The 227,887-nt window shown below is 65.8% G+C and carries 209 protein-coding genes, 1 tRNA gene and 1 pseudogene (2 of these 211 only partly in view); 88 read left to right on the top strand and 123 right to left on the bottom strand.

Going from position 1 to position 227,887, the window contains the following annotated elements:
- Positions 1-152: the 3' end of a nitrate- and nitrite sensing domain-containing protein gene (locus tag KVT32_RS01565; protein ID WP_152384718.1), read on the top strand. It extends 1,111 nt beyond the left edge of the window; the window shows 152 of its 1,263 coding nt (coding positions 1,112-1,263); the start codon falls outside the window, past its left edge; the stop codon is at positions 150-152.
- A gap of 55 nt (positions 153-207) precedes the next feature.
- Here the strand turns inward: KVT32_RS01565 and KVT32_RS01560 are convergent, their stop codons facing one another.
- From KVT32_RS01560 to KVT32_RS01540, 5 genes are all read right to left on the bottom strand, one after another.
- Positions 208-1,734, bottom strand: a complete 1,527-nt coding sequence (locus KVT32_RS01560; protein WP_217617558.1) for an MFS transporter — start codon at positions 1,732-1,734, stop codon at positions 208-210.
- Positions 1,735-1,745: 11 nt separating this feature from the next.
- Positions 1,746-2,915 carry an efflux RND transporter periplasmic adaptor subunit gene (locus tag KVT32_RS01555; protein WP_217617557.1) on the bottom strand — a complete coding sequence of 390 codons (1,170 nt, stop codon included), beginning with the start codon at positions 2,913-2,915 and terminating at the stop codon, positions 1,746-1,748.
- 44 nt (positions 2,916-2,959) lie between these two features.
- The gene (locus tag KVT32_RS01550) at positions 2,960-4,468 is read right to left on the bottom strand and encodes an efflux transporter outer membrane subunit (RefSeq protein ID WP_217617556.1); all 1,509 of its coding nucleotides are present in this window, start codon (positions 4,466-4,468) and stop codon (positions 2,960-2,962) included.
- Positions 4,469-4,547: 79 nt separating this feature from the next.
- A complete protein-coding gene (locus KVT32_RS01545; protein ID WP_217617555.1) occupies positions 4,548-5,003 on the bottom strand; it encodes a MarR family winged helix-turn-helix transcriptional regulator in 456 nt (151 codons plus the stop codon).
- Positions 5,004-5,116: 113 nt separating this feature from the next.
- Positions 5,117-7,273 carry a transcriptional regulator gene (locus tag KVT32_RS01540; protein WP_217617554.1) on the bottom strand — a complete coding sequence of 719 codons (2,157 nt, stop codon included), beginning with the start codon at positions 7,271-7,273 and terminating at the stop codon, positions 5,117-5,119.
- A 125-nt stretch (positions 7,274-7,398) separates the two neighbouring features.
- Between KVT32_RS01540 and KVT32_RS01535 the strand changes: the two genes are divergently transcribed.
- The gene (locus KVT32_RS01535; protein ID WP_152384724.1) at positions 7,399-8,247 is read left to right on the top strand and encodes a class I SAM-dependent methyltransferase; all 849 of its coding nucleotides are present in this window, start codon (positions 7,399-7,401) and stop codon (positions 8,245-8,247) included.
- Positions 8,248-8,508: 261 nt separating this feature from the next.
- Here KVT32_RS01535 and KVT32_RS01530 read toward each other — a convergent pair whose 3' ends face one another.
- On the bottom strand, positions 8,509-9,570 hold the full coding sequence (locus KVT32_RS01530; protein WP_175155737.1) for a LacI family DNA-binding transcriptional regulator: 1,062 nt from the start codon (positions 9,568-9,570) through the stop codon (positions 8,509-8,511).
- Positions 9,571-9,682: 112 nt separating this feature from the next.
- Between KVT32_RS01530 and KVT32_RS01525 the strand changes: the two genes are divergently transcribed.
- From KVT32_RS01525 to KVT32_RS01505, 5 genes are all read left to right on the top strand, one after another.
- Positions 9,683-10,705, top strand: coding sequence for a TRAP transporter substrate-binding protein (locus tag KVT32_RS01525; RefSeq protein WP_062840772.1), 1,023 nt, complete (start codon positions 9,683-9,685; stop codon positions 10,703-10,705).
- An 11-nt stretch (positions 10,706-10,716) separates the two neighbouring features.
- On the top strand, positions 10,717-12,597 hold the full coding sequence (locus tag KVT32_RS01520) for a TRAP transporter large permease subunit (RefSeq protein WP_217617553.1): 1,881 nt from the start codon (positions 10,717-10,719) through the stop codon (positions 12,595-12,597).
- 67 nt (positions 12,598-12,664) lie between these two features.
- Positions 12,665-13,204, top strand: coding sequence for a VOC family protein (locus tag KVT32_RS01515; protein WP_056318999.1), 540 nt, complete (start codon positions 12,665-12,667; stop codon positions 13,202-13,204).
- A 25-nt stretch (positions 13,205-13,229) separates the two neighbouring features.
- Entirely contained in the window at positions 13,230-14,507 is a 1,278-nt protein-coding gene (locus KVT32_RS01510) for a ribulose-bisphosphate carboxylase large subunit family protein (protein WP_217617552.1), read from the top strand.
- Positions 14,504-15,877, top strand: a complete 1,374-nt coding sequence (locus KVT32_RS01505) for a four-carbon acid sugar kinase family protein (protein WP_217617551.1) — start codon at positions 14,504-14,506, stop codon at positions 15,875-15,877. The genes KVT32_RS01510 and KVT32_RS01505 overlap by 4 nt, the downstream gene beginning before the upstream one ends.
- Positions 15,878-15,907: 30 nt before the next feature.
- On the opposite strand, the gene KVT32_RS01500 is transcribed toward KVT32_RS01505, so the two are convergent.
- Together KVT32_RS01500 and KVT32_RS01495 are read right to left on the bottom strand one after the other, a co-directional pair.
- Positions 15,908-18,289, bottom strand: a complete 2,382-nt coding sequence (locus KVT32_RS01500) for a DNA internalization-related competence protein ComEC/Rec2 (RefSeq protein WP_217617550.1) — start codon at positions 18,287-18,289, stop codon at positions 15,908-15,910.
- Positions 18,290-18,506: 217 nt separating this feature from the next.
- Positions 18,507-19,292 carry an SDR family oxidoreductase gene (locus tag KVT32_RS01495; protein ID WP_152384732.1) on the bottom strand — a complete coding sequence of 262 codons (786 nt, stop codon included), beginning with the start codon at positions 19,290-19,292 and terminating at the stop codon, positions 18,507-18,509.
- A 227-nt stretch (positions 19,293-19,519) separates the two neighbouring features.
- On the opposite strand from KVT32_RS01495, the gene KVT32_RS01490 reads away from it, so the two are divergent.
- A complete protein-coding gene (locus tag KVT32_RS01490) occupies positions 19,520-20,479 on the top strand; it encodes a GlxA family transcriptional regulator (protein ID WP_254636712.1) in 960 nt (319 codons plus the stop codon).
- 49 nt (positions 20,480-20,528) lie between these two features.
- On the opposite strand, the gene KVT32_RS01485 is transcribed toward KVT32_RS01490, so the two are convergent.
- A complete protein-coding gene (locus KVT32_RS01485; RefSeq protein ID WP_217617549.1) occupies positions 20,529-21,059 on the bottom strand; it encodes a carboxymuconolactone decarboxylase family protein in 531 nt (176 codons plus the stop codon).
- A gap of 23 nt (positions 21,060-21,082) precedes the next feature.
- Between KVT32_RS01485 and KVT32_RS01480 the strand changes: the two genes are divergently transcribed.
- The 5 genes from KVT32_RS01480 to KVT32_RS01460 all read left to right on the top strand — a co-directional run bounded on the left by KVT32_RS01480 (position 21,083) and on the right by KVT32_RS01460 (position 26,174).
- On the top strand, positions 21,083-22,132 hold the full coding sequence (locus KVT32_RS01480; protein WP_371825559.1) for a cupin domain-containing protein: 1,050 nt from the start codon (positions 21,083-21,085) through the stop codon (positions 22,130-22,132).
- Between the two features lie 97 nt (positions 22,133-22,229).
- Complete coding sequence (locus tag KVT32_RS01475; RefSeq protein ID WP_056318978.1) at positions 22,230-23,153, top strand: LysR substrate-binding domain-containing protein; 924 nt, start codon at positions 22,230-22,232, stop codon at positions 23,151-23,153.
- Positions 23,154-23,291: 138 nt separating this feature from the next.
- Entirely contained in the window at positions 23,292-24,269 is a 978-nt protein-coding gene (locus KVT32_RS01470; RefSeq protein WP_217617548.1) for a tripartite tricarboxylate transporter substrate binding protein, read from the top strand.
- Positions 24,270-24,315: 46 nt separating this feature from the next.
- Entirely contained in the window at positions 24,316-25,605 is a 1,290-nt protein-coding gene (locus tag KVT32_RS01465) for a M28 family peptidase (RefSeq protein WP_217617547.1), read from the top strand.
- Between the two features lie 119 nt (positions 25,606-25,724).
- Complete coding sequence (locus KVT32_RS01460; RefSeq protein WP_142054773.1) at positions 25,725-26,174, top strand: PA2169 family four-helix-bundle protein; 450 nt, start codon at positions 25,725-25,727, stop codon at positions 26,172-26,174.
- An 84-nt stretch (positions 26,175-26,258) separates the two neighbouring features.
- Here KVT32_RS01460 and KVT32_RS01455 read toward each other — a convergent pair whose 3' ends face one another.
- A complete protein-coding gene (locus KVT32_RS01455) occupies positions 26,259-26,894 on the bottom strand; it encodes a glycoside hydrolase family 19 protein (RefSeq protein WP_062840761.1) in 636 nt (211 codons plus the stop codon).
- A gap of 239 nt (positions 26,895-27,133) precedes the next feature.
- On the opposite strand from KVT32_RS01455, the gene thiM reads away from it, so the two are divergent.
- Positions 27,134-27,949, top strand: coding sequence for a hydroxyethylthiazole kinase (thiM, locus tag KVT32_RS01450; protein ID WP_056318960.1), 816 nt, complete (start codon positions 27,134-27,136; stop codon positions 27,947-27,949).
- A gap of 74 nt (positions 27,950-28,023) precedes the next feature.
- A complete protein-coding gene (locus tag KVT32_RS01445; RefSeq protein ID WP_152384738.1) occupies positions 28,024-30,144 on the top strand; it encodes a 5'-nucleotidase C-terminal domain-containing protein in 2,121 nt (706 codons plus the stop codon).
- Positions 30,145-30,157: 13 nt separating this feature from the next.
- Here the strand turns inward: KVT32_RS01445 and KVT32_RS01440 are convergent, their stop codons facing one another.
- The 5 genes from KVT32_RS01440 to KVT32_RS01420 form a co-directional block, all read right to left on the bottom strand.
- Complete coding sequence (locus tag KVT32_RS01440) at positions 30,158-30,916, bottom strand: ABC transporter ATP-binding protein (protein ID WP_056318953.1); 759 nt, start codon at positions 30,914-30,916, stop codon at positions 30,158-30,160.
- On the bottom strand, positions 30,913-31,797 hold the full coding sequence (locus tag KVT32_RS01435) for an iron chelate uptake ABC transporter family permease subunit (protein ID WP_128828812.1): 885 nt from the start codon (positions 31,795-31,797) through the stop codon (positions 30,913-30,915). Before KVT32_RS01435 ends, KVT32_RS01440 begins: the two co-directional genes overlap by 4 nt.
- A 91-nt stretch (positions 31,798-31,888) precedes the next feature.
- The gene (locus tag KVT32_RS01430; RefSeq protein ID WP_217617667.1) at positions 31,889-32,833 is read right to left on the bottom strand and encodes an ABC transporter permease; all 945 of its coding nucleotides are present in this window, start codon (positions 32,831-32,833) and stop codon (positions 31,889-31,891) included.
- 76 nt (positions 32,834-32,909) lie between these two features.
- Complete coding sequence (locus KVT32_RS01425; RefSeq protein ID WP_217617545.1) at positions 32,910-33,860, bottom strand: siderophore ABC transporter substrate-binding protein; 951 nt, start codon at positions 33,858-33,860, stop codon at positions 32,910-32,912.
- A 42-nt stretch (positions 33,861-33,902) separates the two neighbouring features.
- Positions 33,903-35,924: a ligand-gated channel protein gene (locus tag KVT32_RS01420; RefSeq protein ID WP_217617544.1), complete on the bottom strand. Its 2,022-nt coding sequence runs from the start codon at positions 35,922-35,924 to the stop codon at positions 33,903-33,905.
- A 211-nt stretch (positions 35,925-36,135) separates the two neighbouring features.
- Between KVT32_RS01420 and KVT32_RS01415 the strand changes: the two genes are divergently transcribed.
- Complete coding sequence (locus KVT32_RS01415; protein WP_152384742.1) at positions 36,136-36,849, top strand: response regulator transcription factor; 714 nt, start codon at positions 36,136-36,138, stop codon at positions 36,847-36,849.
- On the top strand, positions 36,849-38,252 hold the full coding sequence (locus KVT32_RS01410) for an ATP-binding protein (protein ID WP_217617543.1): 1,404 nt from the start codon (positions 36,849-36,851) through the stop codon (positions 38,250-38,252). The genes KVT32_RS01415 and KVT32_RS01410 overlap by 1 nt, the downstream gene beginning before the upstream one ends.
- Positions 38,253-38,289: 37 nt before the next feature.
- Here the strand turns inward: KVT32_RS01410 and KVT32_RS01405 are convergent, their stop codons facing one another.
- The 3 genes from KVT32_RS01405 to KVT32_RS01395 all read right to left on the bottom strand — a co-directional run bounded on the left by KVT32_RS01405 (position 38,290) and on the right by KVT32_RS01395 (position 41,175).
- Positions 38,290-39,108, bottom strand: coding sequence for a TatD family hydrolase (locus KVT32_RS01405; RefSeq protein ID WP_217617542.1), 819 nt, complete (start codon positions 39,106-39,108; stop codon positions 38,290-38,292).
- An 80-nt stretch (positions 39,109-39,188) separates the two neighbouring features.
- Positions 39,189-39,902, bottom strand: coding sequence for an ABC transporter ATP-binding protein (locus KVT32_RS01400; RefSeq protein ID WP_056318936.1), 714 nt, complete (start codon positions 39,900-39,902; stop codon positions 39,189-39,191).
- Positions 39,895-41,175: a lipoprotein-releasing ABC transporter permease subunit gene (locus tag KVT32_RS01395; protein WP_056318935.1), complete on the bottom strand. Its 1,281-nt coding sequence runs from the start codon at positions 41,173-41,175 to the stop codon at positions 39,895-39,897. Before KVT32_RS01395 ends, KVT32_RS01400 begins: the two co-directional genes overlap by 8 nt.
- A 130-nt stretch (positions 41,176-41,305) precedes the next feature.
- Here KVT32_RS01395 and KVT32_RS01390 point away from each other — a divergent pair, with 130 nt between their 5' ends.
- Entirely contained in the window at positions 41,306-42,256 is a 951-nt protein-coding gene (locus KVT32_RS01390) for a hypothetical protein (RefSeq protein ID WP_217617541.1), read from the top strand.
- Positions 42,238-43,938, top strand: a complete 1,701-nt coding sequence (gene recJ, locus KVT32_RS01385; RefSeq protein ID WP_217617540.1) for a single-stranded-DNA-specific exonuclease RecJ — start codon at positions 42,238-42,240, stop codon at positions 43,936-43,938. The genes KVT32_RS01390 and recJ overlap by 19 nt, the downstream gene beginning before the upstream one ends.
- Positions 43,939-44,072: 134 nt before the next feature.
- Here the strand turns inward: recJ and KVT32_RS01380 are convergent, their stop codons facing one another.
- Positions 44,073-45,383 carry an MFS transporter gene (locus tag KVT32_RS01380; protein ID WP_371825558.1) on the bottom strand — a complete coding sequence of 437 codons (1,311 nt, stop codon included), beginning with the start codon at positions 45,381-45,383 and terminating at the stop codon, positions 44,073-44,075.
- A gap of 254 nt (positions 45,384-45,637) precedes the next feature.
- On the opposite strand from KVT32_RS01380, the gene prfB reads away from it, so the two are divergent.
- From prfB to KVT32_RS01360, 4 genes are all read left to right on the top strand, one after another.
- A protein-coding gene (gene prfB, locus KVT32_RS01375; RefSeq protein WP_108696343.1) for a peptide chain release factor 2 occupies positions 45,638-46,742 on the top strand; the annotation gives its coding sequence in 2 pieces (ribosomal slippage) (positions 45,638-45,718 and positions 45,720-46,742; 1,104 coding nt in all).
- 43 nt (positions 46,743-46,785) lie between these two features.
- Positions 46,786-47,541, top strand: coding sequence for an SDR family oxidoreductase (locus KVT32_RS01370; protein ID WP_175155758.1), 756 nt, complete (start codon positions 46,786-46,788; stop codon positions 47,539-47,541).
- Positions 47,542-47,551: 10 nt separating this feature from the next.
- Complete coding sequence (gene lysS / locus KVT32_RS01365; protein ID WP_056318923.1) at positions 47,552-49,075, top strand: lysine--tRNA ligase; 1,524 nt, start codon at positions 47,552-47,554, stop codon at positions 49,073-49,075.
- Positions 49,076-49,090: 15 nt separating this feature from the next.
- Positions 49,091-49,411, top strand: a complete 321-nt coding sequence (locus KVT32_RS01360; RefSeq protein WP_217617538.1) for a preprotein translocase subunit TatB — start codon at positions 49,091-49,093, stop codon at positions 49,409-49,411.
- Here the strand turns inward: KVT32_RS01360 and KVT32_RS01355 are convergent.
- From KVT32_RS01355 to KVT32_RS01320, 8 genes are read right to left on the bottom strand one after another with little or no spacing between them, the layout of a single operon-like run.
- On the bottom strand, positions 49,395-50,045 hold the full coding sequence (locus KVT32_RS01355) for a TetR/AcrR family transcriptional regulator (RefSeq protein WP_152384749.1): 651 nt from the start codon (positions 50,043-50,045) through the stop codon (positions 49,395-49,397). The two genes, KVT32_RS01360 and KVT32_RS01355, sit on opposite strands and share 17 nt — an antisense overlap.
- 5 nt (positions 50,046-50,050) lie before the next feature.
- Positions 50,051-51,205 carry a thiolase family protein gene (locus KVT32_RS01350; protein WP_217617537.1) on the bottom strand — a complete coding sequence of 385 codons (1,155 nt, stop codon included), beginning with the start codon at positions 51,203-51,205 and terminating at the stop codon, positions 50,051-50,053.
- Positions 51,202-53,046 carry a long-chain fatty acid--CoA ligase gene (locus tag KVT32_RS01345; RefSeq protein WP_217617536.1) on the bottom strand — a complete coding sequence of 615 codons (1,845 nt, stop codon included), beginning with the start codon at positions 53,044-53,046 and terminating at the stop codon, positions 51,202-51,204. Before KVT32_RS01345 ends, KVT32_RS01350 begins: the two co-directional genes overlap by 4 nt.
- Positions 53,043-53,864 (bottom strand): ABC transporter ATP-binding protein, encoded by an 822-nt coding sequence (locus KVT32_RS01340; RefSeq protein WP_056318911.1) that lies wholly within the window; start codon positions 53,862-53,864, stop codon positions 53,043-53,045. Before KVT32_RS01340 ends, KVT32_RS01345 begins: the two co-directional genes overlap by 4 nt.
- Before the next feature lie 52 nt (positions 53,865-53,916).
- Complete coding sequence (locus KVT32_RS01335; RefSeq protein WP_056318909.1) at positions 53,917-55,098, bottom strand: ABC transporter substrate-binding protein; 1,182 nt, start codon at positions 55,096-55,098, stop codon at positions 53,917-53,919.
- A 52-nt stretch (positions 55,099-55,150) separates the two neighbouring features.
- Complete coding sequence (locus tag KVT32_RS01330) at positions 55,151-56,188, bottom strand: branched-chain amino acid ABC transporter permease (RefSeq protein WP_142054751.1); 1,038 nt, start codon at positions 56,186-56,188, stop codon at positions 55,151-55,153.
- A gap of 3 nt (positions 56,189-56,191) precedes the next feature.
- Positions 56,192-57,070 (bottom strand): branched-chain amino acid ABC transporter permease, encoded by an 879-nt coding sequence (locus KVT32_RS01325; protein WP_217617535.1) that lies wholly within the window; start codon positions 57,068-57,070, stop codon positions 56,192-56,194.
- The gene (locus tag KVT32_RS01320) at positions 57,070-57,894 is read right to left on the bottom strand and encodes an ABC transporter ATP-binding protein (RefSeq protein WP_056318900.1); all 825 of its coding nucleotides are present in this window, start codon (positions 57,892-57,894) and stop codon (positions 57,070-57,072) included. Before KVT32_RS01320 ends, KVT32_RS01325 begins: the two co-directional genes overlap by 1 nt.
- 253 nt (positions 57,895-58,147) lie before the next feature.
- Between KVT32_RS01320 and KVT32_RS01315 the strand changes: the two genes are divergently transcribed.
- Entirely contained in the window at positions 58,148-58,951 is an 804-nt protein-coding gene (locus KVT32_RS01315) for an enoyl-CoA hydratase/isomerase family protein (RefSeq protein WP_152384753.1), read from the top strand.
- A gap of 2 nt (positions 58,952-58,953) precedes the next feature.
- Here KVT32_RS01315 and KVT32_RS01310 read toward each other — a convergent pair whose 3' ends face one another.
- Genes KVT32_RS01310 through KVT32_RS01300 form a run of 3 tightly spaced genes read right to left on the bottom strand, consistent with a single transcriptional unit; the run spans position 58,954 to position 61,942 of the window.
- Positions 58,954-59,739: an enoyl-CoA hydratase/isomerase family protein gene (locus KVT32_RS01310; protein ID WP_217617534.1), complete on the bottom strand. Its 786-nt coding sequence runs from the start codon at positions 59,737-59,739 to the stop codon at positions 58,954-58,956.
- Positions 59,736-60,947 (bottom strand): CaiB/BaiF CoA-transferase family protein, encoded by a 1,212-nt coding sequence (locus KVT32_RS01305; RefSeq protein WP_217617666.1) that lies wholly within the window; start codon positions 60,945-60,947, stop codon positions 59,736-59,738. Before KVT32_RS01305 ends, KVT32_RS01310 begins: the two co-directional genes overlap by 4 nt.
- Before the next feature lie 20 nt (positions 60,948-60,967).
- Positions 60,968-61,942, bottom strand: coding sequence for a tripartite tricarboxylate transporter substrate binding protein (locus KVT32_RS01300; protein WP_217617533.1), 975 nt, complete (start codon positions 61,940-61,942; stop codon positions 60,968-60,970).
- Between the two features lie 126 nt (positions 61,943-62,068).
- Here KVT32_RS01300 and KVT32_RS01295 point away from each other — a divergent pair, with 126 nt between their 5' ends.
- Positions 62,069-63,010 (top strand): LysR family transcriptional regulator, encoded by a 942-nt coding sequence (locus KVT32_RS01295; RefSeq protein ID WP_227741251.1) that lies wholly within the window; start codon positions 62,069-62,071, stop codon positions 63,008-63,010.
- A gap of 3 nt (positions 63,011-63,013) precedes the next feature.
- Here the strand turns inward: KVT32_RS01295 and KVT32_RS01290 are convergent, their stop codons facing one another.
- The 11 genes from KVT32_RS01290 to uvrB form a co-directional block, all read right to left on the bottom strand.
- The gene (locus KVT32_RS01290) at positions 63,014-63,898 is read right to left on the bottom strand and encodes a methylglyoxal synthase (protein WP_217617532.1); all 885 of its coding nucleotides are present in this window, start codon (positions 63,896-63,898) and stop codon (positions 63,014-63,016) included.
- A gap of 166 nt (positions 63,899-64,064) precedes the next feature.
- Positions 64,065-64,259, bottom strand: a complete 195-nt coding sequence (iscX, locus tag KVT32_RS01285; RefSeq protein WP_056318884.1) for a Fe-S cluster assembly protein IscX — start codon at positions 64,257-64,259, stop codon at positions 64,065-64,067.
- Positions 64,259-64,600 carry an ISC system 2Fe-2S type ferredoxin gene (gene fdx, locus KVT32_RS01280; RefSeq protein ID WP_056318881.1) on the bottom strand — a complete coding sequence of 114 codons (342 nt, stop codon included), beginning with the start codon at positions 64,598-64,600 and terminating at the stop codon, positions 64,259-64,261. Before fdx ends, iscX begins: the two co-directional genes overlap by 1 nt.
- 9 nt (positions 64,601-64,609) lie before the next feature.
- Positions 64,610-66,472, bottom strand: coding sequence for a Fe-S protein assembly chaperone HscA (gene hscA, locus KVT32_RS01275; RefSeq protein ID WP_217617531.1), 1,863 nt, complete (start codon positions 66,470-66,472; stop codon positions 64,610-64,612).
- A 71-nt stretch (positions 66,473-66,543) separates the two neighbouring features.
- Complete coding sequence (gene hscB / locus KVT32_RS01270; RefSeq protein WP_217617530.1) at positions 66,544-67,056, bottom strand: Fe-S protein assembly co-chaperone HscB; 513 nt, start codon at positions 67,054-67,056, stop codon at positions 66,544-66,546.
- Positions 67,057-67,059: 3 nt separating this feature from the next.
- Positions 67,060-67,383, bottom strand: a complete 324-nt coding sequence (gene iscA, locus KVT32_RS01265; protein ID WP_056318874.1) for an iron-sulfur cluster assembly protein IscA — start codon at positions 67,381-67,383, stop codon at positions 67,060-67,062.
- Between the two features lie 2 nt (positions 67,384-67,385).
- Positions 67,386-67,790, bottom strand: a complete 405-nt coding sequence (gene iscU, locus KVT32_RS01260) for a Fe-S cluster assembly scaffold IscU (RefSeq protein ID WP_152384760.1) — start codon at positions 67,788-67,790, stop codon at positions 67,386-67,388.
- A gap of 33 nt (positions 67,791-67,823) precedes the next feature.
- Complete coding sequence (locus KVT32_RS01255) at positions 67,824-69,035, bottom strand: IscS subfamily cysteine desulfurase (protein WP_175155765.1); 1,212 nt, start codon at positions 69,033-69,035, stop codon at positions 67,824-67,826.
- Positions 69,036-69,056: 21 nt separating this feature from the next.
- Positions 69,057-69,596, bottom strand: a complete 540-nt coding sequence (iscR, locus tag KVT32_RS01250) for a Fe-S cluster assembly transcriptional regulator IscR (RefSeq protein ID WP_056318865.1) — start codon at positions 69,594-69,596, stop codon at positions 69,057-69,059.
- 192 nt (positions 69,597-69,788) lie between these two features.
- Entirely contained in the window at positions 69,789-70,280 is a 492-nt protein-coding gene (locus KVT32_RS01245; RefSeq protein ID WP_006386176.1) for a low molecular weight protein-tyrosine-phosphatase, read from the bottom strand.
- Between the two features lie 251 nt (positions 70,281-70,531).
- The gene (gene uvrB / locus KVT32_RS01240) at positions 70,532-72,598 is read right to left on the bottom strand and encodes an excinuclease ABC subunit UvrB (RefSeq protein WP_152384763.1); all 2,067 of its coding nucleotides are present in this window, start codon (positions 72,596-72,598) and stop codon (positions 70,532-70,534) included.
- A 75-nt stretch (positions 72,599-72,673) separates the two neighbouring features.
- On the opposite strand from uvrB, the gene KVT32_RS01235 reads away from it, so the two are divergent.
- Both KVT32_RS01235 and lexA read left to right on the top strand, forming a co-directional pair.
- Positions 72,674-73,873, top strand: coding sequence for an amino acid aminotransferase (locus tag KVT32_RS01235; RefSeq protein ID WP_056318860.1), 1,200 nt, complete (start codon positions 72,674-72,676; stop codon positions 73,871-73,873).
- Positions 73,874-74,019: 146 nt separating this feature from the next.
- A complete protein-coding gene (gene lexA, locus KVT32_RS01230; protein WP_062840730.1) occupies positions 74,020-74,670 on the top strand; it encodes a transcriptional repressor LexA in 651 nt (216 codons plus the stop codon).
- Positions 74,671-74,848: 178 nt separating this feature from the next.
- On the opposite strand, the gene lon is transcribed toward lexA, so the two are convergent.
- The 5 genes from lon to KVT32_RS01205 all read right to left on the bottom strand — a co-directional run bounded on the left by lon (position 74,849) and on the right by KVT32_RS01205 (position 81,847).
- On the bottom strand, positions 74,849-77,299 hold the full coding sequence (gene lon, locus KVT32_RS01225) for an endopeptidase La (RefSeq protein ID WP_056318855.1): 2,451 nt from the start codon (positions 77,297-77,299) through the stop codon (positions 74,849-74,851).
- 258 nt (positions 77,300-77,557) lie between these two features.
- Positions 77,558-78,856 carry an ATP-dependent Clp protease ATP-binding subunit ClpX gene (clpX, locus tag KVT32_RS01220; RefSeq protein WP_056318854.1) on the bottom strand — a complete coding sequence of 433 codons (1,299 nt, stop codon included), beginning with the start codon at positions 78,854-78,856 and terminating at the stop codon, positions 77,558-77,560.
- 102 nt (positions 78,857-78,958) lie between these two features.
- Entirely contained in the window at positions 78,959-79,612 is a 654-nt protein-coding gene (gene clpP / locus KVT32_RS01215; protein WP_056318852.1) for an ATP-dependent Clp endopeptidase proteolytic subunit ClpP, read from the bottom strand.
- A 4-nt stretch (positions 79,613-79,616) separates the two neighbouring features.
- On the bottom strand, positions 79,617-80,927 hold the full coding sequence (tig, locus tag KVT32_RS01210) for a trigger factor (protein ID WP_056318847.1): 1,311 nt from the start codon (positions 80,925-80,927) through the stop codon (positions 79,617-79,619).
- A 164-nt stretch (positions 80,928-81,091) separates the two neighbouring features.
- Complete coding sequence (locus tag KVT32_RS01205) at positions 81,092-81,847, bottom strand: M48 family metallopeptidase (RefSeq protein ID WP_056318844.1); 756 nt, start codon at positions 81,845-81,847, stop codon at positions 81,092-81,094.
- A 259-nt stretch (positions 81,848-82,106) separates the two neighbouring features.
- On the opposite strand from KVT32_RS01205, the gene KVT32_RS01200 reads away from it, so the two are divergent.
- Positions 82,107-82,652, top strand: a complete 546-nt coding sequence (locus tag KVT32_RS01200) for a TIGR00645 family protein (RefSeq protein ID WP_062840725.1) — start codon at positions 82,107-82,109, stop codon at positions 82,650-82,652.
- A 94-nt stretch (positions 82,653-82,746) separates the two neighbouring features.
- Here KVT32_RS01200 and KVT32_RS01195 read toward each other — a convergent pair whose 3' ends face one another.
- From KVT32_RS01195 to KVT32_RS01175, 5 genes are all read right to left on the bottom strand, one after another.
- Positions 82,747-82,953, bottom strand: coding sequence for a cold-shock protein (locus KVT32_RS01195; protein ID WP_042794090.1), 207 nt, complete (start codon positions 82,951-82,953; stop codon positions 82,747-82,749).
- Positions 82,954-83,274: 321 nt separating this feature from the next.
- Complete coding sequence (locus KVT32_RS01190) at positions 83,275-83,838, bottom strand: DUF924 family protein (RefSeq protein ID WP_152384765.1); 564 nt, start codon at positions 83,836-83,838, stop codon at positions 83,275-83,277.
- A gap of 137 nt (positions 83,839-83,975) precedes the next feature.
- A complete protein-coding gene (locus KVT32_RS01185) occupies positions 83,976-84,179 on the bottom strand; it encodes a cold-shock protein (RefSeq protein ID WP_006220190.1) in 204 nt (67 codons plus the stop codon).
- A gap of 371 nt (positions 84,180-84,550) precedes the next feature.
- Positions 84,551-84,871, bottom strand: coding sequence for a hypothetical protein (locus tag KVT32_RS01180; RefSeq protein WP_056324478.1), 321 nt, complete (start codon positions 84,869-84,871; stop codon positions 84,551-84,553).
- A 92-nt stretch (positions 84,872-84,963) separates the two neighbouring features.
- Positions 84,964-85,362 carry a hypothetical protein gene (locus tag KVT32_RS01175; RefSeq protein ID WP_128828502.1) on the bottom strand — a complete coding sequence of 133 codons (399 nt, stop codon included), beginning with the start codon at positions 85,360-85,362 and terminating at the stop codon, positions 84,964-84,966.
- A 123-nt stretch (positions 85,363-85,485) separates the two neighbouring features.
- On the opposite strand from KVT32_RS01175, the gene KVT32_RS01170 reads away from it, so the two are divergent.
- Positions 85,486-85,791 (top strand): DUF2513 domain-containing protein, encoded by a 306-nt coding sequence (locus tag KVT32_RS01170; protein WP_128828503.1) that lies wholly within the window; start codon positions 85,486-85,488, stop codon positions 85,789-85,791.
- A 40-nt stretch (positions 85,792-85,831) separates the two neighbouring features.
- Here the strand turns inward: KVT32_RS01170 and KVT32_RS01165 are convergent, their stop codons facing one another.
- From KVT32_RS01165 to KVT32_RS01155, 3 genes are all read right to left on the bottom strand, one after another.
- Positions 85,832-86,125 (bottom strand): hypothetical protein, encoded by a 294-nt coding sequence (locus tag KVT32_RS01165; protein WP_152384766.1) that lies wholly within the window; start codon positions 86,123-86,125, stop codon positions 85,832-85,834.
- A gap of 93 nt (positions 86,126-86,218) precedes the next feature.
- Positions 86,219-86,617, bottom strand: a complete 399-nt coding sequence (locus tag KVT32_RS01160; RefSeq protein ID WP_305863442.1) for a RidA family protein — start codon at positions 86,615-86,617, stop codon at positions 86,219-86,221.
- Between the two features lie 25 nt (positions 86,618-86,642).
- On the bottom strand, positions 86,643-87,800 hold the full coding sequence (locus KVT32_RS01155; RefSeq protein ID WP_152384767.1) for a DSD1 family PLP-dependent enzyme: 1,158 nt from the start codon (positions 87,798-87,800) through the stop codon (positions 86,643-86,645).
- A 123-nt stretch (positions 87,801-87,923) separates the two neighbouring features.
- On the opposite strand from KVT32_RS01155, the gene KVT32_RS01150 reads away from it, so the two are divergent.
- Complete coding sequence (locus KVT32_RS01150) at positions 87,924-88,838, top strand: LysR family transcriptional regulator (protein WP_217617529.1); 915 nt, start codon at positions 87,924-87,926, stop codon at positions 88,836-88,838.
- A 13-nt stretch (positions 88,839-88,851) separates the two neighbouring features.
- Here the strand turns inward: KVT32_RS01150 and KVT32_RS01145 are convergent, their stop codons facing one another.
- Positions 88,852-89,250 (bottom strand): RidA family protein, encoded by a 399-nt coding sequence (locus tag KVT32_RS01145; protein ID WP_056324461.1) that lies wholly within the window; start codon positions 89,248-89,250, stop codon positions 88,852-88,854.
- Between the two features lie 166 nt (positions 89,251-89,416).
- Here KVT32_RS01145 and KVT32_RS01140 point away from each other — a divergent pair, with 166 nt between their 5' ends.
- Positions 89,417-89,725 carry a hypothetical protein gene (locus KVT32_RS01140; RefSeq protein WP_152384769.1) on the top strand — a complete coding sequence of 103 codons (309 nt, stop codon included), beginning with the start codon at positions 89,417-89,419 and terminating at the stop codon, positions 89,723-89,725.
- A 25-nt stretch (positions 89,726-89,750) separates the two neighbouring features.
- On the opposite strand, the gene KVT32_RS01135 is transcribed toward KVT32_RS01140, so the two are convergent.
- Together KVT32_RS01135 and KVT32_RS01130 are read right to left on the bottom strand one after the other, a co-directional pair.
- Positions 89,751-90,008 (bottom strand): hypothetical protein, encoded by a 258-nt coding sequence (locus KVT32_RS01135; protein ID WP_128828507.1) that lies wholly within the window; start codon positions 90,006-90,008, stop codon positions 89,751-89,753.
- 100 nt (positions 90,009-90,108) lie between these two features.
- Positions 90,109-91,758: an intermembrane transport protein PqiB gene (locus KVT32_RS01130; RefSeq protein WP_193725301.1), complete on the bottom strand. Its 1,650-nt coding sequence runs from the start codon at positions 91,756-91,758 to the stop codon at positions 90,109-90,111.
- A 161-nt stretch (positions 91,759-91,919) separates the two neighbouring features.
- Between KVT32_RS01130 and KVT32_RS01125 the strand changes: the two genes are divergently transcribed.
- The gene (locus KVT32_RS01125) at positions 91,920-92,405 is read left to right on the top strand and encodes a GNAT family N-acetyltransferase (RefSeq protein ID WP_056324451.1); all 486 of its coding nucleotides are present in this window, start codon (positions 91,920-91,922) and stop codon (positions 92,403-92,405) included.
- 50 nt (positions 92,406-92,455) lie between these two features.
- On the opposite strand, the gene KVT32_RS01120 is transcribed toward KVT32_RS01125, so the two are convergent.
- The 3 genes from KVT32_RS01120 to aqpZ form a co-directional block, all read right to left on the bottom strand.
- Positions 92,456-92,764, bottom strand: a complete 309-nt coding sequence (locus KVT32_RS01120; RefSeq protein WP_056324448.1) for a hypothetical protein — start codon at positions 92,762-92,764, stop codon at positions 92,456-92,458.
- A gap of 68 nt (positions 92,765-92,832) precedes the next feature.
- Entirely contained in the window at positions 92,833-93,690 is an 858-nt protein-coding gene (gene kdsA, locus KVT32_RS01115) for a 3-deoxy-8-phosphooctulonate synthase (protein ID WP_128828510.1), read from the bottom strand.
- Positions 93,691-93,824: 134 nt separating this feature from the next.
- Complete coding sequence (aqpZ, locus tag KVT32_RS01110; protein WP_056324443.1) at positions 93,825-94,538, bottom strand: aquaporin Z; 714 nt, start codon at positions 94,536-94,538, stop codon at positions 93,825-93,827.
- A 119-nt stretch (positions 94,539-94,657) separates the two neighbouring features.
- Here aqpZ and KVT32_RS01105 point away from each other — a divergent pair, with 119 nt between their 5' ends.
- The gene (locus KVT32_RS01105) at positions 94,658-94,837 is read left to right on the top strand and encodes a hypothetical protein (protein ID WP_152384770.1); all 180 of its coding nucleotides are present in this window, start codon (positions 94,658-94,660) and stop codon (positions 94,835-94,837) included.
- A 37-nt stretch (positions 94,838-94,874) separates the two neighbouring features.
- Here the strand turns inward: KVT32_RS01105 and KVT32_RS01100 are convergent, their stop codons facing one another.
- Positions 94,875-96,233 (bottom strand): diguanylate phosphodiesterase, encoded by a 1,359-nt coding sequence (locus KVT32_RS01100; protein WP_227741252.1) that lies wholly within the window; start codon positions 96,231-96,233, stop codon positions 94,875-94,877.
- A gap of 147 nt (positions 96,234-96,380) precedes the next feature.
- Positions 96,381-96,467: transfer RNA gene (locus tag KVT32_RS01095), tRNA-Leu, on the bottom strand.
- 47 nt (positions 96,468-96,514) lie between these two features.
- Here KVT32_RS01095 and dapC point away from each other — a divergent pair.
- The 5 genes from dapC to KVT32_RS01070 all read left to right on the top strand — a co-directional run bounded on the left by dapC (position 96,515) and on the right by KVT32_RS01070 (position 102,628).
- Positions 96,515-97,711 (top strand): succinyldiaminopimelate transaminase, encoded by a 1,197-nt coding sequence (gene dapC, locus KVT32_RS01090; protein ID WP_193725302.1) that lies wholly within the window; start codon positions 96,515-96,517, stop codon positions 97,709-97,711.
- A 24-nt stretch (positions 97,712-97,735) separates the two neighbouring features.
- Positions 97,736-98,557, top strand: a complete 822-nt coding sequence (gene dapD, locus KVT32_RS01085) for a 2,3,4,5-tetrahydropyridine-2,6-dicarboxylate N-succinyltransferase (RefSeq protein ID WP_056324432.1) — start codon at positions 97,736-97,738, stop codon at positions 98,555-98,557.
- A complete protein-coding gene (gene dapE, locus KVT32_RS01080) occupies positions 98,557-99,696 on the top strand; it encodes a succinyl-diaminopimelate desuccinylase (RefSeq protein ID WP_217617528.1) in 1,140 nt (379 codons plus the stop codon). The genes dapD and dapE overlap by 1 nt, the downstream gene beginning before the upstream one ends.
- 95 nt (positions 99,697-99,791) lie before the next feature.
- Complete coding sequence (gene prmB, locus KVT32_RS01075; protein WP_152384774.1) at positions 99,792-100,697, top strand: 50S ribosomal protein L3 N(5)-glutamine methyltransferase; 906 nt, start codon at positions 99,792-99,794, stop codon at positions 100,695-100,697.
- Positions 100,694-102,628 (top strand): ATP-binding cassette domain-containing protein, encoded by a 1,935-nt coding sequence (locus tag KVT32_RS01070; protein WP_217617527.1) that lies wholly within the window; start codon positions 100,694-100,696, stop codon positions 102,626-102,628. The genes prmB and KVT32_RS01070 overlap by 4 nt, the downstream gene beginning before the upstream one ends.
- Positions 102,629-102,768: 140 nt before the next feature.
- Here KVT32_RS01070 and KVT32_RS01065 read toward each other — a convergent pair whose 3' ends face one another.
- From KVT32_RS01065 to KVT32_RS01055, 3 genes are read right to left on the bottom strand one after another with little or no spacing between them, the layout of a single operon-like run.
- Positions 102,769-103,074 (bottom strand): chorismate mutase, encoded by a 306-nt coding sequence (locus tag KVT32_RS01065; protein ID WP_056324424.1) that lies wholly within the window; start codon positions 103,072-103,074, stop codon positions 102,769-102,771.
- A 5-nt stretch (positions 103,075-103,079) separates the two neighbouring features.
- On the bottom strand, positions 103,080-105,374 hold the full coding sequence (locus KVT32_RS01060; RefSeq protein WP_056324422.1) for a UvrD-helicase domain-containing protein: 2,295 nt from the start codon (positions 105,372-105,374) through the stop codon (positions 103,080-103,082).
- Positions 105,371-106,507, bottom strand: a complete 1,137-nt coding sequence (locus KVT32_RS01055; RefSeq protein WP_369818561.1) for a fatty acid desaturase — start codon at positions 106,505-106,507, stop codon at positions 105,371-105,373. The genes KVT32_RS01060 and KVT32_RS01055 overlap by 4 nt, the downstream gene beginning before the upstream one ends.
- On the opposite strand from KVT32_RS01055, the gene KVT32_RS32585 reads away from it, so the two are divergent.
- Both KVT32_RS32585 and KVT32_RS01050 read left to right on the top strand, forming a co-directional pair.
- The gene (locus KVT32_RS32585; RefSeq protein ID WP_370458371.1) at positions 106,427-106,603 is read left to right on the top strand and encodes a hypothetical protein; all 177 of its coding nucleotides are present in this window, start codon (positions 106,427-106,429) and stop codon (positions 106,601-106,603) included. The two genes, KVT32_RS01055 and KVT32_RS32585, sit on opposite strands and share 81 nt — an antisense overlap.
- Before the next feature lie 342 nt (positions 106,604-106,945).
- Positions 106,946-107,326, top strand: a complete 381-nt coding sequence (locus tag KVT32_RS01050) for a hypothetical protein (protein ID WP_227741253.1) — start codon at positions 106,946-106,948, stop codon at positions 107,324-107,326.
- On the opposite strand, the gene KVT32_RS01045 is transcribed toward KVT32_RS01050, so the two are convergent.
- Both KVT32_RS01045 and purN read right to left on the bottom strand, forming a co-directional pair.
- A complete protein-coding gene (locus KVT32_RS01045; RefSeq protein WP_152385531.1) occupies positions 107,310-108,671 on the bottom strand; it encodes an RsmB/NOP family class I SAM-dependent RNA methyltransferase in 1,362 nt (453 codons plus the stop codon). The genes KVT32_RS01050 and KVT32_RS01045 overlap by 17 nt on opposite strands.
- Positions 108,672-109,605: 934 nt before the next feature.
- A complete protein-coding gene (purN, locus tag KVT32_RS01040; protein ID WP_172802195.1) occupies positions 109,606-110,262 on the bottom strand; it encodes a phosphoribosylglycinamide formyltransferase in 657 nt (218 codons plus the stop codon).
- A 158-nt stretch (positions 110,263-110,420) separates the two neighbouring features.
- Between purN and KVT32_RS01035 the strand changes: the two genes are divergently transcribed.
- From KVT32_RS01035 to coaBC, 4 genes are all read left to right on the top strand, one after another.
- Positions 110,421-111,386: a bifunctional riboflavin kinase/FAD synthetase gene (locus KVT32_RS01035; protein ID WP_063955488.1), complete on the top strand. Its 966-nt coding sequence runs from the start codon at positions 110,421-110,423 to the stop codon at positions 111,384-111,386.
- Entirely contained in the window at positions 111,376-114,243 is a 2,868-nt protein-coding gene (ileS, locus tag KVT32_RS01030; RefSeq protein ID WP_063955486.1) for an isoleucine--tRNA ligase, read from the top strand. Before KVT32_RS01035 ends, ileS begins: the two co-directional genes overlap by 11 nt.
- A 2-nt stretch (positions 114,244-114,245) precedes the next feature.
- Complete coding sequence (gene lspA / locus KVT32_RS01025) at positions 114,246-114,776, top strand: signal peptidase II (RefSeq protein ID WP_152384776.1); 531 nt, start codon at positions 114,246-114,248, stop codon at positions 114,774-114,776.
- Between the two features lie 156 nt (positions 114,777-114,932).
- Positions 114,933-116,129 (top strand): bifunctional phosphopantothenoylcysteine decarboxylase/phosphopantothenate--cysteine ligase CoaBC, encoded by a 1,197-nt coding sequence (gene coaBC, locus KVT32_RS01020; RefSeq protein WP_056324402.1) that lies wholly within the window; start codon positions 114,933-114,935, stop codon positions 116,127-116,129.
- A gap of 156 nt (positions 116,130-116,285) precedes the next feature.
- Here coaBC and KVT32_RS01015 read toward each other — a convergent pair whose 3' ends face one another.
- The 6 genes from KVT32_RS01015 to KVT32_RS00990 form a co-directional block, all read right to left on the bottom strand.
- Positions 116,286-117,275, bottom strand: coding sequence for a tripartite tricarboxylate transporter substrate binding protein (locus tag KVT32_RS01015; protein WP_062840704.1), 990 nt, complete (start codon positions 117,273-117,275; stop codon positions 116,286-116,288).
- Positions 117,276-117,388: 113 nt separating this feature from the next.
- Complete coding sequence (locus tag KVT32_RS01010) at positions 117,389-118,078, bottom strand: AroM family protein (RefSeq protein WP_217617526.1); 690 nt, start codon at positions 118,076-118,078, stop codon at positions 117,389-117,391.
- Positions 118,075-119,004 carry a DUF1177 domain-containing protein gene (locus KVT32_RS01005; protein ID WP_217617525.1) on the bottom strand — a complete coding sequence of 310 codons (930 nt, stop codon included), beginning with the start codon at positions 119,002-119,004 and terminating at the stop codon, positions 118,075-118,077. Before KVT32_RS01005 ends, KVT32_RS01010 begins: the two co-directional genes overlap by 4 nt.
- Positions 119,001-119,705 carry a dipeptidase PepE gene (pepE, locus tag KVT32_RS01000; protein ID WP_062840701.1) on the bottom strand — a complete coding sequence of 235 codons (705 nt, stop codon included), beginning with the start codon at positions 119,703-119,705 and terminating at the stop codon, positions 119,001-119,003. The genes KVT32_RS01005 and pepE overlap by 4 nt, the downstream gene beginning before the upstream one ends.
- Before the next feature lie 71 nt (positions 119,706-119,776).
- Positions 119,777-120,544, bottom strand: coding sequence for an IclR family transcriptional regulator (locus tag KVT32_RS00995; protein ID WP_217617524.1), 768 nt, complete (start codon positions 120,542-120,544; stop codon positions 119,777-119,779).
- 145 nt (positions 120,545-120,689) lie between these two features.
- Positions 120,690-121,730 carry a metal-dependent hydrolase gene (locus KVT32_RS00990; RefSeq protein WP_217617523.1) on the bottom strand — a complete coding sequence of 347 codons (1,041 nt, stop codon included), beginning with the start codon at positions 121,728-121,730 and terminating at the stop codon, positions 120,690-120,692.
- Positions 121,731-121,837: 107 nt separating this feature from the next.
- Between KVT32_RS00990 and KVT32_RS00985 the strand changes: the two genes are divergently transcribed.
- The 9 genes from KVT32_RS00985 (at position 121,838) to KVT32_RS00945 (ending at position 132,486) form a co-directional block, all read left to right on the top strand.
- A complete protein-coding gene (locus tag KVT32_RS00985) occupies positions 121,838-122,476 on the top strand; it encodes a DedA family protein (RefSeq protein ID WP_217617522.1) in 639 nt (212 codons plus the stop codon).
- Between the two features lie 13 nt (positions 122,477-122,489).
- Complete coding sequence (locus KVT32_RS00980; protein WP_217617521.1) at positions 122,490-123,041, top strand: hypothetical protein; 552 nt, start codon at positions 122,490-122,492, stop codon at positions 123,039-123,041.
- 93 nt (positions 123,042-123,134) lie between these two features.
- Complete coding sequence (locus tag KVT32_RS00975) at positions 123,135-123,785, top strand: dUTPase (protein WP_217617665.1); 651 nt, start codon at positions 123,135-123,137, stop codon at positions 123,783-123,785.
- Positions 123,786-124,133: 348 nt separating this feature from the next.
- Positions 124,134-126,188: a type VI secretion system Vgr family protein gene (locus KVT32_RS00970; protein WP_217617520.1), complete on the top strand. Its 2,055-nt coding sequence runs from the start codon at positions 124,134-124,136 to the stop codon at positions 126,186-126,188.
- Positions 126,151-127,053 carry a DUF4123 domain-containing protein gene (locus KVT32_RS00965; protein ID WP_217617519.1) on the top strand — a complete coding sequence of 301 codons (903 nt, stop codon included), beginning with the start codon at positions 126,151-126,153 and terminating at the stop codon, positions 127,051-127,053. Before KVT32_RS00970 ends, KVT32_RS00965 begins: the two co-directional genes overlap by 38 nt.
- Before the next feature lie 86 nt (positions 127,054-127,139).
- Positions 127,140-129,383, top strand: a complete 2,244-nt coding sequence (locus KVT32_RS00960; RefSeq protein WP_217617518.1) for a hypothetical protein — start codon at positions 127,140-127,142, stop codon at positions 129,381-129,383.
- 18 nt (positions 129,384-129,401) lie between these two features.
- A complete protein-coding gene (locus tag KVT32_RS00955; protein ID WP_152384787.1) occupies positions 129,402-130,424 on the top strand; it encodes an SUMF1/EgtB/PvdO family nonheme iron enzyme in 1,023 nt (340 codons plus the stop codon).
- Positions 130,421-131,455 (top strand): SUMF1/EgtB/PvdO family nonheme iron enzyme, encoded by a 1,035-nt coding sequence (locus KVT32_RS00950; protein ID WP_152384788.1) that lies wholly within the window; start codon positions 130,421-130,423, stop codon positions 131,453-131,455. Before KVT32_RS00955 ends, KVT32_RS00950 begins: the two co-directional genes overlap by 4 nt.
- Positions 131,452-132,486, top strand: a complete 1,035-nt coding sequence (locus KVT32_RS00945; protein WP_217617517.1) for an SUMF1/EgtB/PvdO family nonheme iron enzyme — start codon at positions 131,452-131,454, stop codon at positions 132,484-132,486. Before KVT32_RS00950 ends, KVT32_RS00945 begins: the two co-directional genes overlap by 4 nt.
- Before the next feature lie 22 nt (positions 132,487-132,508).
- Here the strand turns inward: KVT32_RS00945 and KVT32_RS00940 are convergent, their stop codons facing one another.
- The 6 genes from KVT32_RS00940 to KVT32_RS00915 form a co-directional block, all read right to left on the bottom strand.
- A complete protein-coding gene (locus KVT32_RS00940; protein ID WP_152384790.1) occupies positions 132,509-133,621 on the bottom strand; it encodes an NADH:flavin oxidoreductase/NADH oxidase in 1,113 nt (370 codons plus the stop codon).
- Between the two features lie 95 nt (positions 133,622-133,716).
- Positions 133,717-134,487, bottom strand: a complete 771-nt coding sequence (gene ehuA, locus KVT32_RS00935; protein ID WP_152384791.1) for an ectoine/hydroxyectoine ABC transporter ATP-binding protein EhuA — start codon at positions 134,485-134,487, stop codon at positions 133,717-133,719.
- Entirely contained in the window at positions 134,484-135,155 is a 672-nt protein-coding gene (ehuD, locus tag KVT32_RS00930; RefSeq protein WP_063955466.1) for an ectoine/hydroxyectoine ABC transporter permease subunit EhuD, read from the bottom strand. The genes ehuA and ehuD overlap by 4 nt, the downstream gene beginning before the upstream one ends.
- Positions 135,152-135,805 carry an ectoine/hydroxyectoine ABC transporter permease subunit EhuC gene (gene ehuC / locus KVT32_RS00925; protein WP_062840689.1) on the bottom strand — a complete coding sequence of 218 codons (654 nt, stop codon included), beginning with the start codon at positions 135,803-135,805 and terminating at the stop codon, positions 135,152-135,154. The genes ehuD and ehuC overlap by 4 nt, the downstream gene beginning before the upstream one ends.
- 9 nt (positions 135,806-135,814) lie before the next feature.
- Complete coding sequence (gene ehuB / locus KVT32_RS00920) at positions 135,815-136,726, bottom strand: ectoine/hydroxyectoine ABC transporter substrate-binding protein EhuB (RefSeq protein ID WP_152384792.1); 912 nt, start codon at positions 136,724-136,726, stop codon at positions 135,815-135,817.
- A 177-nt stretch (positions 136,727-136,903) separates the two neighbouring features.
- Positions 136,904-138,058, bottom strand: a complete 1,155-nt coding sequence (locus tag KVT32_RS00915; RefSeq protein WP_063955464.1) for an ABC transporter substrate-binding protein — start codon at positions 138,056-138,058, stop codon at positions 136,904-136,906.
- A gap of 278 nt (positions 138,059-138,336) precedes the next feature.
- Between KVT32_RS00915 and KVT32_RS00910 the strand changes: the two genes are divergently transcribed.
- Both KVT32_RS00910 and KVT32_RS00905 read left to right on the top strand, forming a co-directional pair.
- A complete protein-coding gene (locus KVT32_RS00910) occupies positions 138,337-138,762 on the top strand; it encodes an OsmC family protein (RefSeq protein WP_062840687.1) in 426 nt (141 codons plus the stop codon).
- 129 nt (positions 138,763-138,891) lie between these two features.
- Positions 138,892-140,181: an Nramp family divalent metal transporter gene (locus tag KVT32_RS00905; protein WP_175155785.1), complete on the top strand. Its 1,290-nt coding sequence runs from the start codon at positions 138,892-138,894 to the stop codon at positions 140,179-140,181.
- 78 nt (positions 140,182-140,259) lie between these two features.
- Here the strand turns inward: KVT32_RS00905 and KVT32_RS00900 are convergent, their stop codons facing one another.
- Both KVT32_RS00900 and KVT32_RS00895 read right to left on the bottom strand, forming a co-directional pair.
- Positions 140,260-140,481 carry a hypothetical protein gene (locus tag KVT32_RS00900; protein WP_056324328.1) on the bottom strand — a complete coding sequence of 74 codons (222 nt, stop codon included), beginning with the start codon at positions 140,479-140,481 and terminating at the stop codon, positions 140,260-140,262.
- 172 nt (positions 140,482-140,653) lie between these two features.
- A complete protein-coding gene (locus tag KVT32_RS00895) occupies positions 140,654-141,280 on the bottom strand; it encodes a TetR/AcrR family transcriptional regulator (protein WP_217617516.1) in 627 nt (208 codons plus the stop codon).
- Between the two features lie 127 nt (positions 141,281-141,407).
- On the opposite strand from KVT32_RS00895, the gene KVT32_RS00890 reads away from it, so the two are divergent.
- Positions 141,408-142,691 carry an MFS transporter gene (locus tag KVT32_RS00890; RefSeq protein WP_217617515.1) on the top strand — a complete coding sequence of 428 codons (1,284 nt, stop codon included), beginning with the start codon at positions 141,408-141,410 and terminating at the stop codon, positions 142,689-142,691.
- 64 nt (positions 142,692-142,755) lie between these two features.
- Here the strand turns inward: KVT32_RS00890 and KVT32_RS00885 are convergent, their stop codons facing one another.
- The gene (locus tag KVT32_RS00885; RefSeq protein WP_056324320.1) at positions 142,756-143,457 is read right to left on the bottom strand and encodes a GntR family transcriptional regulator; all 702 of its coding nucleotides are present in this window, start codon (positions 143,455-143,457) and stop codon (positions 142,756-142,758) included.
- Between the two features lie 127 nt (positions 143,458-143,584).
- Between KVT32_RS00885 and KVT32_RS00880 the strand changes: the two genes are divergently transcribed.
- The 3 genes from KVT32_RS00880 to KVT32_RS00870 all read left to right on the top strand — a co-directional run bounded on the left by KVT32_RS00880 (position 143,585) and on the right by KVT32_RS00870 (position 146,767).
- The gene (locus KVT32_RS00880; protein ID WP_152384797.1) at positions 143,585-144,580 is read left to right on the top strand and encodes a tripartite tricarboxylate transporter substrate binding protein; all 996 of its coding nucleotides are present in this window, start codon (positions 143,585-143,587) and stop codon (positions 144,578-144,580) included.
- Between the two features lie 90 nt (positions 144,581-144,670).
- Positions 144,671-145,471, top strand: a complete 801-nt coding sequence (locus KVT32_RS00875; protein ID WP_175155788.1) for an enoyl-CoA hydratase/isomerase family protein — start codon at positions 144,671-144,673, stop codon at positions 145,469-145,471.
- A gap of 21 nt (positions 145,472-145,492) precedes the next feature.
- Positions 145,493-146,767, top strand: a complete 1,275-nt coding sequence (locus KVT32_RS00870; protein ID WP_226846217.1) for a CaiB/BaiF CoA-transferase family protein — start codon at positions 145,493-145,495, stop codon at positions 146,765-146,767.
- Positions 146,768-146,813: 46 nt separating this feature from the next.
- Here KVT32_RS00870 and KVT32_RS00865 read toward each other — a convergent pair whose 3' ends face one another.
- The 13 genes from KVT32_RS00865 to clpS form a co-directional block, all read right to left on the bottom strand.
- Positions 146,814-147,542: an ABC transporter ATP-binding protein gene (locus KVT32_RS00865; protein WP_056324308.1), complete on the bottom strand. Its 729-nt coding sequence runs from the start codon at positions 147,540-147,542 to the stop codon at positions 146,814-146,816.
- The gene (locus KVT32_RS00860) at positions 147,539-148,342 is read right to left on the bottom strand and encodes an ABC transporter ATP-binding protein (RefSeq protein ID WP_056324304.1); all 804 of its coding nucleotides are present in this window, start codon (positions 148,340-148,342) and stop codon (positions 147,539-147,541) included. Before KVT32_RS00860 ends, KVT32_RS00865 begins: the two co-directional genes overlap by 4 nt.
- Complete coding sequence (locus KVT32_RS00855; RefSeq protein WP_152384799.1) at positions 148,339-149,427, bottom strand: ABC transporter ATP-binding protein; 1,089 nt, start codon at positions 149,425-149,427, stop codon at positions 148,339-148,341. Before KVT32_RS00855 ends, KVT32_RS00860 begins: the two co-directional genes overlap by 4 nt.
- The gene (locus KVT32_RS00850) at positions 149,424-150,275 is read right to left on the bottom strand and encodes a branched-chain amino acid ABC transporter permease (protein ID WP_369818557.1); all 852 of its coding nucleotides are present in this window, start codon (positions 150,273-150,275) and stop codon (positions 149,424-149,426) included. The genes KVT32_RS00855 and KVT32_RS00850 overlap by 4 nt, the downstream gene beginning before the upstream one ends.
- Positions 150,276-150,506: 231 nt before the next feature.
- On the bottom strand, positions 150,507-151,652 hold the full coding sequence (locus KVT32_RS00845) for a branched-chain amino acid ABC transporter substrate-binding protein (protein ID WP_056324296.1): 1,146 nt from the start codon (positions 151,650-151,652) through the stop codon (positions 150,507-150,509).
- Positions 151,653-151,891: 239 nt separating this feature from the next.
- Complete coding sequence (putA, locus tag KVT32_RS00840; RefSeq protein ID WP_152384800.1) at positions 151,892-155,713, bottom strand: trifunctional transcriptional regulator/proline dehydrogenase/L-glutamate gamma-semialdehyde dehydrogenase; 3,822 nt, start codon at positions 155,711-155,713, stop codon at positions 151,892-151,894.
- Positions 155,714-155,886: 173 nt separating this feature from the next.
- Positions 155,887-156,570, bottom strand: a complete 684-nt coding sequence (locus tag KVT32_RS00835) for a membrane integrity-associated transporter subunit PqiC (RefSeq protein ID WP_062840680.1) — start codon at positions 156,568-156,570, stop codon at positions 155,887-155,889.
- 6 nt (positions 156,571-156,576) lie between these two features.
- Positions 156,577-158,241, bottom strand: coding sequence for an intermembrane transport protein PqiB (locus KVT32_RS00830; protein WP_152384801.1), 1,665 nt, complete (start codon positions 158,239-158,241; stop codon positions 156,577-156,579).
- A gap of 47 nt (positions 158,242-158,288) precedes the next feature.
- Entirely contained in the window at positions 158,289-159,605 is a 1,317-nt protein-coding gene (locus KVT32_RS00825; RefSeq protein WP_062840678.1) for a paraquat-inducible protein A, read from the bottom strand.
- Complete coding sequence (gene clpA, locus KVT32_RS00820) at positions 159,605-161,917, bottom strand: ATP-dependent Clp protease ATP-binding subunit ClpA (protein WP_056324674.1); 2,313 nt, start codon at positions 161,915-161,917, stop codon at positions 159,605-159,607. The genes KVT32_RS00825 and clpA overlap by 1 nt, the downstream gene beginning before the upstream one ends.
- 55 nt (positions 161,918-161,972) lie before the next feature.
- A complete protein-coding gene (gene pbpC / locus KVT32_RS00815) occupies positions 161,973-164,183 on the bottom strand; it encodes a penicillin-binding protein 1C (RefSeq protein ID WP_152384803.1) in 2,211 nt (736 codons plus the stop codon).
- Entirely contained in the window at positions 164,180-169,402 is a 5,223-nt protein-coding gene (locus tag KVT32_RS00810) for an alpha-2-macroglobulin (RefSeq protein ID WP_217617514.1), read from the bottom strand. The genes pbpC and KVT32_RS00810 overlap by 4 nt, the downstream gene beginning before the upstream one ends.
- Positions 169,403-169,570: 168 nt before the next feature.
- A complete protein-coding gene (clpS, locus tag KVT32_RS00805; RefSeq protein WP_056324280.1) occupies positions 169,571-169,885 on the bottom strand; it encodes an ATP-dependent Clp protease adapter ClpS in 315 nt (104 codons plus the stop codon).
- A gap of 226 nt (positions 169,886-170,111) precedes the next feature.
- On the opposite strand from clpS, the gene KVT32_RS00800 reads away from it, so the two are divergent.
- Both KVT32_RS00800 and KVT32_RS00795 read left to right on the top strand, forming a co-directional pair.
- On the top strand, positions 170,112-170,357 hold the full coding sequence (locus tag KVT32_RS00800; protein WP_006220277.1) for a cold-shock protein: 246 nt from the start codon (positions 170,112-170,114) through the stop codon (positions 170,355-170,357).
- 195 nt (positions 170,358-170,552) lie between these two features.
- A complete protein-coding gene (locus tag KVT32_RS00795; RefSeq protein WP_371825557.1) occupies positions 170,553-170,996 on the top strand; it encodes a DUF192 domain-containing protein in 444 nt (147 codons plus the stop codon).
- A gap of 98 nt (positions 170,997-171,094) precedes the next feature.
- Here the strand turns inward: KVT32_RS00795 and pcaF are convergent, their stop codons facing one another.
- The 6 genes from pcaF to xseA all read right to left on the bottom strand — a co-directional run bounded on the left by pcaF (position 171,095) and on the right by xseA (position 181,306).
- Positions 171,095-172,300: a 3-oxoadipyl-CoA thiolase gene (gene pcaF, locus KVT32_RS00790; RefSeq protein WP_217617513.1), complete on the bottom strand. Its 1,206-nt coding sequence runs from the start codon at positions 172,298-172,300 to the stop codon at positions 171,095-171,097.
- A 166-nt stretch (positions 172,301-172,466) separates the two neighbouring features.
- Positions 172,467-173,861: a chloride channel protein gene (locus KVT32_RS00785; protein WP_217617664.1), complete on the bottom strand. Its 1,395-nt coding sequence runs from the start codon at positions 173,859-173,861 to the stop codon at positions 172,467-172,469.
- 94 nt (positions 173,862-173,955) lie between these two features.
- Positions 173,956-175,671, bottom strand: coding sequence for a methyl-accepting chemotaxis protein (locus KVT32_RS00780; protein ID WP_217617512.1), 1,716 nt, complete (start codon positions 175,669-175,671; stop codon positions 173,956-173,958).
- Positions 175,672-175,950: 279 nt separating this feature from the next.
- The gene (sodB, locus tag KVT32_RS00775; protein WP_056324270.1) at positions 175,951-176,529 is read right to left on the bottom strand and encodes a superoxide dismutase [Fe]; all 579 of its coding nucleotides are present in this window, start codon (positions 176,527-176,529) and stop codon (positions 175,951-175,953) included.
- A gap of 154 nt (positions 176,530-176,683) precedes the next feature.
- A complete protein-coding gene (locus KVT32_RS00770) occupies positions 176,684-179,893 on the bottom strand; it encodes an ankyrin repeat domain-containing protein (RefSeq protein WP_254636711.1) in 3,210 nt (1,069 codons plus the stop codon).
- 45 nt (positions 179,894-179,938) lie between these two features.
- Entirely contained in the window at positions 179,939-181,306 is a 1,368-nt protein-coding gene (xseA, locus tag KVT32_RS00765; RefSeq protein ID WP_175155798.1) for an exodeoxyribonuclease VII large subunit, read from the bottom strand.
- A 350-nt stretch (positions 181,307-181,656) separates the two neighbouring features.
- Between xseA and KVT32_RS00760 the strand changes: the two genes are divergently transcribed.
- The 10 genes from KVT32_RS00760 (at position 181,657) to rpsT (ending at position 189,882) form a co-directional block, all read left to right on the top strand.
- Positions 181,657-182,280, top strand: a complete 624-nt coding sequence (locus KVT32_RS00760) for a MotA/TolQ/ExbB proton channel family protein (RefSeq protein ID WP_217617511.1) — start codon at positions 181,657-181,659, stop codon at positions 182,278-182,280.
- Entirely contained in the window at positions 182,277-182,690 is a 414-nt protein-coding gene (locus KVT32_RS00755; RefSeq protein ID WP_056562648.1) for a biopolymer transporter ExbD, read from the top strand. The genes KVT32_RS00760 and KVT32_RS00755 overlap by 4 nt, the downstream gene beginning before the upstream one ends.
- Positions 182,687-183,856: a tetraacyldisaccharide 4'-kinase gene (gene lpxK, locus KVT32_RS00750; RefSeq protein WP_217617510.1), complete on the top strand. Its 1,170-nt coding sequence runs from the start codon at positions 182,687-182,689 to the stop codon at positions 183,854-183,856. Before KVT32_RS00755 ends, lpxK begins: the two co-directional genes overlap by 4 nt.
- A 69-nt stretch (positions 183,857-183,925) precedes the next feature.
- Positions 183,926-184,108 (top strand): Trm112 family protein, encoded by a 183-nt coding sequence (locus KVT32_RS00745; RefSeq protein ID WP_056324258.1) that lies wholly within the window; start codon positions 183,926-183,928, stop codon positions 184,106-184,108.
- A gap of 10 nt (positions 184,109-184,118) precedes the next feature.
- Complete coding sequence (kdsB, locus tag KVT32_RS00740; RefSeq protein WP_142054661.1) at positions 184,119-184,883, top strand: 3-deoxy-manno-octulosonate cytidylyltransferase; 765 nt, start codon at positions 184,119-184,121, stop codon at positions 184,881-184,883.
- A gap of 91 nt (positions 184,884-184,974) precedes the next feature.
- Positions 184,975-185,631: an adenylate kinase gene (gene adk / locus KVT32_RS00735; protein ID WP_056324253.1), complete on the top strand. Its 657-nt coding sequence runs from the start codon at positions 184,975-184,977 to the stop codon at positions 185,629-185,631.
- A 134-nt stretch (positions 185,632-185,765) separates the two neighbouring features.
- Positions 185,766-186,524 (top strand): 3-hydroxyacyl-CoA dehydrogenase, encoded by a 759-nt coding sequence (locus tag KVT32_RS00730; RefSeq protein WP_056324250.1) that lies wholly within the window; start codon positions 185,766-185,768, stop codon positions 186,522-186,524.
- Positions 186,525-186,627: 103 nt separating this feature from the next.
- Positions 186,628-188,187 (top strand): murein biosynthesis integral membrane protein MurJ, encoded by a 1,560-nt coding sequence (gene murJ / locus KVT32_RS00725; protein WP_152384809.1) that lies wholly within the window; start codon positions 186,628-186,630, stop codon positions 188,185-188,187.
- A 195-nt stretch (positions 188,188-188,382) separates the two neighbouring features.
- Positions 188,383-189,354, top strand: a complete 972-nt coding sequence (locus KVT32_RS00720; RefSeq protein WP_062840668.1) for a FecR domain-containing protein — start codon at positions 188,383-188,385, stop codon at positions 189,352-189,354.
- A gap of 264 nt (positions 189,355-189,618) precedes the next feature.
- On the top strand, positions 189,619-189,882 hold the full coding sequence (gene rpsT / locus KVT32_RS00715) for a 30S ribosomal protein S20 (RefSeq protein WP_043542310.1): 264 nt from the start codon (positions 189,619-189,621) through the stop codon (positions 189,880-189,882).
- A 127-nt stretch (positions 189,883-190,009) separates the two neighbouring features.
- Here rpsT and KVT32_RS00710 read toward each other — a convergent pair whose 3' ends face one another.
- On the bottom strand, positions 190,010-190,927 hold the full coding sequence (locus tag KVT32_RS00710) for a LysR family transcriptional regulator (RefSeq protein WP_217617509.1): 918 nt from the start codon (positions 190,925-190,927) through the stop codon (positions 190,010-190,012).
- 114 nt (positions 190,928-191,041) lie between these two features.
- Here KVT32_RS00710 and lysA point away from each other — a divergent pair, with 114 nt between their 5' ends.
- Positions 191,042-192,274, top strand: coding sequence for a diaminopimelate decarboxylase (gene lysA / locus KVT32_RS00705; RefSeq protein ID WP_152385536.1), 1,233 nt, complete (start codon positions 191,042-191,044; stop codon positions 192,272-192,274).
- A 13-nt stretch (positions 192,275-192,287) separates the two neighbouring features.
- On the opposite strand, the gene garL is transcribed toward lysA, so the two are convergent.
- The 5 genes from garL to KVT32_RS00680 form a co-directional block, all read right to left on the bottom strand.
- A complete protein-coding gene (garL, locus tag KVT32_RS00700; protein WP_152384811.1) occupies positions 192,288-193,055 on the bottom strand; it encodes a 2-dehydro-3-deoxyglucarate aldolase in 768 nt (255 codons plus the stop codon).
- A 49-nt stretch (positions 193,056-193,104) separates the two neighbouring features.
- Positions 193,105-194,850: an L-arabinonate dehydratase gene (gene araD, locus KVT32_RS00695; protein WP_152384812.1), complete on the bottom strand. Its 1,746-nt coding sequence runs from the start codon at positions 194,848-194,850 to the stop codon at positions 193,105-193,107.
- Between the two features lie 84 nt (positions 194,851-194,934).
- Positions 194,935-196,047 carry an Ldh family oxidoreductase gene (locus KVT32_RS00690; RefSeq protein ID WP_062840665.1) on the bottom strand — a complete coding sequence of 371 codons (1,113 nt, stop codon included), beginning with the start codon at positions 196,045-196,047 and terminating at the stop codon, positions 194,935-194,937.
- A 47-nt stretch (positions 196,048-196,094) separates the two neighbouring features.
- On the bottom strand, positions 196,095-196,868 hold the full coding sequence (locus KVT32_RS00685) for a FadR/GntR family transcriptional regulator (protein ID WP_142054650.1): 774 nt from the start codon (positions 196,866-196,868) through the stop codon (positions 196,095-196,097).
- Between the two features lie 115 nt (positions 196,869-196,983).
- Complete coding sequence (locus tag KVT32_RS00680; protein WP_056324227.1) at positions 196,984-197,913, bottom strand: dihydrodipicolinate synthase family protein; 930 nt, start codon at positions 197,911-197,913, stop codon at positions 196,984-196,986.
- Positions 197,914-198,136: 223 nt separating this feature from the next.
- Between KVT32_RS00680 and KVT32_RS00675 the strand changes: the two genes are divergently transcribed.
- From KVT32_RS00675 to KVT32_RS00665, 3 genes are all read left to right on the top strand, one after another.
- Positions 198,137-199,138 (top strand): tripartite tricarboxylate transporter substrate binding protein, encoded by a 1,002-nt coding sequence (locus tag KVT32_RS00675; protein WP_062840791.1) that lies wholly within the window; start codon positions 198,137-198,139, stop codon positions 199,136-199,138.
- 75 nt (positions 199,139-199,213) lie between these two features.
- On the top strand, positions 199,214-200,185 hold the full coding sequence (locus KVT32_RS00670) for a tripartite tricarboxylate transporter substrate binding protein (RefSeq protein ID WP_152384813.1): 972 nt from the start codon (positions 199,214-199,216) through the stop codon (positions 200,183-200,185).
- 130 nt (positions 200,186-200,315) lie between these two features.
- Positions 200,316-201,272, top strand: coding sequence for a 2-hydroxyacid dehydrogenase (locus tag KVT32_RS00665; protein WP_217617508.1), 957 nt, complete (start codon positions 200,316-200,318; stop codon positions 201,270-201,272).
- 137 nt (positions 201,273-201,409) lie between these two features.
- On the opposite strand, the gene KVT32_RS00660 is transcribed toward KVT32_RS00665, so the two are convergent.
- From KVT32_RS00660 to radA, 3 genes are all read right to left on the bottom strand, one after another.
- Positions 201,410-201,628: a hypothetical protein gene (locus KVT32_RS00660; RefSeq protein WP_056324221.1), complete on the bottom strand. Its 219-nt coding sequence runs from the start codon at positions 201,626-201,628 to the stop codon at positions 201,410-201,412.
- 146 nt (positions 201,629-201,774) lie between these two features.
- Complete coding sequence (locus tag KVT32_RS00655) at positions 201,775-202,554, bottom strand: sulfite exporter TauE/SafE family protein (RefSeq protein WP_056324218.1); 780 nt, start codon at positions 202,552-202,554, stop codon at positions 201,775-201,777.
- 28 nt (positions 202,555-202,582) lie between these two features.
- Entirely contained in the window at positions 202,583-203,944 is a 1,362-nt protein-coding gene (gene radA, locus KVT32_RS00650) for a DNA repair protein RadA (protein WP_056324216.1), read from the bottom strand.
- Positions 203,945-204,363: 419 nt separating this feature from the next.
- Between radA and KVT32_RS00645 the strand changes: the two genes are divergently transcribed.
- The 3 genes from KVT32_RS00645 (at position 204,364) to hpaI (ending at position 206,456) form a co-directional block, all read left to right on the top strand.
- Entirely contained in the window at positions 204,364-205,041 is a 678-nt protein-coding gene (locus tag KVT32_RS00645; RefSeq protein ID WP_217617507.1) for a hypothetical protein, read from the top strand.
- Between the two features lie 107 nt (positions 205,042-205,148).
- Positions 205,149-205,610 (top strand): homoprotocatechuate degradation operon regulator HpaR, encoded by a 462-nt coding sequence (hpaR, locus tag KVT32_RS00640; protein WP_056324211.1) that lies wholly within the window; start codon positions 205,149-205,151, stop codon positions 205,608-205,610.
- A 45-nt stretch (positions 205,611-205,655) separates the two neighbouring features.
- Entirely contained in the window at positions 205,656-206,456 is an 801-nt protein-coding gene (gene hpaI / locus KVT32_RS00635; protein ID WP_152384817.1) for a 4-hydroxy-2-oxoheptanedioate aldolase, read from the top strand.
- A gap of 23 nt (positions 206,457-206,479) precedes the next feature.
- Here the strand turns inward: hpaI and KVT32_RS32040 are convergent.
- The 6 genes and pseudogenes from KVT32_RS32040 to alr form a co-directional block, all read right to left on the bottom strand.
- Positions 206,480-207,631: pseudogene (locus tag KVT32_RS32040) on the bottom strand (PepSY-associated TM helix domain-containing protein); the annotation flags it as partial.
- Between the two features lie 2 nt (positions 207,632-207,633).
- Positions 207,634-210,060, bottom strand: a complete 2,427-nt coding sequence (locus KVT32_RS00630; RefSeq protein WP_217617506.1) for a TonB-dependent siderophore receptor — start codon at positions 210,058-210,060, stop codon at positions 207,634-207,636.
- Between the two features lie 87 nt (positions 210,061-210,147).
- A complete protein-coding gene (locus tag KVT32_RS00625) occupies positions 210,148-211,131 on the bottom strand; it encodes a FecR domain-containing protein (protein ID WP_217617505.1) in 984 nt (327 codons plus the stop codon).
- The gene (locus KVT32_RS00620; RefSeq protein WP_255452443.1) at positions 211,128-211,679 is read right to left on the bottom strand and encodes a sigma-70 family RNA polymerase sigma factor; all 552 of its coding nucleotides are present in this window, start codon (positions 211,677-211,679) and stop codon (positions 211,128-211,130) included. The genes KVT32_RS00625 and KVT32_RS00620 overlap by 4 nt, the downstream gene beginning before the upstream one ends.
- A gap of 167 nt (positions 211,680-211,846) precedes the next feature.
- Complete coding sequence (locus tag KVT32_RS00615; RefSeq protein WP_056324199.1) at positions 211,847-212,566, bottom strand: SDR family oxidoreductase; 720 nt, start codon at positions 212,564-212,566, stop codon at positions 211,847-211,849.
- 127 nt (positions 212,567-212,693) lie between these two features.
- On the bottom strand, positions 212,694-213,821 hold the full coding sequence (alr, locus tag KVT32_RS00610; protein ID WP_056324196.1) for an alanine racemase: 1,128 nt from the start codon (positions 213,819-213,821) through the stop codon (positions 212,694-212,696).
- Positions 213,822-213,970: 149 nt separating this feature from the next.
- Here alr and hpnC point away from each other — a divergent pair, with 149 nt between their 5' ends.
- The 3 genes from hpnC to hpnE are packed head-to-tail and all read left to right on the top strand — an operon-like array spanning position 213,971 to position 216,997.
- A complete protein-coding gene (gene hpnC, locus KVT32_RS00605; protein ID WP_142054634.1) occupies positions 213,971-214,801 on the top strand; it encodes a squalene synthase HpnC in 831 nt (276 codons plus the stop codon).
- 13 nt (positions 214,802-214,814) lie between these two features.
- A complete protein-coding gene (gene hpnD / locus KVT32_RS00600) occupies positions 214,815-215,678 on the top strand; it encodes a presqualene diphosphate synthase HpnD (protein ID WP_056324191.1) in 864 nt (287 codons plus the stop codon).
- Complete coding sequence (gene hpnE, locus KVT32_RS00595) at positions 215,675-216,997, top strand: hydroxysqualene dehydroxylase HpnE (protein ID WP_217617504.1); 1,323 nt, start codon at positions 215,675-215,677, stop codon at positions 216,995-216,997. Before hpnD ends, hpnE begins: the two co-directional genes overlap by 4 nt.
- 57 nt (positions 216,998-217,054) lie before the next feature.
- On the opposite strand, the gene KVT32_RS00590 is transcribed toward hpnE, so the two are convergent.
- From KVT32_RS00590 to KVT32_RS00570, 5 genes are all read right to left on the bottom strand, one after another.
- Positions 217,055-217,501 carry a carboxymuconolactone decarboxylase family protein gene (locus KVT32_RS00590; protein ID WP_152384824.1) on the bottom strand — a complete coding sequence of 149 codons (447 nt, stop codon included), beginning with the start codon at positions 217,499-217,501 and terminating at the stop codon, positions 217,055-217,057.
- Between the two features lie 66 nt (positions 217,502-217,567).
- Positions 217,568-218,566, bottom strand: a complete 999-nt coding sequence (locus KVT32_RS00585) for a tripartite tricarboxylate transporter substrate binding protein (RefSeq protein ID WP_152384825.1) — start codon at positions 218,564-218,566, stop codon at positions 217,568-217,570.
- A 65-nt stretch (positions 218,567-218,631) separates the two neighbouring features.
- Complete coding sequence (locus tag KVT32_RS00580; RefSeq protein WP_217617503.1) at positions 218,632-219,636, bottom strand: cyclase family protein; 1,005 nt, start codon at positions 219,634-219,636, stop codon at positions 218,632-218,634.
- A 55-nt stretch (positions 219,637-219,691) separates the two neighbouring features.
- On the bottom strand, positions 219,692-220,921 hold the full coding sequence (locus KVT32_RS00575) for a CaiB/BaiF CoA-transferase family protein (RefSeq protein ID WP_217617662.1): 1,230 nt from the start codon (positions 220,919-220,921) through the stop codon (positions 219,692-219,694).
- 49 nt (positions 220,922-220,970) lie between these two features.
- Positions 220,971-221,816, bottom strand: coding sequence for a CoA ester lyase (locus KVT32_RS00570; RefSeq protein ID WP_217617502.1), 846 nt, complete (start codon positions 221,814-221,816; stop codon positions 220,971-220,973).
- 85 nt (positions 221,817-221,901) lie between these two features.
- Here KVT32_RS00570 and KVT32_RS00565 point away from each other — a divergent pair, with 85 nt between their 5' ends.
- The 3 genes from KVT32_RS00565 to KVT32_RS00555 all read left to right on the top strand — a co-directional run bounded on the left by KVT32_RS00565 (position 221,902) and on the right by KVT32_RS00555 (position 224,668).
- On the top strand, positions 221,902-222,804 hold the full coding sequence (locus KVT32_RS00565) for a LysR family transcriptional regulator (protein ID WP_217617501.1): 903 nt from the start codon (positions 221,902-221,904) through the stop codon (positions 222,802-222,804).
- Positions 222,805-222,891: 87 nt separating this feature from the next.
- Positions 222,892-223,857 carry a tripartite tricarboxylate transporter substrate binding protein gene (locus KVT32_RS00560; protein ID WP_152384827.1) on the top strand — a complete coding sequence of 322 codons (966 nt, stop codon included), beginning with the start codon at positions 222,892-222,894 and terminating at the stop codon, positions 223,855-223,857.
- 22 nt (positions 223,858-223,879) lie between these two features.
- Positions 223,880-224,668, top strand: a complete 789-nt coding sequence (locus KVT32_RS00555; protein WP_152384828.1) for a GntR family transcriptional regulator — start codon at positions 223,880-223,882, stop codon at positions 224,666-224,668.
- Positions 224,669-224,687: 19 nt separating this feature from the next.
- Here the strand turns inward: KVT32_RS00555 and crcB are convergent, their stop codons facing one another.
- On the bottom strand, positions 224,688-225,080 hold the full coding sequence (gene crcB, locus KVT32_RS00550) for a fluoride efflux transporter CrcB (RefSeq protein WP_063953813.1): 393 nt from the start codon (positions 225,078-225,080) through the stop codon (positions 224,688-224,690).
- A gap of 5 nt (positions 225,081-225,085) precedes the next feature.
- Positions 225,086-225,640: an HdeD family acid-resistance protein gene (locus tag KVT32_RS00545; RefSeq protein ID WP_152384829.1), complete on the bottom strand. Its 555-nt coding sequence runs from the start codon at positions 225,638-225,640 to the stop codon at positions 225,086-225,088.
- A gap of 213 nt (positions 225,641-225,853) precedes the next feature.
- Here KVT32_RS00545 and KVT32_RS00540 point away from each other — a divergent pair, with 213 nt between their 5' ends.
- The 4 genes in view from KVT32_RS00540 to KVT32_RS00525 are tightly spaced (at most 27 nt apart) and all read left to right on the top strand, a layout consistent with a single transcriptional unit that may run on beyond the window.
- Complete coding sequence (locus tag KVT32_RS00540) at positions 225,854-226,480, top strand: PepSY-associated TM helix domain-containing protein (RefSeq protein ID WP_217617500.1); 627 nt, start codon at positions 225,854-225,856, stop codon at positions 226,478-226,480.
- 27 nt (positions 226,481-226,507) lie between these two features.
- Positions 226,508-227,023: a DUF2271 domain-containing protein gene (locus tag KVT32_RS00535; RefSeq protein WP_056324163.1), complete on the top strand. Its 516-nt coding sequence runs from the start codon at positions 226,508-226,510 to the stop codon at positions 227,021-227,023.
- 23 nt (positions 227,024-227,046) lie between these two features.
- Positions 227,047-227,847: a DUF4198 domain-containing protein gene (locus tag KVT32_RS00530; RefSeq protein ID WP_142054614.1), complete on the top strand. Its 801-nt coding sequence runs from the start codon at positions 227,047-227,049 to the stop codon at positions 227,845-227,847.
- 13 nt (positions 227,848-227,860) lie between these two features.
- Positions 227,861-227,887: the start of an FAD:protein FMN transferase gene (locus tag KVT32_RS00525; protein ID WP_152384831.1), read on the top strand. It continues 990 nt past the right edge of the window; 27 of the gene's 1,017 nt are visible here — the first part of the coding sequence; it begins with the start codon at positions 227,861-227,863; its stop codon lies beyond the right edge, outside the window.

Below are 227,887 nucleotides of genomic sequence, written 5' to 3'. Positions count from 1 at the left end.
AGCGCATCGACCGCGCCAAGCTGCTTCTGATCAGCCGCTACAGCCTGACCGAGCAGGCCGCGCACGAACGCCTGCAACGCGCGGCAATGGACGGCGGCCTGTCGCTGGCGGACGTGGCGCGGCAGATCATCGCCCAGCTCGGCGGCAACTGAATCGCAGCGGTTTGCTGCAGCCGGCCGTGCTGAATACGGCCCAGCGGAACACACGCTAGCGGAACACCCGCTGCACCAGGCTGACGGCCGCTGCCGCCAGCGCCACGCCCGCCACCACCCGGAAATGGTCCAGGCTGGCCAGCAGCGCCGCCTGCTCGTTCAGCAACTGCGCGATCCGCGCCGTGGCAAGCTGCTGGGCCTGCCCTGGCCCCACCACCGCCGCAAAGTGGGCGGATAGCTGCGCCATCACGGCTTCGAAATGCGCGTTGCCGGCCGCGATGCCCGTCTGAAGCACTGTGTAGTGCCGCGACGTGAACCACTGCTGGCCGACGGTGGCCAACATGATGCCCAGCGCCTGGCCAACCTGCGCCAGCATGTTCTTGACCTGCTGGGCATGGGCGAACACCGCGGGCTCGCCCGTCAAGCCGGTAAAGGTCTGCATCGCGGTCGTGGGCATGAGCATCATGATGAAGACGCCATAGCAGGCCAGCGCCGGCAGCACATCGGTCCACAGGTTGGCAGTGGGAGTCAGGCGCGACATCAACACGCCGAACGCTGCCAGCGCCAGAAAGCCGGTCACGAAGAACTTGCGCGGCGACGGCCAGCGCGGCAGCAATTGCGACATCACGACCCAGGTCATGACCCCCGCCCCCAGTCCCATCGCAAAGAACTCGCCCGCCGTCATCCAGGTCTGACCCAGCCCGCGTTGCAGCATCATCGGCACCAGATAGCCATTGGCGCCAAGCATCACATAGCAGGCCATGAACAGGCCCAGCCCGCAAAGGAAACGCACTTCCTTCATGCCGCCCAGCCGCAGCAGCGGCGCGCCGTTGCGCGTTTCGGACCACACAAAGTAGCCCAGCGCGGCCACGCCCGCCGCCGCGGACAGCGCCAACCACGCGAACTCGCTGAAGAAGTCGTAGTAGGCGCGCTGCAAGGCATGCAGCACCAGGAAGCTGCCCACGCCCAGCGCGGCGATCGGCGCGAGGCGCACGTTGCCGGACAGCACCGACCCCGCCTCGCGGCCCGGCATGACCAGCATCACCGGCGCCATCGCCAGCAACGACAGCGCCGCGATCAGCCAGAACATCAACGGCCAGCCGTCGTGCTCGACCGCCATCGCGGCCAGCCAGGGCGCCAGCGCCGTGCCCACGCACAGCCCGGTCGCCAGGGCCTTGATGCCCAGGAATCGAGCCGGACCGGGCGGAATCAGGTTGACTGTCAGCCGCGACGACGTGAGCATCGCCGCGCAGCCCGTTGCCATCAGGACGCGGCCCAGCAGAAATTGCCCCGGATCCTGCGACAGCGCGCAGACCGCCGCCCCGGCGCCCGCGGCGGCCAATGACGTCAGCAGGTAGGCGCGCAGGCCCAGCCGATGTGTCAGCCACCCCTGCAAGGCGATCATCATCACCGCCACGCAGGCGTAGATGAGCGCGATATGCGTGTATTCCTCGGGACTGGCGCCGATTTCGCCCATGATGGGCGCCGCGCCAAACGTCGCCATGCCGTTCTGCAGGAAATCGATGAACGTCAGGGCGCCGATGACCAGCAGCAGCGCGACCGGGGGTTTCGGTGGCGACATGATGCGCGGGCTCAGCGGTTGGCGTCGATGATGGCGCGCACCTGCGCGTCGGCCTGGGCCAGCTCGTCGGCATACACGGCCGTCGTGTAGACCTGCGGCTGTCCTTGCGCCGCGACCAGCCGTTTGCCTTCGCGCGTCTCGGTGTCCACCTCGACCCGCATCGACAGACCCAGTTGCAGCGGTTGCGCCGCCACCTCCGCCGGGTCCAGCGCGATCCGCACCGGCACGCGCTGCACCACCTTGATCCAGTTGCCGGTGGCATTTTGCGCGGGCAGCAGCGAGAAGGCGCTGCCGGTGCCGGCGTCCTGGCCGAGCACGCGGCCGTGATAGACCACGCCATCGCCATACAGGTCGGTCGTCAGCCGGACAGGCTGGCCAATACGCACATTGCGCAGTTGCGATTCCTTCAGGTTCGCCGTGACCCACAGCTGGTCCAGCGGCACCACCGACATCAGCGGCGCGCCAGCGGCCACGCGCTGCCCGACCTGCACGCCGCGCTTGGTCACCACTCCGCCCACCGGCGCGACGACTTTCGTGCGCGCAAGGGCCACGCTGGCGTTGCGCAACTGCACGGCCGCGGCCTGCACGTCCGGATGCGTTTCGACCGTGGTGCCGTCGATCAGCGCATGGTTGCGCTTGAGCTGTTCACTGGCGACCGCCAGCGCGGCGCGCGCGGTGCGCACGGCCTGCTGCGCGTGCACCAGTTCCTCTCCCGGAATGGCGCCGATCCTGGCCAGCGCCGACCGGCGCGCCACGTCTTCCTCGGCGCGGGCCAGGTCCACCTTGCGCAGCGCCACAGTGGCGCCGTCCTGCCCGGCCATCGCGAACTGGCCGCGCACCTGCCGCACGCTGCGCGCCAGATTGGCGCGCGCCGCGTCCAGCGCCAGTTGCGCGTCCACCCCGTTCAGCTCGATCAGCACCGCCCCCGGTTCGACCCTGTCGGTGTTGTCCGCGCGGATCGCGGTCACCACCCCGCCCACCTGCGGCGTCACCTGCACGACATTGCCTTCGACATAAGCGTCTTCCGTCGACACCCATCGGCCGTCAGCCTGCGCGGCATACGCGCCGGCCAGCAGCGCGACCGCCAGGATTGCCGCGCCGCCGGCGGCCACCTTGCGGGCGAAGGCGTTGCGCGGCCGGGATGAGGGGGATGGAGAATTCGGGGCGGCTTCGGTGTTCATGGCTTGCAAGTGCTGAGAGAAGGATGATCGGGCGGGATGGCGGCTTATGACCGGGTTTGCGTCGCAGCGCCGGAATCGGCCGTCGCGGGCGTCCCGGATGCGCCGGGCAGATAGCCGCCGCCCAACGCGCGGATGAGGTCCAGATGCAGCGTGCGGTTGCGCGTGTCCAGTTCGATCAGCAACTGCTTTTGCTGCAGCACCTGACCTTCGGCGGACAGCACCTGCAGGTAGCTGCCCACGCCGCTCCGGTAGCGCGCGGACGCCATGTCGTAGGCCTGCTGCGTCAGCCGCAGCGCCTCGCGCTGCTGGGCCGAGCGTTCAGCCTGCCACCGCAGGGACACCAGCTGGTCCACCACGTCATGCAGCGCCGTGACCAGCGTGCCGTTGTACTGTTCGACCGCCGCGTCGTATTCCGCCTGGCGCGCGCCCAGGTTGCCGCGCAGCCGGCCACCGTCAAAGACCGGCAGCGACACCGCCGGGCCAATGCCCAACACGCGGCTGCCGGCGTTTAGCAGGTCCGATAGCCCCAGGCTCTGCAAGCCGGCAAACGCGGTCAGGCTGACGTTGGGATAGAACTGCGCGCGAGCGGCTTTGATCTCGGCGCCGGCTGCTTCGGCGCGCCAGCGGTGCGCCACCACGTCGGGCCGACGGCCGATCAATTCCGCCGGCACCGTCGTCGGGATCGCCTCGGCAAAACGCCCGCGCAGCGCCGGCCGTCCCAGCTGGATGCCCGCGTCGGGGCCCCGGCCCACCAGGGCGGCGACCTGATTGCGCGTCAGCGCGATCTGTTCGTTCAACGCGGCGATGCGTTCGCGCGTGGCGGGGAGCGCGGCTTCGGCCTGCGTCATGTCCAGACGTGAATCCAGCTGGGCGTCGACGCGGCGCTGCGTCAACGCCAGCGTGGTCTCGCGTTGACGCAGCGTCTCTTCGGCCAGATCGCACAGCTGGTAGGCGGCGTCCAGTTTCAGATACGCGCGGACCAGCGAGGTCGTGAGCATCAGCTCGGCGGCATGCAGGTCCACCTCGGCGGCCTGCGCGCGTTGCAGCGCCGCGTCCAGCGCCGCCCGGTTCTTGCCCCAGAAATCGATCTCGTAGCCCACGCCCGCCTGCAGGTCCGCCGTCCAATCCCACGCGCCGGCCAGCGGCTGCGGCGTGGTGCTGTGCTCGCTGAACCGCTGGCGCGTCGCGCGGCCGCTCAAGTTTCCTTGCGGCGACAGCGGCGCCCCCGCGACGCTGGCCAGCGCATCGGCCTGCCGCACCCGCGCCGCCGCCGCCCGCAGGCTGGGCTGTCCGGCCAGAGCAGCCTGCACAAGCTGGTTCAACTGCGCGTCGCCGAAGGTCTCCCACCACGCCTGCGTCGGCCACGCAGCCGGCGAGACGGGCGATCCTTGCAAAGATGCGCTGACTGCCAGCCCGTTCGCGCTGCCGATCGACGATTGGGTGTGCAGACCGCCCGTGCTTGCACATCCGGCCAAAACAGACGCAGCCAGGACGAGGCCCGCACTGCGCCACAGGCGCGGGAGGCAATGGATAGACGAGATGGGCGACTGCATGGTCGAGAGAGCTTTTAATATGCCCAGGCTGTTTATGCCTAGGCAGATAAATGGATAAAAAAAATCGCCGGCGGAAGACCTACTCCGCCCGCGCGTTGATCAGGATGCGAGACAGCAGCTTGTGCAGCACCTGCGCTTCGGCTTCCGAAAAACCATCCAGCAACTGGCGAAACGCGATTTCGGTGGCCTGGCGCGCCTGCGGAAACGCCGCCTTGCCCTGCTCGGTCAGCTCGATCAGCGAGCTGCGGCGGTCGGCCTCGTTTTCCACGCGGCGGATAAAGCCTTTGGCCACGATCCGGTCCAGCAGCCGGGTCATCGCGCCCGAGTCATACGACAGCACGCGGCAGAAGTCGCTAAGCGTGCGGCCCCACTCCTTGACGATGCAATTGAGCACGACGTATTGCTGAACCGTGATCTGCAGCGGCGCCAGTTCGCGGTCCAATGCGTCCAGAATGCCATTGCGCACCGAGGTCACCAGGAAACCCAGTTCACCGGTGCACAGTTCGTCCAGCACGGAAGGTGTTGCGTTGCTCATGATGGGTCTGGCGCGTCGCGCTTGAAATCAATGAACGGGATATTAGCTGCCTAGGCAGTTAAATAGCAAGGGAATCTTTTGAGGCGTGGTGAATTCGGAACGCGGGATCCGCGTTACCCGATGCCGATCCGCCGCGCGCCCTCGCGGAAAAGAGCCTGCGTGTCGGGCTCCAGCCGGAACGAGGCCAGAAAGTCTTCTACGCGGTAGGACGGCTGCGCCTTGCGGATCGCCGGCAGAAATCCCATCGCCTCGTCCGTCCTGCCAGCCAGCGCCAGGCAGCACGCCGCTATTGCCAGGATGTGCACGTGCGCGTTGGGCCGGGCGGCCGCCTTGACCGCCCACCCCGCCGCCTCGTCGATCCGGCCCAGCCGCACCAACGCCAGCGCACGCACGGCCAGCATGCCGAAGAGCAGCGGATCGAAGGGGCTGAGGTGACGCGAATGGTCTGAGGCGCCGATGGCCGCTTCGGCGTCGCCCATCTGGCAATCGACAAAACCCAGCGTGTAATGCGCCAGCGCGAAATTCGGACTCAGGTCGACGGCGATCCGCAACTCGCTCACCGACTGGTCCTGGCTGCCGCGCAGCCACAGCGCACGCCCCATCGCCCAATGCGCCGCCGGATCCCGGTCATCGGCGATCAGGCTTTGCCCGGCGGACTCGAATGCCTGATCGATGGCCGCCTCCTGCTCGCCCCAGCGCTGGAACGCCGTCTGCCAATGCGTGAAGGACAAGCCCGCGTAGGCGCGCGAGAACGTCGGGTCCAGCCGCACCGCCATCTCGAAGAAGTGCTGCGCCTGTTCGTTGTCAGTGCGATTGAACCGGTACATATGCCACAGGCCGCGATGATGCGCCTGCCAGGCGTCCAGCGAATTGGGCGGCGTGAGGATGGCGCGGTTGCGCTCGGCGGCCTCGATCTCGATGTCGACCGACGCCACGATCCGATTGCCGATCTCGTCCAGCGCCAGCAAGGCGTCGTCGAACGGATGGTCAAGCACATCCGCCCAAACGATACGCGCGGTGCGGGATTCGACGAGCTGCACGTCGACCGCCAGGCGCTGCCCATGGCGCCGCAGCGAGCCGCTGACCACGTAGTCCACGTTGAGCGTGCGCCCGGCCTCCTCCGGTCCCACGCTGCGTTGGTCCAGGGCAAACACGGTGCCCTGCGCGATGACGAACAGGCTGCGCAGCTTTGCCAGCCGCGCGATGACGTCAAAGGCCAGCCCGTCCGCCAGCCCGCCCCGGACGCCCGCTTGCGCCGACCTATCCACGAACGGCATGACGGCAATCGATGCCCGACCGCGCCGGTACGGCAGCGCGTCGGCCGGACGCGTGGGCAAATCCGTGTCGGCCACGTCCTGCGGCGCTATCCGGGCCGCAAACACTTCCGGCAATGGGGCAGGTTTCATCGGCGCTGCGGCGCCTGCCGGGGCCGGACTCAACGCTGGAACCGATGACGGGCCGCCGCCTGCCCGCCGGGCGCGCACATCGCGCCACGCTTCGCGCAGCGGCCGCCCATCCAGCCCCTCGGCCTCGAAGGCGCGCACGGCCGCGGCCAGATGCTCCTCGCCTTCACGCCATTGCCCGCGCAGTCCCAAGGCGTCCAGCTTCAGTTCATGGGCTTGCGGATCGAACGGCAAGAGCGCAAGCCACTTGTCCAGGCAGGCAAACCGTTCCTCCGACCCCTCGGGCAGGAGAACGGCCTGATGCGCCAACACGGCCGTGTGACAGGCCCGCAGCCGCCGCCGCTGCGCGGTCAGCCAGCTGTGAAAGAACGGGCTGCGGCCAATCTCCAACCCTTCCAGAAAGTCCCCCGCGAACATGGCCGCAAGCGCGCGCAGACGCTCCGGGCTGGCCTTGCGTATACCCGCCTGCATGGCCGCCCCGATGTCGATGACGTCCACACGGCAGTCGGACAGGTCCAGGCGCACGGCGTCCTGCATCGTCTCGACCCGGCGGCGGCCGGGCTCGTCCAGCAGGCCCCGCGCCTTGCTCAGGCACCAGCGTAGTTCGCCGCGCGGATCGTTCGGAATGTCCCACAGCAGTTCGCACAGGTGCGAGCGCATCACGGCGTTCGGGGCCAGCGCCAGGTACGCGATCAGCGCCCGCAGCTTGCGCGACGGCGGCAGCGCAAGCGGGACGCCGCCCCGGCTGATGCGCATCGGCCCCAGCATGTGCACGTGGATGCCCGCGCCGGACGAATCCACGCCGGACGAATCCACGCCGGACGAATCCACGCCGGATTCCACGCCCGCTACCACGCCCGCCTCCACGTCCCGTTCCTATCGTTGTTTCCGGGGCGCACGGCACGCGAACATCGTCGCGGCGCTGGTTGCATCACCCCGGCGCGCTGGCCACGGAGGCCGTCGCGCACCCCACGCACTAACGGAGACTCACCATGTCCATTTCCTCCCTTGCCACCAGTGACGTGCGCGAAACCGCACAGCCCGACCTGGCTGCCTTGAAGACCCGCCAGCAAGGCACCTGGTCCTCCGGGGACTACGCCGTCGTCGGCACCACGCTGCAGATCGTAGGAGAACAGCTTTGCGAAGCCCTCGATGTCCGCGCCGGCCAGAAAGTGCTGGACGTCGCCGCCGGCAACGGCAATGCGACACTGGCCGCCGCACGCCGCTGGTGCGACGTGACCTCGACCGACTATGTGCCCGCGCTGCTGAGCCGCGGCCGCGAACGCGCCGCCGCGGAGCGCCTGAAGGTCGAATTCCAGGAGGCCGACGCCGAGGCGCTGCCGTTTCCGGACGCGTCGTTCGATGTCGTGATGTCGACCTTCGGCGTCATGTTCACGCCCGACCAGGACAAGGCCGCCGCCGAGCTGATGCGCGTGTGCAAGCACGGCGGCAAGATCGGCCTCGCAAACTGGACGCCCGACGGCTTCATCGGCCAGATCTTCAAGACCATCGGCAAGCACCTGCCCCCGCCCGCCGGCGTCAAATCCCCCGCGTTGTGGGGCACCAAGGCGCGCATCGAAGAAATGTTCGGGCCGCAGGCCGCATCGATCACGTGCGAACCACGTCACTTCGTGTTCCGCTACCGCTCGCCCGAGCACTGGATGCAGGTCTTCAAGACCTACTACGGCCCGTTGCTCAAGGCGTTCGGCGCGCTGGACCCCGCGGCGCAGACGGCGCTGACGGCCGACATCACCGCCCAGATCGACCGCTTCAACCGGTCCGGCGATTCGGCGGTGGTGGTGCCCAGCGAATACATGGAAATCGTGATCACCCGCCGGTAAGCGCATGGCAAACCCCGCCTCGCAAGAGGCGGGAGCTTCCTGGCGGCTGGCTGTGTGGTCCATGGCGCAGCGCCCTCCCGGCTGTCGTCCGGCGGGCGCCGGGCAACCGTTGTAGAGGAACCTTCCGTTGAAGTAGGCAGCGGCATGCCCCGCCGCTGCCGCACTGGGTGCGAGCCCATAGCCGAAATCATACGCCCGCGACTCGATGATCGGCGCAAATGCAGGGGCGCGTGAGACACCCGCCGACCCGCGCAGCAGCCCCTACGGCAAGTTTTCCCGGAATATCACCTGGCTGCGCGCCAATTCAACCCCGTTCATCGCGCTGCGCTTATCCCGCAAATTGCTGAAAATGCGCACGCAGCTCATCAGCGCTTCCATGGGGCTTTGCGTGATGACGGCGTCCATCGTGCCGTCGATCAGGAGCGCACGCGTGTCGGGCGTCAACCCGTGCCCGATGAAAACCACGCGGTGCTGCTGCCCTGCCTCTTTCAACGCCCGGGCCACGCCGTCCGACGCGCCGCCGATGTTGTAGATGCCGGCAAGCTGCGGATACTGCTCCAGCAACTGGCGCGTCTGCTCGTAGTTGCGCTGCGCATCGTCGTAGCCTTCGCGCAGGTCCACCACCTGCATCGCCTGGAATTGCTCGGCATACAGCTGCAGAAATCCGCTTTCGCGCTCTTCATGGGCGCGGTAGTGCCGCGATCCCGCGATCAGCGCGACGTGCGCCGCGCGCAGGCCAATGAAGCGCGCGATCAGGTAGCCGGCCGTGCGCCCCGCCGCGCGGTTGTCCAACCCCACGTACGCCGTGCGGGCGCTGTTGGCGATGTCGGAAATCAGCGTCACCGTGGGCACGCCCTGCTGCGCCAGCGCGTTGACGGCCTCGCGCACCACCGGATGTTCCAGCGCCATGAATGCGATTCCGTCGGCGCGCTTGCCGTGCTTGGCCAGCGCCTGCGCCAGCGCATCCGGATTGAAGCTTTCCACGTATTCGACGTGGCACTTGGCGTTCAGCGGCGCAAAGTGCTCGTGCGCAAAGTTGACGGTGTCGCCCAGCATGCGCAAGTAACGGTTGCTGCCGCGCGGCAGCAGGAACACCAGCCGCATGGGCTCGGGCGCGGCCGCCGCATACGCGGCTTCGTCCGGCAGATAGTCCAGATCGATGGCCGCCTTGAAGACCTTTTGCGCGGTGGCCGGGCGCACGCCGGGACGGCGATTGAGCACGCGGTCGGCGGTGGCGGTGGACACGCCGGCGCGGGCGGCGACATCGGCCAGGCGGGCAAGTCCACGGGTGGAGGCGGATTTACTCACATCAAAAACCATCATGAATAGGATTTGACGATGATACCGCCTATTCACTATTGTCCATTCTGCCGCACGGCTTAGGCGGTTTTGTGGCACATCAAAAAACATCATAAGCACGACAACGGAGACAACCATGAAGCTGCTTACACGCCGCAGTGCCCTGCGCCGCCTTTGCGCGGTCCCCGCCCTTGCCGTCGCCGGCACCGGCTTTCCGCTGATCGCCCGCGCCGCCGATTACTCGCTCAAGTACGGCAACAACCTGCCGGTGACGCATCCGCTGAACATCCGCGCGCAGGAAGCGGCCGAACGCATCCTCAAGGAAAGCAACGGCCGCGTCGACATCAAGATCTTCCCGAACAACCAGCTTGGCGGCGACACCGACATGCTGGCCCAGGTGCGTTCCGGCGGCATCGACTTCTTCACGCCGTCCGCCCTGGTGATCGCCACGCTGGTGCCGGTGGCCGCCATCAACGCGGTCGGCTTCGCGTTCAAGGACTACGACCAGGTCTGGAATGCCATGGACGGCGCGCTGGGCGCCCACGTGCGCGCGGCCATCGCGCAGCGCAAGCTCTATGCCTTTGAAAAGATGTGGGACAACGGCTTTCGCCAGACCACCAGCAGCAAGGGCCCTGTCAATACCGCCGCCGACATGGACGGCCTGAAGATCCGCGTGCCCGTGAGCTCGCTGCCGATCTCCATGTTCAAGGGCCTGGGCGCCGCGCCTGCCAGCCTGCAATTCAGCGAGGTCTATTCGTCGCTGCAGACCAAGGTGGTGGACGCGCAGGAAAACCCGCTGCCGATCATCCAGGTCGCCAAGCTGTACGAAGTGCAGAAATACTGCTCCCTGACCAAGCACATCTGGGACGGCTACTGGTTCATCGCCAACGGCCGCATGTGGGAAGGCCTGCCCGCCGACCTGAAGACGGTCGTCGCGCGCGGCATCAATGAAGCGGGCCTGGCACAGCGCGAAGACATCAAGAAGCTCAACGCCTCGGTGCAGTCCGACCTGGAATCCAAGGGCCTGGTGTTCAACCAGCCCTCGGCCGACAGCTTCCGCGAGCAACTGCGCACCGCGGGCTTCTACAAGGAATGGCAGGGCCGCTTCGGCAATGAGGCCTGGGGCCTCCTGGAGCAGTCCGTCGGCAAGCTGGCCTGAGGTCGCGCGTCATGGCCTCCCTGTCCGCTCCCCACGCCGCGGCGCCCGCGCTGCCGGCCAATCCCCTACGCCGGGCGGCCGGCGCGCTCGACACCGTGCTGGGCACCGTGGTCGAACACGTTGCCGCAGCCATCGTGCTGGTCGAGATCATCGTCCTGTTTGCCGGCGTGGTGGCGCGCTACGTGTTCCATAGCCCGCTGGTCTGGTCCGATGAACTTGCCTCCATCCTGTTCCTCTGGCTGTCCATGCTGGGCGCCGTCGTGGCCCTGCGGCGCGGCGAACACATGCGCATGACGGCGCTGGTGAACAACGTCAGCCCGGCACGCCGGGCGCAGCTGGAAACGGCGGCGCTGGCGGCATCGCTGGCGTTTCTGGTGCTGATCCTGGCGCCCGCCATCGAATATGCGCACGAAGAGCATTTCATCATCACCCCCGCGCTGGAGCTGAGCAACGCCTGGCGCGCCGCCGCCATCCCCGTCGGCATGGGCCTGATGGGCATCATCGCGCTGCTGCGCCTATTGCGCACGCAGCCGCTGCCGCAGGTCGCGATGGCGCTGGCCGGCGTGGCCGCCGTCGTCGGCATATTCTGGATGGCGCAGCCGCTCTTTTCAGGGCTGGGCAAGCTGAACCTGGTGATCTTCTTCGTGGGCATCGTCGCCGCCACCGTGTTCTCGGGCGTGCCGATCGCGTTCTCCTTCGCGCTTGCCACGTTCTCGTACCTGGCGCTGACCACCAACACGCCGATGGTCGTCATGGTGGGCCGGCTGGACGAAGGGATGTCGCACCTGATGCTGCTGGCGGTGCCGCTCTTCATCTTCCTGGGTTCGCTCATCGAAATGACGGGCATGGCGCGCGCCATGATCCAGTTCCTGGCCAGCCTGCTCGGCCACGTGCGCGGCGGACTGTCCTACGTGCTGATCGGCGCCATGTACCTGGTGTCCGGCATCTCGGGTTCCAAGATCGCCGACATGGCGGCCATCGCGCCCGTGCTGTTCCCCGAAATGAAAAAGCGCGGCGCCAAGCCGGGTGACCTGGTCGCCCTGCTGTCGGCCACCGGCGCGCAGACCGAAACGATTCCGCCGTCCATCGTGCTCATCACCATCGGTTCGGTGACGGGCGTGTCGATTGCCGCGCTGTTCACGGGCGGCCTGCTGCCCGCCGTGGTGCTCGGCCTGGCGCTGTGCACCGTGGTCTGGTGGCGCTACCGCAAGGAAGACCTGAGCCTTGTGCAGCGCTTCACCTTCAAGGAGATCGGCCGCTTCTTCATGATCGCGCTGCCCGCCGTGGCCCTGCCCTTCGTGATCCGCGCCGCCGTCGTCGAAGGCGTGGCGACCGCCACCGAGGTCTCCACCATCGGCATCGTGTACTCCGCCGTCGTGGGCCTGTTGATCTACCGCTGCTTCGACTGGGCGCGTGTCAAGCCCATGCTGATCGAGACCGCGTCGCTGTCCGGCGCCATCATGCTGATCGTGGGCTGCGCGACCGCCATGGCGTGGGCGCTGACGCAGTCGGGCTTCTCGGGCGACCTGGCCAAGCTGATGGCGGGCATGCCCGGCGGCAGCTACGGCTTCCTGGCGGTGTCCATCGTGGCCTTCATCATCCTGGGCAGCGTGCTGGAAGGCATCCCCGCCATCGTGCTGTTCGGTCCCCTGCTGTTCCCGATCGCGGTGCAAGCTGGCGTGCACGAGGTCCACTACGCGATGGTCGTGATCTTTGCGATGGGCATTGGCCTGTTCGCCCCGCCCTTCGGTGTCGGCTACTACGGCGCCTGCGCCATCAGCCGCGTCGATCCCAACGAAGGCATCCGCCCGATCTGGGGCTACATCGGCGCGCTGCTGATCGGCCTGATCGTCGTGGCCGCCTTCCCCTGGTTCTCCATCGGTTTCCTGTGACGCGACGCGGCCCCTCGCGGGCCGCGCCCTTCCCGTCCCTCAGCCACCCCTTTTAAAAAGATCCATCATGAGTCGTTTCCTGGGCGAGATCCGCCAACTCGGTTATGTCGTGCACGACATCGAAGCCGCCATGGACTACTGGAGCACCAAGCTCGGCGTGGGCCCCTGGTACTACAACCCCCGCGTGCCGATCGTGAACTATGAATACGACGGCCAACGCCACGAGCCCCACAATTCCGTCGCGCTGGCCAACTCCGGCTACGTGCAGGTCGAACTGATCCAGACCCGCAACGACGTGCCGTCCATGTACCGCGACTTCCTGCAGGCCGGCCGCACCGGTCTGCAACACGTCGCCTACTGGACCGAAAGCTACGACGCCGATCTGGAGCGCCTCTTGGCGCAGGGCTTCAAGCCCAAGATGAGCGGCGAAGTCGGCGAAAAGGGCCGCTTCATCTATTTCGACACCGAATACCACCCCGGCACCGTCATCGAGCTCTCCGAAGTCGCGGGCCCCAAGGGCCGCCTCTTCGACCTGATCCGCGAAAGCTCGGTGAACTGGGACGGCAAGGACCCCGTCCGCGCCTTCCCCGACCTGAGCCGCCTCTGATACGCCCCTGCCGCACACCGCCACCATGAATTCCCAATCGTTTACCGCCACCTACCTGATTGAAACCCCCGTCGACCCCGCCAAGGTCGCGGAAGTCATGGCCGGCGAGCAGTCCTGCGGCACCTTCACGCGCGTTCAGGGCGAAACCGACGAGCTGCGCGCCCGCGCGCGCGCGCGCATCGAATCCATCGAAACGCTGGAAACGGTCGACGCGCCCAGCCTGCCCAACGCCTACCTGGCGCGCCAGCCGGGCGGCATGCCTAGCAAATTCCAGCGCGCGCGGATTCGCATCGCGTTTCCCGTCGCCAACGTGGGCGCCAACCTGCCCACGCTGGCGGCCACCGTCGGCGGCAATCTGTACGACCTGGGCGAGGTCACCGGCTTGCGGCTCGAAAGCATGGAACTGCCCGCCAACTACCGCGCACAATTCGACCTGCCGCAGGTGGGCATCGCTGGCACGCGCGCGCTGACCGGCGTGGACAAGGGCCCGCTGGTCGGCACCATCATCAAGCCCAACGTCGGCCTTTCGCCCGAGCAGACCGCGCATCTGGTGGCCCAGCTTTGCGCGGCTGGCGTGGACTTCATCAAGGACGACGAGGTGTGCGCCAACCCGGCCCACGCCCCGCTCGCCCAACGCGTCGCCGCAGTCATGGCCGTGGTGCGCGCGCACCGCGAACGCACCGGCCGCAACGTGATGGTGGCTTTCAACATCACCGACGAAACCGACGCCATGCGCCGCCACGCCGACCTGATCGAACGCGAAGGCGGCACCTGCGTCATGGCCAGTCTGAACTGGTGCGGCTATTCGGCCATCCAGACCCTGCGCCGCAGCACGCCGCTGGCGCTGCACGGCCACCGCAACGGTTTCGGCGCGCTGTCGCGCCATCCGCTGCTGGGCATAGGGTTTCAGGCCTACCAGACGCTGTGGCGGCTGGCGGGCGTGGACCACATGCACGTGCACGGCCTGCAAGGCAAGTTCTCGCAGGAAGACAGCGAGGTCGTCGAGTCGGCCCGCGACTGCCTGGCGTCGCTGACGCCGGGCATCGACGACGCCGTCATGCCCGCGTTCTCGTCCGGTCAATGGGCCGGCACCGTGCCCGCCACCTGGGCCGCCGTGCGCAGCGACGACCTGCTCTTCATGTCGGGCGGCGGCATCCTGGCCCACCCCGACGGCCCCGCCGCCGGCGTGCAAAGCATCCGCCAGGCCTGGCACGCCGTGCGCGACAACCAGACCCTGCAAGACTACGCCCGCAACGCGCCGGAACTGCAGCGCGCGCTGGAATTTTTTGGAAGCCGCGCATGATTGGCGGCGCCGCGCCACAGGTGTGCTGGTATGGCGACGACTTCACCGGCGCCACCGACACGTTGGCCGAGGTTGCTCGCGCCGGGCTGCGCAGCCTGCTTTTTCTGAGCGTGCCTTCTTCCGGACAACTGGAACGTGCCGGGCCATTGGATGCCATCGGCATCGCGGGCGCCGCCCGCGGCATGGCGCCTGCGGAGATGACGGACGAGCTGCGGGCGGTCGGTGCATTCATGGCAAGCATCGGGGCGCGCGTGCTGCACTACAAGTGCTGTTCCACCTTTGACAGCGCGCCGCACGTCGGCAGCATTGGGGTGGCGGTGCGCGAATTGCGTCGGCATTTTGCGAATCCCATCGTGCCGATCGTGGGTGGGCAGCCCAGCATCGGCCGGTATTGCAGCTTTGGAAACCTCTTTGCGCGCGCAGGTTCCGCGCCGGAGGTTCACCGCATTGATCGCCATCCCGTGATGAGCGTGCATCCCGTGACACCCATGCACGAGGCGGATTTGCGATTGCACCTGGAGGCGCAGGGTTTGGCGGGCATCCGCTCGGTGCCGCACACGGCCTACCCTTCGGCCTTGGAACCAGGTGCGAGGACGGGTGCAGCCCAGGCCGCCGCCGCGCACTCAGCCGCGCTCGCTGCGTGGATCGATCAGATCATCGGAAGCACCGACGGTCCGCTGCTGCTGGATCTGATAGACGAATCGCAGCTCCCCGTCATCGGCCGTTTGATTCAACGTGCCGCTTCCCGCGCCCCCCTCTTGGCCGTCGGCCCCAGCAGCGTGCAACAGGCGCTGGCCCGCGCTCGACCCGCGGGAAACGCCAGCGTCGCACCGGCGACGCCACTCGGCCCGGCCAATGGCCCGGTGCTGGTCGTGGCGGGCAGCCTGTCGCCCGTCACCGCCCGGCAAATCGCCGCGTGCGAAACCTACACGCGCCAAGCGCTGCAAGTCGAACGGCTGCTGGCGGATGACGACTACGCCGCGCAACAGGTCGCATTGGCCGCCGCCACGCTGGCCCAGGGCCGCAACGTGCTGGTGCATACCGACAAGCCTGCCGGCGCCGTCAACGCAGACCAGACCACCGCCACCGCCCGCGCCACCGCCAGGCTGGTTGCCGACATCGTGCGCGCCAGCGCCCAGGCCGGTCACCGGCTGAACCGCATTGGGATTGCCGGTGGCGACACGTCCAGCCAGGCAACTCTTGCGTTGGGACTGTGGGGATTGGCGTTTCGCTGCGTGCTGGCGCCCGGCGTGACCGTCAGCGTTGCACGCAGCGACGATCCGGTGACGGATGGCGTTGAGCTGATGCTCAAGGGCGGGCAGATGGGTGGGGATCGGCTGTTTGACGAGTTGGCGGCCGGCAAGGTCTAACCCCCGGCCCACGCGTTCTGACGTGGGGGGCTAACGACCATGCCAATACCGTCTCGCACGCTCGCGCTGTCCCCACACTTCCAACGCATCCGGCAGCGACGCCGCCATCACGGCGCCGTCCCGGTCGCTACGCCAGAAGCTGCTGCCCGCCCGGCTCCAACGCAGCTCCACCGCCCGTGCCGGGTGGCGGAACCGGTTCAGGTGCCCAGCCTGCGCAACGGCATGGACGGCCTGCGTCGCATTCACCAGGTCATGCCCCGACGACGACCCTGACCCGTGATGCGGCGCCAGCACCACATCGGCACTGGCAAGCCCCTGCGCCACCATGTCTCGCTCCTGCGCCACGCCGACATCCCCTGTCAGCAACAGGGTATGGCTTGCCCCCTCCACGCGCAGCACGCAACTGTCGGCATTGCGGTCATCTGCCTTCGCGCTGCGTTCTGACGGCCCCGGATGCAGGAAGGCGAACACCACCCCGTCCGCTTCCCATCCCAGCCCTCGTTCGCACCGCGCCATCGTATCGGGCAACACCGGTTCGGCATTGCCAACGTCGGGCCACAACCTTGCGTCGCGCCGTAGATAAGCGGGCAGATCGAACGAGGTATAACTTCGCCCCACCGGCACCGCCCCCAGCACCGCGCGCGTGCCGCCGACATGATCCATATCGGCATGCGACAGCACCAGCACATCCAGCCGCCCGATTCCCCGCGCTTGCAGAAAAGGCGCGACGACCCGTTCCCCCGCATCGCTGCCGCCGTAGCTGCGCGGGCCCGCGTCAAACAGCAACGACCGAGTCGCCGTTTCCACCAGGATGGCGCTGCCCTGCCCCACGTCCATCGCGCTCATGCGCCAATGGCCCGGCTCAGGCCTGTCGGGCCGCCAGAACAGCACCGGCAGCATGCAGAACCACCCAAGGTGCCGCCCCGGCCAACCCTTCGCCTGCAGGGCCCAGATCATGCCCGCCACCGCCAGCAGCAGCCAGGGCCAGCCGGCCGCGGCAACCGGCACGCTCGACCAGCTTGCATTGCCGACCCACGCAACCGGCGTCATGGTGAGGTCGAACGCGGCCAGCCCGGCTTGCCCGACCAACGCCGCCAGCGCCTCGGCGCCGGGCACGGACGACAGCGCCGCGCACAGCAGCGCCAGCGGCGTCACGATGAACGTCACCGACGGAATGGCGACGGCATTGGCAAACGGCGACCCCAGCGACACCTGATGCACCAGAAAGGCCAAGAGCGGCATCAGTCCTACCGTGACCATCAGCTGCACGTGCGCGGCCTGCCGCAGCCGGGCTGCGCATCGCGCGCGCCAGCTGGCATCCACATCGATCGGGGCGGCCGCGATGCGCAACAGCACCGCCACCGCGCCGAACGACAACCAGAAGCCCGCAGACATCGGGGCCCACGGGTCCAGCGCCACCACGGCGGCCGCCGCGCAGGCCAGGACCCGATCGCCCGACAAGGGCAGCCGCGACAACGCCGCACCCAGCACCACCAGCAGCATGAAAAACGTGCGGCGTGCGGGAACGCCCCAGCCCGCCAGCAGGCAATACAGCAACGCGACCACCGCCGCCACCGCCCCGCCGGCAACGCGCGCAGGCATCCGCTCGGCAAGGCCCACGCCCCGCCACCGCACGCGCCGCCAAAGCGACGACGCCAGCAAGCCAGCGATACCGGCAATCGATGTCACGTGCATGCCGCTGATCGACACCAGATGCGTGATGCCGCTGCGATTGAAGATCCGCCAGTCGTCGCGCGCCACGCCGGCCTGATCCCCAATCGCCAACGCAATCAGCACCGGCGCGTAGCGATGCTCGCCCAACGCCGCGCGCATGCCCTCGCGCACGAGATGCCGGGCACGTTCGATGGCAATGCCGGGCGTGGCCCACGGCCGGTCGTCCAGCAGGACGGGCTGCCCGCGCACGGTTCCCGTGGCGCGAATGCCGTTGGCAAACATGCGCCCCTCCACGTCCGGCCCCGCGGGGTTGAGCAACCCATGCGGCCGCCGCAGCACCAGCGCCATCCGCCACACTTGCCCGGGCAGCACCAGCGGCACGGCCTGGTTGGACCCCGCGCCAGCCTGCCAGGTGACCTGGACGTGCGAGGGAATGCCGGGACGAGCGGGCGGCATCACCTCGGCCAGGAAGCGCTGACGCTTCGCGTCGCCATCGGGCAATGCGGCCACGCGCAGCACCAGCCGCGACACCTGATCCTGATGCGCATCGGCAAGCCCATCGTCCAACCGTTGCTGCGCTTGCAGCGCCGCATTGATCAGTCCGGCCGAAAGCCCTAGCCCGAGGGACGCAAGTACACGGCAGGAACGGTTGCCCGCGCGCGCCCATACGAAACATGAAGCGGCGCCCCCCGCGGCCACGAGCCATAGCACGAAAGTATCGGGCAGGGACGGCAGCATCTGCACCAGCCCCGAGCCCGCGACAAACGCAATACAGAACGAGCGACCCGTGATGGTGTTCTCCCAGAAACCGAAGAGAGTAGGTCACGGCAAGACTGGAATTAGCGGCAAGTGAACGAATCGATCCCCCTCGGCCAGCCGCCACCATCTGGCGGTCAGTCCGTACGCCAGACGAAGAAATGGGAGCGCGCGCACCGGGTTCTGCAGCGAGGCGGGATCACTTGACCAAGTAACGTGCGCCCGGCGACGAGTGACCAAAGCGGCTGGAAAGTTGCTTGCGAGCGGCTTCGAAGTTGTCCCAATCCGCGCCGTCTTGCAGTGGGGGAATGGTCACGACCTCCCCGATATCAAGGCCGGTCAGAGCGGCATCGACCATGTCCTCCGTGCGCATGACGATCTCGCCCGGAAGGTTGCTGTGCGGCAGTCCTGCCACGTCCCAGAATTCAGTCGCGGTGGCGCCTGGCAATACGGCCTGAATGCGCAAGCCCTTGGCTGCCAATTCATGATGCAGGGATTGCGTAAGCGCCAGGACATACGCCTTGGTGCCGCCGTACACGCCGTTCAGGATTTCCGGGCCGATGGCTGCGATGGAAGCGATGTTGATGATGGTGCCGCCACCTTGCTTGATGAAGACGGGCGCGGCGGCATAGGTCAGGCGAGTCAGGGCTGTGACGTTGAGGTCGATCATCTTGACCATCTCGCCAATATCGCTCTGCGCAAGCGGCGTCACCGCGCCGAAGCCGGCGTTGTTGAGCAGCAGGTCGATGCCGCCATTGGCCAGAATGGTTTCGACTCGCGCCACTCCCTCGTTGCTGCCCAGATCAGCGTTGACGGTTTGCACGTTGCGCCCGGTGGCGGTCGAGATCCTTTCTGCGACCGCGCTCAGTCGATCCTGGTTGCGGGCCACCAGGATCAGGTCGAAGCCCCGACGAGCCAGTCGATCGGCATAGACGGCGCCGATTCCGGAAGACGCGCCAGTGATAAGTGCGGTTTTGTCAGTCATGGTCAAGCTCCTTAGTTGATGTGCTGCGTTGCGTTGTTGATGCGATGAAGTCATTGTGCTACCAGCGGATATGGCATTTCAGACAACAAACACGCAATTTCTGCCATCACTTACGCCGAAACACACACACCCCGCCATTAAGTGACTGTTTAATAAGCAACAATTGACATTGCAGAGTTTCGATGGCAATGTCTTCAACAATCAGAAAAACGCATTTAAGGACTTCCATGATTAAGCGCATCGGACTGGTCGTCTATCCGGGCTTCCAAGCTTTGGATTTGGCTGCCCTCACCGTTTTCGAATTTGCAAACGGCTTGCAGAAAGACGTGGTGTACGAATTCGCTGCCTTATCGGTCTCGGGCGGACTCATTGAAAGTTCGACCGGCGTCGTTGTCGGCACCGAGGCGATAGGTTGGGGAAGCTATGACACGCTGCTCATCGCAGGTGCTACAAGCATTCCCAATGCGACACCTGACATGATCGATAAAATTCGACACGCAGCCGGAGCAACCCGGCGCGTGGCAAGCATCTGTACAGGTGCCTTCATCCTGGCCAAGACTGGCCTGCTGAACGGTAAACGGGCCACTACGCACTGGTACTTCGGAAGACTTCTGCAGGAGCAAAATCCCGAAATTCAGGTTGACGAGGACAAGATCTTCATCAAGGATGGCGACATGTGGTCATCGGCCGGTGTGACAGCGTGCATCGACTTGTCGTTGGCGCTGGTCGAGGTTGACCTAGGCGTGGAAATCGCCAAGACCATATCGCGCCTCATGGTCGTCTACCACCGCCGCACGGGTGGGCAGTCGCAGTTCTCGGCGATGGCGGAAATGGAGCCTAGCTCTGATCGCGTCAAGGAAGCCCTGAGATTTGCAAAGGAGAACCTGAGCAAGGATCTGAGCGTCGAGGATCTGGCGGAACACGTGCATTGGAGTCCCCGTCATTTCAGCCGGATTTTTCAAATGCAAACAGGCATGGCGCCCGCAAAGGCGATTGAAAAGCTAAGAATCGAGGCTGCCGAGACGCTCATTGATCAGGGCCATGCATCAGTAAGCCGTATTGCCTCGCTGACGGGATTTGGCGATGAAGAGCGCATGCGTCGCGCATTCATGCGGTCGCATGGCGTTACGCCGAAGGCCTTGGTCTTGCAGGCCCGCAGCAAGCGCGACAACGTTTATATCAACTGATTCCAACACGCCGGAAAAATGTTCCCGGCGTGTTTTCCGCGCGCCGCGATTACGGAATTTGTGGAAAATCGATTGCCGTATCGTTCACGCGATTGAAGATATTGGTGAATGTGATCACAGAGACGACCAAGCCAATTTCAATGATTTCGGCATCGCTGAATCCAGCGGACTTGATATCGGTAAAGGCCTCGTCGGCAAGCGTGCCAGGGTTGCTTGCAAGCTTGCGAACAAAGCGGGTAAGCGCATCGAAACGCACGTTTCCGGTAGATTGATCTGCAATGACCTGCTTCAACGTCTCTTGCGGAACGCCTGCCAGCTTGCCAACCAGGAAGTGCGCGGCTTGGCAGTAATCGCAACCCGATGCCGAACTGACGGCCAGCTTGATGACTTCCTTTTCCTGTCTGCTCAAGGTGCCGGGCACACTGTCCGCCTGCAAGATGGCTTTCAGGGCGGCAGGGTTGTGTGCGCCGATGGCCGCGTAGGCATTCGGGACGCGACCAGCCGCCTTGCTGATCTGGGAAAAGAGTTCTGCAGTGGCTCCAGAGGCAGACTCAACCGGAGGGGTAACGATTCGGGACATGACTAACTCCTTTGAGAGCAAAGATGGGAGTAGTCACTGTATTTCTCTCAACGACGTTGCTGAAGACGAGCAAGGCTCAACAATATGCTCATTCGTCTCACACACCTGAAAGCGCTGAATTCGCGAACATGACCAATACTGACTGGCTAAGCAACCTGCTGGATATCGTGACCGTGAGAGGACGCCTGGAGGTGCGCTGCTTGTTTGGTGCCCCGTGGCGCGAGACGTTTGAACAGGCGCCTGCCGACGAGATTCCCTATCACGTGATACTGAGCGGCAGTGCCGTGCTTGAACTTCCAGATCAGCCGCCGCAGCTTCTTGAGGCAGGGACGATCTTCATGGCGGTTGACGGTGGCCCGCATGTCCTGCATGACGGAAGTGGCAAGGCGCCCCTGCCGATCAAAAAGCGCAGTCTCGCCAACATCACGGTCGGCGAAAATCAAGGGCCGGGTGCCAAGATGGACATGTTGTGTGGACGATTCATGCTGAAGGAACCCTATGACAGGCTCATGCGCAAGCATCTGCCTCCTGCTCTGATCGTCAACACCAATCCGGATAATCAGGCCGACCGGAGCACCGAGCTCAATAACCTGATCGGTTTAATCCGCAATGAGTCAATGAATGAGCAGCTAGGCGGCCTCGCCATCCTTAACGCCTTGTCCACTGCGCTGATGGCAGTCGCATTGAGACATGCGGCAAAAGCCGAACAAGCCGCATCTGGATTGCTTGCATTAACCAACAACCCGCGCTTGGCGCCGGCCTTGAATCAGATGTTTCAAGCGCCGGGACAAGCCTGGACACTCCCTGACCTGGCTGCCCTTTGCAATATGTCCCGCGCCACTTTTGTCAGGCATTTCCAGGAAGCGCTGGATTGTTCAGCAACGGAGTATTTGACGGACATACGCATGTCAAAGGCTGCACAACTCTTGCGCGAAAGTGGCGAATCCATCGGCGGCATCGCCGAGCGCGTGGGTTATCAGTCGGACGCGGCGTTTCAACGCGTGTTCAAGCAGCATCTTGGCGTGACTCCCGCGCAATGGAGAAAATCACCTCGAGCCGGTCTGGCGAATTGATTACCCCTGACTATGGTGCGACGTGCGCCCGCATGCGATTTACCGTCCGGGCGCACGCAGTACAGTAGCGCCACCCTACTCTCACGCCCCGCTTCCCATGAAAGGCTCCCGCAACTCCCTGTCTTCGCTGCGCATCTTCCTCACCGCCGCCGAAACGCTGAACTTCAGCCGCGCGGCCGAAGCGCTTAGCCTGACGCAAAGCGCGGTCAGCAAACACGTGGCGGCGTTGGAGGGCCGATTGGGCACCGCGCTCTTCAAGCGCATGCCTGCGGGGCTGCGGCTGACGTACGCGGGCGCCCTCTACCTGGAGCGCATCAGCGCGGCGGTGCGGCTCATCGACGAGGCTGACGCGCTGGTCGCCAACCCCGCGTCGCGCGTCGCCCTGAACGTGGCGGTCTCGCCGTCGTTTGCGCAGTTTTTCCTGCTGCCCAGGCTGGCCGAGTTCTTTGAATTGCACCCTGAGATCCGCGTCAACATCCGCCCTCGCCTGCTGCATGGCCGCGACCGCTCCGAACGGTTCGACGCGGAAATCCAGCTTCACACGGGATATGTGTCGGGCATGAGCGCGCAGTATCTGTGCGGCCGCGAAATGGCGCTGGTGGCAGCGCCCTCGGTGATCAAGCGCCATCCGGTCAAGTGCGTGGACGACATCGCCCGATTGCCCTTGCTCAAGCGCGCCCAGCGCGGCTATGGCTGGGACGAGTGGCGCGCCGACGTCGCCCCGTTGTGGTCCGGTCCCGCCGCCACCGCGGCGGAATACGAAGGCTTTTCGATCCTGTTGCCGGCGGTGCTCAATGGCTTGGGCGCGGGCATCATGCCGCTGTGCATGGTGTTGGAGCATCTGGAGTCGGGACGCCTGGTGCGGCCCTTCGGCGAGGCCATCGAAGGCCGCTACGGCTATCACCTGATGCAGCCCCGTCCCAACGTCGGCGGCCCCTACTGCGAAGCGTTCTGCGAGTGGGTCATCGCCCAGGGCCAGGCGCTGAACAGGCAAACGCGGCAATACGCGGGCATTGCCTAGAACCTGACTGCTTTCAGGCCGCCGGCCCCGCAAAAGCACCTATTCCAGTTTGGAATATCCTATGCGCATACTTCCTTTGCGGGGGGCCAGCGCGCGCACCACAATGACGTGAATAATTCATGGATCACCATAAAAATCATGTTCAAGTGGAAAAAACTGCTGGCCGCCATGGCCATTCCCGCGTGCTTCGCAAGCGTGCAATCCGCCTCGGCCGCCTATCCCGATAAACCCGTCAAGATCGTCGTGCCGTATTCGGCGGGCGGCAGCTCGGACGTAGTGGCCCGGGCGCTCAGCGATCAATTGAGCGCCGAACTTGGGCAATCCGTCGTGGTGGAAAACCGCGCCGGTGCGGGATCGATGCTGGGCACCGCCTACGTGGCGACCGAAGCGCCCGATGGCTACACGCTGTTGCTGGCCGACGTGCCGTTCACCATCGTACCGGCGCTGTACAAGGACCGGGTGAAATACGACGCGAAAAAGGATTTCGCGCCGATCACGCTGTTGGGCTTGTCGCCCATGTACCTGTTCGTGAATCCCGGGTTCGAGGCGCAGGACGTGCCGTCGCTGGTCAAGATCGCTTCGGCCAAGCCGGACACCGTCTCCATCGGTTCGGGCGGCAACGGCTCGCTGACCCATCTGATGGCCGAACTGTTCATGCAAAACACCGGCACCAAGCTCGCGCATATCCCCTACAAGGGCGCGTCGGCATCGGTCAATGACTTGGCCGGCCGCCAGATCGACGCCAGCTTTACGACGATGGCCTCGGCCGTTGCCCTGTTCCAGAGCGGCAAGATCAAGCCGATTGGCGTGTCCTCGCCCGCCCGTCAGATCGGCACGCCGGACGTGCCGACTTTCCAGGAACTGGGCTACCCGGGCCTGACCGTGCAAAGCTGGTGGGGACTGGTCGCGCCGGCCGGCACGCCTGAGCCCGTCCAGAAAAAACTGTCGGAAGCGATGGCCAAGGTCATGCAGTCCGAGCCCGTCAAGCAGCGGCTCGCCAGCGTGGGCATGAACCTGCCGCCCGACACCAGCGCCGCAGCCCTCAAGGCGTTGCTGACGCAGGACTTCGCCCGCTGGGCCGATCTGGTGCAGCGCGCCAATATCACCTTCGAATAACACGCAAGCAGCGCCGCGCGGCATGCGCGCGGCGCCGGAGACATTGATGACGACAAGCTGGCAACAGCAGGCCGCCGACGACGCGGCCTTGATGCACGATTTCCAGACTCTTTGCAGTTTTGGCGGTCGCCTGTCCGGCACCGGGCAGGACGATGCAGCCATGGACTGGGCGCTGGACCGGCTCCGGGAAATCGGACCCGACGTGCGGCGCGTGCCGGTGTCCTACGAGGGCTGGCGCTGCCTATCCAGCCGCCTGACTCTGCTAGGCGACGCGCCCGAGGATCTGGAGTGCGTGCCCCTGCTGCGCTCGGCCTCCACGTCCGCGCAAGGCCTGGAAGGCGAAGTGCTGGATGTCGGCGCGGGCCGCCCAGAGGACTTCGAGCGTGCTGGCGATGCCGTGCGCGGCCGGATCGTGCTGGTGCGACATGAATATCCGTTCTCGCAAACGCACGTGCACCGCCGCCGCAAATACGACATGGCGGTCGCTCAGGGCGCTGCCGCCTTCCTCATTGCCAACACGCTGCCCGGCGCGGGCCCCTTGTCCGGCTCTTCCGGCCGCCCCCGCGACGGCGCGGGCATTCCCGCGGCCTATATTGGCCACGAAGCCGCTTCCGCATTGACCGCCCGGTCCGGCGCCCGTGTCCGCTTGCAGATCCAGGGCGAAGAGTTGCGCGATTCGATGGCCTGCGCCGGCGTTCTGGACCTGGCCGGCGGCCGGGACAGCCGGATCGTGATCAGCGCCCACATGGACGGCCATGACCTCGGCCAGAGCGCACTGGACAATGCCACGGGCGTTGCCGTCGCGCTGGCTGCCGCGCGGTTGCTGGCTAAACGGCTGGGGCCCGGCACGCCCGGACTGCGCATCTGCTTCTTCACCGCTGAAGAATGGGCGCTGGCCGGGTCGGCCCGCTACCTGGCCGACATGCCGGCCGCCGAGCGTCAGCGGCTGAAGTTCGACATCAATCTGGACACCGTTGCGGGCGACGACACGCTCTGCGCGCTGATCAGCGACTATCCGGCGCTGGCGGACGTGGTCCAGGACACCGCCGCGCGCGCCGGGGCGCCAGTGTCGCACTGGCTGCCTTTCATGCCGAACTCCGACCACGCCAATTTCGCCAAGCAAGGCATTCCTGCCCTGCGTCTGGTTGCGGGCTTCGAGAAACCCGAATCGCGCGTGCGCCACATCCTGTCGCGCGGCGATTTGCCGGACATCATCCGGGAAGACGAACTGCGCAACGCCTTGGCGGTCACCTGCGCGATGGCGTCGCTGGCGCTGGAGATGACCGATCCGGAACTGGATGCGCTGAAAGCCGGTTCCACTTGCCCGCGCGTCTAGCGCAACCTCGGCGACCTCGATTGCCCGGCCGCGATGCGGGCCGGGCACGCCGCTTGCTGAATATCCGGTTCCACAGGCAGCACCCCGCTGCCTGATCCTTCCAAACCAAGGAGACCGATATGGCCGATCATGTGATCAAGGTGCTGAACAACCTCATCGAAACGTCGAAGAACGGCGAGAAGGGCTTCGCTTCGGCGGCCGAGGACGCGAAGGCTCCCGAGTTGCAGGAACTCTTTCGCAACCGCTCCCGCGATTGCGCCGCTGGCGCCGCAGAACTGCAAGCGCTCGTGGCGCAGATGGGCGGCGAGCCCGAAGACAGCGGCACGGTGGCCGGCGCCATGCACCGTGGCTGGACCAACATCAAGGCAGCGGTTTCCAGCCGCACCGACCTGACGCTGCTCGAGGAATGCGAGAAAGGCGAGGACGTGGCCAAGGCCGACTACGACAAGGCGCTGAAGGAAACGCTGCCGGAAAATGTGCGTGCCATCGTCGAACGTCAATACCAGGGCGTGCTGCACAACCACGACCAGATCCGCGACCTGCGTAACCGCTACCGCGCCACGACGTAAGCGTCGCGCTGCGAACCAAGCAGTACATGAAACGCCGCCTGCCCGATGCAACATGCGCCGGGCAGGCGGCGCGTTGCCGCCGGGCTATCGCATCAGTTCGGCATAAACGCGCTTGAACAAGGCAAAGCGCTCCTTCAGCCCCGCCAGTCCCCCGTTGATGCGCCGCGTAATCCGGGCAAAGTCTTCCAGATCGTCGTCATGGGTCCGGTCATCGGCCAACTCATTCAACCCACGCGACTGCCAATACCAACCCGCGCTCAGCGCCGCCCATTTCGGGTCGGCCAGCAACTCGGGCATGTTGACCAGGTCAACGCCCATCGCATCGCCTGCCGAATCGTAATTGCTGCGTCCCGTCAGCTGGATGATGCCTCGTCCGCGATATCGGTAACCATCGTTGCTTAACTCATCGCCATTGCCCATCCGGTTTGCGTAAACCAGATTTGCGAGTCCCTGCGGGTTATTCACGTAGGGCATCGCGGACGCTTCATCCGGAAATCGTTTGGGCCACACCTTGGTCAACCGCGCGGCGGTTGAGTAATTAAGGTTTTCCTCGATCCGGTTGTATTGGCTGGATTCATAGCCCGTCTGCGCCAGAAAACTCGCCATGCGGTCAGGGGTTTCAATTTCGTACTTCTGAAACGCGGGCGCCAACGCTTGCGCCCACTCGGCGGGGGCTCTGCAGTTGGGAAACACGCGTTGAAGTTGTTCGGAACTCAGCATGGCGGTTCCTCTGCTTGGCTTCAGGGGTCATGACGCCCGGACGATATCGTCGTGCGCCCAATCATCACGACGATCCGGGGCCGGTCAATGATTGTGAACCGGGCGTGAAAGCTGCCCGTACCTCAAATTGGGTATGGCCGGCGTGCTGTTGCGCAACGCGAGCTTGACACCTCCCGGGTTCCCCCGGGAACATACGCCATCAACCCGGGGAGCGCGTCCCCGCGCAACATCCGCCCGGCATGCCCCATTCCCTTCTGACTCCCCTCGCTCATCACGCCCAGGACCTGCTGTCCGCCGTCCGCCGTGACGCGCCGCTGGTGCAGTGCCTGACCAACTTCGTGTCCATGAACTACGCGGCCAACGCCGTGCTGGCGATCGGGGCGTCGCCCGCCATGGTCCACGCCGAAGAAGAGGCCCCCGAGTTCGCCGGATTCGCCGGCGCGGTTGTCATCAATATCGGCACGCTTTCCTCGCCCTGGCTGCAAAGCATGCTGCTGACGGCCAAGGCCGCCGCGCACGCGGGTACTCCCTGGGTGCTTGATCCGGTCGCACACCACGCCACCGCCTTTCGCCGTGACGCCATCCAGCGGCTGCTGGACCTCAAGCCCGCCATCATCCGCGGCAACGCATCCGAGATCATTGCGCTGGCCGGCGGCCTCAGCTCGGGCAAAGGCGTGGATGCGCGCGACGCCGTGGCGCATGCCGAGCAGTCTGCCCGGGACATCGCCACGCAGCGCCAGACGGTGGTGGCAGTGACGGGCGAAACCGATTACGTGACGGACGGCGCACGCGCCGTACACATCACGGGCGGCTCGCCGCTGATGCCGCGCGTGACCGCCACCGGGTGCGCGCTTAGCGCGGTGGTCGGGGCGTTTGCCGCGGTATCGCGCAACGATGCGTTTGCCGCGGCCGTGGCCGCGCTGTCGTGCTTCGGCATTGCGGGCCAGCGCGCCGCGTTACATGCCGACGGACCGGGATCGTTCGCATGGCGGTTCCTGGATGCGCTGGCCGCGCTGGAAGCGGATTGCCTGACGCGCGAGTCTCCCCTGCGTTGATTTGGCCCCGCGCATGTCACGGGTAGGTCACACACCGTCCCCAAAATTCTTTCCTTCAACACGGAGGAAAGACGGTGAAGCCACACCTACGCAAGATCTATGCAGTCACCGCCAGCTTTGCGCTGGTAGCCGGTCTGTCCGCCTGCGGCGGCGATGACGATGACGACGACACTGCCGCGCCCGAGACGCCGCCGCAGGCCAGCGTGCCGCAAGGCGCCACGCTGGACGTCGCGATTCTGGGCACCACGGACCTGCATGCGAACGTGCTCGGTTATGACTATTACAAGCTTGCCGAAGACAAGAGCTACGGCATGGACCGCACGGCCACGCTGATCGCCAATGCGCGCAAGCAGCACCCGAACACGCTGCTGTTCGACAACGGCGACACGGTGCAGGGCACGGCGCTGTCGGACTATCAGGCGCTGGTGTCGCCGGTGCAGTGTTCCGACATGATCGCGATCTACAAGCAGATGAAGCTGCTGTCGTACGACGCGGCCACGATGGGCAACCACGAGTTCAACTACGGCCTGCCCTATCTGTCGCAGATTACCAATGTGGACTTCGGGCTGGCCGGCATCGGCAAGGGCACGGCGCAGACGAACCCGGCGGGCGCCAAGGATTGCGCCGCCCCGGCATTTCCGTTCGTGTCGGCCAACGTTGTCTCGGCCGCCTCCAAGCAGCCGATCTTCAAGCCGTACGTGCTGCTGGAAAAGACCTTCAAGGCGACCGACACCACTGGCAAGTCCATCGACGTGCCCCTCAAGGTGGGCGTGATCGGCTTTGCGCCGCCGCCCATCATGCAATGGGACAAGGCCAATCTGGAAGGCCACGTGGAAGTCACGGGCTGGAAGGAGACCGCGGCGCGCTACGTGCCGGAGATGAAGGCCGCGGGCGCGGACCTGGTGGTGGCGCTGGCGCATGGCGGCATCGACCTGGCCACGGCCTACAGCCCCGACATGGAAAACGGCGCGGGCTATCTCAGTCAGGTTGCGGGCATCGATGCGCTCATCACGGGCCACCAGCATCTGCTCTTTCCCGACACGAACGCCAAGTCGCAGTTTGCCGGGCAGCCGGGCGTCGAACTGGAAAAGGGCTTGATCAACGGCGTGCCCACCGTACAAGCCGGCCAATGGGGCAACAACCTGGGCCAGATCACGCTCAAGCTGGCGTACGACCAGGGCTGGAAGGTGCAGAAGGACGCCACGCAGGTGCAACGCATCTCGACAAGGCTGACCGCGCAAAGCGGATCCACGCCCGCGACCTACGTCGCGCCTGACTCGGCCGCGCAGCAGCTGGTGCAGGCCGAGCACGCCGCGACCATCGGCTATGTGAAGACGCCGATCGGCCAAAGCCAGTTCGACATGGCCACGTACTACGCGCTGGCAGGCGACGTGTCCGCGCTGCAGATCGTGAACATGGCGCAGATCGACTACCTGTCCGACTACATCGCCAAAAACAGCCCGTCGTACGCGGGCCTGCCGATCCTGTCGGCTGCAGCGCCGTTCAAGGGCGGCCGCAACGGTCCCGGCGACTTCACGTATGTGAAGCAAGGCAACGTCGCCATCAACAACGCGGCCGACCTGTACCTGTACCCGAACACGCTGCAAGTGGTGCGAGTCAGCGGCGACATCGTGCGCCAGTGGCTGGAGAAGACGGCCGAGCAGTTCAAGCAGATCGACCCCGCACAGGTCGCGCCGCAGGACCTGATCGACACCGGCTTTCCCACGTTCAATTTCGACGTGCTGTATGCGGCGGGCAACGCGCTGCGGTATGAAATCGACGTGACGCAGCCGAAGGGCTCGCGCATCAAGGCGCTGACGTACAACGGCGCGCCGCTGGACCTGACCGCGCAGTTCCTGGTGGTGACCAACAATTACCGCGCCAGCGGTGGCGGCGATTTCCCCGGCTTGGCCGGCGGCAAGGGCGACATCGTGCTGCAAGCGCCGGATGCCAGCCGCGACGTGTTGATCGCCTACATCAAGAAGAACCCCACGCTCGACCTGGCCACTTTCGGGCTGGATCGCAGCTGGCGCTTCACGCAGGTGAGCGGGCTTGCCGGACCGGTGGTGTTTTCGTCGGTGCCGGGCACGCTGGCGATGGCCACGGCGCACGGCGTGACCAACGTCTCGGTGTACGACGCGACGCCGGACCCGGTGACGCAGCTGTCGCGTTATGCGCTTGATCTGACCCAGTAAGCGGCCCGCCGCCTTACCGGTAGTAGACGCAGATGCGCTTGCCGCCGATTTCGTGCACGTCAATCGGCAGCTCGTACAGATCGCTCAGCACGTCCGGCCGGATCAGTTCGGCCGGCGTGCCGTGCCGGGCGATCCGCCCCTGACGCATCGCCACGATGCGGTCCGCGTAGCTGGATGCGAAATTGATGTCGTGCAGCACCAGCACCACCGTCTTGCCCAGTTCATCGGCTGCCCGGCGCAGCGTGCCCATCATGGCGACGGCGTGCTTCATGTCCAGGCTGTTCAGCGGCTCGTCCAGCAACACGTAGCGCGTGTCCTGGCACAGCACCATGGCCACGAACGCGCGCTGGCGCTGGCCGCCGGACATCTCGTCCAGGTAGCGGCCTGCCAGCGGCTCCAGATTCAGATACGCGATGGCCTGGTCGATATGGACCTTGTCATCCATCGTCAGCCGCCCGCCCGTGTGCGGGTACCGGCCAAACGCCACCAGATCCCTGACCGTCAACCGCAGCGGCAGATGGTTGTCCTGACGCAGGATGGCCAGGCGCCGGGCCAGCTCGCGGCTGTCCGCGCGCGTCACGTCCAGGCCTTCGACCAGCACCCGCCCCGCGCTCATCGGCAACAGCCGGCTTACCATGGACAGCAAGGTGGACTTGCCCGCGCCGTTCGGCCCGATGATGGCGGTGACGCCGCCTGCCGGCAGATCCAGGCTGACATCGTCGATGACGACGGTGTCGCCGTATTGCTTGCTGACCTTCTGGATTTCTATCATCGGCGCCCCCTGCGCAGGATCAGGACGAGGAACATCACGCCGCCCACGAATTCAATCACCACGCTGACCGTGGTGTTCAGCCCCAGCACGCGCTCCAGAAGCGTCTGGCCGCCGACCAGGAATATGACGCTCAGCAGCATCGCGGCCGGCACGGTGTGGCGGTGCCGGTCCGACCCCATGGCGTGATACGCAAGGTTGCTGACCAGCAGGCCGAAAAACGTCACGGGCCCGACCAGAGCCGTCGACACGGACACCAGCACCGCAATGGCCGCCAATGTCAGCATGAGCGTGCGCCGGTAGTCGACGCCCAGGTTCAAGGCGATATCGCGCCCCAGCGCCAGCACGTCGTAGCGCCGGCGCATGCGCCAGATAAGGAGCGAAGCCGCGCAGACGGCCGCCAGCGCGATCGGCAGCAACTCGATGCGCACCGAATTGAAGCTGGCGAACATGCGGTCCTGCAGCACCAGGAATTCATTCGGATCGATCAGCCGGACGACGAAACTGGACAGGCTGCGAAACAGCAGTCCGAAGACGATGCCAACCAGCATCATCAGATGCAGGCTGCGCACGGCATCGGAGAACAGCCAGCGGAACAGCAGGCACGCGAACGCCGTCATCGCGCACACTTCCAGGAGAAAGGCCGCGACCGGATGACTGGCGGTGGCCGCCGCCTGCCCAAAGCCGAACACTACAACCGCCTGGATCAGCAGGTACATCGCATCGAAGCCCATGATGGCGGGCGTCAGGATGCGGTTGTGGGTGATCGTCTGGAACAGCACCGAAGACACGGCCACCGCATAGGCCACCAGCAACATCGCCAGCAGCTTGCCGCCGCGAAAAGGAATGACGAATGACCACTGGCCATTGGCGCCCAGCGTCATGAAGGCCACGATGCAGAACAGCGCGAATGCGCCCAGCGCTGCAAGACGCCACGTCTGCGGCGCGCGCGCGGCAAAAGGCGGTATCGAGATATCAGCCAACGCGGTTCCTCCGCGTGCGCAGCAGCCACAAGAACAAAATGCTGCCCAGCACGCCCACCACCGTCCCGATCGGGATTTCGTAGGGATGGATGACCAGGCGGCCAATGATGTCGCAGGCCAGCACGAACACGCCGCCCAGCAGCGCCACCCACGGAATGGCGCGGCGCATGTTGTCGCCCAGCACCAGACTGACGGCATTGGGCACGATGAGGCCCAGGAACGGGATGCTGCCGGCCGTCACGACCACCACCGCTGAAATGGCGGAAACGATCAACAGGCCCACCAGCGTCAGCCGTGCATGATTCAGTCCCAGGTTGGACGCGAACTCGCGGCCCATTCCCGCAACCGTGTAGCGGTCGGCGGCGGCATAGGCCGCGCAGGCCAGCGCAAAGCCGATCCACAACAGTTCGTAGCGGCCGCGCAGCACGCCGGAGAAGTCGCCGGTCGTCCACGCATGCAGGGATTGCAGCAGATCGAAGCGGTACGCCACGAAGGTTGTGACCGCCTGGATCACGCCGCCCAGGATCAGCCCGATCAGCGGCACGATGAACGGCGTGCGTAGCGGCACGCGTCGCAAGAGGGCCAAGAACAACAAGGTGCCCGCCAGCGCGAAGCCCGTGGCCGTCAGCATCTTGCCGATGACGGGCGTATCGGGCGCCAGCAGCGTGATGGCCAGAATGCCGAGGGTGGCGGACTCGACGGTGCCGGCCGTCGAGGGCTCGACGAAGCGGTTGCGCACGAGCATTTGCATGATAAGGCCGGCCACGGCCAGCGCCACGCCCGCCAGCAGCAGCGCAAGCGTGCGCGGTATGCGGCTGACCATCAGCAGGCGCCACGCGCGCTCGCCCGCCTCGCCGCCGCCCCACAGCGCGGTCCATGGCATCTGGCCCGCGCCCACGCTGACGCTGGCCACGCACAACAGCAGCAATACCACCATTACGGCGGCCAGGCCGCCCCACCCGCCGATTGCGCGCCGCCAGTTCACCAGCCGCCCTTCCCGTCTTGCATGCTGTTTACTTTCCCTGCGCCAACGCCGCCGCGATCTGGTCCACGTTCTGCTGCATCGCGGTCAGGCCCGCGCTGCCCAGCAGGTACCAGTTAAAGCCGTTCAGGTACACCACGCGCTGGTTCTTCCAGGCTTTGGTCGGACGCACCAGTTCGTTGTCCAGCATGCGCTCGGCCGACACGCCCTCGCGGCCGATGGCGGCGTCGCGGTCGATGACGAACAGCCAGTCCGGATCGGTCTGGGCGATGAACTCGAACGAGATCGCCTGGCCGTGGTTCGACACGTTCAGGCCCGACGCGGCGGGCTTGACGCCGAACGCGTCGTGGATCACGCCAAACCGCGAGCCCGGGCCGTAGGCGCTCATCTTGCCGCCGGTGGTCAGCACGATGAGCGCCGTGCCGGCGTTGGCCGCCTTGCCCTTCAGCGATGCAATGGACGCGTCCAGCGCCGCCAGCTTTGTCTTCGCCTCGTCTTGTTTGCCGTACAGCGCGGCCAGCGTTTCGGTATTGCGCTTGACGCTGCCGACCAGATCCTTGGCGTCAACCGTCAGGTCGACCGTGGGCGCAATCCTGGAGAGCTCGTCGTACTTGGGCGCCGAGCGGCCCGCCACGAAGATGACCTGCGGCGCGGCGGCGTGGATGACCTCGTAGTTGGGCTCGAACATCGTGCCCGCCTTGAGGTAACGCTTGTCCGCAAACTGGCTCAGGTGCGGCGGCAGCTTGGCGGCGCTGGGCACGCCCACGGGGTCCACGCCCAGCGTGTGCAGGGTATCGAGCACGGCCAGATCCAGCACGATGGCCTTGGTTGGGTTCGACGGCACCGCCGTCTCGCCACGCGCGTGCTTGACCGGCGTGGTGGACTGCGCGGCGCAAACCGCTGCCGCCGCGCTCAGCGCCAAGGCCATGCCGGTACGCGTTGCCCAGCGGCGGGCGGCGCCCGCCTGTTTTCCATTGTTCATGCAAACCTCTCTGTAATGGGGCGCTCTCGCGCCCCGTCAAACTCAGAACTTCACGCCCACGCCCAGCCAGTAGCGGCGGCCGTCTTCGACATAGCCGAAGTCGTCGTAGGCGACCTGTTTGTCGAACAGGTTGTAGATGCCGGCGTACACCGACACGGTCTTGTTGACGGCGTACGAACCGCCCAGGTCCACGAAGGTGTAGGACGGGGCCACCAGCGCGTCCGAGGACGGGCCTGTGGTCGGCTGGCTTTCGCGGCCGCGGAAGTTCACGCGGGCCCACGCCTGCAGCGCGTCGGACGGCTGCCAATTGACCGTGGTCGTGAACAGATGCTTGGGCAACTGGTTCAGCGGCTCGCCCTTGTATTGGCCGGATTTCTGCTCCGACTTCGTGAAGGTGTAGCTGCTGGTCATCGACCAGTCGGCCGCCAGCGGCAGTTTCAGGCTGGCTTCCACGCCGCGCGACACGGCCTTGTCCACGTTCATGTACGTGGTGGGATCCGAGCCGAATTGGTTGGGCCCGTCCGTGCACTGCGTCAAGGGGCAAGCCACGCGGGTGATCTTGTCCTTGAAGTCGTTGTTGAACAGCGTGACGCCGGCGCTCGCGCCTTGGCCGTCGTCATACAGCAGGCCGATTTCCTGCGTCACCGACTTTTCGGGCGTCAGGTCCGGGTTGCCGTACATATTGCCGCCGCGGCTGGTCTGGCCCCAGCCGGCCACGGTCTGGCGCAGGTCGGGCGCGCGAAAGCCCGTGGACACGCCGCCCTTCAGGGTCCAGCGTTCGGCCATGTGCCACACGCCGTACAGGCGCGGGCTGAAGTGGTTGCCGAAATTCTCGTCCTCGTCCATGCGCAGGCCGGTCGTGACGGCAAAGCTTTCGGTCAGGCGCCATTCGTCTTCGGCGAACAATGCCCATTGATACCGTTCGACCTTGCTCGGGCCGCCAGCAAGCTGGTTGCCCGTCTGATCGTTCAGGCGCTGGTTCAGGTAACTGCCGCCCAGCGTCAGCATGTGCGAACCCAGCGGCAGCGACCAACTGGTCTGCAGATCCAGGTTCTTGATCTTCATCTGGCGCGAACGGTTGTCGAACGCTTCCTGCTGCACGTAGCTGTCGGACACGCCCCAGCCCCAGCGGCCGGTATGCGACAACGCCCACTTGCTGCTGCGGTAATCGGTCTCCGAGGACGCCGGGCAGCCCGTGCGCGGGCACGCCGTGCCGGGCGGCAGCGGCTCGACCGTCTTGCCCAGGGTGTCCTGGAACTTCTGGCGCATCGTGGTCGCTTCCAGCACGATGTCGTGATCGCGGTTGGGCGTGAGCGCCAGCTTGGCGGTCACGCTTTCGGCATTGCGCTTGCGAAAGCCGTTGTAGATGTCGTCTTCGTCGCGCTGCGTGGCCTGGCCGTAGATCTGCAGGCCCAGCAGGTCGTTCTTGATCGGGCCGGCCAGGTAGAAATTGCCCTGGTAAATGTCGCCCGAATTGCTGCTTTCCTGGATGGTTGTATCCATGCGGATTTCGCCATGCCATTCTTCAGGCACCTTGCGCGTGATGATGTTGATCACCCCGCCCATCGCGTCCGAGCCGTACAGCGACGACATCGGCCCGCGCACGACTTCAATGCGCTCGATGGCCGACAGCGGCGGCGTCCAGCCGCCTTCGACGCCCGTCGAATCCGAGTTGGTGCGGGTTTCGCGCGAGTTCTGACGCTTGCCGTCGATCAGGATCAGCGTGTACTTCGGTCCCATGCCGCGCAGGCTGATGTCCTGGCGGTCGCCGCCGCCCGTGACGATGACGCCGGGCACTTCGACCAGCGCGTCGTTCAGGTCGCGGTAGAACTTCTTGTCCAGGTCTTCGCGCGTGATCACGCTGATCGAGGCGGGCGCATCCTGGATGCGCTGCTCAAAACCGCTGGCCGTCACGACCACCGTGTCCATCGTCGTCGTGGCGTCCGCGGCCTGGGCCCAGACCGCTTGCGGCGCAATGCCGAAACCCGCGGCGCACAAGGCGGCGGCCAGTTGCGTGCGCGACGCGGCGATGCGCTGGCCCGTGGCCACTTCTTTCCTGCTCATGATTCCAACTTCTCCCGTCCCCGGTTTGCACCGCGCCCCACGCGCGGCGTTACGCCGGCTCCCACTTATTAATGAAAACCATTCTCATATTAGAATTGGGGCTTGCAGCACGCGGCAACACGCTTTCCGCAACTTTTATCTTCTTTGCACTTCTTGACACTGCGCCGTGCCCCCTTCGGCCAAACTGCCGGATGCACGACGCCCAACACGCATGCTCTTGAATCATTCAGCGGTGGCGCGCCGCATCCTGCTCATCGACGACGACGTCGAGCTGGCGCAGATGCTGCGCGAATACCTGGAACCGAATCAGTGCCAGCTCACGCTGGCGCACACCCGCTCGCAAGGCCAGACCCTGCTGGCGCAGGACGACTTTGACCTCGTGCTGCTGGACCTCATGCTGCCCGACGGCAACGGTCTGGACCTGCTCAAGCACTACCGCCAGCGCTCACGCCGCCCCGTCATCATGTTCACGGCGCACGGCGGCGAGACCGACCGCGTATTGGGGCTGGAATTCGGCGCCGACGATTACCTGGCCAAGCCGTTCAGCCCACGCGAACTGAAGGCCCGCATCACGGCCGTGCTGCGCCGCTTCGAGCACGCCCCCGCCCCCGTCAGCCCGTCCCTCAGCCTGGGCGCGCTCTCGCTGGATCCGGCGACGGGCCGCGCGCGCCTGGGCGAGGACGAGGTCATGCTGACCGGCGCCGAACAGCGCATTCTGGAAATCCTCATGCGCGCGCCCGGCCAGGTGATCGCGCGCGACCAGATCGGCCTGTATGCGCTGGGCCGCGCCCCAGACCGGTACGACCGCAGCATCGACACGCACATCAGCAGCCTGCGCAAGAAGCTGCGCCTGGATCAACACGCAGACATGCTGTCCATCCGGAATCTGCGCGGGCTGGGCTACGTGCTGGCGGGCGCCGCGTGATGACGCTGCTGCCCGCCCGCTCGCTCTTCTGGCGCGCATTCCTGACGTTCTGGGGCGCCATGGCGGTCATCCTGGTCTGCGGCATGGTGCTGACCGCCAGCGTGGCCTGGTACCGCTTCAATTCGCTGGATGGCCTGAACCCGGGCAACCTCACGCGTGACGCCGCCCAGGTGGCGCGCACGCAGGGCGAAGGAGGCCTGGCGCGCTGGGTCCGCGCCATGGACGACAACTACTCGGCGCTGAAGATCTACATCATGGATGCAGAGGACCGGGACATCCTGGGCAGGCGCCTGCCCACGCGCCTGCATGATTGGCTGGTCGCGTACCGCGCGGGACCCGAGCGGGCCACGCAGTCCGACTACGCGCCGGCCGATCCCGCAGGCGAGCGCGTCTCCTGGTGGGATCCCCAGACGCTGCTGCTGCCGGACGGCTCGGAAATGCTGATGCTGTTCCTGCCCTTTGACTCGTCGCGCTGGGAGGTGCTGGCGTTGTCGCCCGTCGCGCTCGCGCTGCTGCTGTTCGCGCTGGCGGTCACTGCGCCCTTTTGCTGGGCGCTGACCCGCCACATCACCGCACCGCTCGCGCAACTGCGCCAGGCCACGCATGCCCTGGCCGCGGGACGCCTGGACACGCACACCCCGGCCAAGCTCGCCACGCGCAAGGACGAACTCGGCCTCTTGGCGCGCGACTTCGACGCGATGGCCGTGCGCCTGAAGGCGCTGGTCGATACGCGCGAGCAGCTCCTGCACAACGTCGCGCACGAACTCCGTTCGCCGCTTGCGCGCCTGCGCCTGGCCTCGGAACTGGCGCGGCGCAACGACGAGCGGCGCGATCTGCAGCTGGACCGCATCGAACGCGAATGCGAACGCCTGGACGCGCTGGTGGGCAACACGTTGCGGCTTGCCCGCGTGGGCGCGCTGCCCGTGCCCACCGAACCGCTGGATCTGTCGGAAGTCGTATCGGGCGTGGTGGACGACGCGCGCTACGAGGCGGCGGGCCGGCGCCTGCGCATCGATTGGGAAACACCGGCGCCCATCCTGATCGCCGGCGACCGCGCCAGCCTGGCCAGCGCGATCGAGAACGTGCTGCGCAACGCCCTGCGCTTCGCGCCCGCCGAAAGCGTCATCCGCGTATGCTTGCTGACCAGCGCCACCGAGGCCAGCCTTGAAATCGAAGACCGCGGTCCGGGCGTCGCCACGCAGGAACTCGCGTCGTTGTTCGAGCCTTTCTATCGCGCGGGATCGGCCGCCGCCGCCCACACGCCAGGCGGCGGCGCGGGGCTGGGTCTATCGATTGCGCAAGCCGCGATCGCCGCGCACAAGGGAACGATATCGGCCCGTAACGTGGCGCCGCAGGGCCTGAGCGTGCGCATGGACCTGCCGCTGCTGACAACGCCAGCGTAAGACGACGGGCACGGCGCCCGGGTCGAGGACGTGGCGGTCAGTCCGCGTCGGCCAGGATGGCTGCGGGCAGCCTGGGCAACACCCGCATGGCATTTGCGGTCGTCACGTGCGCCACCTGCCCCGGCGTGATGCCGCGCAGGTCCGCCAGCACCTCGGCAATACGTGCCAGTTCGCCGGGACGATTGCGGCGGTTTGGCTCGTGCAGCCAGGCGGGCGGAATGTCGGGCGCGTCGGTCTCAAGCACCAGATGCTCCAGCCCGACGTCCACCGCGTGCCGGCGAATCTGCAGCGCGCGCTCGAACGTCATCGCGCCGCCCATTCCCAGGGCAAATCCATGATCGATGAAGGCCTGCGCCTGCTGGGCGCTGCCATTGAACGCGTGCGCAATGCCGCCGATGCGCGGATGGCGGCGCAGGTATTTCAGCAGGATGTCCTGGGATTTGCGCACGTGCAGCAGCACCGGCAGGCCAAATTCGACGGCCATGCCCAGCTGCGCGGCGTAGAAGCGCTCCTGGCGCTCGCGCGGCTCGCCGGACGAAATTTCCGGCACGAAGAAATCCAGTCCGATTTCGCCAATGGCGACAAAGCGCGGATCGCCAAGCGATGCCTTGATCGCTTCGCGCAACGCGTCCAGATCGGCATCGTCAGCGCGTTGGACGTACAAGGGATGAATGCCCAGCGCATAGGCGCCGCCGGCGATGCTGGCGGCCAGGTCACGCACGATGGCGAAGTTGGCCCGTTCGATGGCCGGAATCACGATGGCCTGGACGTCGGCGCGGGCGGCGTGGTCCGCGACCTCGGTGCGGTCGGCATCGAATTCAGCGGCGTCCAGGTGGCAATGGGTGTCGATGAGCATGGGCGTGTCCTCCGAATGCGGATTATCCGCCCGCGGCCGCCGTGCGGACCAGCGACCGGCGGCTTTCGCTGCGGACCGGGCTAGCCGGACACCAGGCGGCCGTTTTCCATCAGCAACTGACGGTCGGCGCGGGCGGCAAGTTCGGGATCGTGCGTCACGATCGCAAATGCCGTGCCCGACTCCTGGTTCACCCGGGTCAGCAATTCGAACATGTTGTGGGCGGTGTGGCGGTCCAGGTTGCCCGTGGGCTCGTCGGCCAGGACGCACACCGGTCGCGTCACCAGGGCACGCGCCAGCGCCACGCGCTGGCGTTCGCCGCCCGACAACTGCCCCGGAAAGTGGCCTTCACGGGCCGACAGCCCCACCAGGCCCAGGACTTCGCGCGCGGCCTCGCGCGCCTTGTCGCGGTTCTCGCGGCGCACGATCAGCGGCATCGCCACGTTGTCCAGCGCGGAAAACTCCGCCAGCAGATGGTGGAATTGGTAGACAAAGCCCAGGCTGCGGTTGCGCACCGCGCTTTTCCGCGATTCGGACAGCCCGATGCCCAACTGGCCATCAACGGTGATCGAACCGCTGGTGGGCACGTCGAGCAGTCCAAGGATATGCAGCAAGGTGCTCTTGCCGGATCCCGAGGCACCCACGATGGCGACCATCTCGCCGCGCGCGACGGACAGGCTGACGTTGCTGAGCACTTCGATGCGGGCGGGGCCTTCGTCGTAGACCTTGACGATATTCTCGGCCTGCAGTGCCGGGGTGGCGCCGGCCTGGGGCGTGTGCGTCGGGGAATCAATCATGGCGCAGCACCTGTGCGGGTTGCAGGCGCGAGGCGCGCCAGCTCGGATACAAGGTCGCCAGCAGGGACAGCACCAGCGAGGTCACGCCGATGGTGACGATGTCACCCACCTGGGGATCGGACGGCAGCGCGCTGATGAAATAGATCTCGCGCGGCAGGAAATGCACGCCCAGCATGCGCTCGATGAACGGCACGATCACATCGACGTTGTAGGCGATGGCAATGCCGCCGGCCACGCCCAGCAAGGTGCCGATCACGCCGATCAGCGCGCCTTGCACCAGGAAGATGCGGGCCACTTCGCCCGGCCCCGCGCCCAGCGTGCGCAGGATGGCGATGTCCGATTGCTTGTCCTTGACGGCCATGACCAGCGAGGACAGCAGGTTGAACGCGGCCACGGCCACGATCAGCGCCAGGATCAGGAACATCATCCGCTTTTCGGTCTGGACCGCGGCAAACCAGGTGCGGTTGTTGCGCGACCAGTCGCTGGCCATGACATAGGGCGGCAGGACGTTGCGCAGCTCGGCCGCCACCTCGGGCGCCTTCTGCATGTCGGCGATGCGCAGGCGCACGCCGGCGGTGCCGCTTTCGCGGAAAACGCGGGCGGCGTCTTCGTTGTCGACGAATGCCAGCGAGGAATCGTATTCATAGTGGCCGGACGAGAACACGCCCACCACGGTGAACTGACGCATGCGCGGCGCGAAACCGGCCGGGCTGATCGAGCCCTGGGGCGCCATCATCAGCAGCGTGTCGCCCACCTTGACGCCCATGCCGTCGGCCAGTTCATTGCCCAGCACCACGCCGAAGCCGCCGGGTTTCAGGTCGGTCAGCTTGCCCGACACCATTTGCCGGGGCAGGTCCGACACATTGCCCTCGGTGGCCGGATCGATGCCGCGCACCTGAACGCCGCGCAGCGCCTGGCCCCTGACCAGCATGCCCTGCGCCGCGACGAAGGGCGCGCCCGCCTTGACCTCGGGGTTGCGCTCGGCGGCGGTGGCAAACTGTTGCCACTGCTCCAGCACCCGTTCGGGCGACGCGCCGGGAAGGTAGAGTTCGATGTGCGGCAGCACCGACAGCATGCGATCGCGCACTTCTTTCTGAAAGCCGTTCATCACGGACAGCACCACGATCAGGGCGGCGACGCCCAGCGCGATGCCCGCCATGGAGCTGGCGGCGATGAAGGAGATGAAGCGATCGCGGCGGCCGCGTCGCTGGCGGATACGGGCAAGACCCGCATAGCGGGCGCCGATCCAGAGTTCGTAGGGTATTTTCAGCACGTGCGCATTATTGCATTAACCGTCCGCAAATCGCCGCGCGGATGTGCGGATCCTAGACCAGCCGTGACAACGTATGGCAGTTCCGGAAGGCGCTAAGTTCCCCATGCCGCCGCGGACTACAATCGCGCCCATGCTGATCGTCATTCCGGGCGCGTTGCCCTCCCTTCCCGTCGCCGCCGAACTGGCCAAGCTCCTGCCCGAGCGCGCGCCCACCCTGCACGGCTGGCTGCAGGCCGCGGCCGCCCGTCTGCAGGCTTACGACCTGCGCGCCCACGGCTGCACGGCCTTCGAATCCTGGCAACTTGCACGCTCGGGGTACGCCGCCGAGCCCGGCCTGCTGCAAAGCGCGGGCCTCGGCCCGCTGCTGGCCGCAGAACAGTCCAGTGCCTCGCCGCAAGAGCCCGTCTGGCTCTGCGAGCTGGTTCATCTTGCCCTGGGCGCGGACCAGGCCTCGTTGCTGGATCCCGCCTTGATGGACCTGACGGAATCCGAAACGGCCGCCCTGCTGGAGACCGCCCGCCCCCTCTTTGACGGCACCGGCTTCTCGGTCGAGCCGCTTTCGCCCCAGCGGTGGCGGCTGCGCCTGCCGGCGGACCTGCGCCCCCAGACGGCCAGCCCGGCAGCAGTGGCGGGAAAGCGCCTGAATGACTGGTGGCGCCAGGATGCAGAAGCGCGTCCGTGGCGGCGCCTGCTCAATGAGATCCAGATGGCGTGGCACGAACACCCCGTCAACGATGACCGGGCCGCGCGCGGCCTGCCGCCCGTGAACGCCCTGTGGCTGTATGGCGGCGGCACGCCCTGGACGGCGGCGCCCGCCAGCCCGGCCCAGGTGCTGACGGAACTGGACGCGCCGCAACGCGCCGGCGACTGGGCCGCCTGGCTCGACGCGCTGGCTGACCTGGACGCGCGCCATCTGCGCCCGCTGGCGGCCGCCAAAGGCCTGCCCGCCACGCCTATCGAACTGCTGCTACTGGGCGATGACCGCCAGGCCGCCCTTGACCTGAAACCGCGCGGGGGCCTGCTCGGCTTGCTGCCCGCGCCCAAGAAGAACTGGAGCGCCTGGTGGTCTCACCCCGCTTAACGATCCGTCCGGCCGACCTGGCCGCCTGCCACATCCTCGAATCCTCCGGCATCCATCCGCTGCTGGCCCGCCTGTGGGCCGCGCGCGGCGTGACCCATCCCGACCAGACCCGCCTCGCCTGGCCGTCCCTGCTGCCGCCGGCCGGCCTGACACACTCGGCGCACGCCGCCGCCGTCCTGGCCGACGCCATCCAGGCGGGCAAGAAGCTGCTGATCGTGGCCGACTACGATTGCGACGGCGCCACCGCCTGCGCGGTCGGCCTGCGCGCGCTGTCGGCCATGGGCGCGGATGTCGACTTCCTGGTGCCCAACCGGTTCGAAACCGGCTACGGCTTGTCGCCTGCCGTGGTCGAGCTGGCCTGCCGCCACCGCGCCGGCAAGCCCGACATCATCATCACCGTGGACAACGGTATCGCCAGCGTCGACGGCGTGGCCGCCGCCAATGCCGCCGGCATCGGCGTCGTCATCACCGATCACCACCTGCCGGGCGACACCCTGCCCGAGGCGCTGGCGATCGTGAATCCCAACCAGCCGGGCTGTGGCTTTCCGTCCAAGAATCTGGCCGGGGTGGGCGTCATCTTCTACATGATGCTGGCGCTGCGCGCCGAACTGCGCCGCCGCGGCGTGTATGCCCCCGACGGCGGCCCGCGCCTGGACGCGCTGTCCGACCTGGTTGCGCTGGGCACCGTGGCCGACGTGGTCAAGCTCGATGCCAACAACCGCCTGCTGGTCACGCAAGGCCTGCAGCGCATGCGCAGCGGCCGCCTGCAGCCGGGACTGCGCGCGCTCTTCGCCGTCGCCGGCCGCGAGCCGCGCAGCGCCAACGGCTTCGACCTCGGTTTCGCGCTGGGTCCGCGCATCAACGCCGCGGGCCGCCTGGCCGACATGAGCCTGGGCATCGCCTGCCTGACCACGGACGACGAGGCGCAGGCGCTGGAAATGGCGCGTGAATTGGACAACATCAACCGCGAACGCCGCACGATCGAAGCCGAGATGCGCGAGCAGGCGCTGGCCGCCATGGAAGCGCCCGACGCTGCCGCGGGCGCAACCGTCTGCGTGTTCGACCCGGGCTGGCACCAGGGCGTCGTGGGGCTGGTCGCCTCGCGCCTGAAGGAAAAATTCTGGCGTCCCACCCTGGCCTTCGCGCCCGCGGGCGACGAAGAGATCCGCGGCTCCGGCCGATCGATCCCCGACGTGCACCTGCGCGACGCGCTGGACCTGGTGTCCAAGCGCCATCCCAACCTGATCCGCAAGTTCGGCGGCCACGCGATGGCAGCCGGCCTGACGTTGGGCAAGGCTGATTTCCCGGCCTTCGCCCCCGCCTTCGACGCTGCGGTGCGCGAACTCACCGGACGCGACACCTTCGAACCCGTCATCGAAACCGACGGCTCGCTGGAAACGGGCTACGCCAACGCCGACGTGGCCGGCATGCTGCAACAGCAGGTGTGGGGTGCGGGCTTTGCCGCCCCCCTGTTCCTGGACGAATTCACCGTGCGCAACCAGCGGCTGGTCGGCGAAAAGCACCTGAAGCTGTCCCTGGAACGTGGCCACCAGCGCTTTGACGCCATTTGGTTCGGCCACGACCAGTCGCTGCCGGAACACATACAGGCGGCGTACCGTCTGGAACAAAACGTGTGGAACGGGATGGTGTCGGTGCAACTGGTGATCGAACACGCCGGATAAGGGCGCGACATTGTCTGACACCCCATCAGGCACAGTCCGCGCAAAAGGTCTGACACCCTCTGAGCCGCCGGCCCAAGCCGACGCGCCTCTCCCCAGGGAGTCAGACACCTATGAGACACCGCCTCCCAGCGGCGCTACTTATTCACCAGCTTCGCCGGCTGCGCCAGCGCCACCAATGCACCCACCACCAGGCAGCCGGCCAGCATGTACAGGCCCGTGTTCGTCGTGCCGGTCATGTCCTTCAACCAGCCCACCAGATACGGGCTGACAAAGCCGGCCAGATTCCCCACCGAGTTGATCAGCGCAATGCCCGCAGCCGCCGCCGTGCCGCCGAGCAGCGCTGTCGGCAGGCTCCAGAACAGCGGCAGGACCGTGCAGATACCGATGTTGGCCACCGTCAGCGCCAGAATCGCCAGCACCGTATTGCCGCTCCACACCGCCGACAGGAACAGCCCCACCGCGCCAAACAGCGCCGGCCACGCCACGTGCCAGCGGCGCTCGCGCTGCCGGTCAGAATTGCGCGAAATCAGGATCATGCCGATCACGGCGAACAGGTTGGGCACCGCCGTCAGCAGACCGATCGCCAGCGGGCTCTGCACGCCGGTGTTCTTGATGAGGCTGGGCATCCAGAAGCCCACCCCATACAGCCCCATCACGAATGAAAAGTAGATCAGCGCCATCGCCCACACCCGCGGCTTGGTCAGCGCGGCGCGGATCGGCGGATCTTCCTTTTGCTGTTCCTCGGCCGCAATGTTGCGGATCAGCACGGCCTTTTCATTGGCCGTCAGCCACTTGGCCTTGTTGATGCGGTCATCCAGATAGATCAGCACCAGCACGCCGATCACCACCGACGGAATCCCTTCCAGCAGGAACAGCCACTGCCAGCCCGACAGGCCGTGGTCGCCGTGAAAGGTCGCCATGATCCACCCGGAAATCGGGCCGCCGATGAGGCCGGACATAGGCACGGCGGTCATGAAGAACGTCGTGATGCGTCCGCGCCGGGCGGCCGGGTACCAATAGGTCAGGTACAGGATGATGCCCGGGAAGAAGCCCGCCTCGGCCGCGCCCAGCAGGAATCGCAGCAGGTAGAACATATGCACGCTGGTCACGAACATCATGCAGGCCGAGATGATGCCCCACGTGATCATGATCCGGGCGATCCAGATCCGCGCCCCCACCTTGTGCAGGATGATGTTGCTGGGAATCTCGAAGAGGAAGTAGCCGATGAAGAAAATACCGGCGCCCAGCCCATACACCGTTTCGCTAAATTGCAGTTCCTGCAGCATCTGCAGCTTGGCGAATCCCACGTTCACGCGGTCCAGGTACGCCACCACGTAGCAGACCACCAGCAGCGGCACCAGCCGCCAGCCCACCTTGCGGTAGATCCGGTCCTCTTCGTTGGCGTCGAGCGCCGGCGAGAGCCCGGGGGGCATCGTGTTTTCCATCACTGTCTCCATTCCTCTGGCGGGATAGGCCGGCGCGGGCCGGCGTTGTCGCGGTCCGCGCCCCAAACGGGGACATCGCGGCCATCAGGCAAGGCTAGAGCCGTCGGGTTGACAAAAAACTGAACAACTGGAATTGCCCCCGCGTAACCCGGGAAACAGGACCCGCCACCCGTGCCCGCGATGCACGCCCGCGAACAGGCTCCATCCACGGTAAAATGCCAGGTTTCGCACAAAGTCATCAGGACAGGATCATCATGGAAGCCGAACGTCAGAACCAGCTCGCAGCCCGCCTCGCCGACTACGCGGAGCGCGAACAGGCTCTACGGAGGTATCTTTGACTACGATGCCAAAGCTGAACGCCTCCAAGTCGTAAACGCCGAACTCGAAGACCCGGCCGTCTGGAACGACCCCAAGCACGCCCAGGATCTGGGCCGTGAAAAGAAATCGCTCGAGGACGTGGTGGAAACGCTCACGAGCCTGGGCGCCGGCGTGGCCGATTCCCAGGAACTCTTCGAAATGGCCGCCGCCGACGATGACGGCGACACCCTCGAAGCGATCGAACAGGACGCCGACGCCTTCCAGGAAAAGCTCGAAGCCCTGGAATTCCGCCGCATGTTCTCCAACCCGGCCGATCCCCTGAACTGCTTCCTGGACATCCAGGCGGGCGCGGGCGGCACGGAAGCGCAGGACTGGGCGTCGATGCTGCTGCGCCAGTACCTCAAGTACGCCGAACGCAAGGGTTTCAAGGCCGAGATCCTTGAAGAATCCGACGGCGAAGTCGCGGGAATCAAGTCGGCCACGATCAAGATCGAGGGCGACTACGCCTTCGGCTACCTGCGCACCGAAACCGGCGTGCACCGCCTGGTCCGCAAGAGCCCCTTCGACTCCTCGGGCGGCCGTCACACGTCGTTTGCCAGCGTCTTCGTGTATCCGGAAGTCGACGATTCCTTCGAGGTCGAAGTGAACCCCGCCGACCTGCGCGTGGACACCTACCGTGCCTCGGGCGCGGGTGGTCAGCACATCAACAAGACCGACTCGGCCGTGCGCCTGACGCACATCCCGACGGGCATCGTCGTGCAGTGCCAGAACGACCGTTCGCAGCACCGCAACCGCGCCGAAGCCATGCAGATGCTGAAGTCCAAGCTCTACGAACTGGAAATGCGCAACCGCATGGCCGAGCAGCAGAAGCTAGAAGACTCCAAGACCGACGTGGGCTGGGGCCACCAGATCCGTTCGTACGTGCTGGACCAGAGCCGGATCAAGGACCTGCGCACGAACGTCGAAATCTCCAACACGCAGAAAGTGCTGGACGGCGACCTGGATCCCTTCATCCAGGCCAGCCTGAAGCAAAACGTCTAAGTTCCGCGATTCTTCCCGCTTTCACGCACCCAGAGGTCCACGAATGTCCGACACCATTGCTATTCTCACCGGCGCTTCGCGCGGCATCGGCGCCGCCATGGCGCGCGGCCTGGTCAAACCCGGCACCCGCTTGATTACCCTGGCGCGCCGCGAAGACCCCGAGCTCGCCGCCCACGCGCGCTCGCAGGATGTGCAGCTGGAACAACTGTCCGTGGACCTCTCGGACCTGAAAGCGGCCGAATCCGCAGCCGAACGCATCTGCGCCGCGCTGCCGCGCGACGCCAAACGCTATCTGCTGATCAACAACGCGGGCACGGTGCATCCGGTGGCGCGCACCGACGAACTCACCGACGGGGCGGCCATCACCGCCGCCTTCAACCTGAACGTCACGGCCGTCATGCTGCTCACGGCTCGGTTCCTCGCCGCCGTCGTTGACATCAAGGCCGACCGCCGCATCCTGAACATCTCCTCCGGCGCGGGCCGCAATCCCAACGCCGGCTGGGGCGTGTACTGCGCCACCAAGGCCGCGCTCGACATGCACGCCCGCGTCGTCAAGCAGGAACAAGGCGCCGACGGCGCCCGCATCGTCGCGCTGGCCCCCGGCATCGTCGACACCGACATGCAGGCCGCCATCCGCGCAAGCGACCCCGAAAGCTTCCCCGCGCTGGCCAAGTTCCAGGACTTCCATGCCACCGGCAAGCTGTCCTCGCCCGCCAACGTAGCCTCCCGCATCCTCGCCTACCTGGATCGCGAAGATTTCGGCACGACCGAAATCGACGACATCCGCAATTACGACTGATCCCCCGACCATGACCGACCACTCGACCACTCCGGCACCCGCCCAGGATGAAAACCGCTTGATCGCCGAAAGGCGCGCCAAGCTGGCCAAACTGCGCGAAGCCGGGGTCGCGTACCCCAACGATTTCGTCCCGGACGCCCGCGCCGCGGCCCTGCATGACAAGTACGACGGCCAGGAGCAGGAAGCCCTGGCCGCCGCCGCGGTCAACGTCAAGGTCGCCGGCCGCATGATGCTCAAGCGCGTCATGGGCAAGGCCAGCTTCGCCACGCTGCAGGACAGCACCGGCCGCATCCAGATCTACCTGGATCGCGGCACGCTCGGCGAAGACGTCTACGCCGCGTTCAAGCAGTGGGACATCGGCGACATCATCGCGATCGAAGGGTCGGTCTTCAAGACCAACAAGGGCGAACTGTCGGTGCACGCCGCCTCGGCGCGCCTCTTGTCCAAGTCGCTGCGCCCCCTGCCGGACAAGTTCCACGGCGTCGCCGACCAGGAACTGCGCTACCGCCAGCGCTATGTCGACCTCATCATGACCGACGCCACGCGCCGCACCTTTGAAGCGCGCAGCAAGGCCGTGGGCAGCATCCGCCAGTTCATGCTGAACGCGGGCTTCCTCGAAGTCGAAACGCCCATGCTGCACCCGATCCCGGGCGGCGCGGCGGCCAAGCCGTTCGTCACGCACCACAACGCGCTGGACATGGAAATGTTCCTGCGCATCGCACCCGAGCTCTACCTCAAGCGCCTGATCGTCGGCGGCTTTGAACGTGTATTTGAAGTCAACCGCAACTTCCGCAACGAAGGCGTGAGCCCGCGGCACAACCCCGAATTCACGATGATGGAGTTCTACGCAGCCTTCGCGGACTACCGCTGGCTCATGGACTTCACCGAAGAGCTGATCCGCCAGGCCGCCATCTCGGCCACCGGCAGCGCCGTCCTGACTTACCAGGAACGCGAGCTGGACCTGTCCAAGCCCTTCGACCGCCTGACCATCTGCGAAGCCATCCTCAAGTACACCGACGGCTACACCCAGGCCCAGCTCGACGATCCGGCCTTCGTGCGCGCCGAATTGAAAAAGCTGGGCGCCGACGCTGACGGCCCCGTGCTGTCGCGCGCCGGCCTGGGAGCGCTGCAACTGGCGCTCTTCGAAGAGACCGCCGAAGCCAAGCTCTGGAACCCCACCTACATCATCGACTACCCGGTCGAAGTCTCGCCGCTGGCGCGCGCCTCCGATACCCGCGAAGGCATCACCGAGCGCTTCGAGCTCTTCATGACCGGCCGCGAAATCGCCAACGGCTTCTCCGAGCTGAACGACCCCGAAGACCAGGCCGAGCGCTTCCGCTCGCAGGTCGAAGCCAAGGACGCTGGCGACGAGGAAGCCATGTTCTACGACGCGGACTACATCCGCGCCCTGGAATACGGCATGCCCCCGACGGGCGGCTGCGGCATCGGCATCGACCGCCTGGTCATGCTGCTGACCGACAGCCCCAGCATCCGCGACGTCATCCTCTTCCCGCACCTGCGCCGTGAAGACTGATCGTCGGCGCGCGTCATGATCTTCAAGATCCTGATGCTGCTGCTGGTCGTGGCGGGGCTGGTCTACTGGATCAAGCAACCCCGCCGCGTCCAGCTGGGCACGCCCTACCGGTCCGCCCCCGTGCGGCGGCCGGCGTTCATTGCCTTGTGCGTGGCCACCGCCATCTCGCTCATCGCCGCGATCCTGACCGCCCTGCTCTGGATGGGCGGCGTGGCTGGCGGCGTCACGGGCGGCGGTTATCACGGCGAAGCCGATTTCCTCTTGCCCGTCGCGGCCTCGCTGCTGGCGCTGTCGGTCGCCTGCGCCGTCGGCGCGTTCATCAAGCGGCGCGGCTAGGCTCCACGGGCCACCTGCCCGCCCCCGCGGGCAGCGCCGGCAACGCCGCCTGCAACATGGCGTCGATGAACGCGGCGGGGGCCAGCCGCCCGCCCGGCTTGTACCATTGCACCGTCAAATTCATCGCGCCCAGCACGCATCGCTTGATGACGCGCGCATCCCCGCGCAGCAACCCCGCCTGCACCGCCCCCGCCACCACGGACTGCCACATCGCCTCGTAGCGGTCGCTCAGCACCTTGACCGACGCCTGGCTCGGCGCCGACAGGCTGCGCCATTCGTACACCAGCGCGTTCATCGCATCCCCGCCCGCGCCGTGCAGCATGCTCCACATATGCACGCGAAACAGCGCCGCCAGCCGGTCTGCCGGCACGGCATAGCAGTCCAGCGCCTTCTCGCCCAGGTCGATCACCTCCTGGATACCGTTGTTCATCACGGCGACCAGAATCTCTTCCTTGCTACGGAAATGGTGGAACAGGCTGCCCGACTGCAACCCCACCGCCTTGGCCAGCTCACGCACCGTCGTGCGCTCATACCCGCGTTTGCTAAAGAGCCGGCCGGCCGCCAGGACCAGTTCCTGGCGCCGCTGCGTCTCCGCGCCCTCGTCCCGCGACACAGCGGTCCCGGTCTTGTCCATGCAGGTCAAACCCTCTGGATGATGGTCGCGGTAGCCATGCCGTGCCCGATGCACATGAGCTGCATGCCCAGCTCGCCTTCGGTCGCCTCCAGCCCCGCCAGCATCTTGGCCATCAGGCCCGCGCCCGTGGCGCCCAGCGGATGGCCGTGCGCAATCGCGCCGCCCCACGGATTCACGCGCGTCAGGTCCGCGCCCAGTTCGCGCTGCCAGGCCAGCACCACGCTTGCAAAGGCCTCGTTGATCTCGATCCAGTCGATGTCCTCCAGCGCCAGGCCCGCACGCGCCAACGCCTGCCGCGCCGCGGGGATCACGCCCGTCAGCTGCATCACGGGGTCCGAACCCACCACCACCCGCGCCAGGAAGCGCGCCCGGGGCCGCAAGCCATCGGCCAGCGCCGCGTCCTTGTCGCCCAGCAGCACCGCCGCCGCGCCATCGGCGAGCTGGCTGGCGTTGGCCGCCGTCACGCCGCCCTCGCCCGGCGCGCGCATCGCCGGCGCCATGGCCGCCATCCGGGCGGCTTCCGTCGTTTCGCGGATGCCTTCGTCGCGGCGCGCGGTTTGCGCCGGGCCCGGCAGCAGCTCGGCATGCAGCCCCGCGCTGGCCGCCGCCCAGGCGCGCGCGTGACTCTCGCGCGCCCACGCGTCCATGTCGGCCTGCGACAGCCCCCATTGGCTGGCGATGCGCTCGGCGCTCTCGATCTGGTGAATCAGCGGATAACGCGCCAGCAACGCCGGGTTCAGCGATTCGAATCCCCGGAATTCGCTTTGGCCCAGCGTCACGTCCAGGAACATCGGCACGCGGCTCATGCTCTCGACGCCGCCGGCGACCACATAACGCATGTCGCCCGCGGCGATGGCCTGCGCGCCAAAATGCACGGCCTGCTGGCTGGACCCGCACATGCGGTTCAGCGCCACCCCCGGCACGCGCTCGGGCAGCCCGGCCAGCATCGCGGCCAGCCTGCCGATGTTGGCGCCCTGCTCGCCCGCCTGGCTGACACAGCCGGCGATCAGGTCCTCAACCTTGTCGCCCGGCAGGCCCGCGCGCGCCAGCAGCGCGTGCACGGTGTCCGCCAGCAGCGAGTCGGGCCGGGTCTCGGCCCACCATCCGCCGCGACGCCCGAACGGCGTGCGCACGGCTTCCAGGATCACGGCTTGGTTCATGCCGTCGTCTCCTCAACGTAGAGCGATTCGATTTCGTTGGCGTAGGCGCGGTAGATGCTGGCGCGCCGCACCTTCATCGTTGCAGTCACTTCGCCATCGTCGTGGTCCAGTTCCTTGGTCAACAGATGAAAACGCTTGATCTGCGAGACGGGCGCCAGCCCGGCGTTGGCGCGCGTGACCTCCTGCTGGACCAGTTCGCGCACCTGCGGGCATTCCGCCAGCGACCGGAAATGCGTGAAGGCGATGCGGCGCGATTCAGCCCATTTGCCCACGGTGTCGAATTCCAGCTGGATCAACGCCGTCACGTACTTCCTGCCGTCGGCGATGACGACGCACTCTTTCACATACGGACTGCCCTTGACCGCGTTCTCGATCTCGGACGGCGTCAGGTTCTTGCCCCCCGCCGTGATCATGATGTCCTTGAGCCGGTCCACGATGCGCACGCGCCCGTCTTCCTGCGCCACGACGTCGCCCGTGTGCAGCCAGCCGTCACGCACGGTGTCCGCGGTCGCCTCCGGGTTCTTGTAGTAACCCTGGAACACCATGTCGCCACGCACCAGCAGTTCGCCGGATTCGCCGATGCGCCACTCCACACCCAGGATCGGCTCGCCCACCGTGCCCACCTTCACGCGGTCCGGATGCTGTCCGAAGATCATGCCCGCCGACTCCGTCAAGCCATACACCTCGATCAGCGGCACGCCCAGCGTGCGAAAGTAGCGCACCACGTCCGGCGGAATCGGCGCGGCGCCTGTCATTGCCACCCGCACACGACGCAGGCCAATGAAATTCTGCAGCGCGCGCAGCACCAGCCAGTACCACAGCCAATGCGTCAGCCGCTCGCCCACGCGATACTGCGCGGGGGACTTCTCCAGAAACGGCGCGCACTGTGCCAGCGCATTGCGGTACAGCCACTGCTGCAACCGGCCAGCCTCCTGCATCTTGATCGAGATCGCGGCGTGCAGTTTTTCCCAGATGCGGGGCACGCCCAGGAAAATCGTCGGCGCGACTTCGCGCAGGTCCTCCTGCACGGTGCGCAGCGACTCGCCAAAATTCACCTGCGTGCCCAGGTAGATGGGCACGAACGTGGACAGCATCTGCTCGGCAACGTGACACAGCGGCAGGTACGACAGGTGCACGCTGGACGCATCCATCGACAGGCGATCGGCGATGCCCGGCGCCACGCCGCGCATGTTGCGGTAGCTCAGCATCGCGCCCTTGGGCTTGCCGGTGGAACCCGACGTGTAGATCATCAGCCCGGTGTCGTCCAGGCGCTGCCCGTCCAGCATCGTATTCAGCGCGGCCAGCTCCACGGCTTCGCGCTGGCCGCCATCGGCCTCGACTTCGGCAAAGGTCACGATGCGCGCCCGATCCGCCGCACCATACGCGCGCAGACCCTTCGTTTCAATGACCACGATGCGGCGCAAATTCGGCAGCCGGTCCGCCACGTGCAGCACCTTGTCGGTCTGCTCCTGGTCTTCGCAGACCACCAGTTCGACGTCCGCATGCGCCAGCACGTAGCCCATTTCTTCGGCCGGGCTTGTGGAATAGACGCCTACCGCCACGCCCCCGGCCGCGCACGCCCCCATCTGCGTCAGCAGCCACTCCACCCTGTTGTCCGAGACGATCGCGACCCGCCCGCCCGCGCTAAGCCCCAGCGCGCGCAGTCCCAGCCCCACGCGGCATGCGCGCTGCCAGTACTGGTCCCAGGTCAGCGGCTTCCAGATGCCAAAGTCCTTCTGCCGGATGGCAACCGCCGACGGCTGGCGGCGCGCCTGCTCGCGCAGCATCTGCGGCAGCGTCAGTTCAGGCCAGGCGCCCGGATCCCTGTGCGCGTCCATCATGACAGCCAGCGCTTGCGGCGCTTGTAGTGCTTGATGTCGCGAAAGCCCCGGGCCTCGCCCGTTCCGCCCACGCCCAGATAGAATTCGCGCACGTCGGGATCCGCCGCCAGCTTGTCGGCCGAACCGTCGATCACCACCTTGCCCGTCTCCATGATGTAGCCGTAATGCGCCACCGCCAGCGCAACCGAAGCGTTCTGCTCCACCAGCAGCATCGACACCCCCTGTTCGATATTGATGCGCGCGATGATCGAAAAAATGCTCTCGACCAGCATGGGCGACAGGCCCAGCGATGGCTCGTCCAGCAGCATCAGCGTGGGCTGCGCAATCAGCGCGCGCCCGATGGCCAGCATCTGCTGTTCCCCGCCGGACAGATAACCTGCCAGGCCGCGCCGCCGCTCGAAAAGCCGCGGAAAGTAGCCGTAGACCAGATCGAAGTCCGCGCGCGCGGCGGGCCTTCCGGTCAGCGCATAGGTTGCCGCCACCAGGTTTTCTTCGACGGTCAGGTCTTCGAACACGCGGCGCCCTTCCATCACGTGCGCCAGGCCCGACCGCACCAGGTTCTGCGGCTTGATGCCCGCCGTGTCGCCGCCAGCGAACACGATCTGGCCGCGCACCAGTTCCCCGTCCTCCAGGTCCAGCAGACCGGATACCGCCTTGAGCGTGGTGGATTTGCCAGCTCCGTTGCTGCCCAGCAGCGCGACGATGCTGCCGGCCGGCACCGACAGGGACAAGCCGCGCAGCACCTGCACCGCCTTGTTGTAGACGACCTCGATGTTGTTGATGTCGAGCACCGCCTTGGGCGGCGCGGCGGCGTTCATGCCTGAACGAACGCCCTGTCCTGCCACGTCCTGTCCCTGGTTCACGGCAGCCTCACTTGAGCACGATCCAGTCGGACGCCGGCACCATCTGCTTTTGCTTGACGTCCGCGCGATAGATCCGACCCACCGGGATGGAGTTGCCCTTGATGGTGATCGGCACGCCGATCAGCCCGCCCGTATCGAAATCCTTGATGCCATCCAACGAGGCTTTCATGTTGGCGGCGGTCAGTTCCTTGCCCGCGTCCAGCGTACGCTTGGCGACTTCCGAGAACAGCATGGCGGCCAGGAATCCCTGCATGTAGCCCGTGCTCTGATACTGCGGCCGCATTTCGCGGATCTTCTTGAGCATCGGCGCGTCGGCGGCCTGATCGTAGTAGTACCGGTACGGCATCACGCCCATGAAGCCCTCAGCGTCCTCGCCCATCTGCATCACGGTCGAGTTGTCCATCGTCCAGAACGTGCCCATGTAGCGCGTCTTCAGGCCCATGCGCTTGCCCTGCCCCACAAACTCGGGAATCGGCGCCAGCACGTAGCCGTGAAAGATGGTGAAGTCAGGGTCGGCGCGGCGCAGCTTGATGACCTCGGTCGACACGTCCACGCTGCCCGGCGGCGTCATGATCTCGGTAGCCACCTTCAGGCCCAGCTTCTCAGCCACCGCACGCGAACTGGCGATCGGATCGCGTCCGAACTCCGTGTCCGAATACACGAACGCCACCTTGGCGCCCGGCTGCTCCTTGGCGATGTAGCGCAGCAGGATGCCGAACATCTCGGTGTAGTCGGGCCCCAGCATGAACTGGGCGGGATACTTCGCCGGATCGTTCAGCTCGGTCGCGAAGGACGCGCCCGTCATCAGGATGTCGCCCGTGCGGTTCAGCTCGGCATTGATGGTCTTGGAAAAGCCGGTCGAATCGCCGTAGTAGAAGTTGACCTTGTTCTGGCTGGTGATCTTCTTGAACGCCGCCACCGACGCATCCACCTTGTAGGCCGTGTCCTCGGGCACGTAGCGCAGCTTGCGGCCCTTGATGCCGCCCTGGTCGTTGATGATCTTCACGTAGTCCGTGATCCCGGCGTGAATGCCCTGCCCGGCAAAGGCAAACACGCCGCTCAAGGGAATCGAGCCGCCCAGCACCAGGTCCTCGGCCGCCTGCGCCGCGGGCGCCGCCGCCAATGCCGCCGCCAGGCCCAACGGGGCCAACAACCTCGATAAACCGCTGCCTATCCGGATGCGCTTCATGGTTTGTCTCCTGGGTCTTATGGGTGGCCGCCGTCACGCCGCACGCATCGCGCTACGTACGGAAAGGCCAGAGGTGAAAGAATCGGCGCACGCGCCGCCAGATTTCCGCGAGCCCGTGCGGCTCGAAGATCAGAAAGCCCACGATCAGCAGGCCGAAAACGATGGTGCGCACCGGTGAGATCAGCCGCAGCGCATCGCCGCCCACGGGCAGCCAGCCGACAACAAGCTTCAGAAACTCCGGCACCATCGTCATGAAAAGCGCGCCCAGGATGGATCCCAGGATCGAGCCCATGCCGCCCACGATGATCGCCGCCAGAAAGAAGATCGACATGATGAGCGGAAAGCTCTCGGGCGTGACCACCCGGAAAAAATACGCCCACAGACCGCCCGCCACGCCGGCATAGAACGAGGACAGCCCGAACGAGAGCAGCTTGTAGCGCAGCAGGCGGATACCCAGCACCTCGGCGGAAATGTCGCGGTCGCGGATCGCGATGAACGCGCGGCCGATGCGCGTGCGAAAAAGATTCGCCGCGCCCAGCACCATCAGCACGGTCACGGGCACGATCAGCCAATAGATCTTGAAGGACGTATCCAGGTCCAGCCCCAGGATGCGCGCCGGCGGCACCTGCAACCCTGAGGTACCGCCCGTGAACTGCCAGTTCGCGAAGATGAAGTGCGCGATGAACGACGCGGCAATCGTCGAGATCGCCAGGTACAGTCCCTTCACCCGCAGCGAGGGAATACCCACCAGCAGCCCACCCAACATCGCCACCACGCCGCCCGCCAGCAGATTCACCAGGACCGGCGTGCCCAGGTGCAGCTCCATGACTGCGACCGTGTACGCGCCAAGGCCCATGAACGCCGCCTGCCCCAGGCTGACCAATCCGGTGTAGCCGGTCAGGATGTTCAGCCCCGTCGCGCTGGCGATGTTGATTGCGACCAGGCACGCAAGATAAAGCCAATAGGCATTCGCCACGAAAGGAAACAGAACAAGCGAGGCCGCCAGCAGCGCCAGCCACACATGCTGCGTGCGCGTGTCGAAAAGCGCCTCGTCGGCCAGGTAGGTCTGTTTGGCGGTCGCGATACGCATGGATCAGAGCCTCTCGATTTCACGGGTGCCGAACAGGCCGTAGGGCCTGGCCATCAGCACCACGACCAGGACGACGAACGTGGCCAGCAGCTTGTACTCGCCGCCCAGATAGGCGCCCGCCCAGGCCTCCAGCAGCCCGATGAAGATGCCGCCGACCAGCGCGCCCGCGACGCTGTCCAGGCCACCCACGATCACCACCACCAGCACCGACAACCCGAACACGCCCATCGACGACGAGATCCCGCCGATCGTGCCCACGATCACGCCGGACACCGCGGCGATGGCACCCGCCGTCACCCACGCCAGCGAAAACACGCGCGGCACATTGATGCCCATTGCATAGGCCGCGCCCTGGTCCGACGCCGTCGCACGCAGCGCCACGCCGCCGCGCCAGTAGCGAAACACCACCAGCACCAAAAGCGCCAGCACCACCGCCACCCAGAAGCCGTAGAACACCTTGGGTGCCACGAACGCCTCGCCCACCATGACTGGCGCGCGCGGCATGAATTCCGGCAGGCGCCGCTGGTCCGCCGTCCAGATAAGCTCAACCGCGCCCACCAATATCGACGCCAGACCCACGGTAATCATGAAGACCGAGATCAGCGACTCGCCCAGCATCGGGCGTATGGTCAGCCGCTCGACGACGGCGCCCAGCGCGCCCGACACCACGACCGCGCCCGCGATGGCCAGCCAGATCGGCCACTCCATCCCCGATGCGAATGCATAGAACACGTACGCGCCCAGCATCAGAAATTCACCAATCGCAATGTTCACTACGCGGGTCGCCTTGTAGACGATCACGAACGCCAGCGCGGCCAACGCATACAGGCCGCCGCTGCCCAGTCCCGCCAGCGACACCTCCAGGAAGAACAGCCAGTCCATCAGGCCGCCTCCCGCAGCCGCCGCCGCAGATCGCCCACGTCGCCCGCGCCCAGGTAGGCCTTGATGACTTCAGGATTGGACTGCACCTGCGCCGGCGTGCCGTGGGCAATCACCTGCCCGAAGTTCAGCACCACGACGTGATCGGACAGGTCCATCACCATGCCCATGTCGTGCTCGACCATCAGCACCGTCACGCCCCACTCGGCGCGCGCATCCAGGATGAAGCGCGCCATGTCGTCGGTCTCTTCGCGGTTCATGCCCGCCACGGGCTCGTCCAGCATCAGCACCTTGGGCTGCATCGCCAGCGCCCGCGCCAGCTCCACCCGCTTTTGCAGCCCATACGACAGCGCCGCGACCGGCGCGTGGCGGATGTGATCGATCTCCAGGAAATCGATGATGCGTTCTTCGATGTCCGCCCGCAGCGCCATCTCCTCGCGGCGCGCGCGGCCCAGGTAAAAAAGCGCATCCAGCACATTGGTGCGCAGGTGCGCGTGGCGGCCCAGCTTGATGTTGTCCAGCACTGTCATGCCGCGAAACAGCGCAATGTTCTGGAAGCTGCGCGCCAGACCCAGCTTGGCACGATCGGGCGCGTGCATGCGCGTGATGTCGCGGCCCTCGAAGTGGATCCGTCCCGCTGCGGGCTTGTAGAAACCGGAGATCGTGTTGAACAGCGAGGTCTTGCCGGCGCCATTCGGGCCGATGACCGTGGTGATGGAGCCCTGCTCCACGCGAAAGCCCACGTCGGTAAGCGCCTTGACGCCGCCAAACGCCAGCGTCACCCCATCGGCCTGCAACAAGGCAGGCCTGTCGGACTGATCCACCATTTGTCTCCCCGCTTTGATGCGAAGTTATTTTGCCGCCTGGGGCGGACATTTTTTACGACGGTGAACCTGGCGGCCCTGCGAGGCAGGAGATGCAACGAACCTGTCTTTACCTTCGCCAGTACAGCGCCGGAAAATCGTTCTATGCGTTACGCTAAGCGTGCTCAAAACCCAACCAAGCAAGCGCTTGGTTCAAAACATAGCATCGCGGTTTTTTGATCGACAGTTGGTATTTACCCGACAACGGAGACTCGCCATGACCCAGGAACCACCGAAGTTCCAGACGCTGTTGCTCGAGACCGACGGCCCCGTCGCCACGCTCACCCTCAATCGCGCGGACGCGCTCAACGCCATCGACGTAGCCATGGCGTGCGACCTGTTGCGCGCCGCGCAGTGGATCGAAACGTGCGACGCGGTGCGCGTCGTGCTGCTGCGCGGCACGGGCAAGGCATTCTGCGCGGGGGGAGACATCGGCATGTTCACGGGCGAACCCGACACGGTGCGCGCCACGCTGTCGGAACTGTTCACGCCGCTCAATGCATTCGTTACGCGCGTCCCGCGCATGGACAAGGTCTGGCTCGCGCAGGTTCACGGCGTGGCCGCCGGCGCGGGCCTGTCGCTCGTCCTGGCCTGCGACCTCGCCATCGCCGATGCGGGCGCGCGCTTCATGACGGCCTACCTGAAGCTCGGCGCGACGCCCGATGCCGGCATGACGCATGGCCTCATGCGCGCCGCCGGCCCCAAGCGCGCACTCGATCTCCTTTTGCGTCATGACGCCTTCACGGCCGACGAGGCGCAGGCCTGGGGCATCATCACGCGCACCGCGCCTGCCAGCGAACTTGCTGCCGCGGGGCAAGCTTATGCCCAAGACATCGCCCGCCACGCGCCGCACGGCATTGCGGGCGCCAAGGCATTGCTGCGCAGCGCCGCGCACGCGCCGCTGGAAGCCCAGTTGGCCGAGGAAACGGCGCGCTTCCTGCAGTCGGCCGCACGCGCCGATTTCGCCGAAGGCGTGGCGGCGTTCCGCGAAAAGCGGCCGCCCCGCTTTACCGGCCAATAGCGTTAGCGCGTTTCGCCGACGCTTGCCCAGTCGGGCGCCCGCTTCTGCACGAAGGCGCTCAAGCCTTCGCGCGCCTCTGGCGTGGCCGCGGCGTTGCAGAACACTTCCACCGCCGTGGCCACCCGGCGCCGATACTCGTTGTCGTTGCTGTACACGAACGCGCGCCGGCCCATCGCCAGCACCTCCGGCGGCTTCTGCGCCAGCGACCGCGCCAGCGTGCGCGCCTCGTCCAGCAGTCCGGCCTCGGCGGCGACACGCGACACCAGCCCCATCGCCTGCGCCTCGTCTGCACTGAACGTGCGGCCGGTAAAGAGCAGATCGAACGCCCGATGCTTGCCCACCACGGCCGGCAGATGCACGTAATGAATGGCGGGCAGCACGCCCACGTCGATCTCCGGGTAGCCAAACGTCGCGCTGTCGGCGGCCACGATCATGTCGCTGGAAATCGCCACCGTCATGCCGCCGCCGCGCACGGCGCCAGACACCACCGAAATCGATGGTTTGGCCAGGTTGAACTGCGCGTCATACAGCTTGATGTAGAGCCGGGTCAGCAACTCCCGCACACGCGCGGGCGTGCTTTGCAGCAGCTGCTTCATGTCCAGCCCGGCGCAGAATCGCCCGGGCAGGCTGCTGGCCAGCAGCACCGCCCGCACGCCCGCATCCGCATTCGCCTTTTCCAGCGCACCAATCAGCGCGTCCAGCACACCCACGTCCAGCGCGTTGACGGGCGGATGGCATAGGTGGATTTCCGCAATGCCATCGCGGACTTCGTAACGCACCGGATTCATGCCGTTCCTTTATCGAAGGGGTGCTGCTGCACGCTGCCACTGACCAGCATCGCGGCAATCTCGCTTGCTTCAAAGCCCAGCTCCGCCAGGATTTCACGGCTGTGCTCGCCCAACATCGGCGCGGGCCGCGCGGCCTTGCGCGGCTGCCGCCCAAAACGCACGGGCAGGCCTATATTGCGCACTTCGCCTAGCGCCGGATGCTCGGTCGTCACGATCAGTTCGCGCGCCGCGACCTGCGGATGCGCCAACGCCTGGTCCAGCGTATGGATCGCCGAACACGCGATTCCCTTTGGTTTTAGCAATGCCAGCCATTGCGCCACCGACCGCGTTTCGATGCGCGACTGCACCAGGGCGACGGTCGCATCAAAGTTGCGGACGCGCTCGGCATTGGTCGCAAACGCCGGATCGTTCACATATTCCTGCAACCCCGCCGCCGCGCAGAAGCGCTGCCACTGCGCGTCATTGCCCACACCCAGCATGAGGTCGCCATCGGACGCGCGAAACGCCTGGTACGGACACATGGCGGGATGGCCCGTGCCCATCCGGCGCGGCACCTTCCCCGTGCGCCAATAATTCTGCGCCATGTAAGACATCATCCCCAGCGACGTATCCAGCAGCGACACATCCAGGTATTGCCCCTTGCCCGTCTGCCCGCGCTCGAGCAGCGCCGCCAGAATGCCGCTCAGCGCAAACGACCCCGTGCCCAGATCCACCGGCGAAAAGCTGGCGCGCGCAAAATTGCCATCCGGCTCGCCCATCGTGCTGATCATGCCGCTGAAGGCCTGCAGCATGACGTCGTAGCCCGGCTCGTCGCCCATCGGCCCTTCACGGCCGTAGCCCGAGATCTCGCAGTACACGAGACGCGGATTGAGGCGGCTCAGCGTCTCGTAATCGACGCCCAGGCGCGCCGCGGTCTTGCCGCCAAACCCCTGCAGCACGACATCGGCCTGGCCGGCCAGGCGATGGACCACCGCCCGCCCCGCTTCGGTCTTCAGGTCCACCGCGAGGCTGCGCTTGTTGTGATTGACCGCCAGGAACGTGGCGGACTCGCCGGCCTCCTGCGGCAGCCACGCACGCGTGTCGTCGCCGGTGCCCACCGGCTCGACCTTGATCACGCGCGCCCCCAGCTCGCCCAGATACTGCCCGCACAACGGTCCGGCCAGCACCTTGCTCAGATCCAGGACCGTGATGTTCTTCAATGGCGTCATGCGATGCCTGCCTTCCATGTTCACTGCTCCGCCTTCAACCCGATCGTCTTCGCCGCCTGCGTCCATTGCGCGGTTTCCTGCTTGAAGAACTCGTCCAGCTTGGCCGGCGCCACCTGAAAGGCCTCCGCGCCCCGCTCCTGCATGGCCTGGCGGTAAGCGTCGCTGGCCACCACCTTCGCGACCGCGGCACGCAGTTTCTGCACCACGTCATCCGGCGTGCCGGCGGGCGTCTGCAGCGCGAACCAGAATTTCAGATCCAGGGCGGGATAGCCCGCCTCCTTCAGCGTCGGTACGCCCGGCAACAGCGGCGAACGCGCCGCCGACGTGATCGCCAACGCCTTGAGCCGGCCGCCTTGCACCTGGCCGATGCTGGTGGACATGCTGTCGAACAGAAAGTCGACCTGACCGCCGATCACGTCCGTCACGGCGTTGGCGCTGCCTTTGTAAGCCACGCCCACGGCCTGAAAGTTGGCCAGCTTCTGCAGCGAGGCGCCATACACGTGCGGCGAGCTGCCCGGACCAAACGTGGCGTAGCTCAAGCCCTGCGGCGCGCTGCGCCCGCGCTCCACCAGTTCAGCCAGCGTCTTGACGGGCGTGCGCTCGGGGTTGACGACCAGCAGGTTCGGCATGGCGCCCGTCGTGCCAACGGGCACGAAATCCTTGGCCGGATGCATCTTTGCGCTGGGGTACATCAACGGATTGATGGCCTGCATGGCCACCGTGTTGTGCATGAGCGTGTAGCCGTCGGCCGGACCATTGAGCACGCTTTGATAGCCCACGTTTCCGCTCGCGCCCGGCTTGTTCTGCACGATGACCTGCTGGCCCAGCTCGCGCGCCAGCGGCTCGGCCACCAGGCGCGCGATGAAATCGGTCGGCCCGCCCGCGGAAAACGGCACGACCAGCGTGATGGGCTTGGCGGGCCAGGCATCTGCAAACGCGGGGGCCGACAGCACCGTCGAAGCAAGGCAGGCAGCGAATAGTTTGTTGAGCGTCATGTTGTCTCCTGTGATTTTTTCTTGGATGACGCTCATTATGGAAAGCGGATTGATATATTAGAAATACCGTTTAAATATGCAGGCCATAATAAAAAAGTGATGGCCCGCACCGTCCGGAGCCATCTCATGTCCATGTCCATCCGTGCGATGCAGTGCTTTGTCGCCGTGGTTTCAACGGGTTCGATCAGCCGTGCGGCCGCCGCGTTGCACGTGGCCCAACCGGCGCTCAGCCTGCAGATCCGCAACCTCGAGGAAGATCTGGGCGTCGTGCTGCTGCATCGCAGCGCGCGTGGCGTCACGCCCACCGCCGCCGGTTCGCGGCTGCTGGCGCATGCGCGCGAGATCCTTGGCCGCATCGACGCGGCGCGCGCGGACGTGCGCGAAGACATCAACGCCCCGCGCGGAACGGTATCGCTGGCAATGTCGATGTCGATGGCCAAGCTGCTGACCGTGCCGCTCCTGCGCTTTTCCCTCGCCCAATGGCCGGGCGTCTATCTGAAGATCATCGAATCCAGCACCGGCTACATTCCCGGCTTTGTCAGCTCGGGGCACGCCGACCTGGGGCTCACGTTCAGCGACGAGGCGTCGGTCGACCTTCGATTTCAGCATCTGATCGACGAAGAGCTGGTGGTGGTGTCGCCGCCCGCGGCAAAGCCCAGCAAGCGCGCGGCAGCGGATCTCGCTGGGCTACCCTCCATCAGCCTGCGCGCGTTGTCGGCGCTGCCGCTGGTGTTGCCAGGCAATCCGCATAGCCTGCGCCGGCTGCTCGACCAATACCAGCAGCGCGAACAGGTGCAATTTCGCATCATTGCCGAGGCCAACGCCATTCCGCAGCTCATCGAGCTGGCGCAGGCCGGCGTTGCCAGTACGATCCTGTCCTACGAGGCCGTCCGCCAGGAAGCCGCGCGCGGCCTGGTCGTGCTGCGCCGGATCGCCAGGCCCAGGCTGACGCGTCCGGTCTTTCTGTGCCGTTCGGATGTCTTGCCGCTGTCGATGGCGGCAGCGGCCGTCGCGGACCGCGTCGCTCGCATCATCACCGGCGCTGGCCCGGCCGCGACGCGCGCGTAGCGGTCAGATGCCGCGCTTTTCGACGGCTTGCGCCCAACGGCGCGCGACGTTGGGAGACGTGGCGCAGGTGGCGGACTCGGTCACCACGCGCACCGCGCGTTCCAGCAACTGGATGTCGGCCTCGTGCTGGCGCGCTACGTGGGGGTCTTCGAAGAAGATGACGCGCTGGCATTGGTGCTCCAGCACCAATTCGGCAATCTGCGCATCGCCGCCCAGCGGGCCGCTGAGGTAACGGTGAACCCACGGCGTATCCTTGGGCCAGCCGCGCGACCAGGCCAGCTCGTTCAGGCGGCCGCCGGTCGTGCCCGTGGCCACGCGCCGCGCAAACCGGGACAGCACATCGAAGTGCTCGCTGGCGAAGGCCACCATTTCGTCCTTGAGCGCATCGTGGGCGATCATCGCCAGCGTCTGGCCTGAGAAATTGAAATGGCGCGACACGGACGCGTCCGGCGCCAGCCCCGCATGGATACGTTCGACCTCCATCCACTCGATGGCGCCGGCCAACGTCGAAATGAAAGGCCGGCCATGCGTGATGCACTGCCGCTTGAGCGCAAGCGCTTCCGGAAAAATCGAGGACGGATCCACGGGATCGATCAGGTAGATCGCGCCGTCGAACGGCGCCTGGCCATCGCGGCCTTCGGTCACGCGCGCCACCAGCTTCATCAGACCGCCCTCGCGGCCGTACGGGTAGCGGATCAGGCCGGCGTAACCCTGCAGCATGCCCTCGCGCACGATCGCATCATGGGTGCGCCCCACCGTGTGCAACTGCACGCCCAGCTCGCGGATGGTGGACGAGCACGAACGCAGCCAGGTGAACAAGGCGGCGTCGGGGGTTTCGTGGTGCAAACGATTGGCGGCCAGGCCAAAACGCAGTTGGGCAGCGGGCATCGGTAGACTCGGCTGGAAAGGACAACAAACGGATCCCCGATGATACCGTGGCCTGCGCGACGCCGGCATGTCAAAGACGGCGGCAGACCATCTCCGACCAACGGCATGGCGCGGCCGCGCCCAAAAAAAACGCTCCCGGAAAGGGAGCGTTCTTGGCAAATCGCGTTCAGTCGGCTTCGTCGATCCAGGCCATCTGGATGGCCTCCAGGATCTTCTCGCCACAGTGCGCAGGATCGTCGGAAAAGCCCGGCAGCGCCATGACCCAGTCGCGCAGCTGCGTGAACCGCAGCGCCTTGGGGTCGACGTCAGGATGCGCGTCGTACAGCGCGGCGGCGATCTCGTAGGTGTCGGTCCACTTCATCAATGGCCCTCTTTGGCGTGATTGATCGTGTACTTGGGAATCTCGACCGTCAGGTCGGCGTCGCTTACCAGCGCCTGGCACGACAGGCGCGAGGTCGGGGTCAGGCCCCAGGCCTTGTCCAGCAGGTCTTCCTCGTCGTCCGTTGCGTCTTCCAGCGACGAATACCCTTGCTTGACCACCACATGACAGGTCGTGCAGGCGCACGACAATTCGCACGCGTGCTCGATATCGATGTGGTTATCCAGCAGCACACGGCAGATCGACACACCCTTGGGCGCGTCTTCGATCACCGCGCCTTCGGGACAGTAGTCGGGATGAGGCAATACAGTCAGTTTCGGCATAACTTCTTATCAGGCGATTTCGTCAAGTTTGCGGCCGGCAAGCGCGGCGCGGATACTGCGGTCCATGCGGCGCGCGGCGAACTCATCCGTCGCGGCCGACAGGGCCTGCACGGCTTGCGTCACGGTGTCCACGTCCTGCGCCTGCTGCGCAGCAATGGCCCCTTGCAGGCATTCATCCACGCGCTTGCGTTCGTCCGGGTCCAGCAGGTCGCCGTCGACGGCCAGCGCGGCCTGCACCGATTCCACCAGCTGACGCGCATCCACCTGCTGCTCGCGCAACATGCGCGCCTTCGCATCGGTGTCGGCCTGCGCCACGCTGTCGGCCAGCATCTTGGCGATCTCGTCATCGGACAAGCCGTACGACGGCTTGACCGACACCATCGCCTCGACGCCCTGGCTTTGCTCGCGCGCGGTGACGCTCAGCAGGCCGTCCGCGTCCACCTGGAAGGTCACACGGATACGCGCCGCGCCGGCCACCATGGGCGGAATGCCGCGCAGTTCAAAGCGCGCCAACGAACGGGAATCCGACACCAGATCGCGCTCGCCCTGCACCACGTGGATGCTCATGGCCGTCTGGCCATCCTTGAAGGTCGTGAATTCCTGCGCGCGCGCGACCGGAATGGTGCTGTTGCGCGGGATGATGCGTTCCACCAGGCCGCCCATCGTTTCCAGACCCAGCGACAGCGGGATCACGTCCAGCAGCAGCCAGTCCTCGCCAGGCGCGCGGTTGCCCGCCAGCAGATTGGCCTGCAGCGCGGCACCCAGCGCCACCACTTGGTCGGGATCCAGATCGGTCAGCGGCTCCGTGCCAAACACCTTGGCCACGGCAGCGCGCACGACGGGCATGCGCGTGGCGCCGCCCACCATCACCACGCCGCGCACGTCGGCCGGCTTGAGCGCCGCATCGCGCAGCGCGCGGCGCGCCGTGTCCAGCGTGCGCTCGATCAGCGGCTGGGCCATGGCTTCGAATTCTTCACGGGTCAGCGTCAGCGCGACATCGCGTCCGCCCGACAGCGTCAGCTGCAAGGTCGTCACGTCGGAATCCGACAGCGTTTCACGCGCGGCGCGCGCGGCCATCAGCAGGCCCCGGCGCTCGGCGGGCGACAGCTCGCCCAAGCCCAGCTTCGCCACGGCGTGGTCCGCGATCAGGACATCGAAGTCGTCGCCACCAAGCGCCGTATCGCCGCCCGTGGAGATCACCTCAAACACACCCTGCGTCAGGCGCAGGATGGAGATATCGAATGTGCCGCCGCCCAGGTCATAAACCGCGTAAACACCCTCGGCAGCATTGTCCAGGCCGTAGGCAATCGCGGCCGCAGTCGGCTCATTCAAGAGGCGCAGAACGTTCAGGCCCGCCAAGCGCGCGGCGTCGCGCGTGGCCTGGCGCTGTGCGTCATCAAAATACGCGGGTACGGTAATGACCGCACCCACCAGTTCGTCGCCCAGCACGTCTTCGGCGCGCTGGCGCAGCACCGCCAGGATCTGCGCGGACACTTCGACCGGGCTCAGATCGCCCTGCGCCGTACGGATCCGCACCATGCCGGGGGCATCCACGAATTCATACGGCGCACGCGTCGCGCGCGCCTCTTCCAGCGACCGGCCCATGAAACGCTTCACGGACACGACCGTGTTTAGCGGATCCTCGGCTTGCTGGGCCAGGGGCTCACGGCCGGTCGTAACCTTGCCGCCAGGAAAATAACGCACCGCCGACGGCAGCAAGGCATGGCCTTGCGCGTCGGGCAGCACTTCGGCAACGCTGCTGCGAACGGCAGCAACCAGCGAATTGGTGGTACCCAGGTCAATCCCGACCGCCAGCTTGCGCTGGTGCGGCGCGGGCGATTCGCCGGGCTCGGATATCTGCAATAAGGCCATGATTCTTTTATCTGGTCAGTAGGCCGCGCCGTGCAGGCGCCCGTGTCGGGCACGCCCCAGCGCGCCGTTGGCTATCCCGCGGGCTGCACGTTGGCCAGCTCCTGCGCCAGCTTTTCCACGAACATCCATTCCCGCACCTTGCGCCCGGCAGCCGCGTAATCGCGGTCCTCATCCAAGAGGCACGTCAGCGTGGCTCGCATCTCGGCGCGCGCCGCTTCCAGCTCGGCTTGCAGCGTGTCCAGCACGCCGGCGTCATCGCGCGCATCGTCCAGCATCTCGCGCCAGGTCATCTGCTGCATCAGAAAGGCCGCGTCCATGGACGTGTTGCTTTCCGTCTGAAGGTCCACGCCCGCCTGCTCGCAGAGGTAGCGCGCCCGCAGCAGCGGATCCTTCAATTCGCGATATGCCTCGTTGGCGCGAGCGGCCCACTGCATCGCCACGCGGCGCTCCGCAGGGCTGGCCGTCGCAAACCGGTCGGGGTGAACCTTCGCGGCGACGCTGCGCCAGGCGTGTTCAAGCGCCTGGCCGTCCAGGTCGAATCGTGCCGGCAAGCCAAACAGGCTGAAGTGATCGTCACCAGCCAAGACTTACACCGTGAACGACTCGCCGCAGCCGCAGGTCGCCTTCTCGTTGGGGTTGCGGAACTTGAAGCCTTCGTTCAGGCCCTCGCGGGCGTAGTCCAGCTCCGTGCCATCGAGATAGGAAAGGCTCTTGGGGTCAATGAAGACCTTCACGCCAAAACTCTCGAAGACGACATCTTCCGCCTCGACCTCGTCGACATACTCCAACTTGTAGGCCATGCCGGAACAGCCCGTCGTCCTAACGCCGAGCCGCAAGCCGATACCCTTTCCGCGCTTCTGCAAGTAGCGGCCGATATGGGTGGCAGCCTGTTGGGTCAGGGTAACGGACATGATCAGCCCGCCACAGCTTCGGCATTGGCCGAATGCTTTTCTTTGTAGTTCTGCACCGCGGCCTTGATCGCGTCTTCGGCCAGGATGGAACAGTGCACCTTCACCGGAGGCAGGGCCAGCTCTTCGGCGATCTGCGTGTTGCGGATGCTCATCGCTTGATCCAGCGTCTTGCCCTTGACCCACTCGGTCACGAGCGAGCTGGAAGCGATGGCCGAGCCACAGCCATAGGTCTTGAAGCGCGCGTCTTCGATCACGCCGGCTTCGTTCACCTTGATCTGCAGCTTCATGACGTCGCCACAGGCCGGCGCGCCGACCATGCCGGTGCCCACCGACTCGTCCGACTTGTCGAACGAACCGACGTTGCGGGGATTTTCGTAGTGATCCAGAACTTTGGTGCTGTAAGACATGTTAATTCTCCACGTATTTCGAGGCGCGGGCGCTTAGTGCGCGGCCCACTGCACGGTGTTCAAGTCGATGCCTTCCTTGGCCATTTCCCACAGCGGCGACATATCGCGCAGCTTGCCAACCCGGCTCTTGATCAGTTCGACCGCAAAGTCCACTTCCTTTTCGGTCGTGAAACGACCCAGCGTGAAGCGGATCGAGCTGTGCGCCAACTCATCGTTGCGGCCCAGGGCGCGAAGCACGTACGAGGGCTCCAGGCTGGCCGACGTGCAAGCCGAACCGCTGGACACCGCCAGTTCCTTGATCGCCATGATCAGGGACTCGCCTTCGACGTAATTGAAGCTGACGTTCAGGTTGTGCGGCACGCGCTGGTCCATGTCGCCGTTGAGGTAGACCTCTTCGATTTCCGACAGGCCATTCCAGAGGCGATCGCGCAGCATGCGGATGCGCTCGTTCTCGGTGCCCATTTCTTCGCGGGCCAGACGGAACGCTTCGCCCATGCCGACGATCTGGTGCGTGGCCAGCGTGCCCGAGCGGAAACCGCGCTCGTGACCACCGCCGTGCATCTGCGCTTCGATGCGGATACGCGGCTTGCGGCGCACATACAGCGCACCGATGCCCTTCGGGCCGTACGTCTTGTGGGCCGAGAACGACATCAGGTCGACCTTCAGCTTTTGCAGATCAATTTCCACCTTGCCGGTCGCCTGAGCGGCGTCCACATGGAAGATGATGCCCTTTTCGCGGCAGATTTCGCCCAGCGTTTCCACGTCCTGGATCACGCCGATTTCGTTGTTCACCATCATCACCGACACGAGCACGGTGTCGGGACGCAGCGCAGCCTTGAAGACATCCAGGTCGATCAGGCCGTTGTCCTTGACGTTCAGGTACGTGACTTCAAAGCCTTGGCGTTCCAGTTCACGACAGGTGTCGAGCACAGCCTTGTGCTCGGTCTTGACCGTGATGATGTGCTTGCCGCGTTCGGCGTAGAAGTTGGCTGCGCCCTTGATGGCCAGGTTGTCGGATTCGGTGGCACCAGAGGTCCAGACGATTTCGCGCGGGTCGGCATTGACCAGCTTGGCGACTTCTTCGCGGGCGCGTTCGACGGCCTCTTCGGACTCCCAGCCAAACGCGTGGCTGCGCGAGGCCGGGTTGCCAAAGTTCTCGTACAGCCAGGGCACCATGGCGTCGACGACACGGGGGTCGACAGGCGTCGTGGCCGAATAATCCAGATAGATCGGACGGGTGGTCATTTCTACAACTCCTGATGCTTCTTATACGGTGGCGTTGGCAGCCACAGTCGTGGTCGGGGCGTTGGCGGCGGTCGCGCCTCCCACCCGGTTCACACGCACTGCGCAGGCCTGCGCTTGATTGGTGGCTTCCTGCAGTTGGCGCACACGCTGCTGATCAACGAGATCCTGCAGGGACACCGAATCCAGGTAATCCACCATCTTGCGATTCAACGTCGCCCAGAGTTCGTGCGTCATGCACTTGCCCGGCTTGCCGTCGTTGCCGCTCGTACAGTCCCGCTTGCCACCACAGCTGGTCGCATCCAGCGGTTCGTCGACGGCGAAGATGATGTCCGCGACCGTCACGTTGCGCGCCAGACGCGCAAGCGAATAACCGCCGCCCGGGCCGCGGACACTGTCCACGAGCTCGTGACGGCGGAGCTTGCCGAAAAGCTGTTCAAGATACGAAAGCGAAATGTTCTGACGCTGGCTGATGGCCGCAAGAGTGACCGGACCGCTATGCTGCCGCATAGCCAGGTCGATCATGGCAGTCACGGCGAAACGCCCTTTGGTAGTTAGCCGCATGGTGAATTCCCTGTGATTCCGGCAGTGGCCGCCAGCGAATCCAGCGGCCAATACCCGAGTAATTGGCTCAAGTATAGCCTATTCCCGACTAATTTGGTATGGCTCCGGCCTACAAAAAACCGCGCATCTGCGCGGTTTTACACTGCCTTATACCTGAAGAGCCGCTCTGCGAGCGGCTCCACGACCATGCAATCAGGCAGCCTGGTACTGGGTAGCGCGCTTGCGGACCAATTCGAGGACGCCCTGACAGGCATCTTCCAGGTAATCCAGAACCTTGCCGAAGCCGTCAGCGCCGCCGTAGTAAGGATCGGGCACGGTGGCTTCTTCGAATTCATTGGCGAAGCGCATCAGCAGCATCAGCTTGTGTTGGTATGCCTTGGGGCATTGCTGCTGCATGGCGGACAGATTGTCCCAGTCCATGGCGAGGATCAGATCGAAATCACGGAAATCCTCCGCGGTGACCTGACGCGCCTCGCAGTGAGTGATCTCGTAGCCGCGCTTGCGAGCTGCAGCCTGCGCCCGGGCATCAGGCGCCTCGCCAATATGAAACGCGTGCGTACCCGCGGAGTCGATGCGAACGACATCGCCCAAACCCGCGTCATTCACCAAATGGCGAAATACGCCCTCTGCGCTCGGCGAGCGACAGATATTGCCCATGCAAACGAAAAGTACCTTGGTCATCATGGAAGCAAGTGTGCGGGAAAACCCGAGATAAGGCAAGCTTTTTTTGCGCCCGCGCAATTGACGCAGCGCAAATCAGAGGCCGGCATAACTACAACAAAATCATGGGCTTGCAAGCTTATATTCAGGTAACCATTGAGATGCAAACGGCGCAAAATTCCCGAATGGTTACACCATGATTGCAACGCACCACTTCTTGCGGCTATTCAGGAAGCAGTAAGCGTCTGGACATGAATTGAAACATCCATATTCCGCTACACCGCCCCATCGAGCAGCACCCGCTGCTTGAGCGCATTGAGAGAATCCCGAGCTGCGGCCGCCTGCTCGAATTCGAGGTTGCGCGCGTGATCCATCATCAGCTTTTCCAGGCGCTTGATCTCGCGGGCCAGCGCCTTTTCGTCCTTCAGCAGTTCGGCGGGCACTGCGGCCTCCAGCGTGTCATGCTGGGCGGGCGCCACGATGCCGTCGATCAGCTCGCGCACGGCCTTCTGCACACCGCGAGCGGTGATGCCGTTGTCGAGGTTGAACTGCAGCTGTTTGGTGCGCCGGCGGGCGGTTTCATCCATGGCGCGCTTCATCGAGTCCGTGATCCGGTCGGCATAGAGGATCGCATGACCATTGAGGTTGCGCGCCGCGCGGCCGATGGTCTGGATCAGGCTGCGCTCCGAACGCAGGAAGCCTTCCTTGTCGGCGTCCAGAATGGCCACGAGCGACACTTCGGGAATGTCCAGCCCTTCGCGCAGCAGGTTGATGCCCACCAGCACGTCGAACGTGCCCAGGCGCAAGTCGCGCAGGATTTCGACGCGCTCTACCGTATCGATGTCCGAGTGCAGATAGCGCACCTTCACGCCATGCTCGCTCAGAAAGTCGGTCAGGTCTTCGGCCATGCGCTTGGTGAGCGTCGTGACCAGCACGCGATCTCCTTGCGAGACACGCGCCTTGATCTGCCCGAGCAGATCGTCCACCTGCGTGCGGGCGGGCAGCACCTGCACGAGTGGATCGACCAGCCCCGTGGGGCGCACCACCTGCTCCACGACGTTGTCCGCATGTTCTTGTTCGTACGCGGCCGGCGTTGCCGAAACGAACACGCATTGGCGCATCCGCGCTTCGAACTCTTCGAGCTTGAGCGGGCGGTTGTCCAACGCGGACGGCAGACGAAAACCGTACTGCACCAACGTTTCCTTGCGCGACCGGTCTCCGCGATACATGGCGCTAAGCTGGCCGATGGTCACGTGGCTTTCGTCGATGAACATCAGCGCGTCGGACGGCAGGTAGTCGATCAGGGTCGGAGGCGGCTCGCCCGGCGCGGCGCCGGACAGATGGCGCGAGTAGTTCTCGATGCCCTTGCAGAATCCCAGCTCCTGCAGCATTTCCAGATCGAAGCGGGTGCGCTGCTCCAGACGCTGCGCCTCGACCAGATGGCCGTCGTCAACGAAGCGCTTGACGCGTTCGCGCAGTTCTTCCTTGATGGTTTCGATGGCGCGCAGCACGGTGTCGCGCGGCGTCACATAGTGCGAACCGGGATAGACAGTGAAGCGCGGCAGCTTCTGGCGGATACGGCCAGTCAGCGGGTCAAACAATTCCAGGCTTTCGATTTCGTCGTCGAACAGCGTCACGCGCAACGCGAGCTCGGCGCTTTCCGCCGGGAAGATATCGATGGTTTCGCCCCGCACGCGAAACACCCCGCGCGTGAACTCCGCGTCGTTGCGGGTGTACTGCATGGCGACCAGGCGCGCGAGGATCTCGCGCCGGGCGATCTGGTCCCCCGCACGCAGGATCAGCACCATCGCGTGATAGTCGCCGGGGTTGCCGATACCGTAGATGCACGACACGGTGCCCACGATGATCGTGTCGCGGCGCTCGAGCAGGCTCTTGGTGGCCGACAGCCGCATCTGCTCGATGTGTTCGTTGATGGACGAATCCTTCTCAATGAACAGGTCGCGCGTCGGCACGTAGGCCTCGGGCTGATAGTAGTCGTAGTAAGAAACGAAGTACTCGACCGCGTTCTTCGGGAAGAACTCGCGCATTTCGGCGTAGAGCTGCGCGGCCAGCGTCTTGTTGGGCGCAAGCACCAGCGCCGGACGGCCCATGCGCGCAATGACGTTGGCCATGGTGTAGGTCTTGCCCGACCCGGTCACGCCCAGAAGCGTCTGGTACATGAGGCCGTCTTCGACACCCTGGGTCAGCCCTGCGATGGCCGTGGGCTGGTCTCCCGCCGGCGGATAGGGTTGGTAGAGATGAAAGGGGCTGTCAGGGAAATCGACGAATCCCGGACCTGCTGCGGGAGCCCCCGCGCTTGGGTCTATTGCGCTCTTAGGCATGCTAGACTGTTCCAGGGTAAACCCCCCATTATCCACAGCACCTCGTACTGCGTCCACCCACCTCATCAGAGTCCCATGAGCACCCTTTTCGATTCCGTCGAGCTCGCGCCGCGCGACCCCATTCTTGGTCTGAACGAACAATACAACGCGGATACCCGCCCCGGTAAAGTGAACCTGGGCGTGGGCGTGTATTACGATGATCAGGGACGGATCCCGCTCCTGGGCGCAGTGCGCAAGGCCGAAACCGCCCGCATCGAAGCCGCTGCCGCCCGCGGCTATCTTCCGATCGAAGGCATTGCCGGCTACAACGCCGGTGCGCAGGCCCTGCTCCTGGGCAAGGACTCCGCACTGGCCGCCGCAGGCCGCGTGCTGACCACGCAAGCCCTGGGCGGCACCGGCGCCCTGAAGATCGGCGCCGACTTCCTGCGCCAGCTGTTGCCGGGCTCGAAGGTGCTGATCAGCGATCCCAGCTGGGAAAACCACCGCGCGCTGTTCGAACGCGCCGGCTTTGAAGTCGGCACGTACGCCTACTACGACGCCGCCACCCGTGGCCTGAACTTCGAAGCCATGCTGGCCGACCTGAAGGCCGCGCCCGCCAAGACCATCGTCGTGCTGCACGCATGCTGCCACAACCCCACCGGCGCTGACCCCACCGCCGACCAGTGGAAGCAGATCGCCGCCGTCGTGAAGGAAAACAACCTGGTCCCGTTCCTGGACATCGCCTACCAAGGGTTCGGCGACGGCCTCAAGGAAGACGCTGCAGTCGTGCGCCTGTTCGCCGACATGGACATGACCATGTTCATCAGCTCGTCGTTCTCGAAGTCGTTTTCGCTGTACGGCGAGCGCGTCGGCGCGCTGACCGTGGTCGCCGGCAGCAAGGACGAAGCCACGCGCGTGCTGAGCCAGCTCAAGCGCGTCATCCGCACCAACTATTCGAACCCGCCCACGCACGGCGGCACGGTCGTCTCGACGGTGCTGAACACGCCCGAGCTGTTTGCCCTGTGGGAAGAAGAACTGGCCGGCATGCGTGATCGCATCCGCCTGATGCGTGCTCAACTGGTCGACAAGATCAAGGAACACGGCGGCAAGCAGGACTTCAGCTTCGTGCTCAAGCAACGCGGCATGTTCTCGTACTCGGGCCTGTCCGCCGCCCAAGTGGACCGCCTGCGCGAAGAACACGGCGTCTACGCCGTGTCCAGCGGCCGCATCTGCGTGGCCGCGCTGAACAGCGGCAACATCGACAAGGTGGCAGCCGGCATCGCAGCCGTGCTGTAAATCACGTCGGCAGTGCGCCGTCAGCAGTCGAAACGGGACCTTCGGGTCCCGTTTTTATTGGCATCGTGCCCCGCTTGCTTTTTTGCGCTACGTCCCCCAGAATGGCGCTGTATATATGTACAGTCCGTTCACACCGGATCATCGCCATGGCCAGCAAACTCACGGATCGCCAACAACAAATCCTGGACCTCATCAGGCAAACGGTCGCGCGCACCGGCTTTCCGCCGACCCGCGCCGAAATTGCCCAGGCCTTGGGTTTTCGCTCTCCCAACGCCGCAGAAGACCACCTCAAGGCATTGGCACGCAAGGGGGCCATCGAACTCACGGCTGGCGCCTCACGCGGCATCCGGCTCAAAGATGCCGCCGCCGCGCCGGTGCAATCGTCGCTTCCCATCCCCGCGCTCGCCCAGCTTCTCCTGCCGCTGGTCGGCCGCGTGGCAGCTGGCAGCCCCATCCTTGCTGCCGAGCACGTCGAGCGCGAAGTTGGCGTGGATCCCAGCCTTTTCGCACAAGCCCCCGACTACCTGCTGAAGGTGCGCGGCATGAGCATGCGCGACGCGGGCATCCTCGAAGGCGATCTGCTGGCCGTCAAGAAGGCGTCTGAAGCGCGCAATGGCCAGATCGTGGTGGCCCGTCTGGGCGACGACGTCACGGTCAAGCGGCTCCAACGCCAGAACGGCCATATCGAACTACTGCCTGAAAACCCCGACTTCGAAACGATCGTGGTCAAGGCCGATCAGGAATTTGCGCTGGAAGGCATTGCGGTGGGTCTCATCCGCACGCAAGCGCTGCACTAGGCTGCAGTTCTCTGGCGGGCGCTCCCACCCCACCCGGCCAAACTGGCAGGCAAGCCCACCAAAAAGAAAACCCCGCTCAGAGAGCGGGGTTTTTTGCTTTCGGGCGTCAACAAGATCTGGTGACGCCTTTCGGCTTCGGGCACCCTCTTTCGAGGGCGCCCCGGCGTTCAAGACGCCATCAGTGCTTCATCACCGGGTCGGTCGAGCCAGGTTCCGCAGGTTTGGCAACCAGCGGCTCCTTGACGGCTTCTTCCTCGGCCAGGGGCTCCGGCAGACGCTCCAAGGCCAGTTCCAGCACCTTGTCGATCCAGCGGACCGGCACGATCTCAAGGTGGTTCTTGACGTTATCCGGGATCTCCGCCAAGTCCTTGACGTTTTCTTCCGGGATCAGAACCGTCTTGATACCGCCGCGGTGGGCGGCCAGCAGCTTTTCCTTCAGACCGCCGATCGGCAGGACTTCACCACGCAGCGTGATCTCGCCCGTCATGGCGACGTCGGCGCGCACCGGAATGCGCGACAGCGCCGAGACCATGGCGGTGGTGATCGCAATACCCGCGGACGGACCGTCCTTGGGCGTTGCGCCTTCCGGCACGTGCACGTGCATGTCGTGCTTTTCGAAGACGCTATCGGCAAAGCCCAGACGGCGAGCCCGCGAACGCACAACCGTGCGCGCCGCCTCGACCGACTCTTTCATCACATCGCCGAGCGAACCCGTGCGCTGGATGACGCCCTTGCCGGGCATGTCCGCGACTTCGATCGTCAGCAGGTCGCCGCCGACTTCCGTCCACGCCAGGCCGGTCACCTGACCGATCTGGTTTTCCTTTTCGGCCATGCCGAACGCGTAGCGGCGCACGCCCAGGTAGTCGCTGAGGTTGTCGGCCGTGACGTTGACCGCCTTGACTTCCGGCGTCTTGCCCTCGGCCTTGGCGCGATCGCTTTGGGTCAGCAATTGCTTGATGACCTTGCGGCAGATCTTGCCGACTTCGCGTTCGAGCGCACGGACACCGGCTTCGCGGGTGTAGTAGCGCACGATATCGCGCAGCGCGCTGTCGTCCACGGTCAGCTCGGTATCCTTCACGCCGTTGTTCTTCATCAGCTTGGGCAGCAGATGGTCGCGGGCGATGTGGATCTTTTCTTCCTCGGTGTAACCCGACAGGCGGATCACTTCCATGCGGTCCAGCAGCGCCGGCGGAATGTTCAGCGTGTTGCTGGTCGCCACGAACATGACGTCCGACAGATCGAAATCGACCTCGATGTAGTGGTCCTGGAACGTATGGTTCTGTTCCGGATCCAGCACTTCGAGCAAGGCCGACGAGGGATCGCCGCGGAAATCCATGCCCAGCTTGTCGATTTCATCAAGCAGGAACAGGGGATTGCGCACGCCGACCTTCGACATGTTCTGCACGATCTTGCCGGGCATGGAACCGATATACGTACGGCGGTGGCCGCGGATCTCGGCCTCGTCACGGACGCCGCCCAGGGCCATGCGCACGAACTTGCGGTTCGTGGCCTTGGCGATCGACTGACCCAGCGAGGTCTTGCCGACGCCCGGAGGGCCGACCAGGCACAGGATCGGCGCCTTCACCTTGTCCACGCGCTGTTGCACGGCAAGATACTCGAGGATCCGTTCCTTGACCTTTTCGAGACCGTAGTGGTCGTTGTCCAGCACCGTTTCGGCGTTGCTGATCGAGTTGTTGATCTTGCTCTTCTTTCTCCAGGGGAGATTGATGAGCGTATCGATGTAGTTGCGCACCACCGTGGCTTCGGCCGACATGGGCGACATGAGCTTGAGCTTCTTGAGCTCGGCATCGGCCTTCTTGCGCGCCTCTTTGGGCATGTGGGCAGCGATGATCTTCTTTTCAAGCTCTTCGATGTCCGCGCCCTCTTCGCCTTCGCCCAGCTCTTTCTGAATGGCCTTGACCTGCTCATTCAGGTAGTAGTCGCGCTGGCTCTTTTCCATCTGCTTCTTCACGCGGCCGCGAATCCGCTTCTCGACCTGGAGGATGTCGATTTCGGTTTCGAGTTGCGTGAGCAGACCTTCGAGGCGTTCAGAGGTGCCCGTGATCTCGAGCATCTTCTGCTTTTGCTCGAGCTTCAGGGGAAGATGCGCGGCGATCGTGTCAGCCAGGCGGCCAGCATCGTCGATGCCAGCCAGCGAGGTGAGGATCTCGGGCGGGATCTTCTTGTTGAGTTTTACGTATTGCTCGAACTGAGCAACGATGGCGCGGCGCAAGGCTTCGGTTTCGGAGCCCTGCATGGCGTCCGGTTCGATCGGCGACACCTGGCAGGTGAAGTGCGAATCGGCGTCTTCGATGGAGTTGATGCGGGCGCGCTGCGTACCCTCGACCAGCACCTTTACGGTGCCGTCAGGCAGCTTGAGCATCTGCAGGATGCCGGCGACGCAGCCGATCTCGTAGACGTCTTCAGGCGTGGGGTCATCTTTGCCGGCGGACTTTTGGGCCACCAGCATGATGCTTTTGCCCGCTTCCATCGCGACCTCGAGCGCGCGGATGGAGCGCGGTCGGCCGACGAACAGCGGGATGACCATGTGCGGGAACACTACGACATCGCGCAGCGGCAGCAGGGGAAGGTCGATCGGGTCGGAAGGCAGGGTCTGGCTGGCAGACATATGAGGTTCCTCGGTATGACTCGGCGTATGGGGACGGGGCACCCGGGTAATACCCGAGCAAACTCGTCAATTACGTCTGTTATGGGAACAATAGCCGAAAATTCAAGATCTCGGCCGCCTGGATCACCAAAAGGCCCCAAAAAGGCCCTGGAACCGCCTTCAGTATGCGGCCATGTCGGGCGGCTGAAAAGTGCGATCGGGGATGTAGGCGCGCCCTAGGTAAAAAAACCCGTTACGAGAACGGGCTTTTTTGAAATATCAGGCGGCGGCGTCGCGGACTTCTCCGCGCTCCGGCTTCTCTGGCGCGGCATTTTCATCCGCGTAGATCAGCAGGGGCTTGCCCTCGCCTTCGATGGCGTTTTCGTCGAGGACCACGCGCTTGACGTTGCCCTGGGAAGGCAGGTCATACATGGTGTCGAGCAGTGCCTGTTCAATGATGGAACGCAGGCCGCGGGCACCCGTCTTGCGGCGCAGCGCCTTGCGGGCGATGGCCTTGAGCGCAGCCGGGCGCACGTCGAGCTCGGCGCCTTCCATGGCGAACAGCTTTTGGAACTGCTTGAGCAAGGCGTTCTTGGGTTCGGTCAGGATCTGGACCAGTGCGGCTTCGTCCAGCTCGTCCAGCGTCGCGACCACGGGCAGACGACCGACCAGTTCGGGAATGAGACCGAACTTGATGAGGTCTTCGGGCTCCACTTCGGAGAAGAGTTCGCCCACGCCACGTTCAGACTTGGCACGTACCGACGCCGAAAAGCCGATACCCGACTTTTCAGTACGGTCGCGGATGACCTTTTCCAACCCGTCGAAGGCGCCGCCGACGATGAACAGGATGTTGGTGGTGTCGACCTGGACGAAGTCCTGGTTCGGATGCTTGCGGCCGCCCTGCGGGGGAACCGACGCCACCGTGCCTTCGATCAGCTTGAGCAAGGCCTGTTGCACGCCCTCGCCCGACACGTCGCGCGTGATGGACGGGTTGTCGGACTTGCGCGAGATCTTGTCGATCTCGTCGATGTAGATGATGGCGCGCTGGGCCTTTTCGACTTCATAGTTGCAGTTCTGCAGCAACTTCTGAATGATGTTTTCGACGTCTTCACCCACGTAGCCCGCTTCGGTCAGCGTGGTGGCGTCGGCCATGACGAAAGGCACGTTCAGCATGCGAGCCAGCGTCTGGGCCAGGAGCGTCTTGCCGGATCCGGTGGGCCCGATCAGCATGATGTTGCTCTTGGAGAGCTCGACTTCGTCGCCCTTGATCTCGCCGTGGCGAATGCGCTTGTAGTGGTTGTAGACGGCCACGGCCAGCATGCGCTTGGGCGACGTTTGCCCAATGACGTACTGGTCGAGGAAAGTCTTGATTTCAGCCGGAGTGGGCAGCTCGGAACGAATCGCCGCGCGCGCGGTGGCCTGCGCCTCTTCGCGGATGATGTCGTTGCACAAGTCGATGCATTCATCGCAGATGAATACCGACGGACCCGCGATCAGCTTGCGGACTTCGTGCTGGCTTTTATTGCAAAACGAGCAATGCAGCACCTTAGCGTCTGCCGATCCCTTTTTTTCAGGCATATTTCTTTCGTATCTCAGGTAAAGATGCGCCAGGCCGGGTACATGGCCTAGCGCATGCGCTTACTCAAACATGATGGCAGCGGGTCTGGATCAACCGGGAAGTCAGCCTTCGGACCGGGAGGCCATGACCTTGTCCACCAGTCCATACGATACCGCATCTTCGGCCGACATGAAGTTGTCACGTTCCGTATCCAGCTCGATGCGCTCCATGCTCTGCCCGGTGTTGTGGGCCAGGATGCGGTTCAAGCGCTCGCGCAGGTCCAGGATTTCGCGAGCCTGGATCTGGATGTCGGAGGCCTGCCCTTGGGCGCCGCCCGAGGGCTGGTGAATCATGATGCGCGAGTTGGGCAGGGTGAAACGCTTGCCCTTCTTGCCAGCCGCCAAGAGGAACGCGCCCATGCTGGCCGCAAGGCCGGTGCACAGGGTGGACACGTCCGGCTTGACGAACTGCATGGTGTCAAAAATGGCCATTCCCGCGTACACCGACCCGCCAGGCGAGTTGATGTACAGGGAAATGTCCTTGTCAGGATTCTCCGATTCCAGGAACAGCAACTGAGCCACGACCAGGTTGGCCGTGGCGTCGTTCACCGGCCCCACCAGGAAAATGAGCCGTTCGCGGAGCAGACGCGAATAGATGTCGTAGGCACGCTCGCCGCGCCCCGACTGCTCGATCACCATGGGAATGTAGCCCAGGCCGGTGGGGGTCACCGAAGACCCGCCATTCATTGCCGCATAGAAATCGGTGAATCTCTGCATAGTGTTACGCCATCCCCATCAACTGATCGAAAGGCACCTTTTCATCGGTGACCTTGGCCTTTTCCAACACGTGCGCGACGACGTTGTCTTCAAGCACGATAGCCTCGATTTCAGCACGACGCTGGCGGTCTGCCAGGTAATAGCTGACAACCTGGGCGGGTTGTTCGTAGTTCTGGGCGAATTCTTCGATGCGCGCGCGGACCTGTTCCGGCTTGGCTTGCAACTGAGCTTGCTTGACCAGTTCGGAGACCAGCAGGCCCAGGCGGACACGGCGCTCGGATTCGGTCGAGAAGGCTTCGGCCGGGATCGGCACGGATTCGGCATTGGGCACGCCGCGCTGCTTCAGTTCTTCGCGGGCAGCGGAGATACGGCCTTGCACGTCGTTGTCGACCAGGGCCTTCGGCACGTCAAACTTGCCGGCTTCGACCAGGGCGTCCATGACGCTTGACTTGGTGCGGCCTTGCGAACGGACCTTCACTTCGCGCTCGATGTTGCTGCGGATGTCGGCCTTGAGCTTTTCGACGTCGCCTTCGGCTTGGCCGAGCGACTTGGCGAATTCGCTGTTCAGTTCGGGCAGGACGCCTTCAGCCACTTCCTTGATGGTGATGGTGAATTCGGCGGTCTTGCCGGCAACTTCCACGCCTTGGTAGTCATCGGGGAACTTGAGCTGGAAAACCTTGGTTTCGCCAGCCTTCAGGCCACGCGCGGCTTCTTCGAATTCCGGCAGCATGCGGCCTTGGCCGAGCACGAACGGGAAGTCTTCGGCCTTGCCGCCTTCGAACGGCACGCCGTCGATGGTGCCGGCAAAGTCCAGCGTCACGCGGTCGCCGTCGGCGCTGGCGCGGCCTTCACGGGCTTCGAACGTGGCGCGTTGCTTGCGCAGCACGTCCAGCGTCTGCTGAACTTCAGCATCGGTGACGGCGGTTTCGTAGCGGGTGACGGCCAGGGCGGACAGGTCCGGCACGGCGACTTCCGGGTAGACCTCGAACGTGGCGGTGAACGCCAGCGTGTCGTCGGAAACGCCTTCCGTCTTGGGCTCGAGGTTCGGGGCGCCGGCGACGCGCAGCTTGGCGCCGTCGATGGCTTGTTCAAAGGCACGGCCAACTTGGCTATTGATCACGTCGTAGCGGATGCTGGGACCATGGCTGCGCTCGAGCATGGCGAGCGGCGCCTTGCCCGGACGGAAGCCGGGGACCTTGGCGGTCCGAGCCACGCGCTTCAATTGCGCCTGGACTTCCTTTTCGACGTCGGCCACCGAGACGGCCAGATCAACACGGCGCTCCAGGCCGGAGAGGGTTTCAACCACAGGCTGCATTAAAAGACCTATTTTCCGAGAGATGAGATTACGGGCGGATAAACGCGGCATTTTACCGGAAACTTCCGGAACCCTGACGCAAAGGGGCGCGAGCCCCGGATTTGCCCGGATGCTCGCGCCCCGTTTATCGCCCAAAAAGCGAGGATCGACGCCTGGCTCAGAGGTTACTTGGCCTTGGCGATGCGGTCTTCGATGTGCTGCGCGCGCTTGGTCGAGGACGGGTGGGAGCTCATCATATCGCTCTTGCCGCCATCCAGCTCGGCCAGCTTCTGGAACGCGGTCACAAGGCCGCGCGTATTCTGCTTCTTGGACTGCAGCAGGTCGAACGAATAATCGTCCGCCGCGCTTTCCTGCGATTGCGAGAACTGCGCATTGATGAACTTCTCGGTCAGGTCGCCCAGTTGCGAGGAGCTCAGTTGGGACACGGTCGCGCCGCCCGCCGCGCCAGCCGCGTCACGCGCAGCCGACACCGTGTAGGCGGTCTGCATTGCCTTCTTGGTGTGGCCCAGCGCCACGTGACCGATTTCGTGGCCGACCACGCCCATCACTTCGTCGTCCGTCATCATGTCCATGAGGCCGCTATAGACGCGGATGCAGCCGTTGGCCATTGCCCAGGCGTTCACGTCCTTGGTGACATAGACCTTGTAGCTGGCTTTCTGGCCATTGACCGTGCTGCCCAGCGACTTGGCGATCTTCTGCAGACGAGCGTCGTATTTGCTGCCCGGCGCGGCGATCTTTTCCTGCGAATCGCTCTGTGCGCATGCCTTGTCCGACAGGGTCTTGATCTCGGCATCGCTCAGCGTGGCCGCCTGGACGACCTTGGCGCCGGCGCCGACGAGCCCACCGATATCCAACGCATGTGCGGCCGAGTAAGGGGCGAGCGCAATGGCCAACGCGGCGACGGTGTAGCGGATCTTCATGGGAACAAACTCCTATTGACTTGTTCTATGCAAACGAGGCGGCAATTCTATATACGCCCCCAGCTTTCGACGTATTTCGGCACAGAGTTTCGCAAATGCGAATTTCGCTTACCAAAAAGCCGAGCGCTTCGAAGGACGCCATGCTAAGCATCCGGCCCAGCGGCAAGCCGCCGGTTGAAAGAGATGTCCGCTGGCTCATGGCGTTGATAGAATTGCCGCCGCGCATTTTTTCGCAAAACCACAACGGCTCGCACCCATCATGATCCCGAATTCCCCTCCTCGCCTCGGGCTGCTGCCCAATCTCATCTTCAGTTCGCGCTGGCTGCAGCTTCCGCTTTACCTGGGGCTTATCGTCGCGCAGGGCGTATACGTCATGCTGTTCCTCAAGGAACTGTGGCACCTCGTCACCCACGCCACCAGCTTCGGCGAAATGGAGATCATGCTGATCGTGCTGGGCCTGATCGACGTGGTCATGATCTCCAACCTGCTGGTGATGGTGATCGTTGGCGGCTACGAGACGTTCGTGTCGCGCCTGCGCCTTCAGAACCATCCCGACCAACCGGAATGGCTGAGCCACGTCAACGCCAGCGTGCTGAAAGTGAAGCTGGCCATGGCCATCATCGGCATCTCCTCGATCCACCTGCTGCGCACCTTCATCGAAGCAGGCACGATCGGCACGCCGAATGCGCGCTTCACCGAAGCCGGCGTGATGTGGCAGACCATCATCCACGCCATCTTCATTCTTTCGGCGCTGGGAATCGCACTGGTGGACAAGCTCTCGACCGGCAGCAACGCCAAGCACTGAGCGTCCGCACAAAAAAAAAGCCCCCACGCGACAAACGTGGGGGCTTTTTTATGGATAGAACACCGGGCGCACCCGGCGCACTACCCGAGAGGTCTCAGGCCGCTACTTTGATGTTCTTGGCGCTGGGGCCCTTTGGGCCGGTTCCAACGTCGAAAGTGACCCGCTGGTTTTCCTGCAGCGACTTGTAGCCCTCGCTGCGGATTTCGGAGTAGTGAGCGAAAAGATCCTTGCTGCCGTCGTCGGGCATGATGAAGCCATAACCCTTTTCGGCGTTGAACCACTTGACGATGCCGGTTGCCATGGGATGTCCTTGACCTAAAAAGCGATTGCTCGCGGGACGCCAGATCTTCAAGGATGGGAGAGGATAGCAACCGCGGCACCACTGACGGCGACCAAGGAGAACGCAGACCGCGTCGCTTGAGAATCTCGCTGAAACCAGTTTATTGGCGAATCTGGAAAAACGTCAAATGTCCGAAAGGCCTGTTTTTGATCCCGAAAACGGGCTCTACACCCGCTAAAAAGCGCAAGCCAGGCCGCGGGGCGGGTTGAACATTTTCAACTTGCCACGCACCGATACACGTAGAAACCGACACGCCCGGCCTGCTTCGCGAGGTTCCGCGTCCTACCCGGCGAATCCGCCGGCTTCCAGAAACTCGCGTTCGGCCTGGCTCGTCTGCCGTCCCAGCGCCGCGTTGCGGTGCGGGAAGCGTCCGAAACGCTTGATGATGTCGCGATGCAGGACGGCCCACTTCACGGCTTCTGCACCCAGCGGTTCCATCAGGGCGACAGCGCGGTTCTGTGCAGCCAGGCTCTCGGCATGCTCGAACGGCATGTAGAAGAACTGGCGTAGCGACGCATCGACTTCCAGATCATGGCCCGCGGCGATCGCGTGTTCCGCGAAATGCAGCGCCAGCGCGTCGGTGGCGAACATATGCGCGGTGTCCCGGTAGGCATTGCGGGGAAACTGGTCCAGCAGGATCATGAGCGCGATCGCGCCCGAGGGGTCATCCAGCCAGGCATCGAGCCGGCGCGCGGCTGCTGCCATATGCGCCGCTTCGAAGCGCTGGCGAAAGCTGGCGTCGAACTGTGCGTTCTTGCTGAACCATTGGGGTGGCCCGGCTTGCAGCCAAAAGGCGACCACATCCTGAGGTTGCGTGACAAACGGCGTGGGGGTGGTTGCGGTCATGGCGATGCGTGCATAAGGGTGAGTGCGCTGCCATTCCCAAAAGAATCGGTAGCGCGACGGAAAATCAGCCGCCCAGCATAACGCGCAGAAAACAAAAAAGGCCCCACTAGGGGGCCTTCTTGCGAAAATTCAGAGCCTTACAGGACCTGGATCTTCGTGGCTTGCGGGCCCTTGGGGCCATTGGCCGTCACAAAGCTGACGCGCTGGTTCTCTTCCAGAGACTTGAAGCCCGAGCCCTGAATTTCGGAGAAGTGAGCGAACAGATCCTTGCCACCCGCTTCCGGGGTGATGAAGCCATAACCCTTTTCCGAATTGAACCACTTAACGACGCCGGTTTCCATACTGTATTTCCTAGAGATAATGGGCAAATGCCCGGAGGTCACGAATCAATCAAGGAGGGGACAGTAGAACAATAACGCTGAGCCGGAAAAGGCACCGCACTGATCGAAAATCGCAACGCTTGTGATCGTGTGCCGACACTATCGTTATATTCCCCTCACAAGTCAACATAATCCTAAAAAACACGTGCCAATAATGCAACAAAGAGAAACTGCGCGGTTATTCTGCACGTTTTTAAAGGGTAAACGAGTCCCTGCATAGGTGTTAACACCCATACATCATAAAAAAACAAACAAGGCTTATATAAATGCCATCAAAAGCGCGTACGACCTGCAATACGCCGTTCGGATGACACTATGGTTTGCCGCCAGGCTTACTCGTCGATAGGTAAACCCAACAAGTCGAGCGCCGCGCCAAAAGCATCGGGGCCCGAGCAAAGGAAAACCGCCACGTCGCCGGGGTTCATATTTTCCAGCACTTGGTCGATCTGTTCTTGAGCATTATCAACATTGTCGACATTGGCGGCGTGTATATCCGCTCCGGCATCGACTTTTTCGCGAGGCACGATGTCTGCGATTGCATTGAGATCATCCACGCCCATGACGACATAAGCGCTGATGCTCTCGCCGTCCAGGGTGGTGTGCAGCTCGACGCCGCCCGCTACGTCGGCAACGTGCCGACTGAGTATTTCCATTTCCATCTTCCTTGATTTGCGGGCTGAGCCCGCCTGGGCACGCACCTCACAGGTGCACACGCACGCCCAGGCGCGACTATAACAGCCTTAGGCTAACGTTTCTTGACGCTGGGGCCAAGCGACTGGCGAGCAGCCCCGGAGGTGGCCGCCACGGTACGGCAACGCACCCCGGCTTCGGCCAGCACCCGGGCCAGCGGCTTCTGCGCGGCGAGAAACGCCGTCTTTTCGTCGGCGGCCAGCTTGCAGATGAACAACTGAGCCTGGAGTTGCGTGCGGCGCGCCTTGCGGTTGTCGGCTTCCTTGGCGAGCCATTCGCCCACCCAGGCCGCGGCAGCCTCGGCATCGCCCTGCTGCTTGACGTGCCCGAGCAGGTCGTAGACGGTCACGCCGTCGATGCGCTCATCCTCGCCGCGGGAGAGGAACAGCTTGGCGGACTGGCCCGTGTAGCCTGGAACGACCGCTAGACAATCCCGTTCTGCGGGTTTTTTCATGGTGTTTTCGAATGTGGTTTAGCAAGAACCCCGGACTGTAACGCAGGCGCGCCCGCCGTCCTATTGCCGTTGCGGAAGTCTGCTATCGTCAACGTGTTCTTTCATCCCAACATGGTGGACATCATGCAACGCGATTTCGATCTGGTCGTCACGATTCTGGGTGCCCTGCGCGACGCCCCCGGCCCCAACCTGAGCACGCACGACATCAAGAACGCCGCCCTGGCGCCGCACCCCGAAGAGCAAGGCCTGCAGCTCATCGCGCATCACCTGGACCTGCTGGAAGATGCCGGCCTGGTCAAGCAGATCAGCGAGACCGCGGCGACCGCTGGCGCCACGCGCTGGCGCATCACGTGGAAGGGCTACGACGCCCTGGAGCAGGATGAGGACGACGAAGACGAAGACGACGAGGACTTCGACGCCGAAGAATGAGACGCTGCGCCGAAAGGCGCAGCCGGACGATCCGCGCGGCTTAGCGCAATGATTGCGCCGTTTGCCGGCGTTGCCGGATGCGCCGCGTCAACAGCGCCGCCGCGGCGCCGATCACCAGACTGAACATGAAGGCGGCGATCGACAGCATCGCCGCCAGCTCATCGAATCCCCCCTGCCGCGCCAACACCAGCACGGCCACGAATATCGCCACCGACCACGCCACAAGGCCGATCAGCAGCTGCTTGACCGTCCGCAGGCGGCCGCACAAGGCGCCGCCGGCAAGTGCGGCGGCCACCATGGCAGCCATGGACCAGAACAGATACTCGTAGTGCATGGGAACGGTCTCCGCCAAGGGCATTGAGGCGCACGCATTATAGGCGGCGCCTGCCTGCCGCCGTTTGCTCCCCTGCCCGGCCGCGCCCCCCGATCAGGCCAGCGCCACGACGCTGATTTCCACCAACGCGCCGTAGTGCAGATCTCGGGTAGGCACGATGGCGCGGGCTGGCCGGTGGCTGCCAAAGCATTCCTCGTACACCGCGTTGACCTCATCCCACAGACTGACGTCCGGGATGTACACGGTCACGTTGACCACCGACGACAGCGAGGAACCGGCAGCCTCCAGGATTGCGCGCACGCTGCGCAGCGCCTGCCGCGTCTGGCCTGCCGCATCCGCCGCCAGGACGGGGCGCACGCCAGGCGCGGCCGGCGGCAAAAAGCCCAACTGCCCCGAGACGAAGACGAACCCGTTGGCGCGAATCGCCTGAGAATAATGGCCCGCGGGCGGGGTGGCGTCGGGCGTCTGGATGAGGTCCATGTGAGCGTCCATGTGAGCGTCCATGATGATGCGCGGCTTACCAGCCACGGAAGCGTTCCCAGTGCGCCACCACGCCCGGCTCGCCGGTACGCACGACCTCGTAGGCGTCGTGCTGAGCGCACGTTGCGCAAGCGTGGTTCGGCACGATACGCACTTTGGCGCCGATCGGCAGGTCGGGCAACACCGCGTTGCTGCCAGGGCGCACCTTGATGATGCCCTGCTCCTGGTTGGTTTCGGCAAGCAGCACGTCCGGGTAGACCGTGCCGTCCACGTCGCACACCAGGCCGTACAACTGGTCCACCGGCTGTTTTGCCGTGCCACGATCCCGCGACATGGCCATCCACCCAGCGTCCACCAGGATCCAGCCCTTATCGGGCTGATGGCCGATAACGGTGGTCAGCACCGTGGCGGCGATGTCGTCCACGCTGCACACCCCCAGGCCGGCCATCACGAGATCAAAAAAGACGTACACGCCCGCACGGACTTCCGTGACGCCTTCGAGGTTGCGGGCAAAGTGCGCGGTGGGCGTTGAGCCGACGCTGACCACCGGGCACGGCAACCCCGCCTCGCGAATCGCCTGAGCGCAACTGACGGCGGCCCACCGCTCCTGTTCGGCCATATCCGCGATCGCCTCGACGCTACGGCAGCCATACGATTCGCCCGCGTGCGTCATGACGCCGCGCAGGCAGGCGCCCTCTTCGTGCAGCACGCGCGCAATGGCCAGCAACTGGCCGGTATCCTTGGGCTGCACACCGGCGCGGTGCCCGTCGCAATCGATTTCGATCAGCGCCGGGATGGCATCGCCGGCAGCCTTGGAACGCGCCGACACCGCGCGCGCGGCCTCGATGCTGTCGACCACCACCGTCAGATCGATGCCGCGCTGGCGCAAGGCCAGCACGCGGTCGAGCTTCGACGGAGACACGCCGACGGCATACAGCAGATCCGTGACGCCAGCGGCCGCGAATTGCTCGGCCTCCTGCAGCGTCGAGACGGCGGCTGGCCCTTGCGGCGTCGTCATGAGACGGCGCGCGACCTCGATGGATTTGGGCGTTTTCAGATGGGGACGCAACCTGACGCCGTGGCCGGCCATCAGCGCGTTCAGCCGGTCGATGTTTCGCGTCATGCGCGTTTCGTCGAGCAGCAGGCAGGGCGTTTCCAGCGAATCCAGGGTGGGCGCGGGGCTTTCAAGGGTCATGGGAATCTCTTTAGGGATGAGGGGCGCGGACACGGCTGGCCCGTCGGGATCAGGACGAAGTATGGCGCGCTCGCCGCTTCCCATGTTTAATTCGAAATTAATATCCCGTTAACACCAGCCTGAATGATTACGACCGACGACCTGCGCTTTTTCCTGAGTCTTTCCACTGCTGGATCGCTGGCGCAGGCGGCCCGCTCGCTGGACGTGACGCCTCCAGCAGTCACGCAGCGGCTTAACGCGCTGGAAAAGCGGTTGGGCGTGAGACTGGTCAACCGATCGGCGCGCGGCATCGCACTAACCGATGAGGGCCGCCTGCTGGCCATGCGTGCGGGGCAGATAAGTCATGACCTGACGGTGCTGGCCGATGAACTTGCGGGCAGGCGCGGCGTTGTGGCGGGGCATCTGCGGGTGGTGGCGCCGCTGGGCTTTGGCCAGCGCTACATCGCCCCGCTGGTGGCCGACTTCCGATCGCGCAGCGAAAACGTAACGGCCAGCCTGACACTGTCGGACGGCCCTCCCCGCCTGGCGTCGGACAACTGGGACGTCATGGTGCACATTGGCGAACTGCGCGACTCCACCCTTGTCGCGCACCCGCTGGCGCCGAACCGGCGCATGCTGTGCGCGTCGCCTGCGTACCTGAAGCGGCGCGGCACGCCGGGCATGCCTGAAGACCTGCGCAACCATGACTGCATCGCCCTGCGCGAAAACGACGAAGACGTGACCCTGTGGCGGTTCAGGCGCGCCCGGGGCGCAGCAGTCGGGGTTCGTATTGCGCCCGTGTTGTCGTGCAACGCGGGGGCCACTGCGCTGGAGTGGGCGTTGGGCGGACACGGCATCGTCGCGCGTTCGGAGTGGGACGTGGCCACGCACGTCCGTGCGGGCGCGCTGGTCCCGTTGCTGGCCGGCTGGAGCCTGCCCGATGCGAATGTGGTGGCGCTGGTGAAATCGCGGCAGGAACTGTCCGCGCGCACGGCAGGGTTTCTGGCGGCGCTGCGCGCGGCGTTCGCCGCGCCCCCCTGGCGCGGCGGGGCGTCCTAGGCGCAAGGACGGCTCAATCGAGCATCGCTTCCGCTTCGATCTCGATCAGCCATTCGGGCAACGACAACCCGCTGACGATGATCCACGACGACGGCGGCGGATCGACCTTGAAGCGGTCGCGAAGGGCCTGCGCCACGACCTCCTGTTCGGTGCTGACCGTGTCGCAAATGTAGATCCGCAGCATGATGACCTGCGACAGATTGCCGCCCGCGGCCGCCAGGACACGTTCGACATTGTCCAGCGCCGCTTCGGTCTGCACTTGCAGCCCGGGTCCGACCGTGCGCTCGTTGGCATCGACGCCGACCTGGCCGGACAGCAGCATGCGGCGTTGTCCGGTCACGATCACCGCCTGGCTGAAACCGTACTGCACGGAATTGAACACCGTATCGGGATTGACGACGACTCGGGACATGGGCTTCTCCTGTGCAGTCCGGCGTGGGACGGCTGGTCATTCTAGCAACCGCACTGCGGACGACGAAGCGCCAGCGGCACCGCGCGTCGAGTCGACCAAACGCGGTATGGAGCCGCGGCACGGCGTTTGCTACGCTGGACTGGTCTGTTCAGCCAGGGTCACGGCCATGAGCGAGAAGATCCGAGTTCTATGCATCCAGCCCGCCACGACGTCCGCGCGTTTCGCGTTCCTGGTGATTGCTCTGAAATGGTCATTGGGCGCCACGCCCCGGCCGTCGCGCCTGCAGATCGGCCCGCATGATCTGGCGCCCGAAGGATCGGAAGGCGCTTTCTGGCAGTTTGCGCTGCGGCACGCCTTTTCCAGCCAGTCCATTCTGGTCACGCGCGGTGCGCACTGGGATGTGTCGGCGTCGGTGGAAGGCGATGAAGTCCGCGCCTTCGGGCGGACTTTTGCGCTGAGGCAGTGTCTTTTCTGACCCCGCGGTGCGCTAAGCCTGCGTCTCAGGCGTCGACTGGCGCCTTACGGTGATAGGCCGCAAGCTCTTCGGCCGTCCAGCGCTGGCGCGCTTCGTCCTGACAGCAGGTGCGATACACCAGCGCGCCGACGTCCAGAAAACGCTTCACGTCGGCGTCCGACAACTTTCCCTGCACCTGCAACAGGCAGTCGGCCAAGGTGGAAAGCACGCCGTCCCAGCCGTCAAACCTGCCAGGCGCCACCGGCAACGTGATCATGCGCGCCATCATTTCACTATGGTCCATGCTGAGTCTCCCCTCAGTCGCGGCGCCGCTCGATCCGCTATCGCCTGGCGCCCCCGGGATGCCTTTTAGCAAGTGGCGTTCCTGATGGGAAACGCAGGGTTCAACGCGCTGGCGCCCGCCCAGTCGCCGGATCCGGCGCGCGCCCCCGCAACAGCGACCCCGGATGGGCTTGCAGGTAGTCGGCCAATTCGCGCAACGACCGCGCGGTGCGGGCCAGTTCCTGCAGCAGCGTGCTCGTGTTGACCGGCAGGCCCGCATCGGGACTCAGCAAGCCGCCCACCGCGCCCAGCGATCGGCTGGCTTGGCGCAGCATCGCGGACGCTTCGGGCGCAAGCTGCGTGTCCAGCCGCTTTACCAGCCTGGACGTGCCCTGCAGCAGGTTGCCCAGTTCCGCGCCCAGGTCCTCCAGCGGGATCTTCTCGATCTTGGTCAGAATGGAGTTCAGTTGCAGTTGCAGCTGATCGAGGTTGTTTGGCACCGTGGGGATGAAAGGCGCCTCTTCCATCTTGAATGTGACGGGCTTGGCATCAGGAAACACCGCCATCGCAATGTACAGCTGGCCCGTCAGCAGGTTGCCGATGCGCAATTGCGCACGCAGGCCCTGCTCGATCATGGCCGCCATCAGCTTGCCGCTGGGATGCTCCAGCGACGATCCGGAATACTCCCGGATCTCTTCGAACGTCTTCGCGCCCAGCCGCTCCGGGTACAGCGTGGCATCCACCAGCGCGTAGAACTGGTTGGTCGTGCGGTCCAATTCCAGCCCGATGGCGTCGACCTGGCCGACCGAGGCGCCGAACGCGTCGATCGGGGCACCGACGGAAAGGCCCCGCACCGACTGGTCAAACCGCATGCGGATATGCAACGGCATGCCATCCGGCTGCGCCCGCGCAGCGGTTTCCGAGGGGTAGATGACGAACGTGGCCTCCGGCTTGGCCGCGGCATGATGGCGGGTCTCTATCGAATCGAAGGCGACGCCCCCCACGATCACGGACAGCAGGGATTGCGAGCGCACGTCAAGCCCCCGCGCATCCACCGAGAAATCCACGCCGCTCGCATTCCAGAAGCGCGTGCCTTCGTTCACGTATGCATCGTTCGGCGCATCCACGAACACCTGGATGTCCACCCCCTTGCCGGTGCTGTCCAGGCGGTAGCTCACAACCTGTCCCACCGCGATGCGCCGGTAATAGACCGGCGAGCCGATATCCAGCGATCCCAGGTCGTGGCCCTTGAGCGTGAAGCGCTTGCCCGGCCGGTCCTGTGTCACTTCGGGCGGGACCTCCAGGCCGACGAACGCGAATTTGGTTGCCTTGCCGGGATCGACGCCGCCGCGCAGGCCAGCCGGATCCAGGCCGATGTAGGCGCCGGACAGCAAGGTGCTTAGGCCGGAGACGCCGCTAAGCGTGAGCCGGGGCCGCACCACCCAGAACAAGGTGCCCTCTTGCAACAGGCCTGCCGCCTCCTTGTTGAGCCGCACCGTCGCGATCACGCCTGTTCTGTCTGCGTTGAGCGCCACGCGCTCCACAACGCCGACATTCACTTCCTTGTATCGGACCTGCGTCTTGCCCGCCTCCAGCCCTTCCGCCGTCTGGAAACTGATGGTGGCCTGCGGGCCGGCGTCCATCCAGACCTTCAACACCAGCAGCAAGCCGCCCAGCGCCGCGACGATCGGCACCAGCCAGATCCAGGAAAGCCGGCGGCCACGGCGGGCCGGCGGGCGCTTTTGAGCAGCAGCAGGAGCAGTCTCGGGCATTGAAGGCATCCTTCGTGAGCACGCGTCCGGACTCTGGGTGCAATCCCGGTAAAGCGTCGCGCCAGCGGGGCCGCCGCGCAACAAGGGTAATCCCGACGTTTGCGCATGCCCGCTGCACAAAGAAAGAGTAGGATAGCCATCCCAGTAAACAGGAAACTTCCGTGAATATCGAAATCCGTCCTGCCGTGCCTTCGGACGCGGCCCAGATCCATGCCTTCATCACCGAACTGGCGGTCTACGAGCGCGCCGCCCATGAGGTGATCGCCAGCGCTGAAGACGTTGAGCGCACCTTGTTTGCGCAAGGCGCGCCGGCCCGCGCGTTGATGTGCCTGGTCGAGGGCAAGGCCATCGGCTACGCCGTCTATTTCTACAGCTACTCAACCTGGCTTGGAAAGAACGGCATCTACCTGGAGGATCTGTACGTCACGCCCGAGCATCGAGGCATCGGCGCGGGACGCGATCTGCTGCGCCATCTGGCGCGCGAGGCGGTGGCAAACGATTGCGGGCGGCTTGAATGGAGCGTGCTGGACTGGAACCAGCCCGCGATCGATTTCTATCAATCCATTGGCGCCCTGCCTCAGGACGAATGGGTGCGCTATCGGATGGCCGGCGACGCATTGCGCAATTTCGCCGAGGGCCGCCGCTGAAGCGGCCACTACGGCAGCCACTTCGGCAGCCACTCAGGCAGCCAGACCGCTCAGAACTCCGGCAGGTCGAACAGCGTGTGCAAGGTGGAGCTGGGCACCGGGACGGACGCGAGATGCTCGCGGCCCCGGGCATCCACCAGCACGCGCACCGCGCGCGATGCGACGGTCAAGCCGTCCACGCTGATCGCGGTCTCGACCTCGGCGCCTTCCTTGAGAAGTTCAATGACTTCGGAGGCTGCCGCCGTCGTGGGCTCCGAGATCCACCCGGGAACGCCGCGCACAGCCTGCCCCCAGCGCACGTAGGCGATATGGCCACTCATGGCCTCCTTGCGCACGGCGACGATCACATACAAAGACATCCAGGCCTCCCTAATGTGTGGCCTGGATCGTATAACAGCTTGGCGTCCGCGGCGTGACCGCGCCAGCTTCAGGGCTCGATGTCGATGGGCGCAAAAGACTTCACCAGGTCGTCAAGCTGCTTGAGTTGCGTCAGGAAGGGCTCCAGCTTGTCCAGCGGCAAGGCGCTGGGACCGTCGCACTTTGCGTTCTTGGGATCGGGATGGGCTTCCAGGAAGAGGCCCGCCAGACCGACCGCCATGCCCGCGCGCGCCAGTTCGGCCACCTGTTCGCGGCGCCCGCCGGATGCGGCGTCCAGGGCCGATCGCTGCTGCAGCGCGTGGGTCACGTCAAAGATAAGCGGACGGTTGCCGGATACTTTTTTCATCACGCCAAAGCCCAGCATGTCGACGACCAGGTTGTCGTAGCCGAAGCTCGTGCCGCGATCGCAGAGAATCAGCTTGTCGTTGCCGGCCTCGGTGAACTTCTCGACGATGTTGAGCATCTGCGTGGGGCTGAGGAACTGCGGCTTCTTGATGTTGACCACGCGTTGCGTCTTGGCCATCGCGACGACCAGGTCGGTCTGGCGGGCCAGGAATGCAGGCAGTTGCAGGATGTCGGCGACTTCGGCGACCGGCGCGGCCTGCCAAGGCTCGTGCACGTCGGTGATGACCGGAACGCCGAACTCCTTTTTCACGGCTTCGAAGATCTTCATGCCCTCTTCCAGTCCGGGACCGCGATACGAATGAATGGACGAGCGGTTGGCCTTGTCGAACGACGCCTTGAAGACGTAGGGGATGCCCAGTTTGCGCGTCACGCGCTGGTATTCCTCGCAAGCGCGCAGCGCCAATTCCTTGGATTCCAGGACATTGATGCCGCCGAACAGCACGAAAGGCCGATCGTTCGCGCAGGCGATCGAGGAGGAAATTACGACTTCTGGGGCGGTCATGATGGGAATCCTGTAAAGGTAAGGCAGGTGATAGTGCGTAATGTACAACCTGCCTCACCGCCGCATCATCTGGCTGGCCCCATTTTCCTGCCCGCGGTAGCCCTAAATCACGCGCGCGATGCGGATTGGACGTGTCATGCGCGCTCGAGCGCCGGATCGCTGACCAGCCGGTAGGCCACCGCGCCGATGATCGCGCCCACGATGGGCGCCACCCAGAACAGCCACAATTGCTCCAGCGCCCAGCCGCCTACAAAAAGTGCCGGCCCGGTCGACCGCGCCGGATTCACCGACGTGTTGGTGACCGGGATGCTGATGAGGTGGATGAGAGTCAGCGCGAAGCCGATGGGAATGGCGGCAAAGCCCGCCGGCGCGCGCCGGCTGGTCGCGCCAAGAATCACGAAGATAAAGCCGGCTGTCAGCACCAATTCGGTCACCAGCGCGGACAGCAATGTGTATTTGCCGGGTGAATACGCGCCATAGCCATTGGCGGCAAAGTGGCTTGCCCGCAGGTCAAAGCCCAGCTTGCCGTTTGCAATGCATGCCAGGACCGCCGCCGCCGCAATCGCGCCCAGCACCTGCACGATGACGTACGGCAGGATTTCCTTGGCGGGAAAGCGTCCGCCCGCCACCAGCCCCACCGTGACCGCAGGATTGAAGTGCCCGCCGGAGATGTGACCCACTGCGAAGACCATCGTCAGGACGGTCAGGCCAAACGCCAGCGCCACGCCCAAGAATCCGATGCCCAACTGCGGAAATCCGGCGGCTAGCACCGCCGCGCCGCACCCGCCCAGCACCAGCCAGAACGTGCCGAAGAACTCCGCGCCGCAACGCTTGGGTAATGAATACATGACCACTCCTCGATATCGGAAGCCCTAAGGTCGCGGCGGGCGCGAAGGTAATGGTCAAAATAGCCGGATGGCGGGTGCGCTGGGATCGGACAGATGGGGGATGCGGGGGGGGACGACGCGTGCTGGGCTCGATCTTTGCCGGCCGGCCCTTCACGCTTCAGTACGCGAAGGAACGCGTGTCGCCCGAAGTCGCCGGGCAGCCGGCGTTTACCGCCACCGCGGGTACGGTCGTCATCCTGGCGGCGCTGGCTGCCGCGGCCTGGTTTACCGCCTGGTTGCCGAAAGCGGCCAAGCGGTGACGGCGGCTGAGAACGCCGTCCCAACACCGAAAAAGCGTCAATCCGCCTGAACGCGCTGGGGCCACCGCACGTCGGGCACTGCATTCAGGGCGGGCTTTGCGAACAGATAGCCCTGAAAGCGTTCGAAACCGGCGGCCTGGAGCCAGCACCATTCCTCGACCCGTTCCACGCCCTCCGCGACGGGCGTGATGCCCATGGCGCTGCAAGCGCGCGCAATGCCGCAAACGATCGCCTGGCGGGGGCCGTCCAGATGAATGTTCTGGATGAGCTGCCGGTCGATCTTGAGCTTGTCCGGCTGGAATTCGGCCAGCAACGACAGGCCCGCGAACCCTGCCCCGAAATCATCGATCGCGACCCCGATGCCTGCCCGGCGCAGGCGCGCGATCGCGTCCCTGAAGGCGAACGGGCTCTCAATGGCTTCCTGTTCGGTGATTTCCACGATCACGTGCTGCGGCAAGAGATCGCAGGCCGCAATCTGATCCACCAGGCGGCTGACCGCCGACGGGTCTTCGATCAGCGACATCGGCAGCAGGTTGACCGACAGCTTCACATTGTCCAGACCCAACCGCCGCGCCAGTTCGAATGCCGCGGCTTTCGATTCCAGATCGACGCGGTAACGCTGAGCGGGATCGAGACTGGCGAACATCTGTTCGGGGGATTCTCCGGATCTGCCGCGGATCAGGAACTCGAAGGATGTGACCTCGCGCCGCATGGGATCGACGATCGGTTGCAGTGCAAAGGGATACGCGCGGGCGGGCGCTGCGGGGTCTTCATGGATCGCAGCCGCGCCGCTCGCCGCAAACCGCCAGCGGGCAGCATCCTCGCCCTCGACGATATGATCGGTCCCCCGCGCGGCGGCATACCAGCCCAGGATCTTCACGACCCGGTCGTCTCCACGCGCCAGCCGGGCGGAAACTGTCATTTTGGCAAGAATGCGTGAGGACACCGCTTGCGGGTCGAGCTCGCGCAGATCAAGCAAGGCCATCGCATCACCACCGAACCGGCGGGCCGGCCCCTGGTCCTGCATCAGCAGCACGACGTTCTTGTGGGCGTCGTCGCGCCGTATCGAATCGAAAAGGTGCGATACCGCTTCATCGGGCCCTTCCAGCAGCTGCACGAAGTGCACACCGTCAAAGAGCATGATGCCGGTCACGTCCAATGCGGCGTTGCGCGCACGGGCGGGCGTCAACAGATCGGTCAGATCCTGCGCATTCATGGTGTCGACAGCACGGCTGCGGTATATCAGTGTGGAAATCATGTCGTGTTCTTTCACGAACGGGTCGGACGTGGGTGAGGCGCGGCGGCGGAGCCCTGAGGCGGCGGGCGGGTGTACGCGAACCATGGAATGGACGCGAGGCAAGCAAGCCTGGCAGTCGGGCAGTTCAGCGGCGCGCAATAAACGTCAGTACCGGATGCGGATTCGCGGACGGCGGCAAGACGGAGGACGGCTCGGGGGGAACGTGGGTTGAGCCGGAAGATTTGGCCAAATATCCCTGAAATGATAGGGCCGAAACCTAAATCACTGAAAACACGGGAAGTTTGATGGTGCGAAGGAGGGGACTCGAACCCCTACACCTGTTACGGCGTCAGGACCTAAACCTGGTGCGTCTACCAATTTCGCCACCTTCGCAATAGGCCAAGCCCGCTATTGTAGCTTGCTTGTTAAAATCTTGCGTCATGAATCCGCGCCTCGATGCCCTGCACCCCTACCCGTTCGAAAAATTGCGCGCGTTGCTGGCTTCTGCCAGCTCGCAGCCGGACGGCATTACGCCCATCAATTTGTCGATCGGCGAGCCCAAGCACGCCGCGCCTGAACGCGTGGCGCAAGCCATTCGCGACGGCATGGCCGGGCTTTCCGTCTACCCGTCCACGAAGGGCGATCTGGCCCTGCGCCGGGCAATTTCGGAGTGGCTGTCGCGCCGCTACAGCATTCCGGCGCCCGATGCCGAAACGCAAGTGCTGCCGGCCCTGGGGTCGCGCGAGGCGCTGTTTGCGTTCACGCAGACCGTGATCGATCCCGCGGCCGGTTCCGTGGTGATCTGCCCCAACCCGTTCTATCAGATCTACGAAGGCGCCACGCTGCTGGCGGGCGCGACGCCCTACTTCGTCAACGCCGATCCGGTACGCAATTTCGGCAGCGACTGGAACCAGGTGCCCGAAGACATCTGGAAGAAGACGCGCCTGGTGTTCGTGTGCTCGCCGGGCAACCCTGCCGGCAACGTGATGTCGCTGCAAGATTGGGAAACGCTGTTCAAGCTGTCGGACCGTCATGGTTTCGTGATTGCGTCGGATGAATGCTATTCCGAGATCTATCTGGACGAGGGCGATCCCCCGCTGGGCGGTTTGCAGGCGGCGCGGCGTCTGGGGCGGGACGACTACCGCAACCTGGTGGTGTTCTCCAGCCTGTCCAAGCGGTCCAATGTGCCGGGCCTGCGGTCGGGCTTCGTGGCGGGCGACGCGGCGCTGATCGGCCGGTTTCTGCTGTATCGCACGTATCATGGCAGTGCGATGAGCCCCATCGTGTCCGCGGCCAGCATTGCCGCGTGGACGGATGAGGCGCACGTGAAGGAAAACCGCCGCCAGTACCGCGAGAAATTCGACGCGGTGCTGCCCATCCTGCAAAAGGTGCTGGATGTGTCGCGGCCGCAGGCTTCGTTTTATTTGTGGGCGGCAACGCCCGGTTCCGATACGGCGTTCGTGCGCGACCTCTATGGCCGTACCGGTGTTACCGTGCTGCCAGGCAGCTTCCTCGCGCGCGAGGCGCACGGCATGAATCCGGGCCAGGGACGCATCCGCATCGCCCTGGTGGCGCCCTTGGCCGACTGCGTGCAGGCGGCCGAGCGCATCGCCCATTTTGTACATACTTCTGTTTGACCAACCTTTAAAAGCTGAGCCGCTATGACTCTCGACCTGCAGACCACCATTGAACAAGCCTGGGAGAACCGGGCCAACCTGTCGCCCACCGACGCCAGCGCCGAAGTGCGCGAAGCCGTTGAGCACACCATCGACGGGCTGGACCTGGGCCGCCTGCGCGTGGCCGAGAAGATCAATGACGACTGGGTCGTGCACCAGTGGATCAAGAAGGCCGTGCTGCTGTCCTTCCGCCTGAACGAAAACGCCATCATGGGCCAGGCGCCGCTGCAGTTCTACGACAAGGTGCCGCTCAAGTTCTCGGAATTCGGCGACAACGCGTTCAAGCAAGGCGGCTATCGCGTGGTGCCGCCGGCCGTGGCCCGCCGCGGCTCGTTCATCGCCCGCAACGTGGTGCTGATGCCCTCTTATGTGAACATCGGCGCCTACGTCGACGAAGGCACGATGGTCGACACCTGGGCCACCGTCGGCTCGTGCGCCCAGATCGGCAAGAACGTCCACCTGTCGGGTGGCGTGGGCATTGGCGGCGTGCTTGAGCCGCTGCAGGCCAACCCCACCATCATCGAAGACAACTGCTTCATTGGCGCGCGCTCCGAAGTCGTGGAAGGCGTGGTGGTCGAAGAGAACTCGGTGCTGGCCATGGGCGTGTTCCTGTCGCAAAGCACCAAGATCTACGATCGCGCCACCGGCAAGATCACCTACGGCCGCGTGCCCTCGGGTTCGGTCGTGGTGCCGGGCTCGCTGCCCTCGGCCGACGGCACGCACAGCCTGGCCTGCGCCGTGATCGTCAAGCGTGTCGACGCGCAGACCCGCGCCAAGACCAGCATCAACGACCTGCTGAGGGCTTGATGAGCAATTCGGCCGTACTGGATCTGGTCAAGGACCTGATCGCCCGTCCCTCCGTCACGCCCGCGGACGAAGACTGCCAGGCGGCGATTGCCGCCCGGCTCGAACGCATCGGCTTTACCTGCGAGACCATCGCGCAGGGCGGCGTCACCAATCTGTGGGCCCGGCGCGGCAGCGCCGCGCCGCTGACGGTGTTTGCCGGCCACACCGACGTGGTGCCCCCGGGCCCGCGCGAGAAGTGGAACAGCGATCCCTTCGTTCCCACGGAACGCGACGGCTGGCTGTACGGCCGCGGGGCGGCCGACATGAAGAGCTCGATCGCCGCCTTTGTGGTGGCGGCCGAGGAATTCGTGGCGGCCCACCCGCAGCATGACGGCTCGATCGCCCTGTTGATCACGTCCGACGAGGAAGGCCCGTCCATCGATGGCACCGCCATCGTGTGCGACGCGCTTAAGGCGCGCGGCGAGCAGCTGGATTACTGCATCGTGGGCGAGCCCACGTCGGGCGATGTGCTGGGCGACACCTGCAAGAACGGCCGCCGCGGCTCCTTGTCGGGCAAGCTCACGGTCAAGGGCATCCAGGGGCACGTGGCCTACCCGCACCTGGCGCGCAACCCTGTTCACCAGCTTGCGCCGGCGCTGGCCGAGATCGTCAGCATTGAATGGGACCAGGGCAACGAGTATTTCCCGCCCACGACGTTCCAGGTGTCCAACCTGAACTCGGGAACGGGCGCGACCAACGTCGTGCCCGGCGAGGCCGTGGCGTTGTTCAATTTCCGCTTTTCCACGGCCAGCACGCCTGAAGGCCTGAAGCAGCAGGTTCACGCCGTGCTGGGCAAGCACGGCCTGGAGTACGAGCTGGATTGGGAATTGGGCGGCGAGCCCTTCCTGACCCCGCGCGGATCCTTGACCGACGCGCTGGTGCAGGCGATCCACGCGGAAACCGGCGTGACCGCCGAGCTGTCGACCACCGGCGGCACGTCGGACGGCCGCTTCATCGCCAAGATCTGCCCGCAAGTCATCGAGTTCGGCCCCGGCAACGCCACGATCCACAAGGTCAATGAGCGCATCGAGGTCGCCTCGCTGGAACCGCTCAAGAACATCTATCGGCGCACGCTGGAAAACCTGCTGCTGCCCGCATGATGCCCGCGCCGGCGGGACGCCAGTCCCGCCGCGCACGCTTTCCAGCCCCCTTTCAGGGGGCGTTTTTCCGTTTTCCCCCTGGGACTGTGATTTGAATGCCTGATACGAACGCAACCTCCCGCGACGAACTGCAGACCGTGCGCGACCTGATCCGCTACGGCGTCTCGCGCCTGAACGGCGCCCAGGTGTCGCTGGGACATGGCAGCGACAATGCCTGGGACGAGGCGGTCTACCTGACCCTGCACGCGCTGCACCTGCCGCTGGACACGCTGGATCCGTTCCTGGATGCACGCGTCGTGTGCGAAGAGCGCGAGCGTGTGCTGGACCTGCTGGACCGTCGCGTGGCCGAGCGCGTGCCCGCCGCGTACCTGACGAACGAAGCCTGGCTTCGCGGCCACCGGTTCTACGTGGACAAGCGCGTGATCGTGCCGCGCTCGCCGATCGCCGAGCTGCTGGACGAGGGGCTGTCGCCGTGGGTGCAGGATGCGCTGGCCGTGGAAAACGTGCTGGACATGTGCACCGGCTCCGGCTGCCTGGCGATCCTGGCGGCGCTGGCCTTCCCGTACGCGCACGTGGACGCGGTGGACGTGTCCCCCGACGCCCTGGAAGTCGCGCGCCGCAACGTCGACGACTACGGGCTTGCCGACCGCCTGGACCTGCACGAAAGCAACCTCTTTGATGCCCTGCCCGCGCGCGAATATGACGTGATCGTCTGCAATCCGCCCTACGTGAACAGCGGCTCGATGCGCGCTCTGCCGCAGGAATACCTGCACGAACCGCAACTGGCGCTTGCCGGCGGCGACGACGGCATGGACCTCGTGCGCCGCATCCTGCAAGCCGCCCCGCAATACCTGTCGGAGAACGGCGTGTTGGTGCTTGAAATCGGCCATGAGCGCGATTTCTTCGAGGCCGCCTTCCCGCAGCTGTCGCCCGTCTGGCTGGACACCGAGGAAGCCTCGGACCAGCTGCTGCTGCTTACCCGCGAGCAACTGAGCCTGTGATACGCGCCAACGGATTGACCCTGCGCCGCGGCACGAAAGTGCTGCTGGACGGCGCCGAATTTGTCGTGAACCCGGGGGAACGGGTAGGCATCGTGGGCAAGAACGGCGCGGGCAAGTCCTCGCTGTTCGCGCTGCTGACCGGCGCGCTGGACGCAGACGCCGGCACCTTGTCGCTGCCCGCCGGTTGGCGCATCGCCAGCGTCGAGCAGGAACTGCACGCGGACGACCGCCCTGCCCGCGAGTTCGTGATCGACGGCGACACGCATCTGCGCGCATTGCAGGCGCAGCGCGCGGCGCTGTCCGACGACCAGGGCACGCAGATCGCCGAAGTGGAAGCCGCGCTGGTGGAAGCCGGCGCCTGGAGCGCGGCCTCCCGTGCCGAGCAACTCCTGGCCGGCCTGGGCTTCAAGCCCGCCGAATGGACGCAACCGGTCGAGAGCTTTTCGGGCGGCTGGCGCATGCGCCTTGCGCTGGCCCGCGCGCTGATGGCTCCGTCCGAGCTGTTGCTGCTGGACGAACCCACCAACCACCTGGATCTGGACGCGATGCTGTGGCTGGAGAAATGGCTGGCCGCCTATGAAGGCACCGTCATGCTGATCTCCCACGACACCGAATTCCTGGACGCGGTCGCGCGGTCGATCCTGCATTTCGACCATGCCAAGCTGACGCGGTATCGCGGCGGCTATGGCGACTTCCTGACGCAGCGCGCCGAGCGCCTGCGCCAGTCCAGCATCGCCTACGACCGCCAGACACGCGAGGCGGCCCGCCTGCAAGGCTTCATCGACCGCTTCAAGGCCAAGGCGTCCAAGGCCAAGCAGGCGCAGAGCCGCGTGAAGGCGTTGGCGCGCATGCAGGTGCTGGCGCCGCTGCAAGCGGAAGCCGGCATCGACATTCGCATCCCCTCACCCGACCAGGTGCCCGATCCGCTGCTGACGCTTGAGCATCTGTCGGCGGGCTACACGGACGCCGAGGGCAATGCCGTGCCCATCCTGCGCGATGTGACGCTGATGGTTCGCGCGGGCAGCCGCGTGGGCGTGCTGGGCGCCAACGGCGCCGGCAAGAGCACACTGATCAAGACCCTGGCCGAGGAACTGCCCGTGCAGGCCGGCGAGCGCCGCGCCTCGCGCGGTCTGGCGATCGGATACTTCCACCAGCACCAGCTCGACATGCTGGACGTGGACAGCACGCCAATCGCGCACCTGGCCCGCCTGGCGCCCGAGGCGCGCGAGCAGGAACTGCGCAATTACCTGGGCGGTTTCGGTTTCTCGGGCGATACCGTCACCAGCAAGGTCGGCCCGATGTCGGGCGGCGAAAAGGCGCGCCTGGCGCTGTCGCTCATCGTCTGGCAAAAACCCAACCTGCTGCTGCTGGACGAGCCCAGCAACCACTTGGACGTCGAGACGCGCGAGGCCTTGGCCACCGCCCTGGCAGACTTCGGCGGCAGCATGCTGCTCGTGTCGCACGATCGCCATCTGCTGCGCACTACCGTGGACAGTTTCTGGATCGTGGCGGACGGCGCGGTGCGGGAGTTCGCCGGCGACCTGGAGGACTACCGCGACTGGCTGGCCGCGCGCAATGCGGACGAACGCGCCGAGGCACGGGAAAGCGCCGAAAACGGCAGTGACCCCGTCGTCGATCGCAAGGCGCAGCGCCGCGCCGAAGCCGAACAGCGGCAACGCCTGTCCGCCCTGCGCAAGCCGCTGGAGTCCAAGCTGGCCAAGGTGGAATCCGAGATGGAAAAACTGCGGAGCAAACTCGCGGCCCTGGACGCGGTGATCGCCGATCCGGACCTGTATTCCGACGCGCGTCGCGCCGAACGCCAGAAGGTCATGGCGGACCACGGCGAACACGGCAAGCGCATGGGGGAACTGGAAGAGCAGTGGCTGGAGCTGCAGGGCTCGCTGGAAGAGATCGACCAGAGCGAAGCCTGACCCAAAAGAAGTGGCCCACATTTAAGCGGGCTTCAAATAGAAACCGGCCCCGAATTGGGGCCGGTTTTTTTGGGCTAGCTGTTTTCGGCTGGCCTATAACCGCGCACTTGCCTTGACAGGCCTCGGGCGCGCGCCTGCGGTCACGAGTAAGGACGCTCGCGCAGGCGGGTGTGGTTGTCGATCACGGTGTCGATCACTTCGCGCAGGATGGTCTCGGCCAGATCGGGCGGCACGCCGGCTTCCAGTGCCAGGCGCCGGATGCGCTCGACCTGCTGGGCCTCGCGCCTGGGGTCCACCAGATCCATCCCGTGGTTGGTTTTCAGTTCGCCGATCATGTCCGTGCAACGGAACCGCACACCCAGCAGCAGCATGATCTGCTGGTCGATCTCGTCGACTTCGGCGCGCAGGGACGCCAGCTCGGCTTTGGGGGAATCGTTGTTGGCCATATGTGTCAACCCTGAACAATGTCGAGCTTGGCGATGCCAAGCGCCAAGGTCTTGGCGCCGACATCGCGGAAGTGGATTTCCGCCTGGGCGTCCTGTCCCGCGCCGCTCAGGCCGATGATCGTGCCGTCGCCGAAACGCGCGTGACGCACACCCTGCCCCACACGATACTGCTTGTCGCCCACCGTGACGCCGGTAGCGACACCGCGGGGTTGACGCGGCGCAATGGTGTTGGTCGGCTTGCGGCCAAAGGCATCGCCACGGTTGCCGCCGCCCCACCCTGCACCTGTCGCGCTGACCGGGGCCAGCCCGGCCTTGGGGGTCAGCCACTTCAGGTGCTGCTCGGGAATTTCATCCAGAAAGCGCGAGCGCATGGCGTATCGCGTCTGGCCATGCAGCATCCGGCTTTGCGCCAGGCTGATGTACAGGCGCTGCCGCGCGCGCGTGATCGCCACGTACATGAGGCGGCGTTCTTCTTCCAGGCCGGCCGGCTCGAGGATGCTGTTCTCGTGCGGGAACAGCCCTTCCTCCAGGCCGGTGATGAACACGGCGTCGAATTCCAGGCCCTTGGCGGCATGCACCGTCATGAGCTGGACGGCATCCTGGCCTTGCTGGGCCTGGTTGTCGCCGGCCTCGAGCGCCGCATGCGACAGGAACGCGGCCAGGGGCGTCAGGTTGTCGCCTGCAACCGCAGGCGCGTCCACCACACCCGGCATGAGCGTGGAGGACGTGTCACCGTCGGGCACCTGGCCGGCGGGCATGCCGTCGTAGTTTTCCTCGGACGCAAACACCGCCGCGGCCGTGATGAGTTCGTTCAGGTTTTCCAGCCGTTCGGCGCCTTCGCGCTCGGCCTTGTAATGGGCGTTCAGGCCGCTGGCCTCGAGCATGTGCTCGACCATTTCGGGCAGCGGCAGCTCGCGGGTTTCTTCGATGAGCCGATGAATCAGCTGCGCGAACTGGGCCAGATTGGATCCGCCCTTGCCCGCAACCCGCGCTACCGCGCCATACAGGCTGGTGTCGTGCTCGCGTGCGGCATCGGCCAGTTGTTCGAGCGTACGTGCCCCGATCCCGCGCGTCGGGAAATTGACCACCCGCATCCACGACGTATCGTCGTGCGGATTGGCCATTAGGCGCAGGTAGGCCAGCGCGTGCTTGATCTCCTGGCGCTCAAAAAAGCGCAGACCGCCATACACCTTGTACGGGATGCCGGCCGAGAAAATGGCGTGCTCGATGACGCGCGACTGCGCGTTGCTGCGATACAGCACGGCGATTTCCCGGCGGTCGCTGCCTTCATGGATAAGGGAACGGATCTCGTCCACGATCCACTGCGCTTCCATGCCATCGGACGGCTGCTCGATGACGCGCACCGGTTCGCCCTCGCCCTGGTCGGTCCAGAGATTCTTGCCCAGGCGTCCCGAGTTGTGGCCGATGAGCGCGTTGGCCGAATCCAGGATATGACCGTACGAGCGGTAGTTCTGCTCCAGGCGGATCACGGTGCCATGCGCATAGTCGCGCTCGAAGTCAGCCATGTTGCCGACGTTGGCGCCGCGGAAGGCGTAGATGGACTGGTCGTCGTCGCCCACGGCGAAGATGGCCGCGCCACCGCCCGCCAGCAGGCGAAGCCACTTGTACTGCAGCGTGTTGGTGTCCTGGAACTCGTCGACGAGGATGTGGCGGAACCGGCGCTGGTAGTGCTCGCGCACGGGCGCGTTGCGCGACAGCAGCTCATAGGCGCGCAGGAGCAGCTCGGCAAAGTCGACCACGCCTTCGCGTTGGCACTGCGCTTCGTAGAGCTGGTAGATCTCGATCAGGCGGCGGCGGTGCGCGTCGTAGGCTTCGACGTCGGCGGGGCGCAGGCCCTCTTCCTTGGCGCCGTTGATGAAGCGCTGCACATCGCGGGGCGGGTACTTTTCGTCGTCCACGCCGTTGGCCTTCATGAGGCGCTTGATGGCCGCAAGCTGGTCCGTGACGTCCAGGATCTGAAAGCTCTGCGGCAGGCCGGCGTCGCGGTGATGCGCGCGCAGCATGCGGTTGCAAAGGCCGTGGAACGTGCCGATCCAGAGGCCGCGCGTATCGATCGGCAGGATGGCCGACATGCGCGCCAGCATCTCGCGGGCTGCCTTGTTGGTGAACGTGACCGCCAGAAGCCCAAAAGGCGAAGCCTGGCCGGTTTGAATCAGCCAGGCCATGCGGGTGGTGAGCACCCGGGTCTTGCCGCTGCCCGCCCCGGCCAAGACCAGGGCGTGCTGCGGTTCTAACGTTACTGCGGCGCGTTGTTCAGGATTGAGCTTCTCTAGCATCATGCCGCGTAGCGGCGCAGATGTTGAGCGAACTGCTCAAGCCCAGCGATGCCGCTTTGCTGGGCGCGCTGGCACCAGGCCTGCAGGTCATGAAGAAGTTGTTCGCTGCTGGCGCTGGAGCTTTCCCAGATGCGGCCGAGTTCACGGCGCATCTGAACCAGCGTCGACAGCGACTTGTTCTGGGCAATGGCCTTGTCCACGGCAGCCAGTTGCTCGGGCTGCAGGATTTCTTCGTTGCGGTGGATGGCACGGCGCACGCTGTGCAGCTTGGTGTAGCCGCACTCGGCGTTGCCTTCCTGGCGCGAGGCCTTCAGCTTGGCCAGCTCTTCGCGGGCGGCGCTCTTGATCACGTCCGCATAGCGGGCCATGACTTCGTAGCGGTGCGTGATCACGCCTTGCAGCGTGCGCAGGTCGATGCCCGTGCGGGAGTCGTCCAGCTTGAGCTTGGGCGCAACCTTCTTGATCTTGGCCAGGCCGAAGAACTTCAGGATGTTGATGTAGCACCAGCCGATGTCGAACTCATACCACTTGGCCGAGAACTTGGCGGACGTGCCGTGGGCATGGTGGTTGTTGTGCAGCTCTTCGCCGCCGATCACGATGCCCCACGGGAACACGTTGGTGCTGGTGTCCGGGCTGTTGTAGTTGCGGTAGCCCCAGAAGTGGCCGATGCCGTTGACGACGCCGGCGGCCCAGAAGGGGATCCAGGCCATCTGGACAGCCCAGACTGTGACGCCGATGGCGCCGAACAGGGCGATGTCGATGGCGAGCATGGTCAGCACGCCCCACAGGCTGTGCTTGCTGTAGACGTTGCGCTCGAGCCAGTCGTCAGGCGTGCCGTGGCCGAACTTGGCCATGGTTTCCTTGTTGTTCGACTCTTCGCGGTACAGCTCCGCGCCGCGGAACAGCACCTTCCAGATGCCGAACAGCATGGGCGAGTGCGGGTCACCTTCTTTTTCGCATTTGGCGTGATGCTTGCGGTGAATGGCCACCCATTCCTTGGTGACCATGCCGGTCGTCATCCAGAGCCAGAAGCGGAAGAAGTGCATGACAGCCGGATGAAGATCCAGACCGCGGTGCGCTTGGCTGCGATGGAGAAAAACCGTGACCGCAACAATCGTGATGTGCGTCACGACCAAAGTGAAAACGACGATCTGCCACCAAGTCGCTTGGGTCAGGCCGCCGGCAATGAAGGAGAGGATGTAATCCATAAAGCTGTTATGAGCCTCGCATGAGAAGTGGCTGAAAGTTTAGCTTACCTTAGCCGTCTGATGACAATCTAGTTTCAAAATAGTTATTGAGAGAAATCAAGGACTAAGCCGCGGTTTTGACCAAAAAAGCCGCGCTCGCGGCGCTTTGGGCGCACGCAGAGCCTTCAATGGCGCCATTCCGGTGTCCACGCCCCCCGGGAGGGAGAGCTGCGACTTTCGCAACGGCACCGGGTTTTGGCTACATTTGGCGATTAAAGTTCCAGTCAGGCAAGCCCGCCGTCTTGAAGACGCCACGATAGCCGTGCACACTGCCCGCCGTCGCGCCCCAAAACTGTCTCTTTTGTCCCACTAATGCCCCTGAATCTAATGCGTCACCGTTTTTTCATCGCCCTCGCCACGCTTGGCGTGGGGTTTTCGGCCTCTGCCCAGGCGCAAACGCTGAAGTCCGGAGACGTTGCCGTCCTGGCCTCTTACTACGAGATCCGGGGTTCGGACTGCCTGGCGTTGCGGGCGCCGCGCGTCGCGATCACCCAGATGCCGACGCTGGGCAAGGCCAGCATCCTGCAGACGCGCGGACAATCCAACGATTCCGGGCGCTGCGCCTACAAGTCGGTGCCGGTGGCACAGGTGGTCTACCAGGCCGACCGGCCGGGCTCCGACACCCTGTCCTGGGAAGTGAAGTACCAGAACAAGACGATCGGAACCCGCCGCTACAGCGCGACGGTAGGCGTCACGCCGGGTCCTTGACGCCGGCTTCCTCCTGTAAGGCCGTTTCGGCGCCGGCTTCCTCGGCGGCCACCGGCTCGGCAAACTCCGCCTCCTTGGCGTCTTCGGCGCTTTCCGAAGCTTCCGCGGCACCGGAAGCCGCTGCCTTCTTTTTGCGCTCAAACACGGCGGCAAAGAACCCGTCGGTGCCGTGCACGTCCGGGCGCAACTGCACGTAAGGACCTTCCAGCTTCAAGGTCTCGCACCGGGCGCCCAGGATTTCGGCGGCGTCCACGCGTTCGAAATCCGGATGGCTGGCGAGGAACCGGTCGGCCTGGACTTCGTTCTCTTCGGCCAACAGGCTGCACGTGGCGTAGACCAGGCGCCCGCCGGGCGCGACGCAGCGCGCCGCGCTGTTCAGGATGCGCTCTTGAAGCTGACCCAGTTCAGCCAGCGCCTCGGGGTGCTGACGCCATTTCAGGTCCGGATTGCGGCGCAGGGTGCCGATGCCGCTGCAGGGCGCATCGACCAGCACGCGTTGCGCCTTGCCTGCCAGGCGCTTCACGCGCGCATCGTTTTCATTGTCGATCACCACCGGCACGACATTCGACAGGCCGCTGCGCGCAAAACGCGGCTTGGCGCGCGCCAGCCGGGCCGCCGAAACATCAAAGGCGTACAGACGGCCGGTCGAACGCATCAGCGCGCCTAGAAGCAGCGTCTTGCCGCCCGCGCCCGCGCAGAAATCGATGATCATCTCACCGCGCCGGGGAGCGACCAGGAGCGCGAGCAACTGGCTGCCTTCGTCCTGGACTTCGATGCTGCCGTTCTCGAATTGGGGCCACCGGTTGATGGCGGGTCGCCCTTGCATGCGGATGCCCCACGGCGAAAAAGGCATCGCCGTCGGCTCATAGCGGCCCGCGCTTTGCTGCAGTTCGGCCAGCATGGCGTCGCGCTCGGTCTTGAGCGGGTTCACGCGCAAGTCCAGGCTGGCCTGACGGTTCAAGGCCTCGACCAGCGTGTCCGGGCTTTCCATGGCGCTCAGACGCTCGTCCAGCCAATCGGGAATGCTGCCGCGCACGGCGCGGGGCAAGGTTGCCACGTCGATGCGCGACACGCGCTGCAGCCATTCGGCTTCGGCCGCGTCCATGCCCTCTTGCAGGGGTTCTGCGCCCACCGTGGCATTCAGACCCAGGATGGCCAGGCGGCGCGAAGCGGGGCCGACGCCGCTTTCCGCGTACTGGCGGTAGCGGCGAAGGTGACGCAGCACGTCATAAACGGCCTCTGCGACTTCGGAGCGGTCGCGCGCGCCCAGGTTCGGGTGGTGGCGCAGCCAGTGCGACAGCGCAGCGTCGGCCGGATAGGTCCATTGCAGGATCTCGCCCAGCACGCGCTGCACCTGGTCGATGCGGATGGCGCCGTGCGAGAGGCGCGGGCGGTTGGATTGGGGCTTTTGCGGGGCGTGATCGCCGCCGCGGTATTCGCCACGTGGACCGCTGGAGGCACGGGAATCGAAGGAACGGGAATCCGGGCGGCCTTGCCCTTCGCGGCGGTCCTGGCCGTGCGAATTGCGGTCACCGCCACGGCCTTCGCCGCGCTGGCCGCCGAAGGACGAGCGGGAATCCGGGCGGCCCTGGCCTTCGCGGCGGTCCTGGCCGTACGAATTGCGGTCGCCACCGCGGCCTTCGCCACGCGGGCCGCCGAAAGACGCGCGGGAATCCGGACGGCCCTGGCCTTCGCGCCGATCTTGGCCATACGAATTGCGGTCGCCGCCGCGGCCTTCGCCGCGCGGGCCGCCGAAGGACGAGCGCGAATCCGGGCGGCCCTGGCCTTCGCGGCGATCCTGGCTGTACGAATTGCGGTCGCCGCCGCGGCCTTCGCCACGCGGGCCGCCAAAGGACGAGCGCGAATCCGGGCGTCCCTGGCCTTCGCGGCGATCCTGGCCGTACGAATTGCGGTCGCCACCGCGGGCTTCGCCACGCGGCCCGCCGAAGGACGAGCGCGAATCCGGGCGGCCCTGGCCTTCGCGGCGATCCTGGCCGTACGAATTGCGGTCGCCACCGCGGGCTTCGCCGCGCTCCTGGCCGTAGCCGCCGCGATCGCCACCGCGATCGTCACGGGCGCGGTCGCCGGATTCGGACCGGTCGCGGGGCGCCGGCTTGCGGGCGTCGCCCTTGGGACGGGAGAAGAAGGATCGGCCGTCGCGGCCTTCCGTGGCGGCGCCGAAGGAGCCGGCCAGCCGGGAACGCGTGGATTGGGGTTTGGTCATGGTGTAGTCCAGTGGGGCGCAGGCGCTCGCGCCCGATAAATGCTTTTCAGGCCGTTCAGACGGCCGGCGTCCAGGAAAAAAGGCGCACGGGGTCGCCCTGGACGGCCACGCGGTGATCGTTTGTCAGGGTAACCCGGCCTTCGGCCAGCCAGCGAACCGCAGCCGGAAAAGCCTGGTGTTCGACGGCCAGCACGCGCTCGGCCAGCAACTCCGGGGTGTCGCCGGCCAGAACCGGCACGCAACCCTGGGCAATGATGGGGCCGTGGTCCAGGACCGGGGTGACGAAGTGCACGGTGCAGCCATGCACTCGCACGCCCGTCGCCAGGGCCTGGGCGTGCGTATGCAGCCCCGGAAACGCGGGCAGCAAGGAAGGATGGATGTTGACCAGGCGGCCGGCGTAGTGATTCACGAAACCGGGCGTGAGCACCCGCATGAATCCGGCCAGGATGACGTAGTCGGGCTCGTACCGGTCGATTTCGGCAGCCAGCGCGGTGTCGAAGGCTTCGCGGCTGGCGTAGTCCTTGTGATACAGGGCGGCCGTGGGGATACCCTGCCCGGCAGCCCATTCGAGGCCGGCGGCGTCGGGACGGCTGGCGATGACAGCGGCAATTTCCGCTGGCCAGGATTCGTCGCGGCAGGCCTCGGCCAGCGCCTGCATGTTGCTGCCCCGTCCCGAGATCAGGATGACGAGGCGGCGCTTGATAGAAGATATTTCCGGCAAGATGAAGAATTCCAAGGGAAATCGGGCGGGTCCGCCCCCGTGATCCGGCATCGGAAAAGGGCCCGCGCGCGCAGCGCGGAAGCGCCGGCGCGAGAGGACGCTGGCGGGATACGAACAAACCCGTAATCCAAAATTGTAAACTCTCGCTCGTGAAACCATCGCTGCGTATCTACCGATCCCTGCCCCCGCCCGACCGGCGCGCCCCTTGCGCGCTGACGATCGGCAATTTCGACGGCGTCCATCGCGGCCACCAGGCCATGCTTGCCCGCGTCTGCCAGGTGGCCCGCGAACGCGGTCTCACGCCGGCCGTGATGACCTTCGAGCCGCACCCGCGGGAGTATTTCGCCACCCTGAACCAGCGTCCGGAGCTGGCGCCGACCCGCATTTCCGGGCTGCGCGACAAGCTGGCCGCGCTGGCACGCTACGGCATCACGCAGGTCGTGGTCGAGCGCTTCAATGCCCGGCTGGCCGAAATGTCGGCCAATGCTTTCATCGAACACCTGCTGGTGCAGGGCTTGCAGACCAAATGGCTGCTGGTGGGCGAGGACTTCCGTTTCGGGCACAAGCGCAGCGGCGACATCGATCTGCTGCGCGAGGCCGGCATGGTGCATGGTTTCGAGGTCCAGACGCTGGCCGATGTCACGGACCGACAAGGCCACCGCATTTCCAGCTCCGAGGTCCGCACCGCGCTGGCGGTGGGCGACCTGGAGCGCGCCCGTCATCTGCTAGGACACCCCTTCCATATCAGCGGCCACGTCATCCATGGCCAGAAGCTTGGCCGGACCCTGGGCTATCCCACGATGAACCTCCGGGTGGCGGAAAGATGCGCCGCGCGTTCGGGCATCTACGTGGTGCAGGTTCACGGGTTGGCCGACCGCGCGCTGCCTGCGGTGGCAAGCCTGGGCGTGCGGCCGACGGTCGAAGACCGCGGCAGAGTGCTGCTTGAGTCACACTTGCTCGATGAGACCGTCAACGCATACGGTAAACTCGTACGCGTCGAATTCCTGCAAAAGCTGCGGGACGAAGAAAAATTTCCTGATCTCCCTTCCCTGACTGCCGCCATCGCCGAAGACGCGCGAAACGCGCGCGCCTATTTTGCCGTTCATGGACTATAAAAAGACCCTCAACCTGCCCGATACTCCCTTCCCCATGCGGGGCGACCTCGCCAAGCGCGAGCCCGCCTGGATTGCGCAATGGGAGGAAAACCACGTCTACCAGGCGATCCGTGCGGCCAGCCGCGGCCGGCCCCGCTTCGTCCTGCATGACGGCCCGCCCTATGCGAACGGCGACATTCACATCGGCCACGCGGTCAACAAGATCCTGAAGGACATCATCGTCAAGAGCCGCAACATGGCCGGCTACGACGCGCACTACGTGCCGGGCTGGGACTGCCACGGCATGCCCATCGAGATCCAGATCGAAAAGAAGTACGGCAAGCACCTGCCCGTGGCGGAAGTGCAGTCCAAGGCACGGGCCTACGCGCTCGAGCAGATCGACCGCCAGCGCAAGGACTTCAAGCGCCTGGGCGTGCTGGGCGAATGGGATCGTCCGTACATGACGATGAACTACAGCAACGAGGCCGACGAGATCCGCGCCTTGGGCCGTATCCTGGACAAGGGCTATGTGTTCCGCGGCTTAAAGCCCGTGAACTGGTGTTTCGACTGCGGTTCGGCGCTTGCCGAAGCCGAGGTGGAATACGCCGATCGCGTGGACCCGGCTGTCGACGTGGCCTTCCCGTTTGCCGAACCCGCCAAACTGGCCAAGGCCTTCGGCCTGGAATCGGTCGAAGACGGCGCCATCGTGATCTGGACGACCACGCCCTGGACCATCCCGTCCAACCAGGCGCTGAACGTGCATCCGGAAATCGAATACGCGCTGGTGCGGGTCACGTCCGAAACCCCGCCCAAGTTCGGCCCCCTTCTGCTCATCGCCAAGGAACGCGTCGAAGACTGCCTGAAGTCCTGGGCGCTCGAAGGCGAAGTCATCGCCACGGCGCCTGGTCAGGCGCTGTCGGGCATTGAATTCCGCCACCCGCTGGCGCAGTTCAACGCCGCCTACGACCGCAAGGCGCCCGTCTACCTGGGCGACTACGTCACGGCCGACTCCGGCACTGGCGTGGTGCACTCGGCGCCTGCCTACGGTATCGAGGACTTCATGTCGTGCAAGGAGCACGGCATGAAGGACACCGACTTCATCAGCCCGGTCATGGGCGACGGCAAGTACGTCGAGAGTCTGGCGCTCTTTGGCGGCCTGTCGATCTGGGACGCGAATCCCAAGATCGTCGAGGCCCTCAAGGAAGCCGGCGCGCTGATGCACGTCGAAAAGCACAAGCACAGCTACATGCACTGCTGGCGCCACAAGACGCCCATCATCTACCGCGCGACCAGCCAATGGTTCGCCGGCATGGACGTCGCGCCCAAGGACGGCAACCCGACCCTGCGCGAAACGGCGCTGGCCGGCATCGACGCCACGGCGTTCTACCCTGCCTGGGGCCGCGCCCGCCTGCATGCCATGATCGCCAACCGCCCGGACTGGACCCTGTCGCGTCAGCGCCAGTGGGGCGTGCCGATGGCGTTCTTCGTCCACAAGGAAACCGGCGAGCTGCATCCGCGCACGTCCGAGCTGCTTGAACAGGTGGCGCAGCGCGTGGAACAAGGCGGCATCGAAGCCTGGCAGGCGCTCGATCCCCGCGAGCTTCTGGGCGACGAAGCCGACCAGTACGAAAAGAACCGCGACACGCTCGACGTGTGGTTCGATTCGGGCAGCACGCACGCCACGGTGCTGGGCGGCAAGGACGGCGAATTCGCCGGCTCGCACGGCGCCGAACTCGGCTGGCCCGCCGACCTCTACCTGGAAGGCTCGGACCAGCATCGCGGCTGGTTCCATTCGTCGCTGCTCACCGGCTGCATGCTCTACGGCCAGCCGCCCTACAAGGCCCTGCTGACGCACGGCTTCGTGGTGGACGGCCAGGGCCGCAAGATGAGCAAGTCGGTCGGCAACGTGATTGCCCCGCAGAAGGTGTCCGATTCCCTGGGCGCCGAAATCCTGCGTCTGTGGGTCGCGTCCACCGATTATTCCGGCGAGCTCTCCATCTCGGACGAAATCCTCAAGCGTGTCGTGGAAGGCTATCGCCGCATCCGCAACACGCTGCGCTTCCTGCTGGCCAACCTGGCCGACTTTGACGCCGTGTCGCAATCGGTGCCCTACGGCGAGCTTTTCGAGATCGACCGCTACGCGCTCGCCATGACGGCGCAGATGCAGGCGGAAGTTCAAGCGAACTACGAGCGCTACGATTTCCATCCGGCCGTCTCGCGCCTGCAGACCTTCTGCTCCGAAGACCTGGGCGCGTTCTATCTGGACATCCTGAAGGACCGCCTGTACACGTCCGCGCCGGACAGCCGCGCGCGCCGCTCGGCGCAGACGGCCCTGCTGGATGTGACGCAGACGCTGCTCAAGCTGATGGCGCCCATCCTGTCGTTCACGGCCGAAGAGGCCTGGAAGGAACTGGCGGCCTCGGCCCTGAAGAACCAGGCCGATGCGGCCCGCACGACGATCTTCACCGAGGTCTATCACGTGCTGCCGCCGTTTGCCGACGCCGAGACGCTGACGGCCAAGTGGGCGCGCCTGCGCGCCATCCGCGCCGAGGTCCAGCGCAAGCTGGAAGAAGTGCGCACGGCGGGCGACATCGGTTCGTCGCTGCAAGCCGAGGTCGACCTGTACGCCAACGGCGAAGACCAGCAATTGCTGGCCAGCCTGGGCGACGACCTGCGTTTCGTGCTGATTGTCTCGCGCGCCACCGTGCACGCTGGCGAAGGCGAAACCCGTATCGAGGTCACGCCGTCGGCGCACAAGAAGTGCGAACGCTGCTGGCACTGGCGCCTTGACGTGGGCCAGGACGCCGATCATCCCGAGATCTGCGGCCGCTGCGTGTCCAACCTGTTCGGCTCGGGCGAAGCCCGCGACAAGGCTTGAACATGACCCGCCCCTCCGAACACGGGGTGACGGACGCCGCCCCCGCCCGCGCCGCGCCGGCGCGCGTGGGCGGCTGGCTGGCGCTGGCCTTGCTGATCATCGTGCTGGACCAGTTGACCAAGATCTACTTCAACACGGCCTTCCAGTACGGCGAGCGCGTCAACATCCTGCCTTTCTTTGACTTCACGCTGGTGTTCAACCGCGGGGCAGCCTTCAGCTTCCTGGCCTCCGAAGAAGGCTGGCAGCGCTGGCTCTTCACCGGCCTTGGTTGCGTGGCGGCGGTGGTCATCGTCTGGATGCTGCGCCGCACGCACGGCCAGCCGCGCTTTTGCCTGGCGCTGACGCTGATCCTGGGCGGCGCCATCGGCAACGTCATCGACCGCGTGGTGTATGGCCACGTGGTGGACTTTCTGCTCTTCTACTGGAACGACTGGCAGTTCCCTGCCTTCAACCTGGCCGACGTCGGCATCACCTGCGGCGCGGTGCTGCTGGTGCTGGACGAACTGCTGCGCGCCCGCAAGCCGCAAGCATGACAAAAGGGGGGCATGTTGCCCCCCTTTCGTTTCCAGCGGTTTTCGTCTGCATTGATGCCCCCTCTAATCCATGACGAACGGCGCGTTGCCGCAATGCAGAATAAAATCCCTTTCAATTCCTCGATTACACGGCGCTGAACCCGCCGCCCTGCCCTCATGCTCGATCTCGCCCGCAAACGCATCGTCCTCGGCCTGACCGGGGGCATCGCCTGCTACAAAATCGCCGAGCTGGTGCGGCGCCTGACCGAACAAGGCGCCACGGTGGACGTGGTGATGACCGAGGCGGCCACGCACTTCATCACGCCCGTCACCATGCAGGCGCTGTCGGGCCGCCCCGTGTTTGTGGACGCCTGGGACGCCCGGGTGCCCAACAACATGGCGCACATCGACCTGACGCGCGGCGCGGACGCCGTGCTGATCGCCCCCGCCAGCGCCGACTTCATGGCAAAGGTGGCGCACGGACTGGCCGACGACCTGCTGTCCACGCTGTGTCTGGCGCGTGCCTGTCCGCTGCTGGTGGCGCCCGCCATGAATCGCGAGATGTGGGCCAACCCGGCCACACAGCGCAACGTCGAAACCCTTCGCGGCGACGGCGTCACGGTGCTGGGACCCGCAGCGGGCGAACAGGCCTGCGGCGAGACCGGCGATGGCCGGATGCTGGAAGCGCATGAGCTCCTGACCGACCTGATCGCCTTCTTTCAGCCCAAGCTGCTTGCCGGCCGCCACGTGCTGCTGACCGCCGGCCCCACGTCCGAACCCGTGGATCCGGTGCGCGTGCTGAGCAACCGGTCATCCGGCAAGACGGGCTACGCGCTGGCGCGCGCCGCGCGCGAAGCCGGTGCCCGCGTCACGCTGATCACTGGCGCGACCTTCCTGCCCATTCCTCGCGGCGTGACCGCCCTGCCTGTCATGACCGCCCGCCAGATGCACGACGCCGTCATGGCCAGCGTGGGCGACGCGGACATCTTCATTGCCGTGGCCGCCGTGGCCGACTGGCGCGTGAAAAACGTCAGCACGCAAAAGCTCAAAAAAACCAGCGAAGGCGGCGGCGCGCCGGTGATGGAATTCGAACCCAATCCGGACATCCTGGCCGAAGTGGCCAAGCTTGAGAACGGTCCGTGGTGCGTCGGCTTTGCTGCCGAAACCGAAAAGCTGGCCGAGCACGCTGAAGCCAAGCGCACGCGCAAGGGCATTCCGCTGCTGGTGGGCAATCTGGCGCACAAGGTAATGGACGCCGACACCACAGAGCTGGTGCTGTTCGATGCCCAAGGCACCCACCCGCTGCCTGCCGGCAACAAGCTGGACGCCGCACGCCGGCTTATCGCCGAAATCGCGGCGCGCATGCCAGCCTGACCGGGCATCTTGGATACCCCGGCTTGCATTAACGCGCGCCGGCTTATCCGGCGCCACGCATCAAAAAATCGCCAGTCCCGAAAGGGTCTGGCGTTTTGCTTTATGGCGACTATCGCGTTCATGGCGACCATGGCGACTGAAGCCGCCACCCGCGCGTTACTGCTCCAGGCTGATGTTCGCGGCCTTGACGATGTCCGCCCATTGCTTGCGGTCGTTGTCCAGGAATGCGCTGAACTTCTCCGGCGTCATGCCGGTCACGGGCTCCGAACCCAGGCCAGCCATCTTCTCGACGAGTGCCGGTTGCTTCAGCACGTCCTGCAGCGCGGCGTAATAGGCGGCCAGCACGTCAGCGGGCAGACCGGCGGGCGCGAAGACACCTTGCCACGTCGGCATGTCAAAGCCCTTCAGGCCCTGCTCGTCCAGCGTCGGCACGTTGGGCAACTGGGCGGCGCGCTTGATCGAGGCGACGGCAATCGCCTTGACCTTGCCTTGCGAAGCCAGCGGCGCGGCGGTCGAGATGTTGTCCATCGTCATGGCGATGTGGCCGCCGAGCAGGTCGGTGATGACCGGCGCGGCGCCGCGGTAGGCGGCGTGCGGCACTTTCACGCCCAGCTTGTACAGCATGGTCTCGGCGATCAGGTGGTTCGAGATGCCCACGCCCGCGGTGCCGTAAGTGGCCGTCGGCGTCTTCTGGAAGTATTCCTTCAGTTCGGCCAGGTTATTGGCAGGCACGTCCTTGTTGACGATGACCACATTGGGCTGCACGGCAGCCAGCGTGATGGGTGTGAAGTCGGTGGGCTTGTAGTTCGTGCCCTTGGGGTTCAGGACATGGGTGATGGCCATGGAACCGGCGGCGGCGATGCCGATGGTGTAGCCGTCGGCGGGCGCCTGGCTCAGGCGGTACGCCATGATGTTGCCGCCGGCGCCGGCCAGGTTCTCGACCACGACGGGTTGGCCCAGGCGGGCCGACAGCGGCTCGGCCAGCAGGCGGGCCAGCGTGTCGGCTGAACCGCCCGGCGCAAAGCCCACGAGCAGGCGCACGGGCTTGGCGGGCTTCCAGGCGTCGGCGGCATGGGCCGGGGCAGCCGAGAGCGCGGCAACGGCGAACAGTGCGCCAGCGGCGCGGTGCAGGGTACGGCTGATCATGAAAAAACTCCCAACAGTTGATTGACGAAGTCGGCTTCGTCTCCTCTCGCCGCTCGCCCGAACCGGCCGCGCGAGTCCGTGCGGCCAGAGCTTCGGGATTGCGTCCGGCGGCGTTATTCCAGTATTTGTGCCAGGGCCTGGGCCACCATGCGGTTGGACAGCAGCACGGGGCGCCCCGACACCTGCGCCACGGCATCGCGCATGCCCTGCGCGTAGCCCATGCAGTGCATGACGATCACGTCGCAGGACGCCAGTTCGCGCCCGGCCGCCTCGAAGTTGCGGGCGGCCTGCTGCGCGTCGGCCTCGTAGGGCGAGGCGTGCACGACCTGCGTTTCGCATTCCAGCGGCACGGCCATGTGAAAAGCGTCGACCTGGGCCTCAAGCGGAACGACCAGCCCGACCTTGCGGCAGTGCTGCGCAAGGCCAGCAACAAGGTGGTCCACGACCTGCTGCGGCTCCACCACCAGCGTGCGCATGGGCGCGATGGCCGTGCCGGTGCACAGCGGCACCAGCACGTCGTACCCCTGCCCGTCGGCCTCTCGCATCACGTGCGCCAGCCGGGCCTCGGCGGCCGCGGCGTCCAGTTCGATCTGGGAACCGTCTCGCAGGCGCGTGGCAAAGCGGTATTCGCGGGGCCGCGGCGCCAGCGCGGCCAGCCCCGCAGCGTCCAGGCCGTCCAGCGCGCCGAACTCGTCGATGCGCACGTGGGCGCCCAACACGGGCGCCATCTCGGGCACGACGTCGCTGCGCGGCGATTGACCGATCGTGAAGAACGCGACGCGGCGTGGTGTGCGGGCGCTCATTGCGCGGCTCCGTCTTCGCGGCCCACGGTCTGCAAGTGCGCCATCGAGCCATAGCGGGCCTGCAGCGCGTGCCACTCGGCGTCGTCGAAGAAGCTCATGGCGCGCTGGCCGTACAACTTGGCGATCTCGATGCAGAAGCGCATGGCGACGTCCGCGTCCACGGCGTTGGTGACACCGGTGGCGCAACCGGGCACGGTGGTCTGCGCGGTCAACGCCACGCCGACGACCGGCGCATCCGTGACGATAGCCGGCTGCATCAGCGAATTGACGTGCCACAAGCCGTTTTCGTAGGGCGTGATGTCCTGGGTGGTCAACGGCAGCGTGACCGGCAGCTCACCGCTGACCCAGCCCATGACGTCGAGCATGGTTTCGGGGATGCGCAGCAGGTAGCCCTGCTTGGCCACCGGGGTCAGCGCCACGCCGCGCTTGTTGACCAGGCGGTTGCCGCGCGTGGTGTCCACCGACAGGATCGCGTCCATGCGCGGATCCACCTCGTGCGACATCATTTCGCGCATGGGGAACGGCGAGCGCATCATCGGCACCGGATGATGCGGCCGCGTGCCGGCGCGCGGGCAGATGTGCGTGCGGATGCGGACCGTGCCGGGCAGTACGTCGCCCTGCTGCGCCATCGCCATCAGCTTGAGCGCGGCGGCGATTGCGACGACGGCGCCGTCGCTGTCGGACACCAGGCCCGTCACCGCTGGGCGCGCGCCGATGCCGCCCAAGCGGCCCACGATGCCCAATTGCGGGGCCGAGGCATCCGCGCCGGGAATCACGATGGACAGGAAGTCGGTGGCAAGACCGTCACGCTCCAGGTGCGTGACCTGCACTTCGCAATGGCCGGCGTCGCGCAGCACCTGCGCCACGGACTCGCCCGTGACGTGCGCGGACGACAGCAATTCGATAACGTCGATGACCTGCTTCATGCCGGGATTTCCACGGGGCCGGGACGGAACATGCGCGGTTCTTCGCGCCCCAGGAAGAGCGGCGCATCGTGCGGACCGACCAGCGCGATCTTGTGGCCGCGCACGCGCAGACCGGCGCCTTCGGGCAGGCCGAGCACCGGCATGGCCGGATTCAGCGTGCAGAACTCGGCCAGACGCTGGGCGCGCGTTTCGCCGCGGTGGCCCGGAGGGTGCGCGTTGGTGTAATGCGGATTGATCTGGAAGGACAACAGGCCCAATGCATCAAAGCCTTGCGGGTCGGTGATGGGCATGTCGTTCGTCGTGCAGATGGTGGGACACGTCAGGTTGGAGCCCGCGCTCCAGCCCAGATAGGCCGCACCCGCGCGCACACGGCGCGTCACGACCTCGAGCAGGCCCTGGCGGCGCAGCTGGCCCAGCAGATTGAACGTGTTGCCGCCGCCGACGATGATGACCGACGCGGCCTCCAGCGCGGCAACGGGATCTTCGGCCGTATGCAGGCCCTGGATGGCCAGCCCCGTGTCGGCCAGCGCGGACGAGACCAGCGCCGTGTAGTCGTCCCAGTTGCGCGTGACCCCGGCGTACGGCACGAACACGGCCGGCGCGCCTTGCGGCAGGGATTCAATCAGTTCGCGGATGTCCGGCATGGCGTGCACCAGGTAGCCGGCGTCGCTGCTGGAATTGCTGAGGAGCAGAAGGTTCATGGAAGTCAGAGTCCGAAGGGGTAAGGGTTCTGGGCGCGGCGCATTGCGGCCAGCGCCGTGAATTCAGGCGGTCAGTTCAGCCAGTAGGGATCGTTCAACTCGCGGCCCAGCGCGCCCACCTGCTGCAGGACCGATTCGCGCAGCACGGCCACGCGCGCCGCGTCGGCCTGGAAGGAGACGAACGACAGGCATAGCCCGCGCAGCTCGCCGGTGGCCGGGTCGCGCACGGCGGCGGCCACGGCGCCGATGCCGGGCATCGCCTGGTCGATGGCGACCCCGCAATGGTCGGCGCGCGTCTGCGCCACCAGGCGTGCCAGGTCGCCCACGGTGGCCGGGCAGTCGCGCCCTTCGACGGGCAGTGGCTGGGCGGGGTCGGCGCCGTACAGCGCCTCGAATTCGGCATCGGTCAGGCGCGACAGCAGCGCGCGCCCCATCGCGGTGCCGGACGCGGCACGGCGCGAGCCGGGCGGCGACAGCACCTGCACGGGGTGCGAGCCATTCAAGCGTTGCAGCACGACGGTTTCACGCTGGTTGAGCGTGGAGAGATAGGCGGTCAACCCGCTGTCGTCGGACAAGCGGGCCAGCACGCCGCGGCAGGCTTCGTCCAGCGGCGTGGCGGCCATGCCGGCGCGCACCGCCTGCGCCAGCAGCGCGCCGGGGCGGTAGCGGCGCGTGCCCGCGTCCTGGTCGAGCAGGCCGTAGTTCTGCATCTGGTTCAACAGGCGCGACGCCGTGCTTTTGGGCATGGACAGCCGCGCCGCGACCTCCGTGAAGCTCAATTCGGCCGCGCCTTCCGCATAGAGCGAGAGCACGCGCTGGACGCCGTCAAGAATACTCATACTTGTTCCATAAACCGGAACCTAAGTTCCTTATTAGAGAACAAGAATAATGCAAGCGATGGAAACAGGTCAATACGGCCCCGGAAAGAAAAAGGCCCCCGCGTTCACGGAGGCCTTCAAAGTGCGGACGAGTATCCGGCGGGTCTTACTTCGTGGCCAACTCGGACCATTGCGCCAACGGCAAGGGCGGGTGCGCATCCAGGATGCGGCCGAGCACCAGCTTCATTTCATCCCAGCCGCCGCGGTTGGTGGGCCAGACCGACGGTGTGATGGCGTTCCATGCGCCGTCCGTCGCACGCTCGGCCATCTTGAAGCGGAACGTGTAATGCCCTGCCATGCCCATGCGCAGATCCGACACCACCAGCGCATCGTCGATGACGTCGTAGCGTAGCCAGTCGTCCGTGAACCAGCGCAAGCGCTCATGCAGCGGCACACCGGCCAGGACGCGGCCCGCCTCCAGGTTGAGCGGCAGCCGCACCCATTCCGGGGGATGGCGATCAAAGAGGCTGCTGACCGATTCGTAATAGCTGCCATCGCCACTTTTGGCGATTACGCGCCACACCAGCGTATTGAAGGGCATGGGGATGGCCCGCACCTGTGTGACTGCAATGCCCTGCGCCTGCATCACCTCGTGCACGCGCTGCTCGGCCGCCATCCTGCCTGCCAGCCCGAAGCCCAGATAAGCGGTGCTGAACACCAGCGCCCCCACCAGCACGCGCCGAGCGGTGCGGGTGATGCCGGAGATGATCGCAAACACGACGCCTATGAGCAGCGGCACGGTGTACACCGGGTCAATGATGAAGACGGACGACCAGCTCTCCGGCGTCAGCGCCAGCGGCCAGAACAATTGGGTGCCGTATACCGTGAAGGCATCCAGGATGGGATGCGTGATCAGCACCAGCCATATCGTCAGAAAGAGCCGCCGCCCGCTATAGGGCGCAGTGGGCCAGAACCTGCGTATCAGCCACGCCAGCAACATCGCAAGGCCCGTCAGCACGAACACGGAATGCGAAAAGCCCCGGTGATACGTCATGAGCGACACCGGATCCGGATAGCGCATCAGGACGTCCAGATCCGGCAGGGTGGCCAGCGCCGCGCCATAGACAAGGGCGCGTCTGCCCTGCACGCGCCCCAGCATGGCGCCCTGGATGCCGGCGCCCAGCACCGCTTGTGTAACTGAATCCATGTTTCTCCATCGTCGAGCGTTCCACCAAAAGGCCTACCCGCGATCCGGCTGGCCCTGCAGGCGTTAACATACCCGATTGCGTTCAGCTAATTTTCAACTTTGCATTCATGGATGAATACATCACTCAGATCGGCCAGTTCATCGAGGCCAACCAGGCCTGGGCCGGACCGATCACATTCCTCCTCACGATGGGCGAGTCCATGGTGCTCCTGGGGCTGTTCATTCCCGCCACCGCGCTGCTGCTGCTCACGGGCGGCCTCATCGGCTCCGGCACGCTCGCGCCCTGGGGCGTGATCGCCTGGGGCATCGCGGGCGCCATCGTGGGCGACGCGCTGTCGTACTTCTTGGGGCGCTGGGCGGGCCCGAGCGTGCTGCGGCGCTGGCCGCTCAAGCAGCAGCGCACCGGCGTGGCCCGGGCGCGCCTGTTCTTTTACCGCTACGGCTTTGCGTCCGTGCTGATCGGCCGGTTCCTGGGCCCCATCCGCTCCACGATTCCCACCGTCGCGGGCGTGATGGGCATGGCGCACAGCCGCTTCCAGATCGCCAACGTGCTGTCGGCCGTGCTCTGGATGCCGCTGATGCTGGCGCCCGGCTACATCACCGCGCGCAGCCTGGGCACGGCGGAAAACGCCCAGCAGATCGCCATGATGATCGGCGCGGGGCTGTCGGTTTTGCTAGGATGCGGGCTTCTCCTCGCCATGGTGCGCAAGCGCCGCCAACCGGTGCGCGTGCGGCGAGGCAATTGATCCGGAGAGCGTCATGGCCATCGATGCCGAGCCCAAGAACGGCGATTTCGCGCGCTATATCGAAGAGTTGACCAGCGCCGGCGGCGCCTCGCCTGGCCGCATCGCAAGCCGGCGCGACGCCCGCAGGCAGACGTCCCCGGTGACGGTGCCCATCCCCGTGGCGGCGCCGCCCTCTCCCACCCCGGGTTCGCTGTCGGAAGCCCCGTGGGGCAATACGGCTTCGTCCGCCCCGCGGTCGCGCTCTGCGTCGCAAGCGCCTTTGGCGACGGCGCCGGGCCAGCCCGACGAAGCCAACATCACCCTCGCCCGTCAGGCGGGACGGCGCAAGCTCGGCGTCGTATTGACCGTGGCCGGCATCATGGCGGGCTGGGCCGCCGCCAACATCGCCTTCCGTGCGCTGCACAGCCCCCAGTTCGAACTGGATGAGCTGATGCCCGCCCTATTCCTGGCGTTCTTTGCCTTCATGCTGTTCAAGGCAGCCCGAGGCGCCCGCAATCCCCGCAAGACGCCCCTGAACAAGTTGCCGCCCCTGACGCCTTCCTCGTATCGCAAGGACGGCGCCTGACGCGCCGGCGCGTGGCCGGCGGGCGTTGGTGCTAACATTTCCGGCCATTGAATCAGCCCCATCCCCGGAGTGAAAGTGAACAACGTAGTCGGATTGAACCAGGCCCAGGCGGCCACGATGCTGAAGCTGCAAGGCCACCTGAACAGCATGATCAATCCGGACTGGGTCAATGGCGGCGCCCGCTTCCTGCGCGCCGCCTTCGTCGAGTCGGCCGAAGCGCTGGAACACTACGGCTGGAAGTGGTGGAAGAAGCAAACCATCGACCTGCCCCAGGTCCAGATGGAACTGGTCGACATCCTGCACTTTTACCTGTCGCACACGATCGTTCAATCGGCGGGCGACGTCGAGGCCGCCGCGCGCGCGCTGGTCGCTGACCTGGCCTCGCCCGTCACCGTCACGCTGGACGGCAAGTCCCATGACCTCGCCGCCCTGAACGTGCCGGAGTTGCTCGAGCTGATCGGCGGCTTGGCGGTATGCGGCCGCGCCAGCTTCAAGGTCCTGGAGCAGACCATGACCGCGTGCGACATGACCTGGAACGACGCCTACACGCAGTACGTGTCCAAGAACGTGCTGAACATCTTCCGCCAGCAGCACGGCTACAAGGAAGGCACCTACATCAAGATCTGGAACGGCGAGGAAGACAACGTCGTGCTCGCGCGCCTGCTGTCCCAGCAGGATCCGGCCAGCGCGGACTTTGCCGAGATCCTGCACCGCGAACTGGAAGCGGCCTACGCGCGGCTGTAAGCCGCTGCTGCCCTCTTAAGACCCCGCGGCCAAGCTTTAGCCAAATGCCGCCTTCCTGCGCCGAAGAATAGTAGGCGCCTAGTGCCGTACATGGCCCCCTCGCACTCGGCACTTCCACATCACTTCGAACCTTGGGGCAGCGTTGCGCCTGGCCTGCCTCGGTGTGGGAATAAAAAAACGAACCGATGTCAGCCTCCGACCTCCACATGGGAGGCCGGGAGCTCCAGGCACGGCCGAATCCAAAGCCCCCGTATTTGAGCGCAGTTTAGATATCCTCTGATTTCCTTGCATGGTCCCTGGCAATACAAGTGACGTTTGACACTTGATTGACTCCCATGGAAGACAAGGATGGCCCACCAGAGTGACTTGCGCTTCACCTTCCGCGTGGTCGACGGGATGGAATTCGACGTCATCGAATTTACCCTGGACGAAGCGCTGTCCGAGACCTTCCGCCTTGAACTGGACCTGGCCAGCTCCGATCCCGCGGTCGACTTCGGCCAAGTGCTGGACCGGCCCGCGCTGTTCACACTGTGGCACGGCGAACAGCCGGTGCGCCACGTCCACGGCCTGGTCAGCGCGCTGGAACAGGGCGAGACTGGTTTCCGCCGCACCCGCTACCGTGCCGTCATCGAGCCCGAACTGGCACGGCTCAAACTGTCCTCGGATTGGCGCGTCTTCCAAACCCAGAGCGTCCCGGAGATCATCGAGGGTGCGCTCAAGCGCCATGGCATTCTCAACCATGGCTTGATCGTCACCAATCAGCACCTGCCCCGCGAGTACTGCGTGCAGGCTGGCGACACCGACTACCAATTCCTGGAGCGCATTGCACGCGAGGAAGGTTTCTACTACACCTTCCTGCATAACGCCGATGGCCACCGGCTGATTCACAGCGACCGGCTGGCCGTCCAGGGCAGCATCGGCGACGCCCCGGTGCTGTACAACCCCAACGCCGGCGGCGACGCGGCCGCCCCAGCGCTGCGCCGCTTTCGCTACGTCGAGAACGTACGCACCGCGCAACAAACCCAGCGCGACTACGTGTTCACCAACCCCGGCTACGACCAGCAACACAGCCTGCGCGGCCGTGACCTTGCGCAGGACGCTCGTCGGCCTTACGAGCGGTACGACTACCCCGGCCGCTACAAGAGAAACGAGGCCGGCAAACCCTTCACCGAGAACCGCTTGCGCGGCCACCGCCGTGACGCGCGCATCGCCCGGGTCGAAGGCGACGACCCACGGCTGCTACCTGGCATCTCCTTCGAGCTGGCAGGCCACCCCCGAGATGAGTGGAACAGCGCCTGGCGCCCGGTGCGCATCCAGCACCACGGCATCCAGCACACCAGCCAAGCCGAGGACGGCACCGATTCCGAGCAGGGCACCCGCTACAGCTATGCCGCCGAACTGGTCACCGACTGCACCGAATGGCGCGCCGAGCCGCTACCCAAGCCGCGCATTGACGGCAGTCAGCCGGCCACCGTCGTCGGCCCGCCCGGCGAAGAGATTTACTGTGATGAATGGGGCCGGGTGAAGATTCAATTCCCCTGGGACCGCCTGGGCAACTTTGACGGCCAAAGCTCCTGCTGGGTACGTGCGGCGCAGAACTGGGCTGGCGCGGCATGGGGGCACATGGCCATCCCGCGCATCGGACAGGAGGTGTTGGTCAACTTCATGAATGGCGATCCCGACCAACCCATCATCGTTGGCCGCACCTACATGGCCACGCAGCCACCGCCCTACGAGCTGCCCCGGCACAAGACCCGGATGACGATCAAAAGCCAGACCCACAAGGGCCAGGGCTTTAACGAGATGCGCTTCGAGGACGAGGCCGGGCTGGAAGAAATCTACTTCCATGCCCAGAAGGATCAGAACAACCACGTCAACAACGACGAAACCACCTTCATCGGGCATGACCGCGTGGAGCGCGTCGGAAACGACGAGACCATCCATATCGCCGGCAACCGCGCCCTGAGCGTCGCCGGCACCGACACGACCCAGGTGCAGGCAACCTCGACGCTATTGGTGGAGGGGAAACGCACGGTAAATGCTCAAGCCGACGACGTCCTGCATGTCGGGGGGGACCAAACCACGAGCATAGGCGGCAGTTATCTCATCCGTGCCGGCAGACGCATGCAACTTAACGCGGGCGACGAACTCGTCCTTGATGGCGGTATCAGTCTCACCCTTCAGGCCGGGGGGCAGGCAATTCGCCTGGACCCAAGTGGAATCCACAGCAGCGTGCCCATCCGGTTAGGCGCCGCGCCGCGTCCGCTGACTTCATGGGACTCCGAACCCTTGACGCTAGCACCGCATGAGTACCTGCGCGCCGCGCAGGAAGGCGCACTGCTTGTTTCCCCAACCTGCGAGTTCGATGCTGATGGACGCTGCAAAATTCACCTACGCCACTGACCGGTTACCCGGGTTGATCCAGCAGGCGGAAATTCCGTTGCCGCCGGACCTGGATCGCCATTGTGTGCTTCTGGATGCCGCAATTGACGACAACTTGCTCGCATCCCTTTATGCGGAACGCGATGCCGAGGGGTGGGCGGTCGAGCCGCTCTTTCTGGGCACCCCGCTTCAACCTTTGAGCAACGTGGGACCACATCTGGTCCAGACATGGCGCGGCAGCCGTGTCATGGGCGACATCCTCAGCCGCATGGAACACGAACCGATGGGCATCACCTTGTTTCCCAAGGACGGCGCCACCTGGGAGCAACTCTGCAATCACTGCCGAACGTGGCTCAGCGTCACGGGAGAAGGTGAAAGGCCCATGCAGCTGCGCTGGTTTGACCCGCGCTGGACTCGCGCCTTGCTGACGGTGCTGACGCCGGCGCAACGCCAAGCCCTGGCCGGTCCGTGGCAGGCGCTGTCGTGGCACGACATGGGGCGCTGGAACCATTGGGCGTCTGACCCACTCGATGCCGAGGAAGAAAGGACACGTCCCGTCTTCGACAAGGCACTGTTGGCCCGCCTGGATGATGAACGCCGTTGGGATACCGCCGCCGCGCTGACGCTGGACTACGAGCAATGCTTTCCGCGCGGAGACAGTGATGCGGATCATCGATGGAGCTACCGGACACTGACGGATGCCGCCTGTTATGGCATCACGCAGCTCGCAAGGCTGGAACGCTGGTTTCGCCTTGCCTTGGTCCATGGCCAGGACTTCCATCGTCGCCATCCGCACGTCGAGTCCCTGCTGCGCGACGCTACCCGCCTGCAGTCGGAGCGCCTCTCCTTGCTGGAAGACCTCTTTGAAGAAGGAAAGGCCTCATGACAAGCGCCGCAACGCTCCCTCCCCCCAAACATGCCGACAGCGATCTCGACAGCAAGGCCGAATGCGCACCGCGGTGTTCGGAACCCATGGCCGACATCGTCCACATCACGGGCGAAGGCAACATCTACTACGTGCTGACGGAAAAACAGCAGGCTGCGCTTCGCAAGCAAATCGAAACCGTCGATGCGCTCATGAAGCGGTTCCGGGAAATAATCGCCGACGCCGTCAAGCCGACTCCTTGCGCCGCCTCCAGCGGACAGGCAAGCGTAGACACCTGTCCCTGCCAGGGCTGCCGCAAGCTGCGTTGGGCCAGGCAAGCCGAAGCCGCGGGCTTGATGGCACTCGACGACATCACGCCAACAGCCGAGCTGGAAAGAATCGAATCCGCCGAAGACATCCGAGGGCGCCTGTCTCAGCTGCGCGAACAGCGCAAAGAATTTGACGATATGTGCAATTGGTGGAACGGGCAAGACACCTGCAAGATTGGTCAGCGAATGCCAACAGCCATCGACGGCCTCATCGCCGACCTCGAAAAACAACTGCCTGCACCCGTCAAAGACACCGAAACCACCGCCAGCGCCACCATGCCATCGATTTCGGAAGGTGGCCGAGATCAGGGGCAACGTCAAGTCACCGTCGCCGCCGACAGAAACGGCATTGTCGAAATCATCGTCGTCAGCCGTCCCGACAAGCACTATTACATCCCGCAGCGCTACCTCGCCGTGCTTCGCGAACACTTCCGCGTGGATGTCAGCATGCTTAATGCAAAATCCCCGCTAAACGACGACGACTTGCGGATTCGCGGCAAGCAGCTGATCACCCGAATCCGCGAACGGGTGGCCCGCGGGCTAAACGAAGACAGCGCCAAGCCGCTTGGCAACCTGGAAGCCAAGCTTGTGACATGGACTGCCAAGGACGACTGCGCGCTCAATGCGTTGCACTTGGAAGCGATCAACTTGAGCTCGAACAAGCACGACAGCGCCCCTTACGCTGCCAACGCAGAAGCGCATTTGCTGCGATTTGCCGCGCAGGCCAGCGTGGGGTTCACGGGCTTTGACCCCAAGAACGGGGAGATATCCGTTGGCATGAAGGCGCAGGCAAGCTTTTCGCTTGCCGAGGGCAAGATCAGCCTGGAGCGATACCTTCCCAGCCAAGGCGGATACGATTGCTTCTTTGCCTATCGCAATGCCGACCGTCAAATGATTTACCACCGCTTCGGCGCCTTCCGCATCAAGGGCGCGCTGGAGCTGAGCTGCTTTGTCGGGGCAGTGGCCTCGGGGTCCGCAACCGCGGGCGTCAAGTGGAAAAGCAGCCCCGCGGGTGGCAGCGCCCTGCTGACATCGCCTGAGCTCAGCAGCCGCGGCGGTGCGGTCAGACTGCAGGGAAGCGCCTTCGCCGGCGCACAAGCGGGCGGTTCATTGATAGGTGCATTTGAATGGATGCCCCCCGAAAACCAGCATCACCCCGACGCCACCTGGCAGGCGTTGCTTGAGGTAAAGGGCGAAGGCAACGTGGCCTTCGGCGCAGGCGCGGAGCTGGACTTCAAAATCGAAATGACCGGCCTTCGGCTGTATTTCCACGTCAAGGCGCAGGTGGTGCTCGGGCCCGGCGCAGCCGGCGGCTTCGCGACCATGGTCAACCTGGAACACATCGGCAACCTCATCATGGTGGTCTACCGCAACCTGAGCAGCATCGATTATCGGCACCTTCTGAGCATTGATAACAAAGCCTTTACGTTGTTCGCTCAAGTCGTGATGAAGACGTTGAGCACCCCCGGCGCCACCATCGAATCGATACTCAAGGGAGGGTTACGGTCGATCGAAGAATGGTGGGATGAACGCAACAATCGTATCGGCGCAGCCCAGGGACTCGCCAAGCGCATTCTCGAAGGCAAACCCCTGGACGTTCATGGCCAAAGTATTGCACTCAATGAACTCCCACCCGAGGTCATGGGGCCGGCAATCTACACGTTGGGGGTCGACTATGTGCTCACCTACAGCGAGGACCGCGAACGAGCAATCATCAAGTTGCTGCGCGCCGTGCGGACCTGGCGGCACTTCTACTTGACGCTGGAGCGCGTGAACGAAAGTGGAACGCGCGAATCGGCCAAGGATGGACTCAAACACATCAGAAGCTTCCTGAATGATCAGCAGACAAGGGAGTTTTCGCGGTTCCTTGATGCGCTGGCTGCTTACCCCGGTCAAGCCCCGGTCAACACCCAGTTGGCGATGTCGCCCTGGAATCCCGTCCTTCCTCATAACAAACATAATGTGCTGGTGACGGCACGCAACGAAGAACTTCATCGCCGTGGCTCAAGCATGAAAGCCTGAACTTAGGGAGCTTTATCGATGCACCGTCTTTTATTCTCCGTGGCAGGGCTCTTCGCCCTGAGCGCCTGTCACGCCCCCCCGGTCGACAGCCAAAGCCTGTCCGCGACTCACGTCGCCGCCATCTCCAAGCGCATCGAACAGCGCTACCGCCAACATCCTGCCCAAGAGCGCCTGGCCTTGCTCAAGCAGGTCGTCACCGCCATCGACAACATGGTCTTTATCGAAGGCGGCACCTTCGAGATGGGCGATTTCGGCTGGGTGAGCGAATACGACCCCACCAACATGTGCGAATGGCCATGCGGGCAGGAGCTCGACGCGCTGTTGCCGCTGGTGCCCGAAGCCGATGCCCGTCCCTTGCACAAGGTCCGCCTCGACAGCTTCTACATGGCCAAATACCACACCACCGTTGACGAGGATGACCGGTATCGTTTGATGAATGGTAAGCCACTGTACCGCTCGGAACTCACGGAAGAAGAGAGGGCGAGTGGTTTGACCGAGCCCTACCGTGTCCGTCAGGCAAGGCAGTTCAAGCCGGACCTCCCTACGCGCAGCCAATGGCAGGACGGCAAAGACTACTGCCTGTGGCTGGGCGAGATGAGCGGCCTGCCCGTGGACCTGCCCACCGAAGCGCAGTACGAATACGCCGCCCGCTCCGCCGGCCGCTATGTCGTCTATCCCACCGACACCGGCAGCCTGGACTATGGCCGAAACGTGCACAGCACGGAGTTCGGCACCTTCCGTTTGGTCGGCGTCGGTTCATTCCCGCCGAACCCGATTGGCCTTTACGAAATGGGAGAGAACGCCAGATCATGGGTGAACGACTGGTACGACCCCCAGTACTACCAACACTCGCCGGTCGACAATCCGCGCGGCCCGGAAAGCGGCACAGAAAAAGTCATGCGAGGTGGCATCTACTACGATACCACTCGGCTCTCAGCCATGACCACGTTCCGCTTTCCTGAGACGCCAACATTGAAAGACTACTACTCCGGAATCAGCTATCGCTGTTCCATCCAGCAAGCCGAGCCATTGAAGAAATGAAGCTCGCGATGCGCCGTCTTCTATTGCCCGTGGCGGGGGCGTTTGCCCTGAGTGCCTGTCACGCCCCACCAGTCGACAGCCAGAGCCTGTCCGCGACGCACGTCACCGCCATCGCCAAGCGCATCGAGCAGCGCTACCCCAAGCATCCTGCCCAAGAGCGCCTGGCCTTGCTCAAGCAGGTCGTCACCGCCATCGACAACATGGTCTTTATCGAAGGCGGCACCTTCGAGATGGGCGATTTTGGCTGGGTGAGCGAATACGACCCCACCAACATGTGCGAATGGCCATGCGGGCAGGAGATCGACGCGTTGTTGCCGCTGGTGCCCGAAGCCGATGCCCGTCCCTTGCACAAGGTCCGCCTCGACAGCTTCTACATGGCCAAGTACCACACCACCATCGGCGAGGATGATCGCTATCGACTGATGAACGGCAAGCCCCTGTACCGTTCGGAACTCACGGAAGAAGAGCGAGCGAGTGGCTTGAGCGAGCCCTACCGTGTCCGCCAGGCAAGGCAGTTCAAGCCGGACTTCCCGGCGCGTGCTCATTGGCAGGACGGCAAAGATTACTGCCTGTGGCTGGGCGAGATGAGCGGCCTGCCCGTGGACCTGCCCACCGAAGCGCAGTACGAGTATGCCGCCCGCTCTGGCGGCCGATATGTCGTCTATCCCACCGACACCGGCAGCCTGGACTATGGCCGAAATGTGCACAGCGGGGAGTTCGGTACACACCGTTTGATTGCCGTCGGTTCATACCCCCCGAACCCGATTGGTCTCTACGAAATGGGTGAGAACGCCAGATCATGGATGAACGATTGGTACGACCCCCAGTACTACCAGCACTCGCCGGTGGACAATCCGCGAGGCCCGGAACGCGGCAAAGAGAAAGTCATGCGGGGCGGCATCTACAACGAAACCCCTCAGTTCTCAGCCATGACCACGTTCCGCTTTCCTGAGATGCCGACAATGAAAGACTACTACTCCGGAATCAGCTATCGCTGTTCCATCCAGCAAGCCGAGCCATTGAAAAAATGAAGCTCGCGATACACCGTCTTCTATTGCCCGTGGCAGGTCTGTTAGCCCTTAGCGCCTGTCACGCCCCCCCTGTCGACAGCCAAAGCCTGTCCGCGACTCACGTCGCCGCCATCTCCAAGCGCATCGAACAGCGCTACCGCCAACATCCTGCCCAAGAGCGCCTGGCCTTGCTCAAGCAGGTCGTCACCGCCATCGACAACATGGTCTTTATCGAAGGCGGCACCTTCGAGATGGGCGATTTCGGCTGGGTGAGCGAATACGACCCCACCAACATGTGCGAATGGCCATGCGGGCAGGATCTTGACGCGTTGTTGCCGCTGGTGCCCGAATCCGATGCCCGTCCCTTGCACAAGGTCCGCCTCGACAGCTTCTACATGGCCAAGTACCACACCACCATCGGCGAGGATGATCGCTATCGTCTGATGAACGGCAAGCCCCTGTACCGCTCGGAACTCACGGAAGAAGAGAGGGCGAGTGGTTTGAGCGAGCCCTACCGTGTCCGCCAGGCAAGGCAATTCAAGCCGGACCTCCCTGCGCGCAGCCAATGGCAGGACGGCAAGGACTACTGCCTGTGGCTGGGCGAGATGAGCGGCCTGCCCGTGGACCTGCCCACCGAAGCGCAATACGAATATGCCGCCCGCTCCGGCGGCCGATATGTCGTCTATCCCACCGACACCGGCAGCCTGGACTATGGCCGAAATGTGCACAGCACGGAGTTCGGCACCTTCCGTTTGGTCGACGTCGGTTCATTCCCCCCGAACCCGATTGGCCTTTACGAAATGGGAGAGAATGCCAGATCATCGGTGAACGACTGGTACGACCCCCAGTACTACCAGCACTCGCCGGTCGACAATCCGCGCGGCCCGGAAAGCGGCACAGAGAAAGTCATGCGGGGTGGCATCTATTACGAAACCACTCAGTTCTCAGCCATGACCACGTTCCGCTTTCCTGAGACGCCAACAGTGAAAGACTACTACGCCGGAATCAGCTATCGCTGTTCCATCCAGCAAGCCGAGCCATTGAAAAAATGAAGCTCGCAATGCCCTATCGGCGCTAGCGCTGGCCGAAGCGCGTCTCGCCGAACAACGCCTTCAACTCGCGCGGCTGCGACCGCCAGTATTGCTTTGGCGCGCTGACCTGGCCGCCCAGCTGGGCGGCCGCGTGCCACGGCCAGCGCGGGTCGTAGAGCATGCCGCGCGCCAGCGCGACCATGTCGGCCTGGCCCTGCGCAATGATGTCCTCGGCCTGCTGGGCCTCGGTGATGAGGCCCACCGTGATCGTAGGCATGCCGATCCGGCGCTTGATTTCCTCGGCGAAGGGAACCTGGTAGTTCGGCCCGACCGGGATCTTCTGCTGTGGCGACACGCCGCCGCTCGAGACGTCGATGAACTCACAGCCGCGCGCCTTTAGCGCTTCGGCGAAGGTCAACGTCTGTTCCAGGTCCCAGCCGCCCTCGACCCAGTCGGTCGCGGACACGCGCACACCCAGCGCCACCGATTGCGGCACGATCTCGCGCAGGGCCTGGAAGACTTCCAGCGGAAAGCGCATGCGGTTCTCCAGCGATCCGCCGTAGGCGTCGTCGCGCTGATTCGACAGCGGCGACAGGAACTGGTGCAGCAGATAGCCATGCGCGGCATGCACTTCGATGGCGTCAAAGCCCAGGCTTAGCGCGCGCCGGGCGCTGTCGACGAACGCATGGCGGATGCGCTCGAGGCCCGCCGCGTCCAGCGCATGGGGCGCGGGCTCGTGTGCGTTGTGCGGCACGGCGGACGGCGCCCATCCCTGCCAGCCGCCAGCGCTTTCCGGCACCAGCTGGCCGCCGTTCCAAGGCGCGTCGCTGGAAGCCTTGCGGCCGGCATGGCCCAGCTGGATACCCAGCTTGATGGGCGAGTAACGGCGCACGGCGGCAACCACCTTGCCCAGCGCGGCTTCGGTCTCGTCGGACCACAGGCCCAGGTCTCCGGGAGAGATGCGGCCATCGGCCTCGACCGCGGTGGCTTCGGTAAAAAGCAGCGCGGCGCCCGACAGCGCCAGGTGCCCCAGGTGAATCATGTGCCAATCCGTGGCACAGCCCGCTTCGGCGGAGTATTCGCACATGGGTGCGATGACGATGCGGTTGGCCAAGGCGACATTGCCGATTGACGTGGGGCTGAACAGATGGCTCATGCGGGCAGGCTCCGGGTGCGTTGGACGACACAGCATAGCGCCCGGCCGGGCAAACGCCGTCAATCCCAACGCCCCCGGCAGGGTTACCCCATCGCCTACTGCCCTTCGATCACCGAATCCAGGAACTGGCGCGTGCGCGCCTCCTTGGGTTGGCTGAACAGCACGGACGACTCGGCATCCTCGACGATGTTGCCCTGATCGAAGAACAGCGTGCGGTCCGAGCTGCGTTCGGCGAACTTCATCTGGTGCGTGACGATGATCATCGTCATGCTGCGGCGGGCGGACAGGTCGCGCAGGATCTGCAGGATGCCGCCGACCAGCTCGGGGTCGAGCGCGGACGTGACTTCATCGAAAAGCATCACCTGCGGGCACATCGCCAGCGCGCGCGCGATGCCCACCCGTTGCTTCTGCCCACCCGATAGCTGCGCGGGATAAACGTCGAGCTTGTCGCTCAAACCCACCATATCCAGATACTCGACGGCGCGATCGCGCGCCTGGTCGCGCGGCATGCCCAGCACGTGCAGCGGCGCCTCCATGGCGTTGCCCAGCGCCGTCATGTGCGGGAACAGGTTGAAGTGCTGAAACACCATGCCGATCTTGCCGCGCACCTGGCGCAGGTGCGCGGAGTTGACGCCGGCAGGCCGGCCCTGCGCATCGGTCCACATCGGCTCGCCATCGATCTCGATGTCGCCGCTGGTGGGCGGATCCAGCGTCATCAGCACGCGCAGCAACGTGGACTTGCCCGAACCCGACGGGCCGATGACCGCCACGGTCTGCCCCGCCGGGATCTCGAGGTTGATGCCTCGCAGGACTTCCACGTCTCCAAAACGCTTGTGCAGATTCTTGATGCTCACGCTGGCGCTCATCGTTTTCCTCCATATCGTTGCAGGCGGGCCTCCAGGCCGCGCACGCCCCAGGCCGCGACCAGGCTCAGCGCCAGGAACAGCAGGCCCACCAGGGTCAGGGGTTCGGTGTACCGGAACGTCGCGGATCCGATCATCTTGCTTTGCTGCAGCAGCTCGACCACGGTGATGGCCGACAGCAGCGGCGTGTCCTTGAACATCGCCACCAGATAGTTGCCCAGCGCGGGCACCACCGGCGGGATCGCCTGCGGCAGCACCACGCCCACCGCCGTACGCCAGCGCGACATGTTCAGCGCCGTGGCCGCTTCCCACTGGCCGCGTGGCACGGCTTCAATGCCGGCGCGGTACACCTCGGCGCAATAGGTGGCGTAGTGCAGGCCCAGCGCCACGATCCCCGTCATGAGCGGCGACATCTGCGCGCCAGTCAGCGGCAAGACATAGAACAGGAAATACATCTGCACCAGCAGCGGCGTGCTGCGCACGAACTCGATGAAAAACGCCGTGGGCATCGACACGATGCGCAGCCGCGACCGCCGGAGCATGGCAAGCACCAGCCCCAACGTCACCGCCACCAGCATGCCGAGCACGGTAGCCTGGATCGTGATCAAGAGCGCCGACCCTAGCGTGGGCAGGATTTCCAGGGCGAAAGACCAGTCAAATATCGGTGTCATCGGACTCGGACCCTCCGCTCAAGCAGACGCACGCCCGCGGTGATCAACAGGGCCACGGCAAAGTACATCAGCAGCATCAGCGTGAAGATCTCGGTCGTGCGCAGGGTTTCGCTGCGCAGCAGCTGGCCGCGGAACGTCAGGTCGGTGATGGTGATCAGCGACACCAGGGCCGTGTTCTTCAGGAGCTCGATCAGCAGGTTGCCGGCGGGCGGCAGCATGGCCGGCACGGCTTGCGGCAGCACGATGCGCTGCATGATCTGACGGCGCGTGAGGTTCAACGCCACGCCGGCTTCACGCTGCCCGGGCGGCACGGCCCGGATGGCGCCGCGCACCACTTCCGCCCCATACGCGCCCGCATTCAGCGCCAGCACCACGATGCCGACCAGCATGGCCGGCAGCTGCACGCCAAAGAGCGGCAGCACGAAGTAGAACCAGAAGAGCTGCACCAGGGCCGACGTGCCGCGAAAGACCTCGACGTAGATCGACGCCGCCCAACGCACGGGCCGCAGGGACGACAGGCGGCCCAGCCCCGACAGCAGCGCAAGCGGCACCGCCAGGACCACGGCGCCCGCCATGATCTGCAGCGTGACGACCAGCCCCTCGAGCAGGGGCGGCACAAGCTGCGCGATATGTTCAGACATCAACTGCATCGGCGCCCCTTACTGTCCGCTGCAGAGCTTGTCCGCGGTCACCCCTTGGGGCAGTTCGTCGGCCGTGAAGCCGAACGGCTCGACGAGCTTCTTGTGTTCGTCGGTGCCAATAAACTTGGCGAGCTCGGCGTTGAAGGCGTCCGCGAAGGCCTTGTCGTCCGTGCGGAAGGCATAGGCGCCGTAACCGCGCACGCCCTTGCCGTCGATGACCGGGTCCGTGAACGGCTCGGCCTTTTGCAGGCCGCTGCCCGCCTGCGTCTTGCCCATCAGGTCGTTGATGGTAAGCGCGGTCGCGGCATAGGCATCGGCGCGGCCGGCCTGCACCCCGGACAGCGCGCTGACCGCATCCGGAAACACGACCACCTGCCCTGCCGGAATGTTGACCTTCTGCGCGTAATCGCCCTCGATGGCGCCCACCACCACGCCAAGCTTGGCATCGGGGTTCTTGGCCACGTCTTCGTAACTGTGCAGGTTCTTGGGATTGCCGTCCTTGACGAGGAACGCTTCGCCCACGCCATAGGTGGGGTTGGAGAACGCCACCTGCTGGCAGCGCTCGGGCGTGATGTACATGCCCGCCGCAATGATGTCGAAACGCTTGGCCGCAAGCCCCGGGATGAGCGAACCGAATTCGGTCAGGACCCCTTCCACCTCGTTGATGCCCATGCGCTTGAGCACCACGCGGGCGATTTCCACCGACTCGCCGGTAACCTTGGCCTCTTTGCTGTCCATGTAGGCAAACGGCGCCTCATTGGCGTAGCCGATACGGATCTTTCCGGCCGACTTGGCGGCTTCCAGCGTACTGACGCTGCTGGCTGGCGCGTCGCCTGTTGCCGCGGTCTTGTCGCCGCCCGAGTCCGAACACGCCGCGAGAACGCCCAGGCCAAGGGCCAACAGTAGTCGTCTGGATTGGATGAGGGTCATGAATCTTTCTCCCGAATTTATTTCTAGGTACATGGCTTCACTAAAAATAATACGCTAAGAAATGATTTCGACACGAATGATATAGACGTGAAAAAGCAGGCCTAAGCCTGCTTTTGACGTTCGTTGCCCTATGACGCGTTAGGACACGTTACGAACGGTAGATAGATATGGCACCGTTTATTGGGCGTAGGAAAAGCGTCCATTCTTGACCGTGCCCATCACCCGGGCGCGCTCATCGAATCCCTGATGGTTTTCCTTGGTGATGTTCAAGACGCCATTGGGAACGACCAGATCACGGGTGTTTTCCAGCGCGTCGCGCAGTGCCAGGCGGAACTCGGGCGTGCCGGGCTTGGCGCCCGTCTTGAGGGCCCGAGCCACCGCCGAATCCAGCAGCATCCAGGCGCCATAGGCGTCCCCGGCGAACTGGGTCAGCGTATGGGGGCCGTATTGCTGCTCGTACTTGTCCGCAAAGGCCACCGCCACCTTCTTGACCGGGTTGGAATCAGGCAACTCGCGCGCCACCACACCCGGGCCGGTGGGGAACAGGGTGCCCTCCACGTCCTTGCCGCCGACCTGCAGGAATTCAAGCGTGCCGATGCCGTGCGTCTGGTAGACGGCGCCGGTGTAGCCGCGTTCGAGCAGCGTTTTCTGGGGCAGCGCGGCCGGCGTGCCCGAACCGGCGATCAGCACCGCGTCCGGCTTGGCGGCAATGACCTTGAGCACCTGGCCGACCACCGACGCGTCGGTGCGCTGGAAGCGCTCTTGCGCGACGAGTTTCAGATCGGACCCGGCCGCGGCCGTGAACTCCTTCAGCCAGCTGTCGCCATACGAATCGGCAAAGCCGATGAAGGCCACGTTCTTCAGGCCTTTCTTCTTCATGTCTTCGACCAGCACCGTGGCCATCAGCGAGTCGTTCTGCGGCATCTTGAAGGCCCAGGTGCGCTTGGGATCCGACTGCGGTTCCACGATGACGCTGGACGCGGCCAGCGCGATCATCGGCGTCTTGGTTTCGGCCAGCACGTCCAGGGCGGCCAGCGCGGAAGCTGTGATGTTGGGGCCGACGATGGCGTCCACCTTGTCCTCGGAGGTCAGCTTGCGCATGTTCTTGACCGCCCGGCTGACGTCCGTGCCGTCGTCCAGCACCACGTAACGCGCGGGTTCGCCGCCCAGCGTGTTGGGCCACAGGCGGATCGCGTTGTTGGTCTGGATGCCGATGGCGGCGGCGGGGCCCGTGGTGGACACGTCCACGCCGATCACGATTTCAGCTTGGGCGGACAGGGCGGGGACGGCCAGCGCGACGGCGCAGGCGTAGCGGGCAAGGATGCGAGGCATGACTACGGCTCTTGGATGGGAGTGAAGGAGATGCCGCTATTTTGCCTGATGCGCCAGCGGCGGTTATTGACGTGGCCAACCCTTGTTGGAGGTGAATGCCCCGCCAGGCCATCGTTACATCGGCTTGCCGTTGCGTACCGGTGTCTTACGCGATGGGCGGGGTGGCGGGCCGTATCATCGACGGTGCCGCCTGAGGCAAGGCGCGCCGCCCCCACGGCGGCGCCTCTCCCCACCCCGGACGCGCCGCACGCGGCTGCGTTCCCACACAGGAGTCACGTATGAAGAAAACCGCAACCGCCGCCTGGTCGGGCGATCTGAAGACTGGCAAAGGCACGATTTCCACGCAGAGCGGCGCGCTCAAGAGCCAACCTTACGGCTTTAACACCCGCTTCGGCGACACGCCGGGCACCAACCCCGAAGAACTGCTGGGCGCGGCGCACGCCGGGTGCTTCACCATGGCGTTGTCCAACATCCTGGGCGAAGCGGGCATGGTCGCGCAAAGCCTGGACACCAAGGCCGAAGTCACGCTGGACAAGGTCGATGACGGCTTTTCCATCACCGCCGTGCATCTGACCGTGGAGGCCGTCATTCCCGGCGCTTCCGCCGAAGCGTTCGAGGAAGCCGCCCGCAAAGCCGAAAAGGGCTGCCCGGTTTCCAAGGTGCTGAACGCCAAGATCTCGATGGACGCCAAGCTGAAGTCCTGACCGGCGCGAGGATCATCCGGCTCCCGACGGGGCCGGATCATTGGCCCGCCCTATCCCAGGCGTGGCCAAAATCAATTTGACGGTGCAGGTGCGCTCCTGAACAATGAGAACCATTCTCAGGAGCAGCACATGACCGGATTCATCTACGCAATATCAGGCGGCAATGCCGCCCTGGCGCAGGACGCGCGGGTTTCCGCGAACCTGCGCCGCATGGTCGGGTCGGGCATCCTGGTCGCCGTCGGCTACATCGATCCGGGCAACTGGGCGACCGACATCGCCGGCGGCAGCGGCTTTGGCTACGGCCTGCTGATGGTCGTCATCACGTCAGCCTTTCTGGCGCTGGGTTTTCAGGTGCTGGTGTCGCGCCTGGCGCTTGCCACCGGTCAGGATCTGGCCACCCTCACTGCCCGCCACCTTTCCCCGCGTTTGGCCAAGGCAGCCTGGCTTGCCGGCGAGGCCGCCATTCTGGCGACCGCGCTGGCAGAACTGATCGGCGGCGCGATTGCGCTGCGGTTGCTGTTTGGCCTGCCGCTCATCGCGGGCGTCGCGGTCACGGGCATCGGCACCTTTGCCGTGCTGGCGATGACACGCGGCAATGCCGACCGGCATGAACGCGTGATCGCCCTGCTGTTGTCCGTGGTCGCGCTGTCTTTTGTGTTCCTGCTGTTCAAGGCCAATCCGGCCTGGAAGGAAGTGGCGCATGGCGTCACCGAGACCGGCCGCGCGCTGCGCGATCCGCAAGGCTTTTTGATCGCGCTGGGGATTCTGGGCGCGACCCTCATGCCGCACAACCTCTATCTGCATTCGGGCTCGCTTGCGCAGCGGGCGCGGGACCTGCCGCCGCAGGCGCTGGGGATGGCAATGCGCGTGGCGCGCAACGACACGATCGTGTCGCTGGGCGTGGCCATGCTCATCAATTCGGCCATCATGATCGTGGCCGCCGCCTCGCTGTCCGGATCCGGCATGACGGTGTCCAGTCTGGACGATGCGCATGCGGTGATCGGCCACACGCTGGGCATCGGGGCGGCAGTCGTGTTTGCCGTGGCGCTGTACGCCGCGGGCCAAAGCTCCACCATCACGGGCGTGTTGGCCGGACGCATCCTGTCCAAGGGATTCCAGGTCGGCAGCAACTGGTCCGACCGCCGCCGCGCATTGATGACGCGCTTGGTGGCGGGCGCTGCCGCCGTCGGCCTGCTGGCGTTCACGGGCGGCAACGATCCGGACGGGTTGCTGGTGCTGAGCCAGGTCATCCTGAGTCTTGCCCTGCCCTTCGCCCTGGGTCCGCTGGTCGTGCTGGCCTGCCGCAAGAGCCTGATGGGCCGCTACGTGCTGAAAGGCGCGTGGGCCTGGGCCGCTATCGGCGCCACCGTGGGCATCATCGTGCTGGACGCCTATCTGCTGCTGGATATCGTGTCCTGATGGGGCCAGCGCCGCCTGCCAGCGGCAGGCAAAAAAAACGCCAGCGATCAAAGCTGGCGTTTTTTCTGGCGGGGTGCTTCAGTGGTACGCGGACACGACCGGGTGTTGACGGCGGCCGGCGTCCATATTGTGCAGGACCTCGCCGACAGCGCCGCCCAGTGCAGCCATGCGCAGCTTCAGGCGCAACCAGCGCGAGCGTGCGGTGGGACCGGACAGGGTTTCCGCCTTGATGGCCTCGCGGATCAGGGACCGCTCCAGCGCATCCGACATACGGGCATTTTTCAACGCGGTATCGCTCATGATTCTCTCCTTGAGAAAGCGCGATGTGGAACAACGTGAATCCATCTTAGATCCGCGTATGCTGCGTTGCAATAAAAACCACAAACATTTTTTTCGGCGTTGCGCAATGGGTACAAACACCACCACAACGGTGCATGCCGCACACGGTTACGCACCGAGTTTGTGCGACGGCCTAGGCTGATCGGCCGGGCAGGTGCGCCTGAATCAGCTTGTCGGCCATCGAAGCCACCCGCCCGGCGGGCCCTCCCGCCCCGAAAAGCTGGCTCGATACGAACGCACCTTCGATCAATAGCAGCAGTCCATCGGCCAGGGCTTCGGGATCTTCCGCGCCCATCCCGGCGGCCATGGCGTTCAGCCGGCGGCGCAATTCGCGTTTGTGTTCAACGGCCACGGCCCGGGCCGGATGATTGGGTTCGGGGTATTCGACCGCGGCGTTCGTCAGCCCGCATCCCCGGTAGCCGTTCTGCACCGCACGTCCTGCCATGCCGGTCAGGTAGTCGAGCAATTGGGCGCGCGGATCGCCCGGATGGGCGGCGCACGCGGCGTCAAAGCGCGCCCAGAATTCGGCGTCGTAATCACGCAGGTACGCAGCCGCCAATTCGTCCTTCGAGGAAAAACTGCGGTACAGGCTGGGTTTCGTCACCCCAGCCTGGTTGACGATGGCGTCCACGCCCACGGCGCGGATGCCGTCGCGGTAGAACATCTCGCGCGCGGTCTTGCGGATGCGGTCGGCCGCCAGGAGCGGTTTGGATGGGGTGGCGCCGGGGGTGGCGGACGCGGGGAAACTCTTGCTGGCCATACGAGGCTCCTTTTCTGCGAAACAGCGCGAGCGGCCATCTGCGAAAACAGGGTCGCCAAAATTCGCTTGACGATGTTACTGACCGGTACGTACTATCCGCAAACCTTAATACGTACCGGTCAGTAACATGAGTATAGCCCAGCCTCCATTCCCCTTCCGCCGCGCCGGTCAGAAGTACGCGTTCGTGGTGGTTGCCGTGATTTTCCTGTCGCTGCTGGTCGCGGCTGGCCTGCGATCTTCGCCCAGTGTGCTGCTGGTGCCGCTGGAAGAAACGTTCGGATGGAGCCGAAGTTCGATCTCGTTTGCCGCCGCGCTGGGCATTTTTCTGTACGGACTGGTTGGCCCCTTCGCAGCCGCCGCGATGGAGCGCTTTGGATTGCGGCGCGTGCTGATCACGGCGCTGATCCTGATGTCGGCCTCCAGCGCCGTCAGCGCCTACATGACCGAACCCTGGCATCTGATCATGACCTGGGGCGTGTTCTCGGGCATCAGTTCGGGCGCCGTGGCGATCGTGATGGGCGCGACCGTGGTGAACCGCTGGTTCGTCAAGCACCGCGGACTGATGATGGGCCTTCTGACCGCCAGCGCCGCCACCGGCACGCTGGTGTTCCTGCCGGTGCTGGCCGCGCTGGCCTCGTCGGGCGACTGGACGCGCGTGGTCTGGACGGTGGCCGGCGCCGCGGCCGCGCTGGTGCCGCTGGCCTGGTGGCTGGTGCCCGACCGTCCGTCCAGCGTGGGTCTCGTGCCCTTTGGCAGCGATCCGCACGCAACGCCCGCCCCCGCCGCGCCGCGCACCGGCATGGTGGCCGCCACCTTCGGCACGCTGGCGCGCGCGGCCCGCACGCGCACGTTCTGGTATTTGTTCGCCACCTTTTTCGTGTGCGGGTTCACGACCAATGGCCTGGTGGGCACGCACCTGATCGCACTTTGCGGCGACCACGGCATGCCCGAAGTGCAGGCGGCCGGCTTGCTGGCCATGATGGGCATCTTCGACCTGCTCGGGACCACGGCCTCTGGATGGCTGACCGACCGCTACGACCCGCGCAAGCTGCTCTTCGTGTACTACGCGCTGCGCGGCCTGTCGCTGATGTACCTGCCCTATTCCGATTTCTCGTTCTACAGCCTGTCGATCTTCGCGATCTTTTTTGGCCTGGACTGGATCGCCACGGTGCCGCCCACGCTGCGCCTGACGACGGAAGCCTTCGGCGAACGCGACGCCTCGATCGTCTTCGGGTGGATCGTGGCGGGCCACCAGATGGGCGCGGCAAGCGCCGCCTGGATGGCGGGCGCCCTGCGCGAAGCCCAGGGCAGCTACCTGATGGCTTTTGTGATCTCGGGCTCGACCGGCATCATCGCCGCCGTGCTGGCGCTCATGATCCGCAGAAAGCGCGTGGTGGCGCAACCTGCCTGAACTCGCCCGTCCGCTTGCAGGCAGGCGCCTGCATGCGAACGGGCCGCGACGCGCCGCCATGCCCTCAGGCCGCGCCGCCGGTGCGCCCGCGCAGGTTGTAGGCCTTCTTGCCGCCCACGTGTTTGCGGATGAGGGCTTCGGCGCGTTCGCCGTCGCGCGCCATCAACGCCTGCACAAAGGCCTCGTGGTCGGCCACCGCCGTCGTCCATTCGTCCAGATCGAAATTGGACTTGTAGCGCAGCGCCTGCACCTGCAGGTTCAGCCGGTCGTAGGAGTGTGACAACGCCGGGTTGTGCGCGGCGCGATTGATCGCGATGTGCGTGCCCATGCTGGCCGCAAAATACGCGCGGATGTCCCGTTTTTCATAGTTTTCAAGCATCTGCGCATGCAGCCGCCCGATCTGCGCCAGCTCCGCGTCGGACGCGCGCTCGGCGGCGCTGCGCACCGCCAGCCCTTCCAGCACCGACAGCACATCGAAGATGTTCTCGATGTCCTCGGCGGACAGCTCGATCACCATTGCGCCGCGCTTGGGCTGCAGCGTCACCAGGCCATCCGAGGCCAGCATCCGGTACGCCTCGCGCAGCGGCGTGCGGGAGATCTTCAGTTGATCGCACAGATCCCGTTCGTTCAGCCACGTGCCGGGCTTTAGCGTGCCATCGATGATGAGCTGGCGCAGCCGTTCCGCCACGACAGCCGGCAGCGTGGGATGGTGAATGGCCAAATCGGGGACGGAGACATCGGCAATCAAGGGTTCAGGGTTAGCCATGGGTTGTTCATGCTCGCAACATCGACTATTTTTGTATCTGGTATACCAAACACCAACGGCATACCAACCTGACCCAATCATAGAGCAAGCAGCCCCTGGGCAGGACTCATCCACCAAAGGAGACCCTATGAACAAGCATGCTCGCGCCTGGACCGGCGTATTGATGCTGGCCGCCGGCCTTGCGGCGGCCACCCCCGCCGTGGCGCAGGATCCGGTGAAGTGGCCGGAACGTCCCATCCGGCTGGTCGTCGGCTTCGTGCCCGGCGGCGGCACCGACGTGTCGGCCCGCATCCTTTCGGCGCGCCTGTCCACCCTGCTGGGCCAGCAGGTCGTGGTCGAAAACAAGCCGGGGGCTTCCGGCCTGATTGCGGCCGACTATGTAGTCAAGGCGGATCCGGACGGCTACACGCTGCTGCTGGCCAATATGCAGTCCACCGTGGCGGCGCCTTACGTCGTGCAGTCCAACATCGATCCCAACAAGGATTTCACGGCGGTTCGGTACATCGGGTCGGTGCCGAACGTGCTGGTCGTCAATCCCGCCAAGCACGCGTATGCCACGGTGCAGAACCTGGTGGACGACGCCCGCGCCAAGCCCAAGCAACTCTTGTACGCGTCGTCCGGCATGGGCAGCCCGCAGCATCTGAGCGCCGCGCGCTTCTCGCAGATTGCCGGGGTGCAGATGGAGCACGTGCCGTACAAGGGCAGCGGCCAGGCCATGACCGACCTGCTGGGCGGCAGCGTGGACCTGAACTTCGACACGCTGCCGGGCGCGATCAACCAGATCCAGGCCGGCAAGCTGCGGCCGCTGGCCGTGACCAGTCCGCAGCGCAGCAAGCGGCTGCCCGATGTGCCGACGCTGGCCGAATCCGGCATCAAGGGCCTGGACGTCGTGCAGTGGTACGCGGTCCTTGCTCCGGCCAAGCTGCCCCACCCGATCATGGAAAAGCTCGACCGGGCGCTTGCCCAGACGCTGGCCGACCCCGAGGTCGCCGCCAAGCTCGCCGACCAGGGCATGGACCTGGGCGGCGGTCCGCAATCCCCCGCCGCCTTCGCCTCGTACGTGCGGGACGAATGGAGCAAGTACGGCAAGCTCACCGCAAGCCTGGGCCTGACGAAGCAGTAAGGCCCGCAGCAAGCCCCGCAGTAAGCCCCAACAACGGGCACGACTCACCTGGCGGGGGACGCTCCCCCCCGCGCATGCAAAAGGAATCCCATGACCGCTACTTCCACCCCGGGCTCCTCGCCCATCCTGCTGCACCGCGACGGCGACATCGCAACCGTGGTGCTGAACCGGCCGGAAAAGCTCAACGCCTTCACCATCGACGGCTGGCGCTTGCTGGGCGACACCTTTCTCGAACTGGACCGTGACGACGGCGTGCGCTGCGTGCTGCTGCGCGGCGCGGGCGAGAAGGCATTTTCGCCGGGCAACGACATCGGCGAGTTCGAGACGGCCCGCAGCAACAAGCGGCAGGCCGTGGAGTACGGCGCCGTCATGCGCCGCACGATCGAGGCGATCAGCGGGTGCCGCCACCCCGTGGTGGCGCAGATCCATGGCATCTGCGTGGGCGGCGGGCTGGAGATCGCCAGCCTGGCCGACGTGCGCATCTGCGGGGAAAGCTCACGGTTCGGCGTGCCCATCAAGAACCTGGGGCTGGTGATGTCGTATTCGGAACTGGCCCCGCTGGTTCGGCTGGTCGGCCCCACCGTGGCGCTGCAGGTGCTGCTGGAAGGCAACATCTTCGACGCCGCCGAGGCCTTGCGACTGGGCGTGGTCTCGCGCGTGGTGGCCGATGACCAGGTGGCGGCCGACGCGCAGGCAACGGCCCGCCGGATCGCGGACGGCGCGCCGCTGGTGGCCCGCTGGCACAAGAAGTTCGTGCGCAACCTGGTGCAAGGCAAGGCGCTGACCGATGCCGACCGCGACGAAGCTTTCGACTGCTTCGACACCGAGGATTTCCGCGCCGGCTACCGCGCCTTCCTGGCCAAGGCCAAACCGCAATTCAGCGGCCGCTGAACGAACGATCGAGGAACACGCATGCACAACGACAACCGCGGCTCCGGCCGCCCGCCCTTTTCCGCTTCCGATGCCCCCGCCGCCGGCGCGCTGGCCGGCATGCGCGTCATCGAGCTGTCGCAGATCATGGCAGGCCCCACCTGCGGCATGATGCTCGCGGACCTGGGCGCCGATGTCATCAAGGTCGAGAAGATCGACGGCGGCGACGATTCGCGCCAATACCGCGATCCGCAGATCAACGGCATCTCCGCGCCTTTCCTGATGCTCAACCGCAACAAGCGCGCCATCGCGCTGGACCTGAAGCATCCCGACGGCAAGAAGGTGCTCTTGCGCATGATCCGCGACGCCGACGTGGTGACCGAGAACTTCCGCAAGGGCACGATGGAGAAGCTGGGCCTGGGCTACGACACGCTGCGCAAGGAGAATCCGGGTCTCATCTATTGCGCCGTCTCGGGCTATGGCACGACGGGCCCCTACGCCGACAAGGGCGGATTCGACCTGGTGGCGCAAGGCTTCTCGGGGTTGATGGCCATCACCGGTGAACCCGGCGGGCCGCCGCTGCGCACCGGCAACTCGGTGGCCGACATCAACGCGGGCCTGCTCGCGGCGTTCGGCGTGCTGGCGGCGTACCAGCACAAGCAGCGCACCGGCGAAGGCCAGATCGTCGAGACGTCACTGCTGGAGGCCAGCCTGCAGCAGCTCTACTGGCATGCCGCCATCTACTTCGGCAGCGGCGTCTCGCCCGGTCCCACGGGGTCGGCGCACGTGCTGAGCGCGCCCTATCAGGCGTTTCCCACGCGCACCGACTGGATCATCATCGGCGGCGCCAACGAAAAGAACTGGCAGCGCATCGCGCAGGCGCTGGGCAAGCCCGAATGGGCAGACGATCCGCGCTTTGCGCGCAATCGCGACCGCATGCAGAACCGCGACGAACTGGTGGAGGAGATTTCCGCCATCCTGAAAACCCGCGACGCGCAGGAATGGCTGGACATCTTCGACGCGGCCGGCGTGCCCGCCGGTCCGGTGCACTCGATCGCGCAGGCGTTGTCGCACCCGCAGACGCTGGCGCGTGAAATGGTGGTGGAACAGGAGCATCCCGTGGCGGGCAAGGTCCGCACCGTGGGCATGCCCGTGAAACTGTCCGCCACGCCTGCCCGGTATCATCGCGCCGCGCCGCGGCTGGGCGAGGATTCCATCGCGATCTTGGGCGAATTCGGCTATGACAGGCAGGAGATCGACGCGCTGATCGACGCCGGCGTGGTCGCGGCCGTGGACCGCGAGCCGGTGCAGGCCTGAGGCTGAATAAACGCAAGGCGGGAGCCCGCCTTGCGTCAGGTTTTGCTTACTCCACTTCGCCCAGGTACGCCGCGCGCACCTTGGGATCGTGCAGCATGTCGCGCGCGGGTCCCGACAGGGTGATCTCGCCCGACTCCATCACGTAGCCGCGATGGCTGTTTTCCAGGGCGAGGCGCGCATTCTGCTCGATGAGCAGAATCGTCACGCCTTCGCTGGCGATGGTGCGCACCACGTCGAACACCTTTTCGACCATCAGCGGCGCAAGCCCCATCGACGGCTCGTCCAGCAGCAGCAGCTTCGGGCGCGCGATCATCGCGCGGCCCATCGCCACCATCTGCTGCTCGCCGCCCGACAGCGTGCCGGCGGCCTGCTTGCGGCGTTCGGCCAGGCGCGGGAACAAGGTGAAGACGCGGTCCGTGTCCTGGCGGATCTGCGCGGCGTCGCGGCGGATGTAACCGCCCATCGCCAGGTTTTCCTCGATGGTGAGCTGCCCGAAGATGCCGCGGCCCTCCGGCACCATCACCAAGCCCTTGCGGACCAGTTCGTGCGACTTCTGTCCGCCGATGGATTGCCCGGCATAGACGACCTCGCCGCCGGCCAGCGGCACCAGGCCGCAGATGGCGCGCAGCGTCGTGCTCTTGCCCGCGCCGTTGGCGCCGATCAGGCAAACCAGTTCGCCGTCGTCCACGCGCAGGTCGATGCCGCGCACCGCGCGGATGCCGCCGTAGGACACTTGCAGGCCCCGCAGCTCGAGCAGGGGTTGGGATGCGGTCATGTTGCCTGGCCCTCGTTGTGGATGAGCGGATCCTGCGCAGCTCCGGCGCCAAGATACGCTTCAATGACCTTGGGATCGCGCTGCACCTGGGCAGGCTTGCCCATCGCCAGCACCTTCCCGTATTCCAGCACCAGCACGCGATCGCACAGGCCCATGACGAGCTTCATGTCGTGTTCGATCAGCAGCACCGTGACCCCGTCGGCGCGGATCTTTTCCACCAGCTTGCGCAGCACGACCGTTTCCGAGGCATTCATGCCCGCGGCAGGTTCGTCCAGCGCCAGCAGCTTCGGATCCGTCGCGAGCGCGCGGGCGATCTCCAGACGCCGCTGGTCGCCATAAGGCAGCGACCGCGCGACGTCGTTGGCGCGATGGCCGATGCCCACGTAGTCCAGCAGCTCCTGCGCGCGCGCCTCGATGGCGGCTTCTTCGGCACGGGTCGCGCGGGTGCGCAGCACCGCACCCAGCACGCCCGCGCGGGTGCGCATGTGGCGGCCGATCATCACGTTCTCGATCGCGCTCAGGTTCGCGAAGAGGCGGATGTTCTGGAAGGTGCGCGCCAGGCCCGCGTACGCGACCTCGTGCGGCTTCTTGCCCGACATGGATTCGCCGTTGAACGTGCAGGTGCCTTCCTCGGGGATGTAAAGGCCGGTCAGCACGTTGAACAGCGTCGTCTTGCCCGCGCCGTTCGGGCCGATCAGCCCGTAGATCTCGCCTTGTTCGATGTCGAAACTGACGCCCGACAGGGCCTGCAGCCCGCCGAAGCGCTTGCCCAGTCCCTGGGCTTGCAACAGCTTGCTCATGCCGCGCCTCCTTGCGTCTTGGTGGCAAGTTCGCGCTTGCGCACCGCCGACGGCCACAGGCCGGCCGGACGGAACAGCATCACGCACACCATCGCCAAGCCGAACAGCAGCATGCGGATACCTTCCGGATCCAGCACCACGGCGCCGAACAGCATGTGCTGGACGGGTTCCACGACGGCGCGCAGGAATTCCGGCAACGCGGCCAGGATCAGGGCGCCCAGGATGACGCCCGGAATGTGGCCCATGCCGCCAAGCACCACCATGCACAGGATCGAAATGGACTCCATGAGCGAGAAGCTCTCGGGGCTGACAAAGCCCTGCATCGACGCGAAGAGCGCGCCCGCGACGCCCCCGAACGAAGCGCCCATCGCAAAGGCCAGCAGCTTGATGTTGCGGGTGTTGATGCCCATCGCCTTGGCGGCGATTTCGTCTTCGCGGATGGCTTCCCACGCGCGGCCGATGCGCGAATTCTGCAGGCGCACGCACACCAGGATGATGATCAGTGTCAGCGCCAGCAGCAGGTAGTAGTACTTTTCCGGCCCGGTGAACCGGATGCCCATCAGGTTCTGCGTTCGGCCAAAGACAAACTCGCCCACCTTGAAGGTGTCGATGCGGTTGATGCCTTGCGGCCCGTTGGTGATGTTGATCGGCGCATTCAGGTTGTTCAGGAAGATGCGGATGATCTCGCCAAACCCGAGCGTCACGATGGCCAGGTAGTCGCCTCGCAACTTCAATGTCGGCGCGCCCAGCAGCACCCCGAACAAGCACGCGACCGCCAGCGCGATCGGCAGGATCGCCCAGAACGGCAGGTGCAGCCCGAAATGCGGCGAGGCAAGCAGCGCCCACGTGTAGGCCCCCACCGCGTAGAACGCGATATAGCCCAGGTCCAGGAGACCCGCGAAGCCCACCACGATGTTCAGGCCCAGCGACAGCATCACGTACAGCAACGCGAAGTTCAGGATGCGGACCCAGCTCTGGCCGGCCATGCCGATGACGAACGGCAGCACGGCCAGGACGACGCCGATCAGCGCGATGCCGATCAGGTTGCGGGTGGAGAACCCGCTTTTCTTCAGATGGGCGTTCATGCGCGATCCCCCACCCGTTCACCCAGGAGACCCGAGGGACGGAAGATCAGCACCAGCACCAGCACGAAGAACGCAAACACGTCCTGATAATGGCTGCCCAAAAAGCCGCCGGTCAGGTCGCCGATGTAGCCCGCGCCCAGCGATTCGATGATGCCCAGCAGCAAGCCGCCGGCCATGGCGCCGACCAGGTTGCCGATCCCGCCCAGCACGGCGGCGGTGAACGCCTTCAGGCCCAGCATGAAACCCATCGTGTATTGCGACACGCCGTAATACGTGGCGACCATCATGCCCGCCACGGCAGCAAGCGCCGACCCGATCAGGAAGGCTGCCGAAATCACCGTATTGATGTTCACGCCCATCAGGCCCGCGACCTCGCGGTTCTGCGCGGTGGCGCGCATTGCGGTGCCCAGCCGGGTCTTGTGCACGACGGCCAGCAAGCCGCCCATGATGAGCGCCGCGATCACCACGATGGCGATCTGCAGCGTGCTCATGCGCGCGCCGGCAAACTCGAACACCTGCGGCGACAGCACTTGCGGGAAGTTCAGGTAGTTGCGGCCCCAGCCCATCATCGCCACGTTCTGCAGGATGATGGACACGCCGATGGCCGTGATAAGGGCCGCCAGGCGGGGCGCGCGGCGCAGCGGCCGATAGGCCACGCGTTCGGCCGTCCAGCCCACCGCCATGCACAGGGGCACCGAGACCAGCAGGCCCACGCCCAGGACCACAAAGGCCGAGACGCCGGGATCGCCGCCCACAAGCGAAATGGCGATCGTGGTGGCCGCCATCGCGCCGATCATGACGACGTCGCCATGCGCGAAGTTGATCAGCCCGATGATGCCGTACACCATGGTGTAGCCAAGGGCGACCAGGGCGTACACGCTGCCGAGCGTGACGCCGTTAATCAGTTGTTGAATGAAGATATCCATAGGGGCCGCTGAATAAGCCTGGAAGAATCGCGCGGGGCGGCCAGGGCGCAAAGGCCTGGCCGCGCGCCGCGCGCCGCTGCGCCGGACGGCGCGTGCGGAAAAAAGCGGGCGGATCGTGGCGCGTGGCCTGCGCCGCCCTGGTTTCGAGCCGGCTTAGTTGGCCTGGCTGACCATCGTTTCAACCATCTCCCATTTGCCGTTCTTGACTTCGTAGATGGTGACCGAGATTTCCTTCAGATCGCCCTTGTCGTCGTAGGAAATGTGCTCGCTCGTCGCGCCCTTGCGGTTCAGCTTGGCCAGCTTGGGCAGATACTTTTCGGGTTCGGCGGAACCGGCCTGTTCGATGGCCGTGATCATGTTCCACGCGCCGTCGTAGGCGTACGGCGCGTACACGCCGGGGGCCTTCTTGAAGCGGGCCTGGTAACGCTGCTCGAAGTCCTTGCCCGCGGCCATCTTGTCCAGCGGCACGCCGGCCAGCGAGGCATAGGTGCCGTCGGCGGCGTCGCCCGCCAGCTTGATGAACGTGTCGCTGCGCGTCATTTCGCCGGACACCAGCGGCGCCTTCAGGCCCAGCGTGGCGAGCTGGCGCTTCATGGGGCCGGACTGCGCGTCCAGGCCGCCGTAGAAGATGGCGTCAGGCGCGGAGCCCTTGATGTTGGTCAGGATGGCCGTGAAGTCGTTGGCCTTGTCGGTGGTGTACTCGCGGCGCACGACCTGGCCGCCGGCGGCCTTGACGGCCTTCTCGACCTCGTCGGCCAGACCTTGGCCGTAGGCGGTGCGGTCGTCGATGATCGCGACCTTCTTGGCCTTCAGGTTTTGCACGATGAACTTGCCGACCGCGGCGCCCTGCTGGGTGTCGCTGGTCATCATGCGGAACGTGGTTTCGTAGCCCTGCTTGGTGTATTCGGGCGAGGTCGCCATGGCGATCTGCGGCAGGCCGGCCTCGTGGTAGACGCGCGATGCCGGGATGGTGGTTCCCGAGTTGAAGTGTCCCAGGATGCCCACGACGTCCTGGTCGACGAGCTGCTGGGCCACCTGCACGCCCACGCGCGGGTCAGCCTGGTCATCGCGCGAAACCAGCACGAACTTGGCCGTCTCGCCGTCAACCTTGATGCCCTTCTTGTTGGCTTCTTCGAGCGCCAGGTTCAGACCGTTCTGCATGTCCTCGCCGTAGTGCGATTGCGGACCGGTCAGCGGGGCGGCAAAGCCGAACTTGATGTCGGCGGCCTGCGCGGCGGCGGTCATGCCGGCAGCGGCGATGCTGGCGGCGAGGAGCTTCAAAGTGGTGCGCAACTTCATGGGGAATCCTCCGAGGTATCGGACTAAGGCCTTGTTATACCTGAGCTTTTAGCCAGGCTTTTGGTTTTTTACTACCGCGGGCCCAGTGATCTCCGGGTCCCGCGCATGCATTTTCTGCAGAGTCTGAAAGCCGGATTGCGGCAGCCAGACCAGAGGTGCGACCGGATTTTCGTTCCAGTGCAACCTAGCCCGATATTGGAGATAACCCTTGGATGCCCAAGGGTTACCCCTGGTGACGATTAACCGATCGTCATGAGGCTGGCGTTGCCGCCCGCCGCCGCGGTGTTGACGCTGACGGAACGCTCGGTCAAGAGGCGCTCCGGCACGTAGCTGGCGCCGGCCGCCAGCGCGTCGGACGTCAGGCCATGCACCGCCAGAATGGCGCCCGGGCGCCGCGCGATGCGCTGATTCAGCGCCTTGAGCGCATCGCCATCGCCTTCGAACAGCACCGCCTGGTAGTCGGCGTCGTCGACGTCGGTATCAGCCAGAATGCCCGCCTGGCCCTGCTGTTCGGCGTCCAGCGTCGCCAGCAGCGCCTGCGCGGCCGGCGTGTCGGCAAACCAGGCGTGGTTGCCAGTCAGGCGCGCCACGGACCACTGCGCACGCGCGCCCGCCTCGGTGGCGGCCACGCAGTACACGGCGCCGCGCGGCTCGACCATGTAGGTATTGGTCTCGCCGGTAGGGCCCGGCAAGGCGATGCGCTGCGGCAGCGGCGCCGCGGCGTCCAGCGCCGGCGGCAGGCCTGCGGGGCGCGTGCCGAGCAGGCGGTACATGTACAGCGGACCGCCCGCCTTCGGGCCCGTGCCCGACAGGGCTTCCCCGCCGAACGGCTGCACGCCCACCACGGCGCCCACGATGTTGCGGTTGACGTAGACGTTGCCGGCGTGAACCTGGCCCGTCACGTGCGCGATGGTTTCATCGATGCGGGTGTGCACGCCGAACGTCAGCCCGTACCCCGTGCCGTTGATCGCATCGAGCAGCGCGTCCAGTTCGTCGCGCTTGTAGCGGACCACGTGCAGGACCGGCCCGAAGACCTCGCGGGTCAGCTCGCTGACGTTGTCGATTTCGATGATGGTCGGCGGCACGAACGTGCCATGGCGGCATTCGCCGTTCAGCTCGACCTGGTCGATACGATGACCGGCCGTGCGCATGGCTTCGATGTGACGCTGGATGCCGTTGCGCGCCTCGGTATCGATGACGGGACCGACATCGACGGACAGGCGGTCGGGGTTGCCGACGGCGAGTTCGCGCATTGCGCCGCGCAGCATGGTCAGCACGTGGTCCGCGTTGTCTTCCTGCACACACAACACGCGCAGCGCCGAGCAGCGCTGGCCCGCCGAATCGAACGCGGAACTGAGCACATCGAACACCACCTGCTCGGACAGCGCCGACGAATCCACCACCATGGCGTTCTGGCCGCCGGTTTCAGCGATGAGGGGGATGGTGTGTCCGTTATCGTCCAGGCGATCGGCCAGCGTGCGGGCAATGATGCGCGCCACGTCGGTGGAACCGGTGAACATCACGCCGCGCACGCCAGGGTTGGCCACCAGTTGCGCGCCCACGGTCTCGCCGCGGCCCGGCAACAACTGCACGGCGCCGGCGGGAACGCCGGCCGCGCGCAGGATGGCGACGGCTTGCGCGGCGATCAGCGGCGTCTGCTCGGCCGGCTTGGCCAGCACGGTATTGCCCGCCGCAAGCGCTGCCGCTACCTGGCCGGTAAAGATTGCCAACGGGAAATTCCACGGGCTGATGCACAGCACGGTGCCCAGCGGACGGTGCGTGTCGTTGCTGAATTCCTGCTCGGCCTGATCGGCGTAGTAGCGCAGGAAATCAACGGCCTCGCGAACTTCCGCGATGGCGTTGGGCAGCGACTTGCCGGCTTCACGCACGATGAGGCCCAACAGGGTCTGCATCTGCTCTTCCAGCAATTGCGCGGCGCGGCGCAGGCACTGGGCGCGCTCGGCCACGGGCGTGGACTGCCAGATCGGCGCGGCGTTGGCGGCGGCGCGCAGGGCGACTTCAGCATCGGCGGAATCGGCTTCGATGACATGCCCCACCACGTCGCGCAGGTTGGCGGGGTTGCGCACCTCGATGGCCTTGGCGGCATCCCAGTGTTCGCCGCCTTCGCCCAGCATGGGACCGGCGCGCCACGGCGTGCCGGCGCTGGCCAAGAGCGCCGCCGACAGCGAGCCCAGGCGGTGTTCGTTGCTCAGATCCAGACCCGCCGAATTGGCGCGGGCGCCGTCTTGGGGATTGCCGTAGAGCTCGCGCGGCAGCGGGATCTTCTCGTGCGGCGCGCCCAGCGGCGTGATGCGCGAAGCGGCTTCCACCGGATCGGCAACCAGCGTCTCGACGGCAATGGAATCATCGCCAATCAGGTTCACGAACGACGTGTTGGCGCCGTTCTCCAGCAGGCGCCGCACCAGGTACGCCAGCAGCGTTTCGTGCGTGCCGACCGGCGCGTAGATCCGGCAGGGACGATTGAGCTTGCCCTGCGCCAGTGGGCCGACGACTTCTTCGTACAGCGGTTCGCCCATGCCGTGCAGGCACTGGAACTCGTACTGGCCGGGGTAGTAGTTCTGGCCGGCAAGCTGATAGATCGCCGCCAGCGTGTACGCATTGTGCGTGGCGAACTGCGGGTACACGGCTTCGGGCGCGGCCAGCAGCTTGCGGGCGCAGGCAATGTAGGCCACGTCCGTGTACAGCTTGCGGGTGTAGACCGGATAGCCTTCCAGGCCATCGACCTGCGCGCGCTTGATTTCGCTATCCCAATAGGCGCCCTTCACCAGGCGCACCATCACGCGGTGACGGCTGCGGCGGGCCAGGTCGATCACGTAATCGATGACGAACGGCGCACGCTTCTGGTAGGCCTGGATGACGAAGCCGATGCCGCTCCAGCCTTCGAGTTCGGGCGTGAAGCAAAGCGCTTCCAGCAGATCCAGCGAGATTTCCAGGCGGTCGGCTTCTTCGGCGTCGATGTTCAGGCCGATGTCGTAGCTGCGCGCCAGGATGGTCAGCGCCTTCACGCGCGGCAGCAGCTCGGCCATGACGCGCTCGCGCTGGGCGCGCGAATAACGCGGGTGCAGCGCGGACAGCTTGATGGAGATGCCGGGGCCTTCGTAGATGCCGCGTCCCGCGGCGGCCTTGCCGATGGCGTGAATGGCCTGCTCATACGACGCGTAGTAGCGCTCGGCGTCTTCGGCCGTGGTGGCCGCTTCGCCCAGCATGTCGTACGAATAGCGGAAGCCGCGCGATTCCATCTTGCGGTTGTTGGCCAGCGCCTCGGAGATCGTCTGGCCCGACACGAACTGTTCGCCCATCATGCGCATGGCCATGTTCACACCCTTGCGCACCAGCGGCTCGCCGCCCTTGCCGATCAGACGCGTCAGCGCCTTGGACAGCGACTGCTCGCTGCTCACGGCCACCAGCTTGCCGGTGATCATCAGGCCCCACGTGGCGGCATTGACGAACAGCGACTGCGAGCCGCCCATGTGCGACTTCCAGTCGCCGCGGGCCACCTTGTCGCGAATCAGCGCATCGCGCGTGGCGCGGTCGGGAATGCGCAGCAGCGCTTCGGCCAGGCACATCAGCGCCACGCCTTCCTGGCTGGACAGCGAGAATTCCTGGATCAGGCCTTCCACCCCGCCGCCGGTGCGCTTGCCGCGCAACTTCTTGACCAGGCCGGCTGCCATCGCATGCACCTTTTCCAGGTTGGGCACGCGGGCCTGGCCCAGCAGCAGCGGCACGCACTCGGGCTCGGGCCGGCGGTAGGCCGCCGTGATGGCGGCGCGCAGCACGGATTGCGGTTGCACGTCCTGGCCGAATTCGTAGAACGGCGGCGTGGGCGCGGAATGGGTGTCGGCCGCGTCGTCCTCGCCAGCGGCGTCGGCGCTCAGGTGCGACATCTCGGCGGGCAGATGGCCGCGCTCGATCTTGTCCAGATAGGAAAGGATCGCCTGCTTGTGCAGCCAGTGAGGCGTGCAGTTGAGCTTGTGGGCGGCGGCTTTCAGGCGGTCGCGGAGTGCGTCATCGACTTTGACGCCGAGGGTCGTGCTGGCCATAAGAGATTGCTTCCTGTCGCATGGCAAAGGTGTAACTGGGCCCGATCGGAACCCAGTAGGGGTAGGACCGTATGCTAGACAGGTTGCAACCGCGTTTGTATTAAGGTTAACCCTAGGTTAAACCCTAGTTAACCGATTGAGATCGCGGAGGTTATCCGGATCGTCGGGTCGGATCATTCCTTGAGCGCGGAACATCCCATCATCTGAACCGAGCCCGATCCCGCGGGCGTCTGGCCGCGGATGGCCGCCGCCATCACGCCGGCCAGGCTCACCACCGCGCGCTGCTGCGCGGCGATCAGGCTGGGGATCGCGTCGTCAGGCACGTCTTCGGTGACGACGCTGCGGCACAACAGGCCCGTGCCCTTGGCATCCACGGGGCGCACGCGCCAGGTGGCATCCAGCTGTGCCATGCGCCCGGACACCATCTCAAAGCGTTGAACGTCGGTCTGAATGCGCCAGATCGGCGCGCCCGGCCCGGGCTTGACCATCTGCACGTCCAGCGCGCCCAGCTCGCGCTTGAGCGCGTCGGACAAGGCATTGCGCAACTCGTCGCCCAGCGGCGAACTCCAGCGCTCGGAATACAGGGCGGAAATGCTGCCGTCGCCGGTGCGGACCATGAGTTGCGGCTGGTCGGCCTGCGTGGCAAGCGTGACGGGCTGCACCTCGATCAGGAACGAGGCGGAACCGGGCGCCGCGCCCGGCGCCCCTGCCCGTTCGGGCGTCTGCAGGGTGTAGTAGTGCACGGGCGGTGACGAGCCGCAGGCCGCCAGCGCGCCGGACAGCGCCAGAACGGCCAGCGCGGCGCGGCTGCGTCCGCGGGCAAACGGGGTTGCGAGGCAAGAGAGTCGGCTTTTCATGAGCGTCTAGTTCCTGACTGGGCCGGCGCCCGGGATGGGGTCGTCGCCTCTGCCGCGCAGCAGGGCTTCAGGGTTGGATTGCAGGAAGTCGGCCAGCGCCCGCAGCGAACGGGCGGCCCGGCTCAGTTCCTGCATGGCCCGTTCCGCGTTGACCGGCAGCGAAGCGTCGGTGGCCAGCAGCGAGTTGATGTTCGCCATCGAGTCCTTGGCCGCCTTGAGCGCCTTCTGCGCTTCGGGCGCCACCTGCTTGTCCAGGCGGTTCATCAGCTTGGACGTGCTGGCCAGCGTGGCGCGCAGGTCCTCGCCGATCTTGTCGAATGGAATCTTCTCGATCTTGGTGACGATGTTGGTGACCTGTTGCTGGAGCTGATCCAGATTGCCGGGCACCGTTGGAATGATCGCCGGTTCAGACATCTGGAACTCGACCGGCTTGGCGTTCGGGACGTTGTCCAGCACCACGTAAAGCTGGCCGGTCAGCAGGTTGGACGTGCGCAGTTGCGCTCGCAGGCCATGCCTGACCATCACCCCCAGCAAGCGGCCACCGGCCACGTCGCCTTCCTTGATCGCACGCTCGCGCACCTCTTCGTAGACGCGACCAAGGCGTTCGGGATACAGCGTGGCGTCCACCAGCGAATAGAAGCGCTTGGTCTCGGGGTCGAAGTCAAGCGTGATCTGCGTGACGTCGCCCAGCGTGATGCCGTTGAAGTCGATCGGCGCCCCCACGGCCAGCCCGCGGATCGACTGGTCAAAGCGCATGCGGATGGGGAAGGCTTCGCCGTCCGGGTTGGCCTTGGCGGCGGCCTCGGTGGCGTACAGGTCGAACTCGGAGTCCGCCTGGGCCGGCGTGTCGCCGTCGCGCGCGGTCTGCACGGTTGCAAAGGCCACACCGCCCACCGCCATCGACACGAGCGACTGGGTGCGCACCTTCAGGCCGTCAGCATTGACGCTGAAGTCCACGCCGCTGGCGTTCCAGAAGCGGGTGCCGCTGGTCACAAATTTGTCGTTGGGCGCATCGACGAATACTTCGACGTTCACGGCGCGGCCGTTCTCGTCCAACGCATAACCGATCACGCGGCCCACGTTGATGCGGCGGAAATAGACGGGCGATCCGATATCCAGTGAGCCCAGGTCCGATGCCTTGAGCATGAAGCGCTTGCCCGCGCGGTCGTGGGTCACGGCGGGCGGAGTTTCCAGGCCTTCGAAAGACAGCTTGGTGGCCCGTTCGGTGCCGTCCTTGCCCTCTTCCGCGTCCACGCCGATATAGGCGCCCGACAGCAGCGTGCCCAGGCCCGATACGCCGCTGACGTCCAGCCGCGGCCGCACCACCCAGAAGTTGGTGCCTTCGCGCGCCAGATCGGAAACGTCCTTGGCCAGCTCGGCCTTCACGACGACCTTGCTGCGGTCCGAATTGAAGCCGATGGATTTGACCGTGCCGATGTTCACGTCCTTGTAGCGAAGCTGGGTCTTGCCCACCTCCAGCCCTTCGGCGGTATTGAACGAAATCGAAATGTCGGGGCCTGCCTGCATCCAGGTCCGCACGACCAGCGACAGGCCCATCAATGCGGCCACTACAGGCACCAGCCAGATCCAGGAGATCCGGCTCTTCTTCTTGCGCGAGATCGCGGGTGACGCGAACTTCTCTTCACCGGATCCGGGTGCTTGCTCGGACATCTACTTTTTCCTTGTTCTGAGCGGAAAACAACGGCGCGAGGCCTTTCCTAGCCCGCTTGCTTGCCGGCGGCAGACGCCGGCGCATGCCGGCCCTCCACCGGCGCTGATTCGATTTCGGTCTGACCTTCCAGGTCCCAGCTACGGCGCAGGTCAAAGCTCATGGCCGCGAGCATGGTCAGGATGACGACCACGCCAAACGCGGCGGCGCCCGCGCCAGCGCTGATTTCCATCAGACCTTTGAAGTCTGCCAGAGCCGCCAGCAATATAACGACAAAAACATCCAGCATTGACCACTGGCCAATGAATTCAACCATCTGATACAACCGCGTACGCGCCCCCAGATTGGTTGTGCTACGCCACTGTTCGGTCAGTAACAGCAGGATCAGCGCCATCAGCTTGGTCAGCGGCACGGCCACGCTGGCAATGAAGACGATAAGCGCGATGTCCCAGGAACCCATTTGCCACAGCTCGACGACGCCGCCCAGGATGGTGTGCGCGCTGTCGCCAAGCAGCGAGTTGACGTTCATCACCGGCAGCACGTTCGCCGGTATGTAAAACACCACGGCCGCCAAAAGCAGCGCCCACGTGCGCGCCAGATGATCGGGCTTGCGGTAATGCACCACGGCGTCGCAACGCACGCAGTGATGGTGCGCTTCGGGATCGGCATCGCGCGGCAGGGCCTGCACCTGGCCACAGACGTGGCAACCGGTCAGGACGACGTCCGGCCCGGCCTCGGGCACATGCACGGGCACCACGTCGACGGATTCGGCATACCGCCACAGCACGTGCGGCGACAGCCTGCCGAGCATCGTGAGCAGCACGGTCAGGATGCCGAACGCGGCCAGCCCAATGCCCGGCGACACCGCAGCCATCCCGGCCAGCTTGACCACCGCGACCAGCACGCCCAGCAGAAACACCGGGACCATGCACCACGGCCGCAGCAGGCCCAACAGGCGCATCGCGCCGTGAAACCCGGCGGGCTCGCGGTGCTGCGACAGCGGCCCCAGCACCCACAGCAGCACGGTCAGCTGCAGCAGCGGCAGCGCAAAACCGGCCAGGCCGGTCATGATGGAGACCACCCAATGACCTTGGCGCCAGGTGATGGAAATGGCGTCCAGCAGCGAGGCCTGCTGGACCATGCCTTGCACGGACATCGACGCGACCGGGTAGGCGTTGGCCACCCCGAAGACGATCAGGGCAGTGATGGCGAGCGCCAGCCAATTGGACAAAGTAAGCCCGCTGTAGCGCCAGAGCACGGCGCCGCAGCGGGCACAATTGGCGGTCTCGCCAGGTTCAAGCTGATGTCGGCGATAAATGCTTGCGCAGTGTTCGCACTCGATCAGCGGCTGGCGGTCCGCGGTCATCAGTCGACGAGTTCGACTTCCTGCTTGTCCGGCGCGTCCGACGAAGGCGGCTTGCCGCTTTCGTCAAAATCCAGCGTGACCTTGCCCGACTCGTCCAGATCCACCGTGACCGAACCGCCGTCGACGAGCTTGCCGAACAGCAGCTCGTCGGCCAGCGCGCGCCGGATGGTGTCCTGAATGAGGCGTTGCATGGGACGCGCGCCCATGAGCGGATCGAACCCCTCCTTGGCAAGGTGTTCACGCAGGCGCGTGGTAAAGACTGCTTCCACGCGGCGCTCGTGCAGCTGGTCTTCCAGCTGCATGAGGAACTTGTCGACCACGCGCATGATGACCTCGTGGTCCAGCGCGGCAAACGGGATGATCGCGTCCAGGCGGTTGCGGAATTCAGGCGTGAACATGCGGCGGATTTCCGCCATTTCGTCGCCCACCATCCGCGAATTCGCAAAACCGATCGACGGACGGTTCAAGGTCTCGGCGCCCGCATTGGTCGTCATGATGAGGATGACGTTGCGGAAGTCTGCCTTGCGGCCGTTGTTGTCGGTCAGCGTGCCGTGGTCCATGACCTGCAGCAGGATGTTGAACACATCCGGGTGCGCCTTTTCGATTTCGTCGAGCAGCAGCACGCAATGCGGCTGCTTGGTGATCGCTTCGGTCAGCAGGCCGCCCTGGTCAAAACCCACGTACCCCGGCGGCGCGCCGATCAGGCGCGACACCGCGTGACGCTCCATGTACTCGGACATATCGAAGCGCAGCAATTCCACGCCCAGCGTGAAGGCCAGTTGGCGCGCCACTTCGGTCTTGCCTACCCCGGTGGGGCCGGACAACAGGAAGGCGCCGATCGGCTTTTCAGGCTTGCCCAGGCCCGAGCGCGCCATCTTGATGGCGGCGGACAGCGCGTCGATGGCGCCGTCCTGGCCGAACACCACCGTCTTCAGGTCGCGGTCCAGCGTGGCGAGCTTGCTGCGGTCGTCGTTGGAGACGGACTGCGGCGGAATGCGCGCGATCTTGGAAACGATGTTTTCGATGTCGACCTTGCCGATCACCTTCTTCTGGCGCGAACGCGGCAGCAGGCGCTGGGCGGCACCGGCCTCGTCGATCACGTCGATGGCCTTGTCGGGCAGATGACGGTCGTTGATGAAGCGGGCCGACAATTCAGCGGCAGCCGACAGCGCCGCGGCCGAATAGCGCACGCTGTGGTGCTCTTCGAAGCGGCTCTTCAGGCCACGCAGGATCTGCACGGTCTGCTCGATGCTGGGTTCGGCCACGTCGATCTTCTGGAACCGGCGCGACAGCGCGTGGTCCTTTTCGAAGACGCCGCGGTATTCGGTATAGGTGGTGGCGCCGATGCACTTCAACTGCCCGGACGACAGGGCCGGCTTGAGCAGGTTGGAGGCATCCAGCGTGCCGCCCGATGCGGAACCCGCGCCGATCAGCGTGTGAATTTCGTCAATGAACAGAATGGCGTCGGGGTTGCCGCGGATCTGCTTGAGCACGCCCTTCAGGCGCTGCTCGAAATCGCCGCGGTACTTGGTGCCAGCCAGCAGCGCGCCCATGTCCAGCGAATAGACCTGAGCGGCCTGCAGAACTTCGGGCACTTCGCCGCGCGTGATGCGCCAGGCCAGGCCTTCGGCGATGGCGGTCTTGCCAACGCCGGCCTCGCCCACCAGCAGCGGGTTGTTCTTGCGGCGGCGGCACAGCACCTGGATGACGCGCTCGACTTCGTGCTCGCGGCCGATCAGGGGATCGATCCGGCCCGCAAGCGCGGCGGCGTTCAGGTCGGTGGCGTACTGATCCAGCGGCGACTGACGCGAATCGCCCTGCTCTTCACCATTGGGCTGTTGCTCTTTCTGCACGGCGGCGGACTCCACCTGCGGCTGTTTGGTAATGCCATGAGACAGGAAATTGACCACGTCCAGACGCGTGACGCCCTGCTGTTGCAGGTAGTACACGGCATGCGAGTCCTTTTCGCCAAAAATGGCCACCAGCACGTTCGCGCCCGTGACGGGCTTCTTGCCCGTGCCGCCGGCCGAAACATGCATGATCGCGCGCTGAATGACGCGCTGGAAACCTAGCGTGGGTTGCGTGTCGACTTCGGCGCCGCTGGGGATCACCGGGGTGTTTTCCGAGACGAACTGGCGCAGGTTGCGGCGCAGGTCATCCAGGTTGGCCGCGCACGCGCGCAGGACCTCGACCGCCGAAGCGTTGTCGAGCAAGGCGAGCAGCAGGTGCTCGACGGTAATAAATTCGTGCCGGGCCGAACGGGCCTCGACGAAAGCCATATGCAGGCTGACTTCAAGCTCTTGAGAAATCACGCTTCCTCCGTAACGCATCGAAGCGGGCTAATACACGATTCATATTCTATGCCGATCATGGCGTAACGCCAGCGATTTCAAAAACCACGCTGTCGTGCCGGCCATGTGTATCCATGACGGTTAGCGTATACCGGCCGTCGTGCGCCAGCACCAAATTAAACGGATGACCCGCGGCGCCATGACTTGCGACACGACCATCGAGCATCCACCATACATCGCCTTCAGCGCCCTGGACGTCGACGTCCAGCGCGACTTGCCGCATGCCGGGCACGGGCCGCAGCACCGAACCGTTGGCCACGCCGCCGAGCCGCAGCGGTCCCTGGGTGGCATCGGCATAGCCCGCAAACGAGGGCGGCGCCGTTTCATTGAGCATCCAGGCGGCCCGCTGCTCGGGACACGCGCCCGAGGGCTCGCTGCCCAGTCTGTAACCCAGGGGCCAGCATGTCACCACCGCCTGCACCGTTTCGGGCCTGACGCGGACCTGCTGGGCGCCTTCCGGCAACGCCGCCACAATGTCTTGCAGTAGCGGCGCCGCCACATTCGCCCCGAAAAATCCCGGGTTCGGCGTACCGTCGGGTCTGCCGACCCATACGCCGATCGTCCATCTGTCGGTCACTCCGACCGCCCAGGCGTCCCGGAAGCCAAAACTGGTCCCGGTTTTCCAGGCCAGTTGCCGTCCGGGGCTGCCCGACTGGTAGAACGGCCGGTCCGGGTGTCCACCGCCTTCGAGGATGTCCCGGACGATCCAGGCCGCGCCAGGACTCATCATACGGGACTCGACAAGGGGTTGCTCCGCCGTCAGGCGGGGCCGCCCCGAGACGCCGCCCCGGGCCAACGCGCGATAAGCGCCGACCAGTTCTTCCAATGTGGTGCCGCCCCCGCCCAAAATCAAGCTCAGATTCGGCTCCGCCCCTGCGGGCATACGTAACTTCACGCCTCCCGCCAGCATAACCGAGGCAAAACTGACCGGTCCGACGCGGTCCAGCAGGTCCACCGCAGGCACGTTGAGCGACCGCTGCAAGGCCTGCGCCGCGCTCACCGGCCCCGCGAACGCCGCCTGGAAATTGCCGGGCGCGTACCCGCCAAACGACATGGGCGCGTCCATCAGCATGCTTTCCGAGTGGATCAGCCCCTCGTCCAACGCCTGCGCATACAGGAACGGTTTCAGCGTGGAGCCCGGCGAACGCACGCCGCGCACCATGTCCACATGCGAGTAACGGGAATCGTCGGAAAAATCTGCCGATCCGGCGTAAGCCTTGACCTCCAGCGAGTCGTTGTCCATGACCAGCACCGCCATCGATACCTTGGGCGGAAGGTTATCGACCCGATCCAGCAACATTTGTTCCACCGACGCCTGCATGTCGGCATCGAGCGTGGACGTGACGAGTGGCGGCCGTCCGCCGGCGCGGCGCGGGCCGCCCGCCTCCAGCAGCAGGCGCTGCGCGGCCAGGGGCGCCAGCCAGCGCGCCCTGAGCGGCGGCGCAATCACGGTCTCGATCTTGGCGTCGGCCACCTCGGCCGGCGTCCAGCGGCCCAGTTCGGCCATGCGGTCCAGCACCTTGTCGCGCGCGGCTTGAGCGGCTTCGGGGTGGCGGTCGGGGCGCAGCCGCGACGGCGCCTGCGGCAAGGCAGTCAGCATGGCGGCTTCGGCGGGCCCCAGGTCGCGGGCGGGCTTGCCCAGCCACAGCCGCGAACCCATTTCGACGCCCTCGACGATGCCGCCCATGGGCGCATGCGTCAGGTACAGGGACAGGATCTCGTCCTTGCTGTAGTGCATTTCAAGCTGCACGGCGCGCCAGGCCTGCCGCAGCTTGGCCGACATCGTGCGCGACGGCTTGCCGGCAAGCTGCGGATCGATCAGCCGCGCCACCTGCATGGTCAGCGTCGATCCGCCCGACACGATGCGGCGGTTGGTGGCCCACTGCCACCCGGCACGCGCGAGGGCCACGGGGTTCACCCCCGGATGCCAGTAGAACCAGCGGTCCTCATAGGTGAGCAAGGTTTCCAGGTAGCGGGGCGAGACCTGGCCGGGCTGGACCGGATAACGCCAGATGCCGTCGCGGCTGGGATAATTGCGCAGCGGCGTGCCATCGGCCGCGACGACGACCGCCGCCCCGCCCGAGTCGATGGGGGGCAGCGGATACAGGCGGTCCAGCGCGAATAACAACGCGGCCAGCGCTGACAACGCGCTGGCCGCGAAGATGCCGCGCCGCCGCCAGCGGCGGGCGCGCGATGCGCCCGCCCCGGGTGCGGCGGCGGCGTTCAAGGACGCTTGGCGCCGCGATCGCGGATTTCCACCGTGCTCCATTGCTCACCCACGCCGCGGATTTCGGGGCGGTACATATCCTCGGCCACCGTCGACGGCACCGCATAGCGGCCCGGCGTCACGACGCGCACCAGATAGAACACGTCCACCTTGCCACGGCCCAGCGATACCGCCGCCACATAGCGGTCGTCGCGGAACTCGCGATGCTTGATGTTGGAATCCGACATGGCGTCGGCCACGCGGCGTCCGCCGATCTTCCAGTCCTGCATCTCGGGGCTTTGCGACAGGTTCAGGTTTTCGACCTCGAAGCCCGCCGGCACGCGATCAACCAGCAGCCCGTCCGGGATGTTCTGGTTGGCGCTGGCCTGGACCCACACCACCAACATGTCGCCGGTCTGCAGCGTGCCGCCATCCCACGGGCGGCCATCCGGACGGTACCAGCCGCGCTTGAGCTGGATGATGTCGTTGCGCGGCGCGGGGGTCGCGGTCGGGCTGCCCTGGATGTCGTACTCGACAAACAGAGACTGGCTGCCGGTGTTCTGGATCTGCGTGCCCGCCAGATCCGCCGCGGCCAGCGACACCGTCTGGTCGCTCTTGCCGCCGGACAGCGGCTTGCGCTCGCCGTTGACGGTCAGTACGGCTTCCCACGGCGTGTTCTTGCTGCCGCCCGCGGCGCGCGCGGCCAACAGAAGCGCCATCTGTTCCTGGGTGGACAGGTACGAACGATTGCCCAGGCGGCTGGAGAGCTGGTTCAGCAGGTTCTCGCTGCGCTCGTGACGCAACTCGTACTGCGAAACCAGCGCATAGGACAGCGCGTAGTCGCGCACGCTGCTGCCGTAATCGCCCATCCATTCGTCGTAGTAGGCGCTGCTGCGGTTGTTGATGTTGATGCCATAGGCGCGCGTCATGGCCAGGTCGAGCGCCTGCTTCATGCGCCCTTCGTCGCCCATCAGCTTGAAGGCGGCAGCCAGTTGCACCAGCGGCAGCGGCGAACGCGCGCGTTCCTGGTAGTTGTCAAAGAGCTGACGCACCGTCGACAGCGGCGCCTTCTTGTCGCGCGCCAGCACGAGCGCGGCGGTGGCCAGGCCGGCGAAGCGGCGATGGTCTTCGCGCAGCACGTTGGCATCGCTGCTGTCGATGCGGTTGGCCTCGACGTTGCGGCGCAGGTTGGCCGACCACGTGCCGAACGCGCCCGTGCTCTGCTGCACCTGTTCCAGCAGCCAGGTGCGGGAACGGTCCAGCGACGATTCGGGCACGTCGAAACCGCGGTCCCGTGCGTCCTGCATGAAGCCGACCGCATAGGCCGTCAGCCACACATCGCGCGAGGACGAGCCGCTCCAGAGGTTGTACGAACCCACCGAGTTGCGCATGCCGGACAGGCGGCCAATGGCGCCCGCCACCTTGGCGGCGCGCTCGGCCTGGGTGCGCGGCTTCAGGCCGAACTGCTTGGCCGACTCCTCATCGAGCATCACCCACGGCATGGTTGCGCTGATGGTCTGCTCGGTGCATCCGTACGGATAGTTGAGCAGGTCCTCGACCAGGCGGGTGACGTTGAACGGCGGACGGTTGGACACCGTGAGGCTGACGGTGGTGGAGTCCGGGTAGTAGGACGCGACCCACGATGCCTGCGCCGGCTGCGATTCGCCCGGATTCAGGCGCAGACGCCGGACCTGGCGTTCGGGCGCGTGCGCCGGCTGCACCTGCAGCACGGACTCGCGCACGATGTGCACAGGCTTGGCGCCGCCCTGCCCGTCCACCGTCAGGCGCATCAGGCCAAGGCCGTACGAACCGGTGGTGGTGGCGGTGAAGCGCAGGGTCGTGCGCTGCTTGTCCTTCAGCGTGACGGTGCGCACGCCATCGACGATGGCCAGCGGATCCAGCGCCTCGAGCTTGACCGAGATCTTCTGCTCGGCGCCGCTCAGGTTGGTGACGTCCAGCGCAATGGCGGCCTGGTCGCCCGGCGTGATGAAACGCGGGGTGTTCAGTTCGGCCACGATCGGCGCGGCCACCACCATTTCGGCGTCGGTGCTGCCGTAGTTGTCGGGCGTGAACGCAACGGCCATCAGGCGCAGGGTGCCGTTGAAGTCGGGCAGGTCCAGCGGGATGTCGGCCTCGCCCTGCGCGTTCAGCGCAACGGGCCCCGAGAACAGGTCCACCAGCTTGACCTTCTTGGGCAGGCTCTTGCTGTCACCGCGCATCGCGGCGTCGCCGCCCCACTTCAGCTTGCCCTTGGTGCCGTCCATCTTTTCGATGAGCTTGCCGTACATGTCCAGCAACTCGGGCGCGTAGCGGTGCTTGCCGAAGAAGTAATCCAGCGGATCGGGCGTGGCGTACTGGTTGATGTTGAGGATGCCCACGTCGACCGCGGACAGCGTCACCATCGCCTGCTTGCCCTGCGCGCCGTCGACCTTCACGCGCACGGTCGTCTTCGTCTCCGGCACGACCTTGGGCGCGGCGGTGAGCTTGACGTCCAGCTTGCGGTCGGCGCTGGCGATCGGCAGGAATGCCAGGCCCAGCGCACGGGCCGGCGTGACGCGGTCGCCTTCGCTGCCCGGGCGGAATACCGCGGCCGCCACGTACAGGTCGTGACGCTTCCATTCCTTGTCGACCGGAATCTCGACCTCGGTGCCGGTCGCCTTCACCGCCACCCACTTGGACCACAACATGCGGTCGCCTTCGACGGTGATGAGCGCCTGGCCGTCATGCGGCGGCGTGAGCGTCAGCTTGACGGTGTCGCCCGGCTTGGCCGGCACGCCTTCCAGCTTCATCTGCACGCGGTCGGGACGGTTGCCCATCGCGTCGGCGTCCTGCGCATTCCAACCGGCATAGAAGCGATAACGCATCGTTTCGCCGGTTTCCGGATCCGTGATTTCCAGGCGGTAACGGCCCCACTTGACCGGCACCGTCAGCTGGGTGCGATCCTTCAGCGCAATTTCGCGCGAATCGACCAGTTCCTCGGTTTCGGTATAGCCGCTGTTCCAGCCGCGCTGGTCGTCGAAGCGCCAATAGTATTGGCGCTCTTCGCGGAACAGGCGCATTTGCGCCTGCGCAAGCGGTTCGACCTTGCCCTGCGCGTTGGCGCGGATCACTTCAAAGCCTGCCGGCGCGTTCTCGCGGGCCACGTCGCTGTCGAACTGCGGACGCACGGCGATCAGCTTGTCGGCGGGCCAGACGGTGCGTTCGATGGAGCGCACCACCGGGCGGCCGCCGGATTCCAGCAAGCTGGCCGACACGCGTACCTTCATCGGCGAATGCGTGCCGGAGGCGTTCGGGTTCACGTCCAGTTGCGCGCGGCCTTTGTCGTCCAGCGCGGTTTCCGGCAGTTCGCCAAAGCTGCGCCGCGTATCGTCGGCCACGTCGCCGAAAATAAAGCCGGGCCATTGCTGGGCCAGCGCGAAACGGTCACGCTTGACCTGGAAGGTTGCCAGCAGGCGGTTGCCCGCCGCGGGCGCGCCATACAGGTAATCGCCCTGCACATCGACGGTCAGTTCCTCGTCGGGGGACAACACGTCCTGGCCCGAGGTCAGCGCCATCTTCATGCGTTCGGGCAGAAATTCTTCGACCTGGAATTTCCAGGAGGCATCCGGCGCGCGCGAGGCCGGATCGACGCGCAATTCCAGCATCCACGTGCCGGTCTGCGCATCCAGCGGCAGATCGATTGCGCGCTCGACGTAGCCGGGCAGGTCTTTCTGCGGCTGCCACAGTGCGGTCTGCACCGTGCGGCCATCGGGGCGCTTGATGGTGGCGGTCAGCGGCGACGGCGTCAGCACGCGGCCGTCCAGGTCGCGCGGCAGCACCGACACATGGAACGTTTCGCCAGGGCGGTACAGGTTGCGGCCCGCATAGACGAACAGATTGTTGGCGCGCGAAGCGTGGCCGCCCGTGTCGAACTCGGACAGGTCCAGCGCCGGTTCGCCCAGCGCCAGCACGGTCATTTCCTTGTCGCGCGAGGCGCGGATGACGCGCGCGTTGGCAAAGCTGCCGTCAAAGCGGACATGGCCTTGCGCATCGGCAGCCGCCTTGGCCAGCGGCTTGCCGGCGCCGTCCACCAGTTCGAACACCGCGCCCGAGATGGCCTGACCGGACTTCAGCGACACCGAATACGCTTCGATGCGATCGCTGTAACGGCGGGCGTGCAGCCCGATATCGCTGACATAGAAGTAAGTAACCTGGTACTCGTAACGGAACCGGCCCGGCTGGCTCATGACCGCGACATAGATGCCCGGCTCCTGCAGTTCCTTGATGCCTTCGACCGGCAGGAACGTGACGTGGCGGCGGTTGGGCTTGTCGTCGGTGACGAAGCGGCCCTGATAGACGCTGGTCGTCAGCGAATTCAGCCGGTCCAGGTCCCAGTTGCTGACCGAGCCCTTCAGGCTGCGGTTGCCGGCATAACGCCAGTCGTTCTCGTCGTAGCCGTGGTCGTCCTCGTCGTCCGAGGCGGCCGGCGTGCGGCCCACGCCCAACACGGTGTCGAAGAGTTCGGGCACACGTTCGGGCGATACGCGCAGGAATTGCACGTCGACCTCGGGCACGTTGACCGTGGCCACGGGCAGGCCGCCGTTCTGGCCGGCGGGCAGTACCACGCCGCGGCTGGCGAAGTAGAACGAAGGCGGCATGGCCTGCGTGCTGACTTCGCAATGCGAGGCCTCGGCCAGCGCGACCTTCTCGCCCGCGCCCGGCAGGCCCGAGCGGACCGTGATGGCGTACGAGCGCTGCGGCTGCACGTAGGGGAAGTACACGACACGCGGATTGTCGCCGACGACCCAGTTGCCCTTGACGATCTTGCCCTTGGGCGCGGAATCGCCAGGACGCACGGAGGCCGGCTGCTGGCCGGTTGCGGCCGCCGATTCGCTGTCCTCGTCAGCCTTGCCGGCCGTCGAACCCGTGTCGGTGACCTGAAGGAAGGCGTCCAGATTGCTCTTGGCATCCACCGGCTGCGTGAAGGTCACGGCCAGCGACAAGGCATCGTTGTATTGGCGAGGCTGGCAGTTCAACGCGGCGAAGGGATCCGCGGCGCCCACCGTTGCGGTGGCCGGTAACGCTGGCGCCCCGCCGTTCGCCGCCTGCGGGGCAGCGGCAGTTGCCGTCTGCGCCGCCGGAACCGCTGCCGGCGTCGCCGGTTGCTGTCCCTTGCCCATCCACCAGCCCACGCCAAGGGCGCCGGCCAAGACCGCGACCCCGGCTACTGCCAGCCAGGTCTTGTTGAACTTTCCACTCACGGCGAAACCCTCCCCGCCCACTAGAATGCAACGCTCCTTAGCGGCGGAGCTGCCGACCCGCATGCGCCGCGCGCTTCCCGTTACGCGGCGAAACCGTTCATCCCGTCATCCGGGATGCAACCGGCAGCACAACGCCGCCATGGCTGGCGGCGCTGTCTTTTTTCGTTTTCAAACCGGTTCCATCACGCACTGCAACGGGTGCTGGCGCGCCCGAGCATATTGACCGACCTGCGCGATGCGCGTGGCCGCGAGGTCGCGCGGGTAAACCCCGCAGACACCTCGACCTTCGTGATGGACCTGCAGCATGATCCGCGTCGCCTCTTCCTGATTCTTATTGAAGAATTTCTGCAGCACTTTCACGACGAACTCCATCGGGGTGTAGTCGTCATTGAGCAGCAGCACCTGGTACATCGGTGGCGGCGCAGCGCGAGCCGGCGCCTTTTCGACGACCAAGTCATGCTGGGAATCCAAGGTAGAACTCATAGGGCGGGTATTCTATTTAAACTGGGGACGGCAACCACTCAACTTACTGAAAATTACACGCGGAAATACGTAGTATCCATACTTGACTAGGTCAAGAAAAGCGGCGCATTATCCACGCATTCTGGGGTTTTCAATTCACCGAAAATCTGCCAGGAAGCCGGAGGGGGGACAGGGGTCTAGACCACAATGCCCTTCTGTCAACATACGATTCAATGAGGCAGGCCGCATGTCTGATACGACCGCAACCGCCGTCCAAGGGGACAATCCCAAATCGACGGGCACCGTCAAATGGTTCAACGATGCAAAGGGGTTTGGCTTCATTACGCCCGACGATGGCGGTGAAGATCTGTTCGCCCACTTCTCGTCCATCCAGATGAATGGTTTTAAAACCCTGAAAGAAGGCCAGAAAGTGGCCTTCGAGATTATTCAGGGGCCTAAAGGCAAACAGGCGCTTAATATTACGGCAGCCTGAGTTACCCTTTAAAGCGCAACGGTAAGGTTGCGCCATTATCCAGGCGGGGCTTTCGGGCCCCGCCTTGTTATTTTCTAAATACTCCGCCGGACCATGCTGAAGATTGCAGTTTTGTTTCCCATTGTGCGCACACTGTTCAAAACAACGTTCACCAAAGCATCGTCAGCGGGAACTTCGGCGGGCCGCAAGGGTTCGGTGATTGCCGCCGCAGCCATCGCGTTCGCGACCGCCGCCCTGCCCTTGCCAGCCAGCGCCCAGCAACAGACCGGTCCGCAACCCAAGCTGCCGACCACACAGCTGTCGGCCGGCATCCATATTATCCGCGCGGAAGTCGCAGACACGGACGCCACGCGGCGCGACGGCCTGATGTTCCGCAGGGAACTGCCCGGCAACGACGGCATGCTGTTCGTCTTTGACCGCCCGGACGTGCAGTGCTTCTGGATGCGCAACACGCTGCTGCCCCTGTCGATTGCCTTTATCGCCGACGACGGCACGATCGTCAACATCGAGGACATGGCGCCGCAGACCGAGGATCCGCATTGCGCGAAAAAGCCGGTGCGCTACGCGCTGGAAATGGCGCAGGGGTGGTTCGACGCGCACGGCATCGCCGCGGGCAAGAAGCTGGACGGGCTGCCGTAACGCATCATGGCAAGCGCCAGAACCGATGAATGACAAAGGGAGCCCGAGGGCTCCCTTGTCGTTGGGGCGGCGGGTACTGTCCGCCCGGGGTCACTGCCTTACACGCGCTCGACGATCAGCGCGATGCCTTGGCCGACACCGATGCACATCGTGCACAGGGCATAGCGGCCACCGGTGCGATGAAGCTGGTTGATGGCCGTGGTGGCCAGACGCGCGCCGCTGGCGCCCAGGGGGTGGCCCAGGGCGATGGCGCCGCCGTTGGGGTTCACGCGCGGGTCGTTGTCGGCGATGCCAAGCTGACGCAGCACGGCCAGGCCTTGCGCCGCAAACGCTTCGTTCAGTTCGATCACGTCCATCTGGTCCAGCGTCAGGCCGGTCTGGGCCAGCACCTTTTGCGTGGCGGGCGCCGGGCCGATACCCATGATGCGCGGCGCGACGCCGACGGTCGCCATGCCGACCACGCGGGCGCGCGGGGTCAGGCCATGACGGGCGGCGGCCTTTTCGTCGGCCAGCAGCAGCGCGGCGGCGCCGTCGTTCACGCCCGACGCATTGCCGGCGGTGACGCTGCCGCCTTCGCGGACCACACCCTTGAGCTTGGCCAGCGACTCCAGCGAGGTTTCACGCGGGTGTTCGTCCTTGGACACGACGATGGGATCGCCCTTCTTCTGGGCGATCGACACGGGCACGATCTCGGCGTCGAAGACGCCTTCCTTCTGAGCGCGAGCCGTCTTTTCCTGGCTGGCCAGCGCGAACAGATCCTGGTCGGCGCGGCTGATGTTGAAGTCGTCGGCGACGTTTTCGGCGGTCTCGGGCATCGAGTCGACGCCGTACTGCGCCTTCATCAGCTTGTTGATGAAGCGCCAGCCGATGGTGGTGTCGTAGATGGCGGCGCTGCGCGAGAACGCGCTGTCGGCCTTGCCCATGACGAACGGGGCGCGGCTCATGCTTTCCACGCCACCGGCCAGCATCAGGCCGGCTTCACCGGCGCGGATGGCCCGCGCCGCGGTGCCGATGGCGTCCAGGCCCGAACCGCACAGGCGGTTGACCGTGGCGCCGGGCACTTCGATCGGCAGGCCGGCCAGCAGCGTGGCCATGCGGGCCACGTTGCGGTTGTCTTCGCCTGCCTGATTGGCGCAGCCCATGATGGCGTCGTCGAGTTCTTCCCAGCGCACGCCGGGGTTGCGCGCCACGAGGGCCTTGATGGCTACGGCAGCCAGATCGTCGGGCCGCACGGAAGCCAGCGCACCGCCATAGCGGCCGAAGGGGGTACGGATCGCATCACAGATAAAGGCATTCACGGTCATGGGAAGCTCGGAGTGAAGTGAAAGAACTCGGGATCGGACGATCTTAACGCAGCGGTTTCGCGCCAAGTTGGTGCGTTGCACGGATGTCCGCTGCACGGACAGTGTCCAATGGACGTTCACATTAGCCGGCCTTGCCGCGCCCGAAAACGGGCGCCTGTGCACGCGTTCAGGGCGTCCCGGCCTTGGCCGCGCGGCCCGCCTCGACGATGGCTTGCCGGCGGAAACGGCCGGCGGCCAGATGGTAGAAAGGTTGCGGGCAGAATTGGCGCGACACGCCGGACGCCAGCAGCGACGCCACCAGCAGCCAGAACAGCATGGGCTGGCTGCCCGTCATTTCCATCACCACCACGCTGGCCGTCAACGGCGCCTGCGTGGCGGCCGCCAGAAAGGCGGCCATCGACACCAAAACCAGCACGCGCTGGTCGACGCCGTTGCCCGCGAGCTCCCAGATGTGGTGGCCGATGCCCGCGCCCGTGGTCAGCGCCGGCGTGAAGATGCCGCCGGGAATGCCCGCCCAGTACGACGCCACGGTCGCGAACAGCTTGGCGATGCCAAACCCGTCCGGCACCGAGTCCTTCGCGTTGAGCAGATCGGCGGCGGCGGCGTAGCCGGTGCCGTACACGCTGCCCGCGGTGCACAGGCCGATGACCGCCAGGGCCAGGCCCATGATGAACGCCGTCCAGATCGGATGCGCCCGGATCCAGCCGCGCCACGATTGCGGCGCCGCCAGGACGGGGCCCTTGCCCAGCAACCGCGCGAAGATGCCGCCCAGCGCGCCGTTGAGCGCGCCGCAGATGACGATCCACAGCAGCATGTTCTGGGACAGCGGCGCGCCGCCGAACACGCCGAAATAGGGATTGTTGCCTTCAACGGCCACGACCAGAAAGCCGGCGGCCAATACGCCGATCAGCACCAGCCGCTGCCAGCGCAGCACCGTGCCGCGGCCCAGTTCCTCGATCGCGAAGATGACCCCGGCCAGCGGCGCGTTGAACGCCGCCGCCAGGCCGCCCGCGGCGCCCGCGGCGATCAGCTCGTTGGCGTGAAAACCGCGCAACTGCAAGCCGCGGCGCTTCCAGAAGTCGCCCCATGCCAGCATCAGCGCCGCGCCGACCTGCACCGAAGGCCCCTCGCGGCCAATCGACGCGCCCGCCAGCATGCCAAAGAACGCCAACGGGATTTTCCAAAGGCTTTGCGCCAAGGACACCAGGCTGCTTTGGCTGGGCCCCGGCGGCAGCGACAACGCGCCGATGACTTGAGGAATGCCGCTGCCCGAGGCGTTGGGCGCGAAGCGCAACGTGAGCCAGCGCAAGGCGGCAAGGCCGAACGGCATCACCAGCAGCGCGAGCCATCCGTTGTAGGCCACCCACTGCCGGTTCCACGCCAGCGCCTTGTCGGCAAGGTAGGCAAAACCCAGCGACATGAGCGCCACCAGCGCGGCGCCGCCCAGCAGCAGCCCCAGTTGCACGCTTTTGCGTGACAGCCGGTTGACCTGACGCACCTTGCGGCGCGTGAGCCGGCGTGTTCGGGCAATGACGCGGCGGACGGGGTCGGGCAGGGGCATGGACGAGAAAGGGGTGGTTTGGCGGGTTGCCAACCATACCATCCCCGCCTGACCCGTAACCGAACGGCCGCCGCCCATCGCGGGGCCGGCCGCCTTAGAAGGACGACCAGTCGTCGTCCTGCGAGGCGTTGGCCAGCGCGGGCCGGGCCTGCACCGGGCGCGCGGCCTGCGCGGCAACGGCGGGCTTGCGCGCGGCGGTGCGTTCCGACGGCAGCAACCGGGCTTGCGCCTGAACCGCCGTCGCGCCGCCCGCATCGACCTTGAAGCGGCGCACTTCCTGCGCCAGGCGGGTGGCCTGCTCCTGCATGCTGGCTGCGGCTGCTGCCGCTTCCTCGACCAGGGCGGCGTTCTGCTGGGTCACGGCGTCCATCTGCGACACGGCCTGATTCACCTGGCCGATGCCGGCCGATTGCTCTTCCGAGGCGCCCGAGATCTCGCGCACCAGGGTTGCAACCTGGCGCACGCTGTCGACCACTTCGCGCATCGTGCGTCCGGCTTCGTCGACCTGACGCGTGCCGCCTTCGACGCGAGTCACGGATTCATCGATCAAGGCCTTGATTTCCTTGGCGGCCACGGCGGAACGCTGGGCCAGCGTGCGCACCTCGCCCGCCACGACGGCAAAGCCGCGGCCCTGCTCGCCCGCACGCGCGGCTTCCACCGCGGCGTTGAGCGCCAGGATGTTGGTCTGGAATGCAATGCCGTCGATCACGCCCGTGATGTCGGCGATGCGGCGCGAGCTGTCGGAAATTGCGCTCATGGTCTGCACCACGCCTTCGACCACTTCGCCGCCGCGCACGGCAACGCTGGACGCCTGGCTGACCAGACGGTCGGCTTCCCCGGCGTTGTTGGCGTTTTGCTGCACCGTGCTGGTCAGTTGCTCCATCGACGCCGCGGTCTCTTCCAGCGAGGACGCCTGCTCTTCCGTGCGCTGCGACAGGTCGGAGTTGCCCTGCGCGATCTGGGACGACGCCGAAGCGATGTTCTCGCAGCCGTCGCGCACGTCCTTGACGATGCGAGCCAGGCTTTCGTTCATGGCCTTGAGCGCCGCCATCAGGTCGCCGGTTTCGTCGCGCGTGGCGACGCGGATATCGGCAGTCAGGTCGCCCGCGGCCACCTGGCGCGCCGCCGACACGGCCTCGCTCAGCGGACGCACGATGCCTCGCGTCACCAGCCACCCCAGCAGCATGCCGATGGCCACGCCGGCGATCGCAAGCGCGATCATGACAGTGCGGACCGTTTTGTAAAGATCCGTCCCGTCCTGCACGGAAAGCTCGGCGGACTTTTCCTTGTTGACCGCCAGGTCGGTCATCAGGTCATCGAGCTTTTGCGACGTCGCGATGACGCGCTTTTCCGTTTCGGCCACGCGCGCGTCGGTCTGCGTCAACGGCTGCGACTTGGCCGCCTCGAAGAACGCCATGGCCTCGCGCTTCCATGCCTGCTCGGTTTCATTGAACTGCGCCAGCAGGCGCTTGGCCGGTTCGCCGTAGAAATTCTCGGCCGCCTTGTCCCGCAGGCCGTCCATGGTCTTGACCGCATCGTCGAACTGCTTGCGCAGCGCCAGCCGCGCGTCCTCGGAGGAGGCGGCCAGGTAGGCGTTACGCGCACGCCCCGCGTAGATGAGGTTGAGGTTGGCTTCCTTCAGATCCGAAATGCCGCGCAGTTCGGTGTTGTAAAGCCTGTCATTCATTTCATTGATTCGCGACAGCCCCCATACGCCGAACGCCCCGATCGCACCGCCTATCACCGCCACCAGCAAAAACGCGCCCGTCAGGCGTGACCCGATGCGCATTCCCGAAAATAACCGCAACATGCTTCCCTTCCCTGTGAGTGCCCCGGCTTATGGCGGCGCTGCCGCAGCCCTGCGCTCCGGGGTGCAGGCGCAGGCCGGAGGAAACGATAGCGACGTTTGGCTTAGGGCTTACCCTGAAGAGAATCCAGTTCCCGCGTCAGTTTCGTGTAATGACTCGACAATCGACAGGGGTTTTTGAAACTGAATTTTTCCTGAACAAAAGAAAACCCCTCGCCGGGGCGAGGGGTCATTTTCACGGGGTACGGCGGGGGGGGGCCGCAAGGCGCCCGGAACGGGAAATCAGGCGAAGTTCTTCGCCGCGAAATCCCAGTTTGCCAGTGCCCAGAAATTCTCCAGATACTTGGGACGCGCGTTGCGGTAGTCGATGTAGTACGCGTGTTCCCAGACATCACAGGTGAGCAGCGGCTTGTCGGCCGTCGTGAGCGGGGTGGCGGCGTTGCTGGTGTTGACGATGTCGACCGAGCCGTCGGCCTTCTTGACCAGCCAGGTCCAGCCCGAACCGAAGTTGCCGGCAGCCGACTTGTTGAAGGCTTCCTTGAAGGCGTCGAAGCTGCCCCACTTGGCGTTGATGGCGTCAGCCAGCGCGCCGGTGGGAGCGCCGCCGGCCTTGGGAGCCAGGCTGTTCCAGTAGAAGGTGTGGTTCCAGACCTGAGCGGCGTTGTTGAAAATGCCACCCGAGGACTTCTTCACGATGTCTTCCAGCGACAGCGTTTCGAATTCCGTGCCCGGGATCAGGTTGTTCAGATTCGTGACGTACGTCTGGTGATGCTTGCCGTAGTGGAACTCCAGCGTTTCCTTGGAGATGTGCGGCGCCAGGGCGTCGAGTTCGTAAGGCAGGGGGGGAAGAGTATGTGCCATGTGATGGTTCCTTCTGTTGAGAGCACGATCAAGCCGGTCAATTGTATCGGCAACTCCTGAGGATACCGTGTTAACCCCGCGCTGGCGCGGGGTTAACGGGCACATGCTTATTACCGGGCCGTCCAGGCGCCCGCGCGCGACCGCGGGCATCGCGTCACTTCGTGTAGCGCAGTTCCCTGCCGCCAACCGTTTCCACCAAGGCGCCGTCGTCGGCCACGGCCAGGACTTTGTGCAGCGGCGCGCTGGCCGCGCCGTCCGGCACGTCGATATCGATGCGAATGGACCGCGTGGCCGGATCGATGCGGCTCACATCCACCTCATGCCAGCGTTCGCCAGCCGGCAACGGCACGAACACGGCCAGGGACTTCAGCGCGCCCTCGGAGATGGGCACGCTGACGCCGTCCGCGCCTTCCGATCGGCGCGGCCCGCCGCCGTAATCGGCATCCGCCGACGACGCCGCCACATCGATGCTGACCGGCCTGCCCCGGTGATACACCCGCACCGTCAGCATGCCGGGCTCGGCGGGCAGGCTGTCGGCGCGCACGCTGGCGATGGTTGAAAACGGCCGCAGCGGCGGCGTGTCCAGGAAAACCTGCTTGCCGTCGGCGCGCCAGGCTCCATGCGCGTTGATGTCGACGGCGCCATAGCTCAGGAAGTATTCGAAGCTGCCGTCCTCGCGCAGCAGCAATTCGCTGCCGACCTCCCGAACACCGACGAGGAAATAGTGCCCTGGAACACGGATGGCTTCGGTGGATTTGTTCGCGGCCTTCGCGCCCAGGCGCCGGCCTTGCGCGGCCGGCGGCGCGCAGTCTGCCTGCAGCGTGACGCCCGCGTGCTGCAGCGTCTTCGCGAAGACCGGATCGGACTGGCAGACGAGCGTCATGCGAAACGACTGCCCGGGCGGCGCGACAGCCGCGTCGAACCGCGCGCGATGCCGCGCCAGCAAGGCCAGCATCCCGGGCTGGCCGGTTTCTAGCGCAACCCATGCAGGCCCACGGCCCGAGGCGGCGCCGGCGTCAGGGCTCGCGCCCGCCTCCAGCAGCGCATCCGCCAGGTCTTGGCGGCCCAGTTGTATCGCAGCCGTCAGCGGCGTGTCGTCGCCGGCCACCGGCGCATCCAGGTCGGTTCCCGCGTCCTTGAACTGGCGCAGCACCTGGACCACGGTGTCGTGCCGCGCGGTGATCAGTTGCCGGCTTTGCAACAGCGTCGACACGACGCGCTCGGGCAAGCGGCGTCCATCACGCGCGCATGCCGATTCGTGGCCGGTGAACCCGGCCGCATGCAGTTGCGCAAAGTAGCCGGGCTTGTCGACCAGCACGAACTCGGCGTTGTCCGGCAGGCAGGCCTGCGCGATCGCCTGGCCATTCGCGGCACTCACGCGGCGCACCGTGTCGATGTCGCCTGACACCACGGCGGCGTTGAGCAGCGCGTACGGGCTGGGCGCTGCCGGTAGGCGCGGGTCGTCGAAGCGGGCGCCGGCGCGCAGCAGCCGATCCAGCATGGCGGCGTCCTGACGGCCGATCAGCCAATACAAGGCGCTCTCGCCGTCCGGTGCGATGGCGGCCGGGTCCGCGCCCTTGGCGAGCAGCGCGTCGACGACGGCGACGTGGCCGGACGTGGCCGCCAGCAACAGGGGCGGCGTGCCGCCCGCATCCCCCGGCCCCGCTGGCGCGGCATTCCGCCCGGCCGCCGGCGCCGGCGGATTCACCGGCACGCCAGCGTTGATCAGCATCAGGGCGAGCGCCGTATCGCTGTTTTCCAGCGCCTGGTGGATGGCGCCCGCGTCCAGGGTTTTCATGTCGAACCCCGCGTCCGCGAACATGCGCAGGACCGCCGCGCCCTGCCCGCCCGGTTGCCGCAACAGCTGCGCCACCGGCGAGTTGCCGGGATCCTGCAACGCCGCGCGCAAGGCGTCGGGCGTCATCGCGGACAAGAGGGTGCGCAGCAGCGTCGTGTCCCCGGCCCGCACCGCGGCATCCAGCGCCGACTGGCGGTCGTAGCCGTCGCGCCGCAAGCCGGGATCGGCGCCCCCGGCGAGCAGCGTCTTGACGACATCAGGCTTGCCGGCTTGCACGGCATCGGCCAGCGGCGTGTTGCCATGCGGCTCCGCGGGGTCGCCATCGACCGGCGCCCCCAGGGCCAGCAGGCGCCGCACCGTCTGCGCGTCGCCGCGCTGTGCGGCCAGGTTCATGATGGGCCGGTTGCCCATCTCGGGTTTGGCGAAGAGCAGACCGCCTGAGCCCACCTGCGGGCCGCGTTGCGCAAAGGGCATGTCCGCGCGCAACAGCAACCCGGCGGCCTCGGGGTGCCCGCCCTCGACCGCCGCCTGCGCCGCGTCCAGCCACACATCGCGTTCCCCGCTCTCGCCCCACCCCGTGGCGGGGATCGTGCGCGGACCCTGCTCCATCAAGAACGACACTGCCTGCGCATCCCCCTGGTAGGCGGCGAACGCCAGCGCGGTCAGCTCCTCTTCATAAGCGGGGCGGCTGCCCGAGGCGGCCAACGCGCGCAGCGCTTCTGCCCCTTCGGTCAATTCCACCAACGGGAGCCAGCACAGGAAGTCGGCCGCCGGCCGCACCCGGCCTTGTCCGTCCGTCATCGCGCTAGACGCGGCGGCCTTGTCCGCGGCGTCCAGCGCCGCATAGGGACGGCTGGCGCCGGCGCCGAACAAGGCCACCACCATCCGCGTCATGTTCTTGCGATCGACAAGGCGCGGCAGATAGGTCATGCGCACCGCATATTCGAAGTCGCGATTCAGCAGGAATTCCAGGGGCGTGTCGTTGGCGTCGCCGCGCTGGTCCGGGTTGGCGCCCGCGGCCAGCAGCGCCTCGATCGTCCCTGGCGAGCCGTACAGCAGGGCCAGGTGCAGCGGCGGGCGCCGCGACTCGTACGTGATGTCATCCAGCGCGGGCTTGGTGGCCAGCAATGCCGCCAGCATCCGCGCGCGGGCCGGCAGGCCGGCCTCGTGAGCCTGGCGCAGCCGCGCGGAATCTTCCGGCGTCAGGTCCCAATACACGTACTGCGATCGCAGGCCGCGAGGCGGCATCAGCAGAGCGTGCAGCAACGGCACGCCGTTCAAGGCATAGTTGCCAGGGCGTTCCACCTGCGCCAGCGCGGCCAGAAACGCCGCCTCATCGTTGCGGCCGACCGCCGCGAACAGCGCCTCGGTCTGCGGGGTATCGGCGTTTTTGTACTCGCGGTACGGCGACGCACAGTTGCAATCGGCGGCTGCGGCTGCGGTCGGCGTGACCGAGGGCGCGGTGGCTGCGGGCGCTGCCGCCGCCGACACGGAGCCAACCCCCGTTGCCCATATCGCCGCGGCCAGACCGGTAGCCGCCCATTTCAGGTTTCTGTTTTGGAACATCCTGCCGCCATGGTTTGGGGGGAAAGGATTTGCGGCGCGGAAAGATCAGCTTGGGTCGCGCGTGGAACGCGTGGATTGCACCTGGACCTGCGCGCCGCCCTGCGCGAAGCTCAGGTCCAGCGGCTGGCCCGCCGATAGCGCGGCCGCGTCGCGAACAATGCGGCCCTGCTCGTCTCGGGCAATCGCGTATCCGCGCGCCAGCGTGTTCCCCGGATCCAACGCGCGCAACTGCGCGGATGCGGCGGCAAGCCGGTTGCGACGCTCGACGAGCAATCGCGCCTGGGCCTGGCCCAGATGGCGCACGGCGCCGGCCAGGCGTTCCGCGGCCCGGCCCGTGTCGGGTACGCGATGACTGAGGCGCTGGGCCAGCAGATTGACCCGCGCGGTGCGCCGTCCTTGCGGCGCCGACCAGGCCGAGGCCAGGCGGTACTGCAGGCTGTTCAAGCGTTCGCGCTGGTGCTGCAAGCGCTGCGCCGGGGAAACGAGCTGCGCGGTGGCGCGATCCAGGCGCTGCGCCGCCCGCTCCAGCCGCCGTTGCTGGCCCCGCACCATCGTTTGCAGGGTCTGCATGACGCGGCCGAGCAATTCGGCGCGCGGCGCGCATGCCAATTCGGCCGCGGCAGTGGGCGTGGGCGCCCGCAGGTCGGATACGAAGTCCACGATGGTGAAGTCGGTTTCGTGGCCCACGCCGCTGATGACGGGGATCTCGCTGACCGCCACCTGGCGCGCCAGGTCCTCGTCGTTGAAGCTCCAGAGGTCTTCGATGCTGCCGCCGCCTCGCACGAGCAGCAGCGTGTCCACTTCGGCTCGTTCATTGGCCAGACGCAATTGGGCGGCCAGCTTGCTCGCGGCGTCCGCACCCTGAACCGGGGCCGGATAGATGATGACCGGAACCTGCGGCGCCCGCCGGGCCAGCGCCGACAACACGTCGCGCAGCGCCGCCGCATGCAGCGAGGTGATCACGCCGATCGCGCGGGGCAGCCGGACCGGCTCGCGCTTGCGGGCCGGATCGAACAGCCCCTCGGAAGCAAGCTGCTCTTTCAGTCGCAAAAAGGCCTCGTACAGATTGCCTAATCCTGCCCGTCGCATGGCGTCAGCCTGCAGCTGATAGTCGCCCCGCGGCTCGTACAGGGAAACCCGGGCGCGGATCTCGACCTGGTCGCCCGCCCGGGGCACGAAACCCACGGCGCTGGCGCGGCTGCGGAACATGACCGCCCGCACGGCGGCCCGGCTGTCCTTGAGCGTGAAGTACCAATGCCCGGATGCCGCCTGCGTGAAGTTGGAAATCTCTCCACGCACCCACAGCGCCGGGATGCTGCGCTCCAACAACTGCCCCACCGCTTGGTTCAACTGGGCAACTGTAAGGATTTCCCGCGCAAATGCGTTGTTTGTGACTGGGAGTTCAATTGTCATGAGGCTTTCCGATGCGAACCTGTCCACAGGGCAGGCGGAGCGGGCCGCAATGATACCGCGTCCCCAGGAATTTGCAGCAACGGCCCAGAAACGCAGCAAATTCGGTGTAAGTACATGATTTATATATTCTTTTATGCGATAAGGCGCTGCGCTCAATTGAAGCAAACAAGCGCAAGCCCTGTGCCCATAAGCCTTCTGGCTGAGTTCTACACAGAATTATCCACAGATTCTGTGGATAGTTTGGGATCGCCCCGCCTTGCCACATGCGCGCCGCGCCGTTACAGTTTCGGCTTGTTCAGACGCCACGATGCGCCCCCTCCGGCGCCTTCGGCTTCTCAGGAGTTGACGCTTTGCTTTCCATTCTGCGCGAGGCCGGCTGGCCCATCTGGCCCCTGCTGGCGACATCCGTGCTGGGCTTGGCGCTGATCTTCGAGCGCTTCCTGTCCCTGCGCCGAAGCCTGGTGATGCCGCGCGGCCTGAACGATCAGGTCGCCGATATGCTGCGCAACCACCAGGACACACCCGAATCGATCCACCGGCTGGAACGCAATTCGCCGCTGGGCCGCGTGCTGGCCGAAGTGATGCGTCACCGTCACCTGCCCCGCGAAGAGCTGCGCTACGTGGTCGAAGACACGGGCCGCGCCGTCGCGCATGATCTTTCCCGCTACATTTCCGCCATCGGCACCATCGCCGTGGTCGCGCCGCTGATGGGCCTGTTCGGTACCGTCGTCGGCATGATCGAAATCTTCGGCTCCTACACCCCCGGCGGCGGCGATCCGGCCCAATTGGCGCGCGGCATCTCGATCGCCCTGTACAACACCGGTTTCGGCATTCTCATCGCCATTCCCGCCATGATCGCGCACCGCTACCTGCGCGGCCGCGTCGACAACTACCTCAATGCGATGGAACAGGCCGCCTCGCGCCTGATCCGCGCCCTCGCGCCGGCGCGCGCCCCCCGCGAGGCCCGTCCATGAATTTCCGCGGATCCCGGGGCGATCGCGATGAGCTGGACATCAACCTGATCCCGCTCATCGACGTCCTGCTGGTCATCCTGATCTTCCTGGCGGCCACCACCTCATTCACACGCTTCACGCAGTTGAAGGTAACGCTGCCGCAGGCGTCCTCCGAACAGGACACGCCGCCCGCGCTGGAAGTCGCGGTCAGCCAGGATGGCCGCTACGCCCTGAATGGCACCCTGATCGACGTCTCGACCCCGCCCGAAATCGCCGAGGCCCTGCGCCAGGCCGCGGCCGGCAAGACCGAGCCGCTCATCATCATCAACGCCGACGCCCAGGCCACGCACCAGTCCGTGATCAACATCATGGAAGCCGCCCGCCTCGCTGGCATCGGCCGCGTCAATTTCGCTGCCCAGACCAACCGTTGAAAACCAGACGCGCATCACTGCTGGCCCGCCAATGGCAGCGCGGCGGCTGGCTGTCCACCGCCCTGCGCCCCCTGTCCGCGCTGACCGCCTGGGCGGTGGCGCGCAAGCGCGAACGCTACACCAGCGGCGCCAAGGTGGCGTACCGCGCCCCCGTGCCGGTGGTCGTGATCGGCAACATCTACGTCGGCGGCACGGGCAAGACGCCGATGGTGATCGCCACGGTCGAGAATCTGCGGGCGCGCGGCTACACGCCGGGCGTGGTCAGCCGGGGCTACGGGGTCAAGGTCGGCCCACACCCCCGCGTCGGACTGGGCGACCTGGAAGCCGCCCGCTTCGGCGACGAACCGGCGTTGATCGCCCGCGCCACGGGCGCGCCGGTGTCCATCCACCCCAGGCGCGCCCTTGCCGCCCAGGCCTTGCTCGACGCCCATCCCCGGGTGGACGTCATCGTCTCGGACGACGGCCTGCAACACCTGGCGCTGGCGCGCGACATCGAAATCGTGGTGCAGGACCAGCGCGGGGTGGGCAACCGGCGCCTGCTGCCCGCCGGCCCGCTGCGCGAGCCCGCCAGCCGGCTGGCCGACGTGGACGCCGTGGTGACCAATATCGGCACGCCCGGCGCCGGTCCTGCGGTGTCAGACACCCCTCTGTCGGTGTCTGACACCCTTGAGGCACGTTCGCAGCCTGACGGCCGTCTCCCCAGGGTGTCAGACACCGCCAGCACCCTCCCCCGCCAGGTCCAGATGTGGCTCGAACCCGGTCTGGCGCGCCATATCGGGGGACGCGACACGCAGCCGCTCTCCGCCTTTGCCGGCCAGACCCGCATCGCGGCCGCGGCCGGTATCGGCAATCCGGAGCGCTTTTTCACCACGCTGCGGGCAGCCGGCATCACGCTGTCCGCGACGCTCCCGCTACCCGACCACCACGACTTCGCCACGTCGCCGTTCCAGGCGCTGGACGCCGACGTCATCCTCGTCACCGCCAAGGACGCCATCAAGTGCGGCGCCCTGAACGATCCCCGGCTGTGGGAAGTGCCCGTGCAAGCCGCGTTCTCCGACCCGGCGCTCTTTGACTGGCTGGCCGACGCGCTGCGCGCCCGAAAAGCGCGCCCGGGCGGCGGCCAGAACAGCGGCGCCAAAAGCCGGGGCCGCAACCCAACGGCGTAACCGGCGGCTTGCCGCAAGCCCGACGAGCCGCGCGCTGTCCGGCGGCAAAACTGTTTTAGAATCCCGGTCATGGAATCCCGCCTTCTCGACATCCTCGTTTGCCCCTTGTGCAAGGGCCGCCTCGAACACGACCGCCAGCAGGCCGAGCTGATCTGCCGTGCGGATCGCCTGGCCTTCCCGATCCGCGACGGCATTCCGGTCATGCTGGAGTCCGAAGCGCGCGCGCTGGACGACGCCGCAGCCCCCCGCTGACCGCCGCATCGTGAGCTTCATCGCCATCATTCCGGCGCGCACCGCCTCGACCCGCCTGCCCGACAAGCCGCTTGCCGACATCGCCGGCAAACCCATGGTCGTGCGCACCGCGGATCGCGCCGCGCTGTCGGGCGCCTCGCAGATCTTCATCGCGACCGATGACCTGCGCGTGCAGCAGGCGGTGCAGGCGCACGGGCTGCGCGCCCTGATGACCCGCGGCGACCACCCCACCGGCACGGACCGATTGGCCGAGGCGGTCGAGCAACTGGGCCTGCCCGACGACGCGATCGTCGTGAACGTGCAAGGCGACGAGCCCCTCATCGAGCCCGAACTCATCGACGCAGTCGCCGCCAAGCTGCAGGCCTATCCGCAGGCGGACATCGCCACCTGCGCGTGCCCGCTGGCCGACGCCGAGGCGCTGTTCAATCCCAATGTCGTCAAGCTCGTCTGCGCCGCGGACGATCGCGCGCTGTACTTTTCGCGCGCCCCCATTCCGTGGGCGCGCGACGCGCTGGCCGGCGGCGCACGCGTGCTGGCCGACGGCCTGCCCGCCTGGCATCACATCGGCCTGTACGCCTACCGCGCCTCGTTCCTGCGCCGGTTCCCCACGCTGCCGCAAGGCACGCTGGAACGCTTCGAATCGCTGGAACAACTGCGCGCCATGGAGCATGGCCACACGATCGTCGTCCATCGGGCGTCGACGCCTCCTGCAGGCGGGGTAGATACCCCGGCCGACCTGGAGCGCGTCCGCTTGATCTACAGCAAACCGATATAAGGGTTATTTCGCATGGCGCAGCCCCGCATTGGCTGCTGCGTTGCGGCATAATCCCCCGGATCACAAAAAATAAACCCCTTCAGGAGCACTCATGCGTCTCATCTTGCTCGGACCCCCCGGCGCCGGCAAAGGCACCCAGGCTGCGTTTCTAACGCAGCACTTCGGCATTCCCCAAATCTCCACCGGCGACATGCTGCGCGCCGCCGTGAAAGCGGGCACCCCGCTGGGTATTGAAGCCAAGAAGGTCATGGACGCCGGCGGCCTGGTTTCCGACGAGATCATCATCGGCCTGGTGCAAGACCGCCTGACGCAGCCCGACTGCGCCAACGGTTACCTGTTCGACGGTTTCCCCCGCACGATCCCGCAGGCCGACGCGCTCAAGAGCGCCGGCGTCAAGCTGGACTACGTCGTGGAAATCGCCGTTCCCGAAGAAGACATCATCGAACGCATGAGCGGCCGCCGCGTGCACCAGCCCAGCGGCCGCAGCTACCACGTGCGCTTCAACCCGCCCAAGACCGAAGGCAAGGACGACGTGACCGGGGAAGACCTGGTCCAGCGCGACGACGACCGCGAGGAAACCGTGCGCCACCGCCTGTCCGTCTATCGCGAACAGACCCGTCCCCTGGTCGACTACTACTCGGCCTGGGCGCAGCAGGATCCCGCCGCCGCCCCCAAGTACCGCAAGATCTCCGGCGTGGGCGCGGTCGACGAAATCAAGTCGCGCCTGTTCGAAGCCGTTCAAAGCTGATCGGCGCCTCGACGGCCCAAAGGCCTTCGGCGCCGGCCGGACGCACCGCGTTCCGGCCCTGGCCCGAAGGCCTTGTCGCATCCGGCGCCCGGCGCGCCGCCTTCCTTCCCTTGAACTGATCTGGTGGTACACACATGGAAATCGCGAACAAGGTATTCATCGTTACCGGCGGCGCATCCGGCCTGGGCGCCGGCACCGCCCGCATGCTGGTTGAAAACGGCGCCAAGGTCGTCATTGCAGACCTGCAGGACGAGCCCGGCGAAGCCCTCGCCAAGGAACTCGGCCAGCGCTACGTGCACTGCGACGTGACGCAGGAAGCCGACGGCAAGAAGGTCGTGGCCGCCGCGCTGGAACTGGGCTCGCTGTTCGGTCTGGTGAACTGCGCGGGCGTTGCCCCCGCCGCCAAGATCGTCGGCAAGAACGGCGCGCATCCGCTGGACCTGTTCCAGAAGGTCGTGTCGATCAACCTGATCGGCAGCTTCAACATGATGCGCCTGGCCGCCGAGGCCATGAGCGCCAATACGCCCGAGCCCACCGGCGAGCGCGGCGTGATGATCAACACGGCGTCGGTCGCCGCGTTTGACGGCCAGATCGGTCAGGCAGCCTATGCCGCCTCCAAGGCGGGCGTGGCCGGCATGACGCTGCCCATCGCGCGCGACCTGGCCAAGACCGGCATCCGCTGCATGACCATCGCCCCGGGCATTTTCGGCACCCCGATGATCTTTGGCATGCCGCAGGAAGTGCAGGATTCGCTGGCCGCCAGCATCCCCTTCCCCGCACGCCTGGGCCGGCCGGAAGACTACGCCAAGCTGGTCCACAGCATCATCACCAACGACATGCTCAACGGCGAAACGATCCGTCTGGACGGCGCCATCCGCATGCCGCCGAAGTAATCCAGCGCAATGGCCGGCCCGCCTGGGCCGGCCGTGCTGGCGGCCGGCATTCCGTCCCCATCCTCCGCGGCGATCCGGCCCGCATTCTCTTCAGTAGTCATCCATGAGCCTGTTCCGTTCGGCCGCCACGGTCAGCAGTTTCACGTTGCTGTCCCGCATTTCCGGCCTGGTCCGCGACATCCTGGTGGCCCGCGCCTTTGGCGCCGGCCCCATTACCGACGCGTTCTGGGTTGCCTTCCGCATTCCCAACCTGCTGCGCCGCCTGTTCGCCGAAGGCGCCTTCGCCCAGGCTTTCGTGCCCATCCTGGGCGCCGCGCGCAACAACCGCTCCGAGGACGAAGTCCGCACGCTGCTGGACCGCGTCGCCCTGCTGCTGACCGCCGCATTGATGCTGGTCACGCTGATCGGCATCATCGCGGCGCCCTGGGTGGTGTCGGCGATGGCCAGCGGCCTGCGCGGCGCGGCGCGCGACACCGAATTCGGCGCGGCGGTCTGGATGACGCGGATGATGTTCCCCTACATCCTCTGCATGTCCCTGATCGCCTTCGCGTCCGGCGTGCTCAACACGTGGCGCCGCTTCGCGGTTCCGGCCTTCACGCCCGTGCTGCTGAACCTGTCCATGATCGGCGCCTGCATCTGGCTTGCGCCGCGCATGGACGTGCCGGTGTATGCGTTGGCGGTCGGCGTCATGATCGGCGGCGTGGCGCAACTGGCCGTTCAGTGGGTCGCGCTGGCGCGCCTGGGCCTCACGCCGCGGTTTTCGCTGCGCTTTGGCCAGGCCTGGGCAGATCCCACCGTGCAGCGCATCCTCAAGCAGATGGCGCCCGCCACGCTGGGCGTATCCGTCGCGCAGATCTCGCTGCTCATCAACACCAATATCGCGACGTGGCTGACGCCCGGCAGCGTGACGTGGCTGTCGTTCGCCGACCGCCTGATGGAATTTCCCACGGCGCTTCTGGGCGTGGCATTGGGTACCGTCCTGCTGCCGAGCCTGTCCGCCGCGCACGCCCGCGACGACCACGGCGGCTACAGCGCACTGCTCGACTGGGGACTGCGCCTGGTACTGCTCTTGGGCCTGCCCGCCGCGGTCGGCATGGCGCTGCTGTCCGACGGGCTGGTCGCGACGCTGTTCCATTACGGCGCCTTCGACGCGCAGGACGTGTTGCAGACGCGCTTGGCGGTGATCTCTTACTCGGCGGGATTGATCGGCCTGCTTGCGGTCAAGATCCTGGCCCCCGGGTTTTACGCCAAACAGGACATCCGCACGCCCGTGAAGATCGCCATCGCCGTGCTGGTGGTGACGCAGCTGCTGAACGTGGCGCTGGTCCCCACGCTGGCGCATGCCGGACTTGCCCTGGCGATCGGCCTGGGCGCGTGCCTGAATGCCCTGGCGCTGTTGATCGGCCTTCGCCGCCGCGGCGTCTACCAGCCGGGCGCCGGCTGGACGGCGTTTGCCTTGCGCCTGGTGCCCGCCCTGGCCGGACTGGCCGCGCTGCTCTGGTATGCGGACACCCGCATCGATTGGATCGCCCTGCAGGCGCATGCCGGCCAGCGCGCGCTCCTTTTGGCCGGCGTTCTGGCCGCCAGCGGCGTGGTGTATTTCGGCATGTTGTTACTGTTTGGATTCCGTCCCAAGGACTTCGGACGACGCCCGAAGCCGTAATTCCCCCTGTTTGGGCTACATTGCCATCCAAAAGCCGGCCAAACGCCGGCTTTTCGCACTAAATTCGTCAAGAATTGACAAGCGGGCCGTAATCTTTGGTAAAAAACCTTTATGATTTAAAAATCGCGACTGAGAGGATCCCCTGCTGGCCCCGGCTGGCGGGAATATGAAGTGAAGTACGCCCAAGGACAACCCATGGCGGACCAGGTGATCAATTGGCTGTTATTGCTGCGCTCCGGCAAAGCAACGGCCCAGGACTACAACGACTTCCTGGCGTGGCGAGCGGCCGACCCTGTCCATGAGAACGCCTGGCAGCAATTGACGGGCACCCTGGCGGGATCGTCGTTCGGCCGGCTTGGCGATGTTTACGCCACCGGCAGCGGCGGCGGCGCCTCGGGCGCTGCCCCCTCGCTGATCCCTCCCCCGCCCGCGGCCATCATGCCGCCCCGCCGCCGATTCCTGACTGGTGCGCTTGCGCTCGCCGGTACGGGCGCGGCCGCCGCTTACGTCGGCAACGCCTTCTACCCGCTGAACAACGTCGCCGCCGACGCAGCCACGGCAACCGGCGAACGCCGCCGCTACCTGCTGTCCGACGGCAGCCAGCTTCTGCTCGACGCCCGCAGCCGCGTCGACCTGGATTTCACAGCCGCGTACCGCCAGGTCCGGCTTCTGGATGGCGCGGTCACCGTGTCCGTCGCGCCGGACGCCCGCCGTCCGTTCCTCGTCCAGACGGCGCAGGGCACGGTCCGCGCACTGGGCACCCGCTACATGGTGCGCCAGCAGGCGCAGCGCACGGTCGTGGTCGTGCACGAGCACGAAGTCGAAGTCGAGACCATGTCGGGCGCTCACGGCACCATCCGCGCCGGCACCGGCGCCCGCTTCGACAATGCCCGCATGGACACCCCCCGCGCCGAACTGATGGCCGAAGCCGCCTGGGAGTCCGGGTGGGTCGAAGCCCGCGGCCGCCCGCTGGCGGAAGTCATCGCCGCGCTGCGCCCCTACCGCAGCGGCACCCTGCGCGTGTCGATGGCCGCCGGGGGCCTGCCCGTGTCGGGCCACTTCCCCCTGGACGACACCGACGCCGCGCTGGACAGCCTGCAGGACCTGATGCCGATCCAGGTGCGCCGGTTCACGCCCTGGTTCGTGTCCATCAGCGTCGCGGCCTGACAACGACGGCCACGAAGGTCTGCCGGGCGCGGCGCTTTCCGTTGTATACTACGCACCGTGTTTTTATCCAGTAGGCGCCGCGAATTTTCCTCGCGTTTTCAAGAGGATCACTCGCAAGGGTTCTCCAACCCGGGAATTCTTCCCAGCAGCGCCCTCCCGCCCGGTTGACGGGCGCTCCATCGGTTAAAGCGACATTAAAAGCTTGCATTCCCCACGGGGCTTGCTACAATGTTCGACTTTGCCGAATTCAACTTACAAAGCAACATGGCCAATACCGCCCAAGCCCGCAAGCGCGCTCGCCAATCCGTTGAGCGCAACAAGCACAATTCCAGCCTGCGCTCGATGCTGCGCACCGCCATCAAGCGCGTTCGCCAATCCATCGCCGCTGGCGACAAGGCTGCGGCTGGCGAAGTGTTCCAGAAGGCCACCAGCGTGATCGATCGCGTGGCTGACAAGAACATCATCCACAAGAACAAGGCCGCTCGCCACAAGAGCCGCCTGGCTGCCGCCATCAAGGCGCTGGCCTAAGCCATTCTGCCGCCCCCGGTTTTCGGGGCGTCACGAATACGGCAAATGAAGAAGGATGCCCGCGGGCATCCTTTTTTGTTGGCTGCCGGTTTTCGCGGCGGCAAGACGCCGCAGGCCACCGTCCCTGTTACGCGCCCTGCGCGGCTGCCAGCTTGGCCTCGATGGCGGCCGCGGCGTCGCGCAGCGATTCCATGAAGGCGCCGACCAGCGGGTTGCCGGGACGATGCTCCGGAAACACCACGTTGACGCGGAACGGAAACGACCGCGTCAGCGGCCGGATGTGCAGCCCCCGCCCCACGAAGTCCAGCGCCGTCAATGGATTGACGATGGCCACGCCCAGCCCCTGACGCACGAACGTGCAAACCGACACCGCCGTGGGCGTTTCCACGATGGACCGGGGCAGCACGCCCGCCTGGGCGAATGCGTCGTCGATCTGGACGCGGTAGGGATCGTTGGCGGACAGGCTGACGAACGCCTGCCCTTCGAAATCGGCCAGGCCGATGGCGGCGTGGGCCAGCAGCGGATGGCCGTCAGGCAGCACGCAGACCTCATCAACCTGCGTCAGCAATTCCAGCCGCGTGCCGGCGGGAGCCGAATCCTGCTCGGTCAGGCCCAGATCGTAGCGCTGCGCGGTCAGCCATTCTTCGAGCAGCGGCGACTCCTGCGTTTCGACTGATAGGCTCACCCCGGGGTGGCGGCCGTGAAAGCGCAGAAACGCATCGGGCAGGATCGAATGCGAGAACGCCGGCAGCGAGATCACCGAGAGCTGCCCTTCCCGGAATGCCCGCAGACGCGCCGCGGCGGACGCCACGCGCTCCAGGCCGGCGTAGGACTGCCGCACCTCTTCAAAGAGCGCCAGCGCGGGCCGCGTGGCCCGCAGACGCCCCGCGACGCGTTCAAACAGCGCGAAGCCGATGGTCTGTTCCATGCGCGCCAGCTCGCGGCTGACGGTTGGCTGCGACGTGTTCAGAAATTCCGCCGCGCGGGTCACGCTGCCGGCGATCATCACGGCACGAAAGACTTCGATGTGGCGATGCGTCAGCATCCCAACTCCATATCAGGAATGAATCGATCCCGAAAATCAAAGCATTTTACTGGATGACGTAGGGCAGGCATCATGCCGCCTTCGATTCACTTTCCTCACGGTTCCGCTTCCATCATGACCTTCGATCCGCGCCAGCTCACCCAACTTGCCGCCGAACACGGCACGCCGCTCTGGGTGTACGACGCCGCCGTCATCCGCGAACGCATTGCGCAATTGCGCCGCTTCGACACGATCCGCTACGCCCAGAAGGCGTGCTCCAACCTGCACATCCTGCGCCTGATGCGCGAGCAAGGCGTGGTGGTGGACGCGGTGTCCCTGGGCGAGATCGAGCGCAGCCTGGCGGCCGGCTTTGATCCGCGCAGCGAACCCGAAGGCATCGTCTTCACGGCGGACCTCATCGACCACGCCACGCTGGCTACCGCGCTCAAGCACGGCATCACGGTCAACGCCGGGTCGCTGGACATGCTGGACCGCGTGGGCAAGGCATCGCCGGGCCATCGCGTCTGGCTGCGCATCAACCCCGGCTTTGGCCACGGCCATAGCAACAAAACCAATACCGGCGGCCCGCAAAGCAAGCACGGCATCTGGATCGGCGACGTGGCCGAGGCTATTTCCATCGTGCGCCGCCACGGCCTGAAGCTGGTGGGCGTGCACATGCACATCGGCTCGGGCGTCGACTACGGCCACCTGTCCAGCGTGTGCGATGCCATGGTGGACGTGGTGAAGTCGCTGGATCACGACATCGAGGCCATCTCGGCGGGCGGCGGGCTGTCGATCCCCTACCGCGATGGCGAGCCGCGCATCGACTGCGATCACTACTTCTCGCAATGGGATGCGGCGCGCCAGCGCATCGCGGCGTATCTGGGCCACGAGATTCGCCTGGAGATCGAACCCGGACGCTTCCTGGTCGCCGAATCCGGCGTGCTGGTCGCCGAGGTGCATGCCATCAACCGCCGTCCCGAGCGCGATTTCGCGCTGGTCGACGCGGGCTTCAACGACCTGATGCGCCCCGCCATGTACGGCAGCTATCACCGGATCTCGGTGCATGCGCCGGATGGCTCACATCCGCAGGACGCGCCCGAAACGCGCATCGCGGTGGCCGGTCCGCTGTGCGAATCGGGCGATGTGTTCACGCAGAACGAAGGCGGCGTCATGTCCGACCAGTTGCTGCCGCGTCCGCGCATCGGCGACTTCATGGTCTTTCACAACGCCGGCGCGTACGGCTCGTCGATGTCCTCGAACTACAACAGCCGCCCGCTGGCGCCCGAAGTCCTGCTGGACAAGGGCGAGGCGCGCCTGATCCGTCGGCGCCAGACCGTCGCGGAGTTGCTGGCGCTGGAGGCTTGAGCGAACCTGGGCCTCAGGTGGGGAACGCCTCGCGCAACGCGAAGGTCGCCTGCTTGAACACGCCCAGGTCGGTGCCCACGGCCACGAAGTGCATGCCCATGTCCAGGTAGCGCCGCGCGTCGGCATGCACGGGGGCCAGAATGCCCACGGCCTTGCCCTGCGCGGTCACCCGCTGGTACAGATGGCGGATCGCTTCCTGCACTTCGGGGTGGCCGGGATTGCCCAGATGGCCAAGCGCCGCCGCCAGATCCGACGGGCCGATGAACACGCCGTCCACGCCCTCGACGGCGGCGATCTCATCCACGGCCTCGATGCCGGGACGGCTTTCGATCTGCAACAGCACGCAGATGTTGTCGTTGATCGTGTGCAGATAGTCGGGCACCGTGCCATATCGGTTGCTGCGCTGCGCACCCGCCACGCCACGGATGCCTTGCGGCGGATATCGCGTGGCGGCCACCGCGCGGCGCGCATCCTCTTCGGATTCTATGAAGGGAATCAGCAGGTTGTAGAAGCCGATATCCAAGAGGCGCTTGATCTCGACCGGATCGTTCCAGGACGGACGGCCGATTGCCGCGCTGGCGCTGCCCTGCAGGGCCTGCAACTGCTGCAGGAACATCGGCACCTCGTTGGGCGAATGCTCGCCATCCAGAAGCAGCCAGTCGAAATCGGCCAGGCCGACGAGCTCGGCGGTGATGTGGCTGGACATGCACATCCAGAATCCGATAAGCCGTTCGCGGGCCAGGATGCGCTGCCGGAAACGATTGGGAAGAGGTGAGTTCATTGCCGCCTTCATGTCAGAAAAAAATGCCGTGTCGCCGGGACGATCGGCATCAATGGATCTCGGGTTCGCCCGCGGGCGCGGCGCGCTCCTCGGACTGCAGAAAATCGAAGTCGCACCCGGTGTCGGCCTGGCCGATGTGCTTGAGATACAGCACGCCGTAGCCGCGCTCGAAGCGGGGCGGCGGCGCTTGCCAGGCCGCACGTCGCTCGGTCAGTTCCGCGTCCGGAATCAGCAGGTCCAGCCGGCGGTTCGGCACGTCCAGCGTGATGCGGTCGCCATCTTTCACCAGCGCGAGCGGTCCGCCCACATACGATTCGGGTGCGACGTGCAACACACAGGCGCCATAGCTGGTGCCGCTCATGCGCGCATCGGAAATGCGCACCATGTCGCGCACGCCTTGCTTGAGCAGCTTTTGCGGGATGGGAAGCTGCCCCCATTCCGGCATGCCCGGCGCGCCTTGCGGTCCGGCGTTCTGCAGCACGATGACGCTATCGGCATCCACATCCAGATCCGGATCGTCGATGCGCGCGGCCATGTCGTTGTAATCCTTGAAGACGACGGCGCGGCCGGTGTGCACCTGCAGGCGCGCCTCCATCGCGGGCGGCTTGATCACCGCGCCATCGGGCGCAAGATTGCCGCGCAGCACTGCCAGGCCATCGCGTTCGATGAGCGCCTGCGCCCGCGGACGGATCACGTCTTCATTGAAGATGCGCGCCCCCGCGATGTTCTCGCCCAGCGTGCGCCCATCCACCGTGCGCTGCGCGGTGTCCAGCAGGTCGCCCAGCTGCACCAGCATCGCGCGCAGGCCCCCGGCGTAGTAGAAGTCTTCCATCAGGTACTTGCCCGCCGGCCGCAGATTGGCCAGGACGGGCGTGGTGCGCGCCAGGTGATCGAAGCGGTCCAGGTCCAGCCCGAAGCCGCTGCGGCGCGCCATGGCGATCAGGTGCACCACGGCATTGGTCGAGCCCGACAAGGCCAGCACGGTGCGCACGGCGTTGTCATAAGAGGCCGCGGTCAGCAGGTCCGAGGGCTTCAGGTCTTCCCAGACCATGTCGACGATGCGCTTGCCCGTCAGGCTGGCCATCTGCGCATGGCGTGAATCCGGCGCGGGGATCGACGATGCGCCCGACAGGCACAAGCCCAGGGCCTCGACCGCGCCCGTCATGGTGGACGCCGTGCCCATCGTCATGCAATGGCCGGGCGAGCGCGCGATGCCGTCTTCCACGCCCTGCCAGTCTTCCTCGGTGATGTTGCCCGCGCGCAGTTCCGCCCAATACTTCCAGGTGTCGGACCCCGAGCCCAGCGTGTTGCCATTCCAGTTGCCGCGCAGCATCGGCCCGGCCGGCACGAAGATGGTGGGCAGGTCCATCGACACCGCGCCCATGATGAGCGCCGGCGTGGTCTTGTCGCAGCCGCCCATCAGCACGCAGCCATCGGCGGGATACGAGCGCAGCAGCTCCTCGGTCTCCATCGCCAGCAGGTTGCGGTAGAGCATCGTCGTGGGCTTCTGGAAGGGCTCGGACAGGCTCATCGCCGGCATCTCCACCGGAAATCCGCCGGCCTGCCAGATGCCGCGCTTGACCTCTTCGACGCGCTGCTTGAAGTGGCTGTGACAGGGGTTGATGTCGCTCCAGGTGTTGATGATGGCAATCACCGGCTTGCCGGCGTAATCGGAGCGGTGATAGCCCATCTGCGCGGTCCGCGACCGGTGCCCGAAGGACCGCAGGTCCTTCACGCCGTACCAGCGGTGGCTGCGCAGGTCTTCGGGTTTCTTGCGATTGTTGGAATGGCTCATGTCTCGCTTCCTCTGCTCTGTGGCGGGGTCAATGCGTGTTCATACCATAAGACGCCCCGTCGGGGCGCGATCGCCAAGACGGACTCAGGCGGGATCCAGCAGGTACGGCGTGCCGGCGCGCTCGCAGATGCCGCGCAGGCGTTCGGCCAGCGCCGCAGGAATCGGAATGCCTTCGCGCAACCGGCGCACGCGCTCGGCCGCTTCGGGCTCGCCGGCCACCAGCACCGGTTCGGACGGGTCGGCCGGCGGCGTGTCGTGCATGGCGTCGATCATGTCGTCCATGTCCGACTCGAACGACCCCGCCGCGCGGAAGGCGTCGGGATTGAGCGCGAGAAAGAAGTGCCCGACGTCGTCGGGTTCGCCGGGACGGCGCGTGGCGGCGCGACGGGCCGCGAACGCGCTGCCGCTGAGCGTGCCGCCCAGGATCTGCGCCATCATCGCCAGGCCATAGCCTTTGTGACTGCTCATGGCGGTGGTGCCGCCGAGCGGCGTGAGGCCGCCTTCGGGACGCTTGAAGATGAACTGCATCGCGGCGTCCGCGTCCGTGACCGGCGCGCCCTGCCCGTCCACCGCCCAGCCCGGCGGCAAGGGCTTGTCCAGGAAGTCGTAGACCTTGACCTTGTTGGCCGCCACGGTGGTCGTGGCCATGTCGAGCACGAAGGGCTCGTTATAGGCCGCGGGCGCGCCGAACGCGATGGGATTGGTGCCCAGCATCGGCATCGCGCCGCGCGTGGGGACCATGATGACGCCGTTGGCGCTGCTGGTGACCAGCCCGACCACGCCGCGTTCGACCGCGATGCGCGCGTAGACGCCCGCCGCGCCGAAGTGATGCGAGTTGCAGACCGAGACCGCGCCCACGCCATGCTCCAGCGCCTTGTCCACGGCCAGGTTCATGGCCTGCGCCGCAACCGGATAGCCCAGCCCGCCCATGCCGTCGATCAGCGCGCTGGCGCCGCTGTCGCGCACGACGCGCGCGCGAGCGTCCAGCCGCAGCGTGCCGGCGCGCCATTTTTCCTCGTAGGCGGGCAGCATGGAGATGCCGTGCGAATCGATGCCGAAGAGGTCCGTGCGCGCCATCAGGCCCGCCGTGGTGTGGGCCAGATCCTCGGCCATGCCCCACGCCATCAGCACCTGCAAGATCTGCTCACGCACTTCTTCCACCGGCACGGCCGTGGCGTTTGCTCCGTTCCCTGACACTGTCTGTCTCCTGTTGTCTTGTGGTGTGGCGGGCGGCGCTGGCGGCGTCAGTCCCGGTCCCGGTCGACCAACCGGTGACGGGCCTGGCCCAGATGGAACTGCATCGCGACGCGCGCGCGTTCGCCGTCCTGTTCGCGGATCGCTTCCAGGATGGTCGCGTGCTCGTCCACGACGCGCTGCGCGCGCTGGCGCGAACCCGTGCGCGTCAGATTGAGCGTCAGGCGCATGAAGCCGCTGATGGATTCATGGATGCTTTCCAGCACGCCCAGATAGAAGTCGTTGCCGCTGGCCTCGGCGATGCTGGCGTGAAACGCCAGGTCCGCTTCCGCCGACACCTGGCCCTTGGCAAGCGTATCGGCAAATGCCGCATGCGCGTCGGCGATCTTGCCCAACTGCTCGTCGGTGCGCCGCAAGGCCGCCAGGCGCGCGGCGTCGCCTTCAAGCGCCACGCGCACCTCTTGCGCGCGCAGATAGGCGCCGACATTCTGCACATCGTTGAACGCCTTCAGGCGCGGCGCGGGCTGGTGGCTCACGAAGGTGCCCAAGCCCTGGTGCGCGGTAATGAGGCCGTCGGCGCGCAGCCGCAGCAACGCTTCGCGCACGACCGGCCGCGACACGCCGTAGCGTTCGGAAATTTCGTTTTCGGAGGGCAGTTTGTCGCCGACGTTCAGTCCGCCAGAGACGATCTGTTCGAAGATCTGGCCGTAAAGCTGGTCCGCCAGCCGTACCCGGTGCCCGCGTTCCAGCACCGGCGCGGCGGACGCCTCCGGATCGCCGGACGCAGTCGGCGCGGGTTGGGGGGATGCTTTGGGTCGAGCCACGTAACCTCCTGGTAGTAGGGCCTGTCCACGCGCGGGGAACAGGCCCTGACAGACTGCTGCGACACGCGGACGGCGCTCATCGTACCCGCAATGCGGGTCCGGCGCGCCGCGGCCGTCACGCCGTGGCGGTCTCGCGGTCCCAGGCGGCCAGCGCGCGGGCCACGGGCGCCACGCGCTCGCGCTCGGCGCTGGAGATGCCGGTCAAGAGCGGCAGCATGGGACCCATGTCCGCCACGCCCGACAACGTCACGGCGTCGTGCAGCACGCGGATGGGACTGATGCTGTCGCGGCAGTCTTCCAGCCCGAGGTACTGTTCGCGCACGGCTTCGGCCTCGTCGTAGCGGCCTTCCTGCAGCAGATGCAGCAGGCGCATCGACCCGCGCGGCGCCACGCAGACCGATCCGGACGTAAAGCTCTTGAGGCCGAATTCGCGGTAGTGGACGATGGCCGGGCGCTCGCCGATGCCGCTGACGACCCAGCGCGAATCCACGGCCTGCAGCAGCGCCGACAGGTAGGCGTCTTCGGACGGATCATCGCGCACGACGGCGTACTTGAAGGCGACCAGGCGGCCTTCCTCGATCAGGCGCGCCGCGGTTTCCGGCGCCAGGTAGTCCGCCGACTTGATGTAGACCACCGCCGGCTTGCCCAGCGCATCCGTGAAACGGCGCACGCCGTCGGCAAGCCCCGCGTCGGTGTAAGGAAAGGACATGGGCAGCAGCATCGCCGTCGGGAAGGCGCGCGAACGCAGGATGGCGGCCTGGTCCATCATCTTGCCGTAGTCGGGGCCCACCGACGGCAGGATCCAGGTGTCAGGGCCCGCCAAGCTTGCCAGCATGTCCACGATGCGGGCATATTCGCTCACACCCACGTTGTAGAAGTTGGCATTGCCGCCATACATGACGTTGCGCACGCCGCCCGCTTCCAGGTGGCCGAGCAACGCCTTGTTGGCCGATTCGTTGAGCGACAGGTCGGCATTGCGGGCCAGCGGCGGCACGGCGATGACCGAGCGCTGCAGATCCTGGGCGGTGACCGGGGTGGTTTTCATGGAAGGGCTCCTGGCGGGTGCAGTTGTCAGGGAAGTAGGGTCGAAAAAGTATACTTGGTTGACAAGCTATAGCTCAATACCTATATTTGTTTTACAAGTTGATCGGCAGCACGCAAGGCGCATGAGGCGCGGGCTGCATGCGTCTTCGAGTTCTCGGCTTGCCGGGAGCGGAATACCCCCAGAAACGATGCGCGGCCACGCGCACACCGAGGAGACGAATTCCATGTATGCAGCCCCTGCGCGAGGCCGGCTTCTTGCCGCCGCCCTCCTGACGGCCACCGCCTTTGCCCTGCCGGCCTCGCCGGCCTTCGCCGACTACCCCGAGCGGGAAGTCAAGATCATCGTCCCCTTCCCTGCCGGCGGCACCGCCGACATCGCCGCGCGCGTGGTGGCGGCCGAATTGGGCAAAAGCTGGAACAAGCCCGTGGTGGTGGATAACAAGGCGGGCGCCGGCGGCAACGTCGGCTCGGCCGAAGCCGCGCGCGCCACGCCCGACGGCTACACCTTTTTGATGGGCACCGTCAGCACGCACGCCATCAACCAGTCCGTGTACGCCAAGCTGCCGTATGACCCGGTCAAGGACTTCGTGCCCGTCACGCTGGTGATTCCGGTGCCCAACATCCTTGAGCTCAATCCCAAGTTTGCCGACAAGCACGGCATCCGCACCGTGGCCGATCTGATCAAGTACCTGAAGGCCAATCCCGACAGCGTCAACATGGCGTCCACGGGCAACGGCACTTCCACGCACCTTTCAGGCGAACTCTTCCAGAGCATGACCGGCACGCGCATGACGCACGTGCCCTACAAGGGCAGCAGCCCCGCGCTGACGGACGTGATGGCCGGATCGGCGGACCTGATCTTCGACAACCTGCCCTCGTCCATGGGATTTCTGAAGGCCGGCAAGCTTCGCCCCCTGGCCGTTACGACGGCCAATCGCTCGCCTGCCCTGCCCGACGTGCCCACGATGGCCGAAGCCGGCGTGAAGGGGTATGAGGCATCGAGCTGGTTCGGGCTGCTGGCGCCGGCCGGCACACCGCCCGAGATCGTCGAGAAGGTCCAGCGCGACGTGGCCGCCGCCTTGCAGCAGGAGCCCGTGCGCGCGCAGCTTCAGGCGCAAGGCGCGACGCCGTCCGGCAACACGCCCGCCCAGTTCAAGCAGTTCATGGCCCAGGAAACCGTCAAGTGGGCCGACGTTGTGAAGAAATCCGGCGCCAAGGTCGACTGACCCTGCACCGATCCGGGGCCTGCCCGCAACGCGTGAGCGGCGGGCTCTTCATCATCACGCGAACCAGGAGACACCATGAACAAACTGATCAGCGCCGTATTCGCGGCGGGCGCCGTTGTGCTTGGGTCGCCGGCGGCCCATGCCGCCGGTTACCCCGAAAAGCCCGTCACCATGATCGTGCCCTTCGTGCCCGGCGGGTCCTCCGACATCACCGCGCGTTCGGTCACGCCGGCGCTGTCCAAGATCCTGGGACAGACCTTCGTCGTCGAGAACAAGCCGGGCGCGAACAGCGCTATCGGCGCCCAGGCGTTGGCCCGCTCCACGCCGGACGGCTACACCATGATGGTCGGCTCCATCGGCACCTTCGCCATCAACGAAGCCCTGTACAAGAACCTGTCGTACAACCCCAGCAAGGATTTCGCCTACCTGACGCAGGCAGTGCGCAATCCCAACGTGCTGGTCGCGGCGCCTTCGTTCCCGGCCAGCACCGTCGCCGAGCTGGTCGACTACGCGAAGAAGAATCCGAATCGCGTGTCGTACGCCTCGTCGGGCACGGGCTCGTCGGATCACCTGTCGGCCGTACTGTTCCGCCAGCGCACGCAAAGCACCGGCGTGGACGTGCCTTACAAGGGCGGCGGCGCGGCCATCGCGGACCTCATCGGCGGGCAGGTCAACGTGTCCTTCCAGAACCTGGGCGCGGTGCAGAACCACATCAAGGCAGGCAAGCTCAAGGCGCTGGCCATCACGGGCGACGCCCGCACGCCGGACCTGCCCGATGTGCCGACGCTGACGGAGGCCGGCATCAAGGACATGGTGGTGTATTCCTGGCAGGGCTTTGCCGTGCCCAAGGGCACGCCGCAGCCGGTCGTCGACAAGCTGGCCGAGGCGCTGCGCACCGCACTGCGAGAGCCCCAGACCCAGAAAACGCTGCAAGGCATGGGCTTCGAGGTCGTCGCCAACACGCCGCAGCAGTTCGCCGATTTCCAGCAGGCTGAAGTCAAGCGCTGGAAGGACGTGATCCAGAAGGCCAACATTCAGCTGGAGTAACGCTTCGCCGGATGCCTGCATGCGGGCATCCCGCAGCGGGTGCGCAGCCGCCTTGGCTGCGCGCCCGGCCCGCAAGGTCCCCGCTTGAATCAAGTAGCATGAAACCTTCGCCACCCAACCGTACGACAACATGACCACCAAGCAACGCATCATCCAGGTCGGCTCGCTGGCCGGCTCCCCTTCCGCCAACCAGCGCCTGGCCGATGGCTATGACGTCATCGAATTGTGGAAGTACCCGGACCGCAAGGCTGCGCTGGCCGAGCACGGCAAGGGCATCACCGCCGTCGTCACGTCCGCCAATTTCGGCGCCAACGCCGAGCTCATCAACGCGCTGCCGGACCTGAAGGCCATCTGCAGCTGGGGCGTGGGCTACGAGACGATCGACGTCGAGGCCGCGCGCAAGCGTGGCGTGCTGGTCAGCAATACGCCCGACGTGCTGACCGATTGCGTGGCGGACCTGGCCTGGGGCCTGCTCATCGCCGGCGCGCGCCGCATGGGTCAGGGCGAACGCTTCGTCCGGGCCGGCCAATGGGGCCAGGTGCATGGCAGCATCCCGCTGGGCCTGCGCGTCAGCGGCAAAAAACTGGGCATCGTCGGCCTGGGCCGCATCGGCGAAGCGATCGCCAAACGCGGCACGGGCTTTGACATGGACGTGCGGTATCACAACCGCAGAAAGCGCGACGACGTGGCCTACGGCTACGAAGCGTCGCTGACGGACCTGGCCAAGTGGGCCGATTTCCTGATCGTGGCCACGGTGGGCGGTCCCAGCACGCGCCACCTTGTGAATCGCGACGTGCTGGAAGCCTTGGGCCCGAAGGGCATCATTGTCAACATCGCGCGCGGTCCGGTCATCGACGAAACCGCGCTGGTCGCGGCCCTGGAAGATGGCAAGCTGGGCTGCGCGGCGCTGGACGTCTTCGAGCACGAACCCAAGGTGCCCGAAGCGCTGATGAAGAGCGACAAGGCCGTGCTGCTGCCGCACATCGGCAGCGCCACCGAGGAAACGCGCCTGGCCATGGAAAACATGATGCTGGAAAACCTGCAGTCGTTCTTCGAGACCGGCCGCGTGATCACGCCGGTGGAATAACCGGCTTTGTTCGTCCGGGCCTCAGACACAAAAAAGCCTCTCGGCGCCCATACCGAGAGGCTTTCGACTTTCCGGCCCCCGCGTGTCCGGTCAGTCTTTGTCGCGCAAAGGAACGTGGGCGTTGCCGCCCGGCGCGGTTATTTCGTCGGCGTCGTGGCGCCAGACTTGTGCGTGTTTGCTGCGCCTGCCGAATGCTTGGCGGACGACTTGTCAGCCTTGTGATGCTTGTGATGCGCCTGGGTCTTGGTGTCGCCGGTCTTGCTGGCGCCGGCCGCAAACGCCGACGGTGCGGCGGCGAGGCCCAGGCACAGGGCCGAGGTGGAAAGAAACGCAGCAATGCGGGAGTGAGTCGTCATTTGTGGTACTCCTGGTTGGTGAAGGCCGAAGGCCTTTTGCCGTTACGGGGCGGCACGATGCCGCAAGTCCCGTATGCGGTTTGAAGCCTGCCCCTTCAGAAGGTTCAACGAAGAACCACAATTTTTCCGTCACTCAAGAATTGTTGCTATCCCTCGAACGCCAGCAACGCCACGGTGGCGAACAGCATCAGCGCGAAGCAGGCTCTCAGCTTGCGTTCAGGAAGCCGGTAGGCTAGCCGCACGCCAATGGGCACGAAGATCAGGCTGCCGATGGCTAGCGGCGCGCCGACCATCCAGTTCGCCTGTCCCGCCCACGTGTAGGTGATGAGCGCGATCGTGGAACCCGGGATCACCATGCTGAGCGCAAGCGCCTGTGCGGTGGTCTGCGGCAGGCGAAAGACCGTGGTGATGATGGGCACGGCCAGCACGGCGCCGCCGACGCCAAAGAATCCGCCCAGCGTTCCGCACAGGATGCCCAGCACACTTGCGCGGCGCGGCGTGAAGACCGGCGCGGGGCGCTTTGGCGGTGGCGCGCGGCGCGCCGCCGGACGCGAGGCGCGCCAGGTCTGCCAGACGTAGAACAGTGCGATGAAGAACAGGAACACCGCGAAGCTCTGGCGCAGCAAGGTCGAGTCGATGCCCAGCGCCATCCGCGCGCCCACCCACGTGAACACCACGGCGCCCGCCGCGCCCGCCAGCGCGACGCGCTTGTCGATGCGGGTCTGCTGGTTGTACTTGCGCACTGCCATCATGATGGTCGGCAACACCATGATGAGCGCCGTGCCCTGCGCAAGCTGTTGGGACATTCCCATCAGGAGGACGAGGGCAGGAATGGCGATCAGTCCGCCCCCGATGCCCAGCACGCCGCCCATGAAACCGATCAGGCCGCCGGCTGCCAGGCAGGCGGCGATGACGAACAGACTCACGTGTTGCTCCAACAGACGTCGCGACGCATCAACGCAGCTTTTCCAGTGCCGCGTCCAGGCGATCGACCGCCCAGATCTCCAGGCCCTCGATGGGCTGGCGCGGCGCGTTGGCCTTGGGAATGAGCGCCACCGAGAAACCGAGTTTGGCGGCTTCGCGCAGACGTTCCTGGCCGCGCGGGGCGGGCCGGATCTCGCCGGCCAGGCCCACCTCGCCGAATGCGATCAACCCGCGCGGCAGCGGCCGGTCGCGCAGCGACGACATGATGGCCAGCAGCACCGGCAGGTCAGCCGCGGGTTCGGTGATGCGCACGCCGCCAACCGCATTGACGAAGACGTCCTGGTCGAAGGTCGACACGCCCGCGTGCCGGTGCAGCACGGCCAGCAGCATGGCGAGACGGTTGCCTTCCAGGCCGACCGTCAGCCGGCGCGGATTGGGCGCATGGGAACTGTCGACCAGCGCCTGGATTTCAACGAGGAGCGGACGCGTGCCTTCCTGCGTGGCCATGACGCACGAACCGGCGACCTGCTGCTCGTGCTGCGACAGGAACAGTGCGGACGGATTGGCCACGCCGCGCAGGCCGCGGTCGGTCATGGCGAACACGCCAAGCTCGTTGACGGCGCCGAAGCGGTTCTTGAAGGCGCGCACCAGGCGGAACGACGAATGCGTGTCGCCCTCGAAGTACAGCACGGTATCCACGATGTGCTCGAGAACGCGCGGTCCGGCCAGCGCGCCGTCCTTGGTGACGTGGCCGATCATGACAATGGCGATGCCGGTCTGCTTGGCCAGCCGCGTGAGCTGCGCCGCGCATTCGCGCACCTGCGACACCGATCCCGGCGCCGCCGTGAGTTCGCCGCTGTAGAGCGTCTGGATGGAGTCGATGACGGCGACGGTGGGCTTTTGTTCCGACACCGCGGCCTGGATGGCTTCGAGGCGGATTTCGGCCAGCAGGTTGACGTTGCCGGTTTGCAGGCCCAGCCGGCGCGCGCGCAACGCGACCTGTTCGGCGGACTCTTCGCCCGTCACGTACAGCACGTTGGTGGTTTCGGACAGCGAGGCCAGCGCCTGCAAGAGCAGCGTCGACTTGCCGATGCCGGGATCGCCGCCGATCAGCACCACGGCGCCGGCCACCAGGCCGCCCCCGAGCACGCGATCGAATTCGTCCAGGCCGGTGGGCTGGCGCGGCGTTTCGCGGGCCTCGATTTCGGACAGGCTGCGCACCGGGCTGGACGAGGCCAGCGGCGCATAGCGGTGCGCGGCGGCCGCGGGCGCGGACGACTCCACCGTTTCTTCAAGCGTGTTCCAGGCGTTGCAATGCGGGCATTTGCCCTGCCACTTCGGGGTGGTGCCGCCACAGTCGGCGCACACATAAACGGTACGGGTTTTTGCCATGCGCGAAAGTGTACCCGGCAACGCGCCCGCGCCGCGCGGGAACAATGACCGGAATGTCACGCCCCGAGACGTGGCCCGAAGGCCATTTCTTTCAGACAGCTTTCACAAAAAGGGACGTACAGCAGTTACATGATGCAAACACAAGAAATTTACTGCCCGATCCGTTTCAAATCGCGCATAATCGCCAAGTGCAGCGCATATTGTCGAACCGTCCAGATCGGACGGCATACGGCACGACGGACGTCCTTTGCGACGCACTTCGTGGCGAATCGCGGCGCAATCACCCGCAGCCTCCCCGGAGGCCGCTCAAACCGGAACAGGACCCCAGCACGACTAGACGCCGGATCACCGGCGCGGCGCACGCAAAGGTCAAACGCGGATACGTCGTGCCACCCGGCGTATATGCGAGGAGTACGCGCATGAGCATTACCTATCGCCCCCCTTTTGACGAAGACGATGAACGGGATCTGCGCGCCCTGTACCGCAAGCCGGGTCCCGGCGCCAATCCGGAACTGGATGCAGCGGTGCGCCGCAGATGGCACCCTGGCCATAGCTGGCACCCCGGTTGGGGCGCAGCCGCTTGCGCCGTGATGGTGGCAGGGCTTTTCGCCTGGACCGACATGCGCGAAGCCATCGACGACACCGAACCCCAAATGCAACTGGTTGCCGTGCAGGCAAACGAGGCAACCCCGGAGGCCGCCTCGACGCCGGCCACACCAGCCAGCGACGCGCCGCCCCTGCGCCGCGTCGTCGCCTTGCAGCAAGAACCGGCGGTTCCCGCCCAACCGGCCACGGCGCAGCCTGCTGTGGCCGTCGTTGCGGCGGCTCCAGCCCCAGCAGCGGCTGAAACGGCGGCAACCGTGACGGCGGCCCAGGAAGCGGTGCCGGCCGCCGCCCAGGAAGCGCCCGCGGAATCGCAACAGGTGGCCGCCTTCACCGAGCAGGACATCGAGGCCCGGGTGGCCCAGATTCGGGGCCTGATCGTGGACGACCGCGAAGAAGACGCCGTTCACGCATTGCGCGAATTGCAGCGCGGCGCGCCGGATTTCACCCTGCCGGACGACCTGCAAGAGCTGTCCCGCCAGAACCCGGCGTGACGCCCGGGGCCGGCCCCTGCGCCGGCCCGCCGCCGCGCCCGCGCGGGCCGCACCCAGGCCCGAAGAATTGAGCATTTTTTGGGCGGCTTCTTGCTAACATAGCCGCCATGAGTCCGAGCTTCCACCACCGCAATCTTCCCCATTTGCTGCTCTATGCGCGCGAAACGCTAATGGCGCATTTCCGTCCCGTGCTGCACGCGGCGGGCGTCACCGAACAGCAATGGCGAGTGTTGCGCACGCTGAGCGAAGTGGGCTCGCTGGAACCCAACCAGATCGCGCGCGCCTGTCAGATTTTGAGCCCCAGCCTGACGCGCATGCTGGCCGGCATGGAAGAGCAAGGACTCATCAAGCGCACGCGCTCCAGCGCCGACCAGCGCCGTCAGGAAATCTCCCTGACCGTCAAAAGCAACAAGCTCATCGACCGCATGCGTCCCATGGTCGACGCGAAGTACCAGGAAATCGAAGAAAGGATCGGCAAGGAATTGCTGGATCGCCTGTACCGCGACGTGGACGCCATGGTCGATCTCATCAAGCGCGACGGCCCCACGCGCGATGCCGGCACGCCCTGAGCGCGTAGTCTCCCCCTCCTTCCCTTCCCACTCGATCCCACGTCCATGGACCTCCTGACGAATTCGTTCAAGCAAGCCCTGCGCGACCGCAAACCTCAGATCGGCCTGTGGGCCGGCCTGGCCAGCGCGTACACCTCGGAAATTCTTGCGGGCGCCGGCTTCGACTGGCTGCTGATCGACGGCGAACACGCGCCCAACACGCTGGACTCCACCTTGGCCCAACTGCAATCCGTGGCGGCCTACCCGGTGGCGCCCGTGGTGCGCCCGGCCTGGAACGACCCGGTCCAGATCAAGCAGATCCTGGACACCGGCGCGCAGACGGTGCTGGTCCCCATGATCCAGTCGGCCGAGGAAGCCGCCGACGCGGTGGCCGCCGTGCGCTATCCGCCGCAAGGCATTCGCGGCGTGGGCAGCGCGCTGGCGCGCGCGTCGCGCTGGAACCGCATCCCGAACTACCTTGAACGCGCCAACGACGAAATGTGCGTGCTGGTGCAGATCGAAACGCCCGCCGGCATCGAGGCCCTGGATGCGATCCTTGCCGTGGACGGCGTGGATGGCGTCTTCATCGGACCTGCCGATCTGTCGGCCAGCATGGGATATCTGGGCCAGCCGGAGCATCCGGTGGTCGAAAAGACCATCGATGACGCGATTGCGCGCATCGTGCAGTCCGGCAAGGCCGCGGGCATCCTGCACAGCGGGGTGGCGCAGGCCAAGCATTATCTGTCCTTGGGCGCCACCTTCGTGGCGGTGGGCGTGGACGCAGTGCTGCTGGCACGCGCGGCCGAAGCGCTGGCGGGCGAGTTCAAGGAAGCGGCGGCAGTGGCCGCGGGCAAGGGTCCGTACTGACGCGCGCGGCGGCGCGTCCACCACAACCAGACGCCGGTCACGCTCAGCACCAAGGTAACGACGCCGACCAGCGCGACCGCCAACTGCAAGGGCCAGCCCCAAAGCGCCGCCATGTGCAGGCTGGTCAACCAATGCTTGACCGTGTCGCCCGCTGCCCGACCCGTTGGCAGATGGCTGCCCGCCAGCTGTCCGTCCGCGGCACTGAACACCACTGACGTGGCCCCGCTGCGGGTGCGCAGATCGCGGCTGCTGCGCACACTGTAGCGATAGAGATTGCGGCGCGCATCCAGCGCCAACCAATGTTCGCCAAGCACGGCAAACCCCTCTCGGGCGACCAGCTGCGCCATCAGTTGCCGGCCGGCATCGCGCGCCTGCACGGGCGGCATCGGATCGCCGGCCGTGCCGGATGCGCCGCGCCGCGGATCGGGCTGATAGCTCAAACCGGCGCGCATCACCGGATCGTAGACCGCCGGCAGGTTGAGCGCGACGCTGCTCCACGCCATCACCGTCAAGGCCGCCCACAGCCACAACCCGCCGGCGCGGTGCAGATCGAAATTGCGTTTGTGCGGACCGCCCTGCCAACGGATGCGCCAGGCCGGCGCCCAACGCTGCCACAGGGACGAGGACATGGCCGGCTTGCGCGAGCGGTTTCGAGGCGGCAGCGTGAGCCAGGCGCCGACAAATCCATCGAGCGTCCAGGCCAATGCGACGATGCCGAGCAACAGTTCGCCGATGCCCTCGAACAGCAACGCCGTATGGATGCGATGCAAGAACGGCATCAGATTGCGCAGCCCTTCGCGCAGATCGCCCCAGCGGCGCTGGCCCAGAATGGCGCCATCGTACGGGTCGACAAATACCTCGTGCAACACGGGTCCTGCGGCGCCGTCCTCATGCAGCCAGACCGGGAACGCCACGCTGCGTCCGGCCTGTCCGCCAAGCGGCGTGGCGGGCATCGCCGCCCCCGGCACAAAGCGGGCCACGCGCTCGCGCAGCGTCAGGGCGTCAAGCCGCGCGTCGTCGGCCGTTGGCGGCGACACGCGGTGCAGCGCGGGGGCCGCGGCGGCGTCCAGCGCTTCATACCACGCGAGCGGAATGCCAGTCAGGGCCACCAGGCCGAGAAAGCCCGCCAGCACCAGGCCGGTCCAGCGATGCAGACGCAGCAGCGCCGCGCGCACGGTCACCAGCGGTAGCTCACCGTGCCGATGATGCGGCGCGGCTCGCCGTAGTTGCAGAGGCCGTTGTAGCAAATGGACGGGATGTAGGTCTTGTCCATCAGGTTGGTGACGTTCAGCGCATACAGCCACGGACCGCTTTCATAACTGACGCGCGCATCAATCAGGGTGTAGCCCGCGCCCCCGAGCGAACCGCTGGACGGCCGGTCTGGGCGCGCCGACACATAGCGCACGCCCGCGCCGGCCTTCAAACCCATCAACACCCATTCCGACAGGTTCACGTCGGTCCACACGGACGCGGCATGCCGGGGCGTGTTGAAGCGCTCGCCCTCCTCGCCCGGCAGGTTGCTCTGGACCACGCGGGCGTCGGTGTAGGTGTAGGCGGCAATCACATCGACCTGCGGCGTGACGCGGGCTCGCGCCTCGAGCTCCAGGCCGCGAGAGCGCACCTTGCCGGTCTGCACCAGAAAGGTCGGATCGACCGGATCCGGCGTGAGCACGTTCTTGCGCTCCAGGTTGAAGAGCGCGGCGCTCAGCATCACGTCTTCACCCGCGGGCTGGTATCGGATGCCGACTTCGTACTGCGTCCCGCGGCTGGGCTCGAAGCTGCCGTCGTTGCGATCGCGGCCGCTGGTGGGTTCGAACGACTGGCTGAAACTGGCATACGGCGCCAGGCCGTTGTCGGCCAGGTACACGACACCCGCGCGGCCCGTGAATGCCGAGTCCTTGTCGTTCGAATTGGTGGACGGCGCATGCAGGGCGCGATTCTCCGCGCGCACGTTGTCATGCCGCCCGCCCAGCAGCACCACGACCTTGTCCGCAATCTTGATCTGATCTTGCAGGTAGATGCCAAGGCGATGCTCGGTGTTGCGGCGCTGCTGCCAAGGCAAGGCCACGACGTCGCCGGGCAGGTACACCGGATCGAAAACATCGATGGGCGGCAGATTGCCGCGCAGGCGGTCGCTGTTGTAGGTCGAACGCGTGTAGTCGAAGCCTGCAAGAAACGTCTGCGTGACGGGGCCGGTCTCGAAGCGCTTCTCGATGTTGGTGTCGATCGTCTGCACCGTGGTGCGGTCGTTAAAGCCGCGTGCGGAGCGGGCCACCCGGCGCTGCGTCGCCGCATCCACGTCGCCCTGCAACAGGACATAGCGCATGTTGAGGTCTGCGTCGTAATAGCGCATCGACTGGCGGAACTTCAACGTGTCGTCGAACGCGTGCTCGATCAGCACGGCCAGCGAGGTCGATTCGATATCGAATCGATTGTGGTTGGGCTCGCCCAGAAAGCGCGACCGCGGGATCTGGCCGTTCGGGTTGGTCCAGAGCGAACCGGTGACCGGCACTTCCGGCGGATTGAACGTCTTGCTGCGCTGATAGTTGGCCAGGAGCGTGACCGAAGTGGCCGCCGTCGGACGCCACGTCAGGGCGGGCGCGAAGTAGGTGCGATCATCGGAGCCGTAATCGACGAACTGCTTGCTTTCGCGGAACAGGCCGGTCAGACGATAGGACCACACGCCAGCCTCATCGATGGGGCCGCCGATGTCCGCGGAAATCTGCCGGCGGTCGAAGCTGCCGCCGTCCACATTGATTTCACCCATCGATTCGCCGGGCGGGCGCTTGGTCACGGTGTTGACGATGCCGCCCGGCGCCGCGGCGCCGTACAGCACCGATGACGGGCCCCGCAACACCTCCACGCGTTCCAGGCCGTACGGCTCCTGCTTGCCGTTGTACTGATTGATCATGTAGCGCATGCCGTCGCGGTAGTAGCTGCCGGTCTGCGGGTTGGCCTCGAAGCCGCGGATGAACATCGTGTCTTCGAAGACCGAGCTCTTGGCGACGAGGCCGGGCATGATGCCGGGGGTGTAGCCCAGCGCCTCTTGCAGGCTCTGCGCCTTTTGATCACTGATCTGCGCTGCGCTCACCACGGAAATCGATTGCGGCGTTTCGATGATCGGCGTGTCGGTCTTGGTGGCCGTCGCGCTGCGCGTGGCCGCGATGCCCAGCACCGGGCCGTCCGGGCGTTCGATCTGGGCGGTGACCGCAATGGGTTCCAGCAAGGTCACGTCCTGGCGCCCCTGCCGCAGCACAAAACCGCCGTCGGGCAGGCGTTCGGCCACGAGACCCGTGCCGGTCAGCAGCGCCGCCATGCCGGCTTCGGGCGAATAGCGGCCGCGCACGCCGGGGCTATGGCGGCCGGCGCTCAGGTCGCCGTGGCCGCTGACGAACAGACCGGCTTCGGCCGAGTACAGATTGAGCACCTGGCTCAATGGGCCGGGTGGAATGTCGAACTGGCGGACCTGGGTTTCGGCCGCCTGCGCGTGGACAGCGCTGACGGGCGCCGCGACGCCCAGCGCCACGCCGATCGCCAGCGCCAGCGGAAGGATGCGCGCACGGCGGATCGGACGGAGGGGAAAAACAATCAGGGGGTTGGTCATGCCACGAATCCGCGATATGGGTGTTGAATTGCCCATAGGCCGGATGAGCGCGGCAAAAGCGGCAAACTAATTTGTAACGGCGGGATCTCAGCGTGGCTGCAGGGTCGTCCACCACGGCATCGGCTGACTGATCCGCAGCGGCAAGGCCTCGCTCAGCAGGCGCAGCGCGCGATCGCTGTCATGCAGAGGGAACGTGCCCGTCACGCGCAGCGCGGCCACGTCGTCGGCGCAGCCCAGATGCCCGCGGCGGTATCGCGCCAGTTCCGCCACGACCTGCGCCAGCGGTGCCTCCTCGAATTGCACGATGCCGCGCGTCCAGTTGTGGTCGGCGGCTCGCAGCGCCGCGGGCGCCTCGATGCCTTGCGCGCCGCCACGCATGCGCATGCCGGCGTCGACCCGATAGCCCGCCGGCGGCGCGCCCGTGAAATGCGCCTGCACCGCGCCCTCCAGCACCGCCAGCGTGGTTTCTCCATCGAGGCTGCGCACGTTGAACCGCGTGCCCAGCGCCTGCATCCGGCCTTCAGGTGTGTCCACCACGAAGGTGCGCCCCGGGTCGGCCGCGGTGGCGATCATGATCTCGCCGCGCAGCAGCACCAGGCGGCGCTGGTCGCGGGTGTAGTCCACCTTCACCGCGGTATCGGTATTGAGCCGGACTCGGGTGCCATCGGCAAGCTGGGCCTCGTGCGAGCCACCCACCGGCGTGACCAGGTCCGCTTGCCAGGCCGCCCAGGTGCGGCGCCCCACCGGCGACTGCGCGGCGCCCAGGCCCAGCAGTCCTGCCGCGCCCGCGATCAGCGCAACCGTCAGCAGCCGGCGGCGCTCACGCCGGCCCTGCGCCGCGGCGTTCAGGCTGGCGACGCTGGCCTCCCGGCCCATCGGCTGCGCGATCAACGCATCGAATTGCGCGCCCACGTCCTCAACGCGCTGCCACGCCCGGCGATGCGCCGTATCGGCGTCCAGCCAGGCCTGCCAGCGCGCGCGATCCGCCGCGCTGGCCGCGCCCGAGGTGAGCAGCGCGTACCAACGCGCGGCCGCTTCCAGGATGCGTGAGTCGACGGCGGCGGCGCTCATCGGCTACTCGCCGTGCCGCGGCACAAGCCGTCCGGCTGCAGGTCGGTGTCGAGCAGAAAGCACAGCATGGCCTGTGCAATGTCGTTGCGGACGGTCCGTTCGGACACCCGCAATTGCGCCGCGATCGCCTCGTGCGTCATGCCGTGGATGCGATGCATCAGGAAGGCTGCGCGCGCGCGCACGCCCAGGCGATGAAGCTTGCGATCGATCTCGACCAGCGCCTGGAGCGCCTGGACCTGCACTTCGGGGGATGGGTGGGTGACTTCAGGACGCGCCGCCAGGGTCTCGGCCCATGCGTGCTCGATGTCGCGGCGGCGCCAGAAATCGACCAGCAGGCCACGCGCGATGGTGGTCAGGAATGCGCGCGGCTCGCGCACGTCGGCCAGCGCATGGCGTCGCACCAGCAAGGTCACGAAGGTGTCTTGCGTGAGGTCGGCGGCCTGATGATTGTCCTGAAGACGGCGATTCAGCCATTTCTGCAACCAGCCGCAATGCGCGGTGTACAGGGCAGAAAGCGATGCGGCAACTGCGTGCTCTCGGTCCGACACGGCGAGCATCCAAAATGGAAATGATAGTTATTATTATACAAACAATGGCGGGTCCGGTTGGACAGGTTCCCCTGCCCGGCGGGACGCGCGCGCGAAACGTTCGCAAGCACCGCCGGCCAAAAAAAACGCACCCGAAGGTGCGTTGTTCATGCGGGCAGCGCCGGGATTCATGAACGCCCGGCCAGGCTGCCGCCGCCGTCCACGCCCAGGACCTGGCCGGTAATGAAGCCGGCGTCGTCCGACAGCAGGAAGGCAATTGCTGCCGCCACTTCGGCCGGCGTGCCCAGCCGCTTCATGGGCACCGATGCCAGCGCCCGCTTTTCGTTGTCGCTGCCGGCGGGCCGGGTGGCGCGGAACATTTCGGTTTCGATGGGGCCCGGCGCCACGGCATTGGCGGTGATGCCGTATTCGGCCAGTTCCAGCGCCCAGGTGCGCGTGCAGCCCACCAGCGCGCTCTTGGCGGCGGAATAGGCGGTGCGGTCCAGTGCGCCGTGGATGGAACGGCTGACCACGTTGACGATGCGCCCGGCGCGGCGGGCCTTCATGGATTCGATGAACGCCTGCGTCACCTGCACCGCCACGCGCACGTTCAAGTCCAGCACGTTGTACAGCGTGGCCAGGTCGATTTCGCCCAGGGGCTGCGGCGACACGATGCCCACATTGTTGACGACGGCGTCGACCGGGAATTTTTCGCGGATTTCGCGCAGGACTTCTTCGGTACGGCCGGCGTCGGCCAGATCACAGGCGTACAGGTACCCCGGAAAATCGACGTCGGCCGTGTTGCGCGCGATGCCCACCACATGACAGCCCATGTCGGACAACCGCTGAGTAAGCGCCCAGCCTATGCCTTTGGTGGCGCCCGTAATGAGCACACATTTGTCCTTCATGGGATGAAACCTCGCAGTCTGTTTTCTTGGTCAAAAACGGGCGCCTGAGCGCCCGGTTTTCAAAGTAGACACCATCCGGCGTCGTGTGTCTTGTAATTTGCGTAGCAATTCTTGCCCACCGGACGCGTCAGGCATCCCGGGTGACCGGGACCCGCGGGGCCAGGGCGCAGAGCAATTCGTAGCCGATGGTGCCGGCCGCGCTGGCGACCTCATCCACCGAGGGGCCGTCTTCGCCCCATAGGCAAACCGGCGAGCCAACGCCTGCGGACGGCACGGGCCCCAGGTCCACGACCAGCATGTCCATCGACACCCGGCCCAGCAATTGGGTACGGATGCCGGCGACCACGACCGGCGTGCCGGTGGAGGCGTGACGGGGGTAGCCGTCAGCGTAGCCGCAGGCCACGATGCCAATGCGCATGGCGCGTTCCGCGCGGAACAAGGCGCCATAGCCCACCGAGTCCCCGGCCTTGATTTCCTGGACGGCGATGATTTCCGAATTGAGCGACATGGCGGGCTTGAGCCCGAACGACGCGGCTTCGGCGTCCGCAAACGGCGACGCGCCGTAGAGGCAGATGCCCGGGCGCACCCAGTGCGACTGGCTCTCGGAGCCGACGGCGATGTCGGCAAAGCGCAAGGCGGCGGCCGAGTTGCAGACGCTGATCGCGCCCGGCAGCTTATGTGTCACCGAATTGAAGACGCTGAGTTGTTCGTTCACGCCCTGCGGCCCGTCCGCGCAAGCGAAATGGGTCATCTTGCCGACCGAGCCCAGCGTGCCCTGCTGTTGAAGCAGCATGGCGCGCTCGAAGGCGGCGGGAAAGGCCGCCGGGGTGAAACCGAGGCGGTTCATGCCGCTGTTGAGCTTGAGCATGATGTCCACGCGGCGCGACAGGCGGGCGCGGGCCAGCATGTCGAGCTGATCGCGTTGATGGACGGTGGTGCTGAGGTGGTAGCGGTCGACGATGTCCAGGTCGGAGGGGTTGAAGAACCCTTCGAGCAGCAGGATCGGCCCGCCCCAGCCGGCCTCGCGGCAGCGCACGGCCTCTTCGAGGTCGAGCATGGCCAGGCCCTGCGCCTTGGAAAAGCCGGCCACCGCCTGTTCGATGCCGTGTCCGTAGGCGTTGGCCTTGATGACGGCCCAGATCGATGGCGGCACCCCGCCGGCAGCGGCGGCGGTCTGGTCCAGGTGGCGGCGCACGGCGTCAAGGTTGTGCGCAAGGGCAGAAACGGAAACGGTAGCGGAGATTGGGCGCGGCATGGTGTGAGATCCTGTGGCGTCCAAGTCTAACTGATCCGGCGCCCCCGTCGGCAGGCGGTCAGATCAAGCGCGGGCGACTACTCTAAAATGAGACCGTTTTCCGCTTTGCGCCGTCTTTGCAGACCTGGTCTGTTCACAGGCTACTTTCCATGTCCATCGATCACTACGAGAATTTTCCCGTTGCCTCGCTGCTGCTGCCGCGCAGGCTTCGCGGCGCCGTGACCGATATCTACCGGTTCGCCCGCGCCGCGGACGACATTGCCGACGAAGGCAGCGCGACCGACGAGGAGCGCCTGGCCCAACTGGCCGCGTTCCGCACCGAGTTGCACCGCATCGGCGCCGAACCCGGCACGCCCCCGGCGCCCGGCCTGCCGCCCCTGTCCGACATCTTCGCGCCGCTGGCGCAGACGATCGCCCGGCACCAGTTGCCGATCACGCCCTTCTACGACCTGCTGTCCGCCTTCGAGCAGGACCTCACCGTCAAGCGCTACGAAGACTACCCTGCCCTCATGGACTACTGCAGCCGCTCGGCCAATCCGGTCGGGCGCCTGATGCTGCACCTTTTTGAAGCCAGCACGCCGCAGAACATCACCGAGTCCGACGCCATCTGCACGGGCCTGCAGCAGGTGAACTTCTGGCAGGACGTGCGGGTGGACTGGCACAAGCACCGCGTCTATCTGCCACAGGAAGACCTGCGCCGCCACGGCGTCTCGGACGAAGACCTGGCCGCCTGCCGCCTTACGCCCGCCTGGCGCGAGCTGATGGCCTTCCAGGTCGAACGCACGCGGGCGCTGCTACACTTCGGCGCTCCGCTGGCGCGCCGCCTGCCCGGCCGCATCGGCCTGGAGCTGCGCCTGGTGGTGCAAGGCGGGCTGCGCGTCCTGGAGCGGATCGAGGCGAGCGGCTACGATGTTTTCATGAATCGCCCCGAATTGGGCGCCAAAGACTGGGCCATCATGTTGTGGCGCTCCATCAAGTAACAGGCCGTGCCTAATGACCCCTGACGAGTATTGCCAGGAAAAAGCCGCCAAAAGCGGTTCCAGCTTCTACTATTCCTTCCTGTTCCTGCCTCCCGAGCGCCGGCGCGCCATCACGGCCCTGTACGCGTACTGCCGCGAAGTGGACGACGTGGTCGACGAATGCACCGATCCGTCGCTGGCGCGCATCAAGCTCGCGTGGTGGCGCACGCAGGTCGACCAGATGTTCGACGGCAAGCCCGATCACCCCGTGACGCGCGCACTTCAGCCGCATCTGGAGACCTGTTCGATCACCCGCGCCCGCCTGCTGGCCGTGATCGACGGCATGGAAATGGACCTGGACCAGACCCGCTACCTGGACTGGCCCGGCCTGCGCAAGTATTGCTGGCATGCCGCCGGCGTGGTGGGCGAGCTGTCCGCCGGCGTGTTCGGCTATTCCGATCCCAAGACGCTGGTGTACGCCGAAAAGCTGGGCCTGGCGTTCCAGATGACCAACATCATCCGCGACGTGGGCGACGACGCGCGCCGCGGCCGCATCTATATCCCGGTCAACGACATGCAGCAGTTCGAGGTCAAGGCCTCGGACATCCTGAATGGCGAGTATTCCGACCGCTTCAGCGCGCTGATGAAGTTCCAGGCCGACCGCGCCCGCGAGCTGTACCGCGAGGCGATGAGCAACCTGCCCGAGGCGGACCGCCGCGCGCAGCGGCCCGGACTCATGATGGCCGCCATCTACCACGCGCTGCTCGACGAGATCGAGCGTGACAACTGGCAGGTGCTGCACCAGCGCATTTCGCTCACGCCCCTGCGCAAACTCTGGCTTGCCTGGAAAACCTGGGTGGGCGGCGGACGCGGCCTGGTCCGCCGGTTGGCGCGGTGAAGGCGGCAGTCATTGGCGCGGGCTGGGCCGGGCTGGCGGCCAGCGTCGCCCTGCGTGAAGCTGGCGCGAAAGTCACGGTGTTCGAGGCCGGGCACACCCCGGGCGGACGCGCGCGACGCGTCTTTCACGACGAATTCGATGCACCGCTGGACAACGGCCAGCACCTCTTGTGCGGCGCCTACAAGGAAACCCTGGCGCTGATGCGCCGCGTGGGCCGCAACCCGGACGCCCTGCTGATGCGGCGCCCCTTGCGGCTTGCCAGCCTGGATGGGCGCTTTAACCTGTCCGCACCTCGCATTCCGGCGCCGCTGAACATGGCCCTGGCCGTGCTGCGTGCGCGCGGCCTTTCGTGGGGCGACCGGTTTGCGATGCTGCGCCTGATGCGCGGCTTGAAGACCATGTCCTGGACGCCGCCGCGCGACTGGACGGTGCTGCACCTCTTGCACTATCACGCGCAGTCCGACGTGCTGATCCGGCAGGTATGGGAACCGCTATGCCTGGCCGCGCTGAACACACCGATCGCCAAGGCCAGCGCCGTGCTGTTCGCCCGGGTGCTGCGCGACAGCCTGGCCGGCGCGCGCGAGGACAGCGATCTGCTTCTGCCCTGCACCGACCTGTCGGCGCTGTGGCCGGACGCCGCCGCCCGCCAGGTCACCATGCGGTATGGCAGCACGGTGCGCCAGCTGCATCCGTCAGCCGATGGCATCGACATCAACCAGGAACGCTTTGACGCCGCCGTGCTGGCCGTGCCGCCCAGCTTCGCCGCGCGGCTGCTGGACGGCCCGCTACGCAAGGCCGGCGCCCCCGGGCTGCTCGATGCGCTCAAGGCCTTCGACTACCTGCCCATCGCGACGCTGAACATCCGCCTGGCAAGCCCGTGGCGCTTGCCCGAGCCGATGATGATGCTGCGTGAGGACGCGGCCCGCGGTCATGCCGGCCAGTGGGTGTTCGACCGCGCCCAGCTTGCCGGCGATACCAAGGCCGGCGAACTGGCGCTCGTAGCCAGCGCCGCGGTCGGCATGGGCGAACGCAACCGGCGGCAGGTGATCGAAGCCCTGATCGACCAGGTGGCCGAACAGGCCGCCGCGCATCCGCTCAGGCTGCCGCCGATGCCGGACGTGTCGGCCGCCGAACTCTTCATTGAAAAGCGCGCGACGTTCGCCGCGGTGCCAGGACTTATCCGCCCGCTGAACTCCACGCCGTGGCCCACGCTGGCGCTGGCCGGCGACTGGACCGACACGGGCTACCCCGGGGTGCTGGAAGGCGCCGTGCGCAGCGGCTTGCTGGCTGCCCGCGTGCTCAACCCCCGCGCGGACTGAAAAGGCCGGACGAATCGCGCGTCGCCCTCGCCTTGAAAAGGCCGGTCAGCCGGCCTGCTAGTCGAACAGGTCGGCTTGGCGCGGGTCCGCCGGGGCCAATTCATGGCCGATCTGCGCGGCGACATCGCGCAGGATGTTCTGCGCAAGATTGAAGGCGGTATTGGCCGCCGGCACGCCTGCATAGATGGCGTTCTGCAGCAGCACTTCCTTGAGTTCGTCGGGTGTCAGGCGCGAGGCATCCTGCACCGTCAGCGCGGCGCGCACGTGCAGCTCGAATTCTTCCCATCGGCCCAGCGACAACGTCACCGCCAGCACCATCATGCGCCGCGCCTTGTGCGGCAGGCCGGGGCGGCTCCAGATGTCGTGCCACGCGTAGCGCGTGATCATGTTCTGGTAGTCGGCAGTGAACGTAGTGGCGCGATCGAGCGATCGCTGCACCCATTCATCGCCCAGCACGGCGCGGCGGTTCGCCAGGCCGCGTTCGAAATCGTCTTGCCGGCTCATCAGGTCAATCTCCATTCGGATCGGGGGCTGGCGCGTGCAAACGATGCCGCGCCCGCCCCCGGAGGATCAATTCACCTGGATGTTATTGGTTTTCACGACCTCGGCCCAGCGGGACTGTTCCGCATCGACAAACTTGGCGAAATCGGCGGCGCTGCTGCCGACCGGCGTCAGGCCCAGCTTGGCGAGCTTCTCGCGGGTATCGGGACGCGTCAGCGCCTTTTGCACGAGTTCCTGCAGCTTGGCCACCACTTCCGGGCTGGTGCCAGCCGGCAGGAAGAAGCCGTTCCACTCGACCACGTTGAAGTTCTTGATGCCGGCTTCGCCCACCGTCGCCACATTGGGCAGTTCGGGCATGCGCTTGTCCGACGAGACCGCCAGCGCCTTCAACTTGCCGCCGCTGACGTAGTTCAGGCTGGACGCGGCGTTGGCGAAGTAGACGTCGACCTGACCGCCCATGACGTCCACGATGGCCGGTGCGCCGCCCTTGTAGGGCACGTGCACCATATCCAGGCCCGCATCCTTCTTGAGCAGCTCGGCGGCCATCTGCGCAAGGCTGCCCGGTCCATAGGACGCAAACGTCAGACGGCCGGGCTTGGCGCGCGCGGCATCAATGAAGTCCTGCAGGTTGTTGAAGCTGGAGCCCGGCGCGGCCACCAGGATGTTGGGCACGCTGATGGCCTGCGAAACCGGGATGAAGTCTTTCTTGGCGTCGTAGGGCAGCTTGCGCAGCACCGGATTGATCGCGAAGGACGACGCGTCGAACAGCACCGTGTAGCCGTCGGGTTTGGCCCGCGCCACAAACGCCGCGCCGATGGAACCGCTGGCGCCGCCCTTGTTCTCGATCACCACGCTCTGGCCGGCGACCTCGCCCATGCCTTGCGCGATGATGCGCGCGGCGTTGTCCGCGCCGCCACCGGCGGAATACGGCACCACCACGGTGATGGGCTGCTCCGGATAACCGGCGGCGTTCGCGGTGCCAAACGTGGCGCCAAATGCGGTGGCCAGGCCGATGGCGGCTGCCAGCGGGCGAATGGCGGCCAGGGCCGTGCGACGGGTTTTCTTCATGTGTGCTCCTCGGATCTCCCCTGCGGGGATGTTCAATCGTTCAAGGGTCGTGGCGCGATCCGTCGTCAGACGGTCGCGATGGGGTTGACCGGCGCGCCCACCAGACCGGGCACGTACATGGGCGCCGCGGTCAGGAAGAAGGCATGCCGGCCGTGCTGGCGCAACCATTGCGCCAGCGGGGTCAGGTGCCAGAGCTCGCCCAAGGGCAGGCCCAGCTTGAAAAGACATTGCTCGTGCAAGGGCAGCAGCGCGCCCTTGCCCGCGTCCAGGTGATGGTTGCGCAGCTCGACCGCATGGTTGTCGGCGGCAATGGCCGCGATGCGGCTGTCCTTGATCCACGCCAGCAGGTCCGCATCCGCGCCGTCCAGCACGCAGCAGCTGGTCTTCAGCCGCTCCTGCGCGTCATCGCCCAGCGTCAACGCCAGGTCGGCCAGGCCGGTATGCAGGCACAGCACATCGCCGGGCCGGACCTCGACGCCATCGGCCCGCATCACGTCCATCAGATCGCGGTGGGATACCTTGCGCTGCGCATCGCCAAAATGCGCGCGCAGGTCCACCATGACGCCGCGTCCCTGGATGCCGTGGCGCGCCATCGGCGCAATCGACAGGTCGCGCGTGCCGGTAAAGCCTTCGGCTGCGGGCTCGCTGACCGTGAAGCCGTTGTAGCCGGTGGGCTGCGGCTGGCCCGTGCCGTGCGCGTCATACATGGAACCCACGTGGCCCAGCGCGTCCCATTGCGTGGAATATTGCGGCGACAGCGTGACGCGGTCATCGCTGATGACGTCGGTGGCGCCCGGCACGTCGCGGTCCAGCGGATAGCGGTAGACCGGCACGCCGTTCTTTTCGGCCGGCTGGATCACCGGCCCCTTGCGGCGCGGATTGAGCACTGGCGCGCGCGGCACGGTCAGCGGCAGGCTCAGCGAGAACGACATCCCCGTGCGGATCTCGGCGACGGCGGCCAGGCGCGCCTGGCTGTCCAGATGGTTCAGCGTGCCCAGCTGGTCTTCCGGGCCGAAATCGCCCCAGTTCGATCCATCCGGACGGCGCAGATACCGTTGCGCTGCATTCATGATTTGTGTCTCCTCGCCCTTTTTGCCGGACGATGCTTTTGATGTTTGTTACGGCTTATTGCACCACGGAGGCGTGCAGCAAGTGGTCGATTTCGTCCGCGGTGTATCCCAGGGCGGACAGAATTGTGCGGCTGTGTTCGCCCAATCCCGGCGCGGCGCGTCCGGCGGCATCTTGTCCGGCTTCATGGGCGGCTGCTTGCGCGCCATCCTGCACGGCGCCGCCGAAGTGCGCCCATTGCGCCAGCCCGAGATAGTTACCCGCCTGCTCGCTGCGATAGGGGCGCATGAATCCCATCGCCTCCACCTGCGGGTGGTCGAACATGTCTTCAACAGGCCGGACCTCCGCGCACGGCACGCTCTGGCCGAAGCGCTCAGCCCATTCGCGGGCCGAGGCCCGCGCCAAGGCCTGGCGCACCAGCGGCACCAGCACTGCCGCCTGCGCGGCGCGCTTTTTCACCGTGTCGTAATCGGGGTGGTCGGCCAGATCGGGCAGGTCCAGATGGCCGCACAGCGCGCGCCAGAAATGCGGCGTATTGGCCGAGATGTAGAGATGGCCTTCGCGCGTGGGATGGATGCCCGTGATCCCACCCGAGCGCATGTCGCGTTCGATGCTGCGCGGTTCGCCCTCGGCCCACACCAGACGGGCCGATTGCATCGCCAGCGCGCTGCCCAGCAGCGACACTTCGATGGCCTGCCCCCGCCCGGTTTTCTCGCGCTGATAGAGCGCGGCGGACACACTATTGGAGATCAGCGCGGCGCCGTAGTAGTCGACCACCGATCCGTACAGCACTTCGGGCGGGCCGTCGGGCTTGGCTTGCGCCGCGCACATCCCGGTCATGGACTGCAGCACCTGGTCATAGCCGGCGTGGCGCGCCATCGGACCGGCCGCGCCATAGCCCGTCATCGCGCAGTAGATCAGGCGCGGGTTGATGGCGGCCAGCGTCGCGAAGTCGATGCGCAGGCGTTCGGGAACGCCCGGCCGGAAGTTGTGGACCAGCACATCGGCCTCGCGCACCAGCCGGACCAGCACCTCGTAGCCTGCCGGGTCCTTCAGGTTCAGGCACAGGCCGCGCTTGTTGCGGTTGATGCCCAGAAACGCGCGGCTCTCGGCCGGCAGCGTCGACGGGTACTTGCGCAGGTTGTCGCCTTCGGGTGGTTCGACCTTGATGACGTCCGCGCCCATGTCGCCCAGCAGCGCGCAACCGTAGGGGCCCGCGATGTAGGCGCTCAGATCCAGGACCTTGACGCCGGCCAGCGGCAGTTGACCCGGGGTTTCAAATTCCATCATGCAATTCATCCGATAAATGGCTCGGCCGCGCGTCGCGCAGACCGGTTCAGGCGGCCCGCCCGGCCGCCAGCAATACGTCGCGGGCGCGGCGCACGAAAGGCGCATCGATCATCTTGCCGTCAAGCAAAAAGGCGCCCACGCCCGCCTGGGCCTCGCTCGCCGCAACGATCCGTTCGGCCGCGCCGATCTCTTCGGCGCTGAACCCGAACACCTCGTTGGCGATGGCGACCTGGCTGGGATGCACGCAGGATTTGCCCAGGAAACCGAGGGATCGCGCCAGCTGCGCTTCAGCGCGAAAGCCTTCGCCGTCGCGCACCCGGGCATAGGCGGCGTCCATGGCGTACTTGCCCGCGCAGCCGGCGCCAAGGCGCAACGCCAGCATCACCGCGCGCAGCGTTTCGGGCTGGTAGCGGTCGATGCCCAGCGGTTCAAACAAGTCGGCCAGACCCAGTTGCAGGCCGGCAACGCGCGGATGCGCCGCCGCCAGCTCGGCCGCGCGCGCCAGCGCCTGCGGCGTTTCCACGGTGACCAGCAGTTCGCCCTCGAAGCCGGCCTGCGCGGCGCGCGCCGCGGCCTCGCGGAGCGCATCGGCGGACTCGACCTTGGGCAGATTCACCATGTCGATCGGCAAGCCGCCCAGCGCATCCACGTCTTCGGGGAAATACGACGTGTCCGCCGCATTGACGCGGACGATAATTTTCTTGGGATGTTCCGATTGCGCCGCCCGGAAAGCCGGCGAGGCCAGCCAGTCGGCCAGCGCTTGGCGCGCCGCTGGCTTGCGCGCGGGCGCGACGGCGTCTTCCAGATCGAAAGACAGCGCATCTGCTTCGCTGGCCAGGGCTTTGTCGAATAGTTCCGGGCGCGACGCCGGCACAAAAAGCTTGCTTCTCATTGTGGTCTCCTGGGCGCATTGTGATCGCGCGGGCGCTTGCCAGGGGAAAGCGGGCATACGATAAAAAGATAGAATTCCTATCATCATGAATACCGACTTCCTGCACACGCTATCCGCCGTCGCCCAGCACGGCTCCATGGCCGAGGCCGCGCGCCGGCTTGGCTTGACGCACGGCGCCGTGGCGCAGCAGGTGCGCAAGCTGGAACAGGAGCTGGGGGTGCCGCTGGTCGCGCGCGCCGGTCGCACCGTGCACCTGACGGCCAAGGCGATCGAGCTGATCGAACCGATGCGCGAGGTCCTGGAACGCATCGAAAAGATCCGGTACCTGGCGCGCTCCGGCGAGATGATGGGCGAGCTTCGGCTGGGCGCCGGCAACACGGCGCTGAACTCGATGGTGCCGGCCATTCTGGAACACCTGGTCGGACGCCATCCGCTCATCAGCGTGGAGATCCAGCCCGGGCATTCCGCCCGCTTCTATCCGGCCATCGAAAGTGGCGAGCTGGACGCCGCCATCGCGCTGGAGGCGCCCTACCCCCTGTCCAAGAGCCTGGGCTGGCAGTTGCTGCGCGAAGAACCCTATGTGCTGGCGGCCGCCCCGCGCCATGCGGGCCGGCACCCGCATAGCCTGCTGACCGCGGAGCCGTTCATCCGCTATCAGCGCAGCGACTGGAGCGGACGCCATGTCGACGACTACCTGCGCCGCGTCGGCATCACGCCGCGCGACCGGTTCGAATTGAACGCGATCGAATCGATCGCGGTCATGGTGAGCCGGGACCTTGGCGTGGCGATCCTGCCCCAGTCCACCAACGGCACGATCGAACGGCTGGGCCTGTTGGCCCTGCCGCTGCCCGAGCACTGCGAGCCGCGCCGCTTCGGGCTGATCTGGTCGCGCGTGTCGCCGCGCCTGGCGCTGATCCAGGCTTTCCGGGACATTGCCATCATGGAGTACGCCAAGGCGCCAGGAACGGGCAACGCGCCGCCGCAGTGACCGCAGGTAGGGCAAACGCGCTGGCGCGCCCCGTGCAGTCTTCCTATACTTGTATTGTCCTCAATACAACATATCAGGAGACAACTCATGCCGGGACTGCATCGAATCGCCGCGGGCTGCGCGCTATTGGCCGCATGCGCCATGCCGCTGGCCCCCGCCCTTGCCCAGAACGACGCCATCAGGCTGGTGGTGGGCGCGCCGCCGGGCGGCACGACCGACACCGTGGCGCGCAGCATCGCGCAGCACATGGCGCTGGACCTGAAACGCCCCGTGGTGGTCGAAAACAAACCGGGCGCGGGCGGCAACATTGCCGCGGACTACGTGGCCAAGAGCAATCCCGACGGGAACACCTTGCTGGTCACGTTCACCAGCTTCTCCATCAACGCGACGCTCTACCGGAACCTGCCCTTCGACCCCGTGGCCGATTTCACGCCCATCAGCATGCTGGCCAACGTGCCCAGCGTGCTGGTCGTGCGCAAGGATTTCCCGGCGCGCACCATGCCAGAGTTCGTCACGCTGGTGAAGGGCAGCCCCGGCAAGTACACGATGGCGCTGGGGGCGATCGGATCCTCTCTGCACATGGCCGGCGAGCGCATGAAGATGATGGCGGGCCTGGACATCCTGAACGTGCCGTACAAGGGCACGGCGCCCGCCATCACCGACCTCTTGGGCGGCCAGGTGGACATGATGTTCGCCAGTTCGCTCAATGCGCTGCCGCACATCAAGAGCGGCGCATTGCGCGCGCTGGGGGTGTCCAGTCCGAAGCCGCTGCCGCAGTTTCCCGGCGTGCCGCCCATCGGCGATACCATCACGGGTTTCGAATCGAACGCGTGGTTCGCGCTCTTCGGTCCCGCGAAGCTCCCGGCCGACAAGCTGGCGGCGCTGAACGCGGCCGCGCGCAAGGCCGTCGATACGCCGTCGTTCCGCAAACTGCTTGAGGGCGAGGCCGCCACCGCCGTGAGCAGCAGCCCGCAGGAACTGGACGAGTTCGTGCGCCAGGACATCGCGCGCTACGCCGAGATCGTCAAGTTCACCGGCGCGACCGTCGACTGAACCCCAACCAGGAGCTCCCATCGTGCCCGCCAGCCCGCTGCCGCTTTATCACAAGGTCTATCTGCTGCTGAAGCAACGGCTGGAAGCGGGCGGATTCGCCACGGACAGCGCCATGCCGGGCGAAAACGCGCTGGCCGCCGAATACGGGGTGTCGCGCCTGACGATCCGGCGCTCGCTCGACGCGCTGGCGTCCGATGGCCTCATCGAGCGGCGTCAGGGGCGCGGGACCTTTGCCCTCGCGCCCGCCACGTTCGGGGCGCCGCAGCACGGCGCGGGCATCGACGCGCTGATGGCGCACCTGGCCCGCATGGGCATGCACACCCAGGTGCGCCTCCTGGAACTGGATACCGCGCCGGCCACGCCGCTGGTGGCCGCGCGCCTGGAACTACCGCCGGGCGCGCTTGTGCAGCGCGCCGTGCGCGTGCGCAGCCACGAAGGACAGCCGTTCTCGTACCTGACCACGTTCGTGCCGGACGACATCGGCCGGCGCATCCGCCGCAAGGACCTGGACGCCAAACCCCTGCTCGCCATCTTCCGAGATCTGGGCGTGCACGTGGCGCGGGCCGAGCAATCGATTTCGGCCGTGCTGGCCGAGCCCGGCGTTGCCGAGCTTCTGGACGTGCCGGTGGGGTCGGCTTTGCTCAGCCTGCATCGCGTGGTGCGCGATGCGTCCGGCCGGCCGGTGGAATGGCTGCATGCCCGCTATCGGCCGGACCGCTACGAATACCGCATGGACATGCAGGCGCACGACATGCCCGGCCAGCCCACGTGGCTGCCCGCGCCCGTCACCACGCCCCCGGATGGCGCCTGAACGCGGCAGACGGTGGCGGCTAGCGCAGCAGGCTGACCGTGGCCAGGCCCGCCGCCGTCAACGCCAGCGACCCGGCCAGGCTGAATCCGGCGTAGCCCAGCGCGCTGACGTAGGCCCCGCGTTCCAGCATCGCCACGGTTTCCGCCGAAAAGGTCGAGAACGTGGTCAGTCCACCCATGAAACCCGTGATGGCCCCCAGCCGCACCCAGGCCGGCCATTCCGGGTGCCCGGCCACCAGCGCCAGCGCCACACCCACCAGGTAGCCGCCCGCAAGATTCACCGCCAGCGTGCCCCACGGCCAGGAGCCGGCATTGAGCCACAGGCCCATCAGCCAGCGGGCCCAGGCGCCCAACATGGCGCCCAGGCCCACGGCCAGGAAATTCAGGGGAACCAGCGTTTGATAAGCGGACATGGAGCTCAGGCGTTGCCGTGTTGTTTGAGACGCAGGGAAAAGACCAGCAGCAGTATGCCGAAAAACACGGCGTAGATGCCGATGACCCACACCAGCGCCAGCGCGCCGGCGCCCGGCTGCATGATCAGCATGGCGCCGAAGATCACCGATACCAGCCCGGCCAGCCCCAGCAGCCATTCGTTGCGGATGGCCTTGCGAAAACGCACGGCGGCGATGATCTGAAACACGCCCGCCACGATCGCCCAGATGGCGATGATGTAGAGCAGGATCAGCGCGGTAAGGCCCGGCCACAGAAAGGTGACGATGCCGGCCGCCACGCCCAGCAGGCCCACGACGATCAGCGCCCACAGAGGCTTGCCGTTATCCCGGATGCGGAACCCGGCAATCAGCGCCAGCACGCCGTCCACCAGCGCGAAGGCGCCCCACACCAGCACCAGCGCCGACAAGGTGATGGCCGGCATGAACATGGCCATGAACCCAAACAGGATGGCGACGACGCCGCGAAGCGCCACCCACCCCCAATGACGACCGATTTGATCCACGACTTGCTGTTGCAGCATGACGACCTCCGGTGTTTGCAAAGGGTGGCCTATCTTATCCCCGCCGGGCAGCGCGCGCACCGGGCGGCACGCGTTCAGCTGTTGTTCAGGCTCGGCGCGGCAGCCATTTCGGCCCGAAATCGATTGAAATTTTCGCGTGCGCGGGGGCCGGTCTTTTTTAAGAGTAATTCTCATTAAATGTTAGAATCCGCCCCGCTTCCCGCCTCATATTCCATGGACACCCAACCCGTTCCCCGACGCCGCGCCTACTGGCTCAAGACCCTGCATCAGTGGCACTGGATCAGCGCTGCGCTCTGCATGGTGGCGATGCTGCTCTTCGCCGTGACGGGGCTGACCCTGAACAACGCGTCGCACATCGAATCGAAGGCCGTGGTGACCAGCCGCGAGGTCCGCCTGCCCGACGCCGCGCTCCAGCAGCTTGCCGCCACGCCCACGCAAAAGAAGGCGCCCCTGCCCGCCGCCGTCGCCGCCTGGCTGGACGACGCGCTGGACGCCTCGACGGCCGGCAGGCCCGCCGAATGGTCCGCCGGCGAGGTCTATCTGTCGCTGCCCCGCGCGGGCGGCGATGCCTGGCTGTCCATCGACCGCGCGAGCGGCGACGTGGAATACGAGCGCACCGACCGCGGCTGGATCTCGTACCTGAACGACCTGCACAAGGGCCGCAACACGGGCCTTGCCTGGAGCTGGTTCCTGGACATCTTTGCCGTCGCCTGTCTGGTGTTTTCGCTCACCGGCCTGGTGCTGCTCAAGATGCACGCCGGCAACCGCAGCGCGACCTGGCCGATGGTGGGCCTGGGTCTCGTGATTCCGCTGGTGCTGGCGCTGCTTTTCATCCATTGATTCCATCGATACGCCCTGGAGATTTCCATGCGCAAGTTGCTGTTGCCGGCGCTGCTCGCCGGCCTGATCGCCCGAACCGCCCACGCGGCAGACATCGGCCTGTCCATCGAGGTGCCGCGTCTGGACGTGGCCGAATACCACCGCCCTTACGTGGCGATCTGGATCGAGAACCCCGACCAGAGCGTGGCGGCCGACCTGGCGGTCTGGTACGACGTGGCCAAGAAAAACAACGAAGGCACCGAATGGCTCAAGGACATGCGCCAGTGGTGGCGCCGCAGCGGCCGCAACCAGCAGTTCCCGGTGGACGGGGTCAGCGGCGCGACCAAGCCCGTGGGCAAGCACGCGCTGTCCTTTGACGCGGCCAGCAAGCCCCTGGCGCAGCTAAAGCCCGGGCAGTACGCCGTGGTGGTCGAAGCCGCGCGCGAAGTGGGCGGCCGCGAACTGGTGCGCATCCCCTTCCAGTGGCCGCCGCAAAAGGCCGAGCAACTGGCCGCGCGCGGCGAACACGAACTGGGCGCCATCGCGCTCGACCTCAAACCCTGACCCTGTCCTAAAGGAACGCAACGATGAAAACCGCCGCCAAACTGGCCGCCGCGCTGGCGCTGTGCCTGCCCTTTGCCGCCCACGCGCATGACGTCTGGATCGTGCCGTCCTCCACCGTGCTGTCGGGCACCGATAGCTGGATCACCGTGGACGCCGCCGTCGGCAACGACAAGTTCTACTTCAACCACGCGCCGCTGCGCCTGGACGGCCTGACCGTGACCGCGCCGGACGGCAATGCCGCCGAAGCCGAGAACATCAATCGAGGCAAGCTGCGCAGCACCTTCGATCTGCAGCTCAAGCAGGCCGGCACCTACCGCGTGGCCGTGGTCAACGACGGCGTGTTCGCACGCTGGAAGGAAGACGGCAAGAACAAGCGCTATTTCGGCAAGGCCGACGGACTGGCGCAGGCCGTCCCGGCCAAGGCCGATGAGCTTGAAGTGTCGCAAAGCCTGGGCCGCGTCGAAACCTTCGTGACCGCGGGCAAGCCGTCGGCAGTCAAGCCCGTGGGCCGCGGCCTGGAGCTGGCGCCGGTGACGCACCCGAACGACCTCTTCACGGACGAAGCCGCCACGTTCCAGATGCTGCTCGACGGCCAGCCCGCCGCGGACCTGGACGTGACCGTCGTGCCCGGCGGCAGCCGCTATCGCGACAAGGTCGGCGAGATCGCGGTCAAGACCGGCAAGGACGGCAAGTTCTCGGTCAAGTGGCCGCAGCCCGGCCTGTACTGGATCGAAGCCGGCATGGAAGACGCCAAGGTCACCGTGCCGCAGGCCAAGAAGCGCCGCCTGTCGTACGCGGGCACCGTCGAAGTCCTGCAACCGTAAGGCAGCGGCGCGCGTGGCCAATGCCCCTTCCTATGCGCCG

Origin of the sequence: Achromobacter sp. GbtcB20, from assembly GCF_019091095.1 — a bacterium.
GTDB lineage: Bacteria > Pseudomonadota > Gammaproteobacteria > Burkholderiales > Burkholderiaceae_B > Achromobacter > Achromobacter mucicolens.
The sequence above is the reverse complement of the archived record's forward strand: the minus strand, read 5'-3'. Positions and strand labels throughout refer to the sequence as shown.

Bases quoted from the DNA above. Each gene is read 5' to 3' on its own strand.
- KVT32_RS00965 (WP_217617519.1), top strand. From the start codon at position 126,151: ATGCTGATGGACGCTGCAAAATTCACCTACGCCACTGACCGGTTACCC.
- coaBC (WP_056324402.1), top strand. From the start codon at position 114,933: ATGCTCGATCTCGCCCGCAAACGCATCGTCCTCGGCCTGACCGGGGGC.
- KVT32_RS01380 (WP_371825558.1), bottom strand. From the start codon at position 45,383: ATGGAAAACACGATGCCCCCCGGGCTCTCGCCGGCGCTCGACGCCAAC.
- KVT32_RS01360 (WP_217617538.1), top strand. From the start codon at position 49,091: ATGATCTTCAAGATCCTGATGCTGCTGCTGGTCGTGGCGGGGCTGGTC.
- hscA (WP_217617531.1), bottom strand. From the start codon at position 66,472: ATGGCCTTATTGCAGATATCCGAGCCCGGCGAATCGCCCGCGCCGCAC.
- KVT32_RS00670 (WP_152384813.1), top strand. From the start codon at position 199,214: ATGAACAAACTGATCAGCGCCGTATTCGCGGCGGGCGCCGTTGTGCTT.
- crcB (WP_063953813.1), bottom strand. From the start codon at position 225,080: ATGTCCGCTTATCAAACGCTGGTTCCCCTGAATTTCCTGGCCGTGGGC.
- KVT32_RS01130 (WP_193725301.1), bottom strand. From the start codon at position 91,758: ATGCCCGAGACTGCTCCTGCTGCTGCTCAAAAGCGCCCGCCGGCCCGC.
- KVT32_RS01335 (WP_056318909.1), bottom strand. From the start codon at position 55,098: ATGAAGCGCATCCGGATAGGCAGCGGTTTATCGAGGTTGTTGGCCCCG.
- KVT32_RS01065 (WP_056324424.1), bottom strand. From the start codon at position 103,074: ATGGCCAACAACGATTCCCCCAAAGCCGAGCTGGCGTCCCTGCGCGCC.
- KVT32_RS01535 (WP_152384724.1), top strand. From the start codon at position 7,399: ATGTCCATTTCCTCCCTTGCCACCAGTGACGTGCGCGAAACCGCACAG.
- KVT32_RS01325 (WP_217617535.1), bottom strand. From the start codon at position 57,070: ATGGACTGGCTGTTCTTCCTGGAGGTGTCGCTGGCGGGACTGGGCAGC.
- KVT32_RS00645 (WP_217617507.1), top strand. From the start codon at position 204,364: ATGAGCATTACCTATCGCCCCCCTTTTGACGAAGACGATGAACGGGAT.
- aqpZ (WP_056324443.1), bottom strand. From the start codon at position 94,538: ATGTATTCATTACCCAAGCGTTGCGGCGCGGAGTTCTTCGGCACGTTC.
- KVT32_RS00720 (WP_062840668.1), top strand. From the start codon at position 188,383: ATGGCGGACCAGGTGATCAATTGGCTGTTATTGCTGCGCTCCGGCAAA.
- KVT32_RS00955 (WP_152384787.1), top strand. From the start codon at position 129,402: ATGCACCGTCTTTTATTCTCCGTGGCAGGGCTCTTCGCCCTGAGCGCC.
- lon (WP_056318855.1), bottom strand. From the start codon at position 77,299: ATGTCTGCCAGCCAGACCCTGCCTTCCGACCCGATCGACCTTCCCCTG.
- hpnD (WP_056324191.1), top strand. From the start codon at position 214,815: ATGACCCCTGACGAGTATTGCCAGGAAAAAGCCGCCAAAAGCGGTTCC.
- KVT32_RS01505 (WP_217617551.1), top strand. From the start codon at position 14,504: ATGATTGGCGGCGCCGCGCCACAGGTGTGCTGGTATGGCGACGACTTC.
- KVT32_RS01480 (WP_371825559.1), top strand. From the start codon at position 21,083: ATGGGAGTAGTCACTGTATTTCTCTCAACGACGTTGCTGAAGACGAGC.
- KVT32_RS00850 (WP_369818557.1), bottom strand. From the start codon at position 150,275: ATGGTGTACGGCATCATCGGGCTGATCAACTTCGCGCATGGCGACGTC.
- KVT32_RS01495 (WP_152384732.1), bottom strand. From the start codon at position 19,292: ATGACTGACAAAACCGCACTTATCACTGGCGCGTCTTCCGGAATCGGC.
- clpP (WP_056318852.1), bottom strand. From the start codon at position 79,612: ATGCAGAGATTCACCGATTTCTATGCGGCAATGAATGGCGGGTCTTCG.
- KVT32_RS01355 (WP_152384749.1), bottom strand. From the start codon at position 50,045: ATGGACAAGACCGGGACCGCTGTGTCGCGGGACGAGGGCGCGGAGACG.
- KVT32_RS00545 (WP_152384829.1), bottom strand. From the start codon at position 225,640: ATGCTGCAACAGCAAGTCGTGGATCAAATCGGTCGTCATTGGGGGTGG.
- KVT32_RS00995 (WP_217617524.1), bottom strand. From the start codon at position 120,544: ATGAGTATTCTTGACGGCGTCCAGCGCGTGCTCTCGCTCTATGCGGAA.
- KVT32_RS01155 (WP_152384767.1), bottom strand. From the start codon at position 87,800: ATGACCCTTGAAAGCCCCGCGCCCACCCTGGATTCGCTGGAAACGCCC.
- KVT32_RS01550 (WP_217617556.1), bottom strand. From the start codon at position 4,468: ATGCAGTCGCCCATCTCGTCTATCCATTGCCTCCCGCGCCTGTGGCGC.
- KVT32_RS01140 (WP_152384769.1), top strand. From the start codon at position 89,417: ATGAGCGAGAAGATCCGAGTTCTATGCATCCAGCCCGCCACGACGTCC.
- KVT32_RS01005 (WP_217617525.1), bottom strand. From the start codon at position 119,004: ATGAAGCAGGTCATCGACGTTATCGAATTGCTGTCGTCCGCGCACGTC.
- radA (WP_056324216.1), bottom strand. From the start codon at position 203,944: ATGGCAAAAACCCGTACCGTTTATGTGTGCGCCGACTGTGGCGGCACC.
- KVT32_RS01170 (WP_128828503.1), top strand. From the start codon at position 85,486: ATGCAACGCGATTTCGATCTGGTCGTCACGATTCTGGGTGCCCTGCGC.
- tig (WP_056318847.1), bottom strand. From the start codon at position 80,927: ATGCAGCCTGTGGTTGAAACCCTCTCCGGCCTGGAGCGCCGTGTTGAT.
- KVT32_RS01010 (WP_217617526.1), bottom strand. From the start codon at position 118,078: ATGAGCGCCCGCACACCACGCCGCGTCGCGTTCTTCACGATCGGTCAA.
- KVT32_RS01305 (WP_217617666.1), bottom strand. From the start codon at position 60,947: ATGACGCCATTGAAGAACATCACGGTCCTGGATCTGAGCAAGGTGCTG.
- KVT32_RS00755 (WP_056562648.1), top strand. From the start codon at position 182,277: ATGAATTTCCGCGGATCCCGGGGCGATCGCGATGAGCTGGACATCAAC.
- KVT32_RS00880 (WP_152384797.1), top strand. From the start codon at position 143,585: ATGAACAAGCATGCTCGCGCCTGGACCGGCGTATTGATGCTGGCCGCC.
- ehuD (WP_063955466.1), bottom strand. From the start codon at position 135,155: ATGACACCGATATTTGACTGGTCTTTCGCCCTGGAAATCCTGCCCACG.
- dapD (WP_056324432.1), top strand. From the start codon at position 97,736: ATGACTCTCGACCTGCAGACCACCATTGAACAAGCCTGGGAGAACCGG.
- KVT32_RS00625 (WP_217617505.1), bottom strand. From the start codon at position 211,131: ATGAGCGCCGCCGCCGTCGACTCACGCATCCTGGAAGCGGCCGCGCGT.
- thiM (WP_056318960.1), top strand. From the start codon at position 27,134: ATGCCCCATTCCCTTCTGACTCCCCTCGCTCATCACGCCCAGGACCTG.
- KVT32_RS00570 (WP_217617502.1), bottom strand. From the start codon at position 221,816: ATGAGAAGCAAGCTTTTTGTGCCGGCGTCGCGCCCGGAACTATTCGAC.
- KVT32_RS00575 (WP_217617662.1), bottom strand. From the start codon at position 220,921: ATGGAATTTGAAACCCCGGGTCAACTGCCGCTGGCCGGCGTCAAGGTC.
- KVT32_RS01050 (WP_227741253.1), top strand. From the start codon at position 106,946: ATGCGTCACCGTTTTTTCATCGCCCTCGCCACGCTTGGCGTGGGGTTT.
- KVT32_RS01150 (WP_217617529.1), top strand. From the start codon at position 87,924: ATGATTACGACCGACGACCTGCGCTTTTTCCTGAGTCTTTCCACTGCT.
- lspA (WP_152384776.1), top strand. From the start codon at position 114,246: ATGACCCGCCCCTCCGAACACGGGGTGACGGACGCCGCCCCCGCCCGC.
- KVT32_RS00730 (WP_056324250.1), top strand. From the start codon at position 185,766: ATGGAAATCGCGAACAAGGTATTCATCGTTACCGGCGGCGCATCCGGC.
- KVT32_RS01350 (WP_217617537.1), bottom strand. From the start codon at position 51,205: ATGAACCAAGCCGTGATCCTGGAAGCCGTGCGCACGCCGTTCGGGCGT.
- KVT32_RS01455 (WP_062840761.1), bottom strand. From the start codon at position 26,894: ATGCTGAGTTCCGAACAACTTCAACGCGTGTTTCCCAACTGCAGAGCC.
- KVT32_RS00830 (WP_152384801.1), bottom strand. From the start codon at position 158,241: ATGTCCGAGCAAGCACCCGGATCCGGTGAAGAGAAGTTCGCGTCACCC.
- KVT32_RS00960 (WP_217617518.1), top strand. From the start codon at position 127,140: ATGGCCGACATCGTCCACATCACGGGCGAAGGCAACATCTACTACGTG.
- KVT32_RS00890 (WP_217617515.1), top strand. From the start codon at position 141,408: ATGAGTATAGCCCAGCCTCCATTCCCCTTCCGCCGCGCCGGTCAGAAG.
- KVT32_RS00885 (WP_056324320.1), bottom strand. From the start codon at position 143,457: ATGGCTAACCCTGAACCCTTGATTGCCGATGTCTCCGTCCCCGATTTG.
- KVT32_RS00800 (WP_006220277.1), top strand. From the start codon at position 170,112: ATGTCTGATACGACCGCAACCGCCGTCCAAGGGGACAATCCCAAATCG.
- KVT32_RS01135 (WP_128828507.1), bottom strand. From the start codon at position 90,008: ATGGACCATAGTGAAATGATGGCGCGCATGATCACGTTGCCGGTGGCG.
- KVT32_RS00585 (WP_152384825.1), bottom strand. From the start codon at position 218,566: ATGAAGAAAACCCGTCGCACGGCCCTGGCCGCCATTCGCCCGCTGGCA.
- adk (WP_056324253.1), top strand. From the start codon at position 184,975: ATGCGTCTCATCTTGCTCGGACCCCCCGGCGCCGGCAAAGGCACCCAG.
- KVT32_RS01190 (WP_152384765.1), bottom strand. From the start codon at position 83,838: ATGACCGCAACCACCCCCACGCCGTTTGTCACGCAACCTCAGGATGTG.
- rpsT (WP_043542310.1), top strand. From the start codon at position 189,619: ATGGCCAATACCGCCCAAGCCCGCAAGCGCGCTCGCCAATCCGTTGAG.
- KVT32_RS00985 (WP_217617522.1), top strand. From the start codon at position 121,838: ATGGATGAATACATCACTCAGATCGGCCAGTTCATCGAGGCCAACCAG.
- garL (WP_152384811.1), bottom strand. From the start codon at position 193,055: ATGAACTCACCTCTTCCCAATCGTTTCCGGCAGCGCATCCTGGCCCGC.
- KVT32_RS00680 (WP_056324227.1), bottom strand. From the start codon at position 197,913: ATGAAAACCACCCCGGTCACCGCCCAGGATCTGCAGCGCTCGGTCATC.
- KVT32_RS01370 (WP_175155758.1), top strand. From the start codon at position 46,786: ATGTCCGACACCATTGCTATTCTCACCGGCGCTTCGCGCGGCATCGGC.
- lysS (WP_056318923.1), top strand. From the start codon at position 47,552: ATGACCGACCACTCGACCACTCCGGCACCCGCCCAGGATGAAAACCGC.
- iscA (WP_056318874.1), bottom strand. From the start codon at position 67,383: ATGTCCGTTACCCTGACCCAACAGGCTGCCACCCATATCGGCCGCTAC.
- KVT32_RS01145 (WP_056324461.1), bottom strand. From the start codon at position 89,250: ATGTCCCGAGTCGTCGTCAATCCCGATACGGTGTTCAATTCCGTGCAG.
- KVT32_RS00870 (WP_226846217.1), top strand. From the start codon at position 145,493: ATGCACAACGACAACCGCGGCTCCGGCCGCCCGCCCTTTTCCGCTTCC.
- KVT32_RS00990 (WP_217617523.1), bottom strand. From the start codon at position 121,730: ATGGATTCAGTTACACAAGCGGTGCTGGGCGCCGGCATCCAGGGCGCC.
- hpaI (WP_152384817.1), top strand. From the start codon at position 205,656: ATGGACCTCCTGACGAATTCGTTCAAGCAAGCCCTGCGCGACCGCAAA.
- KVT32_RS01345 (WP_217617536.1), bottom strand. From the start codon at position 53,046: ATGATGGACGCGCACAGGGATCCGGGCGCCTGGCCTGAACTGACGCTG.
- KVT32_RS01255 (WP_175155765.1), bottom strand. From the start codon at position 69,035: ATGACCACCCGTCCGATCTATCTGGATTATTCGGCCACGACGCCTGTC.
- iscU (WP_152384760.1), bottom strand. From the start codon at position 67,790: ATGTCTTACAGCACCAAAGTTCTGGATCACTACGAAAATCCCCGCAAC.
- KVT32_RS01435 (WP_128828812.1), bottom strand. From the start codon at position 31,797: ATGACGCTGGGCGCCAATGGCCAGTGGTCATTCGTCATTCCTTTTCGC.
- KVT32_RS00565 (WP_217617501.1), top strand. From the start codon at position 221,902: ATGAATACCGACTTCCTGCACACGCTATCCGCCGTCGCCCAGCACGGC.
- KVT32_RS00970 (WP_217617520.1), top strand. From the start codon at position 124,134: ATGGCCCACCAGAGTGACTTGCGCTTCACCTTCCGCGTGGTCGACGGG.
- KVT32_RS00630 (WP_217617506.1), bottom strand. From the start codon at position 210,060: ATGACCAACCCCCTGATTGTTTTTCCCCTCCGTCCGATCCGCCGTGCG.
- KVT32_RS01295 (WP_227741251.1), top strand. From the start codon at position 62,069: ATGTCCATGTCCATCCGTGCGATGCAGTGCTTTGTCGCCGTGGTTTCA.
- dapE (WP_217617528.1), top strand. From the start codon at position 98,557: ATGAGCAATTCGGCCGTACTGGATCTGGTCAAGGACCTGATCGCCCGT.
- KVT32_RS01245 (WP_006386176.1), bottom strand. From the start codon at position 70,280: ATGATGACCAAGGTACTTTTCGTTTGCATGGGCAATATCTGTCGCTCG.
- KVT32_RS01315 (WP_152384753.1), top strand. From the start codon at position 58,148: ATGACCCAGGAACCACCGAAGTTCCAGACGCTGTTGCTCGAGACCGAC.
- KVT32_RS01400 (WP_056318936.1), bottom strand. From the start codon at position 39,902: ATGATTGATTCCCCGACGCACACGCCCCAGGCCGGCGCCACCCCGGCA.
- KVT32_RS00915 (WP_063955464.1), bottom strand. From the start codon at position 138,058: ATGCCTCGCATCCTTGCCCGCTACGCCTGCGCCGTCGCGCTGGCCGTC.
- KVT32_RS00675 (WP_062840791.1), top strand. From the start codon at position 198,137: ATGTATGCAGCCCCTGCGCGAGGCCGGCTTCTTGCCGCCGCCCTCCTG.
- KVT32_RS00560 (WP_152384827.1), top strand. From the start codon at position 222,892: ATGCCGGGACTGCATCGAATCGCCGCGGGCTGCGCGCTATTGGCCGCA.
- KVT32_RS01185 (WP_006220190.1), bottom strand. From the start codon at position 84,179: ATGGAAACCGGCGTCGTTAAGTGGTTCAATTCGGAAAAGGGTTATGGC.
- KVT32_RS00950 (WP_152384788.1), top strand. From the start codon at position 130,421: ATGAAGCTCGCGATGCGCCGTCTTCTATTGCCCGTGGCGGGGGCGTTT.
- KVT32_RS00895 (WP_217617516.1), bottom strand. From the start codon at position 141,280: ATGGCCAGCAAGAGTTTCCCCGCGTCCGCCACCCCCGGCGCCACCCCA.
- KVT32_RS01160 (WP_305863442.1), bottom strand. From the start codon at position 86,617: ATGGACGCTCACATGGACCTCATCCAGACGCCCGACGCCACCCCGCCC.
- KVT32_RS01490 (WP_254636712.1), top strand. From the start codon at position 19,520: ATGATTAAGCGCATCGGACTGGTCGTCTATCCGGGCTTCCAAGCTTTG.
- KVT32_RS00540 (WP_217617500.1), top strand. From the start codon at position 225,854: ATGGACACCCAACCCGTTCCCCGACGCCGCGCCTACTGGCTCAAGACC.
- KVT32_RS00660 (WP_056324221.1), bottom strand. From the start codon at position 201,628: ATGACGACTCACTCCCGCATTGCTGCGTTTCTTTCCACCTCGGCCCTG.
- sodB (WP_056324270.1), bottom strand. From the start codon at position 176,529: ATGGCACATACTCTTCCCCCCCTGCCTTACGAACTCGACGCCCTGGCG.
- KVT32_RS01460 (WP_142054773.1), top strand. From the start codon at position 25,725: ATGGCCGATCATGTGATCAAGGTGCTGAACAACCTCATCGAAACGTCG.
- KVT32_RS00900 (WP_056324328.1), bottom strand. From the start codon at position 140,481: ATGAGCGATACCGCGTTGAAAAATGCCCGTATGTCGGATGCGCTGGAG.
- KVT32_RS01320 (WP_056318900.1), bottom strand. From the start codon at position 57,894: ATGGTGGATCAGTCCGACAGGCCTGCCTTGTTGCAGGCCGATGGGGTG.
- putA (WP_152384800.1), bottom strand. From the start codon at position 155,713: ATGGCCAGCACGACCCTCGGCGTCAAAGTCGATGACGCACTCCGCGAC.
- KVT32_RS01545 (WP_217617555.1), bottom strand. From the start codon at position 5,003: ATGAGCAACGCAACACCTTCCGTGCTGGACGAACTGTGCACCGGTGAA.
- KVT32_RS00980 (WP_217617521.1), top strand. From the start codon at position 122,490: ATGGCCATCGATGCCGAGCCCAAGAACGGCGATTTCGCGCGCTATATC.
- KVT32_RS01165 (WP_152384766.1), bottom strand. From the start codon at position 86,125: ATGCACTACGAGTATCTGTTCTGGTCCATGGCTGCCATGGTGGCCGCC.
- KVT32_RS01515 (WP_056318999.1), top strand. From the start codon at position 12,665: ATGAGTCGTTTCCTGGGCGAGATCCGCCAACTCGGTTATGTCGTGCAC.
- KVT32_RS00615 (WP_056324199.1), bottom strand. From the start codon at position 212,566: ATGAAGGACAAATGTGTGCTCATTACGGGCGCCACCAAAGGCATAGGC.
- KVT32_RS01175 (WP_128828502.1), bottom strand. From the start codon at position 85,362: ATGAAAAAACCCGCAGAACGGGATTGTCTAGCGGTCGTTCCAGGCTAC.
- pcaF (WP_217617513.1), bottom strand. From the start codon at position 172,300: ATGACCGTGAATGCCTTTATCTGTGATGCGATCCGTACCCCCTTCGGC.
- KVT32_RS00835 (WP_062840680.1), bottom strand. From the start codon at position 156,570: ATGAAAAGCCGACTCTCTTGCCTCGCAACCCCGTTTGCCCGCGGACGC.
- KVT32_RS00910 (WP_062840687.1), top strand. From the start codon at position 138,337: ATGAAGAAAACCGCAACCGCCGCCTGGTCGGGCGATCTGAAGACTGGC.
- KVT32_RS01015 (WP_062840704.1), bottom strand. From the start codon at position 117,275: ATGATCAGCCGTACCCTGCACCGCGCCGCTGGCGCACTGTTCGCCGTT.
- KVT32_RS00845 (WP_056324296.1), bottom strand. From the start codon at position 151,652: ATGAAGTTGCGCACCACTTTGAAGCTCCTCGCCGCCAGCATCGCCGCT.
- KVT32_RS00530 (WP_142054614.1), top strand. From the start codon at position 227,047: ATGAAAACCGCCGCCAAACTGGCCGCCGCGCTGGCGCTGTGCCTGCCC.
- KVT32_RS01440 (WP_056318953.1), bottom strand. From the start codon at position 30,916: ATGATAGAAATCCAGAAGGTCAGCAAGCAATACGGCGACACCGTCGTC.
- prmB (WP_152384774.1), top strand. From the start codon at position 99,792: ATGCCTGATACGAACGCAACCTCCCGCGACGAACTGCAGACCGTGCGC.
- KVT32_RS32585 (WP_370458371.1), top strand. From the start codon at position 106,427: ATGAAGATCCAGACCGCGGTGCGCTTGGCTGCGATGGAGAAAAACCGT.
- KVT32_RS01410 (WP_217617543.1), top strand. From the start codon at position 36,849: ATGACGCTGCTGCCCGCCCGCTCGCTCTTCTGGCGCGCATTCCTGACG.
- hpnC (WP_142054634.1), top strand. From the start codon at position 213,971: ATGTCCATCGATCACTACGAGAATTTTCCCGTTGCCTCGCTGCTGCTG.
- KVT32_RS00865 (WP_056324308.1), bottom strand. From the start codon at position 147,542: ATGACCGCATCCCAACCCCTGCTCGAGCTGCGGGGCCTGCAAGTGTCC.
- KVT32_RS01340 (WP_056318911.1), bottom strand. From the start codon at position 53,864: ATGAACGCCGCCGCGCCGCCCAAGGCGGTGCTCGACATCAACAACATC.
- clpS (WP_056324280.1), bottom strand. From the start codon at position 169,885: ATGAGTTCTACCTTGGATTCCCAGCATGACTTGGTCGTCGAAAAGGCG.
- KVT32_RS01405 (WP_217617542.1), bottom strand. From the start codon at position 39,108: ATGCTCATCGACACCCATTGCCACCTGGACGCCGCTGAATTCGATGCC.
- KVT32_RS01500 (WP_217617550.1), bottom strand. From the start codon at position 18,289: ATGCTGCCGTCCCTGCCCGATACTTTCGTGCTATGGCTCGTGGCCGCG.
- KVT32_RS01180 (WP_056324478.1), bottom strand. From the start codon at position 84,871: ATGGAAATACTCAGTCGGCACGTTGCCGACGTAGCGGGCGGCGTCGAG.
- ileS (WP_063955486.1), top strand. From the start codon at position 111,376: ATGGACTATAAAAAGACCCTCAACCTGCCCGATACTCCCTTCCCCATG.
- hpaR (WP_056324211.1), top strand. From the start codon at position 205,149: ATGAGTCCGAGCTTCCACCACCGCAATCTTCCCCATTTGCTGCTCTAT.
- xseA (WP_175155798.1), bottom strand. From the start codon at position 181,306: ATGACAATTGAACTCCCAGTCACAAACAACGCATTTGCGCGGGAAATC.
- KVT32_RS01060 (WP_056324422.1), bottom strand. From the start codon at position 105,374: ATGATGCTAGAGAAGCTCAATCCTGAACAACGCGCCGCAGTAACGTTA.
- KVT32_RS01425 (WP_217617545.1), bottom strand. From the start codon at position 33,860: ATGAACAATGGAAAACAGGCGGGCGCCGCCCGCCGCTGGGCAACGCGT.
- KVT32_RS01470 (WP_217617548.1), top strand. From the start codon at position 23,292: ATGTTCAAGTGGAAAAAACTGCTGGCCGCCATGGCCATTCCCGCGTGC.
- KVT32_RS01430 (WP_217617667.1), bottom strand. From the start codon at position 32,833: ATGGTGGTATTGCTGCTGTTGTGCGTGGCCAGCGTCAGCGTGGGCGCG.
- iscR (WP_056318865.1), bottom strand. From the start codon at position 69,596: ATGCGGCTAACTACCAAAGGGCGTTTCGCCGTGACTGCCATGATCGAC.
- KVT32_RS01525 (WP_062840772.1), top strand. From the start codon at position 9,683: ATGAAGCTGCTTACACGCCGCAGTGCCCTGCGCCGCCTTTGCGCGGTC.
- KVT32_RS01300 (WP_217617533.1), bottom strand. From the start codon at position 61,942: ATGACGCTCAACAAACTATTCGCTGCCTGCCTTGCTTCGACGGTGCTG.
- KVT32_RS00905 (WP_175155785.1), top strand. From the start codon at position 138,892: ATGACCGGATTCATCTACGCAATATCAGGCGGCAATGCCGCCCTGGCG.
- pepE (WP_062840701.1), bottom strand. From the start codon at position 119,705: ATGAACCTTCTGCTCCTCAGCAATTCCAGCAGCGACGCCGGCTACCTG.
- KVT32_RS01420 (WP_217617544.1), bottom strand. From the start codon at position 35,924: ATGAGCAGGAAAGAAGTGGCCACGGGCCAGCGCATCGCCGCGTCGCGC.
- araD (WP_152384812.1), bottom strand. From the start codon at position 194,850: ATGAGCCATTCCAACAATCGCAAGAAACCCGAAGACCTGCGCAGCCAC.
- KVT32_RS00945 (WP_217617517.1), top strand. From the start codon at position 131,452: ATGAAGCTCGCGATACACCGTCTTCTATTGCCCGTGGCAGGTCTGTTA.
- KVT32_RS01485 (WP_217617549.1), bottom strand. From the start codon at position 21,059: ATGTCCCGAATCGTTACCCCTCCGGTTGAGTCTGCCTCTGGAGCCACT.
- lysA (WP_152385536.1), top strand. From the start codon at position 191,042: ATGACCTTCGATCCGCGCCAGCTCACCCAACTTGCCGCCGAACACGGC.
- ehuB (WP_152384792.1), bottom strand. From the start codon at position 136,726: ATGACCCTCATCCAATCCAGACGACTACTGTTGGCCCTTGGCCTGGGC.
- KVT32_RS00780 (WP_217617512.1), bottom strand. From the start codon at position 175,671: ATGTTGCGGTTATTTTCGGGAATGCGCATCGGGTCACGCCTGACGGGC.
- alr (WP_056324196.1), bottom strand. From the start codon at position 213,821: ATGCCGCGCCCAATCTCCGCTACCGTTTCCGTTTCTGCCCTTGCGCAC.
- KVT32_RS01475 (WP_056318978.1), top strand. From the start codon at position 22,230: ATGAAAGGCTCCCGCAACTCCCTGTCTTCGCTGCGCATCTTCCTCACC.
- clpX (WP_056318854.1), bottom strand. From the start codon at position 78,856: ATGCCTGAAAAAAAGGGATCGGCAGACGCTAAGGTGCTGCATTGCTCG.
- murJ (WP_152384809.1), top strand. From the start codon at position 186,628: ATGAGCCTGTTCCGTTCGGCCGCCACGGTCAGCAGTTTCACGTTGCTG.
- KVT32_RS00745 (WP_056324258.1), top strand. From the start codon at position 183,926: ATGGAATCCCGCCTTCTCGACATCCTCGTTTGCCCCTTGTGCAAGGGC.
- iscX (WP_056318884.1), bottom strand. From the start codon at position 64,259: ATGAAGTGGACCGACACCTACGAGATCGCCGCCGCGCTGTACGACGCG.
- KVT32_RS00855 (WP_152384799.1), bottom strand. From the start codon at position 149,427: ATGAACGCCCATCTGAAGAAAAGCGGGTTCTCCACCCGCAACCTGATC.
- KVT32_RS01195 (WP_042794090.1), bottom strand. From the start codon at position 82,953: ATGGCAACCGGCATCGTCAAGTGGTTCAACGCCGAAAAGGGTTATGGC.
- KVT32_RS00825 (WP_062840678.1), bottom strand. From the start codon at position 159,605: ATGACCGCGGACCGCCAGCCGCTGATCGAGTGCGAACACTGCGCAAGC.
- KVT32_RS00940 (WP_152384790.1), bottom strand. From the start codon at position 133,621: ATGAGCCATCTGTTCAGCCCCACGTCAATCGGCAATGTCGCCTTGGCC.
- KVT32_RS01465 (WP_217617547.1), top strand. From the start codon at position 24,316: ATGACGACAAGCTGGCAACAGCAGGCCGCCGACGACGCGGCCTTGATG.
- KVT32_RS00785 (WP_217617664.1), bottom strand. From the start codon at position 173,861: ATGCCCCTGCCCGACCCCGTCCGCCGCGTCATTGCCCGAACACGCCGG.
- KVT32_RS00770 (WP_254636711.1), bottom strand. From the start codon at position 179,893: ATGTTCCAAAACAGAAACCTGAAATGGGCGGCTACCGGTCTGGCCGCG.
- fdx (WP_056318881.1), bottom strand. From the start codon at position 64,600: ATGCCGAAACTGACTGTATTGCCTCATCCCGACTACTGTCCCGAAGGC.
- KVT32_RS01120 (WP_056324448.1), bottom strand. From the start codon at position 92,764: ATGTCTTTGTATGTGATCGTCGCCGTGCGCAAGGAGGCCATGAGTGGC.
- KVT32_RS01520 (WP_217617553.1), top strand. From the start codon at position 10,717: ATGGCCTCCCTGTCCGCTCCCCACGCCGCGGCGCCCGCGCTGCCGGCC.
- KVT32_RS01200 (WP_062840725.1), top strand. From the start codon at position 82,107: ATGATCCCGAATTCCCCTCCTCGCCTCGGGCTGCTGCCCAATCTCATC.
- KVT32_RS01330 (WP_142054751.1), bottom strand. From the start codon at position 56,188: ATGCGTATCGCGACCGCCAAACAGACCTACCTGGCCGACGAGGCGCTT.
- KVT32_RS01290 (WP_217617532.1), bottom strand. From the start codon at position 63,898: ATGCCCGCTGCCCAACTGCGTTTTGGCCTGGCCGCCAATCGTTTGCAC.
- KVT32_RS00590 (WP_152384824.1), bottom strand. From the start codon at position 217,501: ATGAGCCGGCAAGACGATTTCGAACGCGGCCTGGCGAACCGCCGCGCC.
- KVT32_RS00535 (WP_056324163.1), top strand. From the start codon at position 226,508: ATGCGCAAGTTGCTGTTGCCGGCGCTGCTCGCCGGCCTGATCGCCCGA.
- KVT32_RS01530 (WP_175155737.1), bottom strand. From the start codon at position 9,570: ATGATGGTTTTTGATGTGAGTAAATCCGCCTCCACCCGTGGACTTGCC.
- KVT32_RS00710 (WP_217617509.1), bottom strand. From the start codon at position 190,927: ATGCTGACGCATCGCCACATCGAAGTCTTTCGTGCCGTGATGATCGCC.
- kdsA (WP_128828510.1), bottom strand. From the start codon at position 93,690: ATGACCGCCCCAGAAGTCGTAATTTCCTCCTCGATCGCCTGCGCGAAC.
- ehuC (WP_062840689.1), bottom strand. From the start codon at position 135,805: ATGCAGTTGATGTCTGAACATATCGCGCAGCTTGTGCCGCCCCTGCTC.
- KVT32_RS00860 (WP_056324304.1), bottom strand. From the start codon at position 148,342: ATGAGCAAGCTGTTGCAAGCCCAGGGACTGGGCAAGCGCTTCGGCGGG.
- lexA (WP_062840730.1), top strand. From the start codon at position 74,020: ATGGCCAGCAAACTCACGGATCGCCAACAACAAATCCTGGACCTCATC.
- KVT32_RS01235 (WP_056318860.1), top strand. From the start codon at position 72,674: ATGAGCACCCTTTTCGATTCCGTCGAGCTCGCGCCGCGCGACCCCATT.
- KVT32_RS01510 (WP_217617552.1), top strand. From the start codon at position 13,230: ATGAATTCCCAATCGTTTACCGCCACCTACCTGATTGAAACCCCCGTC.
- uvrB (WP_152384763.1), bottom strand. From the start codon at position 72,598: ATGCCTAAGAGCGCAATAGACCCAAGCGCGGGGGCTCCCGCAGCAGGT.
- KVT32_RS01560 (WP_217617558.1), bottom strand. From the start codon at position 1,734: ATGTCGCCACCGAAACCCCCGGTCGCGCTGCTGCTGGTCATCGGCGCC.
- KVT32_RS01555 (WP_217617557.1), bottom strand. From the start codon at position 2,915: ATGAACACCGAAGCCGCCCCGAATTCTCCATCCCCCTCATCCCGGCCG.
- KVT32_RS00875 (WP_175155788.1), top strand. From the start codon at position 144,671: ATGACCGCTACTTCCACCCCGGGCTCCTCGCCCATCCTGCTGCACCGC.
- ehuA (WP_152384791.1), bottom strand. From the start codon at position 134,487: ATGAGCGCCAGCGTGAGCATCAAGAATCTGCACAAGCGTTTTGGAGAC.
- KVT32_RS01415 (WP_152384742.1), top strand. From the start codon at position 36,136: ATGCTCTTGAATCATTCAGCGGTGGCGCGCCGCATCCTGCTCATCGAC.
- KVT32_RS00665 (WP_217617508.1), top strand. From the start codon at position 200,316: ATGACCACCAAGCAACGCATCATCCAGGTCGGCTCGCTGGCCGGCTCC.
- dapC (WP_193725302.1), top strand. From the start codon at position 96,515: ATGAATCCGCGCCTCGATGCCCTGCACCCCTACCCGTTCGAAAAATTG.
- KVT32_RS00580 (WP_217617503.1), bottom strand. From the start codon at position 219,636: ATGAATGCAGCGCAACGGTATCTGCGCCGTCCGGATGGATCGAACTGG.
- KVT32_RS01205 (WP_056318844.1), bottom strand. From the start codon at position 81,847: ATGAAGATCCGCTACACCGTCGCCGCGTTGGCCATTGCGCTCGCCCCT.
- KVT32_RS01310 (WP_217617534.1), bottom strand. From the start codon at position 59,739: ATGAATCCGGTGCGTTACGAAGTCCGCGATGGCATTGCGGAAATCCAC.
- KVT32_RS01390 (WP_217617541.1), top strand. From the start codon at position 41,306: ATGCTGATCGTCATTCCGGGCGCGTTGCCCTCCCTTCCCGTCGCCGCC.